Raw genomic sequence first — 227,403 nt, 5'->3', positions numbered from 1 at the left:
GTGCTGCGTCAGGCCGGCCTCGTCAGCGAGCGCCGCGATGCCAACCGCATCCTGTATTCGCTGGTGGGCGAGCGTCTGGCGCTCTCGGTGGGGGACTTCCTGTCGACCGTGTGCCCCGAGCAGATGGTGCTCCGCGAGGTGCGCAAGCGCGGTTCCGGTCGTGGCGCACAGACTCCCGCCGAAGCCTGAGCGCGCGCCCTGTCAGTGCGGAGGCCTGTTTCTCCGGCCTGCGACCGGATTCCGTCCAGGCTGCGGGTGAAAGGATTGACCCATGACCCCGAAGCCCGCGAACCGTGAGTCGACCCGTGCCGAGCCCGCCGATCTGGCCGCCCGCGCCGCGAATCGACACATCGTCGTGGTCGGCGGTGGCATCGGCGGGTTGATCGCGGCCCGCGAATGCGTGAAGGTCGGCATGCGCGTGACCCTGCTGGAAGGCTCGGATGCCGTGGGCGGAGCGATCCGTCGGGCCGAGCTCGACGGGATCGTGGTCGATGCGGGGGCCGAGAGCTACGCGACTCGAGGCGGCCGAGTGCGCGCGCTCCTCGAGGAGCTCGGGCTCACCGATCGCATCGTCGCTCCCGCCGCAGGAGGCGCCTGGCTCGCCGGCATCCCCGGCGTCGGTGCCGCACCGCTGCCCGTGGGTGGCATCCTCGGCATCCCCGGCAATCCGTTCCAGGAGGACGTGCGTCGCGTCATCGGCTGGTCGGGAGCGTGGCGCGCCTATCTCGACCGTGTCCGTCCCCCGCTGACGATCGGCCACAACCACAGTCTCGGCAAGCTGGTGTCGTCGCGGATGGGGGCCAAGGTCCGCGACCGTCTCGTGGCGCCCGTGACGACCGGTGTGTACTCGGCGTCACCCGACGACGTCGACGTCGACATCGCCGCACCGGGGCTCAACGCCGCGCTGACGAGCGTGGGGTCGCTGTCCGGCGCCGTCCAGGCGCTGCGCGAGCAGAGCGCATCGCGTGCGGCTCAGGCGTCGCGGGCCGCCCAGGCTCCTGGCGCCGCGGTCGAGGGGATCGACGGCGGCATGATGGTGCTGGTCGATGCCCTGGTCGCCGACATCGAGAAGCTCGGCGGAGTCGTGCGCACGGGCGCCCGCGTGACGGAGATCACCAAGGCGGGGGATGCCTGGTCAGTGCGGGCCGAGGCGAAGAGCGGTGCCGACGCGAGCGATGAGACCGGTGCCGCTGAGGCGGAAGACCTCGATCTCACGGCTGACGGAGTCGTGATCGCGACGTCCGAGCATGTCGCGCGGCGGTTGCTCGAGAAGACCGTGCCTGCGCTCGCCGAGACCACGGCGGCAGAGGCTCCGGAGATCGAGATCGTGACCCTGCTGTTGGCTGCGTCGGCGCTGGACGGCGCTCCGCGCGGCACGGGGGTGCTGACGGTTCCCGGAAGTCACACGGCCAAGGCGCTGACCCATTCGAGTGCGAAATGGGGCTGGGTGCGCGAGGCGGCCGGCGGCCGACATCTCCTCCGCGTGTCGTTCGGGGCGCAGGGCGAACCGGCGGCGACTGCCGCCCTCGACGACAACGGTGCCGCGAGAGTCGCGCTGCGCGAAGCATCCTCCCTGCTCGGCGTCGCGCTCCCCGAAAGTGCCCTCATCGACGCGCACCGCGCGCGCTACGTGCAGTCGCAGCCCGCGTCGATCATCGGCTCGGCTTCGCGACGCGAGGCGGCGCGAAGCGCAATCCAGGCGGTCTCCGGGGTCGCAGCGGTAGGGGCGTGGCTCGCCGGCACGGGTCTCGCGCAGGTCATCCCGGATGCGCGGGAAGAGGCGGATCGCCTTCGTCGGGCGCTGCTCTGGGACTGATCCGGCGGCGCGGCGTGTCACGAGGCTGCGGTCCGCAGCCTCGCTCGCCCTCGACGAAACCGAAAGTCGCTCTGGTGTCAACCCCGTGCGAGATAGATGCCGAAATCGGCATACGGGGCTACGCTGGACACCTGGCAGGCGGCGCCGAGCCGCCGGTTCGCCGCAGGGCGTTCGCACCGGAACAACGTGAGGAGACCCCATGAAGGGGAAGATCGGACTCGTCGTAGGGCTCGGCGTGGGATACGTCATCGGAACGCGCGCAGGACGCGAGCGCTATGAGCAGATCAAGACGCAGTGGCTCAAGGTCTGGAACCTCGACCCGGTGCAGGAGCAGGTCGAACGGGTCAAGGGCTACGTCGGCGACAAGGCCGCGGCCGTGCCCGGTGCTATCTGGACCGGTGTGCAGAAGGTCGTCAAGTCGGCCAGCGGTGGCGACAAGACCGCCGGCCAGCGCCTCGACTCGGCCGTCGCCGCAGGCAAGAAGGCCGCTGAGGACATCGTCGACGCGACCGAGGATGCCGTCGACGAAGCCAATGACGCCGCGAACAAGCCCGCCGCCAAGAAGCCTGCTGCCAAGAAGCCGGCATCCTCGCGCTCGACCGCTGCGAAGTCCGGTAGCTGACATGCCCCGCGGATACCGCGACCGCGCCGAGGACAGCCTGCTGTCCCTGATCGGCGACCTTCCCGAACTCATCAGCAGCCTGGTCAAGGCCGAGATCAACGCGGCCAAGGCGTGGGTCTCGAGGACCGCGAAGGATGCGGGCATCGGTTCGGTCTGGTTCCTGGTCGCCCTGTTCTTCCTGTTCTGGGCCGTGCCGGTGATCCTGGTGTTCGCGATCGCAGGGCTGTCGTCGTGGTGGCCGGTATGGCTCTCGGCGCTGGCCGTGCTCGGCATCCTGATCCTCGCCGTGCTGCTGTTCGCGCTGCTCGGCATCCTGAAGTTCCGCAAGGTGCTCGCCCGGAAGAACCCCGCGCAGGCGGTGGGCGAGGACATCCGACTCGTGAAGGAGGCCGGCGATGACGAACTCTGACATCACGAGGTCGCTGCCGAAGACCGCCGTCCCCGCGGGGATCGTCGATCCTGTGCAGTCGGCCCGTGCCGAGCTGAAGGCCGCTCTCGCGGCGATCGAGGTCAAGGGCAACTTCCCGCGGCGGATCGACAAGGCGTCCAAGCGCGCGGCGGCGAAAGCGCGTGTGTTCGCCGACCGCAACCCCGCGGCTGCGATCGCTGCGGCCGTCGGGGTCGCGGCAGTCGTCGGCGGAGCCGTCTGGGTCATCGCTCGGGCGCTCTCGCGCTGATCCCCTCGGGCACTCTCGCGCTGACCTCCTCGGGGGCGCTGCGGCGCCGACCGAGGCGTCTCTCATCCGCATCCTGACTCGCGTTCGCGAGTGCTCTGCAAAGGGGGCAGACTGGTCGTATGTCCGATGAGCGCGAAGAGAACCCGTCCGGCTTCACCCTGTGGGCGGTCTGGCGACGAAACCCCGACGTTCCGGTCACCGAATCCGACTCGACCGAACTCGAGACGATCGTCTCGTACGTCGAGGACTCGGGCGTAACCGTCCGCGGCTTCTACGACGTCTCGGGCCTGAAGGCCGACGCCGACCTGCTCGTCTGGCTGCACGGTGACACCGCAGAAGACCTGCAGAAGGCGCTTCGGCGCCTGCGTCGCACCGAGCTGCTGCGCACGCTGCTGCCGGTCTGGAACGTGATGGGCGTGCACCGCGACGCGGAGTTCAACCGCGCCCACGTGCCTGGTTTCCTGCGCGGCGTCGAGCCCAAGGACTGGCTATGCCTGTACCCGTTCGTGCGCACGCCCGAGTGGTATCTCGCGCCCGAGGAGGAGCGTCGCAAGATGCTCGCCGATCACGGTCGCAAGGGCGCCGCATTCACGGGCGTCATCGCGAACACGGTGGCCGCATTCGCCCTCGGCGACTATGAGTGGATCCTGCCGCTCGAGGCCGATGACGTCACCGAGCTCGTCGACCTCATGCGCGACCTGCGCTACACCGATGCGCGTCTGTACGTGAAGGAGGAGATCCCCTTCTACACGGGGCGTCGCCTCCGGTTCGACGAGATCGCGGACGTGCTGCAGTAGGCCGATGATGAGCATTCAGAGCACTCGGACCACACCGATCCGACTGGGCACCCGCCGCAGCGCGCTCGCGCAGGCGCAGTCCGGTCACGTCGCCGCCGCCCTCGAGAAGATCTCGGGTCGCACCGTCGAGCTCGTTCCGATCACGAGCGAGGGCGACACGAACCGTGCCTCCCTGTCGGAGATCGGCGGTCAGGGCATCTTCGCCACGCGTCTGCGTGAGGCGCTGCTCGCGGGAGAGTGCGACTTCCTCGTGCACTCCTTGAAAGACCTGCCGACCGCGATCCCGGAGGGCCTCGTCATCGCGGCCACCCCCGTGCGCGAGGACGCCCGCGATGTCGCGATTACCCGTGGGGGCACGCCGCTGCATGAGCTGCGTTCCGGCAGCAAGGTCGGCACCGGGTCGCCCCGGCGCATCGCGCAGGTGCGACGCAGGGCTCCGCACGCCGAGGTCGTCGACATCCGCGGCAACGTGGACTCCCGGCTGCAGCGGGTCGCATCGGGGGAGCTGGATGCCGTCATCCTGGCCGCCGCCGGACTGTCGCGTCTCGGCTCCGACTCGCCGCTTCGGCGCGAAGAGCTCGGTCTCGCCGAGTGGCCGACCGCACCGGGGCAGGGATCTCTCGCGGTCGAGACCAGGACGGACGCTCCGGAGGAGTTGCTCTCGGCGCTCGCCGAACTCGACGACGAGGCCACCCGCCTCGCCGTCACGGTGGAGCGCGCGGTGCTCGAAGGACTCGACGCGGGATGCCAGGCGCCGATGGCCGCACATGCGGTCGTCGACGGCGATGAGATCCGCGTCAGAACGGTGGTCTACGCGACCGACGGGACCCGGCGTATCGGCCTCGACGTCACCGAAGCCCTGAACGGGGAGTATATTCGTCGGAACGGCAGCGGCAATGGAGCGGATGCTGCCGGTGGTGCAGACCCGATGCACGCAGCACGCGAGATCGGGTTGTCTGTCGCCCATCGGCTGCTCGAGCAAGGGGCGGCCGACCTCGTCTCCCGAGAGCATTCCTCATCATGACCAATTCGAAGCAGGACCGACCGCTGGACGGCTGGCGCATCCTCGTACCCCGCGGAGGCCCGTGGGGCGACGGTGTCGCAGCGAGCCTGCGCGCGCAGGGCGCGGTGCCCGTCGTCGCGCCGCTGATCAACTTCGCGCCGACCACCGATCAGGCAGCCCTCGATGTGGCGCTCGCACAGCTCGCCGGCGGGTCGTACGACTGGCTGACCGTGACGAGTGCGACCACCGTCGACGTGATGTTCGCGCACCGTGCCGTCGTGCCACGCAGCACGAAGATCGCCGCTGTGGGTGAGACCACGGCTGCCGCGCTGCAGGCCGTCGGATACGAGGTCGCTCTCGTTCCCGAGCAGGACAACTCGGCCGAGGGCATGGCCGAGCAGCTCATCGCTCTCGAGACGCAGCCCCGCCGCATCCTCGCCCTCCGCAGCGAGATCGCGAAGCCCGTGCTCAGCGTGCTGCTGCAGGAGGCCGGGCACGACGTCGACAGCGTGGTGGCATATCGCACGGTCGGCGTGCCTGTGACGGATCGCATCAAGCGCGATGTCGAGAACGGCCGCATCAACGCCATCCTGATCACGAGCGGTTCTGTCGCGGCGCAGGTGCGCGAGCAGTTCCCCGAGATCCCCGACGAGACGCTTCTCGCGGCGATCGGTCCTCGGACCGCGAAGGATGCCGGAAAGGCCGGTCTCCCGATCACGGTCGTCGCCGACAAGCAGACCGTGGATGCGCTGATCGACGCGGTGTCGACCTTCACCCTCCCGCACGCGGCAGACGAGCTGGCGCCGTGAGCTTCCCCGACGTCCGACTGCGCCGACTGCGTCAGTCCCCGGCCGTTCGCGGTCTGGTGCGTGAGACCTCTCTCGAGGAGCGCCAGCTGGTGCTCCCGCTCTTCGTGCGCGAGGGCATCACCGAGGCGGCGCCGATCGGCTCGATGCCCGGGGTCGCTCAGCACTCGCTCGACTCTCTGCGCAAGGTCGCGACCGAGGCCGCCGAGGCAGGCGTCGGCGGCGTGATGCTGTTCGGTGTGCCCGCCGTGCGTGATGCGCAGGGCTCGGGCGCGGATGACCCGAAGGGCATCCTGAATGTCGCGACCGAGGTGCTCGCCGCCGAGGTCGGCGACGCGCTCGTCGTGCAGACCGACCTGTGCCTCGACGAGTTCACCGACCACGGGCACTGCGGCGTTCTCGCGGCAGACGGCTCGGTCGACAATGACGCCACACTCGAGCGGTACACCTCGATGGCGCTCGCCCAGGCCCGCGCCGGATCCCAGCTTCTCGGCCTGTCGGGCATGATGGATGGCCAGGTCGGAGTGATCCGCAAGGCGCTCGATGCCGAGGGCTTCACAGACACCCTGCTCCTCGCCTACGCCGCGAAGTACGCGAGCGCGTTCTACGGCCCGTTCCGCGAGGCCGTCGACTCTCAGCTCACGGGCGATCGCCGCACCTACCAACTCGACCCCGGCAACCGTCGTGAGGGCGTGCGCGAGGCCGTCGTCGACGAAGAAGAGGGTGCGGACATCGTCATGGTGAAGCCGGCCATGGCCTTCCTCGACGTGCTGCGCGAGGTGCGCGACACCGTGCATATTCCTGTGTGGGCATACCAGGTCTCGGGTGAGTACGCCATGATCGAGGCCGCTGCGGCGAACGGCTGGATCGATCGTCGCGGGTCGATCCTCGAGTCCCTGCTGTCGATCCGTCGGGCGGGTGCCGACGTCGTCCTCACGTACTGGGCGACGGAAGCCGCCCGCTGGCTGCGGCGCTGAGCGAGTTCTTTCTCCTCGGGCTGAGTCGCTGTCATCGCGTCCTCTTCTGAGTCCGGTGCACAGGTGTGCGGGCTAGCCTGGAGAGGATGCCGGGAGAGCTCCGCGCATCGTTGAGGAGTGTGCTGTGACCGACCGCAATGACGACCTGTTCTCCGCTGCACGCACGGTGATCCCCGGCGGCGTGAACTCGCCGGTGCGCGCATACGGCTCCGTGGGCGGTACGCCGCGCTTCCTCGCTTCGGCGAAGGGCGCGACGGTCACGGATGCCGCGGGCAACGAGTACGTCGATCTGGTCGCCTCGTGGGGACCGGCGCTGCTCGGACATGCGCAGCCGGAGGTCGTGGCCGCGGTGCAGGAGGCCGCCACCCGCGGACTCTCGTTCGGCGCTCCGACCGAGGGCGAGGTCGAACTCGCGGCTCTGATCGCCGACCGCGTGCGGTTCGGCGAGGTCCGGCCCATCGAGCGCGTGCGTCTCGTGTCGACGGGCACCGAAGCCACCATGACGGCGATCCGCCTCGCGCGCGGAGCGACCGGCCGGGACCTGCTGGTGAAGTTCGCCGGGCACTACCACGGGCACTCCGACGGCCTCCTCGCGGCGGCGGGGTCGGGCGTCGCGACGCTCGCACTGCCTGGCTCCGCCGGGGTTCCCGCGCCTATCGCCGCCCAGACCCTGGTCATCGACTACAACGACCCCGACGCGCTGGCAGCGGTCTTCGCCGAGCACGGCGATCGCATCGCCGCGGTGATCGTCGAAGCGGCCGCCGCCAACATGGGTGTGGTGCCGCCTGCGCCCGGGTTCAACCGACTGCTCGCCGACACCGCCCACGCGCATGGAGCGCTGCTGATCCTCGATGAGGTGCTGACAGGCTTCCGTGTGCACCCCGCAGGTTTCTGGGGGCTTCAGGCTGCGGCGGGGGAGGACTATCTGCCCGACATCATCACCTTCGGCAAGGTCGTCGGCGGGGGGATGCCTCTGGCCGCTCTCGGCGGACGCGCCGAGGTCATGGACATGCTGGCGCCCCTCGGCCCCGTCTACCAGGCGGGCACGCTCTCGGGTAATCCGCTCTCTGTCGCAGCAGGCCTCGCGACGCTGCGCCTCGCGACACCGGAGGTCTATGCGACTGTCGATGCGGCGGCTGCTCGCATCGCCGGAGCGCTGGAGACCGCGCTGACGGATGCCGGAGTCACGCACGCCGTAGCCCATGCAGGGAACCTTTTCAGCGCATCCTTCCGTGCCTCTGCGCCTCGTACGTATGCCGAGGCACAGGCCCAGGAGTCGTTCCGATACGCCCCCTTCTTCCACGCCATGCGCGAGCAGGGTGTCGCGTTGCCGCCGAGCGTGTTCGAGGCGTGGTTCCTCACCGCCGCTCACGGCGAGGAGGAACTGCAGCGCATCGAGGCGGCGCTTCCGATCGCTGCCCGCGCCGCGGCGCAGGCGAACGCCTGAGTCGCCGGCCGAACCGTCGGCACCCCACTTCGCTCAGACACACCCGTTTCGCTCTGGCGAGAGCGCTTCGCTCAGACGAACGCGCTTCGCTCAGACGAACGCGCTTCTCTCAGACGAACGCGCTTCTCTCAGACGAACATCACTCGCCGTCGCGGTGAATCTCTGTAGGTACGCCCGAGCGGGCTGAGCCAGTCGATCGTTCCGTCCGGACGCTGGTGCGCCGTCCACCTGTGGTCGTCCGCGATATCTGGATGCTTGATCACGTGGTGGGTGGCGCAGAGGTGACCCAGATTGTGGACATTCGTCTTGCCACCCTTCGCATGATCGAAGGTGTGGTCGATCTGGCACCGATGCACCGGCATTCTGCATCCGGGGAAACGGCAGTGCTGGTCTCGGGCCCGCAGGAATCGTCGCATCGGCTCGGTGGGCCGGTAGGTGTCTGTCTCGACGACCAGGCCGGTCGGATCGAGGAACAGGCGTGACCACCCGCCGTTGCGGCCGGCGAGGTCGCGAGCGATGTCGGGGTGGAGCGGACCGTGCCCGTCGAGCTGGGCGGACCGATCATCACATCCGGCGAGAGTGGTGGCGGCCACCGTGACATGGATTCGACCCTGGATGTTGTCGAGTCCCGTGCCGTTGGCGGCGCTCGGGTCGGAGGCGAGCAGGAGGTCGATCAGCAGGTCGGCCCGCACCTGATCGATCGTTCGGGTGTCTGCGGGGATGTGCTCGACCGCGGGCCCCTCGGGGCAGGTGGGGTCGGTCGTGAACGTCCCATCGCCGAAGATCGCGTAGTCGTCGCGTGACGGATCGTCGTGAGCGATGTCCTCCGGATAGATCGGGTCCTCGCCGTCATCGATCGGTTCGAGCACCGGCTCGCGATCGTCGCGACCGCGGATGACGGCGTGCGCGAGCTGGGTGAGGCGATCGAGGATCGCCGTGGCGAGATGCTCGGGCAGCACGACAGTCAGGACGGAGAGCCCGTCTCCTGCCGGCCGCACGGTCACCGTGCGCTCCGACGCCGCTTGTGCGTGGCGCTCGGTGGTCGTCGAGCCCGCCAGCACCGCTGCCAGTTCGCGCAGATGCACGCGTGTGCGCGCAGCGGTCTCGCCCTCGGCGACGATGACGGCGACAGTGTCGTACAGCGGCAGCACATCGGCGTCCGCTCGGCCGTTGTTCACGGCCTCGCGCACGACTCCGGCAGCTCGTACGATCTCGCGGACGTGTGCGCCGCTGATGGTGCCGCGCCGGAATGCCTCGCGCACGCGCGGGTGGCTGGCGTCGAGGAAACCCGCGTCGGTGAAGGCGTATTCGATGCTGCCCTGGGTCAAACGGCCGGCCGCCGAGTACTCGGCGACCATCGATCGATGGATCGCATCACGGTGGAACGGGCTGTCATCGGAATCGGTACGGGCGAGCCGCATCCGCTCGGCGAGGAGGTCGGATGCCTCGGCCTCGAGACAGGCGATCTGCCGCCGCTTCTCGACCCATGAATCGAGCAGCGCCCTGCGCTGTTCGAGACCGTTGGCGGTGGCGGATGTCATGCTCCGAGTCTAGTAGATTTGTTCGAAAGTCGTGCGGAACATCGGAATGGAAGAGAGGTGGAATCGTGGGAACCGACAATGGATCGTTGCCTTCCTGTGAGCAAGACACAGACATCTGGGAGGCTGCCGCTGGCAGACTGGACGCATGGTGACGTTGCTGCTCGACCAGACGCAACTCGAGATCGTGCTCTCGCCGATCGAGCGTGCGGCGAGCTTCCACCGCGACAACGTGCGGCTCGTCCGCGACACCATCACCAAGGTGCAGCTCGTCGATGACGCCTGGGCCTGGCTCCGAGGCGTGCCGAACCCCGGAACGCACATTCCCGGTATCCTCGCCGCGGGCACGTGGAAAGCCGCCGGAAGCGTGGATTTCGTGCTGATCCGACGCCGCCGCCCCAGTGTGGTCATCGACCTCGCGGGCGATGAGCAGTACCGGCGCCTGATCCTCACGACCAAGCACGGCCTGGCACTGACCCAGGCCCTCCGACTCGATGTCTCGGATGAGCCCGCGGACGTCGAGGAGATCGTCGCCACATCGCCGACTCCGGTGTCGAAGGGCAGCCGCCGCCCTGTGATCCGTCCTCGGCCGGCCTGACCGCCTCCCAGAACGACGAACGCCCTCCGCAACCTTTCGGCGCGGAGGGCGTTCGCATGGAGGTCGGCGGCGCGGCCTCAGGACTGGTGGTGCTCGCCCTCGTGGTGCTCGCCCTCGTGGTGCTCGTGCTGCTCGCCCTCGTGGTGCTCGTGCTGCTCGCTCTCGTGACCCTCACGGTGCTCGGCATGAGCGTCGGCCGGCGCCTCGGATGCCTCAGACTCGCCCAGCGGGTAGTCCTTCGGCTCGTCCTCGTAGTAGGCGCGTGCGGCTGCGGCGAGCATCGAGCTGACGGCCGCGGAGCGCGGGTCGTCGTCCGATGCGTCTTCCCCGCCGGCCGAGTCTGCGTCTTCATCGGACTCCGACTCATCGGATGCCGGGACCTCGGTGAAGAACTCGACTCCGGAGTGCTCGTCGATGCCCTCGGCAGCGGGCGCGGACTCGTTCTCGGCGCCGGGATCAGTGGCGACGGACGTCCCGAACAGGATCTCATCGAACGAGGGGCGGGCGCCCTCCTCGGAGGGCGCATCGCCACGATCGGATGCATCGTCGGCATCCCCGTCGTGCGCGGAGCGTTCGGGGGTCTCGGTGGCCTCGGAGGTCTCGGCGGCCTCGGAGATGACGTCTGCCGCATCTTCGGCGTCATTCGCGTCGGATGCGTCGGCCGCGTAGCCGAGCTCCGCCGCCGCGTGCTCGACGTCGCGTGCCGCAGCCGCGGCGTAGGCTGCGTCGTCGGCCTTGGCCTCTGCCGCGTCAGCAGCAGCAGCGTCAGTCCGAGCGGCGTCCGATTCCGCAGCATCCGAGTCCGCGGTGTCGACGGACGCATCCGCACCAGCCTCGGTTTCAGGGGCCTCGGCGTCGATCTCCGCGCCCTCGTCGACGTTCGCCGCGTCGTCCGCAGGAGCATCCTCAGCGTCGTCCGAGCTGTCTTCCGCGTCCACCGTCTCGACGGAGGCGTCCGCAGCGCTCTCGCCGATCACCGCAGGCAGGACCGTGGTCGCGGGAGCGGCGTCCAGCGCAGCATCCGACGACTGCGCCTCAGCCTCAGGGGTGATGAACTGCGAGGCGGCCGCGATCGCGTGCGGTGCGAGCGTGCCGCCGCGCACGAGCTCGATGAACACGTCTTCGAGCGTGGGGCCGCGCTGCACCAGCGTGGTGAGGGCGATGCCGGCCGATGCCGCGATGGCGCCGACCTTTCCGGCGTTGCTGCCGCGGACGGTGAGCCCGGAGCGGAGCACCTCGACCTCGAGGCCGGCGACCGAGAGCGCCGCCTTCAGCGCGGCGCGATCCGCGGCATCCACGACGACCGATCCGGCAGACGGGTCTGCGAGCTTCTCGATGCCGCTCGACAGCATGAGCTGCCCCTTCGAGAGCACGAGGACGTGGTCGGCGACCTGCTCGATCTCGCTCAGCACGTGCGAGGAGACGAGCACAGTGCGACCCTCGTCGGCGAGGCGGCGCATGAGCAGACGCATCCAGCGGATGCCTTCGGGGTCGAGTCCGTTGGCCGGCTCGTCGAACACTAGGGCACCGGGGTCGCCGAGCAGGGCGTGGGCGACGCTCAGTCGCTGACGCATGCCGAGCGAGAAGCTGCCGATGCGTCCTTCGCTCTCGTGCTCGAGACCGACCAGCGAGAGGACCTCGTCGACGCGCGACAGCGGGATGCCGTTGGCCTTGGCGGCCATGGTCAGCTGGCGCGCGGCCGAACGTCGAGGGCGGTAGACCGTCTCCTCGAGCACCGATCCGATGGTGCGCAGGGGGTGGCGGAGCTCGGGGAATGCGACCCCGCCGATCGTGGCCGTGCCGGAGGTGGCGCGCACCTGACCGAGGAGGATCCGCAGCGTCGTGGTCTTGCCGGCCCCGTTCGGGCCGAGGAAGGCGGTCACGACACCGGGCTCGACTCGCGCGGAGAAGTCGGACACCGCCGTCACGTCATTGAATCGCTTGGTGACGCGCGTGAACTCGAGCACCTGTCCGTCGGGCATCTGCGACCTCTCGTTGCAGTGGGCAGTTCTCTCTATCCTGCCGGAAAAGCCGCCGGATCGCGCATTTACCGCACAAACCCACCCGAATGCAAGGCTGCGACCGAGGGGTAACGTGGCACCCGTGACCGATTCCACTGCCGCTCCCCGGGTCCTCGTCCGCACGGAAGGCGCGCTCGGCAGGCTGACGCTCAACCGGCCGGAGGCGATCAACGCACTCGACCTCGGCATGATCCAGCTGCTCACCGAGGCGCTCGAGGCATGGCGCGAGGACACCGACGTGCAGATCGTCCTGATCGACGGCGAGGGCGAGCGCGGGATGTGCGCGGGCGGCGACGTGCGCGGACTGCATGCGCAGATCGTGGCCGGTCGAGCCGACGAGACCGCGGAGTTCTTCCGTGCCGAGTACGCACTGAACGCGATGATCGCCGAGTACTCGAAGCCCGTCGTGTCGCTGGCAGACGGCATCACGATGGGCGGAGGCGTCGGGCTCTCAGGTCACGCGGCCATCCGCATCGTGACGGAGCGATCGAAGCTCGCGATGCCCGAGACCCGCATCGGCTTCACGCCCGATGTGGGGGGAACGTGGCTGCTCGGTCGCGCTCCCGGCCGGCTGGGCGAGTACTTCGGCCTGACGGGCGGCACCATGAACGGAGCGGATGCCGTGCTGATGGGCTTCGCGGACCATTTCGTCCCGTCCGACCGCCTCGACGCGCTGCGCGAGGCGCTCGCGTATCGCGCGGACCCCACGGGTCCGGCCGAGATCGTGCTGCTGTTCGACGAGACCCCCGATCCGTCGGAACTGTCGGCCGCGCGCCCGTGGGTCGACGAGGCGTTCTCGGCCGACACGGTCGCCGAGATCATCTCTCGCCTGCAGGAGCAGGGCACGGCGGATGCCACGGCCACCGCCGAGCTGCTCGACAGCCTCGCCCCGACCGGCCTCACCGTGACCCTCGACGCGGTCCGCGAGGCTCGGGCGCTTCCGAATCTCCGCGCAGCGCTCGAGGGGGAGTACCGCCGCGTGATGTGGTTCGTGACGCGTCACCCCGATCTCGTCGAGGGGATCCGCGCGCAGCTCGTCGACAAGGACCGCAACCCGAAGTGGGATCCCGCGACGATCGCCGACCTGGCCCCGGATGCGGGCGCAGAGGCGCGAGAGTTCGTGCCGGATCGCCCCCTCTTCTGAGGCATATCGATATATCCGCGGTTGTTCACCACGGTGCATAAACGGCTGGCCGCAGGCGGAATGGTTCGCTGTCAGCGAAGGTCCGCCCACAGGGGGATACGAATGTCCGCGGTTCGTGGCACTCTGTCATATGCGCGATCGTCGGCCCGCGTCCGCCCGTCGGGAGATCTGCCGCTTCATCCTTCCTAGAAAGTCCGCCTGTGCTGGGAAAAATCCTCGTTCGATATCTGTCCCGCTATAAGTGGTTGCTCGTGGCCGTGCTGGTCTTCCAGTTCGCCAGCGCGATCGCGACTCTGTACCTTCCCCGTCTCAACGAAGACATCATCAACAAGGGCGTCGCTCAGTCCGACACCGACTACATCTGGCGCACCGGCCTGTTCATGCTCGCCGTGTCGCTCGGCCAGATCATCGCCTCGGTCATCGCCACGTACTTCGCCGCCCGTGCGTCGATGGGGGCGGGCCGCGACATCCGCGCCGACGTGTTCGGCAAGGTGAGCGGATTCTCCGAGCGCGAGGTCTCGCAGTTCGGGGCCGGTTCGCTCATCACCCGCAACACGAACGACGTGCAGCAGGTGCAGATGCTCGCGATGATGGGCGCCACCATGCTCGTCACCGCGCCGCTGCTCGCGATCGGCGGCATCATCTTCGCCGTGCAGACGAACATCGGCCTCAGCTGGCTGATCGCGGTCTCCGTGCCGCTGCTGCTGATCGTCGCAGGTCTCGTCGTGAGCCGCATGGTTCCGCTGTTCCGCAGCTATCAGGGCAAGCTCGACACCGTGAACCGCGTCATGCGCGAGCAGCTGACCGGTGTGCGCGTCGTCCGTGCATTCGTGCGCGAGCGCATCGAAGAAGAGCGATTCCGCGAAGCGAACACCGACATCATGGTCGTCGGCCGCAAGGTCGGCTCGCTGTTCGTGCTCCTGTTCCCGCTGTTCATGCTGATCCTCAACGTCACGGTCGTGGCGGTCGTCTGGTTCGGCGGCATCGAGGTCAACAGCGGCACCGTACAGGTCGGCACGATCTTCGCCTTCATGCAATACATCGGTCAGATCATGGGCGGCGTCATCATGGCGAGCTTCATGGCGATCATGATCCCGCGCGCCGCCGTCTCGGCCGAGCGCATCGGCGAGGTCCTCGACACGACCTCGAGCATGGAGCGTCCGACCGACGGTGTCACCGACTTCCCTGCCGCGGGCGCGGTCGCGTTCGACGATGTCGAGTTCACCTACCCCGGCGCGGATTCGCCCGTGCTCAAGGGCATCAGCTTCGCGGCTGAGCCCGGCGAGACTGTGGCGATCGTGGGCTCGACGGGTGCGGGCAAGACCACTCTCGTCTCGCTGATCCCTCGGCTCTTCGATGCCACGGGCGGTGCGGTGTTCGTCGGAGGAGCCGACGTCCGCCAGGCCGACGTCGAGTCGCTCTGGGCGACCATCGGCCTGGTTCCCCAGCGTCCGTTCCTGTTCACGGGGACCGTCGCATCGAACCTGCGCTATGGCCGCGAAGACGCCACGGACGAAGAGCTGTGGCACGCCCTCGAGATCGCGCAGGGTCGCGACTTCGTCGAGGAGATGCCTGACGGCCTCGAATCGCGGATCACGCAGGGTGGCACGAACGTCTCAGGCGGGCAGCGTCAGCGTCTCGCGATCGCCCGAGCGATCGTGCGGCAGCCGCAGATCCTCGTGTTCGACGACTCGTTCTCGGCGCTCGATCTCACCACCGACGCGCGTCTGAGGCAGGCGCTGTGGCGCGAGCTGCCTCACGTGACCAAGATCGTGGTCGCGCAGCGCGTCTCGTCCATCACCGATGCGGATCGCATCGTCGTGCTCGAAGGGGGCACCATGGTCGGCGTCGGCACGCACGAGGAGCTCCTCGAGACGAGCACGACCTATCGAGAGATCGTCGAGTCGCAGCTGGGGGTGGACGCATGAGCGAGCAGAACGAACCCCAGACGCGTCGGGGTCGCGCCGCCAAGGCGACCGCGACCGAGGCGACGGCAAGCACCGCGACTGTCGAGCCGGGACTGACCGACGAAGAGAAGTACGAAGCCGAACTCGCCGAGAAAGCGCGCCAGAACGGCGGCGGCTGGGACAGCGTCGCACCGGGCAAGGCCGACAACTTCGGCAAGAGCTTCAGCCGGATGATCGGACTGCTGAAGCCCTCAGCCGTGTGGTTCATCCTGGTCTCCATCGCCGGCGCGGTCGGCGTCGTGCTCACGGTCGCCGCGCCGAAGGTGCTCGGTGAGGCCACCAACCTCATCTACAAGGGCTTCATCTCGGTGCAGCTCGGTCAGGCGAACGGCGATTTCCCGGGCTTCCCGGCCGGCACGTCGCAGGACGACGTGGTCGCGGCCCTCCGCCAGGGCGGACAGGACGACTACGCGAACCAGGTCGCAGCCCTCGGCAGCTTCCAGGTCGGTGACGGCGTCGACTTCGATGCGCTGCGGTGGGTCATCATCGCGGTCCTCGCGATCTACATCGTGGCCGCCTTCCTGAGCTGGATCCAGGGCTACGTCATCAACGTCATCATGGTGCGCACCATGTGGCGCCTGCGCGAGCAGGTCGAGGCGAAGATCAACCGGCTGCCCCTGTCGTACTTCGACAAGGTGCAGCGCGGTGACCTGATCTCGCGCGTCACCAACGACATCGACAACATCACCCAGACGATGCAGCAGTCGCTGTCCGGTGCGATCACGGCCGTTCTCACCGTCGTGGGCGTGCTGGTGCTGATGTTCTCGATCTCGTGGCAGCTCGCCCTCGTCGCGCTCGTCGCCCTGCCGCTGATGGGTGTGATCTTCGGCGTCATCGGTCCGAGGTCTCAGAAGGCCTTCGGCACGCAGTGGCGCAAGGTCGGTCGTCTGAACGCCCGCGTCGAGGAGGCATTCTCGGGCCACGCGCTCGTGAAGGTCTTCGGACGCGAGCAGGACGCCCTCGACAAGTTCAAGGACGAGAACGAGGAGCTGTTCCAGGCGAGCTTCAAGGCGCAGTTCCTCTCGGGGATCATCATGCCCGCGATGACCTTCGTCGGCAGCCTCACCTACGTGGGCATCGCCGTGCTCGGCGGACTCATGGTCGCGAACGGTCAGCTGCGTCTCGGTGACGTGCAGGCGTTCATCCAGTACTCGCAGCAGTTCACGCAGCCGCTGTCGGAGCTGGGAGGCATGGCCGCGGTCGTGCAGTCCGGAACAGCATCGGCCGAGCGGGTGTTCGAGCTTCTCGACACCGAGGAGCAGGAGGCCGATGAGGCGGACGCTCCGCCGCTCGCCGACGGCCAGGGCGTCGTGGAGTTCGAGAATGTCGCGTTCTCCTACACGACCGAGCGCCCTCTGATCACCGACCTCTCGTTCCGCGTCGAGCCGGGCCAGACCGTCGCGATCGTCGGCCCCACCGGGGCCGGAAAGACGACGCTGGTCAACCTGATCATGCGGTTCTACGAGCTGAACGGCGGGCGCATCCTGCTCGACGGTCAGGACATCTCCGAGGTCACTCGCGACCAGCTGCGTTCGCGCACCGGCATGGTGCTGCAGGATCCGTGGTTGTTCGCGGGAAGCATCCGCGAGAACATCCGGTACGGCCGGTCTACCGCGACCGACGACGAGGTTCTCGAGGCCGCGAAGGCGACGTATGTCGACCGCTTCGTGCACGCACTGCCCGAGGGGTACGACACGGTGCTCGACGAGGACGCGTCGAACGTCTCGGCGGGTGAGCGTCAGCTGATCACCATCGCGCGGGCCTTCGTCGCCCAGCCGTCGATCCTGATCCTCGACGAGGCGACATCGGCGGTCGACACCCGCACGGAGCTGCTGCTGCAGCACGCGATGGCGGCCCTGCGACAGGGGCGCACCTCGTTCGTGATCGCGCATCGCCTGTCGACCATCCGTGACGCCGACCTCATCCTCGTGATGGAGCACGGTGACATCGTCGAGAAGGGCACGCACGACGAGCTGATCGCTGCGCAGGGTGCCTACTGGCGTCTGTACCAGTCGCAGTTCGAGCAGGCGGCGACCGACATCGACGCCGAGGACGCACTCACGGGATCGACTCCGGTCGTCGTGAGCGGCGACGCGGAAGAGGCAGCGGCGGCCGCGCAGGTCGGCGCCTCGGTGGGTGCGCAGACCCCCGCGGCCGAGACCGCTGCAGCCCAGGCGATCGTCGAGCGGCCGGACTCCGGTGGTCAGAACGGCTGACGCGAACGCAGCGTGAACCGACAGACGCCCCGCCCCGTTGATTCGGGGTGGGGCGTCTGCGTACGGGCTATCGCGTGGGGAGTTCCTGGCGGGGCCGGCCTCAGCGCTGCGCTTCGGTGAGTCCGAACAGCTCGAGCGGGTGAGTCAGCCGCCACCACGGGCTCGGTGGGTCCACGTCGTCTGCCAGCGACACCGACGTCGTCACGGTGTTCAGTGGTCCGACGCTCGTGATCGTGCCGATCTCGTCGCCCTCCTCGCGGTTGTCCCCGAGGGTGAACGTCGATGTCGCCTGCGCGGTCGCCCCGTTCCACAGCACGAGGTCGGCGTCGGCATCCGCGATGACATCGGTGGTCGTTCCCCACAGAGTCGTGACTGTCCCGACCACCGTGCCCTTCGCGACAGCCGGCGCCTGCGCCTGAAGCGCGGTCTCGACCTGCGAGAACAGCGAGCGGGTCTGAGCCAGGCGCTGTTCGTCATCGGCCTGCCCGAGCACGGCGGCGTACAGGTGCACCGTGACGTCGTCGATGGTGATGTCCTTCGCGGTCAGCAGGTTCCAGCTGTCGCCGAGGGTGCCGGTCTTCACTCCGACGACTCCGGCGTCCGCCAGCATCCCGTTCGTGTTCGTGACGGTGCCGGCACCCGGGAGGTCGATCGAGGGGGTGCCCACGATGCCCGCGAAGACCGGATTCTGCATCGCCATCTCGGCGAGCGCGACGAGCGACTCGGGCGTGGCCGTGTTGCGGGCGTCGAAGCCCGACGGCGTCGCGATCGTGATGCCGTCGAGACCGCGGTCGCGCAGCCAGACGGTGGCAGCCGAGGAGAACGCCGACTCCGATCCCCAGATCTCTCTGGCGAGGCGGTCGATGTAGTTGTTCGCGGACCCCAGAAGGGTCCCCTGCAGCAGCTGCAGTTCGGTGAGCGTGCCGCCGACGGGCACGTCGAGGGCTGACTGGTCCGATCGCCGGTAGTCCCAGTAAGCGAGGTTGTCCGCCCGGGTGAAGGAGAACTCCGGGCCCTGCTCGCCCACGGCGAGCGGCATCCGTTCGAGCACCATCAGGCTCGATACGACCTTCGTGACGCTCGCGATCGCCGCGGCGTCGAGAGACGAGGAGGCGGTGGAGAGCCCGCCGACACCGACGGCGCCGCTTCCCTGAGTGGGCCACGAGATCGCTGCCGCGTCCGCGGCTGTCGGCGACACCTCGGCCGCCTGCACGGTCGGCGCCACCTCGTGCAGAGGCCAGAGCATGGTCGTCCCCGCGTACGAGGCGACCAGTCCGACGAGAACGCCGAGCGGCACCAGAAGGCCCGGACGCGCGATTGCCGGGCGCAGCCGGGCATCCTTGAACAGCGCGGAGCCCGACGCAGTGCGGGCGTTCTCGTCCAGTGAGCCGCTGGTCGTCTCCTCGGCGACCCTGACCGGGTCGACCCAGGTCAGCGGCGTCCCGCCGCTCGCAGCACCCGCCCACTGCGCCTGGGGCTCGTCGTCGAACACCGCGAGGGCGTCAGCCTCGATGGGCGTCGCGGGGGTGGCGCTCGGCGCGCCACTTCCGGATGCAACGCCCACGGGCGCATCGGCTACTGGAGCGTCGACCACGGGCGCATCACCCCCGGGCGCGTCGCCTGCAGGCGCGTCGGAGGCGGTGGCCTCGGCGGATTCAGGAGCGGTCACCTCCTCACGGTACCGAACTCGCGCGCAGATCCGCGGCGCTGCAACAGGAGCAGACGCGAGTGTCGGCACTGGGTAAGATCGTGAGGACAACCACGGGAGTCCGGCGAGCCGGGCTGAGAGGGAGCGAATCGCGCTTCGACCGTCGAACCTGATCTGGGTAATGCCAGCGCAGGGAGGAGCTACTGATGAGTACATCCACGTCCGGATCCACCACGGAATCGGCATCCGCCACCGCATCCCCCTCGAAGGGCCTCGGTCGCCCGGAGCTCTGGCGCTGGCGGGTCGTCGACATCGTCGTGGCCAGCGTCATCGCGGTCGCGTGCGCCCTGGTCTTCCTGCTCTGGAACGTCGGGTACGAGGTGCCGAGCAACATCCTCACCCCTCTGCTCCCCGGCGTGCAGGGTCTGCTCGCGGGCCCGTGGCTGATCGCCGGAGTGCTCGGCGGTCTCATCATCCGCAAGCCCGGCGCCGCGCTCTACACAGAGCTGGTGGCCGCCATCATCTCTGCGCTCGTCGGCAACGCGTGGGGACCCCTCACGATCGTCTCGGGGCTCGTGCAGGGCCTCGGCGCCGAGCTGATCTTCCTCGTCTTCCTGTACGGCGTCTGGCGCCTTCCCGTGGTCATGCTCGCAGGAGCGGGCGCGGGCCTCGCCTGCGGCATCAACGACCGCATCCTCTGGTACGCCGGGGCCGACACGCTGTTCACCACCGTCTACATCGTCTCGACGACCATCTCGGGGGCGATCATCGCGGGGCTCGGTGCCTGGCTGATCGCCCGAGGACTCGCGGCGACGGGCGCTCTCGGCCGGTTCGCTGCCGGCCGCGAGGTCACCGCACGCGTGTGACCTCGCCCACGACGCCCGCCACCCTCGAAGCCCGCGGCTGGGGGTGGCGGTACGCGACGCGGCTGCGCTGGGCTGTGCGCGACGTCGACCTGCGCATCGAGCCGGGGGAGCGGGTGCTGCTGCTCGGCGCCTCGGGTTCGGGCAAGTCGACCCTGCTGCAGGGCTTCGGCGGCGTGCTCGGTGGGGCCGATGAGGGCGAGACGCAGGGCGCGCTGCTCGTCGACGGGCAGAAGCCGACCGATGCGCGCGGGCGCGTCGGCATGGTCCTCCAGGACCCCGACACCCAGACGATCCTCGCCAGGGTCGGCGACGACGTCGCGTTCGGATGCGAGAACCTCGGCGTCCCTCGCGACGAGATCTGGCAGCGGGTGCGGCACGCGCTGGATGCCGTCGATCTCGACGTCGCGCTCGATCGGTCGACAGCGGCCCTCTCGGGCGGCCAGAAGCAGCGCCTCGCCCTGGCCGGGGTGCTCGCGATGCGCCCCGGCGCGATCCTCCTCGACGAGCCGACAGCCAACCTCGACCCGCAGGGTGTGCAGGATGTGCGGGATGCCGTGGCCGCCGCGCTCGACGTCAGCGGCGCGACCCTGGTCGTGATCGAGCATCGCATCGACGTCTGGCTGCCGCTGGTCACCCGCGTCATCGTGCTCGGCGCCGCCCCCGAGGGGACGGTCGTCCTCGCGGACGGCAGCCCCGATGAGGTGCTCGGGGCTCGGGGCGCCGAGCTCGCGGCATCCGGTGTGTGGGTTCCGGGGCATCCGCCTGCCACCCCGCCCGCGCCGTCGCAGAGGCCGGGGGAGACGCTGCTCGAGGCGCGAGGGCTCTCGGTCTCCCGACGACGCGGGCTGGCGGTGGCCGGTCCCTTCGACATCGACGTGCGCGCCGGTGAGGCGCTGGGGGTGACGGGTGCGAACGGCGCCGGAAAGTCGACTCTCGGGCTCACGCTGGCGGGGCTCATCCCCGCCGAAAGCGGTCGGGTCTCGGCGCTGCCCTCCCTCGCCGCCGGGGAGAAGGCTGATCCTTTCCGCTGGTCCTCGCGAGCACTGCTCACCCGCATGGCGAACGTCATGCAGACGCCCGAGCATCAGCTGCTCGCGAAGACGGTGCGAGATGAGCTGTCGGTCGGCCCCCGAGCCCTGAAGCTCCCGGAGGCCGAGATCGCCGTGCGGGTCGACGACCTGCTCGACCGGCTGCGACTCACATCACTCGCCGGCGCGAACCCTTACACGCTGTCGGGCGGCGAGAAGAGACGCCTGACCGTCGCGGCCGCCCTCGCCACGCGCCCCCGGATGCTGGTGCTCGACGAACCCACGTTCGGTCAGGATGCGACGACCTGGGCCGAGCTCGTCGGCCTGATCGCTCGCCTGCGCGACGAGGGAACGGCCGTCGTCGCGATCAGTCACGACGAGGCCGTGCTGGACGCCCTCCGCGCCCGCCGCATCGAGGTGGGGCGATGATCGATCCGCTCACGGCCCGCATCGAACGACCGGGACCGATCGCCCCGCGCTCCGCCCTGGCCAAGCTCGCCGCGGCGCTGCTCATCGCGCTGCCGCTCGTGCTGACGATCGACGTCGTGTCGGCTTCCGTCGCGCTGCTGCTCGAGATACCGCTCCTGTTGCTCGCAGGCCTCCGCGCGAAGGAGTTCTGGACCCGCACCGCGGTGCTGTGGATCGCCGCTCCGCTCGGTGCGGTCACGATCGCCCTGTACGGCGCGACCAGCGGCACGATCCATGTCGAATGGCTCTTCATACGCATCAGCGACGGATCGCTGGCCCTCGCCGCGGCGACCGCGGTGCGCGTGCTCGCGATCGGCCTGCCCGCGGTGGTGCTGTTCATCACGGTCGATCCCACCGACCTCGCCGACGGCCTCGCCCAGCGGGCCAAGCTTCCGGCGCGGTTCGTCGTCGGGGCGCTCGCCGGCATGCGCATGATGGGCCTGCTCGTCGAGGACTGGCGAGCGCTGGCTCTCGCCCGGAGGGCCCGGGGCGTCGCCGACGAGGGGCGCGTGCGCCGCGCGTTCGGCATGGCGTTCGCGCTGTTCGTGCTCGCGATCCGTCGCGGGTCGTCGTTGGCCACGGCCATGGAGGCGCGCGGCTTCGGCGGAAGAGCGCCGAGGTCGTGGGCCAGGGAATCAGTGTGGGATCGACGGGACACAATGCTCGTGGTCGTCGCCTCGGTGATCCCGATCGTCGCTATCACCGTGGCCGTGCTGACGGGGGCCTGGAACTTCATCCTCGGCCCGACGGCCTGACAAAGAGCCTGAGTCCCACGCTCCGGCGGCGGTGCTCGACACCTCCAGCGCATACTCAGCTTTCTCATAGCTGGAATGCCGATGTATTCGCTAGCATGGAGCGAACCCAAGGGGAGTACTCCACCACGGGCGGCTCGTCATTACGGATGTCCCTGCATCCCGGGTCCCCGGTCCTCGTTCTCGAGGATGGAGAAGACCTTGGCGTCGACATCGTCACGCCTACGTCTTCTGGAGACCCTCTTGAACATCACCCCCCTCGTGTGGATCATCACGATCGCCGTCACGATCGCCTTCTTCGTGTACGAGTTCTTCGCCCACGTGCGAAAGCCGCATGAGCCCACCATCGGCGAGTCCGCCCGCTGGTCGGCCTTCTACATCGGCCTCGCGCTGCTGTTCGGCGTCGGCATCGGCACTGTCTCGGGCTGGACGTACGGCGGCGAGTACTTCGCCGGCTACCTCACCGAGAAGGCGCTGTCGATCGACAACCTCTTCGTCTTCCTGATCGTGATGACCGGCTTCGCCGTGCCGCGGATGTATCAGCAGAAGGTGCTGATGATCGGCATCGTGATCGCGCTCATCATGCGCGGTGGGTTCATCGCCCTCGGCGCGACGCTGATCGAGAACTTCTCCTGGATCTTCTACCTCTTCGGCGCTCTGCTGCTGTTCCTCGCGTACCGCCAGGCATTCGCTCAGGGTGACCACAACCCGGCGAACGGTCGCTTCATGCGCTTCGTGCGCCGCATCCTGCCGGTGAGCGACGAGTACAACGGCGACCGCCTCACGGTGCAGCGCAACGGCAAGCGGTTCTTCACCCCGATGTTCCTCGTGATCATCGCGATCGGCTTCGTCGACCTGATCTTCGCGGTCGACTCGATCCCCGCGATCTACGGCCTGACCGAAGAGGCGTACATCGTCTTCACCGCCAACGCCTTCGCCCTGATGGGTCTGCGCCAGCTGTACTTCCTCATCGGCGGTCTGCTGGAGCGCCTGGTGTACCTCGCGCAGGGCCTCGCGGTCATCCTCGCCTTCATCGGTGTGAAGCTCGTGCTGCACGCGATGCACGTCAACGAGCTGCCGTTCATCAACGGCGGCGAGCCGATGCTGTGGGCTCCCGAGATCCCGATCTGGTTCTCGCTGGTCTTCATCGGCGCGACCATCGCGGTCGCCACCGTCGCGAGCCTCATGAAGACGCGCCGAGACGACAGGCGCGACGCACTCGAGAACTCCTCCGCCGCCTCTGCACCCCTCACCACCGACACCCAGAAGGAACACTCGTGAACCAGTCGCGCCGATCCGACGCGTCCGCAGACCCTGACAGACCCGGCGCCCGAAAGACCTCGGGCGCCCCTGCACCTCGTGAGGTGACCCGCTGATGGGCGACCTCGCGCTGAACATCGCCCTGGTGTTCGTGTTCGTCCTCGTCGGCGGCGTGTTCGCCGCGACCGAGATGGCGCTCGTCACGCTGCGGGAGAGCCAGATCAACGCGATCGCGGCTCGAGGCAAGCGCGGCGAGAAGGTCGCGGGCCTCGCCCGCAATCCCAACACCTTCCTCTCGGCCGTGCAGATCGGTGTGACGGTCGCCGGATTCGCCTCGGCGGCGTACGGTGCGACGTCCATCGCCCCCTCTGTCGCCCCGCTGCTCGAGAACCTCGGCGTCGCAGCCCCGCTCGCCCTGACGCTCGCGACCGTGCTGCTGACGCTGGTGATCGCGTATCTGTCGCTCGTGCTCGGCGAGCTCGTGCCCAAGCGGCTCGCGATCCAGCGCAACGCGCAGTTCGCCTATGCCGTCGCGCCGGTGCTCGACGGCTTCGCCACGATCATGCGACCCGTGATCTGGCTGCTCTCGGTGTCGACGAACGCGGTCGTGCGACTGCTCGGCGGCGACCCGAACAAGGCGGCGGACGAGCTCAGTGAGGAGGAGCTGCGCGACATCGTCGCGACGCACCAGAGCCTCCCCGACGAGGAGCGCCGGATCCTCGACGACGTCCTGTCGCTGCGCGGACGCCAGGTCAGCGAGGTCATGCGGCCTCGTCCGGAAGTCGTCGCGCTCGACGGCGCGGCGACGCTCACCGATGCGATCGCCCAGGTGCGGGAGCTGCCGTTCTCGCGGTACCCCGTGATCGACGCCTCGCTCGACGACATCGTCGGCTTCGTGCACGTGCGCGACCTCTTCGAGGCGGCAGCCGACGACGCGACGCGTCCGGTGCTCGGACTCATGCGTCCCGTCGAGTACGTGCCGTCGACGGCCGGGGTGCTGCCGACTCTGACCCGTATGCGGGCTGCGGGGCACCAGATCGCCGTCGTCGTCGACGAGTACGGCGGCACCGACGGCATCGTGACCCTCGAGGACCTCGTGGAGGAAGTCGTCGGCGAGATCTTCGACGAGTACGACACCGAGGAGCGGATGCCGGATGCCGGCGGCGCACTCGACGGTCGCCTCAACCTGCAGGACTTCTCGGAGATCACCGGGATCGACCTGCCGCGTGGAGCATCCGACACGGTCGCCGGATTCGTGACCGAGATGCTCGGACGCCTCGCGGTGGTCGGCGACGCGGTCGAGGTGCCCGGCGCGACGATCCGCGTGACGGCGATCGATCGGCGACGGATCGCCGAGATCCGCGTGGCGCTGCATGAGGATGCGGAGACGGATGCCGCGGCGGACGCTGAGGGGCGCGGCTGAGCCTCAGCTCTCGTTCCACAGCCTCCGGTAGTACTCCAGTCGCTCCCGATCGGGGGTGACGCCGTAGGCCTCGATGAGCACGTCCTCCCATCCTGGGCCGAAGTTCCAGGTCGTGCTCATCGAGGCCACGGCGATGTCCGCCCAGCGGTCGGCGGTGCCGAGGGCTGCGAGGTCGACGTGGGCGAGCGGGCGGCCGTCGTCATCGAGCAGCGTGTTGGGCATGCAGGCGTCGCCGTGACACACGACGAGTCGATCGACGGGTGGCGGCGTGAGCAGGTCGTCCGGAACATCGACGCCCCGCTCTCGGGCGTTCGCGATCCTCCGCGCCGGGTCCCAGCTCCAGGGGCACTCGTCGACGGGCAATGACGCGTGCAGCGTGCGCAGCGCGATGCCGACCGCGCGCACGGCGGTCTCGGGGTCGTCGCGCCACCGCGGATCCACTGCGCTGCGACCCGCGAGCGCTGCCGTGACGAGCCACTCGTGGTCGTCATCCTGACCCTGCTCGAGGACCTCGGGAACGACGATCCATTGCCGAGCCCAGCGCATCCGCTCCGCCTCGTCGCGCATGGTGGCCTCCGCGTCGTGCGGGCCCCACTTGATGTACCGCCCGTCGTCGGTCCGGAACGTGAGCCCGCCGATGCCGTTGAGCCAGACAGGGGTCAGTGCGGCGTCCCCGGCGAGCGTGCGCACGACGGCCGGGATCTCGATCTCGGTATCCGGAATGGTCATGCATCGCCCCCTTCGGAACGTATATCGGTATGCACATATTCTCCCGGTTCTGCGGGCTCGGACGCGGTTAGTGTCGATCCCGGTCGCCGTCGGCGGCCGCGTCATCTCTCCCATCAACACACCGAGGTCTTCGTGCGCGTTTCGTCCCGATCGCAGTGGTGGCGACGCCATGGCAGTGATTCCGACGGATCGGCATCCGTGCCCGAGGCCGACGGTGTCGGCACGGGTCAGGGCGTCGCGGGCGATCTGCCCAGGGCCCCGGTGATCTCGTCGCGGGAGCCCGACGAGGGGGACCTCGACCGCTTCGTCGAATGGATCTGGGCCGAAGAGGCCCACGCATCCACGCCAGATGAGCGCGTCGCGGACACACGCACCACCACAGAGGAGCAGTACAACATGAGTTCACTTGATGACGCCCTGCAGCAGCTGCTGGCCATCGAAGGCGCGACCGGCGCCGCGATCGTCGACTACGGCAGCGGCATGGCTCTCGCCCAGGGCGGCAATCCGTCATTCGACCTCGGCATCGCGGCTGCGGGCAACTCCAACGTCGTCCGCGCGAAGCTGGCGACCATGCGCGACCTCGGCGTCACCGACGAGATCGACGACATCCTCATCACGCTGAGCTCGCAGTACCACCTGATCAACGTGCTCAACACGCAGAGCGCGAACGGTCTGTTCATCTATCTCGTCCTGAGTCGGGCAGCGGCGAACCTCGCTCTCGCCCGTCACAAGCTCAAGGGCATCGCTGCGCAGATCGAGGTCTGAGCGCGAGGCATCGACGAAGGGGGAGGGCCGTGCGGCTCTCCCCCTTCGTCGTGTGCGGCCTTTCGTCATGTGCGGCGTAGGCTCGGTGTCGATGCGCTCGGGCGTGACCCCATCGCGCATCGACTGAAACTCGGAATCAGCTAAACTGACACTGAGTCGCACACGTTTCGAAGGAGAACCGCATGCAGATCCAGGGCTCGAGTGCTCTCATCACCGGCGGTGCGTCCGGTCTGGGCCTCGCCACCGCACGCAGGCTGGCAGCCGCCGGCGCCGTCGTGACCATCCTCGACCTCCCCTCCTCAGCCGGCGCCGAGATCGCCGCCGAGCTCGGCGGGGTGTTCACCGCCGGCGATGTGACGAGTGCGGATGACGCCGCCGCGGCCGCCGCTGCCGCGCAGGCCGCCGCCCCGCTGCGCATCGTGGTCAACTGCGCGGGGATCGCCCCGCCGGCCAAAGTCCTCGACCGAGAGGGCAACCCGGCCGTGCTCGCCGACTTCGAACGCATCGTGCGCATCAACCTCGTGGGCACCTTCAACGTCCTCTCGCAGGCATCCGCCGTGATCGCGAAGAACGACGCGACCGACGACGGCGACCGCGGCGTCATCGTGAACACCGCGAGCGTCGCCGCCTTCGACGGTCAGATCGGTCAGCCCGCGTACTCCGCATCGAAGGGCGGCGTGCACGCCATGACCCTCCCGGTGGCTCGGGAGCTCGCACGCCACGGCATCCGCGTCTGCACCATCGCCCCCGGCATCATGGAGACGCCCATGCTGATGGGTCTTCCGCAGGCGGCGCAGGACTCTCTCGGCCAGCAGGTGCCGTTCCCCTCGCGGCTCGGCCGCCCCGACGAATACGCCGCCCTCGTGCAGCAGATCGTCGAGAACGGCTATCTCAACGGCGAGACGATCCGCCTCGACGGTGCGATCCGTATGGCGCCGAAGTAAACCGCAGCCTCAGACCCTAGGAGAATCCATGTCACTGGCAGGAAAGACCATCCTCATGTCGGGCGGCAGCCGCGGCATCGGCCTCGCCATCGCGCTGCGTGCCGCAGCCGACGGCGCGAACATCGCGATGCTCGCGAAGACCGACACCCCGCACCCCAAGCTCGAGGGCACCGTGCACTCCGCGGCCGAGCAGATCCGGGCAGCCGGCGGACAGGCGCTGCCGATCGTCGGCGACGTGCGCGACGACGATGACATCACCGAGGCCGTCCTCAAGACGCAGGGCGAGTTCGGCGGCATCGACATCGTCATCAACAACGCCAGTGTCATCGATCTCTCGCGTTCGCTCGAGCTCGGCGCGAAGAAGTACGACCTGATGCAGGACGTCAACGTCCGCGGCACGTTCATGCTGTCCCGCGCGGCGATCCCTATCCTCAAGGACGCCGAGAACCCGCACATCCTCTCGCTGTCACCGCCCCTGAACCCGACGCCGAAGTGGCTCGGCGCGCACACCGGGTACACGCTCGCGAAGTTCGGCATGACGATGGTCACTCTCGGGCTCGCGGCGGAGTTCGCCCGCGACGGCATCGCCGCGAATACTCTGTGGCCGCGCACCACGATCGCCACCGCCGCCGTGCAGAACCTGCTCGGGGGCGACAGGGTCATGGCCGCCAGCCGCACCCCCGACATCTACGCGGATGCCGCGTACGCAGTGCTGCTCAAGCCCGCGGGTGAGTACACCGGTCAGACGCTGATCGTCGAGGACGTGCTCGAGGCCGAAGGAGTGGCCGACTTCTCGGGCTACGCCGCGGTGCCGGGAACGCCGGACGACCGACTGTTCCCGGACATCTTCCTCGACTGACGCTGTCGTGCGACGGCGCGCGGGTCAGAACAGCAGGTAGACCGCCCCGGCGATCGTCAGCACGATGACGATGCGGTCGAACAGCACCTGGTTCATCCGCTTGGCCAGACGGATGCCGACGAGGGCGCCGATCACGACGAGCGGCGCGAGCACGGCATCCATCAGCAGCACGTGCCCCTCGAACAGGCCGAGGCCCGCGAGGAAAGGGATCTTCACGAGGTTGATGATCGCGAAGAACCAGGCCGAGGTGCCGAGGAACACCTGCACGGGTGTGCGCGTCGCGAGGAAGTACATCGACATGACCGGTCCGCCGGCGTTCGCGACCATGGTCGTGAAGCCGCCCAGCGTGCCGTAGACACCCGAGAGCACGAGGCCGCCCGGTGCCGGTGCCACGGCATCCGCCCTGTTCTGTCGCCATCGGCGCCACAGGGTCACGGCGATCATCGCCAGCAGGATCACGCCGATCGCCCGCCGCACGATGCCATCGCCCGCGAGCGCGAGGAACGCGAACCCGGCGACGAGGCCGGCGATGACGGCCGGGGCGAGGCGCAGCAGGGTCGGCCAGTGCGCGTGGCGGCGGTAGGTGATCAGTGCGAACACGTCGCCGACGATGAGCAGCAGGAGCATCGCCGCGGTCGACGTCCGCGCGGGCAGCACGGTCGCGAACAGGGCGATGGCCAGGATGCTGCCGCCGGGGAGCGCGGTCTTCGAGATGCCGATCGTGAGAGCGGCGAGGCCGAGCGCCGCCCAGGCCAGGGGGGCGAGTTCGATCACCGGGTCATCGTCGTTCCAGCAGGGCGACGATCTCGTCGTAGCCACGGGCGGCAGCGAGATCGCGAGGCAGCACGCCGTCTCCGTCGCGGATCGTGATGTCGGCGCCGCCGGCGATCAGCGTGCGCACCACCTCGACGTAGGTGTCGGATCCGTCGCCGAGCACGATCGCCTCGTGCAGTGCCGTCCAGTTCAGGTTGTTGATGTGGTTGGGGTCGACGCCCGCCTCGAGCAGGATGCCGATGGTCGACAGCAACCCGCGCTCGGATGCCGGGATCAGCGCCGTGCCGCCGAAGCGGTTGGTGCTGGTGACGTCGGCGCCGTTGTCGAGGGCCAGCCGCAGGATCTCGTCGTGGCCACGGGCTCCGGCGTAGAGGTAGGCCGAGTCCTGTATGTCGTCCTTGGTGTTCACATCGGCTCCGGCATCGATCAGTACTCGGGCTGCGTCGACGTGGTTCGCCTTGGTCGCAGCGACGAGCGCGGTCATGCCGCCGTCACCACGGGCCTCGATGTCGGCTCCGGCACCGAGGGCGGTGCGCACGGCATCCGCGTCACCCGAGAGGGCAGCGGCGAAGAGATCACGGGTGCTGTCGGACATGGAGGACTCCTCAGACGAAGGCGGCGGGCTGGCGAGTGGCGAAGTGCAGGCCGTCGCTCCCAGCGTGAGCACGCTCACGAGGGCGGCGGCGACCAGCATCCGTCGAGCTCTCATGCGTTCTGGTATACCAAACTCGCATGAGAACCGGATCAGCTGCGGGCGGCAGCGAGCGCCGCGGCGAATCGAGACGAGCGCTGCTCGATGTCGGCCCAGTCGGAGGCGGCGAGCGAGGCGCCGTTGGCGAGATCGCCACCCGCACCGACGGCGACCGCTCCGGCGCGGAACCAGTCGGCGAGATTGTCGGGTGTCACGCCGCCGGTCGGCATCAGCGGGGCGTCGGGGAAGGGGCCGCGCAGCGCGCCGAGGTACGAGGGGCCGCCGAGGGATGCCGGGAAGATCTTGACCACGTCGACGCCGAGCTCGAGCGCCCCCATGACCTCGGTCGGGGTCATGGCGCCGGTCATCACGACGCGGCCAGTGTCGAGCATCGCGCGGGTCAGCGCAGGCAGCGTGCCGGGGCTCACGAGGAACTCCGCGCCCGCGTCGGCGGCGAGTGCGGCCTGCTCGGCGGTCGTGACCGTGCCTGCTCCGATGTAGGCGGCGTCGCCGTGGCGGCTGATCAGCTCGCGGATCACCGCGGGGGCATCGGGGGTCGAGAAGGTCACTTCGATGCCGGTCACCCCGCCGTGGATGATCGCCTCAGAGGCCTCGAGCGCGAGCTCGGGCGACGGTGCGCGCAGCACAGCGAGAACGCCGGTGGCGCGGGCGCGGGAGAGACGGTCGGGCATCGAGGGCTCCTTCGGGTGGGGGGTTCGTCTCCATTCTCCCCGACCGCAACCTGTAATTACAAGTGGCGCGGACGCGGCCAGGCCTCGACGACGTCCTTCGAGTCCTTGAGCCCGAGGCCCGTGTGCTCGCGCACCAGCTTGATCGCGTGGATCTTCTGATCGGCGGCGACGAGGCGGTCGACCTCTGCCGCGACGGATGCCGGGAGTGCGCCGCGCACCGACGACGGCGTGGCCGTGATCGACGAGTGGGCCGCCGCGGCGTTCGAGACCGCAGCGAGGTGCGGCGCGGTGGTGCTGACCGACCAGTGGTCGATCCGGTCCTTCGCTTCCTGCAGGCGCACGCCGGTGTGCTGACGGTAGAGCTTGATGGCCTGGATCTTCCTGTCCGCGGCGACGAGGCGGTCGATCTCGGCGATCGCGGCGGGGGTCAACTGCGAGGCGGCGGCGGTCGATGTGGAGGTGGAGGCGACCGACCGGGCCATCGTCGGCGACGGGGTGAACACGTGCGGCTCGGGGGCCTTCGGGCGCATCGACCGCAGTGCGGCGCCGATGACCAGCACGCCGACGGCGATGACGAGGATGACTCCGCCGAGAGCGAGGATGATGTCCATCCGCTCAGTCTAGGGACGCGTGCGCCCCGGCCCCAGGGCCTTCCCACCCGGCACCGCGTACCCTGGAGATATGACCGAGACTCCCCGCACGCGCGAGACGCGCCCCGCCACGGCACCCGCGTCGTCCCGTTCGGGGGCCATCCGTTCCACCAAGAGTCCGCAGGTGCGCCCGACGACAGAGGGCTGGACACAGCAGAAGGACGCCGAGGGGCGGCCGCTGCTGCAGTTCGCGAGCCCCAAGCGCGGCAAGCCGCCGGTGCACCTCGCCGACCTCACCCCGGCCGAGCGCGTCGAGAAGGTCAAGGAGCTGGGCCTGCCCGGATTCCGCGCGAAGCAGCTCTCGACCCACTACTTCCGCCACTACACGTCGGATGCCGCCGAGATGACCGACCTCCCGGCCGACACCCGCGACCAGCTCGTCGCCGGCATGCTGCCGCCGCTGCTCACCGAGGTGCGCCGCCTCGAGACCGACCGCGGAGACACGATCAAGTTCCTGTGGCGTCTGCACGACGGTGCCCTGGTCGAGTCGGTGCTCATGCGCTACCCCGGTCGCATCACGCTGTGCGTGTCGTCGCAGGCCGGGTGTGGCATGAACTGCCCGTTCTGCGCCACCGGGCAGGCGGGTCTCACGCGCAACATGTCGACCGCCGAGATCATCGAGCAGATCGTCCGGGCCAACCGTCTGATCGCTGACGGCGGCCTCGGCGGCAAGAAGGCCGACGACCACTCGATGGAGCGCGTGTCGAACATCGTCTTCATGGGCATGGGCGAGCCGCTCGCCAACTACAAGCGCGTGATGGATGCGGTGCGCTCGATGGTCGCGCCGCAGCCCGACGGCCTGGGCATGAGCGCCCGCGGCATCACGGTGTCGACCGTCGGACTCGTGCCCGCGATCAAGAAGCTCGCCGACGAGGGCATCCCCGTCACCTTCGCGCTGTCCCTGCACGCACCGGACGACCACCTGCGTGACGAGCTGATTCCGGTGAACTCGCGCTGGAAGGTCGACGAGGCGCTCGACGCCGCCTACGACTACTACGCCAAGACCGGCCGCCGGGTCTCGATCGAGTACGCGCTGATCAAGGACATGAACGATCACGCCTGGCGTGCCGACCTGCTCGCCGACAAGCTCAACGAGCGCGGTCGCGGCTGGGTGCACGTCAACCCGATCCCTCTGAACCCGACGCCCGGCTCGATCTGGACGTCGTCCGAGCCCGCGGTGCAGAACGAGTTCGTGCGCCGGCTCAACGACGCCGGCATCCCGACGACCCTCCGTGACACCCGCGGCAAGGAGATCGACGGTGCGTGCGGTCAGCTCGTCGCGACGACCGAGGACGAAGCGGCCTCCGCCGCGATGGCCTGAGGCCCGGCGTCACCGCTCCGATCGCGGGGGTGATCGCGGAGGCCGTCTCGACGACCCAGCGACTCGGCGCGTGACAGCCACGACTCGATGCGCGCGGGGCTCGCGTCCTTGACGCCGAGCATCCTCGTTGTGCGCACCGAGCGGATGCCGCAGAACCGCAGCGTCCCCCGGGCGACGTGCGTCTGCGCGGGGAGCCCTGTGAACGGCGTGAGGAACCACGGGGTGTCGGCGAGCAGGAACAGGCGGCCGTTCGTTGCGGTCAGCAATCCCTCGGGCATCCCGAGCTTCGAGTAGCGGTACTCCTGCTGCGGCAGGAGCGCCCGATCGAAGAAGCCCTTCAGCAGCGCAGGTACCGATCCCCACCAGAGCGGTGTGAACACCACGACCGTCTGGGCCTCGGCCAGCGCGCGCTTGGCGTCGATCAGGTCGGGCTCGAGCTGCATGCGCTCGCGGTAGCCGAAGCGCAGCGACGGGTCGAAATCGAGATCGCGCAGGGCGAGGATGCGGGCGTCGCCGTGCGCTGCGGCGTAACGCCGAGCGAGTTCTGCGGTGAGGGACCGGGCATCGGGGTGGCCGTCGATGATCAGGGCGGAAGACATGCGGACTCCTATGTTGACAGTGTCAAGCAGCGGTGGACACTGTCAAGATAGGCAACAATGTTGCTTGTGTCAAGTTCCCGATCCGGCTATCACCACGGTGATCTCGCCCACGCCCTCGAGGCGGCGGCGATGCAGCTGCTCGTCGATAGGCCGGCGCAGGAGATCAGCCTGCGCGAGGTCGCACGCGCGGCGGACGTGAGCCACAACGCGCCCTACCACCACTTCTCGGATCGTCGAGGTCTGCTCAAGGTGCTGGCCGAGCGGAGCATGGCCGACTTGGTGGCGGCCGTGCGCACCGCGATCGAGGGTGCCTCCGATCCTGCCTCCGCCGCGATCGAGGGTGGGGCCGCCTACATCCGCTTCGCGGTCGAGCATCCGCACGGCTTCGATGTGATCTACGACCCGACCGTCTGCATCCCCGGCGAGCCGAGCGAGACCATGGCGCCGCTGATCGTCGAGCTCGAAGAGCTGCTGTCGGCCGCATCCGCCGCCGCGGGACTCGACAGCGAGAGCGGCGTGACCGGCGTCTGGGGGCTCGTGCACGGTCTCGGAACCCTGTGCGCGGCGGGCCACTTCTCACTCGACGATGCGCTCGCCGCGAGTGCCGAGGCGCTCGCGCGGATGCTCCCTCGCTGAGCTCCACACGGCCGACGAGCAGCGTCACAGAGGCGGAAACACAGGGTTCGTGCACGTTATCCACAGGCGACCTTTCGTAGATTGTCGGGATGCCCTATTCCGCTCACCGCCCAGGACGGTTCGACTCGCAGGGTCGGATCATCCTCGACAGCGACCCGAACGCTGACACGGACGACCTCGACTTCCTGCGCGCGTACGAGCCCTCCGGCGCCGATCTGTCGGAGCCGCGGCGGGCCGACCCGACTCCCGAGTCGGAGGCGGAGCCGGATCAGGATGCCGCGGCATCCGCTCGTCCGGTGCGTGAGCCGAAGCCTCGCCGCCAGCCGCGCGAGCGCACTCCCCGCGAGCCGGGATCGCGTCTGCGGAAGCTCGCGATCCTCGGCGGGGCCGAGGGCGAGATCCTCGACCGCGTTCCCGGTGAGACCCCGCGCTTCGTGCAGATGTTCTTCGTGCTCGCCGGCACCGCACTGGTCTCGGCCATCTCGATGCTGTTCGCGCTGACCACGGGCGTGCAGGCCGCGATCTGGTTGGCCGTGCCGCTCGCGATCGTGTGGGCTCTGATCATCTTCAACCTCGACCGCTTCCTCACCTCGACCATGTCGTCGACCCGCAACGTCTGGCGTCTCATCGGTCTCGCCATCCCGCGTGTGATCATGGCCGCGATCATCGGCTTCGTCGTCGCCGAGCCGCTCGTGCTGCAGATCTTCCACAACGACATCGCGCGCGAAGTCGCCTCGACCAACATCACGCAGGCGCAGGCCGATCAGGATGCGCTCGAGACGGGCCCCGAGAAGAAGGCGCTGGATGCCGCCTCCGACCGCGTCGCCGAGCTCGAGAACCAGGCGGCCACGGGCATCGTGGCCGGCACCGACTCGTCGTCCGCGAGCGAATCCGCCGCGCAGGCGACCGTCGACGACCTCACCGCCAAGATGACCGCCCAGCAGGGCGTGATCGATCAGGCCCGCGTCCTGTACCAGTGCGAGCTCACCGGCGAGGGAGCAGGCACGGTCCCCGGCTGCACCGGCGTGAACGGCGAGGGCGCGAGCTCGGACGCCGCCCAGGCCCAGCTCGCCGAGGCGCAGCGGACCTACGACGCGCTCGCCGCCCAGCTGCGCACGGCCAACGAGGAGCTCGCCGCTGCGGGCACCGCCGCGAAGGAGAACACCAGCACCTCCGAGACGCAGAACCGCGAGGAGGCGCAGTCGCAGCTCCCCGCCGCGCGCGACAGCTACGACACCGCGCTCGCCGCCTACAACGCACGTGCCGAGTCCGTGGCATCCGGCAACGCGGGAGCGATCGGACTGCTCAGCCAGATCAGCGGGCTCAACAGGCTCAGCGAGAAGGAGCCCACGATCCTGTGGGCCCACATCCTGATCGCGGCGCTGTTCTTCATGATCGAGCTGCTGCCGGTACTCGTGAAGGTGCTCACGTCCTACGGCGACCCGTCGCTCTATGAGAAGGCCGCGGCGATCCGCAAGCAGGTTGCGCTCGACAAGGTCACGGCCGAAGGGTTCCGCGACAGGGCGGCGATCGTGACCGTGCAGTCGGAGGGCATTCAGGCGGATGCTGCGCCTGCCGAGCCGCAGACGCGGGCCGAGCGCAAGGAGGCTGAGCAGGCGGCGCAGGAGCGGGCGCTGGCCGAGGAGCGCGAGCTCGCGGAGAAGCGTGCGCAGGCCCAGACGCTCGAGGAGCAGGAGCAGCTGGTCGAGCCCCGGGTCTGAGGACGCGGGGTCCGCTTCCGGTAGCCGCTACTCGAAGAGGCCGGTCAGCACCACTGTTCGGGTAGCGGGATCGATCGCAACTGAGGCACTGTAGCCCTCGGCCGAGAACAGGGCGTCCAGCTCGGCGGAGCCTTCGAAGGATCCCGCGGGCACCTGGGAAGCCATGCCCGGCACCAGGACGGGAGCGTCGATCCGCTCGAGACCGGCGGTGCTGCGCAGCGCCTCGATCTCGGACTCGGGGAGCATCGCGACGACATCCACCCAGTATGTGGTGGGGCCGATCCCACTCGACCCGGTCGTGCCGCCCATCCACGCGACCGATTCGGCCGCGCTGAGCTGCGGGTAGCGCTTCGCGATGGGAGCGAGGTCTGTGCGCAGAACGCCGTCGCCCTGCTTCTCTGCGGTTCCATCGGTCACCGTCGTCTCCGTCGGCTGGGGGGTGGCAGGAGTGCACGCGGTGACCCCGATGGTCACCGCGGCAAGCAGCAGCAGGAGGGAGTATCGACGCATGACAGCCTGCCTGCCTTCTGTGGGAGAGTCCCAGAAGGATACCTGACCGGTCACGGAGATCCGGGCCCGGTGTCTGCGACCGCCGGTAGCGTTGTCGCATGGTCAACTATCGTTATCTCGGCAACAGCGGTCTCAAGGTCTCTGAGATCACCTACGGCAACTGGGTCACCCATGCTTCACAGGTCGGCGACGACGCCGCCGTCAAGACCGTGCATGCGGCGCTCGACGCCGGCATCACCACATTCGACACGGCCGACACGTACGCGAACACCGCGGCTGAGGTCGTGCTCGGCAAGGCGCTCGAGGGTCAGCGTCGCGAGAGCCTCGAGATCTTCACGAAGGTCTACTTCCCGACCGGCCCCAAGGGCCCGAACGACACCGGCCTGAGCCGTAAGCACATCCTCGAGTCGATCAACGGCTCGCTGAAGCGACTCGGCACCGACTACGTCGACCTCTACCAGGCGCACCGCTTCGACTATGAGACCCCGCTGGAAGAGACCTTCCAGGCGTTCGCCGACGTCGTCCGTCAGGGCAAGGCCCTCTACATCGGCGTCTCCGAGTGGACGGCAGAGCAGCTGCGCGACGGCCACGCTCTCGCGAAGCAGCTCGGGGTGCAGCTCATCTCGAACCAGCCGCAGTACTCGATGCTGCACCGCGTGATCGAGGGCAAGGTCGTGCCGGCGTCCGAAGAGCTCGGCATCTCGCAGATCGTCTGGTCGCCGATGGCGCAGGGCGTGCTCTCGGGCAAATACCTGCCGGGTCAGCCTGTCCCCGACGGCTCGCGCGCGACCGACCCGCACAGCGGAGCGGACTTCATCAAGAGCTTCCTGAAGGACGACATCCTCACCGCCGTGCAGAAGCTGAAGCCGATCGCCGAAGAGGCCGGCCTCTCTATGCCGCAGCTCGCGATCGCGTGGGTGCTGCAGAACCCGAACGTCGCGGCGGCCCTGGTCGGCGCCTCACGCCCCGAGCAGCTCGCCGACACGGTCAAGGCCTCCGGTGTGACGCTCGACGCCGACACGCTCGCCGCGATCGACACCGCGCTGGGTGACACGGTCAACCGCGACGCCGAGGCGACGTACTCGATGTCGCCGAAGGCGCGCATGGTCTGACAGCCCGCATGACGAAGGCCGCCGTTCGGGATGAACGGCGGCCTTCGTCATGTGCGAGGAGACTTACTCCTTGACGGCTCCGGCGGTGAGTCCCTGCACGATCCAGCGGCTCGCGAGAGCGAACATCACCATGGTCGGCAGGATCGTCAGCACGGCTGCGGCGCTCATCGAGCCCCAGTCGATGTTGAACGTCGAGATGAAGCCGTTCAGTGCCGAAGGCACCGTGCGGTTGGCATCGGTGTTCATCAGCACGACCGACAGGAACAGCTCGTTCCAGCAGTTGACGAAGTTGAAGATGAACGCCGCGATGATGCCCGGGGTCATCACCGGAACGAGCACCCGGAACAGGGCGCCGAAGCGCGAGCATCCGTCGATCATCGCCGCCTCTTCGAGCGCGTCGGGGACGTTCTCGAAGAAGCCGCGCAGCATGACCGTGGAGAACGGGATGCAGACCGCGATGTAGACGAGGATCAGTCCCGGCTTGGTGTCGACGAGCCCGAGGTCGGTCATCATCGAGTACAGCGGCCCCAGCGCGATGAACGCGGGGATCATCTGCGTCAGCAGGAACGCGACCAGCACCGTGCCCTTGCCGCGGAACTCGAAGCGGGCGATCACGTAGGCGCTCAGCAGCGCGATCAGCGTCGCCACCGCACCCGCGATCGTCGCCACGATCGCGGAGTTGGCGAGGAAGACCCCGAACGAGCTCTGCTGGAACAGGCTGACGTAGTTGTCGAAAGAGGGCTCTGACGGCCAGTACTCGATCGGGAACGAGTTGATCGTTCCCGGCGACTTGAACGACGTCAGCGCGATCCAGTACAGCGGGAACAGCGTGATGACGAGCCAGAGGCCGAGCCCGACGACGCGGACCACGCCGCCGACCGAGGCCTTGCGCTTCGGACGCGGTGCCTTCGCGATGTCGGGGACCGTGAGACGCCGGGTCTCGGTGACCGTTGTTCCGGTGATGGTCATCGCTGGACCCTCCGCATCGCCATCAGATAGAACGCGCAGAACACGAACAGGAACGCGACGACGATGAGTCCGATCGCGCTCGCGATGCCGTAGTTGCCCTGCTGGGTGTAGTTGATCATCCACGTCGTGATGATGTGCGTCTGGTTCGCCGGTCCGCCGTTCGTCATCGCGTAGATGATGTCGGGGAAGTTGAAGATCCAGATGATGCGCAGCAGGATCGTCAGCAGCAGCGTCATCGAGATGTACGGGATGATGATCGAGAACAGCTGCCGGACCTTGCCTGCGCCGTCGAGGCTCGCAGCCTCGAGCATCTCGTCAGGCACGGACTGGAGTGCCGCGAGGATCATGATCGCGAAGAACGTCACGCCGTACCAGATGTTGGCCACGATGACCGCGAACATCGCGAGCTTCGGGTCGGCCAGCCAGGGGAGCGGGGCGTCGATCAGACCGACCTTCATGAGCAGGTCGTTCACGACGCCGAACTCGGCGTTGAACATCCAGCGGAACAGCATGCCGATCAGGAAGCCGGAGACGGCCCACGGGAAGAACACGAGCGCCTGATAGAGCCCGCGGAAGCGGAACCGCTTGCGCAGCGCGAGCGCGATCAGGAACCCGATCACGAGCTGCGGCACGAGCGACCCGACGACCCACAGCACCGAGTTCCAGGCGACGACGGGGAACGCCGGGTCCTGGAAGACCGTGACGAAGTTGTCGAAGCCCACCCAGGGGGTGGACGTGAGATCCCACAGGTTCCAGTCGTGGAAGGCCATGCGTGCACCCTGCAGCATCGGCCAGTAGGTGAACCAGCACACGAACACGATCGCCGGGGCCATGAAGGCCAGCAGTGTCAGCGCGTGGCGGCCACGGAAGGGGCGGCGCCGGCGGGATGCCGGGGAGGCCCCGCCGGCGGTGCCGACGGAGCCCCCTTCGAGTGCGGTCCGGGTCACGGATCAGCCCTTTTCCGCAGCGTACTTCTCGGTCCAGAAGGTGTCCCACGACTTGAGCAGCTCGGTGGTCGACATGTTGCCGAGCAGCACGTTCTGCACGTCCTGGTCGGACTTCTGGATCCACTCGGTCCACCAGCTGACCCCACGCGGCTGCTGCACGTTGACGTAGGTCTCGGGGTCCTCGGTCATCGTGACGTAGCTCGTCCACGGGCCGGTCGAGTAGAACTCGTCGTCCGCTGCCTCCGAGATGATCGGCACGAGGCTGTTGGCCTGCGCGAACTCGGTGGCGGGCTCGGCCGACGAGAGGAACTCGACGAGCTTGACCGCGGCATCCTGGTGCTCGCTGTTCTCGGCGACACCCCAGCCCGCGACGGCCAGCGGCTGCGCGGCCTTGCCCGACGGGCCCACGAGCAGCGGGGCGGTGTCCCACTGGTCTTCGGTCAGAGACGAGTCCTGCACCGTGGCGATGACCTCGGGGTCCTGCAGCAGGAACGCCGTGGTGCCGTTGGTGAAGCCGGCGACCATCTCGGGGTAGCCCCACGAGACGGCAGAGGGCGGGGATGCCTCCTTGAAGAGGTCGAAGTAGTCGTCGACCGCCTCCTGGGCCTCCGGGGCCGCGAAGATCGTCGACCCGTCCTCCATCAGGAACGCGTCATCGACGTCGAGGCCGTCGATCGTGTACGCCTCGATCGCCGCGACGACGTTGCTGTTCGCGTTCTGACCGCCGCGGAACGCGTAGCCGTAGATGTTGTTCGACGGGTCCTGAATGGCGCTGGCCTGCTCGAGCAGGTCCTTCCAGCTGTGCGGCGGGCCGTCGAAGCCGGCCTCCTCGACCAGATCGGTGCGGTAGAACAGCGACAGGCCGTAGAAGCCGTAGGGCACGAAGTAGCTCTTGCCGTCGGCGGCTACAGACGCGGACTGCGCGTTGTCGGTCAGTGCATCCCAGCCGTCCCACTTCTCAAGATCGCTCGAGATGTCGTGCAGCCAGCCGTTGTTGGCGAACGGGCCGACCGTGATGTCGCGGACCTCGAGGACGTCGACGCCCTTTCCGGACTGCAGCATCTGCTGGATCTTCGCATCGGCCTGCTCGGTGGGCGGCGATACGAGGTTGACCTTGATCTTGGGGTTGTCGGCCTCGAACTCGTCGAGCAGGCCGCGCAGCAGGTCGGTGCGCGCAGGGTTGGTCAGGCTCTCGACCATCTGCAGGGTGACGGTGCCGTCGGCGGATTCGCCGCCGCCTGCGGAACAGCCGGTGAGCGCGAGCGCGGCGACGGTGCCGAATCCCGCGGCGGTCGTCAAGATTCTGTTCTTCTTCACGAGGTGCCTCTCAGTTGGTGATGGTGGTGTCGGGTGGTGATGGTGGTGGGTCGGGTCGTTGTGGTGGTGGGGGTGGAGCGGGTCAGGGAACGATGAGGGAGTCGGCTCCGGTGCGGATGCCGGCTCGACGGAGGATCTGCGGGATGCAGCGCTCGACGAAGGTCTCGAAGTCCGAGGCCTCCGTGTACAGGTGTGCCGACAGGCGGAAGTAGCCGATGCCGCGGAAGCTCGTGAACGCGGTCTCGACTCCGGTCTCGTCGAGCAGGTCCATGCGCAGCGCATCGGCCTCTTCGCGGGTCGAGCCGAGTCCGAGCGGCAGACGCACGAGCCTCATCGACGGCACGGGCGAGGGCAGTGGGGTGAGGGGGTCTTCGTCGCCGTAGGGGCGCAGGCCCTCGGCGATGATCTCGGCACCGGCATCCGCCATCTGCGCCATCGCCTGTCGGGCGTTGTGCCAGCCGAACTCCGCCTCGATGAACTCGATCGAGGCGGGGGTGGCGAGATAGGTCGTCGCGTCGATCGTGCCCTGAGTGTCGAAGCGCTCGGGGTAGGCCTCGTTCGCGGCCCACGAGTCGATCAGCGGCCAGAGCTCGTCGCGGTCGGGTGCGTTCGTGACGAGCAGCGCCGAGCCGCGCGGGGCGCAGGGCCACTTGTGCAGGTTGCCGAACCACCAGTCGCCGCCGGCGACCGCGGCGGCATCCGGCACGAGGCCGGGGGCGTGGGCGCCGTCGACGAGCGTGCGGACGCCGCGCTCGGCGGCGAGTTCGGCGATGCGGCGGGTGGGCAGCATCCGTGCGGTGGGCGAGGTGATCTGGTCGACCACGATCAGGCGGGTGCTCGGGGTGAGCGCATCGGCGAAGCGCTGCACGACCTCGTCGTCGGAAGCCAGCAGCGGCAGCTCGACGGCACGGACGGATGCTCCGAAGCGGCGAGCCAGGCGCTGCGCGCCCATCGTGATCGCGCCGTAGCCCTGGTCGGTGACGAGAATCTCGTCGCCGCGCTCGAGGTGCAGGGCGTTGTAGATCACTGTCGCCGCGGCGGAGGCGTTGGGAACGAAGGCGCTGTCTTCGGCATAGGCGCCCACGAACGGAGCGGTGCGCTCGCGGGCGGCGCGCACCCGCTCCGCGATGCGGGGGAACCACTCGACCGGGCTCAGGTCGGCCCGGCGGCGCAGAGCATCCTGCTGCTCGACGACCGCCGTGGGCACGGCGCCGAACGAGCCGTGGTTGAGGTGGATCACATCGGGATCGAGGGGCCACGCGTCACGGGCTCGCAGGCCGGAGTTCAGCGTGAGCGGTGCGGGGAAAGCAGGTGCGGGCATCGGTCCTCGTCGGTGCGTCAGGGGGAGTTGTTGCACAACTTTGCCACACAGGTTCCTAAATGGCTACGAAAAGGTGAGGATGAAACATAGTTGTCATACGAATTTGATGAAGGCCCTGCATCCGACAGACTCAGCAGGGGGATCGGGCGGTGTCGGGAGGATGACCATGAGCGCTTTGGACACGGCTCTGCACGGGCTGCGCACGCTGATCGCCGACGGTGCTCTGCGCCCCGGCGATCGCCTTCCCAGCGAGGGGGAGCTGTGCGAGACGCTCGGAGTCTCACGCGGGTCGCTGCGAGAGGCCATCCGGATGCTGGCCGCCCTCGGCGTGCTCGACACGAGACACGGCTCGGGCAGCTACGTCAGCGAGCTGCGCGCCGCCGACCTCATCGGCAGCCTGTCGCTCACGGTCGGGCTGCTGCCCATGGCGGGGGTGCTCGAGCTCACGGAGCTGCGCCGCGTGCTCGAACCGCACGCGGCCGCGCTCGCCGCAGCCCGCATCGACGCGTCGACGATCGAGGAGCTGAGCGGCGTTCTCGACGAGATCGAGGCCAGCGACGATTTCGAGGACCACTCGCGGCTCGACCACGTCTTTCACATGACGATCTCGGAGGTCGCGGGCAATGACGCCCTCACGAGCCTCATCGACGTGCTGCGCTCGCGGTCGAGGGCCTACCGGATTCCGGATGCCGCGGATGCCGCCGAACTCAAACTCCACTCGGATGCGGGGCACCGGGCGATCCTCCGCGGACTCGCGGCGGCGGACCCGGTCGCGGCATCGGCTGCGGCATCCGCTCACGTCGCGCAGACCGAGTACTGGGTGCGGCGGTACACCGACACGGATGTGCCGTCGCCCGTGGCTGCGCCGGCGCCTGAGTGACCGCGTTCTGACCTGCCCGTGCCCCGATCTGCGGGGTCCGTCCCGTTCTGGGTCCGGATCTGAGCGATCCGTCCGCTGATCGGGCGGTGGGTCAGGCGAGGGTGATGTCGACCTGGATCTCGGTGGCGATGCGCTCGAGGTCTCGGCGCAGTGCGTCGAGGTCGACGGATGCCGGAACACGTGCGATCACGGATGCCTCGAACAGGCGTCCGCCGGCCATCGCGGCATCCCGGGTCTCGGTCGCCAGCTCTTCGATGCTCAGCTCGTGCGCGTTCAGCACGTTCGACACCTCGCGGACGATGCCCGAGCGGTCGTTGCCGAGCACGCTGATCTCGAGCACCTGGTCATCGGCGTCGATCACGGGAGCACCTGTGAGCACAGCCAGTGTCAGAAGCCCCTGACCCTGCAGCTCGCGGAGTGCGGTCTGCAGGCCCTCCGAATGCTCGGGCGCGACCGAGACCTCGATCACGCCCGCGAAGGTGCCGGCGAGCTCGGCGAGCGAGCTGTTCTCCCAGTTGCCGCCGTGGGCATCGACGACATCGGCGACGGCTGCGACGAGACCGGGGCGGTCAGCACCCGCGACAGTGAGGATGAGAGTAGTCATGCGGCCAGCGTAGGGTGCGTTCGGGATTCCCGACGAATACGCGCGGCTAGTGTGGACGGATGGAGCCGCAGGACACCGTTCCCCATGTCAGCGCGCACTTCGTACGAGCGATGACCCTGCTGATGTCCGGGCCTCTGGTCCCCTCGTGTCGAGCTCAGGTCGCACTCCGGCAGGGGATCGACGCACCGGTCGAGCTCTTCGTCATCGATGCGTCGCCGAGGGATCTCGTCTATACGCTGCACCGGGCAGGCGGCGAGCTGGTCGACGACTACGACGGCTACACGCACAGCCGCCGGAGTGAGGAAGCGGTGCAGGACATCCCCCGCAACTCCTTCAACGTCGAGCACTTCGCAGCCCGTCTCGCGTTCCCGCTGTCGCTGCCCGTCTGGGGACGCAGCTTCGACAGCTTCCGATTCACCGGAGAAGCAATCGCCGAGGGTGAACACATCGAGCTCGCGCTCGTGCACACGAAAGACGACAGCGTGAAGGGGTCGCTCACGGTGAGTGAAGACTTCCGTATGGCGGTGAAGCTGGACGCCCCGACACTGCTGATCGAGTACACGGAGATCGCCGCCGCCGCCGCGCTCGGGTGGGCACGCGGACCTGACGATTCCCACTCGTCAGGCGTGTTGAGTTGTTTTGAGTCATTCAAAACAAGGTACGCTGGAGGAACGATGTGGTGCCGGGGTTGCAGCCCCGGCACCACTGTCCGTGAAGCACCACCACCCCTGACTGAGGAGGCTCACATGAGTCACGAACACGCCAAAGATAGCCGATCGCTGCCGATGGATCGATCGATGGGGCGCGACGGTCGCGAGCGCATCGTCCGCCAAGCGCTCGAGCGCATCGACGGAGCGCCGACGCCGACAGTCGACATGATGCAGGCCGCGATGGGATCCGAAGCGCAGATCCGCCTCGTCCACGACGTCGTCCGGGCCTATCTCGACGAACACGACCTCGCTGACACGAAGGCATGGGCTGCGGCCATGCAGGACCGGTCGACCGATCACGACGTGTCCGCGAGCGTGATCTGAGTGGTGATCGCTTCGATGGTTCAGCTTCCGGTCGCAGCGCTCGGCGCGGGACACGCGGTGCAGCACATCACCGAGTCGGACCTGCTCCCGACGCCGCCCCGCATCACCGACCCGTCGCGGGTCATGGGACGCGTGGAATCAGCAGGCCTCGGCCGTCCGAGCTTCGTCGTCGTCGAGTGCCCAGACGGCCGGATCCCGTCCGCACTGGTCCTCGAATACGGGGACGAAGATACCGTGCAGGCGAGGCCGGCACGCGTATGGAGCCGCACGGGCGGGGTGGGGAACGCCCCGCTCTACCGCCTCAGCGGCGACAGCTCTTCGGGCGGTTACGTCACCGCGTGACGCAGGCGCCTCGGCCGGCAGACGGCGACGACCACATGTCAGTCGACCCACACCCCGGTTTCGAGCAGGTGATCGAGGCGGGCGCGGTGCGGGGCGAGATCCCAGCCCTGCTCCGCGACCCAGTCGTCGTTGAAGTACGTGCCGGCGTAGCGGATGCCGCTGTCGCAGATGAGCGTGACGATGCTGCCGGTCTCGCCCGCCGCGCGCATGCGCGCGATCAGCTGGAAGGCGCCGTAGAGGTTGGTGCCGGTCGATCCGCCTGCGAGGTGCAGCGTGCGCTCACGCAGCATCCGGATCGCGGCGATCGAACCGGCGTCCGGCACCCGGATCATCTCGTCGATCACCGTCGGCACGAACGAGGCCTCGACGCGGGGGCGGCCGATGCCCTCGATGCGGCTCGGTCGCCCGGTGGGCGGGTCGACGGTTCCCGCCCATCCGTCGTAGAACGCGGAGCCCTCGGGGTCGACGACGGCGATCTGGGTCTCGTGGCGGCGGTACTTCACGTAGCGGCCGAACGTCGCGCTCGTGCCGCCGGTGCCCGCGCCCACGACGATCCAGCGGGGGATCGGATGCCGTTCCTGCGACAGCTGGCTGAACACGCTCTCGGCGATGTTGTTGTTGCCCCGCCAGTCGGTCGCGCGCTCGGCGAACGTGAACTGGTCGAGGTAGTGCCCGTGGCATTCGGAGGCCAGGCGCTGCGCCTCGGGAGACATGTCCTCTGCGCGATCGACGAAGTGGCAGCGCCCGCCGTAGAACTCGATGAGGTCGATCTTCTCCTGGCTCGTCGACCGCGGCACGACCGTCACGAACGGTAGCCCCAGCATCCGCGCGAAGTACGCCTCGGAGACGGCGGTCGACCCGCTCGACGACTCGACGAGAGTGGAGTGCTCCGTGATGCGCCCGTTCACCAGCCCGTACAGGATCAGCGAGCGCGCCAGGCGGTGCTTGAGCGAACCGGTGGGGTGCACCGACTCGTCTTTCAGGTACAGATCGATGCCCCACTCGGGCGGCAACGGGAAGAGGTGCAGGTGCGTGTCGGCGCTGCGGTTCGCGTCGGCTTCCAGCAGGGCGATCGCGGTGCTGGTCCAGTCGCTCATCCTTCGAGCGTAACGCCCCGCTACTTGGCGGTGTAGCCGCCCTCGCCCGTCTCGCCGTCGTACGTGAAGATCTTGTCTTCGAGAGTGATCTTGATGTCGTCACCGAGCGGCTGCTGAGCGAGCAGACGCTCCTCGAGCATCGTCATCCGCTCCTGATACTCCTGCGCCTGTGTCTCATCGACGCCCCAGAGAGTCGCCGACTTCATGTCGATGAGGAAGTACAGGAACGCCGACACGGCGGTGCGGTTGAACTCGCTGTCGGGGATCTTCTCCCACAGAGCCCCGCTGTCTCGAAGCTGCTTGTACTCGTCGATCTTGGACTGCAGCACGTCGGCGATCCCGGATGCATCGGCGCCACCGGCGTCGTCGGACGGCGGCTCCTCATCGGTCGAGTCGTCGGAGGGTGCGCTGGGAGCGGCCGTCACCGACGGCAGCGGAGCGGAGACGGGTTCGCTGCTCGAGCCCAGAAAAAGGCTCACTGCCACGCCGATGCCGACGACCACGAGCAGCACGAACGCCGCGACGGCCGCGATGACGATGCCGACGGTCCTGCCGGAGCCCGACGGGCGGCTCGGAGGCGCCGCGGGGTACGGATACTCGGAGCCGTATGGGGCGGAGGGCTGCTGCCCCACGGGGTACTGACCCGGCTGCGCCGGGTACTGGCCGGGTTGCTGCGGGTAGGTGCCAGGCTGCTGCGGGTAATTGCCCGGCTGCCCTGCCGGATACTGCGGCGGGTACTGGCCGGGCTGCGCCGTTGGGTACTGGCCGGTGTGCGGAGCCGAGGCGTACGGCGGCAGCGGCGGCGCGGGAGGTCCGTAGGGACCGCCGGATGCCGGCGGCTGCGGTGCGGGAGGGGCCGGCGGTCCGCTCAGCGGCGGCGCCAGCGGAACGGAGTATTCCCGATCGGCAGGGGGCGCGGCCGGAGGCGGCGGGATGACAGCATCCGGATCCGAACCGTTCGCGTGCGCGTCGTCGACCATGGTGTTGCCCCCCTGCTCACGCCACCCGATGCGACGTGTGCTCCGCCTTCAGGCTAGCGGCCTCAGCGCAGGTCGGTCGGCTCGCTCAGCGCACGGTGCCGGCGCGCGAGGTGCCGCCGTCGCCGTCGACGTGCAGCAACGACGCCTGCGACTGCTCCTGCTGCAGCTGGAACTCGAAGCGGGAGCGGTCGCCGCGGTGATGCGCCACGAAGTACTCGATCGGGACGCCGTCTGCGGAGCGACTCACGCTGCGCAGCCGCAGCAGGGCGGAGCCTGCGCTGACGCCGAGATGCTGCGCCTGCTCGTGCGTCGCGACCGTCGCCTCGGCGGACCGCACACCGCTGGTCGCCACGATGCCGTTGTCGGCGAGCACGCGGTAGAGCGACGCCTCGGACAGGTCGACGTCGAGCGTCACGGTGCCGACCGCATCCGGCATCCAGGTCGTCGAGAGCGACCAGGGTTCTCCGTCGACGTGGCGGAGGCGATCGAGCACCACGACAGGTGAACCCACTTCGACCTCGAGGGCCGCCGCGATCTCGTCGTCGGCGACGGTCAGCTCATGGCGCAGCACGTCGCTGTGCACGTGCCCGCCGCGCCGCTCGACGTCATCGTAGAGGCCGATCAGGGTGTGCACGAGGCTCTCGCTCGTGCGCGGACGTGAGACGAACGTGCCCTTGCCCTTGACCCGCTCGACGAGCCCTTCGTGCTCGAGTTGGGCCAGCGCCTGACGCACCACGGTGCGCGAGATTCCGTAGCGCTCGCACAGGCGGTGCTCTCCCGGAAGCGGGTCGCCCGGCTGCAGTCCGTCTCGGGTGATGCCCTCGACGATCAGCTGGCGCAGCTGGTCGTACATGGGCGCGGCGGAGTGACGGTCGATCGAGTCGTTCATGTCAGTACGCCACTCCCGCGTGCAGGATCACGTTGGCATAGGGGGTGAACTCGCCCGAGCGCACGAACGCGCGCGCCGAATGCGTGAGCTTCTTGAACTCGACGTGGGGGATGAGCTCGATCTCGAAGTCCTGGTCGGCGAAGCGCTCGCGCAGTGCAGCGAGCACCTCGGGGCTCTTCTCGGCGACTTCCTCCGACACGGTCGCACCCTCGACGACCAGTTCGGCGAGCACCGTGTCGAGCACATCGAAGAAGGCGGGCGCACCCGGACGGTAGGCGAGGTCGATGCGCTCTGACCCCGGCGGGATCGGCAGCCCCGCATCTGTCACGACCAGCAGATCGGTGTGCCCGGTCTCGCTGATCACCCGAGAGAGGGCGGGATTGATGGTCGTCGCTGTCTTGCGCATGGTGCTCCTCAGGGTGTCAGTGGGCTTCTCGGGCGGCCAGGAACGCCTCGACCTCGGCGCGCAGCGGCAGGCTCGGCGATGCGCCCTGCTTCGTCACGGCGAGGGCTCCCGCGGCTGTCGCCACGCGCACGGCATCGGTCAGCGACCGTCCGTTCGCGAGCGCCGCACCGAGGTACCCGGCGTAGGCGTCACCGGCGGCGGTCGTGTCGACGGCCTCGACGGGGAAGGGCGGGATGACGGATGCTCCCTCCGCCGTCACGACGCACGAACCTTGGCCGGCGAGCGTGATCACGGCCGCGCCGACGCCGCGGTCGAGGAACCAGCGGCCGGCGAGCGCGGCGGAATCGGCGTCCGTCACTTCGATGCCGCTGAGCACCGAGGCCTCGGTCTCGTTGGGCGTGACGATGTCGATGCTCGCCCAGACCTCGTCGTCGAGCGGGGCGGCGGGCGCGGGGTCGAGGATGACGGTCATGCCGTGCTCGCGCCCGCGGGCCGTGATGTGCGCGGTGAGGGCAGACGGGGTCTCGAGCTGCGTCAGCAGCACCGACGTCGTCGGCGCGAGGGCGGCGAGTGCTGCGTCGATCTGCTCGGTGCTGAGTGCGGCGTTCGCGAGGGGCACCATCACGATGTCGTTCTGGGCCGAGGCGTCGACGCGGATGTGGGCGATGCCGGTCGGCCCCGGCACCGTGCGCAGGTGGGTGAGGTCGACCCCTGCGTCGCTGAGCCCGTCGACGACGAGGTCGTGGAAGAGGTCGTCGCCGACGCATCCGACGAAGCTCGTGCGGGCGCCTGAGCGTCCAGCGGCCACTGCCTGGTTCGCGCCCTTGCCGCCGAGCATGAGAGTGAACTCGTCTCCGAGGATGGTCTCGCCGCGGGCCGGGAGCCGGGTCGAGAAGGTCGTCACGTCTGCGGTCACGCTGCCGACGATGACGACGCCGGTGCGATCGGGCGAGGTGGCGGCTGTCATGGCACTCCTGATCGTCGTCGATGCGGGGTGCTTTGACATCCTCCGCGGCTGTCATTACATTAGCCGAATCCGAACCTGTAACGACAGGTTGTGCACAAGGAGACCCGATGACCGCGCTGGCCCCCCGTCTCTACGTCGACAGTGCGGACGTCGACCGCGTCTCGTCTCTCCTCACCGCGGGAGTCGTGCACGGAGTCACGACGAACCCCACGATCCTCGAGCGGGGCGGCCGCACCGCAGCCGAGATCCCCGACCTGTACGCCCGCTGGTCAGGCGAAGGCGCCCGCGAGATCTTCTTCCAGACGTGGGGCGGCGACACCGCATCCTTCCTCCGCAACGCCGAGGGCATCCGCGCGCTCGGCGACCGCGTGGCCGTGAAGGTGCCCGCCACGCGTGAGGGCTTCGCCGCGGCATCCGCTCTGGTCGCCGACGGCGCGACCGTGCTCGTCACCGCCGTGTACTCGGTCGCGCAGGCGCTGGCCTGCGCCTCGATCGGTGCGCAGTACATCGCCCCCTATCTGGGACGGATGCGGGATGCCGGCATCGACGGCGACGCTGTGATCGCGAGGATGCAGGAGGTCTGCGCGGGAAGCGGCTCGAACGTGCTGGCCGCGAGCCTGCGATCGCCCGACGACATCACCGGTCTGCGGCTGGCGGGGGTGCCGTACTTCACCGCAGCACCCGACGTGATCGAGCAGGTGCTGTTGCATGAGGTCAGCGACAGTTCGGCCGCCGAGTTCGACGCGGCGATGGTGCGGCTCGGGGCCTGAAGTCAGGACTCAGGCGGATGCCGCCTGGCGCAGCCACCGTTCGACACCGGCGATATGCGCGGTCGCGAGCGACGTCGCGAGGCCCGAATCGCGGCGGGCGATGGCATCGGCGATCGCGCGGTGCTCCGACAGTGTGCGCTCGACCGCGCCGCCCTCGGTGAGCCCACGCCATACCCTCGCGCGCACGGTCTGGCTGCTCAGGTGCTCGATGAGACTCGCGAGGTAGGCATTGCCCGCCATGCCCACGATCTCGCGGTGGAAGCGGATGTCGTGCTCGACGAGCTCCTCGATGCTCACCGTCGCGTCGATCGAGTCGACCTCGCGTTCGAGCTCGGCGATCGCGTCGTCGTCGCCGAGGGTGGCGGCGAGGCCCGTGGCCTGCGACTCGAGCATCCGTCGCACGGCGAAGATCTCGAGCATGGAGTCGTCGTCGTGCATGTCGACGACGAACGAGATCGCCTCGAGCAGCAGGTGCGGTTCGAGGCTCGTGACGTAGGTGCCGTCGCCGCGGCGCACGTCGAGCACGCGGATCACCTCGAGTGCCTTGACGGCCTCGCGCATCGAGTTGCGCGACAGGCCGAGGCGCTCGGACAGCTCCTTCTCGGGAGGGAGTCGATCGCCCGGGGCCAGCTCGCCGGACACGATCATCGCTTTGATCTTCTCGATCGCCTCGTCAGTCACTGCCATGGCGTCATCCTAGCCATTCATCGGATGTCTGCGGCAGGATGGGGGCATGCGTGTACTCGATTCGCACCTGCACCTCTGGGATCCCGAGCTTCTGCACTACGCCTGGCTCGAGGGTCCTCTTGCCTGGCTGTTCGGTGCGACCGAGCTCGAGCACTCCCGCATCGTGCGTGCGACGACTGAGAAGGCTGTGTTCGTGCAGGCCGAGACGGTCGAGGACGACTTCCTCGACGAGGTGCGCTGGGTCGCTTCTCTCGCCGACCGTGTCGGTGTCGTAGGCATCGTCGCCGGCGCGAGGCTCGACCGCGGCACCGACACGACAGCGCACCTCGAAGGGCTCGCCGCCGAGCCGCTCGTCGTCGGTGTGCGTCACAACCTGCAGGGCGAGCCGGACGGCCTCGCGGTGTCTGCCGCGTTCGTGACCGGTGCGCGCGAGGTCGCTGCCCGGAACTGGTCGTTCGACGCGTGCGTGCGGGCCTCGCAACTGCCCGAGATCGCCCGCCTCGCGGGGGCCGTGCCCGAGCTGCGGATGGTGCTCGATCATCTCGGCAAGCCGGAGGTCGGTACGGCGGATGCTCCGGTCGCGCCGACGATGGAGTGGGTGCGCGATCTCGACGATCTGGCACGGCATCCGCACGTGTGGTGCAAGCTGTCGGGCCTGCCGGGCGAAGCGGGTGGCGACTGGTCGCCGGAGCAGCTCGAGCCGTTTCTCGACGCCGCGGCGGATGCGTTCGGCGTCGAGAAGCTGATGTGGGGGAGTGATTGGCCGGTCTCGGTGATCGGACCCGCGGAGGAGGGCGACCCGTACGCTCCGGAGGACGGCTCGCCGGCGTATCAGCCGACGGCGCGCAGCCGGTGGGCCGACACCGTGATCGCCTGGGCAGAGCAGCGCGGGCACGACGTCGATGCGATCCTGTGGCGCAATGCCGAGGAGTTCTACCGGGTCGGTCAGCGGCCCACGCGCGAGGACACGCGGGAGGAGCGGCCGCGCCGCGGCATCCTGGGCTGGCTGCGGGGCGAGCGCCCGTAGACGGGGTCGCGGTCGACGCAGCCAGCCGGATGTGGCGGCTCGGCTCGATGCTGCGAGTCAGCCGGCTGGGCGCAGGCGCAGCTGTGCCATGCCGCCGTCGACCTCGATGAACGTACCGGTGGTGGATCCCGCCGCGGGGCTCACGAGATAGGCGACAGCCGCGGCGACCTCGTCGGGAGAGACCAGGCGGCCGTGCGGCTGGCGGGCCTCGAGTGCGGCGCGTTCGGCGGCCGGATCGTCGGCCGAGTCGAGCAGGCGTCCGACCCAGGGGGTGTCGGCGGTGCCGGGGTTCACGGCGTTCACGCGGATGCCCTCGCGCAAGTGATCGGCCGCCATGGCGCGCGTTAGGGCAGAGACGGCGCCCTTCGACGCGCTGTAGAGGGCGCGCTGAGGCAGACCTGTCGATGACGCGATGGATGCCGTGTTGCAGACGGCCGCGCTCGGCGACTTCTTGAGCCACGGCAGTGCCGCCGAGGTGACGCGGGCGATGCCGGTGACGTTGATCGAGAGCACCCGGGCCCACTCATCGTCGTCGTTGGCGCTGATGTCGCCCTGCGCGCCGACCCCGGCGTTGTTCACCACGATGTCGATGCGGCCGAACTTCTCGGCGACGGCCGCGACGGCGGCATCCACCGACGCACGGTCGGACACGTCGGCCGTGAACGCGGCGAACGCGGCATCCGCCCCCGAGGTGTCGCGGTCGAGCACCGCGATCTGGGCGCCGTCGGCGTGCAGGCGGGCGGCGATGGCGGCCCCGATGCCGGATGCTCCGCCGGTGACGATCGCGACGAGTCCGTCGAGTGCAGTGCTCACTTCTGTGCCTCCCATGCCACGAACTCCTGGCGCTGGTGCCCGAGTCCTTCGATCTCGATCTCGACGACGTCGCCAGCCCGCAGGTAGGGGAACTTGCCTCCGAATGCGACGCCCTGCGGGGTGCCGGTGAGGATCAGGTCGCCCGGCTCGAGGGTGACGTACTGCGACAAGTGGTGCACGATCACGCGCACGTCGAAGATCATGTCGTCGGTGTTCGAGTCCTGACGGGGCTCGCCATTGACCCAGCTGCGCAGCCGCAGGTCGTCGACGTCGACCTCGTCGGGGGTGACCAGCCACGGGCCGGTCGGGTTGAATCCCGGGGCGATCTTGCCCTTCGACCACTGCCCGCCCGAGACCTCCATCTGGAAGGCGCGCTCCGAGACGTCGTTCGCCACGACGTAGCCGGCGATGTGCGCCTCGGCCTGTTCCGGCGAATCGAGGTACGCGGCGCGGGCGCCGATGACGACGCCGAGCTCGACCTCCCAGTCGGTCTTCTCGCTGCCGCGGGGGATGGTGACCGCGTCGTTCGGGCCGACGACGGTGTTCGGAGTCTTCAGGAACATGATCGGCACGGTCGGCGGCTCGGAGCCGGACTCGCGGGCGTGCGCCGCGTAGTTCTGGCCGATGCAGATGACGGCGCTGGGGCGAGCGATCGGCGCTCCGATGCGCATCGCGGCGGCCTCGTCGAGCACGGGGAGCTCATCGGCGGCGCGGGCGGCTTCGACGCGCGCCCGGAAGTCGCCGGCGAGGAAATCACCGTTCACATCGGATGTCACTGCCCGCAGATCGAGATAGCGGTCGCCTTCGACGAGGACGGGGATCTCGGCACCGGGGGTGCCTAGACGTGCGAACTTCATGTCTCTCCTGATCAGTGAGGATGCCGGGTGAGAGGGGCGCGCCGGGGCGGGCCGTCTCGTTGACAGTATAGACATCGGATGTTTACACTCCAAGAGATCTGCACGGATATCCGTCCCGTGCCCGAGAGGAACCCGTGAGCCGCATCGTCGCCCTCGACACGACCGACATCCGCTTCCCCACGTCGCTGAGTCTGGACGGGTCGGATGCCATGAACCCCGACCCCGATTACTCGGCCGCGTACGTGATCGTGCGCACGGATGCCGAGGACGGCATCGACGGCCACGCCTTCGTCTTCACGATCGGCCGCGGCAACGACGTGCAGGTGGCTGCGATCGACGCGCTCGCAGGTCACCTGGTCGGCCGCGAGATCGAACCGCTGCTCGACGACATGGGCACGACGTTCCGCGACATCATCGGCGACTCGCAGCTGCGGTGGCTGGGCCCCGAGAAGGGCGTCATGCACATGGCCATCGGTGCGGTGATCAACGCGCTGTGGGACATCAAGGCCAAGCGTGCCGGCCTGCCGCTGTGGCAGCTGCTCGCGCGGATGACACCGGAGGAACTCGTCGGACTCGTCGACTTCCGCTACCTGACCAATGCGCTGACGCCCGACGATGCACTCGAGATCCTGCGTGCCGCCGAGCCCGGTCGACTCGAGCGGGAGCGCGAGCTGCTCGCCACCGGATACCCCGGATACACGACGAGCCCCGGCTGGCTCGGCTACTCCGACGAGAAGCTCGAGCGGCTCGCTCGCGAGGCGATGGCCGACGGCTTCACCCAGATCAAGCTCAAGGTCGGTGCCGACCTCGACGACGACATCCGCCGGTTCCGCAAGGCGCGCGAGGTCTGCGGACCCGACTTCCCGATCGCGATCGACGCGAACCAGCGCTGGGAGGTGTCGGAGGCGATCGAGTGGGTGAACGCGCTCGCCGAGTTCCACCCCGCCTGGATCGAGGAGCCCACGAGCCCTGACGACGTGCTGGGTCACGCCGAGATCGCGAGAGGCGTGGCGCCCATCCGCGTCGCCACCGGCGAGCACGCGCAGAACCGCGTGATCTTCAAGCAGCTGCTGCAGGCCGAGGCGATCTCGGTCATGCAGATCGACGCCGTGCGCGTCGCAGGCGTGAACGAGAACATCGCCAATCTGCTGCTCGCCGCGAAGTTCGGAGTCCCGGTCTGCCCGCACGCCGGAGGTGTCGGTCTGTGCGAGGCCGTGCAGCACCTGTCGATGTTCGACTTCGTCGCCGTCACCGGCACGCGCGAGGGGCGGATGATCGAGTTCGTCGACCACCTGCACGAGCACTTCGTGATCCCCACCGACATCCAGGGCGGCTCGTACATGGCACCGACCGTCGCGGGTTCGGGCATGGAGATGAAGGCCGAGAGCATCGCCGCCTACACGTGGACGGGTCAGCATGTCGGCGCCTGAGTCTTCGGCGGCGTCCACGCGACTGACGGTCCCCCGTCTCGGGTACGGCGCCGCGAACGTCGGAAACCTCTTCCGCGAGCTGAGCGACGACGAGTCGTGGGCCGTGCTGGATGCGGCGTGGGACAGCGGCATCCGTTACTTCGACACGGCTCCGCACTATGGGCTCGGGCTCTCGGAACGGCGCCTCGGAGCCTTCCTGCAGACCAAGCCACGAGACGAGTACGTGTTGTCGACCAAGGTCGGAAGGCTGCTGCGGCCGAACCCCGAGCACGACGGCGGCCTCGACACCGCGAACGACTTCCACGTGCCCGACGACCTGCAGCGGGTGTGGGACTTCTCGGCATCCGGGATCAGCGCGAGCCTCGACGAGTCGCGCGAGCGCCTCGGCATCGAGCGCATCGACCTGCTCTACCTGCACGACCCCGAGCGTCACGACCTCGATCTCGCGCTCGCCGAGGCCCTGCCGGCCCTCGAGCAGCTGCGGGCCGACGGCCAGGTCGCCGCAGTCGGGATCGGGTCGATGGTGTCGGACGCACTCGCCGCCTGTGTGCGCTCGGCCGACCTCGACCTGATCATGGTCGCGGGGCGATACACGCTGCTCGAGCAGCCCGCCGCTGCCGACGTGCTGCCCGCCTGTCGGGAGACCGGCACCGGCATCGTCGCGGCATCCGTCTTCAACTCCGGGCTGCTCGCGTCGAACGAACCCCGTCGGGACGGTCGGTACGAGTACGGACAGCTGCCGGACGAGCTCTGGGAGAGGCTGCTGCGCATCGCGCGGGTCTGCGCCGAGCATGGCGTGCCGCTGCCCGCCGCAGCCATCCAGTTCCCGCTGCAGTCCGCCGATGCGGTGCGGTCGGTCGTCGTCGGGGGGAGCCGCCCGGCGCAGCTGACGCAGAACGCCGAGTACGCGGCGCTCGAGATCCCCGGTGCGCTGTGGGAGGAGCTCGCCGCGGAGGGGCTGATTCCGGCCTGAGCCGGGCCGCGCGTCAGCGGCCGACGGTCGACTCCCGGACCACGAGCTCGGCGGCGAACGGCGTCGGCGCGGGGAGGTCGGCGGTGGGATCGGTGAGCTGCCGGATCAGGGCGGCGCCCGCCGCGCGGCCGATCTCGTACCCGGGCTGCCGCACGCTCGTGAGCGGCACGACGGTCTGATGCGCCTGCGCGACGTCGTCGAAGCCGACCAGCGCGATCTCCTCCGGAACGCGGATCCCCTCGCGCAGCAGTCGGGTGAGCACCCCGATCGCGACCATGTCGTTCGCGGCGAAGATCGCGTCGGGGCGGTCGGCGGCGCGAGACGCGACGATTCTTTCGGCGATCTCCAGGCCGTCCTCCGTCGTCAGATGCGGCACGTCGAACACGTCGACCGTGGCGTCGGTGCCCACGACGGCGTCGCGCAGACCCTGCAGGCGGTCGTTCGACTGGCTGACGCTCGGAGACCCGAGGAACAGGATGCGGCGACGGCCGATCGACAGCAGATGCTCGCCGGCGAGACGCCCGCCGCCGCGGTCGTCGAAGAGCACGGATCCGACGGTCGGTGAGTCGGGGATGGGACCGACGACGACCGAGCGGATGCCGCGCTCCGCGAGCTGTTCGAGCCGGGGCACGACGTCTTCGAGGGGATAGATCACGATGCCCTGCACCCGGTGCGCCTCGAACATGTCGATGTTGCGGCGCTCGGTGCCGGCGTCGCGATTGCTGTTGCTGAAGAAGAGCGACCACCCGCCCTCGCGCGCCACGTCCTCGACGCCGCGGGAGAGCTCGTGGAAGTACGGCAGCCACGCGTCGAGCAGGATCAGCGCGAGCGCCTTGCTGGAGCCTGCCCGCAGCTGCCGGGCCGATTCGTTGGGGACATAGCCCAGCTGCTCGATCGCATCCCTGACCTTCGAGGCGCTGGACTCCCCGAGCACGTGCGGATGGTTCAGATAGTTGGAGACGGTCGACGACGACACCCCGGCGAGGGCTGCGACATCTTTGACGCTGGCTGGCATGGAGCTCCCTGTGGACTGCGGTGCGCGGGTACGGATGCGCACGTGCGCGAACCCTGCTGCTCGACCGCGCGGTGCTGGCGTGTCCACAGTAGCCGAGCAATTGGCACGTGCCAAGAAAGTTCTTGACACGGTCATCCGACCCCGCGTACCGTGACCTGAACGCAGACTTGGCACGTGCCAAATTGCAGAGGCGATGGTGCCCCACACCCGTCTCCGAGAGGCCCCATGAATATCGGATGCCACGGGCTCGTCTGGACCGGACACTTCGACGCCGACGGCATCCGTCTGTCGGTGGAGAAGACGAAGGCGGCAGGATTCGACCTCATCGAGTTCCCGCTCATGGACCCGTTCTCGTTCGACGTCGCTGCAGCGAAGGACTCGCTCGAAGAGCACGATCTCGCGGTCAGCGCCTCGCTGGGACTGTCGGACGCCACGGACGTGACGAGCTCTGATCCGGCCGTCGCCGCGGCGGGGGAGGCCCTCCTGCTCAAGGCGGTCGACGTGCTCGCCGACCTCGGAGGACAGCACTTCTGCGGTGTGATCTACAGCGCCATGAAGAAGTACATGGACCCGGTCACACCCGAAGGCCTCGAGAGCAGCCGCCGCACGATCGCCCGCGTCGCCGACCATGCCGCCGAACGAGGCGTCTCGGTCTCGCTCGAGGTCGTCAACCGCTACGAGACGAACGTGCTGAACACCGCCCGACAGGCTCTCGCCTACCTCGCCGAGGTCGATCGGCCGAACCTCGGCATCCACCTCGACACGTACCACATGAACATCGAGGAGTCGGACATGTTCGCCCCGGTCCTCGACGCCGCCCCGTCGCTGCGCTACGTGCACATCGGCGAGAGCCACCGCGGATATCTCGGCACGGGAACCGTCGACTTCGACAACTTCTTCAAGGCGCTGGGGCGCATCGGATACGACGGCCCGATCGTGTTCGAGTCGTTCTCGTCGGCGGTGGTCGCTCCCGACCTCAGCCGGATGCTGGGGATCTGGCGCAACCTCTGGACCGACAATATCGAGCTCGGGGCGCACGCCAACGCATACATCCGCGACAAGCTCGTCGCGGTCGACTCGATCCGGCTGCACTGAGCCCGCTCCTCGCCGGAAGAGCCGACCTGTGGCCAACTTGTTATTACAGGTCTTCCCTTCGGAAGAAGTCTTAGTTACATTTAGATACAACTTGCGCAGGGTGGGGCGCAGGCCGCAGAATTGATCCGATGTTTACGGGCCCGACCGGAAATGTCAGATAACGACCTTCAAGGAAGCAGGTGAGCACATGAGTGACCCCATTCTCAGAGTCGAGGGGATCAGCAAGGGATTCCCCGGTGTGCAGGCTCTCAAGGATGTGCACCTCGAGGTGCGTGCCGGTGAGGTGCTGGTGCTCGTGGGCGAGAACGGCGCGGGCAAGTCGACTCTCATGAAGATCCTCTCGGGGATCTACACGAAGGACGAGGGCACGATCACGTTCGAGGGCCAGGAGGTCGAGCTCACCAGCCCGTTGCAGGCGCAGCAGCTCGGGATCACGATCATCCACCAGGAACTCAACCTGATGCCCGATCTCACCGTGGCGCAGAACATCTTCGTGGGCCGCGAACCCACGACCGGACCGTTCCTCTCCGAGCGCAAGCTCAATGCGCAGACCGCCGAGCTGCTGCAGCGACTGGGTATCCGGGTGAACCCGCGACAGCTCGTCGGCGAGCTCACCGTGGCCGAGCAGCAGATGGTCGAGATCGCCAAGGCGCTCTCGTTCAACGCCAAGGTCCTCATCATGGATGAGCCGACCTCGGCACTCACCGACTCCGAGACCGAGACCCTCTTCGTGCTCATCGAGCAGCTGCGGGCGTCGGGCACCGGCATCGTCTACATCTCGCACCGCATGGACGAGCTGCGGCGCCTCGCTGACCGTGTCACGGTGCTCCGGGACGGCACATACATCGGATCACTGGAGAAATCCGAGGTCAGCATCCCGAAGATCATCGAGATGATGGTCGGACGCGTGATCGACGAGGGAACCCGGCCGCAGGCCCGCGACCACATCAACGACCCGATCGTGCTCGACGTGCAGGGGCTCTCGACCAAGAACCTCCTGAAGGACGTCTCGTTCCAGTTGCACAAGGGCGAGATCCTCGGCTTCGCCGGCCTCATGGGGGCGGGCCGCACCGAGACGGCGCGGGCCATCATCGGCGCCGACCACCGCGACGGCGGCACGATCGCGATCGGCGGCGATCCCGTGCGCATCGGACAGCCGGCGGATGCCGTGAAGCACGGCCTCGGCTATCTCTCGGAGGACCGCAAGCTGCTGGGGCTCATGCTCGAGCAGGACGTGACGTTCAACACCGTGCTGGCCTCCCTCGGGTCGTACGCCAACGGCATCGGCTGGATGGGCGACAGCAAGGCGAAGAACCGCACGAAGGAGTACGTCCAGCAGCTGAGAGTCAAGACGCCCTCCGTGAACCAGGTCGTCAAGCTCCTCTCCGGAGGGAACCAGCAGAAGGTCGTCATCGCCCGATGGCTGATGCGCGACTGCGACATCCTCATCTTCGACGAGCCGACCCGAGGGATCGACGTCGGCGCGAAGGAAGAGATCTACCGCCTGATGCAGCAGCTCGCTGACCAGGGCAAATCCATCATCGTCATCTCGTCGGAACTGCCGGAGATCCTCCGCGTCGCGAACCGCATCGCGGTCTTCGCGAACGGTCGCATCACCGGAACCCTCCGCAACGAGGAAGCCAGCCAGGAGAAGATCATGCAACTCGCAGCCCACGGGGAGGAAGACTGATGAGCACCCCACAGCAGTCCGGATCGTCGACGACGACGATCATCCAGACGGCAGTCGACGAGAACACCGACAAGCGCGACATCGGCGGATTCCTCCGTCGTCAGCTCCAGCAGTCGCTGGCCTTCGGCACGCTGATCGTCCTGGTGATCTTCTTCTCGATCGCCAGCCCGAACTTCTTCACCTTCAGCAACATCGCCACGGTGCTGCTGTCGACCGCGGTCATCGGCATCCTCGCCCTCGGAACGACCTTCGTCATCATCACCGGCGGCATCGACCTCTCGATCGGAACCGGCATGGCGCTGTGCGCCGTGATGACGGGTGTGTTCGTGACGAACATGGGACTCCCCGTCTGGGTCGGCGTGATCGGCGGTGTCCTCACGGGTGTCCTGATGGGGCTCGTGAACGGCATCAACATCACCTTCCTCCGACTGCCCCCGTTCATCGCGACCCTCGCGATGATGATGATCGCCGGCGGACTCGCCCTCGTCATCTCGAACGTCTCGCCGATCTACTTCTCGACGTCGGCCCCCGACTTCAAGAAGATCGCGCTCGGCGTGATCATCCCCGGCATCCCGAACGCCGTGCTGATCACCGCGGTGGCTGCGATCATCGCCTGGCTGGTGTTGTCGAAGACGCTGCTCGGCCGCTACACGTTCGCGATCGGCTCAAACGAGGAGGCCACGCGCCTGTCGGGTGTGAACACCCGGCGCTGGACGATCCTCATCTACATGTTCGCGGGCGCCTTCACCGGCATCGCAGGCATCGTGATCGCCGCTCGCCTCGACTCCGCCCAGCCGCAGATCGGCACCGGATACGAACTGCAGGCGATCGCCGCCGTCATCATCGGCGGGACCTCGCTGCTCGGCGGACGAGGATCCATCCTCGGCACCGTGATCGGCGCGCTCATCATGAGCGTGCTCGTCAACGGCCTGCGCATCATGTCGATCCAGTCCGAATGGCAGAACATCGTCGTCGGCATCGTCGTGCTGCTGGCCGTGTTCCTCGACTCGCTGCGCAACCGCCAGCGCACCTGATCCCACAGATCTACACCCCCCACCACCACACAGAGAACAATGGAGTTTCCATGAAATTCGGCAAGAAGACCGCATTCGCGGCACTCGTGGCCGCATCCGCCCTCGTCTTCGCGGGCTGCGCCGGCGGCGGTGACGTCATCGAAGAAGGCAGCGGCGACGGATCGAGCGGCGACGGCGAGATGTACATCGCGCTCGTCTCGAAGGGCTTCCAGCACCAGTTCTGGCAGGCAGTCAAGCAGGGCGCTCAGGAGAAGGCGGACGAGCTCGGCGTGAAGATCACGTTCGAGGGCCCGGCCGCCGAGACCGAGATCGCCCAGCAGCTCGAGATGCTGACCACCGCGATCGACAAGAACCCGGATGCCATCGCCTACGCCGCCCTCGACCCCGAGGCGTGCGTCGCCCCGCTCGAGCAGGCGAAGTCGAAGGACATCCCGGTCGTCTACTTCGACGCCCCGTGCGACGGAGACGTCGGACTCAGCCTCTCGGCGACCGACAGCAAGGTCGCCGGCGCGCTCGCCGCAGAGCACATGGCCGAGCTGATCGGAGGCGAGGGCGAGGTCGCCATCGTCGGTCACTCGAACATCAACTCGACCGGTGTCGAGCGTCGTGACGGCTTCGTCGAGAAGATCGAGGCGGACTACCCCGACATCAAGATCGTCGACATCCAGTACGGTGACGGCGACCACCTGAAGTCGGCCGACATCGCCAAGACGCTGATCGCCGCCCACCCCGACCTCAAGGGCATCTACGGCACCAACGAGGGTTCGGCCATCGGCGTCGTGAACGCCGTGAACGAGCTCGGTCTCGAGAAGGGCAAGATCACGATCGTCGGCTTCGACTCCGGCGCCGCGCAGATCAACGCCATCAAGGACGGCACGATGGCCGGCGCGATCACGCAGGACCCGATCGGCATCGGCAAGCAGGTCGTCCAGGCGGCATACGACGCCGCGAACGGCGATGACGTCGACGAGTTCTACGACACCGGTTCGTACTGGTACGACAGCACGAACCTCGAGGATGAGAACATCGCAGCGGTCCTCTACCAGTGATCCGCTGATCTGACAGGAAGCCCCTCGCCTTCGGGCGGGGGGCTTCCCTCATGCCGGGTGCGGCCGGGTCAGATGCGGCGGAGGAAGGTCAGGATCGACGACGGCTCGACGATGAGCTGCTGCAGCGCCGCGTTGAACGGCACTCCCGCGGGGGCCGCGATGTGCGCCCGGAAGGCGGCCTCGTCGCGGTAGACCTCGTAGACGAAGAACCGATCGGGGTCGTCGACGAGGCGCGTCGCATCGAACACGACGTTGCCCTCCTCGGCGCGCACGACCTCGGCGAAGTCGCGCAGCAGCGCCGCCACCTCGTCGCCCTTCTCAGGACGGGCGGTGAAGACGGCGTGCAGGATGGTCGGCTCGGTCATGCGGACTCCTCGGGGATGGCGCGGGCTCGGATGCGGTTTCAGGACGTCAGGGTGAGCAGGCGGGCGGGGTTCGCGACCAGCATCCGCTCGACGACGTCGTCGCCGACGGCGGAGCGCAACCGCGGCAGGTAGCGCTCGCCGAGGTAGGCGAGTCCTGGCATGCCGCCGTAGGAGATGTACCGGGTGCGGCGGGCGACATCGCCGCCGAGCAGCACTCGGTCGCCCGCACCGAGTGCCACGACCTTCTCGGTCAGGGCGAGCAGCTCGGCATCCGACCGGGTGCGGGGGCGGGCGAAGCCGTCGTATCCCAGATACGCACCACGCTCGGCGAGCGAGGCGTGGAGCCCGGAGTCCGGGTCGCGGTCGGCATGCGCGAGCACGACGCGATCGGATGCCACGCCACGCGCCTCGAGCAGATCGAGGACTTCGTGGGCGGCGGTGCAGAACTCCAGGTGCACCATCACCGGCGCCCCGGTCGCGCGATGCGCCTCGGCGACCGCGAGCAGGGTCGTGTGCTCGAACGGGGTGATGCTCCAGTAGCCGACGCCGGCCTTGAGCATCCCTGCACGCACCGGCGAGCCGTCGGGCGCTGCGGCGCGGGGCACGTCCGGCGTCTCGAACACCAGTGCATCGTCGACCAGCATCCCCCGCGTCACCTCGGCGACGAACAGCTCGGTGAGGCGCTCGACGCTCCACACGCGCATCGGGTGGTCGTCGCCGTAGTGCGCCTCGCGATGGCGTCCCGTGGTCGCGACGACGTGCATCCCGGTGCCGTCGCTGACGCGTGCGACGGCCTCGGGGTCGCGCCCGAGCCCGAACGGAGTCGCGTCGACCATCGCCGCGAAGCCGCTGGCCTTCAGCAGCGCCGTCTCGCGACCCGAGAGGTCTTCGTCGTCGAGCTCGTCGCCGACCAGCAGCGGCGAGATCTGGAACAGGTGCTCGTGATAGTCCGTCGCCCCGAGCTGCGCAGGGTCGACGTCGCCGAGAACCGTGCGGACGACGGGCATCAGCGCACCGATTCGGCGGCTTCGGCGAGACGCTCGACGATCTCGGGGGTGAGGTCGATCTCGAACACGTCGGCGACGACCTGCGACCAGCCGTGGATGAAGTAGCGCCAGCCGTCGACCACATGCAGACCGCGCGCGGCCCCCTGGGCGCGGGCCTGATGCAGGAACTCCAGCGAGCCGCGGTAGTTGAACTCCCACACCCACGCGCCCTCGGGGAACACCACCTCGTCGGGCAGCGGCGAGCCCGGGCGGTCCTTGCCGAGGCCCGTGGCGTTCACGATCAGCGAGCCGGCGGGGGCCGCCGCGACGATCGCCGCAGCATCCTGCACCGTATCGGTGCGCACGTAGGTGATCAGTCCCTCGGGGGTGCCGTGCTGGCGGTGCACCTCGCGCAGGTGGTCGAGCTTGTCGTCGTCGCGGGCGGTCACGGTGATCCTGGCCGGAGCATCCGCTCGCTCCGCCAGCGCCCAGCTGAGCGCTGTGCCCGAGCCGCCGGCGCCGAGGATCACGACCTCGGCTCCGGTGCGGGTGAAGTGGTCGGCGGGGAGGAAGTCGTTCAGCGCGAGATCGACGGTGAGAGGATCCTTCGCGCGGCCGATCAGACGGTCGCCCCGCTTCGAGATGCTCGAGATCTCGGAGCACGAGACGGCGAACGGGTCGAGCTCGTCGAAGAGGTCGGATGCCGCGGCGAAGACGTTCATCTTGTGGGTGGTCACGAGAGCGCCTCGGTGGTCAGGGTCGTCGCGGATCTGCTCGACCATCGCGACGTACTGCTCAGGGGTCGCATCCATCGGCAGGTCGTGCCCGATGAGGTTCTCGGTGGGGAGGCCCAGAACCTCGGCCCATTTCGGGAACACCTTCATGATCGACGACGAGCCGGTGCTCACGCCGACGAAGCCCATGTAGCCGCCGGTCGCGGGAGCAGCGGGAGTCGCGGGCGTCTCGGTGATGGTCATCGCTGAGTCCTTCAGGGTCGGGGAGAGACGGGGTGAGCGGGCACGCGGCCCGCGAGGATGGCGAGCACATCGTCGAGAGACATCGAGCCCATGTTGTCGACGGCCTGCGTGGTCTGCGCACCGAGGTGCGGGGTGACGGTCACACGGTCGGCGAGGTCTGGCGCCAGCAGCGGGCTCGCGCTCGCCGCGGTGTCGCCGTCGAGGGTGTCGGCGGCGTATCCGCCGAGGCGTCCGTCGCGCAGAGCCCGCGCGAGCGCACGCTCGTCGACGAGATCGGGGCGGGCGGTGTTCACCAGGATCATCCCCGGACGGATGCTGTCGAGCCGCGCCGCATCGACGAGGGTCTGGCCGCCGGGGGCGTGCAGGGTGATCAGGTCGGCGGAGCGGAACAGCTCGTCGAGGTCGAACGGTTCGGCCCCTCGCTCGGCGACGATGTCGGCCGGCAGGAACGGATCGGCGGCGATCACGCGCGAGCCGAAGCCACCGAGGCGCCGGGCGACGCCCTGGCCGATCCGGCCGAATCCGACGATGCCGACGGTGGCGGCTCCGAGTTCGCGGCCGCGCCGCACAGCCCAGTCGCCGACCCGCACGCGGCGATCGCCGTCGGGGATGAAACGCAGAGCGGCGAGCATGAGTCCGACGGCGTGGTCGGCGACGGCATCCGCATTCGCACCGGGGGTGTTGGTCACCGGGATGCCGCGTCGCAGCGCCGCCGCGAGATCGACCGCCTCGGTGCCGACGCCGTAGCGCGCGACGACCCTGAGGTTCGGGGCGGCGGCGAGGTGCTCGTCGGTCACAGGACCCGTGCCGGCGATCCACCCCTCTGCCGCGGCGAGCAGCGGCGCGAGCTCGGTGAGTCCGTGATGCGCGGGTCCTCGGACGATCTCGTGGCCGGCCGCGTGCGCGCGCCCGACGAGATCGAGGTCGCCGTCTGAGAACGAGCGGCTGGTGGCGAGGATGACTCCCATCAGACGCCCCGGCCGGCGGGCGCCTGAGCGAACCAGGGCTCGAGCGCGGCGTAGGCGTCGACGAAGCGGCCGTGACGCTGCGCGTGCACGGCGTGCCGCCCGGCATCCGGGGTGAACTCCGCCGTCACCTCGCTGAGAGCCCTGGCCGCCGAGAAGTCGGCGAGCCCGAGTCCGACCGCCCCGGTGACCGCGGCGCCGAGGCTGTTGGCCTCTTCGACGATGGTGCGGCGGCGGATCGGCACGCCCCACACGTCGGCGAGGATGCCGAGCCAGGCGTCGCTCTGCGCCCCGCCGCCCACCGCGTCGATGCGGTCGATCACCGCTCCGGATTCGCGGAACGCCTGGATGCAGGTGAGCAGGTTGTACGCGACTCCCTCGAGCACCGCTCGCGTGAGGTGCGCGCGGGTGTGGTGGCGACCGAGGCCGACGAACGCGCCGCGGGCGTGCGGGTCCCACAGGGGAGAGCGCTCGCCGAGCAGGTAGGGGAGGAAGTAGAGGTCTTCGGTGTCGAGGTCGCCGCCGGCCTCGGCCGTCAGCCGCGCGGTGTCGGGGTGGGCGGGGTCAGGGGAGAGCGCCTCGGCGATCCACTGCACCGACGCGCCGCCGGCCTGCATGGTCGCGGTCGGCACGAAGGACCCGGGGACCACGTTGTCGAACGTCATGGTGCGCATCTGCGGGTCGTGCAGCGGGGTGAGGCTCGCGAACGAGATCCACGACGAGGTGCCGAGGCACACGTACGCGCCGTCCTCGGGGGCGACGATGCCCGAGCCCACAGCGGCGAGGGGTCCGTCTCCGCCGCCCATCACCACGCGCACGGACGCCGGAAGGCCCAGAGCATCCGCCGACGCGGTCGTGAGGGAGCCCGCGACGGTCGTCGATTCGAGGATCTCGGGGAAGAGGGCGGCGTCGAGTCCTGCCGCCGCGAGCACATCGGTCGACCAGGTGCCGCGCAGCTGGTCGTAGGCGTTCGTGCCCGAGGCGTCGGAGCGCTCGGTGGCGAGGCGTCCGGTGAGCCGGTAGACGATGTAATCCTTGGCGACGCAGAAGTGGCGCACGCGCGCCCACACCTCGGGCTCGTTGTCGCGCACCCACATGATCTTCTCGAGCGAGTAGGTGGGGTTCAGGCGGTGGCCGAGCACGCGGTAGGCGTCTTCCGCGCCGAGGTGCTGTTCGAGTGCGCGGGCCTGCGCTCCGGAGCGCGTGTCAGCCCAGATGATCGCGGGGCGCACCGGCTCGCCCTTCGCATCGAGCAGCACGGTGCCCATCATCTGGCCGCTGACGACGAGGCCTCCGATGGTCTCGGGCCCGACGCCGGCACGACCGATCAGCTGTCGGGTCGCCGAGACGACGGCATCCCACCAGTCCGCTGGGTCCTGCTCGGCGATGCCGCCCGCGGCGAAGTGCGCCGGGTAGGGGACGGTGACCGAGGTGACGAGGCGGCCGTCGTCGTGGTGCAGGGACGCCTTGTTGCCGGTCGTTCCCAGGTCGTGCGCGATCAGCATGGCCGGAGCCTATTCCGCGGAGGGGGTCGCGGAATAGGGGCGCAGGTCCACGCCCTCGGGCGCGCGATAGGCCCGTGAGCCCATCCCGTGCTCGAGGACCCAGCCGTAGTCGTGGCCGGCGCCGCCCGGGTACACCGCGAGGAACGCATAGGGCTCGTCGCCCGTGTTCACCGAGCGGTGGGCCCAGCCCGGCGGGATGTAGCCGATGGTGCCGGGAAGCATGTCGAGCCATTCTGTGCGCTCGCCGTCGAACATGAGCAGGCCGCCCCGACCCGTGAGGGCCAGGTAGATCTCACCCTGGTGGTTCGGATGCTGGTGGCCCTTGGTCATCCAGAGCTCACCCGAGGTGTCGCCGGGCATGATCGTGGTGATCGACTGCGGCAGCTCGCGGTCGACCTCGGGCACGGGCGAGCTGACCACGGTGTAGACCACGGGGTTGTCACCGGCGGATGCGGCGGCCCAGGCATCCGCGTCCAGGAACAGGCCTTCGAGGTCGGACATGCGCCGCGTGAGGGTCGGCCCCTCGGGCGAGAGCGTGAGCTTCTCGGCGTCGAACGCGATCGCCATCGGCGAGATCGGGGGCGTGTGGAACTGGGGCATCGGTGCTCCTCGTGCGGGTGCTGCGGCGCTGCGCAACCTGTAATGACAAGTTGAGTATACCTGTTATGACAAGTGGCGTCCAGTGCTCGGATGTGCAGGAGTGCGAGCGCGGGTGCGGGTTGACGGAATCTCAGGATGCTGCGCGCAGCGTCCGGGCGAGGTGGGCGCGGCCGTCGCTGATCGCCTCGGCTGTCACCTTCGCGACCCCCGGATACTCGGCATGGCCCGCCGGGAGAACGGCGAGCTCGAGCATCCGTGCCGCGTTCGCGACGCCGAACTGTCCGGGCGGCGGCACGTACGGGTCCCACAGGGCCGCCTCGACGCGCACAGGAACGCGGGCGAAGCCGAGGGCCGTCGAGGCGTCGAACCAGCGCAGCACCTCGCGGGCCTCCGGATGCGCGGCGACGTGGTCGCGCACGGTCTCGCCGCTGCCGACGCAGTGCACCGCGAGACGCTCGTCGTACTGCCCGAAGCTCGGCACGATGATGGTGGCCCCGATGAAACGCTCGTCCCAGGGCAGGGCGAGCGCGCCGATGCCGCCGCCGAAGCTCTCGCCGACGTAGTAGAGCGGCAGGGGCCCGACGAGGGTGGTGAGAGCATCCGCTGCGAGCCAGAGATCGCGGGCGCAGAGGCCCAGCACGTAGGAGTCCGGACTCTCGATCCCGGCCAGCACGTGCTCGGCCTGGAGCTCGGGGGCGCCGATGCCCGTGTTCAGGGTGGGCAGCCCGCGGGCGACGGGGAAGATCGCCGCCGCATCGTCGGGCACCCTGGCCAGATCGATCGCATCGCGTCCTCCGTAGCCGTGGCTGTGCACGACGCCGACGCGCGCCGGGGCGGAGAGGGGCTCGACGAGCCAGGCCCGAAGGCGCGTGCCGTCGGCTCCCGCGTGCTCGATGACAGACACGCGCCGGCCGTGCGCGGTCTCGGCAGACAGCACGGTGGGTGCGGCATCCACCGCCTTGGCCTGCTCCCGCCAGCCCTGCCACCGTTCGGCGAAGCCGTCGGGTGCGGCGATCGGAGCGATCGCACGGAGGGTGTGCAGCGTGTGGCCGTAGCTCGCGTCGAACTCGGCGTCGGCGAACCAGGTGTCGTAGGGGGAGGGGAAGGGCATGACGAGACGACGCTACCGAATCCGCGCGCAGGCTTCAGGCGCTCGCGCGTCGCGCGCGGTACGCGGCCACGGCGTTGCGATTGGTGCAGGTCGTCGAGCAGTAGCGCTTCGAGCGGTTGCGCGAGAGGTCGAGGGCGAGCGCTTCGCACGTGTCGTCGGCGCAGATCGAGATGCGCGATCCTTCGTCTGCGCGGATGACGTCGATCAGCGCCATGGCGGTCTCGATCAGCACGCGTTCGGCGAGCGGGCGTTCGTCGGCGACGGCGTGCAGGTGCCAGTCCATGCCCTCGTGGCGCACGAGCCGGGGCGCGAGGTGCACTTCGGCGAGGGCGGCGTTGACGTGCTCGGCCATGTCGTCGCGGGGTGCGAGCAGCATCGTGCGCAGACGCGGGCGCAGGTCCCGCAGGGAGGTGAGCTCAGCCTCGTCGCGGTCGAGTCGGCCCGAATAGGGGAAGTCCACGAGGAAGGCCTCGTAGTCGGCGAGCGTCTCGAGGGTCTCGGGATCCTCGGCCGAGTTCACCAGCCAGACGGCCGAGCGCAGGGCCTCTTCTGTGTCATCGGTGAAGTTCATGTTGACACCTTACATTGCGCGCGAGTAGCGTCACCTGTCATGAGCAAGGTTGCAAATGACACCGCGATGCAGGGTGTGCGCTTCGGTCTGCCGCTGGCGATCGGCGCGGCCTTCGCGTTCGGGATGTCGGGTGCCTGGGCTCGAGGCCTCATCGATGCGGGGTGGACGCCGGGCGCCGCCGTGACCGTCCGCGTCTGGGTCGCGGCGCTCGTGCTGCTCGTGCCGACGATTTTGTCGCTGCGGGGTCGATGGGGCGTGCTCAAGAAGAATGCCGGCATGGTCGCCGCCTACGGCCTGCTCGCCGTGACCGCCACGCAGCTCTGCTACTTCCAGGCCGTCGCCGTGATGGACGTCGGCCTCGCTCTGCTCATCGAGTACACGGCGCCGATCGCCGTCATCCTGTGGCTGTGGCTCCGCCGGGGTGAACGGCCGAGTCGTCGCAGCGTGATCGGCGCCGCCATCGCGTTCGTCGGCCTCGTGCTGATGCTCGACATCATCACCGGCGCCGAGGTCAACGTCGCCGGCATCCTCTGGGCGCTCGCCGCGATGGTGGGGGCCGCGACGTACTTCCTGCTGTCGGCCAAGGCTGACACAGGGCTGCCGCCGATCGCGCTCGCCGGGGGTGGGCTGCTGCTCGGCGCGGTCGCTCTCACGGTCGCCGGGCTCGTCGGCATCCTGCCCATCGCCTGGACGACCGACGACATCACCTACCGCTTCGGCACCGTGCCGTGGTTCGTGCCGGTGCTCGCGATCGGCCTGATCGCGACGGCTCTCGCGTACGTGCTGGGCATCGCCTCGACCCGGATGCTGGGCTCGCGTCTCGCCTCGTTCGTCGCGCTGTCCGAAGTCGTCGCCGCGCTGCTCTTCGGCTGGCTGCTGCTCGGACAGCTGCCCGACCTCCTGCAGGCCCTCGGCGGAGCCCTCGTGCTGGTCGGCGTCGTCGTGGTGAAGCTCGGCGAGCCGCGTCCCGCCGAGTTCGTCGAGCCGATACCGGATGCCGTGGAGCTGGCTCAGCGGTAGCTCAATGTATACGTGAGGCAGTCGGAAGTCGTTCCAACGACCGAACTCCAGTATTTATGTATACACTGAGGGCATGAGCTCCGTCGCTGATCGCATGACCGCGAGCGATCGAGCGCACGCGGCGCTGCTGGACGAGATCCAATCCGGCGCCCTCCCCGCCGGCTCCGTGCTGGGCGAGGTCGAACAGGCCGCCCGCCTCGGCATCAGCCGCACCCCGATGCGCGAGGCGCTGCGACGCCTGGCGGCCGACGGCCTCGTCGTGCAGCAGTCGCCCCGCGTCACGGTGGTGGCAGACCTGGATGCCGATGACATCCGGGCCCTGTTCGAGATCCGCCGCGCGCTCGAGGAGACCTCCGCGCGTCTCGCCGCCCAGCGAGGGGACGCCGCCCTCTTCACCGCGCTCGCCGACGAGTTCGCCCACGTCGATCTCGCCGCCGTCGAAGGGCGTGACGCCTATTACGCCCTCATCGCCCGCTTCGACGCGGCTCTCGACCAGGCCGTCGACAACGACTACATCGCCTCGGCGCTGCGCACCGTGCGCACGCACCTCGTGCGGGTGCGCCGCATGGCCCGCGACAAGCCCGACCGCCTCGCCGCCTCCGCCGCCGAGCACCGCACGATCGCCGCAGCGCTCGGCGCCAGAGACGGCGACCTCGCCGCCCACGCCACGCACGTGCACCTGCACAACGCGCTCACCGGCATCCTCGACTCCCTGACAGCCAACCCCGAAGGTGTGAAATGACCGTCACCCACCACGTCCGCGTCCACCGCAGCGACGAGAACCTCGCCCGAGAAGACCAGCTCGCCTGGAAGATCGCCGAGGTCGCCGCCGACCCCGTCGAGGTCGAGCCGGATGTCACCGACATGATCATCAACCGCATCATCGACAACGCGTCGGTCGCGGCGGCATCCCTCACCCGCGGCCCCATCAACGCCGCCCGCGCCCAGGCATTCAGCCACCCCGTCTCGACCGGCGGCATCGGCGCGACGGTCTTCGGCGCGGCGCTCGACCACCGCACCAGCCCCGAGTGGGCGGCCTGGGCCAACGGCGTGGCCGTGCGCGAGCTCGACTACCACGACACGTTCCTCGCGGCCGAGTACTCGCACCCGGGCGACAACATCCCGCCGATCCTCGCCGTCGCCCAGCACGTGCAGGCCGACGGTCGCGCGCTGCTGCGCGGCATCGCCACCGGCTACGAGATCCAGATGGACCTCGTGCGTGCGATCTGCCTGCACAAGCACAAGATCGACCACGTCGCCCACCTCGGCCCGTCGGCCGCCGCCGGCATCGGCACCCTGCTCGGCCTCGACGTCGAGACGATCTACCAGGCAGTCGGTCAGGGCCTGCACACCACCACCGCCACCCGTCAGAGCCGCAAGGGCGAGATCTCGACCTGGAAGGCGCATGCCCCGGCGTTCGCCGGCAAGCTCGCGGTCGAGGCCGTCGACCGGGCCATGCGCGGCCAGACCAGCCCCGCACCGATCTATGAAGGTGAAGACGGCGTGATCGCGTGGATGCTCGACGGCAAGGACGCCGCCTACGAGGTGCCGCTGCCCGCCGCGGGCGAGGCGAAGCGCGCGATCCTCGACTCGTACACGAAGGAGCACTCGGCCGAGTATCAGGCGCAGGCGTGGATCGACCTCGCCCGCAAGCTCGGCACCGAGAACCCGGCGCTGCGCGACCCCGCGAACATCGAGGCCATCGTGCTGCACACCAGCCACCACACGCACTACGTGATCGGCTCGGGCGCGAACGACCCGCAGAAGTACGACCCCACCGCATCGCGTGAGACGCTCGACCACTCGATCCCGTACATCTTCGCGGTCGCGCTGCAGGACGGCGGCTGGCACCACGTCGACTCGTACACCCCCGAGCGCGCGGGCCGCGAAGACACCGTCGCGCTGTGGCACAAGATCACCACCGCCGAGGATGCCGAGTGGACGCGTCGCTACCACTCTGAGGACCCCGATGTGAAGGCGTTCGGCGGTCGCGTCGAGTTCCGCCTGAGCGACGGCACGACCGTCGTCGACGAGATCGCCGTCGCCGACGCGCATCCGCTCGGCGCCCGTCCGTTCGCCCGCGAGAACTACATCGCGAAGTTCCGTCTGCTGGCCGAGCCCGTGCTGGAGCCTGCCGAGATCGAGCGGTTCCTCGAGCTCGTGCAGCGCCTGCCCGAGCTCACGGCCGCCGAGGTCGGCGAGCTGTCGATCATCGCGAGGCCCGGTCTTCTCAAGGGTGCCGACGCCCCGAAGGGCCTGTTCTGATGCTGTACTCCCACGTCACCCCGGCCGAGAAGCGCCGCCTGTTCCGCGAGCGGCTCGCGAGCGGTGAGCTGCTGCGGTTCCCCGGCGCCTTCAACCCGCTGAGCGCACGGCTGATCGAGCAGAAGGGCTTCGACGGGGTCTACATCTCGGGTGCGGTGCTCTCTGCCGACCTCGGCGTGCCCGACATCGGCCTCACCACGCTGACCGAGGTCGCCGGCCGCGCGAAGCAGATCGCGCGGATGACCGACATCCCCGCGATCGTCGATGCTGACACGGGCTTCGGTGAGCCGATGAACGTCGCCCGCACCATCCAGGAACTCGAGGATGCGGGCCTCGCCGGCACGCACATCGAGGACCAGATCAACCCGAAGCGCTGCGGGCACCTCGACGGCAAGAGCGTCGTCGATGAACGCACCGCGATCCGTCGCATCCGTGCGGCCGCAGATGCACGCCGCGATCCGAACTTCCTCATCATGGCCCGCACCGACATCCGTGCGGTCGAGGGACTCGATTCGGCGATCGATCGCGCCAAGGCGCTGGTGGATGCCGGGGCCGATGCCGTCTTCCCCGAGGCGATGCGCACGCTCGCGGAGTTCGAGGCGATGGCGGAGGCGCTCGACGTGCCGATCCTCGCCAACATGACCGAGTTCGGCAAGAGCGACCTGTTCTCGGTCGACCAGCTGCGCGACGCCGGCGTGAACATGGTCATCTGGCCGGTGTCGCTGCTGCGCATCGCGATGGGCGCGGCGGGGCGTGCGCTCGATACGCTGAACGAGGAGGGGCACCTCACCTCGAAGCTCGGTGAGATGCAGCACCGTGCCGATCTCTACGACCTGATCGACTACGAGTCCTACACCCAGTTCGACTCGGGCGTCGCAGGCTTCACCGTCACGAAGGAGTGAGCATGACCGAGCCGGACATCAAGAAGGGCCTCGCGGGGGTCGTCGTCGACACGACAGCGATCTCGAAGGTCAACCCCGAGACGAACAGCCTGCTCTACCGCGGGTATCCCGTGCAGGAGCTGGCGGCGACCCAGCCGTTCGAGGCGGTCGCCTACCTGCTGTGGCACGGCGAGCTGCCGACGTTCGAAGAGCTGGCGGCCTTCCGGGCGCAGGAGCGCCCGCACCGCGCCCTGACCGACAACGTCAAGGCGGCGATCGACCTGATCCCGCTCGAGGCGCACCCGATGGACGAGGTGCGCACGGCCGTGAGCCTGATCGGCGCCTCCGACACGAACGCCGGAGGATCGGTGCTGGATGCCGGCGGCAGCCCCGAGGAGAACCTCGAGCGCAGCATCCGCCTGTTCGCCGCTCTTCCGGCGATCGTCGCCTACGGCCAGCGTCGCCGTCGCGGCGAGGAGCCGATCGCGCCGCGCGACGACCTCGACTACTCGGCGAACTTCCTCTGGATGACATTCGGCGAAGAGCCCGACCCGGTCGTCGTCGACGCGTTCAACCGCTCGATGATCCTGTATGCCGAGCACTCGTTCAACGCCTCGACGTTCACGGCCCGCGTGATCACCTCGACCCTCAGTGACCTGTACTCGGCCGTGGTCGGAGCGATCGGCGCGCTCAAGGGGCCGCTGCACGGAGGCGCGAACGAGGCGGTGCTGCACATCTTCGACGAGATCGGAGAGGCCTCGAACGTGGTGCCATGGCTCGATAAGGCGCTGGCGGAGAAGCGCAAGATCATGGGCTTCGGCCACCGCGTCTACAAGAGCGGCGACTCGCGCGTGCCCACCATGAAGGCGGCACTCGACACGCTCGTCGAGCACTACGACAAGGCAGAGGTGGCAGAGCTCTACGACGCGCTCGAGTCGGAGTTCGTCGCGCGCAAGGGCATCTACCCGAACCTCGACTATCCGTCGGGCCCGGCGTACAACCTGATCGGCTTCGACACCCTCACCTTCACGCCGCTGTTCGTCGCGGCACGGGTGACCGGCTGGACGGCCCACGTGATCGAGCAGGCCGGCGCCAACGCGCTGATCCGCCCGCTGTCGTTCTACGACGGTGTCGACGAGCGGCACATCGAGAGCTGACCGCTCACCGCAGACGCAGAGATGCCCGGGTCCGCGAAGGACTCGGGCATCTCTGTGTCAGGGGATCAGGCCAGCTCGATCACCGACCACGACAGCGGCGGCAGCGTCGCGCGTACCGCGCCGTCGACGACCTCGGCGCCCGCCAGCGGCACCATGTGCACGGCATCCTGCGTGGTCTCGAGGTTCGCGGTGTGGCGGTCGCCGCCCTCGGGAATCGTCAGCGTCTCGGCGTTCACGACACGCAGGCCGGTGAGGCCGCGGAGCTCCACCGTCAGGTCGCTCTCCTCGTCGAGCGAGCGGTTGGCGACGAAGACGACGACGCGTCCGGTCTCCTCATCCCAGGTGGCCGCCGCGTCGACCGCGTCGACCCCGCCGTAGCGCTTGGTCTCGATCTGCGGCGCCGACACCGCGAGGCGCAGGATGCGGCCCTTCGCGAGACGGGCCATGCGCTCGAACGGCCAGAAGCTCGTCTGACGCCAGGCCGGACCGTTCTCCTCCGAGCGGATCGGCGCGATCACGTTCACGAGCTGCGCCTGGTTGGCGATCTTCACGCGGTCGCCGTGACGCAGCAGGCTGTTGAGCAGCGTGCCCACGACGACGGCATCCGTCACGTTGTAGGTGTCCTCGATCAGACGCGGATGCTTCTTCCACCCGGCCTTCGCGATCTCGACCGACTCGACGTCGTTGAACTGCACCTGGTCCCACACGTTCCACTCGTCGAACGAGATGTCGACCTGCTTCGTGTGCTTTCCCGCCGCCTTCACCGCGTCGATCGTCGCGATCACGCCGTCGATGAAGGCGTCCATGTCGACCGACTCCGCGAGGAACGACTCGGCGTCGCCGTCGTGCTCCTGGTAGTACGCGTGCATCGAGATGAAGTCGACCTCGTCGTAGGCGTGGGTCAGAACCGTGTTCTCCCAGGTGCCGAACGTCGGCATCGACCGGCCGGACGAGCCGACCGCGACGAGCTCGATGGTCGGATCGACGAGCTTCATGGCCTTGGCAGACTCCTGGGCCAGGCGTCCGTACTCGGTCGCGGTCTTGCCGCCGATCTGCCACGGTCCGTCCAGCTCATTGCCCAGGCACCACAGCTTGATGTCGAACGGCTTCTCGGCGCCGTTCTTGCGACGGAGATCCGACCAGTAGGTGCCGCTCGGGTGGTTCGCGTACTCGACGAGCGACCGGGCCTCCTCGACGCCGCGGGTGCCGAGGTTGATGGCCTCCATGACCTCGACGTCGGCCTCCTTCGCCCAGTCCATGAACTCGTGCAGACCGAACGCGTTGGTCTCGATCGTGTGCCAGGCGCCGTCGATGCGCACGGGGCGGTCCTCGACGGGGCCGACCCCGTCTTCCCAGCGGTAGCCCGAGACGAAGTTGCCCCCGGGGTAGCGGACCACGGTCGGACCCATCTCCTTCACCAGGGCGAGCACGTCCTGACGGAAGCCGCGCTCGTCGGCCTGCGGGTGCCCCGGTTCGTAGATGCCGGTGTACACGCAGCGCCCCATGTGCTCGACGAACGACCCGAAGAGCCTCCGGGGGACGTCGGCGATGGTGAAGTCGCGATCGATGGTGATGCGGGCCTGAGACATTGCTCTCCTAGATTCTGGCTCTCGAGCCGGGTGGGGGACTACTGACCGCCGAAGCCGCTGGTCGCGACTCCCTTGACGATCTGCTTCTGGAAGATGATGAACACGATGATCAGCGGCAGCGCCGCGAGCACGGCCTGTGCCATCACCTGGGCGTACTGCACGCCGTAGGCGCTGATGACCGTCTGAAGCCCGACCGGCAGCGTCATCAGGGTGGTGTCGTTGATGACGAGGAACGGCCAGAGGAAGTTGTTCCAGGCGCCGATGAACACGAAGATCGCGACGGATGCCAGGATCGGCCGCGAGAGCGGCAGCACGATCGACCAGAAGATGCGGAGGCGACTGGCGCCGTCGACGCGCGCCGCGTCTTCGAGCTCGATCGGGATCGCGTCGAAGAACCGCTTCAGAATGAACACCATCGCGGGTGCCACGACCTGCGGCAGGATCAGACCCCAGTAGGTGTCGATCATGTTGAACGCGAGCATCTCGTAGAACAGCGGGATGATGAGCACCTGCGGCGGCACCACGATCGAGGCGATGATGACCACGAACAGCCACTTGCGGCCGGCGAAGTCGAGTCGCGAGAACGCGTAGGCGGCCAAGGCCGAGATGGTCAGCGTGATCAGTGTGACGGCGATCGACGTCCACAGGCTGTTGAACGCCCAGGTGTAGACGTTGCCCTGCGACAGGATCGCGGTGAAGGCCTCGATCGTCGGCCCGGTGGCGCCGATCCACGACGGGTCGCCGCTGGCGGCATCCGTCTCGGTCTTGAACGCGGTCGCGACCGCCCAGAGGAACGGCAGCAGCCAGCCGACGGCGAGGATGATCAGCACGACGAGAGCGCTGATGCGGAGTGCGCCGAACGGCTTCTGGCCAGGGAGGTGCGAGCGACGGGCCCGCGCGGGCTTGGCGGTGGTGATGGTCTCGGTGAGAGTGGCGGTGGACATCACAGCTGCGACTCCTTCCGGCGGCGCGAGATCAAGGCCTGCGCGACGCCGATGATGACGATGAGAGCGAAGAACACATAGGAGATCGCGGCCGAGTAGCCGAATCGGTAGCTGACGAAGCCTGCCTCGTAGATGTACTGGACGATCGAGCGGGTGGTGTCGCTCGCGACTCCGCCGAGCATCTGGTACGCCTGATCGAACAGCTTGAGTGAGGCGAGGATCTGCAGGATCAGGATCAGGACGGTGGCGGGGCCGAGCTGCGGGAGCGTGATCGACCAGAACTGCCGCCACGGGCCCGCGCCGTCGAGGGACGCCGCTTCGTACTGCTGCGGCGGGATGTTCTGCATCGCCGCGAGGTAGAGCAGGAAGTTGAATCCGACCGTCCACCAGACGGTGGCGATCACGATCGACAGCATGTTCGTGTCGGGGTTCTGCAGCCAGGCGAGCGGCTCGAGACCGAAGGCCTTCAGGATGTTGTTGGCCGCGCCGATCTGCGGGTTGAAGATCCAGACCCAGATCTGCGAGATCACGGTCGAGGCGAGCAGATACGGCATGAAGAACGACAGGCGCCAGAGCCACTGGCCGGGGATCCCGCGATCGACGAGTGCGGCCATGATCAGCGCGATCACGACGAGCGGGACCGTCGAGAGAAGCGTGAACCAGACCGTGTTGCCCATCGATCGCCACATGACCGGGTCGGCCAGGGCCTCGGCGTAGTTCGCGAAGCCGACGAAGGCGCCGCCGGCGCCGGTGAGCGACTGGTCGGTGAAGCTGAGGATGATGCCGTGCACGATCGGCCAGGCGAGGAAGAGCACGAAGGCGACGAGGAACGGGGCGAGGAACGCCCAGCTGATGAGCTGCTCGCGGTTGCGGGAGCCGGCGCGACGGATCGGCAGCGCGGCCTTGGAGCCGGTGACGATGGTGCGGGTGGAGTCGGTTGCCGTGGTCATGATGCGAACTTCCCCTCTGGGTCAGCCGGGTTCGGCTGGCTGAGGAGCGTGTTCACGCGCGCCTCGAACCGGTCGATCGCGGCGGCGGGGTCATCGCCCGAGAGCAGGACGCCCTGTACGGCGGCGCCGAACTCGCCCTGGAAGTTCGATCCCGATCCGGTGAACCACGCGGTCGGGTCGTAGACGACGTGCTGAGCGGCCTCGGCGTAGTTGGCCTGCGGGATCAGATCGTCGTACTCGGGGGATTCGGTGACGGGAAGGAAGGCGGGGATGTGCCCGGCCTCTGCCCAGCCGAACGAGCCCTTCAGCATGTCGGCGACGAACCGGTAGGTCAGATCCCGCTTCTTCTCGTCGGCGTTCGTCTGATGAGGCAGCACGAACGAGTGCGAGTCGGCGTAGACCGCCGGCGTGCCGTAGAGGGTGGGGATCATGGTCGCGTCGAACGGGATCCCGGCGTTCTGCATGGTGCGCAGCTCCCAGACGCCGGTGAACAGCATGCCGCTCTTGCCGGTCGCGAACTCGGCGACGGCGCTGCCGTAGTCGGCCTGCGCGAGAGCGATCTCACCGTCGAGCAGGGTGCGCATGAGCGAGAGCGACTCGACCGCGGCATCCTTGTCGATCACGGCCTTGCCCCCGGGCGGGAGCTCCATCGCGCCGCCGTGCTGCGAGTAGAAGGTGTAGAAGAGGCGCCACATCTGGGCGCCGTCACCGAGGTAGCCGTACGAGAGCGCGTGTCCGCTGGCCTTGCCGCCGATCGTGCGCAGCTGGTCGACGAACTCGTCGGGGGAGGAGGTCTCGATCAGGTGACCGTCGCTGTCGAGCACGCCGGCGGCATCGCAGATGTCGGTGTTGAACATCGCGACGAACGGATGCGCGTCGAGCGCGATGCTGTACATGTTCTCGCCGACGAAGCCCTTCTCCCAGATGGGCTTCGGGAACTTCGTGCTGTCGACGCCGAGCGAGGCGAGTCGGTCGAGGTCCCACGTGTCGAGCAGGCCGCCGGGGGCCCAGCCGACGGTGCGGGTCGCGTGCATGATCGCGACGTCGGGGGCGCGGCCTCCGGCACCGGCCATCGCGAGCTTCGTGTAGTACGGGGTGCCCCAGGCGAGGACGGTCGGACGGATGCGGTACGCGCTCTGCGCCGAGTTGGCGGTGTCGAGCAGTTGCGACATCGTGACGCCGTCGCCGCCCGAGAGCAGATGCCAGAACTGGAGGGTCGTCGTGTTCGAACCGGGGACGGTGCCGGGGGCGCAGCCGGCGAGCAGGGCTGCCGCGGCGGTGACCGATGCTGCGGTCAGGAACTGCCGTCTGGACATATCGAGCGGGGGCGTCATCGTCACTCCTTCGTGACTGCGGGCGGGATCGAGGTACATCATTACATCGATGTAATCGCGGGCGCAAGAGAGAAACCGGAAGGAGAGGACGCGGGGGCGCGGAGGACGCGGGGATGCCGTGCGCGACAGGGCGCGTCAGGGGCGGTAGCCGCGCGGGGTGCCCTGAGTGCTGTCGCGCTCGAGCAGGTGGTGCGAGAGGGTGAGCGCCCGGGGCGGCGAGCTGCGGTCGTCCATGCGTGACTCGAGCAGGCCCAGCGCCGCATCGGCGAATGCCCGACGATCGAAGGCGATCGTCGTGAGCGACGGCGACGTGTACCGCGAGAACTCGACGTCGTCGAAGCCCGTCACGATCACGTCGCCCGGCACGCTCACGCCGTGGTCGTGCAGGGCGTGCAGGGCGCCGAGCGCCAGGGAATCGGTGAAGGCGACGATCGCATCGAAGGCCACGCCCCGCCGGAACAGCGTCTCGACGCCATCCGCTCCGCCCGTCATCGACCAGGGCATCGGGTTGATCTCGAGAGAGGTGTCGCGGGGGATGCCGGCCTCGCGGAGCGCGTCGTGCACGCCCTCGAGCCTCAGGCGGCTGGTCGCGGTCGCGACCGAGCTGTCGTCATCCGCGCCGATCACCGCGATGCGCGTGGCACCGCGCGAGAGCACGTGACGGGTGACATCGGCCGCCGCTCGACGGCTGTCGATGCGCACATGGTCGGCCCTGTTCTGCTCGACCTCGCCGAGCACGACGAGCGGCGGCAGGCGGTCGGCGTACTTCAGCACGCTGTCTTCGAGGCGGATGGGGTTGAGGATCAGACCGTCGACGAGGTGGGCGCGGGCCCGAGAGACGAGCTCCTTCTCGCGGTCGGGGTCGGTCGCGGTCTCCTCGATCTGCACCGCGAGCCCTCGCTCGTGGGCCGCGTCGACCAGACGGTGCATGAGTTCGGCGGAGAAGGCGGTGGCGAGGTCGGGGAGTGCCACCGCGATGATGCCGGATCGGCCCTTGCGCAGGCCTCGCGCGCTGAGGTTGGGCACGAAGTCGAGCTGCGCCATCGCCGCCTCGACCCTGACGCGGGTCTCCTCGCGCACGGCGACGGTGCCGGTGACGACGTTCGAGACGGTCTTGGGCGAGACGCCCGCGAGCGCGGCGACGTCTTTCATCGTCGCGCGGGGCGGCATCATCGCTGTCATCCGGTCAGCCTATCCATGAGGACCGTCGTCGACGGCAGTACATCGATGTAGGCGGTGCGGCTCTGACTAACATGGCGCCATGACCATCGAACGCAACTGGGCAGGCAACCTCACCTATCGCGCATCCGCGGTCGAGCATCCGTCGTCGATCGAGGAGCTGCAGTCACTGCTCGCGCGCGGCGGGTCCGTGCGGTTCCTCGGCTCCCGGCACTGCTTCAACGACATCGCCGACACCGACGGGGTGCTCATCGCCCTCGACCGGCTGCCGGTCGTCTTCGAGCTCAATGACGCCCGCGACGCCGTGCGGGTTTCGGGCGGGCTGCGCTACGGCGACATCGCGCCACGCCTCGGGGCGGAGGGGCTTGCTCTCGCGAACCTCGCCTCGCTGCCGCACATCTCCATCGCCGGAGCCGTGGCCACGGGCACGCACGGGTCGGGCGACGCGACCGGGTCGCTGGCGACCGCGGTGCGTGCGCTGACCATCATCACCCCGTCCGGTGAGACCCGGACGCTCTCTCGCGGTGACGAGGACTTCGACGGCGCGGTCGTGAGCCTCGGGGCGCTCGGCGCCGTGGTCGAGGTCACGCTCGACGTCGAGCCGACCTACGACGTCGCGCAGCATGTGTTCGAGCATCCGTCGTGGGATGCGATCCTCGCCGACTTCGACGAGGTGACGGGCATCGGCACGAGCGTCAGCATCTTCTCGACCTGGACGCGCACCGACATCGCCGACCAGATCTGGGTCAAGCAGCGCCACCCCGAGGCGCACGAGCTCGTCCGCGACGACCTCTTCGAGCGGCTCGGTGCGGAGCCGGCGACGAGCAAACGGCATCCGATCCTCGGCGTCGATCCCGTCGCCTGCACCGAGCAGCTCGGCGAGCCGGGGCCGTGGTTCGAGCGCCTCGCGCACTTCAAGCTCGAGTTCACCCCGTCGGCCGGCGCCGAGATCCAGAGCGAGTACCTGGTACCCCGCGCAGACGCGGTCGCCGCGATCCAAGCGGTTCGCACGCTCGCCGGCCAGATCGCCCCGCTGCTGCTCGTGAACGAGATCCGCACGGTCGCCCCCGACTACCTCTGGCTGAGCTCGTCGCAGGGGACGGATGCCGTCGGCATCCACTTCACGTGGAAGCCCGACGAGGCGGCGGTGCGCGCGTTCCTGCCGACGCTCGAGGCGCTTCTGCCGGCGACTGCCCGCCCGCACTGGGGCAAGGTCTTCACCCTCGACCCGGCGGAGGTGCGTTCGCGCTACCAGCGGTGGGACGACTTCGCCGCGCTCGCCGCCCGATTCGACCCCGAGCGCCGGCTCGTGAACCCGTATCTGGAGCGCCTCGGGCTGTAGAGCATCCATTGCACCATCACGGTTGTTCTCGGTAACATTCTCCGAGGTTCGGCCGACGGAGGTGCGCATGGTGAACGTCGGCTCCGACAAGCCCAACATCCGCCAGGTCGCGACCATCGCCGGTGTGTCGCACATGACCGTGTCGCGTGTGCTCAACGATCACCCGAACATCAAACCCGACACCCGGCGCCGGGTGCTCGAGGCCATCGAAGAGCTCGACTACCGGCCCAATCTCGTGGCCAGGGCGTTGGCGACCCAGCGCACCCGTCGCATCGGCGTCATCGTCGAGAGCGCGGTGGCGCACGGCCCGACCAGCATCCTGCGCGCGGTCGAGCTGTCGGCGCGTGCCGCGGGGTACTCGGTCACCCCGATCGCGCTGCACGAGGGTGATGCGCTCTCTCCGCAGGAGGCGGTCGACAACCTCGTCACTCAGGGGGTCGACGCGCTCTGCGTGATCGCCCCTCGATCGTCGTCCGTCGCGGCTCTTCGTCGCATCGCCATCACGGTGCCGATGCTCGTCGTCAAGGCGGACGCCGACCCGACCTTCCTCACGGTGTCGATCGATCAGCACGCGGGCACGACGCTCGTCGTCGACCACCTCGTCGCGCTCGGGCACCGGGACATCCTGCATCTCTCCGGCCCGCTGGACTGGCTCGACGCGAGGGCGAGAGAGCGCGCCTTCCACTCGAGGGCTAAGTCGTGGGGCATCCGAGAACGGCCGATCGTCGTCGGCGACTGGTCGGCGGACTTCGCCTACGACTTCGCGAAGGGTCTCACGCGGCTCCCGGACTACACCGCGATCTTCGCGGCCAACGACGATATGGCCATCGGGCTGATCCACGGCCTGCACGACCGGGGCTTCGAGGTGCCGACCGATCTCAGCGTGGTCGGATTCGACGACATCCCCCTCGCGCGCCATTTCATCCCGCCCCTCACGACGGTGCGGCAGGACTTCGGTGCTCTGGGGGTCTCGGTCGTCGAGATGCTGCGCGCGGCGATCGAGGGGCGCGACATCCCCACGCTCACCCGCATCCCGACCGAACTCGTGGCGCGCGCCTCGTCGGCGGCGCCCCGGGAGGTGCCATGACACCCGCCCGTGCTCCCGAGCCGGTCGTGCGACTCGAGGGCATCACGGTCGAGTTCCCGGGGGTGCGTGCGCTCGACGACGTCGACTTCCGGCTGTTCGCCGGCGAGGTGCACGCCGTCATGGGCGAGAACGCGGCGGGCAAGTCGACCCTCGTCGGGGTCATCACCGGCACGCACACCCCGGAGGCCGGCACGGTCTTCGTCGACGGCGAGCCACGACGCTTCGCCGGAGTGGCCGACAGCCGAGCCGCCGGAATCGCCACGGTGTTCCAGGAGGCGCAGCTGAGTCCGAACCTCAGCGTCGCCGAGAACGTGATGCTCGGACGCGAGCGTCGAGGACGATTCGGCATCGATTGGAGACGCACGAGAGCGGATGCCGCCGAGGCGCTGGGGCGGCTGGGACTCGATGACCTCGATCCCAAGACGCCGCTGTCGATGCTCACGCCCGCGCAGAAGCAGCTCGTGGCTCTCGCCCGCGCGGTCGTCGACGAGCCGCGGGTCCTGGTGCTGGACGAACCCACGTCGAGCCTGGACGTGGCCGAGGTCGCGACGCTGATGCGCGTCATCCGGGGCCTTCGACAGCGCGGGGTGGCGATCCTGTTCATCTCGCACTTCCTCGAGCAGGCCTTCGCGATCAGCGACCGCATGACGGTGCTGCGGGGCGGCAGCCGGGTCGGCGAGTACGCCACCCGCGACCTGGACCGCGCCGACCTGATCTCGAAGATGCTCGGCAAGGACATCGAGAGCCTCAGGGCTCTCGGTTCGGAGCGCAAGGCGCACCACTACTCGTCCGACGGTCAACCTGCGCTGCAGGCATCGGACCTCGGCCGCCGGGGTGAGCTCGAGCAGATGGACATCGAGATCCAGCGGGGCGAGATCGTGGGCCTCGCCGGGCTCCGAGGCTCCGGGCGCACCGAGGTCGCCTCGCTCCTGAGCGGAACAGTCCGCGCCGACAGCGGTGTGCTGTGGGTCGACGGCGAGCAGGTGCAGTTGCGCAGCCCGTCGGTCGCGCTGCGGCATCGGATCGCGCTGTCGGCGGAGAATCGCGGCACGCAGGGCATCATCGGCGAGCTGACGGCGAGAGAGAACATGATCCTCTCGCTGCAGGCGTTGCGCGGGTGGTCGCGCCCGCTCGCGCAGGCCGAGGCGTCGGCGCTCGTCGAGACCTACGTCGAGGCGCTGCATCTGGACCCGGCGGATCTCGATCGGCCGGTCGAGCTGCTGTCCGGAGGCACCCAGCAGAAGATCCTGCTCGCTCGAGCGCTGGCCGTGCGCCCGCATGTGCTGATCCTCGACGAGCCCACGCGCGGCATCGACATCGCCGCGAAGCTCGACGTCCAGCGGCGCATCAGCCAGCTGGCCGGCGACGGCGTCGCGGTGGTCTTCATCTCGTCAGAGCTCGAAGAGGTGGTGCGGCTGAGCGACCGCATCATCGTGCTCAAGGATCGCGAGAAGATCGGCGAGCTCAGCAACGGGCCCGGCGTCACGGTCGACACCGTTGTCGAGATGATCGCGGCTGAGCTGAGCCACAGCGCCGAACTGTGATCGGTAACAAGATCGATCGGCACTGATCGCACTGACTTTCTCGATATCTCTTGTGTTCCAGAAAATGTTCCCGGTAACATCACCGCAGGACACGCGATGCAGGTGTCCTGCAATCACGACAGGACCATGACGGTTCGACCATTGCCGGAGTGACTCCCGGCGTCTCAAAGAGGAGAAGAAATGTCCGCGAAGAAGCGCATCCGCATCGCGTTCGGTCTGGCAGCAGTCGGCGCACTCACCATCGGCCTGGCGGCCTGTTCGACCGGCGACTCCGGCGGCGACGGAGGCGGCTCGGACGAGCTCACCACCGTCGGCTTCGTCGCCGTCGGCCCCGAGGGCGCATGGCGCGAGGCCAACGAGCAGAACATCCAGGACACCTTCACGGAGGATGCCGGATACGACCTCAAGTACGCACCCGCGACCAACCTCGACCAGAAGTCGCAGATCGACGCGTTCACGTCGTTCGTCGACGAAGGCGTCGACGTCATCCTGCTGTCGGCCACCGAGGCCTCCGGCTGGGAGGACTCGCTCAAGCGGGCGCAGGAGGCGGAGATCCCCGTCATCCTGCTCGACCGTGGCATCGAGCCCGATGACGACAGCCTGTACGTGACCCGCATCGCGCCCGACAACGTCGAGGTCGCCAAGGAAGTCGGCACGTGGGCCGCCGCCACGTTCCCCGATGGCGGCAACTATGTCGTGCTCGAGGGACCGGCGGGAGTCGGCGTCGTGAACGAGCGCAACACCGGGTTCGACGAGGGCCTCGGCGACTCGTCGCTCACGAAGCTCGACGCGCAGACGGCCAACTGGTCGGCAGAAGAGGGCAAGAGCGTCTTCGAGACCATGCTCAAGGCCTCGGGCAACGACATCCAGCTGGTGTTCGCGCAGAACGACGAGATGGGTCTCGGCGCAGCGCAGGCTGCCGAGGAGGCGGGCCTGGTCGTGGGCGAGGACGTCAAGATCGCCACGATCGACGGCACCAAGAACGCCATGCAGGCGCTCGCCGACGGTCAGCTCAGCTACGTGCACGAGTACAACCCGCTGTTCGGCGAGACCGCTCTCGAGGTCGTCGAGAAGGCGCTCGCCGGCGAAGACGTCGAGTCGTACATCGTCGTCCCGAGCGAAGCGTTCGACTCCGCCGAGGCGGCGCAGGCCGTGCTGGCCGACCGCAAGTACTGACCGAGCACCGACGCCGACGCCGGAGTGATCCGGCAGCGAGCCCGGGTGGCGCAGACCCTGTGCCACCCGGGCTCTCCCGGACGGAGAGACAGACATGAACGAAGAACTGCCCATCGTCGAGATGCGGGGGATCTCGATCGAGTTCCCCGGGGTGAAAGCCCTCGACGGAGTCGACTTCCGACTCTTCCCGGGCGAGGTGCATGCGCTCATGGGCGAGAACGGCGCCGGCAAATCGACCCTCATCAAGGCGCTGACCGGCGTCTATCCGATCGACTCCGGATCGATCGTCGTCACGGGAGCCGAGCGCAGCTTCGGCGGCGCCGGCGACGCGCAGGATGCCGGGATCTCGACCGTGTACCAGGAGGTCAACCTCGCCCCCAACCTCTCGATCGGCGAGAACGTGATGCTCGGTCATGAGACGCGAGGTGTGTTCGGGATCAACTGGACGGCCACGCATCGTGCCGCGACCGAAGCCCTCGACCGACTCGGGCTCGGCGGCCTCGACACGCGCAAGCCGCTGTCGACCCTGTCGATCGCGGTGCAGCAGCTCGTCGCCATCAGCCGAGCGATGGCGATCAAGGCCAAGGTCCTCATCCTCGACGAGCCGACCTCCAGTCTCGACGCCGCCGAGGTCGAGGGGCTCTTCACCGTCATCCGGTCTCTGCGCGACCAGGGGGTCGCGATCCTCTTCGTCTCGCACTTCCTCGACCAGGTCTACGCGATCAGCGACCGCCTCACGGTGCTGCGCAACGGGAGATACGAAGGCGAGTACCTCACGCGCGACCTCGATCGCCACGCGCTGATCTCGACCATGATCGGCAAGGATCTCGACGCGCTGAAGTCTCTGGGCGGAAACCGCCGTCGCGCGCCGCGTGACGCCGACGAGAAGCCGCTGCTCTCGGCATCCGGCATCGCCAGGCGCGGCGCGGTCGAGCCGACAGACCTCGACATCCGTCCGGGAGAGGTGGTCGGATTCGCCGGCCTGCTCGGTTCCGGACGCACCGAGCTCGCCCGACTGCTGTACGGCGCCGATCGCCCCGACGAGGGAGAACTCGAGCTTCACGGCCGCCCGGTCGAGCTGCGCTCTCCCGCTGACGCGCTTCCCCGCCGGATCGCCTTCTCGACCGAGAATCGACGCGACGAAGGCATCGTGTCAGACCTGACCGTGCGCGAGAACATCATCCTCGCGGTGCAGGCCGAACGCGGCTGGGCGCGGCCGATGAGCCGCAAGGAGCAGGATGCGATCGTCGACCGTTACATCGCGCAGTTCAACGTCAGGCCGGCCGACCCCGATCGGATGATCAAGAACCTCTCCGGCGGCAATCAGCAGAAGGTGCTGCTCGGGCGCTGGCTCGCCACGCAGCCCGAGCTGCTGATCCTCGACGAGCCGACCCGCGGCATCGACGTGGGTGCGAAGGCCGAGATCCAGGAGGCGGTGGCCGAGCTCGCGGAGGACGGCGTCGCCGTCGTGTTCATCTCCTCCGAGCTCGAAGAAGTCGTGCGTCTCTCCGAGCGGATCGTCGTGCTGAAGGACCACCGCAAGATCGGCGAGATCCAGAACGGCCCCGATGTCACCGCCCAGGTGATCGTCGATGTGATCGCCGCGCACGGAGTCGAGGCCGCTGCCGAGACGCTCGACGACACCGACGGCGCCGTGCCCGATAGCATCGCCCCCACGACCGACAAGGAGGCAGCGCGATGACCGCGTCAGCCGGCACCGCCATCTGGCGGGATCTGATCCACAAGCCGTTCTTCTGGGGCATCGTCGCGATCCTCGCGCTGCTCGCCCTGAACGTGATCAAGGACCCGACCTATCTCGCGCTCTCGATCAACCCCAACAACGGGAACCTCGTCGGCAACCTCATCGACATCCTGCGCCAGGCGGCGCCGATCATGATGATCGCCATCGGGATGTCGCTCGTCATCGCCACCGGCGGCATCGATCTCTCGGTCGGATCCCTGATGGCCGTCGCCGGGGCCGTGTCGATGGAGTTCCTCAGCGCCGCGGGCGACTCCTTCGGTGCGGCGCTCGCCGCGGTCGGACTCGCGCTGGTCATCACCGGCATCCTCGGGGCGGTCAACGGCCTGCTCGTCGCCTACGTCGGGCTGCAGCCTTTCATCGCCACGCTGGTGCTCATGCTCGCCGGGCGAGGAATCGCCAAGGTGATCACGGGCGGCCAGAACACGACGGCATCGAACGACGCGTTCCGCTGGATCGCCAACGGCTTCGTCATCGGCGTCCCCGTGGTGTTCATCCTCGCCGTCCTCATCGTGATCGCCGTCGGGTGGGTCGTCAGGCGCAGCGCGCTGGGACTCATGATCGAGGCCATCGGCATCAACCCTCGGGCCAGCCGCATGGCGGGGATCAAACCGAAGGGGCTGCTGCTCACCGCGTACATCATGAGCGGCATCCTCGCCGGCATCGCGGGCGTCATGTCGGTCGGCAGCGTCATGACCGTCGACATCTCCCGCACCGGATACCAGCTCGAGCTCGATGCCATCCTCGCGGTCGTGATCGGCGGTGCCTCGTTGGCGGGCGGAAAGTTCTCGCTCAGCGGCGCGTTCGTCGGAGCGCTGCTCATCGCCACCCTCGACAAGACCGTGCTGTATCTCGGCGTCTCGTCGTCGGCGACCCCCGCCTTCAAGGCCATCGTGATCGTCATCCTGTGCCTGCTGCAGTCGCAGCGGGTGCGCAGCTGGTTCCGTCGGCGCCGGAGGGCGCGACCTGTCGAACAGATCATCGTCAAGGAAGAGGTGTCCGCATGAGCGTCCTGACCGCCACGCCGGCTCCTCAGGCGACCGAGAGCGTCGTCGACCGCCTGCGACGCATGATCACGGCGAATCCATCGGTGCTGCCGACCATCGCCTCTGTCGTCATCTTCGTCGGCATGGTGGTCTTCGGCGAGGTCGCCTACGGTCGCATCCTGCAGTTCAGCACCGTCTCGAACCTGCTCATCAACAACGCGCACCTCATCGTGCTCGCCGTCGCGCTGACGTTCGTGATCCTCACCGGAGGCATCGACCTCTCGGTGGGCTCGATCATCGCGGTCTCGTCAGTGGCCGGAGTCATGCTCTCGAACGCCGGCTGGAACGCCTTCGCCGTGGTCATCGCGATGATCGGCATCGGCGTGCTCTTCGGCATCGTGTCGGGTGTGCTGATCCGGTACTTCAACGTGCAGCCCTTCATCGCGACACTGGCGATGATGTTCCTCGGGCGGGGGCTCGCCTCGCTGCTCAGCACCAAGCCCGAGCGGCTCGGCGAGGACTCGCCCATCCGCTGGATCGGCACGCAGCTGAAGATCATCGACGGCCCCAAGGTCAACGACCTCGTGATCACCCCTGCGGTGCTCGTCGCGGTCATCGTCGTGGTCGCTGCGTTCTTCGTGCTGCATCGCACCCGCACCGGGCGGACCGTCTATGCGATCGGCGGATCCGAGAACTCCGCGCTGCTGATGGGTCTGCCGGTGCACCGCACGAAGGTGCTCGTCTACGTGATCAGCGGCGGCCTCGCAGGTCTCGCCGCCGTGCTGTACACCGCACGGCTCGGCACCGCGCAGAACATCACCGGCATCGGATGGGAGCTCGACGCGATCGCCGCAGCGGTGATCGGCGGCACTGTGCTGACCGGTGCGTACGGCTATGTGCTCGGGTCGGTCGTCGGGGCGCTGGTGCTCGGGCTCATGAACGTGCTCATCACCCGCGACGGCGGCATCCCGCCCGAGATGACCACGATCATCACCGGCGGCATCCTGCTCGTGTTCGTGCTGCTGCAGCGGGCGGTGACCCGAAAACGGGAGTAGCCCGATTCGCATCATCTGAATGGCCCCATCTCGTATAGAGGTGGGGCCATTCGCGTGCCGGGGAGGGTCTGCAACCTCGCTTTGCTTATCGGAATACAACACATGAGAAGCATTATGGGCCTCATATGAGGACACTAGTGTGAGGGCAGGTGATCTTTCGGGGGAACGTGCGCCAACCAATCCATGTGGACTACGAAGGTATGCAGGGCATGGCCAGGACGCTGAACGGCCTTGCTGTCGGCGGATCGGCGAGTGCCTTGGATCTCTCGCCGATGAGGAGCGATCTCGTGACGTCGGCGGCATCGATGTTCTCGCGCGGCTGGGGCGACGCCGTCACTGCGCTCGAATGGGCCGCACGTGGTCTCGCAGGCGCCGTCGACGAGACCGCCTCCGACTTCGTCGCTGCCGAGCAGGCTCACATCGATGTGCTCGCCGCCTACGTCGCCGCGTTGGACGACTGATGCCGTCCAACTGGACGTGGTCTGATCCGGGCGCGGGCGATGTCGGATCATGCGGGCTCGCTGCTCGATGGGCCGAACTGCGGGCCTCCGATCTGTCCGACGCGCGCGCCGCGGTGACCACGATCCTGCGGGATCTCGATGCGTCGTGGTCAGGCGAGAGCGCCGACGCCTTCCGCGGGCGGGCGGCTGGTCTGAGGCGAGACCTCGAGGAGTCCGCCGAGGCGATGGATGCAGCCCGCCGAGCCGTCACCCAATACGGCGACGCTGTCGCCGAGATCGCGGCGCGGGCCGAGCCGCTGAAACAGGACCTCGCGGCGGCGCAGCTGATCCTCGACATGGTGAGTGAAGGCGGGCCCTTGGTCCCGACGACCCGTTCGTGTCGACGTTGATGAGGAGCGATCACATCGAAAGCGTGCGGGAGCAGGTGCTGGCCGACTTGCGAAGTGGAACTCTCACCAGCGCAGAGGAGGATTCCTACGACCGCTCGATCAGCAACAACCCGTCGGTGCTCGTCAACGATGGCGTGAATCTCGCGACCAGCGCCATGTCGGGTCCCCTGGCGGATTTCCATCTCGACGGGCAGAATCTGCCAGAGTCGTTCCTCGGATCGTATTCGCTCGAGGTGTTCGCTGGCGATCCCCGCCCGGATGGAGGGGTAGAGGTGACGTACGTGATGAACAATGACACGACCACGGACTCCGCCACCCGCATCCCGGGCACCGGAGGAGGCCATCTTCCGATCGTTCACCCCTCGATGCTCGCCGCGGAAGTCGACAGCGGCGAGTGGGCGCCGCAGCACCAGACGATCGTGTGGACAGAGACGGTGTATCCATGATCGGCCTCGTGCGTCGGCAGGCGCGAATCGCCATGCCACTCGGAGTCGCCGTTGTCGCTCTCGCGCTCATCGGATGCGCACCGCAACTCTCCTCGCCGATCGGATTATGGCGGGCAGCGGGTGATGACGAAGGAACTCTTGTCATCAATGCTGACGGTACTTTCGCGGCGGACCATGTCTCGTACGATCTGGTTCACGATCGCGACTCGGAGAACGACTTCAGTGCGGAGGGTACCTGGCGGCTGGTGCGGGGTGGTGCCGAGATCAAACTGCACGTCGTCGAGGCGGAACGTGCGGGCTTCGACGTCGGGCCAGCCAGCTTCTCCGTCGGCTTCGTGAACGGAGTGATCCGCTTCACCGATCCGGACGAGACCGTCGGCATCGAGTTCCGTATCGAGGATTCAGCCGAATGACGATGGAACTGTCGTCCGATTGATCACACCGTCGGAATCCAGACCCGCATGGTCGACGGACCGCGTCGAGCCCAGTCATGATAGGCGATCAAGGGGGCCTCGACCGTGTCACCGGTCGAGCGATGCCGCACCGGCAGCACCACGTGACCGTCGCGCTCGACGGGCTCCCCGTCCACGACTGCGTCACCGACATCGGCTCCGAGATCGATCGACTCGAGAGCCAGCACCTCGGGGCCGCGCTCGATAACGACACTGCCTCGCACCGCATCGACCATCGGATGCGGTGACGTGGCCCTCGCCGCGATCGGCAGGTGCAGCTCGACGACGTCGCCGGCGCGGAACGATCGCGTCACCGACACAGAACCGGCGGCGGCCGGCTCCGACGACTCGTCCTCGTCCGAGCGCACTCGCACGAGCGCGCCCTCGGCCCACGACGGCACGCGCAGCGTCAGTGTGAACTCGGCATCCTCGGCGATCGTGATCCGCACGTCCCCCTCGGCGGGATAGTTCGTCGACACGTCGAACGCGACGACCAGACCGTCGGGCAGAACGGTCCGCACAGATGACGGCGCGTACTGGTGCAGCTGCACGCCGTCGTCATCGGCCGTCGCCACATAGGCCGCGAGGCTCGCGAAGGTGCGCGCCACATTCGGCGGGCAGCACGACACCTCGAACCAGGGCGCGCGCAGCGAGGACGAGGCGCGCGGCGACGTGGCATCCGGATCCGCGGGGACCCCCGGCGTGCGCTGATGCAGCGTGTTGGCGTAGAAGAACGAGCGCCCGTCGTCGCCGGGGGAGGTCGCGACGACGTTGAACAGGGTCCGCTCGATCAGGTCGGCATACTGCGCCTCACCGGTGGCGAGCAGGAGTCGCCACGAGAACATGATCGAGCCGATCCCGGCACAGGTCTCGGAGTAGGCGCGATCCGGCGGCAGCTCCCAGTCGTCGCCGAAAGCCTCGTCCTGATGGTGCGACCCCTGGCCGCCGGTGACATAGGTGCGCCGTTCGACCGTGCGGTCCCACTGCGACCGCAGTGCGTCGAGCAGAGACTCGTCAGAGAGCTCGGTGGCGACATCGGCCGCGGCCGACGAGAGGTAGTTGGCCCGCACGGAGTGCCCGCGCAGCGCTTCGGCCTCGCGCACCGACACGTCGTCCTGGAAGTAGCTGCGGCCCCATTCGATCTCGCCCAGCGACCCGCGACCGTGGCGCTCGACGAACAGGGCGGCCTGATCGATGTAGCGCTGCTCGCCGAGCGCGCGGCCGAGCTCCGCGAGGCCGACCTCGACCTCGGCATGCCCGCAGATCGCGTCGCGCGCATCTGCACCGAACTCCCGGCAGACGAGGTCGGCGGCGCGGCGCGCGATATCGATCAGCCCGTCGTCGGCATCCGGCCTCGTGCGCACCCGGGCGACGGCCGCCTGGAACAGGTGCCCGAGGCAATACAGCTCGTGCCCCCACTGCAACGCCGACCAGCGTTCGCCCTGGCCCTCGCGACCGAACATCGTGTTGAGGTATCCGTCGGGTTCCTGCGCGGCAGCGATCCGATCGACCACACGGCGGAACCGCTGCTCGAGGTCGCTGTCGCCAGCGGCATCCGTGCGTCCGATCTCCCACGCGAGAGCCTCGAGGTACTTGTAGATCTCGGAGTCTGCGAACTCGCGCCCACGGCGCCCCGCGGGGAGTGCCCCGGCGGCGGCGAGATCGAAGTTCGGCAGCCATCCCTCGGACTCGAGTCTCGACTCGATGTGCGAGAGCGTGGCCGAGCCGTTGACGGCTTGGCGGTCGCCCCAGAATCCTCCGGTGATGCGCACCTCGTCGAGTCCGAGGGGGCGCAGACGGCCGCGGGTGGGGACCACGGGAGCGGCAGGTGCAGTGGTGTCGAACATGGTCATCCCTTGAAGGCGCCGGACATGAAGCCGCGCACATAGTGTCGTTGCAGGATCAGGAAGAGCAGGATGCAGGGGAGCGCCAGCACGACGACCCCCGCCTCGGTGGCGCCGTAGTCGACGACGCCCTGCACCTGCCCTCGGAGGTTCGCGACCGCGAGCGGCAGCGTCATGCGGTTGGTGTCGTTGATGAGGATCAGCGGGGCCATGAAGTCGTTCCACGCGGTGAGGAACGCGAACAGTCCCACCGTGACGAGACCCGGCTTGACCGCGGGCAGCAGCACCCGCCACAGGGCGCCCCAGCTGGAGCATCCGTCGACCATCGCGGCCTCGTCCATCTCGCGCGGGATCGACTCGAACGAGATGCGCATCATGAACATCGAGAACGGCAGCTGGAACATGGTGATCACGAGCGCGACCCCGACGAGCGAATTCTGCAGGCCCACCGCGTTGAGGATCACGTAGAGAGGGATGAGCAGCGTCGCGTACGGCACCATCAGGATCGCGAGCGTCAGCAGGAACAGCGCGTTCTTGCCGGGAAAAGAGAAGCGCGCGAACGCGTAACCGCCCAGCAGCGAGATGAACAGCGTGAGCGCCACCGTGAGCACCGAGACGAACAGCGAGTTGCCGAGGTACACCCAGATGCCGGCCTGGTACTCGCCGAGAGCGGCGTAGTTGCCGAAGCCCCATCCGTCGGTCTGGCTGGTGCCGGCCATCGGGCTGATCGACGAGACGCCGGTCCAGATGAGCGGATAGAGGAAGATCACGGCGAGGGCTGTGGTGAACACCCAGTACGGGATGCCGAAGACGACGCGGGCTGCCTTCGACCGGTACCGGGGTGCGGTGGGCTGATGATTCGGGGCGACGATCGTGCGGGTCAGTGTCTGGGACATGGTTCTCAGCTCTCATCCGTGCGGCGGAACGCGCGCAGCTGGAAGACGTTGATGACGATGAGCGCGAGCAGCACGATCACCGAGAGGGCACCGGCGATGCCGAGGCTGTTCTGCCCCTGGAACGCGACGTTGTAGATCAGCTGCACGACGGTCATGGTGCTGTTGTCGGGGCCGCCCTTGGTGAGGATGTAGAACTGCTCGAACGCGAGCAGCGACCCGGTCACGCACATCACCGTGGTGAGCGCGAAGGTCGGCTTGAGCAGGGGCACCGTGATGTCGCGGAACGTCTGCCACCGGTTCGCGCCGTCGATGCGCGCGGCCTCGTAGACGTCGTCGGGGATGCCCTGCAGTCCCACCAGCATCAGCAGCATGTAGAAGCCGGCGTACCGCCAGACGATCAGGAAGATCGTCGACCACAGTGCGCCCTCGGGGGTGCCGAGGAAGGTGATGCCCCACGACTTCATGAGGTTCGCGAACGGGCCGGCGATGGGGGAGTACAGCACGTAGAACAGCAGCGAGGCGGACGCGAGCCCGAGGGCGCTGGGGATCAGGAACGCCGTGCGCAGGAAGCCCTTCCACCGGGTCGACTCCTGCACCAGCAGGGCGAGTCCGAGACCGAGCCCGATCAGGATGACGGTGGTGATGAGGGTGTAGAGCAGGGTGAAGCGGATCGAATCCCAGAAGAGGCGGTGGGCAACGGCATCCGCGTAGTTCTCGGGGAAGTTGATGCCCTGGTTGCCGCTCAGCAGCGGCCAGTCGGAGGCCGACATCTGCACGACCAGCACGAGCGGGACGATGAACAGCAGGGCGACGAAGATCGCCGTGGGGGCCGCGTACAGCCAGCCCTGCACCGGCCCGCCGAAGGCGGTGCGCCGCCTGCGGCGACGCAGCGGGGATATGGCCTGGGTCATCAGGTTCTCTTTCGATCGGAGTGCAGGGGGTGCGGGGGCACCGGGAGTGCAGGGGGTGCGGGGGCAGCGGGAGTGCGGGCGCCTGGGGCGCCGGGCGAGTTCGCCGACGAGGATGCGGGGGCGGCGCGATCGGCGCCGCCCCCGCTCGTGATCACTGCGACAGGATCGCGGTGATCTCCTCGTTGTCGGCCGGCACCGAATCGTCGCCGTTCAGCACGGCGTTGCGCACCAGCGTCAGCCACGGGCTGCCCGGAGCGTTGAACGCCTGCTGGAAGTTCAGCGCCACCGGGGTGTCGCCCTGGGCGGCGACCTCGTTGATCGTCACCAGGCGAGGGTCGGCCGCGGCGTACTCGTTGTCGGCGAGGTCGCCGCGCGAGACGGCGTTGCCGTCCTTCGCGAGCACCTCGACCTGCGCATCCTCGGACATCATCCAGTTGAGGAAGTTCCAGGCCTGAGCGGCCTTCTTCGAGTCCTTCGAGATGCCGATGCCGTCACCGCCGACGAAGGTCGAGGCGCCGCCGTCGACACCGGGGATGCCGGCGACTCCCGCGTCGAACTCGAGGGAGGGGAGGAGGGTCGCCGGGAACGGCATCACGCCGACCTTGCCCTCGCTGAATGCGGCGGTCCAGGTGGGGCCGGCCTCATCGGTCGAGCTGGGGAGGATCGCTCCGGCGTCCTGCAGTTCTGCCCACGTGTCGTAGACCGCCTGGGCGGAGTCGCCGTCGAGCAGGGATTCGGTGCCGTCGTCGCTCATGACCTCATCGCCGGAGGCCCAGATCGAGGGGAACCAGGTGAAGACCAGGCAGCCGCCGCAGTTGAGGCCTGTCGCGGTGCCGTAGGTGTCTGGCTTGTTCAGCGCCTGCACGGCCATGGCCGCCTCGGCGAACTCCTCGAGCGTGGCCGGCGCCTTCTCGGGGTCGAGACCGGCCTCGGCGAAGAGCTCCTTGTTCCAGAAGAGCATCGAGAGGTCGAGCGCGAAGGGCAGCACGTACTCGGCGCCGTCGACCGTGCCCGCAGACAGGTGGCCGGGGTTGATCTCGTCCTTGAAGTCGAGGGCATCGATCTGCTCGGACATGTCCTGGAACAGGCCCTGCTGGGCCCAGTTGGGCACGTAGACGATGTCGGCGGCGAACAGGTCGGGCAGTCCGCCGGACCCGGCTGCCGCGCCGACCTTGGCGACGTAGTCGTCGTTGGGGACGACCGTGAGCTCGACCTGGTTCTCGTGGCTGGCGTTGTAGGCGTCGACCAGCAGCTTGGCCTGGCGCTCGATGGGCGCGCGGGTCCACAGCGTCAGCGTGGTGCCGTCGTCGGTGCCTTCGGCCGGGATTGGCTCGTCTGAGGCGGTGTCGTCGGCGGCAGGTGCGCAGGCGGCGAGACCGCCGACGAGCAGGCCGGCCGCGATCACGGCTGCTGCTGCCCGGCGTGCGGCGTGTGTACGGGTGGTGTTCATGGGCGGGGGCTCCTCTGGGCTCGTCCTCGAGCGGGTACGGTGTGGCGCTTCGACAGTGCAGCGCCGGTGTGGAGATGAGGTGGAGATCGGGTTCTCCGAAATCTACGAAAACCCTTTCGAAAGGTATAGCGTGGTTTCAGCGGGGGCGTCAACCCTCGTTCCGATAACCTTTCAGCAACAGGGAGTGGGATGAGCGATACGACGGCAGCACGGGTGGTGACCCTCGGCGATGTCGCCGCGCACGCCGGAGTGTCGATCTCGACGGCGTCCAAGGCGCTGAACGACCGGGGAGACGTCTCTGCCGCCACCCGCGCGAAGGTGCGCGCGATCGCGGACGAGCTCGCCTTCACGCCCAACGCCATGGCGCGCGGCCTGCTCGCCGGACGCACCGGAACAGTCGGGCTGCTCACCAGCGACCTCGAGGGCCGCTTCATGATCCCGATCCTGATGGGAGCCGAGGACGCCTTCGGGGCCGGTCGCATCAACGTCTTCCTGTGCGATGCACGGGGTGACGCGATCCGCGAGCAGCACCACCTCAAGGAGCTGCTGAGCCGCAGGGTCGACGGCATCATCGTGGTGGGGCGGCAGACCGATCCGCGCCCCTCGCTCGGCCAGGAGATCCCGGTGCCCGTCGTCTATGCGTACGCGCCGTCGGATGACTCTCGCGACCTGTCGCTGACACCCGACAACTACGCGGGAGGGCGCCTCGCGATCGAGCACCTGCTGGCTTGTGGGCGACGGCGCATCGCCCACATCTCGGGCGACCCCACATACGCGGCGGCGCAGGATCGTCTCGCCGGAGCGAGAGCCGCGCTCGGCGAAGCGGGACTCGAACTCGTGGGCGAGCCGATGTTCTCGGAGTGGACGGAGCATTGGGGGCGGGATGCCGCGGCGATGCTGCTGCAGCGGCATCCGGATATCGACGCCGTGTTCTGCGGGTCGGACCAGATCGCTCGGGGCGTGCTCGACTCGGCGCGCGATCTCGGGCGCACCGTGCCCGACGACCTCGCGGTGATCGGCTACGACAACTGGGAAGTGCTCGCGACGAACGCGAGGCCCGAACTCACGAGCATCGACGCGAACCTGCAGCAGCTCGGTCGTCAGGCCGCCTTGCGGGTGTTCGACGCGATCGACGGCATCGACATCGGCGAAGGCGCGCACCACCTGCCGGTGCGTCTCGTGATCCGCGGATCGACCATCGCCCGGCGCTGACGTGCGCCCTCCTGCCGACGGCCGGCCCCGCTCGGGTCAGACGTGGTCGCGCCAGGAGTGCTGCGGATCGAACCCCAGGATGCGGCGGGCCTTGTCGATCGAGAGCAGCGTCTCGTTCGGGCCGAAGTCGCGGGCGACCGGAACGTCGGGAAAGACCTCGGCGAGGAGTTCGGCGTTCGGGCGCGACATGACCGTGTCGGCTGCGGCGATGATGAAGTTGTCGAACCCGGGGGCTGCGACCTCGAGCGCGCGCTGCACGGCCTGCGCACCGTCACGGGCGTCGATGTAGCCCCAGAGGTTCCACTTGCGACGCAGTGCGTCGGCGTCGAAGTCGGGGAACTCGGCGTAGTCCGCAGGGTTCATCACGTTCGAGAACCGCAGTGCCGTGATCGACAGATGGGGGTGCCAGCGCACGAGCTCCCTCGCCAGCTGCTCCTCGAGCGTCTTCACCAGCGAGTAGACCGACTCGGGGCGGGCGGGGTAGTCCTCGTCGACGGGCACGTAGGGCGGTGGTACATCGAACGGCAGCCCCAGCACGGTCTCGCTCGATGCGTAGACGACGCGCCGGATGCCGAGGCGCACCGCCGCCCAGAAGACGTTGAACGTGGCCGGCATGTTGTTGTGGAAGGTGGCGACATCGCTGCGGATCCCGGGGGCCGGGATCGCGCCCAGATGCACCACGGCGTCGATGCCGTCGTGCCGGTCGCCGACGGCGGTGAAAGCATCCACGACCTGGCCGTAATCCGTCAGGTCGACCTGTACGAAGTCGGGGCCGCGGCTGCCTGCGACGTCCATGCCGATGACCTCGTGGCCGTGGGTGCGGAGCTCCCGCGCGACGACGCTGCCGAGCTTGCCCGATGATCCCGTGAGTGCGATGCGCATGTCACCAGAGTGGCACGAAGCCGAGCGGCAGGGGCCGCTCGGCATACACTCGTCGGCGTGAGTGACACGAGCAGCGAGCCCCGCCGCACCGTCGGCGTGCGCGACGTCGCGGTGCTCGCCGGGGTCTCGCGGCAGACGGTGTCGCGGGTGCTGAACGACCACCCGGAGGTCGCCGCCGAGACCCGCGAGCGCGTGCTCGCCGCGATGACCGAGCTCGGCTACCGCATGAACAACGCCGCCCGGGCGTTGGGCACCCGGCGCTCCCGCACCCTCGGGGTGCTGGCGACCGACGCGCTGCACTACGGTCCCTCGCGCAGCATCGCCGCGCTCGAGGCCTCGGCCCGCGAGATCGGTTACTGGCTGAGTGCTGCCTTCGCGGATGCGGGGGATGCGCATGCCGTGATCGCCGCGGTCGACCACCTCGTCATGCAGGGGGTCGAGGGCATCGTCGTCGTCGCGCCCCATGCTCACACCCTCGACGCGCTCGACGAGGTGCGCATCGGCGTTCCCGTCGTGACCCTGCACGCGGCCGACCGGGGTGCTCGGGGCCTCTCGGTCGACCAGGCCGCCGGAGCTCGGCTCGCCGTCGCGGCGCTCGCCGACGCCGGACACACGCGCATCGCGCATCTCGCGGGACCCGCCGACTGGCTCGAGGCCGAGTCCCGGGCCGAGGGGTTCGCGGCGGAGCTCACCGCGCGAGGGCTCGTCGTCGGGCCCGTGTTCGAGGGCGACTGGACCGCGGGCTCGGGGTACGCGGCCGCCGACGCCGTGCGCGCATCGGGAGTGACGGCCGTGTTCGCGGCGAACGACCAGATGGCTCTCGGGCTGCTCGGCGGTCTGCACGAAGCCGGGCTCACCGTGCCGGGCGACATCAGCGTGGTCGGCTTCGACGACACCCCGGATGCCGCCTACTACTGGCCGAAGCTCACCACCGTGCGGCAGGACTTCTCGGAGCTGGCCCGCCGCGCGGTCGCGGCGGTGCTCGCGGGCAGCGCCGGGGCGACGGCATCCGACCTCCCTCCCGTCGCGCCGGTGCTCGTGACGCGGGATTCGGTCGCGCCGCCCCGCTGAGCCTCCGCGCGGTGCGGGGTCAGTGCTGCACGTGAGCACGCCGTATCCGATGCGAAAGTGACCCCGCACCCGGGGGAAGAGCATCCGCGTCTTGACGGTCGACAGACCCTCGTGACACACTTCTGTGACCGGTCACAGTGACCACCGCCGACCCCGAGGTACCCGTGAGCAACGAAGCCCCCGCTTTCTCTGACGAGAACGCCTTCTCCCCGGAGATCGCCGCATCCATTCAGGCCGTCCGCGAGGACGTCGCCCGTCTGCACGGCGAACTGGTCCGCTACGACCTCATCGTCTGGACCGGCGGAAACGTCTCGGGCCGAGTTCCCGGCGCCGACCTCTTCGTCATCAAGCCCTCCGGCGTCAGCTACGACGACCTCGACCCCGAGAACATGATTCTCTGCGACCTCGACGGCGCCGTGATCCCCGGCACGCCCGGCAGCGAGCGCTCGCCCTCGAGCGACACCGCGGCGCACGCCTACGTCTACCGGAACATGCCCGACGTGGGCGGCGTCGTGCACACGCACTCGACGTTCGCCGTCGCCTGGGCTGCCCGCGGCGAGGAGATCCCCTGCGTCATCACCGCCATGGCCGATGAGTTCGGCGGACCGATCCCGGTCGGCCCCTTCGCGATCATCGGCGACGACTCGATCGGCCGCGGCATCGTGCAGACCCTCCGCGGTCACCGCAGCCGCGCGGTGCTGATGCAGAACCACGGCCCGTTCACGATCGGGGTGGACGCGAAGGATGCCGTCAAGGCCGCCGTCATGGTCGAGGATGTGGCGCGCACCGTGCACTACGCCCGCGAGGCCGGGCCCCTGATCCCGATTCCGCAGGAGGCCATCGACAGCCTCTTCAACCGCTACCAGAACGTCTACGGACAGAACTCGGACGCCCGACGATGAGCGACACGACCAGCACCAGCGACACGACCAGCCCCAGCGACACGACCAGCACCGCCGCCCGCGACGACATCCGCGCCGGCCGCACGAGCCTCGGCATCGAACTCGGCTCCACGCGCATCAAGGCGTGCCTGATCGGGGCGGACGCCACCGAGGTGCTCGCCACCGGATCGTTCGCCTGGGAGAACCGGCTCGAGGACGGACTCTGGACGTACGCGATCGACGAGGTCTGGGCCGGTCTGCAGGCCGCCTACGCCGAGCTCGTCGCCGACGCGGATAACCGCCACGGCGTGCGCCCCGAGACCTTCGGCGCGATCGGCATCTCGGCCATGATGCACGGCTACCTCGCGTTCGACGCGCAGGGCGAGCTGCTCACGCCGTTCCGCACCTGGCGCAACACCAACACAGGTGTCGCGGCGGCCGAGCTGACCGACCTGCTCGGCGTGAACATCCCGCTCCGCTGGTCGATCGCCCACCTGCACCAGGCCGTCGTCGACGGCGAGGCGCACGTGCCGCAGCTCGACTTCGTGACGACCCTCGCGGGTTACGTCCACGCGAAGCTGACGGGCGAGCGCGTGCTCGGCGTCGGCGACGCATCCGGCATGTTCCCGATCGACTCTGCGACCGGCGACTACGACGAGCGGATGCTGCGGGCCTACGACACCCTCGCCGCGGAGCGCCTTCCCGCGACGGCGAGGGAACTGCTCCCGACAGTCCTTTCCGCGGGCGCCGCCGCCGGCGCGCTCACCGCCGAGGGAGCCGCCCTGCTCGACCCGACCGGAGCACTGCAGGCCGGCATCCCGCTCTGCCCGCCCGAGGGCGACGCCGGCACCGGCATGGTCGCGACGAACTCGGTGTCCCCGCGCACCGGCAACGTCTCGGCGGGAACGAGCATCTTCGCGATGGTCGTGCTCGAGCGTCCGCTGGCCGAGGTGCACCACGAGCTCGATCTCGTGACGACTCCCGCGGGCGACGCCGTCGCGATGGTGCACTGCAACAACGGTGCGAGCGAGCTGGCCGCCTGGGCGGGACTCTTCACCCGGTTCTCGGCCGCGGCGGGGCAGCCGCTGAGCGACGATGCCGTGTTCGACACGCTCTTCCGCGAGGCGCTCGACGGCGAGGCGGATGCCGGTGGCCTGCTCGCCTACAACCACCTCGCCGGCGAGCCGATCGCCGGTCTCACCGCAGGGCGCCCGCTCTTCGTGCGCACACCCGACAGCGCCTTCACCCTCGCGAACTTCATGCGCTCACAGCTGTACGGCGTGTTCGGCACGCTCGCGCTGGGGATGCAGGTGCTCGCCGCCGAGGGTGTCGAGCTCGACCGCATGTTCGCGCACGGGGGCATGTTCCGCACCGCCGGGGTGGCGCAGCGATTCCTCGCCGGAGCCCTCGGTGCTCCGGTCGCGGTGGGCGAACTCGCCTCCGAGGGTGGGGCGTGGGGCATCGCGGTGCTCGCCTCATACCTCGCGCACGCCGACACGCAGACTCTGGGGGAGTACCTCGACCGCGAGGTCTTCGCCTCGGCATCCCTCGCGGTCGCCGACCCCGACCCCGTCGACGTCGCCGGCTTCACGGCCTACCTCGACCGCTACCGCGCGGGCCTCGCCATCGAAGCCGCCGCGACCACCGCTCTCTGATCTCTTCACGCCGACCGGAACACCGAAGGACCTCTCATGACCCGCACTCCGCTCTCCACCTCGCTCGACGGCTACGAGGTCTGGTTCCTCACCGGCAGCCAGCACCTCTACGGCCCCGAGACGCTCGCGCAGGTCGCGGAGCAGTCGCAGCAGATCGCCCGCATCCTCGACGAGGCGGGCGAGGTGCCGGTCACCATCGTCTGGAAGCCGGTGCTGACGGATGCCGCTGCCATCAAGCGCACAGCCCTCGAGGCCAACGCCGACGACAGGGTCATCGGTCTGATCGCGTGGATGCACACGTTCAGCCCCGCGAAGATGTGGATCGCCGGTCTTGACGCGCTGCAGAAGCCGCTCGCGCACCTGCACACGCAGGCGAACGTCGAGCTGCCCTGGGCCGACATCGACTTCGACTTCATGAACCTGAACCAGGCCGCGCACGGCGACCGCGAGTTCGGTTACATCCAGACGCGTCTCGGGGTGCCGCGCAAGACCGTCGTCGGTCACGCGAGCGACCCGCGGGTGCGTCAGGAGATCGCGACGTGGCAGCGTGCGGCCGCGGGCCTCGCGGCCTCCCGTTCGCTCAAGCTCGCCCGCTTCGGCGACAACATGCGCTTCGTCGCCGTCACCGAGGGCGACAAGACCGAGGCTGAGCTGCGCTTCGGTGTGCAGGTCAACACGTGGGGCGTGAACGATCTGGCGGATGCGGTCGCCGCGGCATCCGAGTCCGAGATCGACGCCCTCGTGGCCGAGTACGAGGAGCTGTACGAGGTCGTGCCCGAGCTCCGTCGCGGGGGCGAGCGTCACCAGTCGTTGCGCGACGGCGCCGCGATCGAGATCGGTCTGCGGACGTTCCTCGAAGAGGGCGGCTTCGGAGCGTTCACCACCTCGTTCGAAGACCTCGGTGCGCTGACGCAGCTGCCGGGTCTCGCGGTGCAGCGCCTGATGGCCGAGGGTTACGGCTTCGGTGCCGAAGGTGACTGGAAGACGGCGATCCTCGTGCGCGTGGCCAACGTGATGGGTGCGGGGCTGCCCGGTGGTGCGAGCCTCATGGAGGACTACACCTACGACATGACTCCCGGCGACGAGCTGATCCTCGGGGCGCACATGCTCGAGGTCTCGCCCTCGCTGACCACCGCGAAGCCGACGCTCGAGATCCACCCGCTGGGCATCGGCGGCAAGGACGACCCGGTGCGCCTGGTCTTCACCGCCGACCCCGGCCCCGCGATCGTCGTCGCTCTCAGCGACATGCGCGACCGGTTCCGCCTCACCGCGAACGTCGTCGAGAACGTGCCGCCGCGCCAGTCGCTGCCGAAGCTCCCCGTCGGTCGCGCCGTCTGGAAGCCGCAGCCCGACTTCACCACCTCCGCCGCCGCGTGGCTGACCGCCGGCGCCGCGCACCACACCGTCATGTCGACGGCCGTCGGGCTCGATGCCTTCCGCGACTTCGCCGAGATGGCCGAGGTCGAACTGCTCGTGATCGACGACGCGACCACCCTGCCCGAATTCCAGAAGCAGGTCCGCTGGAACCAGGCCTACTACCGACTCGCGCAGGGGCTGTGATGACTGACGTCTCTTCGGCCACAGTCGATCTCGCGACCGCGGCGCGTCCGCGCTCCGGTCGCCAGCTGCGCATCGCCGGTCACGGCTATGAGGCCGTGATCGCGAGCGTCGGCGCCTCGCTGCGCGTGCTCACGTTCGAGGGGCGCGACCTGGTCGTGCCGTTCGACGCCGATGAGGTCAGGCCCGGATACCGGGGCACGACTCTCGCGCCGTGGCCCAACCGCATCGTCGACGGTCGATACGCATTCGGAGGCGCGGAGCATCAGCTGGCGCTCACCGAACCCGCCCGTGGCCAGGCGCTGCACGGCCTGCTCGCGTGGGCCGAGTTCGAGGACCGTCTCGTGCTCGACGATCGCGTCGTGCTTGCGGCCGTGATCGAGCCGCAGACGGGGTATCCGTTCCGCGTCGAGGTCGAGACCGAGTACCGCATCGACTCTGACGGACTGCATCAGACGGTCACGGCGCACAACCTCGGGGCGGATGCCGCGCCCTGGGGCACCGGACCGCATCCGTATCTCGTCGCCGGCCCCGGCGGTCGGGTCGACGACTGGACGCTGACCCTGCCGGCATCTGAGGTGCTGACCGTCACCGACGACCGGCTGAGCCCCGTCGCTCTCGAGAGTGTGACCGAGCATCCGCAGTGGGACTTCCGCGCTGCGCGCCCGATCGCTGACGTCTTCATCGACCACGCCTTCACGGGGCTGGCCCGCGAGGGCGGCATCGCCGAGGTGCGCCTGGTGACGGATGCCGGAACCGGCGTCGCGATGACGTTCGACGAGCGCTGCCCGTGGGTGCAGGTGCACACGGCCGACAACCCCGAGATCGGCTCGATCCACCGCATCGGCCTCGCGGTCGAGCCCATGACCTGCCCGCCCGACGCCTTCAACTCGGGGACGGATCTCGTCGTGCTCGAACCGGGCGCTGCGCACGCGGCATCCTGGCGGATCTCCGCGGTCTGAGCCTGCGTCGGCTGTCGTGCGGTGCCGTGCCCTGTCGTGGGCTGCGTGGTCAGAAGAGCATCCGAATCGGCTGTTTTCGGTGCGTTTCTGACCACCCACGGCGGATGCGGCGGCAGCAGCCTAGGCGACGCGGCCGTCAGCGATTGAGCCAGGTGCGCAGCGACCGCGTGACGAACGGCAGCACCCAGTAGGTCATGATCGGCGTGAGCACAACCGTGGTCGCCAGTACCCGCAGCCAGATCGGCAGTTCGTTCCAGCCGGGCACCGGGCTCAGGGCATAGGTCAGGGCGACGTTCAGCGGGAAGAATCCGAGCCAGATCGACACGGCCTGCTTCCACCGCGGGGGAGTGCTGACCATCGCGACCGTGGTCGTCGAGCCGTCGGCCCGGGGGAGCGTGATGGTGTCGGTTGTCGGCTCGTCGAACCAGCCCTCGATGCCGCTGCGGCGCCGCACGCGCTCGCTGCGCACGAACTGCTCGCCGGTCGACTTCCACCACTCGCGCTCACCGGACTGCTCCCAGGCGACCAGCGACTTCTCGTCGGAGAACCGGTAGAGCATGTGCCAGACGTGCGAGTCCTCGCCGTCGCGCACCCAGCCCGAGCCGAGGAAGCCCGGATACCGGTGGGCGAGATTCACGCCGGTCTGCACCCAGGCGGTGGCGGCGGCCACATGCTCGGGGTCGACCTCGCGGCGGATGGAGACGGTGATGGGTTCGCTGGACATGGTGGGTCCTCGGAGAGTGCGGTCGCCCGGGTCACGGACGCCTCGACGGTGGGGGGATGCGCCAGGGTGCGGGCGCTGGATCGATTGTATTTCGGATGCCGGTCTCCCCGCCCTGTTTTTCGCGGCACGCGAAGACGGCATCCGCGGTGACGATGCCGGCGCCCCGCGACGGGGGCTCCGCGAGGGGGAGAGAATGGGACGTATGAGCACGCGCAGCGAAGCCGTCCTGATCGATGTCGTCCGCACCCCCGTCGGGCGGGGCAAACCCGGTGGTGCGCTGTCGGGCGTGCATCCGGTCGATCTCGCGGCCGGAGCGCTCGCCGCGATCCTCGAGCGCAGCGGTCTCGAATCGCGGCAGATCGACGATGTGCTGCTCGGCTGCGTGAGTCAGGTGGGAGACCAGTCGTCGAACATCGCCCGACAGGCCGTGCTCGCCGCCGGCTTCGACGAGACGATCCCCGCCACGACGATCGACCGTCAGTGCGGGTCCAGCCAGCAGGCCGTGCACTTCGCCGCGCAGGGGATCATCGCCGGGGCGTACGACGCGGTCATCGTCGGCGGTGTCGAGTCGATGAGCCGTGTGCCGCTCGGGTCGTCAGCAGCCGGCGGAAGCCCGATGTCGCCGCGGCTGCGGGAGCGATACCCCGAGGGTCTCGTCAATCAGGGCGTCTCGGCCGAGCTCATCGCCCAGCACTGGAACCTCGACCGCGCAGCCCTCGATGCCTACGCGGCAGAATCGCACCGACGCGCGGCTGCGGCCTGGGCTGGCGGCTTCTTCGACCGCACGATCATCCCGGTCGCGGAGGCCCCGGATGCCGTCGCCGACGAGACCGTCCGCGCGGGCACGACCGCCGAGGGACTGGCGGGACTCCAGCCCGCGTTCCGGACGGATGCGCTCGCCGCGCGCTTCCCCGAGGTCGACTGGCGGATCACACCCGGAAACTCCTCGCCGCTCACAGACGGCGCATCCGCCGCGCTCCTGATGAGCGCCGAGCGCGCCGACGCGCTGGGGCTCACGCCGCGTGCGAGGTTCCACGCGTTCACGGTGGTCGGAGACGACCCGCTGATGATGCTCACCGGGCCGATCCCCGCGACGCGGCGCATCCTCGAACGCACCGGACTCACGATCGACGACCTCGATGCCTACGAGGTCAACGAGGCCTTCGCGTCGGTGCCGCTCGCATGGGCGGCCGAGGTCGGGGCGGATGCCGCGAAGCTCAACCCGCGCGGAGGGGCGATCGCCCTCGGGCACGCCCTCGGCTCGTCGGGCACCCGCCTGCTCGGCACCCTCGTCGACCAGCTCGAGGCCGTCGGAGGGCGCTTCGGTCTGCAGACCATGTGCGAGGGCGGCGGCATGGCGAACGCCACGATCATCGAGCGGCTGTAACCCGGCATCCGGCGCCCGGCATCAGGCATCCGCCGCTGCGTCGGCCACCTGCGCCTGCGTCGGCCGTCTGCGCGGAACAGGGCCGAAGCTGGCGCGTTCGGCCGACCGAGGGCACGGCCCCGCAAGACAGAGAAGACCCCCGCCGACCCGATTCGGCGGGGGTCTTTCGCGGTGTGTCACCGCAACGGGAGCAGATGCTCACCGTGGTGCGCGGATGACGTGACTACCCGATCCGGTCTGAGTCTGTGTCCGCGCATCTGCAGTTGTACTCGGTCGACATGTCCGGGCGGTGAACGAGTGGCGAACTCCCGCCCGGATCGCGCGTCCTACCAGGCGTACGCCTCGGGGGCGGTGCCGCCGGGCCCCGGCCAGATGCGGTCGAGCTCGGCGAGCGTGTCGGCGTCGAGCGTCACGTCGAGCGCCTCGACCGCCGAGTCGAGCTGGTCGATCGTGCGCGGACCGATCACCGGCGCGGTCACGCTCGGCTGATGCAGCAGCCAGGCGATCGCGACGACACCGGGGCGGATGCCGAGCTCAGCGCAGAACTCCTCGTAACGTTCGATCGCGGGGCGCCGCGCGCCGAGCGCGTCGAGGCTCGACCGCGAGCGGTCGGTCTTCTGCAGCACTCCGCCGAGCTGCCCGCTGGCGAGCGGCGACCAGGGCAGCAGGCCCATGCCGTACTGCTCCGCGGCGGGCACGACCTCGAGTTCGACCGTGCGCTCGGTGAGGTTGTACAGCGACTGCTCGGTGACCGGTGCCGGATAGCCGGATGCTGCGGCGATCTCGTGCACGCGCGCGAGGTGCCAGCCGGCGAAGTTCGAGCTGCCGAGATAGGTGATCTTGCCCTGCTCGCGCAGTGTCTCGAAGGCGCTGAGCGTCTCATCGATCGGCACATCGCGATCGATGTGATGCATCTGGTACAGGTCGATGTGGTCGGTGCCGAGGCGACGGAGCGAGGCATCGACCGAGGCGCGGATGTGCACCGCCGACAGCCCTCGATCGTTCGATCGAGGGCCCATCACACCGAACACCTTGGTCGCGACGATCAGGTCGTCGCGGTTGCCGCGGTCCTTCATCCAGCGTCCGAGGATCTCCTCCGACTGCCCGGGGTGGTCGCCCCACCGGCCGCCGCCGTAGACGTCGGCGGTGTCGATGAAGTCGATGCCGGCGTCGATCGCGCGATCCAGGATGGCGCGCGAGGCGTCCTCGTCGATCACGGGACCGAAGTTCATGGTGCCGAGGGCCAGGCGGCTCACTCGAGCGCCGGCTCGTCCGAGACGTGTGTACTGCATCAGCTGTTCTCCTTCTGCGAATCCTGCGTGTCCTGGGATTCCTGCGAATCCTGCGAAGCGCTCGTGTCGACGAACGCCCATCCGTAGGCGCCGAGTTCGCGGCGAGCATCCGTCGATCCCGTCAGCACGTCGGTGCCGGCCACCTCGACGGTGAACGGCTCGGCACTGTGGTTGATCACGGTGAGGATGCCGCCGCGGCGGGCGACCTCGACGTGCTCGGGAAGCCCGTCGACCTCGGCGGTCACTCCAGCCTCGGCCGCGAGCCAGCCGAGCACCGCGGTCATGCCCGCGTCGTCGGGGATCGTGGCGAGGTAGTAGCCGTGACCTGCGCCGAAGTCCTTGCGCGTGAACGCGGCTCGGCCCTCGGTGCGCCCCTCGGTGAAGCGACCGAGCACCTCGGCATCCTGCACGAGCAGCTCCTCGGCGAAGTACTGTCCGACGATCCGGCCAGCGGGCCCGTCGAGCGGAGCCTCCGACTGACCGGGGCCGTCGGGCACCGCGTGGCTCGCGATCTCGCCGGCCGAGTCGGCCGAGCGCACGGACTCGGGAGGAACGAGCGCCCCGAAGTCCTCGAGCGCCACACCGAGCGCGTCGCGCAGCGAGACGATGAAACCGCCGTCGCGGAAGGCGTCGTCCTGGTCGACGACGTCGCTGAACGCCGAGACGAAGAGGTTGCCGCCCTGCTCGACGTAGGAAGACAGGTTCGCGGCTCCGTCGTCGCTCAGCAGATACTGCTGCGGTGCCACGACGAGCGAGTACCCGCTCAGGTCGCTGGTCGTGTTCACGATGTCGACCGCGAGGTTCTGGCGGTGCAGCGCCGCGTGCCAGCGGTGCGAGAGTGTGAGGTAGTCGAGCACGATGGGGTGGTCGCGACCGTCGATGGCCCACCAGTTCTCCCAGTCGAACACGAGCGCGATCTTCGCGCCAGAGGTCACGTCCGGCAGGTCGGGGAGCTGCGCGAGCTGCCCGCCGAGCTCGACGACCTCCCGCCACGTGCGGGTGTCGAGCCCTGCCTGCGGCACCATCGCCGAGTGGAACTTCTCGCTGCCGCGGCGCGACTGCCGCCACTGGAAGAACATGATGCCGTCGGCCCCGCGCCCGACCGCCTGGGCGCTGATCGCGGCCATCTGACCCGGCGCCTTCGGCGCATTGGTCGGCCGCCAGTTCAGCGCGTTGGTCGACTGCTCGGTGAGGATCCACGGCACGCCGGGCTTCAGCCCGCGCATGAGCTCGCGCGCGAACGCGGCTCCGCGGAACGACTCCGGGTCGTTGGGATCGGGGTAGTTGTCGTCGCAGATCACGTCGACCTCATCCGCCCACTTCCAGTAATCGGCCGGCGGGAACGCGCCCATGAAGTTCGTCGTGATCGGCTGCGTCGCTCCGGAGGCGCGGATGATGTCGCGCTCCATCACGTACAGCTCGAGCAGCGTGTCGGAGGTGAACCGCTTGAAGTCGAGCACGCTGGTGGGGTTGATGCTGTACGGAGCCTTGCGCGGCGGCACGATCTGGTCGAACGCGGTGTAGCGCTGCGACCAGAAGTCGGTGCCCCACGCGTGGTTGAGGGCGTCGATGGTCGCGTACTTGCGCTCGAGCCACACGCGGAACGCGTCGCGCGCCGCATCGGAGTAGTCGTAGTGCAGGTGGCATCCGTACTCGTTGTTGACGTGCCAGAGCACGACCGCCGGATGCTGCGCATAGCGCTCCGCGAGGGCCGTGACGAGCTCCGAGGCCAGGCGGCGGTAGACGGGCGAGGCGGGCGCGTACGCCTGTCGGCTGCCCGGCCAGAACGTCGAGCCGTCGGCGTCCTGCGGCAGCATCTCGGGATACGCGGCGGAGGCCCACGGGGGAGGGGATGCGGTCGCGGTGGCGAGGTCGACCTGGATACCGCCCTCGTGCAGCAGCCCGATGATCTCGTCGAGCCACTCCCAGTCGAACTCGCCCTCGGCGGGCTGGATCCGCGACCACGAGAAGATCCCGAGGCTCACGAGCGTCACACCCGCTTCGCGCATGAGCCGCACATCTTCGGGCCACACCTCTCGTGGCCACTGCTCGGGGTTGTAGTCGGCGCCGTAATGCATGGATCTCCTGGGTCGGTGGTCGTGATGACCGGGTGGGTGGGAAGTCAGAAGGAACGGGTCGAGGCCCGTACGACGAGTTCGGGGAGGAAGCGGGCCTCGATCGGATCGTCGGAGCCCGCCAGGTGGTGCATGAGCAGTTCGACGGCCCGCGCGCCCATCTCCCTGGCGGGCTGGCGCACCGAGGTCAGAGGCACCACCGCGGCACCGGCGAACTCGATGTCGTCGTACCCGACCAGCGAGATGTCCTCCGGCACTCGCAGGCCCCGTCCGACCAGGCCCTGCAGCAGCCCGAGGGCGAGGTGGTCGTTACCGGCGAAGATGCCGTCGGGGCGCTCGGCCTCCGGCAGATCGGCGATCTGCTCGCCGATCTCACGGCCGAGGCCGGTGTTCAGCGTCGTCGTCTCGATGAGCGTGGTGCGCACGCCCGCGGCATCCGCCACCTCGTGCAACCCGGCGAGACGTTCGTTCATCTGCTCTCGCGAGCGGGGTCCGCCGACGAAGGCCAGGTGCCGGCATCCGCCGTCGAGCAGGGCCTGCGCGGCGATGCGACCACCGAGGCGGTTGTCGACCGAGACCGACGAGAACTCCCCTCGCGGATGCCGCTGGTCGACGAGCACGACGGGCACGCCACGGCGTCGGAAGCGCTCGAGATACTCCTCGTGGTACTCGACAGGGGCGATGAGGACGCCGTCGACCCGCTGCCGCTCGAACAGCTCGAGATAGCGCGACTCGCGCTCGGCGGAGTCGAAGCCGTTGCCGACGATGACCGAGTAGCCCGCGGTCAGCGCCTGCTCCTCGGCTCCGAACGCGAGGTCGGCGAAGAACGGGTTGGTGATGTTGATCACCGAGAAGCCGATCGCGTCGCTGCGGCCCGCCTTGAGCTGGCGGGCGGCGATGTTGGGCACGTAGCCCAGCTCGTCCACGGCTTCGGCGACGCGGGCAGCCGCCGACTCCGACACGAGCTCGGGTCGGTTGAGTGCGTTCGAGACGGTGCCGATCGAGACGCCAGCGCGCTCGGCGACGTCTCGGAGGCCGATGTCAGGCATGCTGCTCCCTCTGCATCTCGGACGCGGCTCGCAGGTCGTCGAGCAGCCGGACGCGGTTGTCGAGCTTTACGGGCGCCGGGCCGTGCACCACGACGGCGCGCCACTCCGCTCCGCGCAGGATCGCCGATCCCGCGCGGTCGCTCTGCCATTCGCCTGTGTCGGCGACCAGCACGATCCCGGCCTCGGCTGCGCGCAGCATCCGTCCGTCGACCTCGGCGCCGGGCAGGTCGACGCGCAGCCCGCCGTCCAGGGCGGTGACGCGACCGACCTCGCGGCCGTGACTGTGCAGGGCCGCGCCGCCCGTCGGCAGGTGCTCGAGAAGAAGGTAACCGGATGCCAGCAGCTCGCCGTCGTCGAAGCGATCGGTGAACCCCGTGGCGGCGATGTCTGACCCAGGCGGCGCGAGCGCGATGAGTTCGTAGTCGAGCGCAGTGGCCTCGAGATCGCGCGAGGCGGCGACGTCGCCAGGCGTCTCGATCGCAGTGTGTGCGGTTCCGAGCAGCTCGTCGACCAACGCATGGATGAGCGCGCGCGTCCCCGTCGAGCGATAGGCCTCGACCCCGTGGCCGAGTGCCGAGTACGCCACGCCGCCGCGACCGTCGGCTCCGGGGCGCGACCAGGCCAGTGCGTGGGTGATGCCGTCGTCGGTGTGGATCGCGCGCAGCGCGGAGTCGTCATCGACCTCGAGGTGCGAGTACCGCTCGTCGTACACCCGGAATGGCGCGAGCGGTGCGGTCGGCTGCACCAGGCTCCATCCGATCTGCGGATGCATGGTCACCCCCGGCACCCACCGACCGCCGAGCAGCTCCGCCCAGCGGGGGTCGTCACGGAAGGCGAGAGACGAGGAGTGCACAGCGAGCAGCGGGATGCCGGCGGCGACCGCATCGATCAGCGGATCGAGCACCGCGCTCGCCGCGGCCGCATCCGTCGCGAGATCACCGCTGATGTTCACGACGATCAGCGCGGCATCCGTCAGCATCTCACCGCGCTCGATCCCGTCCGTGTCGAGGTGGCGCACCGGCATCCGCTCGGTGAGCACCCCGTCGAGGGCGGCGCTGGTCGCGGCGAGGCCGTGCCAGGGATCGGCGTGCGCGCCGACTCCGGTGACGATCAGGGCCGGGCGGTCAGTCATCGATCCAGGTCTCCTTCGACGGTCGCAGGGCCTCGAGCTCTTCCCAGAGCGCGTCGGGGATGACGGTCTCGGCCATGCCGACAGTCTGGTCGAGCTGCGCCGGGGTGACCAACCCGCACACGGTCGAATGGATCCGCGGATCGCGCAGGGAGCTCTGCAGCGCGGCTGTGATCAGCGGAATGCCGTGGCGCTCGCAGGCCGCGCCCATCGCGTCGATCGCCGCCAGCATCTCGGGCGATGCCGCGGCGTAGTGGTAGCGGTCCGAGATGCGCGGCCAGTTCGCCAGGATGCCTCCGCCGTACACGGCGGCGTTCACCACGCCGATGTCGGCCGCTGCCGCCGCGTCGAGCAGTGCCTCGGCGGTGCGGTCGACGAGAGTCGCGCGGTTGTGCGTGATCAGCACGTCGAAGACCCCGGTCTCGACGAACCGCGTCAGCATCCGCGCCGGTCCTCCCGAGATCCCGATGAAGTCGGCGTAGCCCTCGTCGCGCAGCGACCGCAGCACCTCGACGGGGCCGCCCGGTGCCATCGCGGCCTCGAAGCCGATGTGCTCGGGGTCGTGCAGGTGCAGGATCGGCACCCGGTCGATGCCGAGACGCTCGAGGCTCTCGTCGAGCGAGCGCCGCATGCGGTCGGGGTCGAACGAGTCGGTCTCGGGGTCTCGGTCGAGCTTCGTCTGGATCACGAAACCCTCCGGGACGCCGCCTGCTCGACGAACCGCCAGGCCGATCCGTCGCTCGCTCTCGCCGTCGCCGTAGTTGTTCGAGGTGTCGATGAACGTGACCGGGCTCTCGAAGGCGGTGAGGGTGAGCTGCACGGCATCCTCCTCCGGCACGGTCAGACCGTGCACGGGCGAGGAGACACCCCAGGCTGCGGTGCCGATGCAGATCGGCGAGACCGATAGACCGGTGCGTCCGAGCGTCCTCGTGGCGAGAGCGGTCGACGGATGCGCACTCATTCGAAGGCGTCCCCTCCGCGGAAGCGGTCGACCAGCACGGCGGCCAGCAGGATCACGGCGACGATGAGGTCGAGGTAGTCGGGGTCGATGAAGCTGACGTTCAGGATGTTCGTGATGCCCGCCACGACCAGCAGACCCAGAAGCGCGCCGATCGGGTTGCCGACGCCGCCTCGCGTGATCGAGTATCCGCCGATCATCAGGGCCGCGTAGATCTGGAACTCCAGCCCGGTGCCGAGGATGTTGGATGCCGAGCCGAGCTGCCCCACATAGAAGATGCCGCCGATCGCCGCGCCGACCGCGCTCACGATGAGGGCGACCGTGCGCACCTTCACGACCGAGATGCCTGCGCGCTGGGCAGCCCGCGGGTCGCCGCCGACGGCCTGGATCTTGCGACCGATGCGGGTCTTCGAGACGACACCTGCCGCGACGAGGGTCAGGCCCACGCCGATGAGCAGCAGGGTAGGGATGCCGAAGGTGGCGCCCTGGGTGACGTCGTAGAGCGGCTCGATCAGGGTGGTCGGCGGAGCCTGGACGACGATCGCCTGGCACACGCCGCGCAGCAGGGTGAGCATTCCCAGGGTGACCGCGAGCGGCTCGGCGCCGAGCCCGACGATCACGAACGCGTTGATCGAGCCGACGACGACGCCGAGCAGGATCGTGATGCATGCCGCCATCCACGGGTCGACGCCCGAGGCGACGAGCTGGTTGAAGGCGACAGCGCCGAAGCCGACCATCGAGCCGATCGACAGATCGACCACGCCGGCGAGCAGCGCGAACGAGGCGAGCACACCCACGATGAGCGGGATCGCGACGGCGACGCCGACGATGCGCACGTTCGACGCCGAGAAGAAGGCGGGGCCGACCGAGATCGCGCCGATCACGACGACGGCGGCGAGCATCAGGGCGATGCTGCCGACAGGCCCCTTGAGGTACGAGAGCAGCTGGGGGAGGGCCCGGGGCGACTCGACGTCGGATGCCGGGGCGAGTGCCGTGGTCATCGTGCACCTCTCTTGATGCGGAAGCCGTCGATGCCGACGGCGATGATGAGGAGGGCGCCCTGGAAGATCAGCGCGAATGCCGGAGGGAGTCCGAAGAAGGCGATCGACACCGGGATCGTCGAGAGGAATCCGACGCTCAGCAGCAGCACCAGGAAGTTGCCCTTGCCGCCCGAGAGGCTGATGCCCGCGAGGATCACGGCGGCGATGACGATGAGCTGGTAGCTGGCCCCGGCGTTGGGGGTGAAGCTCGGCGTGACCGACGCGAACAGCACTCCGGCGATGCCGGCGACCGCACCCGCCCCCGAGAAGGTGGCCAGCCGCACCCGACGCAGCGAGACACCGCGAGCGCGGGCGGCCTGCGGGTTGCCTCCGACCGCGGTGAGGCGACGACCCCAGCGGGTCCAGGCGATCGCGAGCCCGGCGAGGACGACGATTCCGAGCATCGGCCAGAAGATGTTCGGGAGACCGAGGAACTGGCCGAGGCCGAACGCGCGGAGGGCCGAGCCGGACGGGATCTGCGCCGACTTGAAGCCGATCATCATGATCGCGAGGCCGCCGAAGCCGGTCGCGAGGGTCACGATGATCGGGTTGAGCTTGCCGAAGACGATGATGAGGCCGTTCAGCAGGCCCCAGGCGCCTCCGGCCGCGATGCCGCAGAGCACCGCGATGAGGTCCGGGATGCCCGCGCCGAGCAGCGTGACCGTCGCCCAGGCGCTGACCACGAGCGAGACGGGGAGGCTGAGGTCGAGCAGGCCGCCGCCGATCACGACGATGCCCTGAGCGACCGAGAGGACGCCCGAGATCGCCATCGTGAAGGTGATGGCGAGCAGGGACTGGCTCGACAGGAAGTCCGGGCGGACGATGGTGGTCGCTGCGGCGAGCAGGAACCAGACGGCGGCGATGCTCAGCGCATCGCGCAGCGTGGTGCGGGTCCCCGCGTCCGAGCGCGCGGTGCGTGCGCTCGGACGCGGGGCGGCCGGATCGGCCGTGAGGGTGGGAGTCGTCATGAGAGTCTCGTTCTTCTCGAGACCGATCCGGGAGGAACGGTTAGTTCTTGCAGTAGAGGTCGTAGAGGGTCGTGCCCTCGTCGGCCTGGGAGATCTCGGCGACGCGCTCCTCGATGCCGGGGATCGCTGCGGCCTCCTCCTGCGTCACGGCGCACGGCTGCACGCTCACGGCCGCGTCGTCACCGGTGTCCTTGACGGCGGGGGCGTCGCCGGCGGCGATCGCGTCGAGGATCTCGAACGCGTAGGCCGCGTATCCCTCGAGGAAGTACATGACGCTGCCGGCGAGGTTCGGGTCGACGTTGTCGCCCGTGATCAGGCCGCCGTCCTGTCCCCAGCCCATGATGTTCGCGTCGCGGCCGAGCTGCGTCGCCGCCTGCAGGGCGCCGACGACCGCCTGGTCGTTGAGTCCGACGACGAGGATGTTCTCGGCATCCGGGTGCGCGGCGAAGACGCCGGGCGCGTTCTGCAGCGAGGTGGTGAGGTTGCCGTCGGCCTCGTACGCGACGTACGCGTCTTCGGGGATGTCGGGGCAGACCTCGCCGATGGCGGTCGCGGCGTTGCCGGTGCGCCAGGTGTCGATCTGACCGGCGGCGGTGCCCTGCGCCGAGATGACCAGGTCGACGTCGCAGTCCCACTCGCTCTTGGCGAGCTCGCCGAGTGCGGTGCCGCCCTCGGTGCCTGCTGCGGCGTTGTCGATTCCGACGAAGTACCAGCCCTCCTGGGCGATGTCGAACGTGATCACCGGGATGTCGGCATCCTTGTACTTCTTCGCGATGACCGGGTTCGCTTCCGGGCGTCCGTTGAACATCATCACGGCGTCGACGCCCTGCTGCACGAAGAGGTCGGCGTTCTTCACGGCCGTGGCCTCGTCGCCGTCGTTGCTCAGCTCGACGTACTTCCAGCCGCGCTGCTCGGCGAGCGCCTGGGCGACATCGCCCTGGTAGTCCTGCCAGTCGGCGTCGGCCTGGCCGCCGACGGCGAATCCGAGGGTGAAGGTGTCGTCGTCTCCGCCTGAGCCGGAGCCGCCGGATGCCTGGTCGGCGCAGCCGACCATCGCGATGCCGGCGACGAGTGCCACGCCGGCGCCGAGAAGGCGCAGGGCGGTGCGGGATGAGTGATGCGTCATTGCAGTGCTCCTCTTGAATGGATGTGTTCGGGTGGTGCGGGTGGTGAAGTCTGGGCGTCGTCAGCTGACGAGTGTCTCGGTGTCCTCCGGGGTGGGCACATCGGCGGGGATCGCGCCGGTGATGAGGCCCACGATGTCCTGCGCGGAGACGTCGGCGATGTCGCGCACGGCGACCGAACGTCCGAGGCGCATCACGGTCACGCGGTCGGCGACCGTGTGCAGCTGCTGCATGTTGTGGCTGACCAGGATCACGCTGACGCCGTGTTCGCGCAGGCGGCCGATCAGATCGAGCACCTGCTGGGATTCGCGCACGCCGAGAGCGGCGGTGGGCTCGTCGAGGATGACGATGCTGCGGCCCCAGAGCAGGGCGCGGGCGATCGCGAGGCACTGGCGCTGTCCGCCCGACATGCCCTTGACCGAGACGTTGACCGACTGGATGCCGACGCCGAGTTCGGCGAGCACCTCACGGGACCGAGCGCGCATGCCGCGGTCGTTCACGATGTTGAGCGCCTTGAGGATCGGGTTGGTCGACAGCTCTTCACGGCCGAGGTAGACGTTCTGCACGGCCGACATCGTGTCGACGAGGGCGAGGTCCTGGTAGACGGTCTCGATCCCTGCGGCGAGGGCGTCGGTCGGGCGGCGGAAGTCGACGGGCGCGCCCTCGACCTCGATCGTGCCGCCGTCGGGGATCACGGCGCCGGAGAGCACCTTCAGCAGCGTCGACTTGCCGGCCCCGTTGTCGCCGACCAGGCCCATGACCTCGCCGCGGCGCAGGGTGAGCGAGGCGTCGGCGAGAGCAGTGACCGCGCCGTAACGGCGAGAGATGTTGCGAGCGTGGAGAGCCAAGTCCTGGTCAGCAGCGAGTGCCATGATCAACCTCATCGTCGAAGGGCCGAAGCGTTACTTTAAACGTTTCAGGTGTTTAAAACGTTTCAGACTCTACATCTCGATCTCATGGGTCGGCAAGGATTTTTCTCGTCGGGGCATGGGGGAATCGCCGGAGCGTCGCTCGCGGCGCCTCCGGTGCGTGCGCTCTCCGGACGTCACTCCTGATATACAAGGACGCCCTAGTAAATCCACGGATGCCGAAGTACCATCGTCATAGTGCCAACGACGGCACGGAGGGATATCGCACAATGACTCGTACCATTCCCCATTTCGTAGGCGGATCGCATCTCACACCTGAGGGCGGACGCTTCGCCGACGTGTTCGATCCGAGCACCGGATCCGTGCAGGCCCGGGTGCCGCTGGCCTCCGCCGATGAGGTCTCCGCGGTCATCGCGAACGCAGAGGCGGCCCAGATCGAGTGGGCCGCGACCAACCCGCAGAAGCGCGCACGGGTGCTGCTGCGGTTCCTCGATCTCGTGCACCGCGAGATGACCTCCCTCGCCGAGCTCCTCGCGAGCGAGCACGGCAAGACGGTCGACGATGCGAAGGGCGACATCCAGCGCGGCCTCGAGGTGATCGAGTTCGCAGCCGGCGCTCCGCACCTGCTCAAGGGCGAGTACTCCACGGGCGCTGGCGCGGGCATCGACGTCTACTCGATGAGGCAGCCGCTGGGAGTGGTCGCGGCGATCACCCCGTTCAACTTCCCCGCCATGATCCCGCTGTGGAAGGCGGGCCCCGCCCTCGCCGCGGGCAACGCTGTCGTGCTCAAACCCAGCGAGCGCGACCCCTCGGTGCCGGTGCGCATCGCCGAGCTGTTCCTCGAGGCAGGGCTCCCTGCCGGCGTGCTCAACGTCGTGCACGGAGACAAGGAGGCGGTGGATGCCCTGCTGACCGACGATCGCATCCGCGCCGTCGGATTCGTCGGCTCGACCCCGATCGCCGAGTACATCTACTCGACCGCCGCCGCGCACGGCAAGCGGGCGCAGTGCTTCGGCGGTGCCAAGAACCACATGATCGTGTTGCCCGACGCCGACCTCGATCAGACTGTCGACGCGCTGATCGGCTCGGGCTACGGCTCGGCGGGCGAGCGCTGCATGGCGATCTCGGTCGCCGTGCCGGTGGGGCAGGAGACGGCGGATGCTCTCGCCGCCAAGCTCACCGAACGCGTGGCGCAGCTGCGGGTCGGACCTTCGCTCGCGGCTGACGTCGACTACGGGCCGCTCGTCACGCGCGCAGCGGTCGAGCGCGTCGAGGGCTACATCCAGCAGGGGATCGACGAGGGAGCGACCCTGCTCGCCGACGGTCGCGGCTTCTCGGTGCCGGGGCATGAGCAGGGTTTCTACCTCGGACCCACGCTGTTCGATCACGTCACGACCGACATGGCGATCTACCGGGAGGAGATCTTCGGGCCGGTGCTCGTGATCGCACGCGCCGCCGACTACGAAGAGGCGCTGCGCATGGCATCCGAGCACGAGTACGGCAACGGCGTCGCGATCTTCACGCGCGACGGCGATGCCGCTCGCGACTTCGCCGCCAGGGTCGAGGTCGGCATGGTCGGCGTGAACGTGCCGATCCCCGTGCCGATCGCGTATTACACGTTCGGCGGCTGGAAGCGCAGCGGCTTCGGCGACCTGAACCAGCACGGTGCAGACGCGTTCCGCTTCTACACGAAGACCAAGACCGTCACGAGCCGCTGGCCGTCTGCGGGGATCCGCGAGGGCGCCAGCTTCGTGATCCCCACCATGCACTGACCTTCCCGCCGACGCCCCACGAGGAACAACGATGACCATGACCACCGTCACCACCACCGCCGAAGAGCGCGAGGCCATCCTCGACGCCGTCCGGGAGTTCGCCGACACCGAGCTCGCTCCGTTCGCCGCCGAGCGCGACGAGAAGCACATCTTCCCGCGGGAATCGCTCGGCAAGGCCGGGGAGCTCGGGCTCGGCGGCATCTACGTGCGCGAGGACTTCGGCGGCACGGGCCTGAGCCGTTCCGACACGGTCGCGATCTTCGAGGAGCTCGCGAAGGGCGACCCGGCGGTCGCCGCCTACATCTCGATCCACAACATGGTGGTCTGGATGATCGACACCTACGGTGACGACGCGCAGCGGGGCGAGTGGCTGCCGAAGCTCACCGCGATGGACGAGTTCGGCGGCTACTGCCTGACGGAACCGGGAGTCGGGTCCGATGCCGCGAACGTCGCCACGAGCGCGGTGCGAGACGGCGACGACTACCTGCTCACCGGGGTGAAGCAGTTCATCTCGGGCGCGGGTGAGGCCGCCGTCTACGTGGTGATGGCCCGCACCGGCGAGCCGGGTGCCCGCGGCATCAGTGCCTTCCTCGTCCCCGGAGACGCTGAGGGACTCAGCTTCGGCGCTCCCGAGAAGAAGATGGGTTGGCATGCCCAACCCACACGTCAGGTGATCCTCGACGGCGTCCGCATCCCGGCATCCGGAATGCTCGGCGACGAGGGTCGCGGATTCGCGATCGCGATGTCGGCGCTCAACGGCGGTCGCCTCAACATCGCCGCCTGCTCGCTGGGCGGCGCTCAGTGGGCGCTCGACCGTGCGGTGCAGTACGTGCACGAGCGCGTGGCGTTCGGCGAGCCGCTGGCCGAGAAGCAGTCGATCCTCTTCGCGATCGCCGACATGCGCACCGACCTGCAGGCCGCGCGTCTCATGGTCCGCGACGGCGCGCTCGCGGTCGACGAGCAGGCGCCGGACGCCACGATGCGCTGTGCGATGGCCAAGCGCTTCGCGACGGATGCCGGCTTCGACGTCGCCAACCGCGCGCTGCAGCTGCACGGCGGCTACGGGTATCTGCAGGACTACGGCATCGAACGGGTCGTGCGCGACCTCCGGGTGCACCAGATCCTCGAGGGCACGAACGAGATCATGCGCCTGATCGTCGGTCGAGAGATGCTGCGACCGGCAGGCTCCACATCCATGCGGAGCGCATCATGACCGAGACGTCGAAGGCCCGGATCGCCTTCCTCGGCCTAGGCCACATGGGGCTGCCGATGGCGAAGAACCTGGTCGCGGCGGGGCACGAGGTGCACGGGTTCGATCTCGTGCCGGCGGCGATCGCGGCGGCGCAGAGCGCCGGAATCCCGGTCGCTGCGAGCGGAGCGGATGCCGTCGCCGACGCCGATGTCGTCATCACGATGTTCCCTGCAGGCAGGCACGTGATCGACGCGTACCGCACCGAACTGCTCGCTGCCGCGCGCCCGAACACCCTGTTCATCGAGTCCTCGACGATCGCGGTCGACGAGGCGCGCGCGGCCCATGCCCTCGCCCTCGCCGCGGGGCACCGCAACATCGACGCCCCGGTCTCGGGTGGCGTGGTCGGCGCCGAGAACGGCACGCTCGCCTTCATGGTGGGGGGATCGGACGACGACTTCACTGCGGCGCTTCCCGTTCTCGAGGTCATGGGAAAGCGGATCGTGCACTGCGGCGGCCCCGGGTTGGGGCAGGCCGCGAAGGTCTGCAACAACATGGTGCTGGCCGTCTCGCAGATCGCCGTCGCCGAGGCGTTCGTGCTCGGAGAGCGGCTCGGACTCGAGCACCAGGCACTGTTCGACGTCGTGTCGCAGGCATCCGGTCAGTGCTGGTCGATCACGACGAACTGCCCGGTGCCGGGGCCGGTGCCGACGAGCCCTGCGAACCGCGAGTACCAGCCGGGATTCGCCGGGGCTCTCATGTCCAAGGACCTCGGCCTCGCGCTGCAGGCGATCGAGCAGACCTCGACCGACGCGAAGATGGGGCGCCTCGCGCAGCAGCTCTACGCCGCGTACGCTGCGGGCGACGGGGCCACCAGGGACTTCTCGGGCATCATCACCGACATCCGCGACGGGTCTGTGTGACCTCGCCCGCGACATACTGAGATGACCACGACGGAGAGGGCTTCACGATGACCGAGTACGAGACGATCCTGGTCGAGCAGCGCGGGCGCGTCGGGTGGATCACCCTGAACCGACCGCAGGCGTTGAACGCTCTGAACAGTCGGCTCGCCGAAGAGGTGACCGCTGCGGCCGTGGCCTTCGATCTCGACGACGGCGTCGGTGCGATCGTCGTCACCGGCTCGGAGAAGGCCTTCGCCGCCGGCGCCGACATCAAGGAGATGGAAGGCATGTCGGCCTCCGAGATGCTCGAGACCGACCACTTCGGCGTGTGGCACGAGTTCGCCGCGGTGCGCACGCCCGTGATCGCCGCCGTGTCGGGTTTCGCGCTCGGCGGAGGATGCGAGCTCGCGATGATGTGCGACATCATCCTCGCCGCCGACACGGCCAAGTTCGGGCAGCCCGAGATCAACCTCGGCGTGATCCCCGGCATGGGCGGGACGCAGCGTCTGATCCGTGCGGTCGGCTACTACAAGGCCGCCGAACTCGTGCTGTCGGGCCGCTTCATGGGCGCCGAGGAGGCGGAGCGCTCAGGGCTCGTGTCCCGTGTCGTCCCCGCATCCGATCTGCTCGACGAGGCGTCGACCCTCGCCGAGACCATCGCCTCGAAGTCGCTGCCGTCGGTGTACGCCGCGAAGGCCGCCCTCGATGCCGCGATGGAGACGACGCTCGCCGACGGCCTGACCCACGAGAAGAAGGCATTCGCCGCGCTGTTCGACACGGAGGATCAGAAGGAGGGCATGTCGGCCTTCCGGGAGAAGCGTGCGCCCGACTTCCGCAACCGCTGAGCTCCGCGACGCGGCTCCTCGGGGCTCAGCCGCGCAGCGCCTCGACGATCCTGTCGACTCGACGGTCGCGGGTCGCGTCCTGCTTGGCCTCGGCTACTGTGCGGGCGTGCTCCTTGCGCACCGAGTACGACAGGGCGTCGAAGGCGGCGCGCAGCGCGGGGTCCGCATCGAGAGCCGCAGAGAGGGCGGGCGGCACCTCGACCTCGCGCTCGGCGGCGTCCACCCGGATGACGGCGTCGACCTCCTGGTCGATCTCGACCCCCAGATCGGCCCGCACGGCCTTGCTGAAGCCGATCATGTTCTGTCCGCCCATGCGGGCGAGGCGCAGCCGGGCGGTGCGCCCATCGATCGTGACGGCGACGGGGAAGGCCTTGCCCGCACCGATCGAGGCGACCTGCTCGTCGGTGAGGATGATGGCGGCGGCGGGCCCCCGACCTTCGAGGGTGGCGTGCAGGCGCAGTTCGCTCATGCGGGCAGTGTACGCCCGCGCCCCTCTGCCTCGAACGCCAGCCGGTCGTTGCGCTCCTCGATCAGCCGCCGCATGTACGCGCCCAGGACGACACGGTCGACGAGCCGTCCGATCGGACCGAACGGCGCGCGGAAGCGGATCGTGTCGCGCATCAGCGTGCCCTGCGGATGCACCTCGAACACGTGCTCGTGCCAGAACGAGGCGAAGGGCCCTGAGATCTGGCGGTCGCGGAAGCCGTGCGGCGGGTCGACGTCGTACACGATCGACCGCAGGCGGAAAGGGATGCCGAAGTGCCGTGCCCTCCACGTCACGGTCGTCCCCTCGCTGAACGTGCCGCCGGCCGGGGCCTCGACCATCGTCTCGCCGTATCGCTGCATCGATCGCAGGTGCAGCCCCGGGTCGAGGGCGACGGCGAAGACGCGCTCGGGAGCGGCGGAGATCACCCGCTCGAGCACGAACTCGACCATGTCAGAGGGCGTCCGGCTGCGGCCGCGGGTCGCTGAAGTCGCCGGCGGCTTTGCGCATCCGCGCCACGATCGCGACGAGCTCGGCGGCGTCGGCCGTGCTGATGCCCGGGTCGACGAAGACGTCGTCGTTCAGCGCGACGGTCGCACGGTCGACGAGGTCGCGACCGGCCTCGGTGAGCGCGAGCAGGGCGGCGCGTCCGTCGTGCGGGTGGGGTTCGCGCACGATCAGCCCGTCGCGCACCAGCCGCTCGGCGGTGCTCGTGACGGTGGTCGCGTGCACCTGCAGTCGGGCGACGACGCTCGACAGCGGCAGGCGTCCGGATCGGCTGAACGCCAGCAGTCGCAGCATCTCGTAGCGGGCGAAACTGAGTGCGAAGGGCTTCAGCGCGGCATCCACCCTTGCGAGCAGCAGCTGCTGGGCCCGCATGACGGACGTGACCACGGTCATGCCGTCGGCGGCATCCGTCCACCCGTGCGCGAGCCATTGCCGCTTCGCCTCGGCGAGCGGATCCACGGGCAGAGGGCGGGGTCGGACCACGCTTCTACGGTAGGGCATCCGCTCGGACGAGCGGGGAGGCGGTGCGGGAATGCCCGCCTGGGTCTCAGTCGCCCCACGGATGGGACTCAGTATCAACGCGCTAGAATCGACGCAGTCGTGAGGAGCAATCGATGAAGATCTTCGTCCTGGTCAAAGAGGTGCCGGACACCTATGGCGATCGCAAGCTGGACCTCGAGACCGGACTCGCCGACCGCGGCGCCGGTGATGTGGTCCTCGATGAGATCACCGAGCGGGCCCTCGAGGTCGCGCTGAGCCACGCCGACAAGAACGAGGGTACCGAGGTGGTCGCGCTCGCGATGGCCCCCGGCGGGTCGACGGCGTCGGTACGACGGGCGCTCGCGATCGGTGCGGGATCCGCCGTGCACATCGCTGACGAGCAGCTCTCCGGAGCTGACCTCGGCCTCACCGCCGAGACTCTGGCCGCGGCGATCCGCCGCGCCGAGCCCGACCTCGTCATCACCGGAAACCTCTCGACCGACGGTTCGGGCGGCGTCATGGCGGCCATGCTCGCCGAGCACCTCGGCTGGGCCCAGGCCACCGCGCTCACGAGCGTCGAGATCACGCCGGAGGGCATCTCGGGAACCCGAGGGGCGGATGCCGGCGCGCAGCCGATCTCGGCATCCCTTCCCGCCGTCATCTCGATCACGGAGGCGCTGCCCGATGCGCGCTTCCCGAACTTCAAGGGCATCATGGCGGCCAAGAAGAAGCCGCTCGAGGTGCTCACCCTCGACGACCTCGGCGTCTCGGCCGACCCCGCGGCAGCCCCCCGCACGATCATGACCGCGGTGGCCGAGAAGCCCCCGCGCGCGGCGGGCGTGAAGATAGTCGATGAGGGCGATGCCGCCGAGAAGCTGGTGGAGTACCTCGTGCAGAACAGGCTGGTGTGACATGACCTATCCCGAGAACCCCGTCCTCGTCCTGGTCGACCTCGACCCGGCGGGCAACCCCGCCAGCAGCACCGCCGCCCTGATCGGCGCCGCGTCGACCGTCGGCGCTCCCGTCGCGCTGGTCGTCGGCGGATCCGCCGAGGCTGCCGCGAAGGTCGCCGACGCCGGAGCATCCGTCGTGCTCACGGCCGACGCCGACGAGGCGACCCTCACGGTGCCGATCGTCGACGCCCTGCACGCCGCCTTCGCACAGGTGCAGCCCGATGCCGTGCTGATCTCGAACTCGATCTCGGGCCGCGATGTCGCCGGCCGTTTCGCGGTGCGCGCGAAGCTCGCCCTGTCGGTCGACGCCGTCGGCGTCTCCCGCGATGATGAGGGGGTCGTCGCGCACCACTCGGTCTACGGCGGCGCCTACCTCGTCGATTCGGCCCCCACCTTCGGCGCCGCCGTCATCACGGTGCGTCAGGGAGCCGTCGACGCGCGCGCCGAGGCCGTGGCCTCACCGACCGTCGAAGCGCTGAGCGTTGCGGCCTCCGGTGCCGCGAGCGCGACCGTCGGCGCGGTCGAGGCCGTCGAGGCCACGTCGTCGCGACCCGAGCTGCGCGGAGCGACCCGGGTCGTCTCGGGCGGCCGAGGTCTCGCCTCGAAGGAGAAGTTCGTGCTCGTCGAGGAGCTGGCGGATGCTCTCGGCGCCGCCGTCGGCGCATCCCGCGCAGCGGTCGACGCCGGCTACATCCCGCAGTCCCACCAGGTCGGGCAGACCGGTGTCTCGGTGTCACCGCAGCTGTACATCGCACTCGGCATCTCGGGGGCGATCCAGCACCGGGCCGGCATGCAGACCGCGAAGAACATCGTCGCGATCAACAAGGACGGCGAGGCGCCGATCTTCGACGTCGCCGACTTCGGCATCGTCGGAGACCTGTTCACGGTCGTCCCGCAGGTGATCGCGGCTCTCGAGGCGCGGAAGAAGTAGCCATGGCGACGCGGATTCTGAGGCGCGGGCTGCCGCGTGTGCGTGGCGGCGAGCCGTGGCCTCCCGGGGGAGAGGTCGACGAGCTGATCGATGAGGGCGTCGCGTCGCCGACGCCCGAGGCGTCGGCGGGTGTCGCCCCGGTCGTCGGGGTCGCGGGCGTCGAGTCCCCGGTCGTTCAGCCCTCGGTCGTCGAGGCTCCGGCCATCACTGCTCCGGCTGTCGATACCGCTGCGCAGCGACGAGACGAAAAGCCCGCCGCGACCGGCGCATCGCTCCGCCGTGGCCTGCCCCGCGTCCGCGGCGGTGAGGCGTGGCCTCCGGCAGGTGCGGCGACGGGCGGTGCCGCCGTGGCGGCGATGTCGCAGAGCACGGCCCCGTCCTCGTCCGGCGGTCTGGCCGATGCCGGGCCGGTCGTCGAGCACGCGTCGTCCCCGTCGGCGTCGGCATCCTCGATCGCTGAGCCCGCGGCCCCGGCGGCGACCGCAGTCTCTGCCGCCTCGACCGCCGAGCCGACGGACGGCCCGGTAGTCGAGCGCCCCGGATCCGTCCGCCGCGGCCTGCCGCGAGTCGCCGGCGGAGATCCGTGGCCGCCGGCCGGCACCGTTCCGCAGGTCGCCGCCTCGACAGACGCGTCCGCCACCGCTGCGGATGCTGCACCGGCAGCCGAGCCCCCGGTCATCGCTGCGGCGTCTGCCGAGCCCGCGGTGCCCTCCACGGCCGTGGCCCCGGCAGCATCCTTCGCCCTCGGCGATCCCTCGATCCCGCTGCCCGCCCCCCGCACGGTGTGGAACGGCAGAGCACCGAGGCACATCACCGCGGCCGCTCCGGCCTCCGCTCGCCCTCGTCCTCCGTGGACGCAGGCGATCGCCGGACTGCTCGGGGCCGCCGCCCTCGGCATCCTGGCCGCGGCAGCCGTGGCGTTCGTCCGGGCGCTGCTGAGCTTCCCGTTCATGCAGGACTTCCTCGCGGCCTTCCCGGGCGAGTACGCACCCGCCGTCGCGGTCGAACCCGGCTTCGCGCCGTGGGTCAACTGGGCGCACTTCTTCAACGTCTTCCTGATGGTGCTGATCATCCGGTCGGGGCTCCGCATCCGCAGCGAGAAGCGCCCCACGGCCTTCTGGACTCCGCGGGGCGACCCCAAGGGCAAGGTCAGTCTGACGATCTGGTTCCACCAGGCGCTCGACATCCTGTGGCTCGTGAACGGAGTGATCTTCGTGGTGCTGCTGTTCGTGACCGGGCATTGGGCGCGCATCGTGCCCACGAGCTGGGAGGTCATCCCCAACGCGCTGTCGGCGGCACTCCAGTACATCTCGTTCGACTGGCCGACCGAGCACGGCTGGGTGAACTACAACAGCCTGCAGCAGCTCGCCTACTTCGTGACCGTGTTCATCGCGGCACCGCTCGCGGCGGCGACGGGCTTCCGGATGTCGGGCATGTGGCCGAAGAGGGCCGAGCGCCTGTCAAAGGCGTACCCGATCGAGTGGGCTCGCGCGCTGCACTTCCCGGTCATGATCTACTTCGTGGTGTTCATCATCGGGCACGTCGCCCTGGTGTTCCTCACCGGATTCCTGCGCAACCTCAACCACATGTACGCCTCGTCCGATGCCGTCGGCTGGACCGGGTTCTGGGTGTTCGTGGCATCCCTCGTGGTCATCGCGCTCGGTTGGGTGGCGGCGCGGCCGCTCGTGATCGCGCCGATCGCCAAGCTGTTCGGCACCGTCTCCGGGCGCTGACCCGTTCACGATCCGCACAGATCTCCCGGATCACGCGAAACGGCCCCCTGCCTGTGGCAGGGGGCCGTTTCATGCGGAATCGTGAACGCGAGGTTCACGAGGCGCCGGGCTCAGCGGACGAAGCGGACCTCGGTCAGCGTCTCGCCGAGGAAGGGCTCGGTGTGGCTCGCGCCGTCGAGGGCGAAGCCGTTGCGCGTGTAGAAGCGGTGGGCGCGGGGGTTGTCCTCCGCGACCCAGAGGTAGAGCGACTCGTCCTTCTCGACGGCGGCGTCGAACAGCTTCTGGCCGATGCCGGTCGAGTGGTACGCGTCGAGCAGATAGATGAAGTAGAGCTCACGAAAAGCAGGGGCGTCCTTGTCGCGGGCGGGGCCGGAGCCGACGAAGCCGACGATCTCTCCGTCGACGAGGGCGGCGCGCATCGTGAACTCGGGGCCCTGAGAGGCCCAGTGCGTCCACAGCTCGGCCATGCGCCGGGGCGAGACCTTCTCGAGCGCGGCCTTGCTGATCAGGTGGTCGTAGGTCTCGTGCCAGCACTGCGCGTGCACGCGACCCAGGGCTTCCGCATCCACATCACGGACCGGACGGACGATGACTTCAGGCTGGGCTTCGGCGCTCATATCGCGACTCTACGCGCGGCCTTCGCGAACCGGAAATCGAGCGGAAGCGTTCCCACGGCGCCGATATGCCGGTGGAGGGTTCGCACAACGATGTTCGCAATCCGTTCGTCGATGGCTACGATCAGTCCTCGTGAACGTGATCTGGCGCACTCTCCTCGTGATCCTCTCCGCCCGCCGCCGAGTGCGCCGTGGCAAGACCCTCGACGCCGCCTCCGTCAGCAGCATCAGACTGACGACGCTCCCCACCGACATCGACATCCTGCGCCACATGAACAACGGTCGATACCTGTCGCTGTTCGACCTCGGCCGCTGGGACCTGCTGATCCGCACGGGACTGTTCGACGCGATGAACGAGCGCGGCTGGTACGCGGTGGTGTCGAGCGAGACCGTGACCTTCCGCAAGTCCCTGCAGCTCTGGCAGCGGTTCGATGTGCAGTCCCGGTTCATCGGACACGACGACAAGGCCGTGTTCCTCGAGCACCGAGCCGTCGTCGACGGCGAGATCTACGCACGGGTGATCGTGCGCTCGCGGATGCTGCGCCGCACCGGCGGCACGGTGAGCAACGAAGAGCTGTTCGCGGCCGTCGGCAAGCCCGAGGGCGTGCCCGAGATCGACTCGTGGGTGCACGACTGGGCCGCGGCATCCGCTCTGCCTCCCGTGCGCAGCGCGGCGCCGAGTGTGTGGAGCTGACGCCGTGAACGATCCGTGGGGTCTCGAGACACGCGTACCGGGGTCGGTGCTGCTGGTCGGATGCGGCAAGCTCGGCGCGCGCCTGGGTGAGCGCCTGATCGCGCAGGGCGCTGAGGTCACCGCCATGCGTCGGCATGCGGGTGACCTGCCGTTCCCGACCATCGAGGCCGATCTGTCGCATCCGCTCGACCGTGCGCTGCCGGCCTTCGACTCCGTCGTCATCACGCTGCCGCCGAGCACCGAGGGCGACTCGATCTACCCGCCGGCGCTCCACGGACTCGCGGATGCTCTGCCGGCGATGCCGTCGCGGGTCGTCTTCGTGTCGTCGACCCGGGTGTTCGAGGGGCGCCCGGGTGAGAACCCGCTGACCGAGCGCGATACGCCGGCGGTGTCGAGCGAGCGGGGCGGCGACCTGCTCGAGGGGGAGCACCTGGCGTCGGAGCTGTTCGGTGCGCGCATCGTGCGACCGGCCGGCATCTACGGACCGGGGCGTGACTTCCTGATCCGTCGGGTGCTCGAGGGGGCGCCGGTGGATCGCACCCGCCGGACGAACCGCATTCACGAGACCGATCTCGTGCGCCTGCTCGAGGCGATGCTGCGGGCGGACTCGGCGCCACCGCTGATCCACGCGGTCGACACCGAGCCGGTGCTGCTCGGAGACGTTGCCGCGCACATCGCCGGTCGTCTCGGGGTCGAGGTGCCGCCGCGCGTCGACCCTGAGATCGGCGGGGGGACCGTTCTCGACGGACACCTGCTGCGGGAGTTCCTGGGTGAGCTGGAGTACCCGACCTTCCGTGAGGGCTACGACGAGATGATCGCCGCGCGCTGAGCGCCCGTCGCTCAAGGCCGGGCGCGCCTCTCAGTCCTAGGCTGAGAGCATGGCCGACCCGACGCCCACGGATCCCGAATCCGCCTCTCTCGCGGACCGTGCCGTCGAGCTCGCTCGCCGCTGGGTGATCGAAGCCGCGGCCGCCGACGTCGACCCGGCCGCCGAACGGCTCGCCGGAGTGCTGCAGGATGCCAACGGCCTGCCGTTCACGATGGGATTCGTCGACGGCGTCATGCGCCCGGAGAGCCTGGGTGCCGCGGCATCGCAGCTGCACCGCATCGCGCCGATCGTCCCCGGCTTCCTGCCCTGGTACCTGCGCTCGGCCGTGAAGCTGGGCGGTGGCGTCGCGCAGATCCTGCCGAGTCCCGTGGTTCCCATCGCGCGCCGGGTGCTGCGCGACATGGTCGGCCACCTCGTCGTCGACGCCCGCCCCGCGAAGCTCGGGCCGGCCATCGCGAAGATCCGCGAAACAGGTGCGCGACTCAACCTCAACCTGCTCGGCGAGGCCGTGCTCGGCGAAGCCGAGGCGCAGCGTCGGCTCGACGGCATCCATGATCTGATCCGCCGGCCCGACGTCGACTACGTGTCGGTCAAGGTGTCGGCGATCATCAGCCACATCTCGATGTGGGCGTTCGACGAGGTCGTCGATGCCGTGGTCGATCGGCTGCTGCCGCTGTATCTGACCGCAGCCGCTGACCGCACCTTCATCAACCTCGACATGGAGGAGTACCGCGACCTCGATCTGACGATCGCGGTGTTCACGCGCATCCTCGAGGATCCGCGACTGCAGGGGCTCGAAGCGGGCATCGTGCTGCAGGCCTACCTCCCCGACGCCTTGCCTGCACTGCAAGAGCTCACCGCGTGGGCGCGGGAGCGCGTCGACCATGGCGGAGCGCCGATCAAGGTGCGTCTCGTCAAGGGCGCCAACCTCGCGATGGAACGCGTCGAGGCGCACATGCACGGGTGGGAGCAGGCGACCTACGACACCAAGCTCGACACCGACGCGAACTACCTGCGCTGTCTCGACTGGGCGCTGCGCCCCGAGAACATCGCAGCGGTGCACCTGGGCATCGCGGGGCACAACCTGTTCGGCATCGCGTATGCATGGCTGCTCGCGGGGGAGCGCAGTCTGCGCGACTTCTCGGCCGCAGGAAGCGGAACGGGGCAGCCGCCGATCGAGTTCGAGATGCTGCTCGGCATGGCGCAGGGCCAGGTGCAGGCCGTCTCGCGCGAGGTCGGCGAGGTGCTGCTCTATGTGCCCGTCGTGAAGCCCGACGAGTTCGACGTGGCGATCAGCTATCTGGTGCGTCGGCTCGAAGAGAACGCGTCGCACGACAACTTCCTCTCCGCAGCGTTCCGGCTCGGCGACGACGAGTCTCTGTTCGTGCGCGAGCGCGATCGCTTTCTCGATGCGCTCGACCGCTCGACCTCGCCGACTCTGCAGATCGGCGCGCTGCGCACCCAGGATCGTCAGGCCCCGGTGCACGAGTCCGTGCGCCCGACACCCGTGGCCGTCGCTCCCGAAGAGGAGCTGACGAAGGCCGTGCTCGGCATCTCACGGGGCTCGGATGACTCGGGCGGGCCGTTCCTCGAGACCGCGGTCTATGCGCCGCGCGAGCTCGACGAGGGAACCGGCGGTGCCCCCGGCTTCACGAACACCCCCGACAGTGACCCGTCCCTTCCGGGCAACCGCGAGTGGGCGCGCGAGATCCACGCACGGATCGCCGACTCGACCCTGGGCGTGGCCACGATCGAGGCCGCCCGCATCGACGACAGCGCCGTGCTCGAGAGCACGATCGCCGGAGTGCGCGATGCCGGGGCCCAGTGGGGAGCGCGCCCCGCTGCAGAGCGCGCCGAGGTGCTGCTCCGGGCCGCCGCCGCACTCGAAGGTCGACGCGGAGAGCTCATCGAGGTCGCCGCGGCCGAGACGGGCAAGGTCTTCGCCGAGGCGGATGTCGAGGTGAGCGAGGCCGTCGATTTCGCCCGCTACTACGCCGCCAAGGCACGGGAGCTGGATGCCGTCGCCGGCGCCTCGTTCGAACCGGCGCGCGTGACCGTCGTCGCGCCGCCGTGGAACTTCCCCCTCGCGATCCCCGCCGGGGGAGTGCTCGCCGCGCTCGCCGCGGGATCCGGTGTCGTCTTCAAGCCCGCTCCGCAGTCCCGTCGGTGCGCCGCGGTGATCGCCGAGACGCTGTGGGAGGTCGGCGTGCCGCGGGATGTGCTCACGCTCGTCGACATCGAGGAGGGCAATCTCGGCCGGGCTCTGATCGCACACGAGTCGGTCGACCGCGTCATCCTCACCGGCGCCTGGGAGACAGCCGCGCTCTTCCGCTCGTGGCGACCCGACCTGCCGCTGCTGGCCGAGACCAGCGGCAAGAACGCGATGATCATCACGGCATCCGCCGACCTCGACCTCGCCGTCGCCGACCTCGTGCGAAGCGCGTTCGGACACGCGGGGCAGAAGTGCTCGGCCGCCTCCTTGGCGATCCTCGTCGGCCCGGTCGGCCGGTCCAAGCGGTTCGCCCGTCAGCTCGCCGACGCCACGCGCTCGCTGCACGTCGGCTGGCCCACCGACCCGCTCGCCGAGGTCGGGCCCGTGATCGAGCGGCCGCAGGGCAAGCTCGCCTGGGCGCTCACCGAGCTGGAGGGCGAGGAGCAGTGGCTCATCGAACCCGCGGTGTCGGCCGACGACCCGAGCGGACGGCTGTGGCGTCCGGGCATCCGCGTCGGCGTGCAGCCGGGATCGCGATTCCACACCGAGGAGTTCTTCGGACCGGTGCTCGGCATCATGCATGCTCCGACGCTCGAGAGCGCGATCGAGATGCAGAACGCTGTCGCCTACGGGCTGACCGCGGGTCTGCACACGCAGGATCCGGCCGAGCTCGAGGTGTGGCTCGACCGCGTGCAGGCAGGAAACCTCTACGTCAACCGCGGTATCACCGGTGCGATCGTGCAGCGCCAGCCGTTCGGCGGCTGGAAGCGCTCGTCGGTCGGTCCCGGCACCAAAGCCGGCGGACCGAACTACCTGATCGGGCTCGGATCGTGGCGTTCGAGCGGATCCGGTCCCGTGTCGAGCACGCTGCACCTGCGCGGCCTCGACTCCCGCATCACCGAGCTGATCGAGTCGGCGCAGCCCTCTCTCGACTACGAGGCCTTCGAATGGCTGCGGCGCTCGGCGCTGTCGGACGCGCTCGCGTGGGACCGCGAGTTCGGACAGGTGCGCGACGTCTCGCGCCTCGGCGTCGAGCGCAACCTCTTCCGCTATCGTCCGATGCCCGTCGCGATCAGGGCGACCGCGGATGCCGGATGGCAGGAGCTGCTGCGTGTCGTCGTCGCGGCGGTACGCGCCGGCGCCGGCTTCGTGCTGTCGACGCCCGTCGGGCTGCCGTCCGAGGTGCGCCGCGCGCTCGGAACGCTCGGGGCGGTCGTCCACATGGAGCGCGACGACGAATGGATCGAGCGGATGCGACGGCGGTCGAACCCGTCCGATGACGCGTTCTCGCCGTTCGAGGCCGAGCCTCGGCCGAGCCGCGTGCGGCTCGTAGGCTCGCGCGCCGCTGTCGCGGCGCTGCATCGGGCACTGGCCGTGGCCGTCGACGGCGACCCCGACCTCGCGGTGTACGACGGCGAGGTCACCTCGGCCGGGCGCATCGAGCTGCTCCCCTTCGTTCACGAGCAGGCGATCGCGATCACCGCGCACCGCTACGGCAACCCCGACAACTGGAGCGCCTCGGTCATCTGAGCGCCGCTCGCCGCATCCGCTCCGCCCCGCCCGGCATCCGCCCGCCCCTGGGTACTGTGCGGGGTCAAGAACACGCGGGAATCGGGCATTCCGGATGCGCTTCTGACCCCGCCTCCGTGTGCCGATGCGCTTGTGCCCCCCCGCTGCCGCAACGCAGGCGAGAGCGTGTAAAGAATTCTTGACACGACGGATGTCGCGAGCGTACTCTCATGTAAAGAATCTTTTACATGGGAGGCATCATGGTCTACGAAGAGCGCAACGCCTGGTCGGGTCTGCTCGTCGGTGCGGTCGTGATCGCCGCGTACGTCGTGATCGTGCTGCAGCAGGCCTCCGGCAGGTCGGTGACCGAGGTCGACTGGCTGCCGCCGATGCTGTGGACGATCGGGATCGGCATCGTGGCCACGATCGTGATCAGCATCGTCTGGGGGATCATCGCCGGCGCGAAGGATCCCGACGGCATCGGCAGGTCTGACGTGCGAGACCGCGACATCACCCGCATGGGCGCCCGTGTCGAGCAGGCCTTCGTCGTGATCGCCGGGCTCGGGGTGATAGCCCTGTGCGCGGTCGGCGCCGATGTGTTCTGGATCGCCAACACCATGTTCGCCGGATTCGCCGTCTCCGCCATGGTCGGCAGCGTCGCGCGAGTCGTCGCCTACCGTCGGGGGCTCGTCTGATGGTCAAGCCCACCCTCGTCTCCAACCGCATCCGCGCCCATCGTGAGGGAGCGGGCCTCACCCAGGCCGAGCTTGCGCGCAGCATCGGCGTGACCAGGCAGACGCTCATCGCGATCGAGCAGGAGAAGTACTCCCCGTCGCTCGAGCTCGCCTTCCAGATCGCCCGCGCGTTCGGCGTCGGGCTCGACGATCTGTTCCACTACCCCGAACCTTCACCGAAGGATGCCTGAGATGATCGAGACGATGCCCGCCTGGGTGCGGGAGACCTACGGCTCCGCCGACGGGTTCCGGCTCGAGCGGATCCCGATGCCCGTGCCACGCCGCGGCGAGGTGGTGCTGCGCGTCGAGGCGACGGCGCTCAACGCCGGCGATGTGCGGCTGATGCTGGGCGATCCGCTGCTGGTGCGTCCCGTCTTCGGTCTCACCCGTCCCAAATACCCGGTGCGAGGCATGGAGGTCGCCGGCACCGTCGTCGCCGTCGGGCCGAACGCGATCGGCGCCGAACTCGGAGAGCGGGTCGTGGGCGAACTCGTGGGCGGCGGCGGCCTCGCATCCCACGTCGTGGTGCCCGCCGATCGGCTCGTGCCGATCCCTCCCGATGTCACTTCTGCGACCGCAGCCTGCCTGCCCGTCGCTGCGGGCACCGCCTGGCAGGCGCTCGATCATGCCGGGATCGGCACCCACTCGGAATCGCGCCTCGAGAGACACCGCTCCGAGCATGCGGTCCCGCGCGTGCTCGTCATCGGCGCCTCCGGGGGAGTCGGCACGTTCGCGGTACAGCTCGCGGCGTTGCGGGGAGCGGAGGTCTGGGCGACGTGCGGGGAGCGCAACTCCCGCCTCGTCGAGCACCTCGGCGCCGTGCGCACGCTCGATCACCGTCGCTCGCCCCTGTCGGCACTGCCCGCCGGCCACTTCGACGCGGTGATCGACATCGCCGGGGGAACGGGGCTGCGCGACCTGCAGAGACTCGTGGTCGCCGGGGGAACCGTGGTTCTCGTGACCGGCGACGGCGGGCATGTGCTGGGCCCCATTCCGCGGATGCTGAAGGCGGCGCTCCTGTCGATCGGTTCGAGCCGTCGCATCCGTTCGCTCGCGGCGACGCCGCGTCCCGAGATCCTCGCGAAGCTGCTGGAGCTGACCGCAGAAGGGCGGATCACCGCGGTGATCCAGCGCGAGTACGGTTTCGACCGTGCATCCTCCGCCCTCGCCCACCTCGAGGCAGGGCACACGGTCGGCAAGGTCGTCGTCCACGGCGCGTGACCGGCGGGGCGTCGCACTCCGGCGGCGCGCTCTGGCGGCGTCCAGGGGGCGGGTGACAGAATGGATGTTGGCGTGCTCGAGTCGCATCTTCCCCGGGCGCCGGCTCTCACCGAGCGGCGCGGGTCGAAGGACCGCCGGGCCCCTGGACAGCGTCCGCCGCACCCGTTCGAGGAGCCCCATGTCTGTCGAAACCACTGCGTCGACGTCCGAGACCGCCACTCCGGTGCGCACCGCCCACCACCGTCACTACCTGATGTGCAAGCCGTCGCACTTCACGGTGAACTACTCGATCAATCCGTGGATGGAGCCGTCCAAGCCGACCGACACCGCGCGGGCTGTCGAGCAGTGGCAGAAGCTGCACGACCTGTACGTCGAGCTCGGTCACGAGGTCGAGCTGATCGAGCCGCTCGCCGGATACCCCGACATGGTCTACACGGCGAACGGCGGATTCCTGATCGACGGCCGAGCCTATGTGCCGAAGTTCCGCTTCGTCGAGCGTCAGGGTGAGGCGCCGGCCTTCGCCGACTGGTTCCGCGGCGCGGGCTACGACACGGTGATCCCCGAGGAGGTCAACGAGGGCGAGGGTGACTTCCTGCTCGTGGGCGATGTGATCCTCGCCGGCACCGGCTTCCGCTCGACGGGTGACAGCCACCGCGAGGTCGGCGAGGTCTTCGGCCGCGAGGTCGTCTCGCTCAACCTCGTCGACCCGCGCTTCTACCACCTCGACACCGCCATCGCCGTGCTCGATCCGGTGCAGGGCGTCGAGAACGGCGGACCCGAGCGCGCGAACATCGCGTACCTCCCCGGCGCGTTCGACGACGCGAGCCGTGCGATCCTCGAGGAGCGCTTCCCCGACGCGATCCTCGTGTCGGATGACGACGGCTCGGTCTTCGGGCTCAACTCGGCGAGCGACGGGTACAACGTGGTCATCTCGCCGCGTGCCCTCGGGTTCGAGAAGCAGCTGCGCGAGCGCGGGTACAACCCGATCATGATCGACCTGTCCGAGCTGCTGCTCGGCGGCGGCGGGATCAAGTGCTGCACGCTCGAACTGCGCGGTGAGGCATGACCGCCGTCGAGCCGGGCGTCGAGGTCACGGCCGAGCCGCACGTCGCCCACAACTACCACCCGCTGCCGGTCAACATCGCGCGCGGTGACGGCGCCTGGGTGACCGATGTCGAGGGCAAGCGCTACCTCGACCTGCTCGCCGCGTACTCGGCGGTGAACTTCGGGCACCGGCATCCGGCGCTCGTGGCTGCGCTCACCGAGCAGCTCGGTCGCGTGACTCTGACGAGCCGTGCGTTCATGAGCGATCGACTCGAGCCGTTCGCCGCGGCGCTCGCGTCGCTGTCGGGCAAGGACATGGTGCTGCCGATGAACACGGGAGCCGAGGCCGTCGAGACGGGCATCAAGGTCGCTCGCGCCTGGGGCTACCGGGTCAAGGGCATCGCCGAGGGCAAGGCTCGGATCATCGTCGCGGCCGGGAACTTCCATGGGCGCACCACGACGATCGTGAGCTTCAGCGACGATGAGCAGGCGCGGGCGGACTTCGGTCCGTACACCCCCGGCTTCGACGTCGTCCCCTATGGGGATGCGGATGCCATCGCCGCGGCGATCACCGACGACACCGCCGCCGTGCTGATCGAGCCGATCCAGGGTGAGGGCGGAGTGGTGATCCCGCCCGAGGGGTACCTGCGCCGCATCCGCGAGATCTGCGACGAGAAGAACGTGCTTTTCATCGCCGACGAGATCCAGTCGGGTCTCGGCCGCGTCGGTGAGACCTTCGCGTGCGACCGTGAGAGCGTCGTGCCTGATCTGTACCTGCTGGGCAAGGCACTCGGCGGCGGGATCCTTCCCGTCTCCGCCGTCGTGGGCAACACCGATGTGCTCGGAGTGATCCGTCCTGGTGAGCACGGATCGACGTTCGGTGGCAATCCACTGGCGGCGGCCGTCGGTCTTCGCGTGGTCGAGATGCTCGAGTCGGGGGAGTTCCAGGAGCGCGCTCGTGCTCTGGGTGCTCATCTGGCCGCCGGCCTCGAGCCCCTGATCGGTCACGGTGTCACCGAGGTGCGCATCGCAGGTCTCTGGGCAGGCGTCGACATCGACCCCGCCCAGGGCACAGGACGTGAGATCGCCGAGAAGCTGCTCGATCGTGGAGTGCTCGTCAAGGACACCCACGGCCAGACCATCCGCATCGCTCCGCCGCTCGTCATCCGGGCGACGGAACTCGACTGGGCGGTGGAGCAGCTGAAGCTGGTTCTCGGAGCCTGACCCCTGGCCGCCGGGCGACACGCCCGGCGGACAGCCAGGATTTGCCGGAACCCCGGAACCCACGTAACTTATTACTTGTTCGCCCCACAGGGAAGCGGAGAGGCCGAGAGCCTTACCCCCCTCAAGCGGAGAACCACCTCCACTCGATCATCTCCTCGGAGAAGATCGCAGACATACTTCTGTCTGACCTGGAGCTTCCACTTCGGAGAAACGGTCGATTTGACAGCGACTCCGGAACGGATAAGCTAGTGAAGTTGCCTCGGCGGCCTTGAGCCCCGAGCTGCAGATCTGGTTCTGAGCTTCACGGCGTGTCGATTTGACAGGCTGAAAAGCACAGATAAGATAGAGAAGTTGCCCTTCGGGCCTGGTTGTGATGACTGGGTCGTGGGAGCATCCGATCCTTGAGAACTCAACAGCGTGCACTTGTCAAATGCCAAATTATCCTCGTCTAGCTTCGGCTAGTTGAGAATTCCTTTGGATCAAAGACCAACCTCCTTGTGGGGTTGGCATTCGGATGAAGTCAGCAATGAATTTGTCTCTTTGGTCAGCATCAAACTCGCTGCGTCACCGTTTTCCCGGTGTCGTATGCATTTCTTTTTTACGGAGAGTTTGATCCTGGCTCAGGATGAACGCTGGCGGCGTGCTTAACACATGCAAGTCGAACGGTGAACACGGAGCTTGCTCTGTGGGATCAGTGGCGAACGGGTGAGTAACACGTGAGCAACCTGCCCCTGACTCTGGGATAAGCGCTGGAAACGGCGTCTAATACTGGATACGAGTAGCGACCGCATGGTCAGTTACTGGAAAGATTTATTGGTTGGGGATGGGCTCGCGGCCTATCAGCTTGTTGGTGAGGTAATGGCTCACCAAGGCGTCGACGGGTAGCCGGCCTGAGAGGGTGACCGGCCACACTGGGACTGAGACACGGCCCAGACTCCTACGGGAGGCAGCAGTGGGGAATATTGCACAATGGGCGCAAGCCTGATGCAGCAACGCCGCGTGAGGGATGACGGCCTTCGGGTTGTAAACCTCTTTTAGCAGGGAAGAAGCGAAAGTGACGGTACCTGCAGAAAAAGCGCCGGCTAACTACGTGCCAGCAGCCGCGGTAATACGTAGGGCGCAAGCGTTATCCGGAATTATTGGGCGTAAAGAGCTCGTAGGCGGTTTGTCGCGTCTGCTGTGAAATCCGGAGGCTCAACCTCCGGCCTGCAGTGGGTACGGGCAGACTAGAGTGCGGTAGGGGAGATTGGAATTCCTGGTGTAGCGGTGGAATGCGCAGATATCAGGAGGAACACCGATGGCGAAGGCAGATCTCTGGGCCGTAACTGACGCTGAGGAGCGAAAGGGTGGGGAGCAAACAGGCTTAGATACCCTGGTAGTCCACCCCGTAAACGTTGGGAACTAGTTGTGGGGTCCATTCCACGGATTCCGTGACGCAGCTAACGCATTAAGTTCCCCGCCTGGGGAGTACGGCCGCAAGGCTAAAACTCAAAGGAATTGACGGGGACCCGCACAAGCGGCGGAGCATGCGGATTAATTCGATGCAACGCGAAGAACCTTACCAAGGCTTGACATATACGAGAACGGGCCAGAAATGGTCAACTCTTTGGACACTCGTAAACAGGTGGTGCATGGTTGTCGTCAGCTCGTGTCGTGAGATGTTGGGTTAAGTCCCGCAACGAGCGCAACCCTCGTTCTATGTTGCCAGCACGTAATGGTGGGAACTCATGGGATACTGCCGGGGTCAACTCGGAGGAAGGTGGGGATGACGTCAAATCATCATGCCCCTTATGTCTTGGGCTTCACGCATGCTACAATGGCCGGTACAAAGGGCTGCAATACCGCGAGGTGGAGCGAATCCCAAAAAGCCGGTCCCAGTTCGGATTGAGGTCTGCAACTCGACCTCATGAAGTCGGAGTCGCTAGTAATCGCAGATCAGCAACGCTGCGGTGAATACGTTCCCGGGTCTTGTACACACCGCCCGTCAAGTCATGAAAGTCGGTAACACCTGAAGCCGGTGGCCTAACCCTTGTGGAGGGAGCCGTCGAAGGTGGGATCGGTAATTAGGACTAAGTCGTAACAAGGTAGCCGTACCGGAAGGTGCGGCTGGATCACCTCCTTTCTAAGGAGCATCTGACTCTTCGGAGTCCAGAACCCAGATCGAAGGCATACGTTCTTCGCTGGGAGCTCATGGGTGGAACATTTGACATGACATCGAGATCTGATCTCGGAGCTAGTACGCAACTTCGGTTGGTGGAACGGTCTGGGTGAGGGGGCAGGTGTCTGCACGCTGTTGGGTCCTGAGGGACCGGATGCGATCTTCGGATCGTTTCTGTACCTCTGGGCCTCTTGTTGTTTCCCCTGTGTGGGGTGGCGAGAAGGGGTACCGCCCGTACTTTGAGAACTACACAGTGGACGCGAGCATCTTGCAACTGATCTTCGGATTGGTTGCACAAGATGATCTTAAAGATCATTAGTCAATTTCATGCCAGGCTTCGGCCTGGTGTCGATTCTGATTCAAACTCATGTGATTTCAAGTCTTTAAGAGCAAACGGTGGATGCCTTGGCATCTGGAGCCGAAGAAGGACGTAGCAATCTGCGATAAGCCTCGGGGAACTGATAAGCAAGTTTTGATCCGAGGGTGTCCGAATGGGGAAACCCCGCTGGGCGGCGTGCCGACCTAGTGACTCCCGCCTGAATATATAGGGCGGGTAGAGGGAACGTGGGGAAGTGAAACATCTCAGTACCCACAGGAAGAGAAAGCAACCGCGATTCCGTTAGTAGTGGCGAGCGAAACCGGAACAGGCTAAACCTAGCGTGTGTGATAGCCGGCAGGCGTTGCACGTTGGGGGTTGTGGGACTTTTCAGTCATCTCTGCCGAGATGGCGGCGTTACACGATGGTATAGACGAACGGTCTTGAAAGGCCGGTCATAGAGGGTGCCAACCCCGTAGTCGAAATGCCAACCGTGGCGCGAAGAGTATCCCAAGTAGCACGGGGCCCGTGAAATCCCGTGTGAATCTGTCAGGACCACCTGATAAGCCTAAATACTCCCAGATGACCGATAGCGGACAAGTACCGTGAGGGAAAGGTGAAAAGTACCCCGGGAGGGGAGTGAAATAGTACCTGAAACCGTTTGCTTACAAACCGTTGGAGCAGCCTTAGTAGCTGTGACAGCGTGCCTTTTGAAGAATGAGCCTGCGAGTTAGCGATATGTGGCGAGGTTAACCCGTGTGGGGTAGCCGTAGCGAAAGCGAGTCTGAATAGGGCGATTCAGTCGCATGTCCTAGACCCGAAGCGAAGTGATCTATCCATGGCCAGGTTGAAGCGACGGTAAGACGTCGTGGAGGACCGAACCCACTTAGGTTGAAAACTGAGGGGATGAGCTGTGGATAGGGGTGAAAGGCCAATCAAACTTCGTGATAGCTGGTTCTCTCCGAAATGCATTTAGGTGCAGCGTTGCGTGTTTCTTGCCGGAGGTAGAGCTACTGGATGGCCGATGGGCCCTACAAGGTTACTGACGTCAGCCAAACTCCGAATGCCGGTAAGTGAGAGCGCAGCAGTGAGACTGTGGGGGATAAGCTTCATAGTCGAGAGGGAAACAACCCAGACCACCAACTAAGGTCCCAAAGCGCGTGCTAAGTGGGAAAGGATGTGGAGTTGCCTTGACAACCAGGAGGTTGGCTTAGAAGCAGCCACCCTTGAAAGAGTGCGTAATAGCTCACTGGTCAAGTGATTCCGCGCCGACAATGTAACGGGGCTCAAGCACGCCACCGAAGTTGTGGCATTGACATTATTGGTAGGCCTTCGTGGTCCAGCCGTGTTGATGGGTAGGAGAGCGTCGTGTGGCCAGCGAAGCGGCGGTGTAAACCAGCCGTGGAGGCTACACGAGTGAGAATGCAGGCATGAGTAGCGAAAGACGTGTGAGAAACACGTCCTCCGAAAGACCAAGGGTTCCAGGGTCAAGCTAATCTTCCCTGGGTAAGTCGGGACCTAAGGCGAGGCCGACAGGCGTAGTCGATGGACAACGGGTTGATATTCCCGTACCGGCGAAGAACCGCCCAAGCTAATCCAGTAGTGCTAAGTGTCTGAATCCCAGTGACTGATCCCTTCGGGGTGACGCTCTGGGCCTAGCGCACGACCCCATTCTGGTGCGGTTAGCGTATTAACAGGTGTGACGCAGGAAGGTAGCCCAGCCGGGCGATGGTTGTCCCGGTGCAAGTGCGTAGGCCGAGTCGTAGGCAAATCCGCGACTCATACAGGCTGAGACACGATGCGAATAAAAAGTGGGTGATCCTATGCTGCCAAGAAAAGCATCGACGCGAGGTTCTAGCCGCCCGTACCCCAAACCGACTCAGGTGGTCAGGTAGAGAATACCAAGGAGATCGAGAGAATCGTGGTTAAGGAACTCGGCAAAATGCCCCCGTAACTTCGGGAGAAGGGGGGCCTTCGACGTATTAGGACTTGCTCCGAAAGCGTTTGGAGGCCGCAGAGACTAGTGGGTAGCGACTGTTTACTAAAAACACAGGTCCGTGCCAAGTCGCAAGACGATGTATACGGACTGACGCCTGCCCGGTGCTGGAAGGTTAAGAGGACCGGTTAGCCGCAAGGCGAAGCTGAGAATTTAAGCCCCAGTAAACGGCGGTGGTAACTATAACCATCCTAAGGTAGCGAAATTCCTTGTCGGGTAAGTTCCGACCTGCACGAATGGCGTAACGACTTCCCAACTGTCTCAACCGCGAACTCGGCGAAATTGCATTACGAGTAAAGATGCTCGTTACGCGCAGCAGGACGGAAAGACCCCGTGACCTTTACTACAGCTTGGTATTGGTGTTCGGTGTGGCTTGTGTAGGATAGGTGGGAGACTGTGAAGCATGGACGCCAGTTCATGTGGAGTCATTGTTGAAATACCACTCTGGTCACTCTGGATATCTAACTTCGAACCGTAATCCGGTTCAGGGACAGTGCCTGGTGGGTAGTTTAACTGGGGCGGTTGCCTCCCAAAAAGTAACGGAGGCGCCCAAAGGTTCCCTCAACCTGGTTGGCAATCAGGTGTCGAGTGTAAGTGCACAAGGGAGCTTGACTGTGAGACTGACAGGTCGAGCAGGGACGAAAGTCGGGACTAGTGATCCGGCAGTGGCTTGTGGAAGCGCTGTCGCTCAACGGATAAAAGGTACCTCGGGGATAACAGGCTGATCTTGCCCAAGAGTCCATATCGACGGCATGGTTTGGCACCTCGATGTCGGCTCGTCGCATCCTGGGGCTGGAGTAGGTCCCAAGGGTTGGGCTGTTCGCCCATTAAAGCGGTACGCGAGCTGGGTTTAGAACGTCGTGAGACAGTTCGGTCCCTATCCGCTGCGCGCGTAGGAAATTTGAGAGGATCTGACCCTAGTACGAGAGGACCGGGTTGGACGAACCTCTGGTGTGTCAGTTGTTCCGCCAGGAGCACCGCTGATTAGCTACGTTCGGGATGGATAACCGCTGAAAGCATCTAAGCGGGAAGCCGGCCTCAAGATGAGATTTCCATACCTTCGGGTGAGAGGCTCCCAGCCAGACTACTGGGTTGATAGGCCAGATGTGGAAGTGCAGTAATGCATGCAGCTGACTGGTACTAATAAGCCGATGACTTGATAACACACCGTTTGTTGGTGCTACGCGTCCACTGAGTGGTTCTCGATGTACGGTCGAGAACCGCATGACAATGACTTTGTTATGTGTTTTGATTGAAACATCTATAGTGTTTCGGCGGCCATAGCGTGAGGGAAACGCCCGGTTACATTCCGAACCCGGAAGCTAAGCCTCACAGCGCCGATGGTACTGCAGGGGGGACCCTGTGGGAGAGTAGGACACCGCCGGACTTCTTTTAAACAGAAAAGCCACCCAATGTTGGGTGGCTTTTCTGCGTTAACGTGCGTGCGCGAAACGACGGGCGTGCGTGAAACGACGTACAGGCCGTATCCGCAGCGCAGGGCGTCAGCCGCGGATGGGCAGGCGCAGTGTCACCATGCTGCCGGCGTTCTCCACGGAACGGATGGACACATCCCCGCCGTGCCGTCGCATCACGGTCGCGACGAGAGTGAGCCCGATACCGGAACCGCTCACGTCCCGAGCATTCTGCGCTCGGGCGAGCTCGTCGAAGACCAGAGGCAGGTCGGACGCGGGAATGCCGCGTCCGGCATCCGCGATCTCTACGATCGCCCAGCCGTCCTGCTCGCGGAGTCGGACTTCGATCGGCCCCTGCGAGGAGTATTTGGCTGCATTGCCGAGGACGTTGTCGATCGCCAGGGAGAACAGGTCGAGGTCCACAGAGACAGGCGGGACCGCCCAGGGCACTCGCGTCACGGTGAACGCGATGCGGCCGGACGCAGCCGGGTTCTGCTGACCGAGGGCGTCTATCGCTTCAGACAGCACCTCTTCGAGAGACACGATCTCTGTCTCCAGCGGGCGGGTCTCGAGTTCAGCGAGCTTTCGGAGGTCTCTGACCAGGGTGCTCAGCTTCGCCGCCTGCGCGTCCACCGTCCGCCACTCATCGGTCTGCTGCTCGCCCTGTGCAGCGACGGCTGTCGCGCGAATGGCCGTGAGCGGGTTCTTCAACTCGTGATCGAGTCTCGCGAGGAAGCGCTGGTGGTTCGCCCGCTCTTGCTGGGCGGCGCGGACGGCCGCAGCGTCGACGGCGGCATCGTGACGATCGCGGGCCCGGGCTCTACCCTTCCGGGCGAGCAGGATCGACAGGGGCAATGCAGAGACGATCGCGCCTGCACCCAGGACCCCGGCGGGTAGGGCGAGCTCGATCGCGAGCACGCGCGTATCTCCGGCGAGGAGCATGCCACCGGCTGCGACCGCGCAGAGACCGACGGGCACGGCCGTGAGTACGCCGAGCACGACATCCCCCGATCTGCTCATGCCGGCGTGACCTTCGCCGCGAACTGGTAGCCCATGCTCTGCGCCGTCTCGATGAATCGCATCTGGGCATCGTTGTCGCCGAGCACGCGGCGCAGCTCTGCAATGCGGTGGTCGACCGCGCGGCTGGACGTCGCGAAGTCGAAGCCCCAGAGCGTCGACAGGAGGCGATCTCGGGAATGGACTTCCTGAGGATGCACCATCAGATACTCCAGGAGCATCAACGCCTTAGGCGTCAGAGCGAGCTCCCTGTCACCGCGCCAGACACGACGCGTGCTCCGATCGAGAGTCAGGTCCCTCGCACGGAGCCTCTGCGCGGAGCGCAGTGAGCCGGCGTTCTGCGCGGTGCGTCGCAGCACCGCCCGGATCCGCGAGATCAGCTCGTGCGGATCGAATGGCTTGTTCAGGTAGTCGTCGGCACCCTCGTCGAGCGCGGCGCTGCGCTCCCACGACTCGCCGACCTGCGTCAACAGGATGATCGGCAACCACAGCTGTCGGGCCCGCACACGCCGCACGAACTCTCGACCGTCGACGTGCGGCATTAGCACATCGCAGACGACCAGGTCGGGCACCGCACGTTCGACCTCGAGCAGTCCTGCTCGTCCGTCCTCGGCGACGCGGACGTCGAAGCCGCTGCGTCCGAGGAATGCGGCGAGGGCACCGGTGATGGCCTCGTCGTCGTCGACGAGGAGGATGCTGCGGCGAGAGGTGGCGTCCATGTCTCAGCCCCGCCGCAGAGTGTTCGCCGAACCTCTGTCCTGCACGGTGGGGGTGTCACCCTCCCAGAAGATCGAGCTCGCGCTGCCGGTGACCGTGACCGCGCCGACGTTCTGCACGTAGATGACGGTGCCGCTGCCCGAGAGCGAGAGGGTGCCGACATCATCGGCGATCACGACGCCGGCATCGATCTCGACGACGAGTTCCGGGCAGGCTCCTTCGATGCGGATGACTGCACCATCTTCAGTGAGAGGCGCCGACGGGCACGGCATCGTGGTCGTCGCCGCGGCGATGAGTCGCGAGCGTTCGGCCTGGCCGTCGGCGCTGAGCTCCGACTCGGAAGTGGGTTCGGACGACGGCTCTTCGCCCGTGGTGTCAGGCGACGTCTCGGGCTGATCCGGTGCGGATCGCTCCGGCGGCGTCGAGGCGACCGGTGTGGGTCGTGTCGGATCGACGATGCTGACCGAGCATCCGCTCAGGGCCGTCACGAGAAGCAGAGCTGCGAGCAGTGCAGGAGTCGCTTTCGTGCGGCGCATGGACCCATCCTCTCGTGTCGGAGCCTGATCGCGCGCGTCAGAGCGCAGCCGGGATGAAGATCTCGACGCGGCGGTTGAGCTGACGCCCCGCGGGATTGTCGACCCCGGCGATCTCATTGGCAGCCACGGGGCGCGTCTCACCGAACCCCTCTGCGCTGAACGACGTCGTGACGCCGCGCTCTTCGAGCCCGTCGACGACGGAACCTGCTCTGTCCTCCGACAGCCGCTGGTTCTCGGCATCCGAGCCGATGGCGTCCGTGTGGCCGGTGACCTGCGCCTCGGCGATGTCGAGGGTCGTGAACACGCGGGCGACGGCATCGAGTGTCGCCGCCGCGTCGGCCCGGATGTCGCTGCGGTCGAAGTCGAAGAGCACGCCGTCCTCGAAGGTCAACGTGGTGCCGCACGACTCGAGCGGCGCCAGAGAGCCGAGCGGCGGGAAGACCCCGAGCACCGGAACCGGGGGAAGCGGCTCGGCGTCGACGAGCCGGCCTCCGACGCGGGCGGTGCCATCCCCGAAGTTCTGGATGCGGATCGTCCCGTCTTCGTAGTTGCCCGCGCCGTCGCCGAAGTTCTGGATGGTGACGGTGCCATCGCTGTAGTTGCCTGATCCGTCTCCGAAGTTCTGGATCGTCACATCGTCGTCCTCGTAGTTCCCCGACCCGTCGCCGAAGATCTGTACGGTCGTCGACGCGTCGCTGTAGTTGCCCGACCCGTCGCCGAAGTTCTGGATGGTGACGGTGCCGTCGGTGTAGTTGCCCGACCCGTCCCCGAAGTTCTGGATGGTGACGCCGTTGATCGTCGAGTTCCCGGATCCGTCGCCGAAGTTCTGCACCGATCCGTCCGGCCCGGTGAAGGTGCCTGAGCCGTCGCCATAGAGGTAGGCGGTGCCGTTGCCCGAGACCACACTCCCGTCCGCGTCGCAGTGCGCGGGTGCCGCGATGACCCCGGGGATCCCGGCCAGGGCCTCGTTGACCTCGATCGTGAACGCCGACGCCGACGTGTCGAGCAGCGACAGATCGGGGAGCACGAAGAGGGGGACGGGCGGGAACTGGCCGACGTCGTATCCGTCGACGGTCACGGCGCCGGGCGTGGGTGACGCAGAAGGCGTCGAGGTGGGCTTCGGCGCCGATGAAGCCACGGGCTCGGGAGCGCAACCTGAGAGCAGCGCGGCTGCGGTGCATCCGAGCGCGAGAGTGAGGGTGAGGCCACGGCGGATGCGGCGCGAGTCGCTACGTGTCGAGGTCATGCCTCGAGAATATCGAGCGCGTGTCGCGACGGTGTCGCGCGGATGTCGCAGCCCTGCGACATCCGTCGGCGTCAGCGTTTCAGGCGCGACTCGAGCACCGCGGCCGTCTCGATGACGGCATCCGCGAGGGCGCGCTCGTCGAGCTCGCCGCCCGCCCAGGTCACCGCGACTGCGGCGACCGGCCAGCCCGCGTGATCGCGGACGACGGCGCCGACGCTGCGCAGTCCGTCTGCCACCTCGCTGTCCTCGGTCGCATAGCCGCGCTCCCTCACGATGCGCAGCAGCTCACGCAGCTCGCTCGGCTTTCGCGGACCGAGACCGGTGCGATCCGGGAACGCGGATGCGCTCGGATACAGCGCACGCACCTGCTCTCGGGGGAGGGCTGCCAGCATCGCGCGCCCGGACGCGGTGAGGTGCGCGGGCAGCCGGACGCCGACATCCGTGACGAGAGCCTGCCTCCGTGGCGCGCGCTCCTCGACGATGTAGAGCACATCGCCGCCGCTCATCACCGCCAGGTGGGTGCTCTCTCCGAGTCGGTCCGAGAGCGCGGCTACGAGAGGCCTCCCGATCCGCGCGAGCGGCTGCTGGCGTGCGTATCCGCCGGCGAGTTCGAAGGCCGAAGTGCCCAGGCCCCAGCGCCGATCCTCCTTCATGTGCAGCACGAAACCGTGTGCCGCGAGAGTGGTGAGCAGGTGGTAGACGGTCGACCGGGGCAGTTCGAGCTCGCGGGCTATCGCCGACGCGGCGACCGGTGCGGGGCGCCCCGCCAGATAACTCAGGATCCGCAGGGTGTTGTGGGCCGCCGGCACCTGGGCGACGGTCTCCGCGTTGTCTGGGATCACAGACACAGGATCCCATGATCGCCTGTCGCGCGCGACCCGTCGGGTGTGGAATCGAGACATGAGTGAACTGCCCTCCGTCCTCGTCGGCGATGCCCCGCTGAGCCACGCCGATGTCGTCGCGGTCGCCCGCCACGGCGCCCCGGTCACGATCAGTCCCCAAGCCCTCGCCCGCGTCGCCGACACCCGGCGGGTCATCGACGGGCTGGCGGCCGACCCGCACCCGCACTACGGGGTGTCCACCGGATTCGGCGCTCTCGCCACGACCTTCATCGCGCCGGATCGCCGCCTGCAGCTGCAGGCCAGCCTCATCCGCTCCCACGCGGCCGGTACCGGCGCCGAGGTCGAGCGCGAGGTCGTCCGCGGTCTGCAGCTGCTTCGGCTGCAGACGTTGACCTCGGGTCGCACGGGCGTTCGCCCCGTCGTGGTCGAGACGTACGCCGGTCTGCTCAATGCGGGCATCACCCCGGTCGTCCGCGAGTACGGCTCGCTCGGATGCTCCGGCGACCTCGCCCCGCTCGCGCATATCGCCCTCGCGACGATGGGGGAGGGCGACGTCCGAGACGACCATGGAGACCTCATCCCGGCATCCGATGCTCTGGCCGCGGCCGGTATCGAGCCGCTCACCCTCGTCGAGAAGGAGGGACTCGCCCTCATCAACGGCACCGACGGGATGCTCGGGATGCTCGTGCTGGCGCTGCACGACCTCGAGACTCTGCTGCTCACGGCCGACATGGCGGCGGCGATGTCGGTCGAGTCGCAGCTCGGCACGGATGCGGTCTTCGCAGCCGACCTCATGGCGCTGCGACCGCAGTCGGGACAGGCCGAGTCGGCGGCGAACCTGAGGTCGTTCCTCGGCGACTCGCCCATCGTGCACAGTCACAAGGGCCCGGAGGACGGCCGCGTGCAGGACGCATACTCGCTGCGCTGTTCGCCGCAGGTGCATGGAACCGCGCGCGACACCATGGGCTACGCGTCGATGATCGCCGGCCGTGAGCTCGCGAGCGTGATCGACAACCCCGTGATCACCGTCGACGGGCGCATCGAATCCAACGGGAACTTCCACGGAGCCCCGGTCGCTGCGGTGCTGGACTTCCTCGCGATCTCGGTCGCCGACGTCGCCTCGATCTCGGAGCGCCGCACCGACCGCGCGCTCGACCCCGCCCGCAATCACGGTCTCCCGCCCTTCCTCGCCGACGAGGTCGGCGTCGACTCGGGTCTGATGATCGCGCAGTACGCCGCAGCGGGCATCGTGTCCGAGCTCAAGCGCCTCGCCGTTCCGGCATCCGTCGACTCCATCCCGTCGTCGGCGATGCAGGAGGACCATGTGTCGATGGGGTGGGCGGCCGCTCGCAAGCTCCGCCGCGCGATCGACGGACTGGGCCGGGTCCTCGCGATCGAGATCCTCACCGGGGCCCGCGCCCTCGACCTGCGTGCACCGCTGCAGGCGGGGCGCGCGACCGGCGCCGTCCGCGACCTCGTCCGCACCGTCGCGGCGGGCCCCGGACCCGACCGTTTCCTCTCACCAGACCTGGAGGCCGTGACCGCACTCGTGCAGTCCGGCGCCGTCGCCCGCATCGCAAAGGAGCACGCGAATGACTGACACCACGACCCCCGAATCGACCGCGACCCCCGGATCCACGCCGCCCGCCGGGCCCCGCACGGTCCGCGCCGCCCGCGGCAACCAGCGCACCGCCAAGAGCTGGGGTGCGGAAGCGGCGAAGCGGATGCTCATGAACAACCTCGATCCCGAGGTCGCCGAGCACCCTGAGGACCTCGTGGTGTACGGCGGCACCGGAAAGGCGGCTCGCAGCTGGGAGGCGTACGACGCGATCGTCCGCACCCTCGACGAGCTCGAGCCCGACGAGACCCTGCTCGTGCAGTCGGGCAAGCCGGTCGGCGTCTTCCGCACGCACGAGTGGGCACCCCGCGTGCTGATCGCCAACTCGAACCTCGTGGGCGATTGGGCCACCTGGCCCGAGTTCCGCAAGCTCGAAGAGCTCGGTCTGATCATGTACGGCCAGATGACCGCCGGGTCGTGGATCTACATCGGAACCCAGGGGATTCTGCAGGGGACCTACGAGACGTTCGCGGCGGTCGCCCGGTCGCTCGGTCGAGAGTCGCTCAAGGGCACGCTGACCCTCACCGGCGGCGCCGGAGGCATGGGCGGTGCGCAGCCGCTCGCCGTCACGCTCAACGACGGGGTCGTGCTGATCGTCGATGTCGACGAGTCGCGCCTCGCTCGACGGGTGCAGCACGGATACCTCGACGAGTACACGACCGACCTCGATGCGGCCGTCGCCCGGGTCGTCGCAGCCAAGCAGGCCGGCGACGCGCTCTCGGTCGGCGTCGTCGGGAACGCGGCGGAGGTCTTCCCCGAGCTGCTGCGCCGGGGCGTGCCGATCGACATCGTCACCGATCAGACCAGCGCGCACGATCCGCTCGCCTACCTGCCGGTGGGCATCTCGGTGGCCGACTGGAGGGCGGAGGCCGAACGGGATGCCGAGGAGTTCACCCACCGCTCGCGCGCGTCGATGGCTCAGCACGTCGCGGCGATGGTCGCGTTCCAGGACGCCGGGGCCGCGGTCTTCGACTACGGCAACTCGATCCGGGCAGAGGCGCAGCTGGGTGGCTTCGACCGGGCATTCGAGTTCCCCGGCTTCGTGCCGGCATACATCCGTCCGCAGTTCGAGGAGGGCCGTGGGCCCTTCCGCTGGGCGGCTCTCTCGGGCGACCCCGAGGACATCTACAAGACCGATCGCGCGATCGCCGAGCTCTTCCCCGACGACAAGGCGCTGCACCGCTGGCTCGACAAGGCGGGCTCGACGGTGCACTTCGAGGGGCTGCCCGCGCGCATCTGCTGGCTCGGATACAAGGAGCGCCACCTCGCCGGCCTCAAGTTCAACGAGATGGTGGCGTCCGGTGAACTGTCGGCCCCGATCGTGATCGGCCGCGACCACCTCGACTCGGGCTCGGTCGCGTCGCCGTACCGCGAGACCGAGGCCATGAAGGACGGATCGGATGCGATCGCCGACTGGCCTCTGCTGAACGCGCTGCTCAACACGGCATCCGGTGCCTCGTGGGTGTCGCTGCACCACGGTGGCGGCGTCGGCATCGGACGCTCGATCCATGCCGGACAGGTGAGCGTCGCGGACGGTTCGGCGCTCGCCGCCGAGAAGCTCGAGCGCGTGCTGACCAACGACCCGGGCACCGGAGTCATGCGCCACGTCGACGCCGGGTACGAGCACGCTCGCGACATCGCCCGTGAGCGCGGCCTGAAGGTGCCGATGCTGTGAGCACCTCACTGATCACGAACATCGGAGAGCTGACGACCAACGTCGGCTCAGCGGACGGAGACCGCTTCGGCACGCTGCGCGATGCGGCCGTGCTGATCGACGGCGGACGGATCGCCTGGATCGGCTCGGCGGCGGATGCTCCGGATGCCGCACCTGATGCCGACGAGATCATCGACGCCGGCGGCCGGGCGGTCATCCCCGGGTTCGTCGACAGCCACAGCCACCTCGTGTTCGGCGGAGACCGTGCGGCCGAGTTCGAGGCGCGGATGGCGGGGCAGAAGTACGCCGCGGGCGGCATCCGCTCGACTGTGGCCGCGACGCGAGCGGCGAGCGATGACGAGCTGCGCGCGCGCCTGCGCGGTTTCATCGAGGAGATGCTCGCGCAAGGCACCACGACCGTCGAGATCAAGAGCGGATACGGGCTGAGCGTCGCGGATGAGGAGCGGCTGGTGCGACTCGCTGCCGAGGTCACGCCGGAGGTCACGTTCCTCGGGGCGCACGTCGTGCCCGTCGAGTACGCCGACCGTGCCGACGAGTACGTCGATCTGGTGACGGGTCCGATGCTCGACGCCTGTGCCCCGCATTCGAGATGGATCGACGTGTTCTGCGAGACCGGCGCCTTCTCGGTCGAGCAGTCGCGGCGCGTGCTCGAGGCCGGCGTCGCGAAGGGCCTCGCCCCCCGACTGCACGCGAGCCAGCTCGGCCCGGGCGACGGGGTGCGGCTCGCCGTCGAGCTCGGCGCGGCCTCGATCGATCACGGCACCTACCTGACCGACGGCGACATCGCCGCGCTCGCCGGGTCCGCCACCGTTCTCACCCTGCTGCCGGGCGTCGAGTTCTCGACCAGGCAGCCGTATCCCGACGCACGCCGACTGATCGATGCGGGCGTCACGGTCGCGATCGCGTGCGACACGAACCCTGGTTCGAGCTTCACCTCATCGATGCCGTTCTGCATCGCGATCGCGGTGCGCGACATGGGCATGACCCCGGCCGAGGCGGTGTGGGCGGCGACCGCCGGAGGAGCCCTGGCGCTGCGACGTGATGACGTCGGCGTGATCGCCGTAGGAGCACGCGCAGACCTCGTGCTGTTGAGCGCACCCACGCGCATCCATCTCGCATATCGACCGGGAGTGCCGCTCGTCGATCAGGTGTGGAAGGACGGCGTCGCGGTCTTCGCAGCACCGTCGAAGGAGCGAGGAACGGAGAACCATGGCTCTCTCGCACGATGACTTCTGGCCGCGCGCCGGATCCTGGCCTGCCTTCGCCGCCGGAGACGTTGCGGATGCCGTGCTGCTCGGCGTTCCGACCTGGCGCACCTCGCTGTCACCGACCGGCGCGCATGCGACACCCGCGGCGATCCGAGAGGCCTTGACCCGGTACAGCGCCACGCTCATGGGTCCGCCTGTGGTCGACCTCGGCGACGCGCTGCGCGTTCTCGACGCCGGGGATGTGGCCGAACCCGACGGCGAGGCCGGCATCGCGGCGAGCGTCGCGCGCGTGCACGAGCTCGCCGAATCCGCGCGTCTCGTGATCGCGCTCGGGGGCGACAACGCGCTGACCTACCCGGTCGCGCGAGGAGCGGGGGCCACCGGGCTGATCACGATCGATGCGCACTTCGACCTGCGCGACGGCATCTCGAACGGGTCGCCCCTGCGGCGACTGATCGAGGACGCCCCGGACGGCGAGCGGATCGACCCGACCCGGATCGTCCAGATCGGCATCGCGGACTTCGCGAACTCCGCCGCCTACGCGGCGCGCGCCGCCGAGTGGGGCATTCGCGTGATCACCCTCGACGAGGTCAGGCGCCGGGGCATCGACGACGTCGTCGCCGAGGCGACGAGCATCGCCGGAGCGGGTGCGGCCGCTCGCATCCATCTCGATGTCGACGTCGACGCCGCCGATCGGGCCGCAGCGCCCGGGTGCCCGGCGAGCGTTCCCGGCGGCTTCGCCGCGTGGGAGCTGCGCGCTCTCGTGCGCTCGATCGTCGCGGATCCTCGCGTCGTCAGCGCCGACATCGCCGAGGTCGACGCGACCGCCGACACCGACGACATGCGCACGGTCAGACTCGCGGCCCTCTGCGTGCTCGAGATGCTCGCGGCCCTCGCCGCGCGCTGACCGCGGCTGCTAGTCGTGCAACGTCCACGACGCTCTGCGCCCGTGGTGCCCGTCTGCGGACCGTTCCGAAGGACGGCACGGCTCAGAAGAACAGCATGGCCTTGTACGCGATGATCGACGAGACCACAGCGAGAACGATGATGAGCCCCGTAGCAGCCAGCGGCACCACCCAGACCTTCGGGCGTCGGCGCAGCAAGATGATGAGCACCATGCTCGCGAGCTGGATGATCCCAGCCGCGATCATGAAACCTTGGAAGTTGTAGCCGAGGAGGTCCCAGTCGCAGTTCGGCGCGCAACTCGGGGTCGAGATCCCGAGGAATCCCACCCAGAACACCGCTGCCAGCGCGGCGAGGAGTTGAAGGCTCCACGCGACGAGGGTCGCCCAGTACTCGGGGGCCGGTCGAGGCCGGAGTCCGAGGCCGATGGCGGTTGCGATCCCGAGTGCCAGCAGGGCGATCAGCGCGGCCGCACCGAAGAGCGCGTTCATCTGCCGGTTCTCCCACGCGGCGTTCCAGGTCGTCGCGGCCGACGCGACCTCAGGCCCGCGGCGGTGTCGACGCCGATCGCGCGGATGGTCGCCGCGGCGAGCAGCCCCACGGGCGGGATGACGTTGAGGCTCAGCCCTGGCTGCAGAACGGCCGCGACGATCAGCAGGATCGTCGCCACGATCCCCATGATCCACGAGAGCGGCCCCGTCGGCATGAGGCTCAGCAGACCCAAGGCGACGCCGAGGGCGCTGACGAGCGCTGCAGGGCCGACCGCCTCCAGCCAGTACTCCACGCCCGTCATGGGTGCGTACTGATCCTGAACCTGCGTCGCCGACCCGTACCAGGTCAGTCCAATGATCCACGCGGTGGACAGGGCTGCGAGAATCACGAGCGCCAGTCGCGCCTGTCGAGCGGGGCGGACGAGCAGGGCGATGAGACAACCGGCCAGCACAGCAGCCAGCCATCCCATGCCGAGGATTCCTGCGATGCCGAGGTACCCGATCCCGTCGCTGCAGATCCAGGTGCCCGCTCCCTCGGAGCTCGGGGGCTGCATCCCGCAGTTGTGGTGCAACTGGTCCCGCACGAGATCCAGGGCGGAGCCGGCGAGGACGAAGGCGACGATGCCGCTGACCAGCACAGCGAGTCCTGCGACGACTCGCTGCCACGTGCCCCGACTCGCTCGCCGGCGATCTGAACGGGTGGATGCGACATCGGCGGTCATAGGGGAGCACCCTAGCAACTGCACCTGATGCGGGTCTGGCGGGCTATGAGCCAGGGAAGCGCGGATCGCCGCGGCGGCCCCCGTGCGTGTCGGGCCATCGGCCGGCGACTCTACGATGGAGCCATGGATGCTCTGGACACCCTCGCTCTCGTCGGCGAGGTGCTGTCGTGGGTGGGTCTGGGGCTCGGGGTGCCGCTGCTCCTGCTGGCCACGCTGATCCGTGCGGTCGAAGGTCCGTGGCGCAGCATCGAGATCGCGATCGTCGAGCGGGACGGTTCCGTGTTCGCCCGCTGGTTCGCCGGGAGCGACTTTCACGAGAGACCGTTGCGGCGCGACGAGTTCGCGACCCCCGAAGAGGGCTGGGCCGCAGGGGTCGTGAGTACGAACGATCCTGCTCGCGCTCGTGTGGGGGATCCGCCACATCTGCGCCGGGTCGTGATGACCCTGGGAATCGTGTTCACGGGTGTCGGCGTGATCGGTCTCGTCGTGTCACTGCTGCCGCTGTTCCTCTGATCGGAGCACCCGTAGGTCCGGCGGGCTATGAGTCAGGGAAGCGGGGATCGCGGGAGTAGTCCTGTCTCCGAAGGTCGAGCGCTGCGGCGACCTGTTCGGGCGCGTCGTCGCCGATGAGGACCCGCAGAGGCCCGTCTTCGGAGGCGACGTGGGCGAGGATCGCGGCTGCGGCATCCGTCGGTGCCGTGCCGCCGGCCGAGTCGGCCGGGGGCCACGGAACCTCGGCTGTGCCGAACAGCTCCGTCCGCTGCGCGTCGTAGACGTCGGAGGGCGAACTGAACCGCATGCTCGGCCCTGCCCACGCGGTGTCGAGAGCGCCCGGTTCGATGAGGGACACGCGGATGCCGAAGCGTGCCACCTCGGAGGCCATGGCCTCGCTGAACCCTTCCAACCCCCACTTCGTGGAGTTGTAGAGCCCGAGCATAGGCATCGTGCCGACCGCCCCGACGGTCGAGATCTGCACGATGTGTCCGCCGCCCTGCTCGCGCATGACCGGGATGACGTCCTGGCTGAGCCAGAGCGGACCGAGCAGATTCGTCTCCATGATCGCGCGGATGTCCTCCTCCGAGGCTTCTTCGACGGAGCCGATCAGTCCGTAGCCGGCGTTGTTCACGAGCACGTCGATGCGCCCGAGATGTTCGACGGTGCGGCGCACGGTGTCGCGAGCGGCGGCGCGGTCGCGGACGTCGAGAGTCATCACGGTCAGGCGGTCGTGCGCGGGCAGCTCATGCTCGCCGCGGACCGTCGCCACGACGGTGTGCCCTGCCTCGAGTGCGGCCTCGGCGAGTGCGCGTCCGAGCCCGCGGCCTGCGCCCGTGATAATCCAGATCTGAGGTGATGAGGTCATGGAGCGATCGTACTTCTCGGCCCGGGCGGGCCCGGTCTCAGAGGCCGGCAGCGTCCTCCAGCTGCGTGAGTCGCTCGCCCGGGCTCCCGGTGAGCGTCACGGTCGGCGGCGCATCACCGGCGCGTTCGAGGTCGTCGAGCGCATCCAGAAGAGCGCTCTCCATCGCCTCTCGGAGCTCCGGATCCTCGTCGTCGGGAACCTCGATCGGGTGCCGCGCGTCCAGCGGCACGACGGCGATCAGATCGATGTGGGCCATCGAGGACTCGACCATCTCCTGCGCTCGAGAGAGCAGCGCGCCGTCGCCGCGCCCCAGCATCTCGAGCGCGGTGAGGTAGGCGAGGAAGTCGACGGGACCACGTTCCGAGACGACGGAGCTCTCGCCCGCCGACTCTCGCAGTCGGGAGACGGTGACGCGGAGCTGCGCGACGAAGCTGGCCGCGCTGCTCGGTGCCTCCGACTCGATGTCGTCGAACGGGTCGCCGAGCACCGCGTACTCGGGGTGTCTCGCATGGAAGTCGGAGATCAGCGTGCTCTTGCCGCTCGCGTGAGTGCCCGACACCACGATCCGCACGCGTCAGACCCCGGGGATCAGCAGGTGGGCGATCGTGAAGATCGCGAGGCCCGCGAGTGCGCCGACGAACGTGCCGTTGAGGCGGATGTACTGCAGGTCGCGGCCGACCATGAGCTCGATCTTCTCGGTCGTCTCGACCGGGTCCCAGCGCTCGACGGTGTCGGTGATGATCGATGCGATGTCGTGGCGGTAGCGGTCGACGAGGAACACGGCGGCATCCGACACCCACGTGTCGACGCGGTGCTGCAGTGCGGCATCCGTCGTCAGCCTGTCGCCGACCTCCTGCAGAGCCTGGGCCGCACGCACGCGCAGGCCACTCTCGGGGTCGGCGAGGGCGGTGAGCAGTCCGTTCTTGGCCGTGTTCCACGCCTCGGCGGCGAGGGCGCCCACTCGGGGGCTGTCGAACAGCGACGACTTCGCGTTCTCGAGCTTCGCCCTGGTCGCCGGGTCGTTCTGCAAACTGTCGGCGAGGCGGGCGAGGTAGCCGTCGACGGCGATGCGGGCCGGATGCTTCGGGTCGGCCTGCACGGCGCGCACGAACTTGACCGCCTCGTTGTAGGCGGTGTCGTCGACGAATCGGTGCGCGAGCTTCGGCACCCACCCGGGGAGCCGCCGCGAGATGAGTCCCGAGAACGACTCGGCGTTGGCATCCAGCCAGCGGGCGATGCTGTCGGCGGCGAGGTCGACCGCTCCGTGGTGCGCATCCGCTTCGACGATCTTCTCGAGCCAGGCCCCTGCCGGCGGACCCCACTCGGGCGAGACGAGGTGCTCGCGGGCGAGGTCGGTGATGAGGTCGCGCACGTCGTCGTCGCTGAGGGCGTTGAGCACGGCGGTCGCGATCGTCGCTCCCTCGGCGCCCACCCGCTCGGCGTGGGTCGGCTCGCGCAGCCACTCGCCCGCACGCTTCGCGATCGCGGTGCTGGCGAGCTTGGTGCGCACGACGCTCGCCTCGAGGAAGTTCGTCTCGACGAACTCGCCCAGCGTGCGGCCGATCTCGTCCTTGCGGTTCGGGATGATCGCGGTGTGCGGGATGGGCAGACCCAACGGCCTGCGGAAGAGCGCCGTCACGGCGAACCAGTCGGCGAGGGCACCCACCATGCCGCCCTCGGCGGCGGCGCGCACGTATCCGAGCCACGGCTGCCGCTCCTGGAACGCGAACGCGATCACGAACACGACCGCCATGAAGATGAGTGCCCCGAGAGCCACTGCCTTCATCCGCCGAAGAGCGCGAAGTCGTACCTGGTCTGCGGGCGACAGGAGCGCCATCGGGGTTCGCGGCATGACGTCATCCTTTCACGGTGAGTTCCCCCTGAGGTCGGCGAGCACCACCGTCGCAGGACACGAGTACCCTCGAAGCGTGATCGAAGACATCAAGAAGCGCGCACTGCATCGCACCAGCATCCTCGAGGGTCAGATGCGCGGCGTCGCGCGGATGATCGAGAACGAGGAGTACTGCATGGACATCATCACGCAGTCCCGCGCGATCCAGCGCTCACTGGAGTCGTTGAACCGCCTGCTGCTCGAGAATCATCTGCGCACGCACGTGACGCACATGTTCGACGAGGGCGGGGAGGAGCGCGACAAGGCTGTCGCCGAGCTGCTCAAGGCGTTCGACTTCGACCGCAAGTAGGGCAGGTCCCGTCGCGCTCCTCTCGCGTCACCGCTTTCCGTCGAAGACCTCGCCCTCCATGGCGTCGTATCCCTCGGCCTGCGGGTCGCCGTGGGAGCCGCCCGACAGTGCGTACTCCTCTTCGGGCGAGAGCACGAGGCGATGCCGGAAGAAGAGGCCGAATCCGAGCAGGATGATCGCGTAGACGATCGCGATCGCGATGATCGCCGGACCGAACGTCGGGTTCAGCAGGAAGCCCACGAAGATCAGCGCGGCGATCACGAGAGCGATGACCGCACCCGGGATGCCCCACGGGCTGACGTACGGACGGTCGACGTTCGGGAACTTCTTGCGCAGGATGATGAACGACACGAGCTGCAGTCCGTAGGCGACGACGGCTCCCCAGACCGCGATGTTCAGGACGATCGCACCGGCCACGGTTCCCGCACCCTCGGAGTCGACCGCGGTGAGCACGTCGAGCACGATCAGGGCGACGAACCCGATCGCGGCACCGACCGTGAGGGCGACCCACGGCGTCTGGCGCTTGCCGGTGAGCGAGAGGAAGCGCGGGTAGTACCCGGCCCGGGACAGCGAGTACATGTTGCGTCCGTAGGCGAACATGATTCCCTGCAGCGACGCGAGCAGGCCGATGAGGGCGAACAGGGCCAGCACGGCGGCGAGCTGGTCGCCGACGATCGCGCGGAAGCCGTCGAGCAGAGGCTCGCCCGCGGTGCCGGTGGCCTCGGCGCCGATCACGCCGGTGTTCAGGAACAGCACCAGGAGTCCGGTGACGATGAGCGTGCCGCGGGCCCAGAAGCCGGCCTTCGGGATGTCGCGGGTCGGGTTGTGCGACTCCTCGGCGGCGAGCGGCAGCTCCTCGATGCCGAGGAAGAACCACATCGCGAACGGCAGGGCGAACAGGATCGGCAGGACGCCGTGCGGGAGGAACGCGGTCTGGCCCTCGTCGGGGGCGATGTCCCACAGGGCATCCCACGAGAACGCGCCCGAGAACAGGGCCATGGCGGAGAAGACCAGGATGATGCCGATCGAGATCACCGAGACGACGATCGCGAAGCGGAACGAGATCGCGGCGCCCGCAGAGTTCAGGGCGATGAAGACGACGTAGAGGATGAGGTACCAGACCCATCCTGGCAGCTCGAGGCCGAGCAGCTCGCTCGTGATGCCGTTGGCATACGACGCCGAGAAGTAGACGATCACCGCCGTGGTGGCGACGTACTCGATGGTCTCGGCGGCACCGGTGACGAGTCCGCCCCACGGACCCATGGCCGATCGCGCGAACGAGTAGGCGCCTCCGGTGTGCGGCATCGCGGCCGCCATCTCGCCGATCGCGAAGATCATGCCGTAGTACATCGCGACGAGGATGGCGAAGGCGATGAGCATCCCTCCGAACCCGGCGAAGTCGATGCCGAAGTTCCAGCCCGAGAAGTCACCCGAGATGACCGCGGCGACCGCGAGGCCCCACAGGCCCCAGACTCCGGCCGACCTCTTCAGCGTGCGTTTCTCGAAATACTCACTCCCGGCGCGTGTATAGGTCGCTCCGGCGACCTTGCGGGATTCATTGCTCTGCTGGGACATCCGCTCTCCGTTCGCATGCGTGCAGGCGCCGGGTGCACCTTGCGGATGATTGTGACAGTCAATGGTGGTTTCGTCTACCTTTAAACGCGAAGGTGATCTACTCTGAGGGCGAAGCCGGTCGGCCGATCGCTTCACCGCACGAGGACGGAGCGTCAGATGTCGGGCAACCTGAGCATCGAACAGCTGGATGCCGGCATCGCCGCCGGCGAGATCGACACGGTGATCGTGGCCTTCGCGGACGCGCAGGGGCGACTGGTCGGCAAACGCGTGTCGGCAAGACTGTTCCAGGAGGACATCCTGGCTCACGGGGCCGAGGCCTGCGACTACCTGCTCTCGGTCGACGTCGACATGAACACGGTCGACGGCTATGCGATGTCGGGCTGGGACCGCGGCTACGGCGACATGGTGCTCAAGCCCGACGTCGAGACCCTGCGCAACATCCCCTGGCTCGACGGCACCGTGCTCGTCATGGCCGACCTCGTCTGGCAGAACGGCGAACCGGTCGGACCCTCGCCCCGAGCGATCCTCGATCGCCAGCGCGACCGTCTCGCCGAACGGGGCTGGACCGCGTACTCGGGCACGGAGCTCGAGTTCATCGTCTTCGACAACACCTACCGCGATGCCTGGGCGCGCAAGTACGAGGGCCTGACGCCCGCGACCGATTACAACGTCGACTACAACCTGCTCGCGTCGACCCGCATGGAGCCGCTGCTGCGCGACATCCGCAACAGCATGGACGGCGCAGGGCTCTACTGCGAGGGCGTGAAGGGCGAATGCAACTTCGGTCAGCAGGAGATCGCATTCCGCTATGCGGAGGTGCGCGAGACCGCCGACCAGCACGCGATCTACAAGAACGGGGCGAAGGAGATCGCCGAGCAGCACGGCCAGGCGCTCACCTTCATGGCCAAGTTCAATGAGCGGGAAGGCAACAGCTGTCACATCCACCTGTCGCTGCGCGACGAGTCGGGTGCTCCGGTCATGGCAGGAGACGGTGAGCACGGCTTCAGCCCGGTGATGGAGCACTGGATCGCCGGCATTCTCGCCACTCTCCGCGAGTTCACCCTGCTGCTGGCGCCGAACATCAACTCGTACAAGCGCTTCGCGAAGGGCAGCTTCGCCCCGACCGGAGTCGCATGGGGCATCGACAACCGCACATGCGCGCTGCGCGTGGTCGGATCGGGCTCGGGGCTGCGCGTCGAGAACCGTGTGCCCGGGGGAGACGTGAACCCCTACCTCGCCATCTCGGCGATCATCGCCGGCGGGCTGCACGGCATCGAGAACGAGCTGCCGTTGCCCGAGCGGTTCACCGGCAACGCCTATGAGGCCGGGGTCGACCACCTGCCCACAACCCTGCGCGAGGCGGCGAGGCTGTTCAGCGAATCGACCGTCGCACGCGCCGCGTTCGGCGACGATGTGGTCGAGCACTACCTGAACCAGGCCCGCATCGAGGTGGAAGCCTACGACGCGGCCGTCACCGACTGGGAGCGCATCCGTGGCTTCGAGCGCCTCTGACCCCGCGCCGCTGATCGGCGTCACGACCTACCTCGAGCGGGCGCAGCAGGGGGTGTGGGATGTCAGGGCGGCGTTCCTGCCCGAGCAGTACCTCACGAGCGTGACCTCCTCCGGCGGCATCGCGCTGCTCCTCCCGCCCCAGGATCCGGATGCTGCGGATGCGGCGATCTCGGGCATGGACGGCCTCGTGCTCTCCGGCGGCGCCGACGTCGCCCCCGAGCTTTACGGAGAGGACCGGCATCCGCTCACCGACCCCGCGAGGGTCGACCGCGACGCGTGGGAGCTCGCGCTCTTCCAGGCGGCCGAGCGTCGTGGCATCCCGGTGCTCGCCATCTGCCGCGGTCTGCAGCTCGTGAACGTCGCCCGCGGCGGAACCCTACAGCAGCACCTGCCCGAGTCGCTCGGCACCGAGAAGTACCGCATCGGCGGCGGTGTCTTCGCCGAGAACGACATCGAGGTCTCGACTGAGACGCCGCTCGCCGAGATCATCGGCGAGACCGGGATGCGAGTGCACAGCTATCACCATCAGGGCGTCGATCGACTGGGCGACGGTCTCGTCGCCGCCGCGCACTCCGACGACGGACTCGTGCAGGCCTTCGTCGACACGTCAGCCGGCCACATCGTCGGCGTCCAATGGCACCCCGAGGAGAACGCCGAGGATCGGCGGCTCTTCACCGATCTCGTCTCACAAGCCCGTGCGTTCGCCGCAGGGCGGAAGGAGGACGCCCGATGAGCGCGTTCACAGTCATCAACCCGTCGACCGGTGCCGCGATCCGTGAGATCGCGCGCGCCGACATCGGAGAGACGGATGCCGCGATCGCGCGCGCGGTCGCGGCCCAGCGCCGGTGGGCCGCCCTCGCCCCCGTCGCGCGGGCCGATGCACTGCGTGCCTTCGCGCGCACGGTTGAGGCCGCCGCGGAAGAGCTCGCGCAGCTCGAGGTGCTGAACTCCGGGCATCCGATCGGTTCCGCCCGCTGGGAGGCCGGTCATGTCGCCCAGGTGCTCAACTACTACTCGGCCGACCCCGAGCGGCTGTCCGGCCGACAGATCCCGGTGGCCGGTGGGCTCGACGTCACCTTCCACGACCCCTACGGAGTCGTCGGAGTCATCGTGCCCTGGAACTTCCCGATGACGATCGCGGCGTGGGCGTTCGCGCCGGCGCTCGCCGCAGGGAACGCGGTGGTGCTGAAGCCGGCCGAGCTCACGCCTCTCACGGCCATCCGCCTCGGCGAGCTCGCCCTCGAAGCGGGTCTTCCCGAGGGGCTCTTCGAGGTCGTCACAGGGTCGGGCTCGGTCGTCGGGCAGCGGCTCGTCGAGCATCCGGATGTCCGCAAGGTCGTCTTCACCGGCTCGACCGAGGTCGGCATCGAGGTGGCCGCCGGATGCGCCAGGGCGCTCAAGCCGGTGACGCTCGAGCTCGGCGGCAAGAGCGCCAACATCGTCTTCGCGGATGCCGACCTCGAGAAGGCCGTCGCCGCGGTTCCGGGGTCGGTGTTCGACAACGCCGGACAGGACTGCTGCGCGCGCAGCCGACTGCTCGTGCAGCGCTCTGTGTACGACCGGTTCCTCGAGCTGCTCGAGCCGGCGGTCGCCGCGTGGCGGGTCGGCGACCCGTCGAGCGCCGACACCGACATGGGGCCGCTCATCTCGGCCGCTCACCGCGACACGGTGTCGGGGTTCCTCGACGACGCGAACATCGCATTCCGGGGCAGTGCTCCGCAGGGTGACGGCTTCTGGTTCGCCCCGGCCGTGGTGCTGGCCGATCCGTCCGACCGGATCGCCCAGCAGGAGGTGTTCGGGCCTGTCGTCGCAGTGATGCCGTTCGACGACGAGGCCGATGCGATCCGTCTCGCGAACGACACCGCCTACGGTCTCGCCGGCTCGATCTGGACCGAGAGCCTCGGTCGCGCCGTGCGCGTCTCGCGCGGAGTGCAGAGCGGCGTGCTGTCGGTGAACTCGCACTCCTCGGTGCGATACGCGACGCCGTTCGGTGGCATGAAGGCCTCAGGCCTCGGGCGTGAGCTCGGACCGGATGCCGCCGAGCACTTCACCGAGACGAAGAACGTCTTCTTCGCGACCGACGAATCCTGACAGCGACACCCGGCCCGACCTTTTCACTGCAACGGAGAACACACATGACCATCGATCTCACCCAGCGTCTCAAGGACCGCGTCGCCATCATCACGGGAGGTGCGAGCGGCATCGGCTTCGCCACCGCCCAGCGCTTCGCCGCCGAAGGCGCGTTCGTCGTCATCGCCGACGTCGACCCCGCCACGGGCGAAGCGGCAGCGGCCGAGGTGGGCGGCGTCTTCCGGCCGGTCGACGTCGCCGACGAGACCAAGGTCAACACTCTCTTCGACGGGGTCGCCGAGGAGTTCGGCCGCATCGACATCGCCTTCAACAACGCGGGCATCTCGCCCGCCGACGACGACTCGATCGAGACGACCGAGCTGCCGGCCTGGGATCGCGTGCAGGACGTCAATCTCAAGAGCGTGTACCTGTGCAGCCGTGCGGCGCTTCGCCACATGGTGCCGGCGGGACGGGGATCGATCATCAACACCGCATCTTTCGTCGCGCTGCTGGGTTCGGCGACCTCGCAGATCAGCTACACCGCGTCGAAGGGCGGTGTGCTCGCGATGTCACGCGAGCTCGGTGTGCAGTTCGCACGACAGGGAGTGCGCGTGAACGCCCTGTGCCCCGGACCCGTCAACACCCCGCTGCTGCAGGAGTTGTTCGCCAAGGATCCCGAGCGGGCGCAGCGCCGACTCGTGCACGTGCCGATGGGACGCTTCGCGGAGCCGTCGGAGCTCGCCGCCGCCGTGGCGTTCCTCGCCTCGGACGACTCGTCGTTCATCACCGCCAGCGCCTTCGTCGTCGACGGCGGCATCACCAACGCCTACGTCACCCCGCTGTGAAGCGGGATCATGTCGCTGTGACAGGCTGAGAAGCATGAGCGAGCACCCTTCCGACGGCGATCTCGTCGCGGTGCGCCGGGCGGTCTATCGGCCGCTGCGCCGAGGCAACGCCCTCGAGGATGCGGTCGCTCGCCTCGTGCAGACCATCCGTCTCGGCGTGGTCGCGCCGGGGGAATCCCTGCCGCCGGAGCGGGAGCTCGCGGCATCCTTCGGCGTCAGTCGCGACACCGTGCGCGAGGCGATCCGCGAGCTCGCCGACACCGGCTACCTCGTGCCCAAGCGGGGGCGATACGGCGGTACCTTCGTCGCCGACCCTCTGCCCCAGCCCTCAGAGGCCGGAGCGGTGAACCCGGCAGAGATCGATGACGTGCTCGGGCTCCGTCTCGTGCTCGAGACGGGCGCGGTTCGGGCAGCCGCGAGCCGGACTCTGGATGCCGCGACGCGCGCCGATCTGTGGGCGCGGCACGAGGCCGCGCTGCCCGCCGGGCCCGAGGAGTATCGGCGCCTCGACACCCTGCTGCACCTCGCGATCGCCGAGGCCGCCGGCGTGCCGTCGCTCGTCGCGCTCGTCGCCGAGAACAGGGCAGACGTCAACGCGTGGCTCGACACTTTTCCGCTGATGCCCCGCAACATCCAGCACTCGGGGGAGCAGCATGAACGCATCGTGACGGCGATACTCGCCGGTCGCCCGGACGTCGCCGAGGCCGCGATGCGCGATCACCTCGCCGGTTCCGAAGCGCTGCTGCGCGGATTCCTGATCTGAACCCGCGCAGCAGCGGCAGGATCAGCTCGTGGCTGCCTCGTCGGCGACGGCGAGAGCCTCGTCGAGGACTGTGAGACCGCGCACGAGGTCGTCCTCGCTGATCACGAGCGGCGGTGCGACGTGCATGCGGTTGAAGTGCGTGAAAGGCCAGACGCCGGCCTTCTTCGCGGCTGCGGCGAAGGCGGCGACCGGCGCAGCATCCGCTCCGCTCGCGTTGAACGGCACGAGCGGCTCGCGCGTCTCTTTGTCGCGCACGAGCTCCACCGCCCAGAAGAGGCCGCGGCCGCGCACCTCTCCGACGCTCGGGTGGGTGTCGACCCAGGAGCGCAGCGTCGGCTCGACGATGCGCTCGCCGAGATCGCGCACGCGCTCGAGGATGCCGTCGCGGCGGAACACCTCGAACGTCGCCACGCCAGCGGCGCACGCGAGCGGGTGTCCGGAGTACGTCAGTCCGCCGGCGAACGGCGTGGTGTCGAAGGCCTTCGCGATGCGCTCCGAGATCACGACGCCGCCGAGCGGCACGTAGCCGGAGTTCACGCCCTTGGCGAAGGTGATGAGGTCCGGGCGCCCGCCGTACGCGTCGATGCCGAACCACTCGCCGAGCCGGCCGAAGCCGACCATGACCTCGTCGGCGATGTAGACGATGCCGTAGCGGTCGCACAGCTCGCGCACGCCCTGCAGGTATCCGGGCGGCGGCACGAGCACACCGTTGGTGCCGACGACGGTCTCGATGATGATCGCCGCGATCGTCTGCGGCCCCTCGAGCTGGATCGTCTGCTCGAGGTGGGCGAGCGCGCGCTCGGACTCCTGCTCCGGCGTCTCGGCGTGGAACGGAGAGCGGTAGAGGTACGGCCCGAAGAAGCGCACTGCTCCCGAGTCGGGTGTGCCGTTCGCCCAGCGCCGCGGGTCACCCGTCAGTGAGATCGCGGTCGAGGTCGACCCGTGATAGCTGCGGTACATCGAGAGCACCTTGTGGCGACCGGTCGACTGACGCGCCATGCGCACCGCGTACTCGTTGGCCTCGGCGCCGCCGTTCGTGAAGAAGACCTTCTCGAACCCCTCAGGCGCGACCTCGACGATGAGCCGGGCGAGCTCGCCCCGCACGTCGTTGGCCATGGCGGGCTGGATCGTCGAGAGCCGCCCCGCCTGCTGCTGGATCGCTGCGACCAAGTCGGGATGCTGGTGCCCGAGGTTCAGGTTCACCAGCTGGCTCGAGAAGTCGAGATAGGCGTTGCCGGCGTAGTCCCAGAACGTCGAGCCCTCGCCCGCGGCGACGGGCAGCGGATCGATCAGGCCCTGGGCGCTCCAGGAATGGAAGACGTGGCCGCGATCATCCGCGCGCACCTGCGCCTCGGCCTCGGGGGCCGGGAGCGGATGCGATGCGCCGTGCCGGTCGATGAAGTTCGTCATGTCTCGTGTCTCAGTTCTCGGTGTCTGCTCGGGAGCTCAGTGGTTGCTCGGGAAGCCCAGGTCGATCTGCGAGGGCGTGTGGTCGGGCCAGCGAGTGGTGACCACCTTCGACCGAGTGTAGAAGTGCACCGACTCGGGACCGTAGATGTGCGAGTCGCCGAACAGCGAGTCCTTCCATCCGCCGAACGAGTAGGCGCCGATCGGCACGGGGATCGGCACGTTGACGCCGACCATGCCGACCTCGATGTCGAACTCGTACTGGCGGGCGGTGCCGCCGTCGCGCGTGAAGATCGCGGTGCCGTTGCCGTAGGCGTTCGCGTTGACGAGCTCGACGGCGTCGGCGTAGGTCTCGACGCGCACGACGCCGAGCACCGGGCCGAAGATCTCGTCGTCGTACACCTTCATACCCGGGGTGACCTGGTCGATCAGGCTGACCCCGATGAAGAAGCCCTCGGAGTCGAACTGCTTGGTCGTGCCGTCGACCACGACCGTCGCCCCCTCGGCGGCGGCGCCCGTCACGTACGAGGCGACGCGGTCGCGGTGCTCGCGGGTGATGAGCGGACCCATCTCGCTCGCGGCATCGGTGCCTGCGCCGATCGTGAGGCCTTCGATGCGCGAGGCGATCGCGGCCACCAGGTCGTCGGCGATGTCGCCCACCGCGACCAGCACCGAGACGGCCATGCAGCGCTCTCCGGCCGAGCCGTAGGCGGCGGAGACGGCGGCGTCGGCCGCGGCGTCGATGTCGGCATCCGGCATGACGACCATGTGGTTCTTCGCTCCGCCGAGTGCCTGCACCCGCTTGCCCGCGGTTGACGCGCGCTGATAGATCGACCGGGCGATGGGGGTCGAGCCGACGAAGCTGATCGCGTTCACTCGCGGCGATTCGAGCAGCGCGTCGACGGCCTCCTTGTCACCGTGCACGACGTTGAGCACGCCGTCGGGAAGACCTGCCTCCTGGAAGAGCTTCGCGAGCCAGACCGAGGCCGACGGGTCCTTCTCACTGGGCTTGAGCACCACGGTGTTGCCGCAGGCGATGGCCGAGGCGACCATCCACAGCGGCACCATCACGGGGAAGTTGAACGGCGTGATCGCGGCGACGACGCCGACCGGCTGCTTGACCGAGTGCACGTCGACCCCGCGCGAGACCTGCTCGCTGCGCTCGCCCTTGAGCAGGTGCACGAGACCGGCGGCGAACTCGACGTTCTCGATGCCGCGCGACACCTCGCCCGCGGCATCCGAGAGCACCTTGCCGTGCTCCGAGGTGACGATCGCCGCGAGCTTAGGGGTGCGCTCCTTGAGCAGCTGGCGCAGACGGAAGAACACGTCGGCACGCTTGATGAGGCTCGTCTCGCGCCAGGCGGGCAGAGCGGATGCCGCGGCGGCGATCGCCTGGTCGACCTCGGCGGTGGAGGCGAAAGCGACGTGCTTCGAGACCTGACCGGTTGCCGGGTCGAAGACCTCTCCCGTGCGCGCCGCGTCGGCGGTGTCTGCTCCATTGATGAGGTGACGGACGATGTCCACGGGGCTCCTTCGGGATGTGAGATCCGCATCGAACACTCTGACCGAGGGGCGATACGCTGGCTTCCTCCCATGATCACAGAGCGCGAGGGGCCTCACCGGTGTCAGAACGTAGCGAGATCGATCGCAATCGGACAGATCGTCCGGTTAGTGGCGTCTTCCTGACGGTCGCCGATGTGCTGGCAGAGGCTGCGGTGCAGCAGGGCGAGCCCGACGTGATCGTCGGCGGTGCCGCACTCGGGGCCGCCGTGCGCTGGGTGCACGTCTCCGACAGCGTCGGGGTGGCCCGGCTGCTCGACGGCGGCGAGCTGCTGCTGACCACAGGCGCCGGGTGGCCGGTCGCCGACGCCGAGCTGCGGGACTTCGCCTCGAGCCTGCATCGGGCGGGCATCGCCGGCATCGTGTTCGAGCTGAAGACCGCCCGACAGAGCGTGCCGCAGCCTGTCGTCGATGTCTGCGCCACGGTGGGGTTGGCCCTCATCACCCTCACGCACGAGGTCAAGTTCGTCGCCGTGACCGAAGCCGTGCACCATGCGCTGATCGCCGCGCAGACGCAGGCGCTGCGCGAACGACAGCATCTGCACGAGCTCTTCACCGCGCTGAGCCTGCAGGGGGCTCCCGCCGACGTCGTGGTGTCCGAGACCGCTCGAGCGCTCGGAGCACCGGTGGTGCTCGAGAACCTCGCCCGCGAGGTGATCGCGACCGAGGGACTCGGGATGCCTATCGCCGAGGTGCTCGCCAATCGCAGCGCTGCCGAGACGGTGCCCGTGCAGGCGCGCGGGGTGCGCTGGGGCACGCTTCTCGCACTGCCGGGCCCTGCGCATCCCGCCGGGCGGATCACGGTCCTCGAACAGGGCGCCACGGCACTCGCGTTCGGATGCATCGCCGACGGCGGCGACGCCGAGTGGTCGCTGCTCGCCCAGCGCGGGGTGATCGACGATCTGCTCGGCGCGCGCTTCGCGAAGGCCGAGGACATCGATGCGCGGCTTCGGGCAGGCGGCTTCGCGCTCCGAGGTCGCCGCTGCCACGGGATCGTCGCGCGGGGAAGCGGCTCGATCAGCGAGCTCGCCTACCGGGCGCGACAGGCCGGATTCGCCGTGATGGCCGCCCGCGTCGACGGTGATGACGTGGCGTTGCTGTCGGTGCCCGCATCCGTCGGGCTTCCTGACGAGGTGCTGCTGCGCATCGCTGGTCCCGACCGCGCCGTCTTCGTGGGGCCTGCCGCTGACGACGTGATCGGTCTGCTCGGCTCACTGCGCGCGGCGCGGGATCTGGCCGACAGCGACCGCGCTGAGGCCGGCGCCCGAGTGCGCCGCGTCGATGACCGCCCGCTCGAGCGGCTGGTCGCCACGCTGCGCGACGATCATCGCCTGCACGAGCACAGCGAGCGGATGCTGGCGCCGCTGATCCGGCACGACAGGGAGCGCCGCGGAGACCTGCTCGATGTGCTCGCGGCCCTCGTCGCGCACCCGGGCAACCGCTCGGCCGCCGCAGCGGCCAGCCACCTGTCACGGTCGGTGTTCTATCAGCGCCTCACCCTGATCGGCGACCTGCTGGGTGCGGACCTCGACGACGGTGAGACGATCGCGGCGCTCCACCTCGCGCTTCTCGCGAGGCGGCGCACCGCGGCATCCGGCTGACCCCGAACTGCCTGAGTCAGAGCACGGACTGGGCTTCGGAGAGCACGCCGCGCAGGATCTGACCGATCTCGCGGAACTCGGCGGGGCCGATCGTGAGCGGCGGTGCGAGCTGGATCACGGGGTCGCCGCGGTCGTCGGCGCGGCAGTAGAGGCCGGCCTTGAACAGGGCGGGGGAGAGGAAGCCGCGCAGCAGCCGCTCGGACTCGTCGTCGTCGAACGTCTCTCGCGTCGCCTTGTCCTTCACCAGCTCGATGCCGAAGAAGTAGCCGTCGCCGCGCACGTCGCCCACGATCGGCAGGTCGAGCAGGGTCTCGAGCTCGGCACGGAACAGCGGCGAGTTCTCGCGCACATGCTCGTTGAGCCCCTCCTCGTCGAAGATGGCGAGGTTCTCGAGTGCGACGGCAGCCGAGACCGGGTGCCCGCCGAACGTGTAGCCGTGCGGGAACGACACGTCGCCCTTCGAGAAGGGCTCGTAGATCCGATCGCTGATGATCGTGGCGCCGATCGGAGAGTAGCCGCTCGTCATGCCCTTGGCGCACGTGATCATGTCGGGCACGTAGCCGAGTCCCGTGCACGCGAACGTGTGGCCGAGTCGGCCGAACGCGCAGATGACCTCGTCGGAGACGAGCAGCACGTCGTGCCGGTCGCAGATCTCGCGCACGCGGGCGAAGTAGCCGGGAGGGGGCGGGAAGCATCCGCCCGAGTTCTGCACCGGCTCGAGGAAGACGGCGGCGACCGTGTCGGCACCCTCGAACAGGATCATCTCCTCGATGCGGTCGGCCGCCCACCGACCGAAGGCCTCGAGATCGTCGCTCGGGCCACCCATTTCGGCCGCGCGGTAGAAGTTCGTGTTCGGCACACGGAACCCGCCGGGGGTGACCGGCTCGAACATCGACTTCATCGCGGGGATGCCGGTGATCGCGAGGGCGCCCTGGGGGGTGCCGTGATAGGCGACCGAGCGCGAGATGACCTTGTGCTTGGTGGGCTTGCCCTGCAGCTTCCAGTAGTGCTTCGCGAGCTTGAACGCGGTCTCGACGGCCTCGCCGCCGCCGGTGGAGAAGAAGACGCGGTTGAGGTCGCCGGGGGCCTCGTCGGCCAGCCGGTCGGCGAGCTCGATCGCCGCGGGGTGCGCGTACGACCAGAGCGGGAAGAAGGAGAGCTCGGATGCCTGCTTCGCCGCCGCCTCGGCGAGACGGCGGCGTCCGTGCCCGGCATTCACGACGAAGAGGCCGGCGAGCCCGTCGAAGTACTCCTTGCCCTTCGAGTCCCAGATGCGGTGACCGTCGCCCTTGACGATGATCGGCACACCGCTCTTCTCCATCGTGGACTGACGGGTGAAGTGCATCCACAGATGGTCCTTGGCCATCGCCTGGAGTTCGGCCTCGGTCGGAGTCGTGCGGTGCGTGCTCATCTGGTCCCCCAGTTGTAGAGCTGCTTCTGCAGCTTGGCGTAGATGAAGGTCTCGGTCGACAGGACCCCGTCGATCGGGCGGATGCGGTCGTTGATCAGCGCGAGCAGGTCTTCGTCGTCCTCGCAGACGACCTCGGCGAGGATGTCGAAGGATCCGACCGTGATCACGACGTAGTCGATCGCGGGGACCTCGGCGATGGCCTCGGCGACGACCCGGGTGTCGCCGGAGACGCGGATGCCGATCATGGCCTGCCGGGGGAAGCCCAGCTGCATCGGGTCGGTGACCGCGACGATCTGCATGACGCCGGACTCGGTGAGGCGCTGGACCCGCTGCCGGACGGCGGCCTCGCTCAGGCCGACCTCTCGTCCGATGTCGGAGTACGAGCGCCGCCCGTCTTCCTGGAGCAGCTCGATGATCGTCTTCGCGACGTCATCCAACGGGGGGTGCTTCTTCGAGGACGCCATGATGCGATCCTCGCACCGGAGCGGGCTCTCTTCAACCGATTCCGCAGAATTTTCGAACCCGCGGCCGGGAAACCGCAGAATACCGGGGCTAGGAGTCGAGGGGGCCCAACCACGCGCTCGCCGCGGTCGCGTGCGCGGACTCGGGGTCGGAGGGGTGGAATGCTCCGGCCAGCACGTCACGGTAGAGCCGTGAGAGCTCGTTCGACGAGAAGTACGAGCCGCCGCCCGCGACCAGCATCGCCTGGTCGACGACGTGCTTCGACATGGTGATGGCCCGATGCTTGACACCCGACAGCAGGGTGAACCATCGGGCTCCGTTGTCGACCTTCTCGTCGACGTCTCGAGCGAGCGCGGCGATCTGCGGAGGCAGGGCGTCGTACGCGAGCCCCATGTCGGCGATGCGCCAGCGGATGTCGGGGTCCTGGCTGTAGGCGGCGCCCGTCTTCTTCGAGCGGCGTTTCTGGGCGGTCTCGACCGCGAGGTCGAGCGCGCGCCGTGCGATACCGGTGTACACCGAGGCGAGCAGAATCTCGAAGACCGAGAAGATGCCGAAGACGATGGGGTCGGGGTTCGGGCCCGGATCGATGCGGCGCACCACGTGCGCGGCATCCGCGGTCGCTCCGTTCAGGCGGGTCGTCCTGCTCTGCGTCCCCCGCATGCCGAGGGTGTCCCAGTCGTCGCCCGTGACGACCGCATCGGTGCGCTCGATGAAGGCGAACACGAGCTTCGGGGCGTCGGGGCTCGTCGTGTCGAGACCGTGCAGGCCGAGCCTCGTCCACACGGGGGCGAGGGAGGTGAAGATCTTGGTGCCGGTGAAGGAGTAGCCGCCGTCGGCGGTGGGCACGGCATCCGTGTCGCTGCCGAACAGCACGAGGTCGTTGCCGCCCTCGCTGATGCCGAACGCGAAGACCTCGCCGGCCACCGCGCCGTCCTGCACGAACTCGAGTCCCGTGACTCCCCGGTCGGAGAAGACCTTGGCGACACCCGTCCAGACGAGGTGCATGTTGATGGCGAGGGCCGTGGCGGGGGCAGCCGTCGCGAGTCGCTGCTGCAGGATCGCCGCCTCGGCGAGTCCGAGACCCGCTCCACCGCGCTCGGTCGGCACGAGGATCGAGAGATAGCCCGCGTCGCGGAGTTCGGCGAGGTCCTGCTCAGGGAAGGTGTTCTCGCGGTCGTGGATCGGCGCCCGGTCGCGGATGCGCCCGAGAAGGTCGTCCGGGAGGATGGCGGTCGGATCGAACGCGCTCATGCGAGTGCCTCTTCCAGCTGTCGGATGGTCTCCTCCGGCTTGTCGCGATGCAGCGAGTGCCCCGATCCCGCGACGACCGACATCGTGATGAGCGGGTTCGAGGCGAGCACGGAGGCTGCGACGTCGCCGGTGAAGATGCTGTAGACCGCGGGGTCGGAGGCGATCACGTGCGTGGGGACGGTCAGCCGTGCGGCATCCGCCGTGACATCCCACGGTGTGTTCTGCCGGCTCGTCTGCTCGACGGCCCAGGCGCTCGTGCGGTGCACCGCGTCGACCTTGAGCTCCCAGTCCTGCGGATGCCAGTGCGGATGCTCCTGCTGCACCAGCTCGACCCGGTTGTCGGCGAACGCGCGCTCCTGGCTCTTGCGGACGATCGTGGCGTCGCGGCCGCCGACGAGGATCGCGGGGTCGAGGAGCACGAGTCGGCGGGTCCACTCGGGGGCGGATGCCGCGGCCACCGTGGCCGAGGCCCCTCCGAGCGAGTGCCCGACGACGGCATCCCACGGTCCGCCGCCGTCGGGGAGCGTGGCGACGAGGTCGGCGCCGTATGCCGCGACGGAGTAGTCTAGCGCACGCGGCGCATCGCCGTGGCCTCGCAGATCGATCGCGCTCGCGTGCCAGCCCACGTCGGCCAGAGCGGTGCCCACGCGCCACATGAGCGCGCCGGACGAACCGAGTCCGTGCACGAGGAGGGCGCGGCGATCAGACGTGGGATCTCCCCAGGAGATGCGAGGCAACGTGAGCGGTGCGGGCATGCTCTCAGCCTACGACCGGGTTGCGCGGGGCAGCCCGGTCACGGTCACGCGAGGTCAGATCAGGGGCGGCAGATCGCCGTGCGTCGTGAGCACCAGGGCGGCGGCGGCGTGCCCGGCGGAGAGGCGCTCGGCGAGGTCGGCGCCGTCGAGGGTCGCGGCGAGGAACCCTGCGGCGAAGGCGTCGCCGGCGCCGACCGGTTCGACGACATCGACGCGGGGAGCCGGCACGAACACCGGCTCATCGTCACCGTGGAACGCGGTCGCGCCGACATCGCCGTCCTTGACGATCAGCAGCCCGCAGTGCGGCAGGTGCGCACGGATCTCGGCGGGCGTCGCGGTGCCCCAGATGCGCTCGGCCTCGTCGCGGCCGACGAACGCGATGTCCGCGGCATCCGCGAGTCGGGCCAGCGTCTCGGCGGCATCCTGCATGGTCCACAGCGCGCGGCGGTCGTTGACATCGAACGAGACGAGCGCGCCGGCCGCGCGGGCATCGACGAAGAGCTGATCGACCATCGCGCGGCACGACGGCGAGAGCGCGGGGGTGATGCCGGTGGTGTGCACGATCCGGACGCCGGCGAGCTGTGCGGCGTCGAGGAACCCGGGACCCATCAGCGAGGCCGCCGACCCGCGCCGGTAGTAGTAGACCGAGGAGGACTCGACGCCGGGGTCCTTGAACATGACGCCGGTGGGAGCATCCGCGTCCGTCGTCACCCAGAGGTCGACGCCCCGGCGAGCCAGTTCGGTGGAGATGCGGATGCCGATCGGGTCGTCGCCGAGACGCGAGGCCCACGCCGCCGTGTGCCCGGCTGCGACAAGGCCCACTGCGACGTTGCCCTCTGCCCCCGCCAGCCCGAGCGCTGCCGTCTCGGTCTCGGAGAGCGGTGCACCGAGGGCTGTGACGAGTCCCATGGACTCGCCGATGCAGACGACCTCGGGGGCGGCGGGTGCGGGGGAGGACTCGGAGCTCATGAAGGGGTGACCGCCAGGGGTTCGGTGTCGGGGTGGGGGCTCGCGTCGCGGTGACGCAGATCAGGGAAGGCGCGGACGAACACGATCGAGACGACGAGTCCGGCGGCTGCGAACAGGGTCGCGGCGAGGTAGGCGCCGCGGGGATCCGTCGCGTCGACGAGGAAGCCGGCCACGGCGGATCCGGCGGCCGCGCCGATGAGCTGGCCGGTGCCCGCCCAGCCGAACGCCTCGGCGGTCTCGCTGAACTTGACGCTCGCGGTGGTGATGGCGAACAGCACGGCCAGGGCGGGGGCGATCCCGATGCCGGCGACGATCAGGGTTCCGCCGAGCCAGAACTCGTTGAGAGAGAACATCGTCAGAGCGAGGCCGATCGTGACGATCGTGAGGCGGCGGGCCATCGCCCAGGGACCGATCGGGATGTGGCCGAACGAGAGGCCTCCGGCGAGGCTGCCGACGGCGAAGACCGCGAGCACGAGACCCGCGGCGAGGCTCCCGTGCTCGAACGTCGCGACGACGCCGACCTCGACGGCCGAGCAGGCGCCGATGAGAAGGAAGCCGATGATCGTGGCGAGGAGCACCGGAGGCTTGAGCACGACCTTGCCGAGCGCGCTGCGACTGCGGGGGATGCGCACGCGGCCGACCTCGGGGGAGAGGATGAACCACGCCCCGCCGCCGACGAGCACCGCGGCGACCAGGAGCAGACCCTCTGCCGTGCCCACCTGCGTCGACACCAGCGTGATCACGACGGGCGCCAGCACCCAGATGATCTCCTGCAGCGAGGCGTCGAGCGAGAACAGCGGTGTGAGCTGCTTGGAGTTCACGAGCTTCGGGTAGATGGTGCGCACCGCGGCCTGGACCGGCGGCGTCGAGAGCCCGGCGATCATGCCGAGGATCATGTAGCCGGGAACGTTCAGGGGCAGGAACGCGAGACCCAGCACCGCGACCACGCAGACGCTGAGCGTGAGGGCGAGCACGCGGCGCATGCCCCAGGCGCCCATCCAGCGGCTCGTTATCGGGCCGGCGACAGCCTGGCCGACACTGGTCGCGGCGAGCACGAGGCCTGCGGATCCGTAGGAGCCGGTCTGCTGCTCCACATGAAGCAGGATCGCGAGCGAACTCATGCCGTTGGGGAATCGAGCGGTCAGCTGTGCCGCGATCATGCGCGCCACTCCGGGCGTGCGAAGAAGGTCCCGATATCCCGCCACGGGTCAACGCTACCGGGAGCCGGCGGCGGGGGTCGAAGCGGCTCCCCGGCGACACGCCGCGACACGCCCAAACGGAGTTTCCACAGAAAATCCGATGTCCGAGGTCGGTCGTATCGTGCCACCTGTGGATGGATCTCTCACAGGTCGTTCCCAGCCGCGATTTCTCGCGGTTCGGAGGTGCCTCCGCAGGGGCTCAGCCTGTGGAAGAAACGGTGGAGAACCTGTGTTGTACCAGTGGAGAGCGGTGGAAAACTACACGTATGTAACTACTACCCCTAGTGGTCACCCCGAATGTCCGTACCTATATGTAGTATTGAGATCCCGGTGAGGGTCTACCGGAAAACAGCCTGATTAAGAACCGGGCCAGAGATTTGAGGGGAAGCGAAAAGATGTCGATCACGGTCTACACAAAGCCGTCCTGCGTTCAGTGCAACGCCACCTACCGCGCGCTCGACGCCAAGGGCATCGAGTACGAAATCCTCGACCTGTCGGAGGACCCGACTGCGCTCGAGCAGGTCAAGGCGCTCGGCTACATGCAGGCGCCCGTCGTCGTCACCGACGAGGGCCACTGGTCGGGCTTCCGTCCCGACAAGATCGACGAGCTCGCCTCGCGTCTGGCGTAATGAGCCATGAGCGCCGTCGCGACCGCCGCGCCGCTCCTGGTCTACTTCTCGAGCGCCTCGGGTAACACCGCGCGCTTCGTCGAGAAGCTCGGGCTTCCGGCCCGACGCATCCCACTCCTCCGGCAAGAAGAAGAACTCGTCGTCGACGAGCCCTTCGTGCTGGTCACCCCCACCTATGGCGGGGGTGAGGGGCGGGGCGTCGAAAAAGGTGCCGTGCCCAAGCAGGTGGTCCGGTTCCTCAACGACGAGCGAAACCGGCGCCACATCCGCGGAGTGATCTCGGCGGGCAACACCAACTTCGGCGAGTCCTTCTGTCTCGCCGGTGACATCATCAGCCGCAAGTGCCACGTGCCTCACTTGTATCGGCTCGAGATCTTCGGCACACAAGACGATGTTGATCGCGTGAGCGACGGATTGGAGCGACGGTGGGTACCGCAGTTGACGAGCAGGCAGGAACCGACTCAGTGACAGACACGGTGGCGTTCAAGATGAACCCGACCTACGAGGGCCTGGACTATCACGCCCTCAACGCGATGCTGAACCTGTACGACGCGAACGGCAAGATCCAGTTCGACGCCGACAAGCGGGCGGCACGCGAGTACTTCCTGCAGCACGTCAACCAGAACACGGTGTTCTTCCACTCGCTCAAGGAGCGCCTCGACTACCTGGTCGAGAAGGAGTACTACGAGCCCGCCGTGATCGAGCAGTACTCGCTCGAGTTCATCCAGCAGCTCAACGACCTCGCGTACGGCAAGAAGTTCCGCTTCGAGACCTTCCTCGGCGCCTTCAAGTACTACACGAGCTACACGCTCAAGACGTTCGACGGCAAGCGCTACCTCGAGCGCTTCGAGGACCGCGTCGTGATGACGGCCCTCGGTCTCGCCGGCGGCGACGAGAAGCTCGCGGTCGCCCTGGTCGAGGAGATCATCTCCGGCCGCTTCCAGCCCGCCACCCCGACCTTCCTCAACTCGGGCAAGGCCCAGCGCGGCGAGCTCGTCAGCTGCTTCCTGCTGCGCATCGAAGACAACATGGAGTCGATCGCCCGCGGCATCAACTCCGCCCTCCAGCTCTCCAAGCGCGGCGGCGGCGTGGCGCTGCTGCTCTCGAACATCCGCGAGGCCGGTGCGCCGATCAAGCAGATCGAGAACCAGTCCTCGGGCATCATCCCCGTGATGAAGCTCCTCGAAGACAGCTTCAGCTACGCCAACCAGCTCGGAGCCCGCCAGGGCGCAGGGGCCGTGTACCTCAACGCGCACCACCCCGACATCATGCGCTTCCTCGACACCAAGCGTGAGAACGCCGACGAGAAGATCCGCATCAAGACGCTGTCGCTCGGTGTCGTCGTTCCCGACATCACGTTCGAGCTCGCCAAGAACGGCGAGGACATGTACCTCTTCTCGCCGTACGACGTCGAGAAGGTCTACGGCGTTCCCTTCGGCGACATCTCGGTCACCGAGAAGTACCGCGAGATGGTCGACAACCCGCGCATCAAGAAGACCAAGATCAACGCGCGTGAGTTCTTCCAGACGATCGCCGAGATCCAGTTCGAGTCGGGCTACCCGTACATCATGTTCGAGGACACGGTGAACAAGGCCAACCCGATCAAGGGCCGCATCAACATGTCCAACCTGTGCAGCGAGATCCTGCAGGTGAACACGCCGACCACGTACAACGACGACCTGTCGTACGACCAGATCGGCAAGGACATCTCCTGCAACCTCGGCTCGATGAACATCGCGCTGTCGATGGATGCCGATGACCTGGGTCAGACCGTCGAGACCGCCATCCGCGCACTGAGCGCGGTCAGCGACCAGAGCCACATCCGCTCGGTCCGCTCGATCGAAGACGGCAACGACCGCTCGCACGCGATCGGCCTCGGCCAGATGAACCTGCACGGCTTCCTCGCTCGCGAGCACGTGCACTACGGCTCCGAAGAGGGCATCGACTTCACGAACATCTACTTCTACACGGTGCTGTTCCACGCGCTGCGCGCCTCGAACAACATCGCGATCGAGCGCAAGCAGGCCTTCGACGGGTTCGAGGACTCGACGTACGCGTCGGGGGAGTTCTTCGACAAGTACATCGACCGCGCCTGGGTGCCCGAGACCGACAAGGTCAAGGAGCTCTTCGCGGGCAAGCACATCCCGACGCAGGCCGACTGGGTGGCACTGAAGTCGTCGATCCAGGAGCACGGCATCTACAACCAGAACCTGCAGGCGGTGCCGCCGACCGGCTCGATCTCGTACATCAACAACTCGACGTCGTCGATCCACCCGATCGCGTCGAAGATCGAGATCCGCAAGGAAGGCAAGCTCGGCCGCGTCTACTACCCGGCGCCGTTCATGACGAACGACAACCTGGAGTACTACCAGGACGCGTACGAGATCGGCTACGAGAAGGTCATCGACACGTACGCCGCCGCCACCCAGCACGTCGACCAGGGCCTGTCGCTGACGCTGTTCTTCAAGGACACCGCCACGACGCGTGACATCAACAAGGCTCAGATCTACGCATGGCGCAAGGGCATCAAGACGATCTACTACATCCGTCTGCGTCAGATGGCACTGGAGGGCACCGACATGGCCGAGTGCGTCTCCTGCATGCTCTGATCCCGTCACTGAATACGAGAAACGACGAAGACATGACTCCTCACCCCCCGATCAAGCTGGTTGCCGAGGTTCAGGCGATCAACTGGAACCGCATCATCGACGACAAGGACCTCGAGGTCTGGAACCGTCTGGTGAACAACTTCTGGCTGCCCGAGAAAGTGCCGCTGTCGAACGACATCCAGTCGTGGAACACGCTGACGCCCGACGAGCAGCTGCTCACCATGCGCGTCTTCACCGGTCTCACCCTGCTCGACACGATCCAGGGCACCGTCGGCGCCGTCTCGCTGATCCCGGATGCGATCACCCCTCACGAAGAGGCGGTGTACACGAACATCGCGTTCATGGAGTCGGTGCACGCGAAGAGCTACTCCTCGATCTTCTCGACGCTCGCGTCGACGAAGGAGATCGACGAGGCGTTCCGCTGGTCGACCGAGAATCCGAACCTTCAGAAGAAGGCTCAGATCATCATGGATTACTACCAGGGCGACGACCCGCTCAAGCGCAAGATCGCCTCGACGCTGCTCGAGTCGTTCCTGTTCTACTCGGGCTTCTACCTGCCGATCTACTGGTCGTCGAAGGCGAAGCTGACGAACACGGCCGACCTGATCCGCCTCATCATCCGTGACGAGGCCGTGCACGGGTACTACATCGGGTACAAGTTCCAGAAGGGTCTCGAGAAGGAGACCGAAGAGCGTCGCCAGGAGCTGAAGGACTACACCTTCAACCTGCTGTTCGAGCTCTACGACAACGAGGTCCAGTACACGCAGGACCTCTACGACGGCGTCGGCCTGACCGAAGACGTCAAGAAGTTCCTGCACTACAACGCCAATAAGGCGCTGATGAACCTCGGCTACGAAGCGATGTTCCCCTCGACCGTCACGAACGTGAACCCGGCGATCCTGTCGGCGCTCTCGCCGAACGCCGACGAGAACCACGACTTCTTCTCGGGATCGGGTTCCTCCTATGTCATCGGCAAGGCCGAGGCGACGGAAGACGACGACTGGGACTTCTGAGAACTTCTCTCTGAGGTTCCAGCGAAACAGCTGGTCAGAGGCCCGGATCCGCGAAATCTCGCGGGTTCGGGCCTCTTTCGTGCCCTCTTCGAAATGACAGAGGAGGACAGAGATGACCAGGAATACCCGTTCGGTGGGGCACGCCGGTGGCACGAGCACACCTCCCTCATGGAGGCGAGAGAGTCCGGCACCCGAAATTACGGGTTGGCGAGCGGCCGGGGGCGTGCCACTTCGTGCCACAGGTGATCTACGGAATCCCTCACGATGCGCGGAAATATGCGGATCCTGGGTCTCGTGGGCGTCGAGTGGCACGGAATGGCACGACGGTCCACGCTCGCCCGTCAAGTCCACGGGAGGGCACGATGACTGCATCTAAGCGAGAGCCGTGGGGCAGTCTGCGCAAGCTCCCTTCTGGCCGCTGGCAAGCGCGCTATCCCGGACCCGACGGGAAGACCTACACGGCTCGGACCGAGGGCGACAAAGCGCTGACATTCCACACGAAGACGGACGCGCGGACATGGCTTGCCGCCGTGCACACGAAGATCTCGCTCGGCCAGTGGAACCCGCCAGCGGCCGTAGCGGCACGGAATCGCGCCGAAGCCGCTACTGAGAAAGCGCGGTCGATGGGGTTCGAGGAGTACTCGGAGCGATGGGTGCAGTCGATCAAGACTGAGCCCAACCGCAGGGGGAAGAGGCGGGCCATCGGGACGGTCCGCTCGTATCAGGGCAATGTCACTGGCTACCTGGTTCCGGAGTTCGGTGACACTCCTCTGCGGGAGATCGACGCAGACCGCATCCGCGTCATGACCGACCGACTCGACAAGATCCCGGCACCGCTGAATCCGAAGTCAAAATTCAACGGGATCACGCGGCCGGTGCTGATCGTGCTCATGATGATCTTGCGCCAGGCGGCGCGGGACGGGGTCATCCCTGCGGCACCGAGCGTCTCCATTCCGCGTCAAGAGTCGGTGCGTCACGCCCGGTCTCGGCGACATGGTCGAGATCGTGCGCCAGCTCGGATACGCCGGAACGTCGGGTAGCCCCGATGCGTTCGTGTGACATTGGTCGGGCACGGGGTCGGTGCGTTGTCCGTCGTAGTCATGTGCACCGAAACTCCTCGCCAGAACAGGCTTCGAGGAACATTTGCGGCAATCGTCTACAGCGCTCAACTTTGAACTCGCCGAGAACGATCGTTTGCGGCGGGCAGCCGGTCATCGACCAGAGAGGACCGCCGCAGCCCAGTCCCCGCCGCCGTGGTCGCGATCGACAGTTTCCCAGTCGTGCAGTCCGGGCGCAGGGCTGCCATCGTTTGCACGAGACAGCGAATGTAACTCGGTGGACGACGTGCGGCGCCGAGGGATGATTGGCCCGGCTCCGTCAACTGGCCGCATCGCTGCCCCTTCGCAAGCGGCTACATGTTCGGATCTCGCGGAGGCAAGGGGCCGTCGGAGCCCCTTCGCTCCTGTATCCACGGTTGATGCTCCTCCGGGGCGACTCGTCTCGTAGAAAGCCCGTCGGCGTTTCTTGACGCAAGATGTCACGGCAGCCCGACCGTGTATCACCTAAAGGTGGCCGCAATGCATTCCCGACATGATCGTCGACGAGATCCGCAAGGATCGCTTCCGCGCGACGATTGGTTCGGATGCCGCGGCCATGGATCGCCCGTCGCGCCTCAACCCGAAGTTCGCTACGACCATGATCACGAAGCAGATGGGGCCGCCGTTGCTGGAAGCGTCCTCGAGGCGCGCACAGGGCGATGCGCGGAGCAGACTCCCGTGCGCAGAGAGGTTGTCATCTCCCCGAAGTTCGGGGGCCTGGTGCGCGGCTCTGGCGAGGTCGGGCTCGCTGGCAGCGTCGATGTGGCCGAGCAGTCGCGGTCCGCTGCTCTCTTTCTACGTGGTGTGCCCTGGGATCCCCTCTCCGCCCGCGGTGCACGACCCGCCTGACCTCGCCCCGAATCGCTCAGCATCCAAAATGTCTTTCGATTGACATTTTGCGTCGCTAGTGCTTATTCTCGACACGCACGGACCTACGGAGGCCGGTCCTCCGATACAACACAGCGGTGCGCAGCCCTAGCTCCGCCCATCTGCGCCAGGCACACACTCGCATGATCCAACGGAGGAACTCATGTCCAACGCCCAATTCTCACGTCGGTCCTTCCTGGGATTCGGAATGGCGACGATTGCGACTGCGGCTCTCGCTGGCTGCACGGCGAACCCAGTCCGTGGGGGAGGTGGCGGCGGAGCGAGCGGGAGCATCGTGATCATGAGCAACATCGGCGAGGTCACCAAAGACATCCTTTCTGAGTGGAACAAAGCAAACCCCGACATCCAAGCCAGTGTCCTGAACTATGACGCGACCCGGCTCAACGCCATGATCGCCGCTGGCAGCCCGCCCGACCTCGTGCGGGGGCTCGGCGCGCAGGAGGCACCATTCTGGGCCGCGCGGAAGCTCGCGTTGCCGATCGACGACTTCATCGCCAAGAGCTCCCTCATCAAGGCCTCGGATATCACGAAGGTCAACGATGCCTGGAAGTTCGACGGCAACAAACAGGGCGTAGGAAGCACCTATGGCCTGCTGAAGGACTACAGCCTCGACCTGATGCTGTGGCTGAACGAGAGTCTGTTCAACGCCGCAGGCGTGGAACTCGGCGACGCTAAGACGCCCATGACCTACGACGCCGTCCTCGAGGCCGCCAAGAAGGTCACATTGATCGAGAACGGTAAGGCGGTCCGGTACGGGATGTACACAGTGACGCCGAGTGTCGATGTGATCCAGGGCATGCTGGCCACAACGGGCGGCACAATCTTCTCTGACGATCTCAAAACGGTGGACTTCAGTTCGCCCGAGGCGCAGAAGGCTTTGACCTTCCTCGCCGCCGCCGCGAAAGCGAATGCGGGCTACGTTCCGGGCAGCAACCCCAACCCTGATGGCTGGGACGGACCCGGCTACGGCGCGGAGAAGATCGCATCGAGTCAGGCAGGTTACTGGATGACCGGATACCTCACGTCGACGTTCCCCCAGGCCGGCGCGCACTCCCGCCTCGTCGCTGCCCCACTGCTCGGGACGACTCGAGTGAGCCCGACCACTTCGGCGACGGGCTACTGGATCCCCGCGAAGTCCAAGAACCCCGAGGGTGCGTACCAGTTCCTCGAGTGGTTCTGCGCGGGTGCTCCGGCTGCCGCGCGTGCCAAGATCGGCGGCGGGCTTCCGCTTCTCACCAGCATGCAGTCGAGCCTGCCTCAGGGGGAGCCGTTTCAGAAGAACGCCCTTGACACCAACACGAACGAGTTGCAGTACGCGTCGTCGCTGACGTTCTCGCCGTACGCGCTCGCTTCGTCGTTGACTGCAACCGTCACCGACCTGTTTCCACAGCTCGCCACCGGCGCGCTGTCGGTAGGCAAGTTCGCAGACGAGGCAACAGAGCAGTGCAACGCTCTCCTCGCCACCGGCGTTTCGCAGGTCGGTGCATGAAGTGATTGCCGCCACCGGTTCCATTGACGTGAAGAGCCCCGCAGCGTCGGTAACGAGGACTCATGTCAAGAAGCCGAGACGCGGAGGGCCGGCGCGGTTCGGCTCAAGCGTCCCCTTCTACCTATTCGTCTCGCCGTGGGTGATCGGCACCGTCCTCCTGACCGTGTTCCCGCTCGTGTACGCGTTCGTCGTCAGCCTCACGAACTGGGATGGGCTGAGCCCCGGGTTCACATGGCTGGGCCTCGGAAACTATGCGCAGGTTCTCGCCGACCCAGAGACCTGGGCAAGCCTCGGACGAACCGGGCTGCTCGCACTGATCGTTGTTCCGGCAACAGTTGTCGGCAGCCTCGGGCTCGCAATCCTGCTCAATCAGAAGGTGCGGCTGCGGGCGGCGTGGCGAACGCTCATCTACCTCCCTGCGCTCGTCCCTCCGGTCGCCGCCACACTCACGTGGAAGTTGATCTTCGATAGGGACGCGGGAGCCGTCAACGCCCTCACCGGCCTCTTCGGCGCAGAGCCGGTCAACTGGCTGACCGGCAACCAGGTCTTCGTCGTCCTCGCGATAGTGATGTTCTGGGGAGTCGGCGCAGGCGTGATAATCCTGCTGGCTGCGCTGCAAGATGTCCCGACCAGCCTGCTCGAGGCGGCGGAGCTCGACGGTGCGAGCGCCTGGCGTCGCTTCGTTTCAGTGACGGTGCCGTCGATCTCGCCGGTTCTCCTGTTCCAGGTCGTCACCACGACAATCGCGGTGCTGCAGACTTTCGTGCCGGCCCTGCTGCTATCGCCTATGACGGGACCTGCGGCGATCACATCCGTGCCGATTGCGAACCGCTTGTTCATGGTCGACGTGTACAGCCAATATTTTGCGTACTCGCGCTACGGATACGCCTCGGCGATGCTGTGGATGTTCTTCGTCCTGATTCTCATCGTCACTGCAGTGTTCTTCCGACTCGGCGGGCGCGCAGTGTTCTATGCCGTCGATCCAAATGAGGAAGGCAAAAAGTGACCGTCTCGCCTACAACCACCCGGCGCACACGCACGGACGGCAGAGAGCGTCGCAGGGGTCGAATGGCACTAACCGTGCTCGTCCCGATCGCAGTTCTCTTGATGCTCCCGATCTTCTGGCTTCTCAGTACGGCACTGAAGTCTCCCCAGCAGCTCTCAGATCCCAGTGTCGCGCTGTGGCCATCGCCAGCCCACTGGGAGAACTTTTTCAGCGCCACCACCTTTATCGACTTTTGGCCCTACCTCGGAAACTCGCTGCTGCTCTCAAGTGTGTTCGGGATTCTCACGACGATCTCATCCGCGATGACTGGCTATGGTTTCGCTCGACTTAAGGGGCGCGGAAAATCCGCATTGTTCGCGGTACTCATCGCGATGATGATGATGCCTGCCATCGTCACTCTTGTTCCGACCTACTTGCTCTTTGCCCAAATCGGACTGGTTGGCACATATTGGCCATGGGTCATGTGGGGGATCGCTGGTGCACCTTACTTGATCTTCCTCTATCGACAGTTCTTCGCGGGACTTCCGAAAGAGCTTGAAGAAGCCGCTATTCTCGACGGATGCAATCGCTTCCGCGTCTTCTGGACAATCTTTCTGCCGTTGTCCCGCCCCGTGATCATCACTGTATTCGTGCTCTCGTTCAGTAACGTCTGGGGCGACTTCATCGCCCCGAACCTGTTGCTGAACACCTCGAACACCACGTTGGCGGTTGCGCTTGCAGGTGGCTATGTCGACAGTCAGGGGCATCCGCTCAACCAGCTGGTAGCAGCTGGTTCGATACTGTATGTCATTCCCGTCGTCGTGATCTTCGTCCTCGCACAGCGTCAGTACGTCCAGGGTGTCAGCGGATCAGGAATCAAATAGATGCTCAAGGCAGATGGCCCGTCTCGCGACCGGCAGTACATGCTTCCAGAGCGTCGGTCGCATCGACGCCGAATGTCCGAGCCGTCCCGTTGAAAGTCACCGTGGGGCAAGATCCGGGAGAAGATCCCTCGCCCGCAACCGACCGGTCGCGGTCCTTGGTGATGCCGAATTCGTCGCACCCCAGCGGGAAGGCGCCCACGATATACGATGTCGCCCACCGCGCTGGCGTGTCGTCCCAGACGGTCGTGCGCTTCCTCAACGGGTTTGAGGGGATGACGAAGAAGACCCAGGAGAAAGTGCGGAGGGCGATCGCCGATCTGGACTATCGGCCAAACAGTATTGCAAGAGCGCTGCGAACGACATCCCCGCGACGGATTCTTCTCTTCGTCCATGGGCTGCAGCATGCAGGACCCGCGAACATCGTTGCCGCTACTCATTCGGCCGCCGCTGCGGCGGGCTACGGGCTCGAAATCGTACCTCTGGATGTGGCAAACGTCGAGGCTGGTCGAAGGCTGATCCTCGAGACGGATCCATCGCTTGTCGCCGGTGCCCTCGCACTTGCGCCCACACCAGAGATGGAGCGCATCTTCGACGCGCTTCCGAAACGGATTCCGCTCTTACGTGAGGTGAACGGCGACGGTCTCGAGGGCCCACGGTCGCAAGGACCGAAGGATCCCGGCACTCGCCTCGTCGTCGAGCATCTGCATCACCTGGGCCACCGTCGTCTTTTCCTCGTTGAGGGGCCAGCTGGCTGGTCATCCAGCGAGAGACGGGCGAGGAGCGCGATAGCTACGGCCGCTGAACTGAACATGCAGGTCACGGGCCGACGGCGCGGTGATTGGAGCGCGGCCTCGGGGTTCGCTGCGATCCGTGACGTTCAGAGCCTAGGAGGCGCCACCGCCGTCGTCTGTGCGAACGACGACTCGGCCCTGGGTGCGATGCTGGCGCTGTCGCAGCTCGGCTTGCGCATTCCGGAAGATGTGAGCGTGGTCGGTTACGACGATATCTCTACGGCCGCCTACATGAACCCGCCGCTGACAACTGTGCGGGTCGACTTCGAAATGTCCGGGCGAATCGCCGTCGATCGCCTGATCGCGTTGATGGCCGAACGAACCGGACAGGAGGTGCAGCGGACTACTGAAGGGCCGACGCCCCCTCAGCTGATCGTACGATCGAGCTCCGGGTTGGCCCCCAATCCGTCGGCATAAATCGGTACCGTATGCGAGCATCACGGCGACGGTAGTCGATAAGTGGCTCTGCGCTATCCGGCCCTGCCACGGTGCCGTCAGAGATTGATGGTCATTCTCGCCTTTCGATACGTACTGACTGGGGCCTCGCCGAGCCCGTGTCGCAGTGCCCTTCATCGACGTCCTGTGTCGGTGCCCAAGCAATTGCGGAGCTGATCTCCGGTGATCGTCACCTGTGGGGCGAACTCCTCGCTGCAGACGTAGCGGCTGAGAGCGGCGAGCATCTGACGAGCAGCCGGTTGCGACTGACGCTGGTCTCCGTCGAGACGCATGGAGCAGACCAGAACACCCCCTGAACCGATCTGCGCTTCCCACAAGAGCCCGAGACGTCGCGCAGTGAACCACGTGTCGATAGGTCGGACAATTGGCTCGATCTGCGGCAACTCATCCAAGATCATCGCCTGCGCACCTTCGAGGGGCTCCCACCATTGCCAATCCGTGTGTCCGGCTGATGGGAAAGCTGAGAAGAGGGGATGATGCGTGTCGTGAGTGATGCCGAGGGTGTGCGGGGGCTGATTCTTCGTGCACGAGGTGTTCCAGAATATTGTGGAGAACCCGAAAGCGACGTCGGTGTGCGGTGAGCCGAGATTCGGGAAGAGCACGACTCGCTCACCCGCCTCGGCGCGACGGATGCTGTCCTCGATGTCGAGACTGAACGACACACCGGGACGGGCGGGAAGCCTTTCGGGCTCTGGGTAGACCCAGATGTCCCAATCGTTCTCGTAGTGCTGCCCTGACGCAGATTCGGCTTCGACCAGGAGGGACAGCTTGGACGCCTCCGCGATGTCCGAGAGGGAAACCGAAAGAACGCCGTGGATGTCCTTGTTGCCGACTTCAACGAACACAGTGCCGATGTTTCCGGAATGCCACACGTGCCCAGACTCATCCGAGAGCGACCAGGAGATAGTCATGTGCTCTGAGTCGGAACCGAAGTGAGCCACCTGGACCTCTGCAGTGAGTTGCTCGGCCGTATCGAAAGTCCGTTTCGGCAGCCTGACCAACGGCACGGTGGGACCACAGAATCGAGCGAACTCGTCAGCGGTGCAGTAGCCCTTCTCCTCCCAGAACGCGTTCAAGACACCCACAGGCGCGGTCCCTTGGCCGGGAAAGTCGCTCAGGCCGAGCAGATGGAATCCCCCGAAACCTGCAGTGCGCAGGGCAGATTCGATATCTTCCTTGTAGCAAAGTTTCTGCAGCCGGCCAGAAGCGTTGAGAAACTCTTCTGCGCGGTCGTCGAGGCCGGCATCGACGAGGAAGTCCTGGAAGATGGAGAAATTGCGGGCAGACATGAGGCCCGTGTACCGCTCGATTTCGGCCAGGTCGGGATAGGCGCACCATTGACCTATCTCATGTCCGATCACTGGTCGGGGGCGGCCCTCCACCCACTCGCGGTAGTCCGTGATCGTCTCCGGCGGTTGACTGTTGATTCGCGACCCGAGGCCTTCTCCCCAGTGCTGGATTCGCGGCTCCGAGATGATGTCGAAATCGTTCTCGGTCAGCACTGGCCAGGCAGATCCAGCGGTGTAGAGGCGGCGAGGATCCAGCCGTCGCATCAGCGATACCCAGGCGGCGAGGAACTCCTCGTCCCTGCCGGCGGGTTCATTGCCGTGCGCCATCATGAGGAAAGAGGGATGGTTGCCGTAGACGTCGACGATCCGCCGGCACTCTTCAATGAGAAAGCCGTCAACCGACCTGCCTTCGCCGATCGAGCTGCCGAGGTTCGCCCAGATCGGCCCTTCGACCTGAAAGTAGAAGCCGACTTCGTCCGCGGCGGCGAACGCTGCTTCTGGTGGGCACCAGGAATGGAATCGCAGCAGGTTCAATCCATGTGCGCGACAAACGTCGATGATCTTGCGCCACGGTTCCATGTCGGTCGGCGGGTACCCGGTCAGAGGGAAGACGCAGCATTCAAGGGTGCCTCGAATGAAGGTCGGCCGACCGTTCACCGCGATGTGGGTTCCGCTGACACCGACCTCGCGCAGTCCGAAGGTGGTGGTGCGGCTGTCGCTGCTCCGCTCACCGTCAACAGATGTTTCGACGACGGTGATCAATTCGTAGAGGTGGGGGTGGAACTCGTCCCACAGCTTAGCCTGGTCGCCGAGCGCTAGATCAATGTCGACGTGGCCCGCGCTCTCCGTGACTCCCGACTCGAACAGATCCTGACGGTGGTCCTCAAGTGCCGCCTCAGCGACCTGAGATGTGCCTCCGGGCGCGGCGAGCAAGCGAGCGGTCACAGTCACTTTTCCAACTCCGAGGCCTCGCGTACCGCCGGTGAGGTCCACGGCCACGCGGACGCTCCGGCGCGCGACGTCAGGGAAAGTCGCAACACGACGGATCGACACGTTCGGTACGGTTCGCAGTGTCATTGCCCCGATCACGCCGTTCCAGTTGCCCTGGGTGTGATCCGAGACGCTGTGCGCGTTCGGTCCGACGTCGACGATCATCCGGTTGTCGACTCGGATCGTCAATCGGTGCCGGCCCGGGGAGAGGCGACCGAGCCTGTACTCATGAGGGGCACTCAGGCTCCGTTCGGAGCCGATTCGAACGTCGTCGACCCACACCGCCGACTCCCAGTGCACCCGCTCGAGGCTCATGACCACCGACTGGTCTGCCCAGTCGGTGGGGACGTGCACCTCTCGCTGATACCACGCCACGCCCTGGTAGTACACGGCCGGCTGCAACCAGAAGGGCACAGAAATGCGTCCAGGCTCACGGTAGCGCGCGTAGCGATCGTCCGTATAGTAAGAGCGATCTTCCAGCTGTCCCGTCCACGGGGTGTCGATCGCTATGCTGTCGCCGTAACCCTGCTCCTGCAGTGATCCGGGTAATTGGATCGGCGCCGATTCCGGCCGCGCGTCGCCGTACGCAATGTCGGCGAACCATCGGTCACGTTCGCCTTGGTCGTGCGGATCCAACATGAGTCTCCACTCGCCGTCGATTGCGAGTGAGTGTCCGGTGGCCGACTGCTCGGTGCTGGTCATGAATCCGTCCTGTCGCCGATATTAGATGCGTCACGCTTTGCGTATTCAACGCACCCAAAGCCTACGAAGCTCGGGTCGAGCGAAGAATGACCGATACTACTGAACACATGGATGATTCGTTGGTCTGTTGGGGATATCGTCGGCAGAGGATTCCGGTCGCGTCCCAATGGAGCGCACGAGTGAGTGATTTCATTCAGCAGGGTTCGGCCTCGTCGAGTGGTCCCAGCAACCGCCATCCTGGCGTCACTGGGAAGGTCTGTCACATTCTGAATATGCTGACTCGGGAGACCATGGCGTCTATGCGACTCTGCGGCTCAGCAGCATCGCCTCGGGAATGGACGTAATCGCACGGATGGCCGTACCTGTGATGCGTCGCGGTATGGAAGACCCTGAACCGAATGACACAGATTCAAGCCGATTTGTGGCTCGTGGCTCGTGGCTCGTGAGAATTTATGCGGCTGACACCAACGCTGTTTCAGTGAATTCCCACGGCGGAGAGACGGCGGCTTCCTTCGTCCGCGAGCCGGACCTCCCAACGCGCTCGATGCGTGTGAGGATTTTGGCTCTTCAGTGAGGGCGTTGGTGATTGGGACTCCCTCTGCCATTCGATCTCGTCGTGCGTCTCTACGTCGACGGCGGCTCCCGGCGTTCCCCTGAGGGTGATCGTCTCCAATCGGCCTTGACTCCAAGTGGCACCCACAGTCGTCCCGCCGCGGGCGCGAAGTCCGAAGAACGATCCGGAGGACCAGGTCGAGGGAAGGGCAGGAAGGATGGAGATTGCGTCGTCGTGGCTTTGGAGAAGCATCTCTGAAATGCCGGCTATCGCCCCGAGGTTGCCGTCGATCTGGAACACGACGCCGGATGCCCATGCGTCGTGCGGGTGCAGTCCTAGAAGTGACGCCGAACTCAGATCGTTGATGAGGGTGGACAGGGATCTGCTGGCGAGCTGCGCATCAGTGAATCGCGCCGCCAGGGCGAGCACCCACGCCTGACTCCAACTCGTGTAACCGGTGCCCGCGGCGAGCCGTAGATCCAGCGCAGCGCGGGCTGCATGGAAGGACACGGGGTCGCGATTGATCGTGACCCGGTCTCCGGGAAACACGCCGTAAAGGTGAGACAGGTGTCTGTGTCCGGGTTCCGCGGGCGGCAAGGAATGTACCCACTCCGTGAGCAGTCCGTCTCCGTCGATTCCCGGACGCGCGAGTCGACGGACCCGGTTCGAGAGTCGCTCTGCAGCCTCGGTGTTTCCACCTCGTAGCTCGAGTGAGTGGAGGTGTTCCAGTGCGGAGAGGGCGAACTCCTGGTCCATGGTGGCTCCCGAGGTCACCGCAAATCGCTCGTCACCGACGATGTACGTGTTCTCGGGAGATGTCGAGGGGCTGACGATCAGGCCTTGGGGGCTCGGGACGAGGAGGGAGTCCAGGAACTCGGCGGCAGCCGTGGTCACAGCGAGCTCTGCATCGTGGATTGATTCCGACTCGCCGAGGAATGCACCGCGCTCAGCGAAGTGGGAGGACAGCCACGCCAGGCCGCTTGGCCAGTTGGACCATTCCGGTTCGCCGGGCACTGGAGTGGTGAGGCGCCAGATGTCGGTGTTGTGATGTGCCGCGGCTCCAGTTGCCTGATACAGGTTGGCAGCTGTCTGCTGACCGGCCTGCGCGAGATCGCGTGCGAGGTCGAGGAGTGGCTCGTGGAGCTCGGGCAGATTTGCGACCTCAGCTCCCCAGTAGTTCATGGGTGTGTTGATATTCAGTGTGTAGTTGCTGCTCCAGGCCGGGCGGGTGTCGACATTCCAGATGCCTTGGAGATTGGCGGCCTGGCTGCCGGGTCGCGATGAACTGATGAGAAGGTAGCGCCCGAGATTGAAGTACTGCGCTGCTGCCGCCGCCTCGCTGTTCCGGCTTCCGCTGAGGTCGATTCCCCCTCGTGAGTAGAGCTCCTGGTGCGATTCCCTGTGCCGCTGGCGCAGATCGTCGTATCCCCGGCGGAGTGCGTGCGCCACTCGTTCGCGAGCCCGGTCGACCAAGTGTTCCGTCGTGCCGAAGGGGCGCTCCGACCACCCGCGAAAGCCTGAGTCTGCGGCGGCGATGACCAGTCGCGAGCCAGCCGGTCCTGTGGTCTCCGCGACGGCCAGGGCCCAGCCCATACCTGCGGCGACGGTTCCTTTATCGTCGATGTCGTCCGTTCCGTATTGAACGGGCTCGGGATGATCGACGTAGTCGGGAAGGACTTGCGTGGGCGCGCGGCCCTCGGCCAGCAGCCACCGCACGCCGTCGCCGTCGTCGAAGTTCCGCTCGGTGTGTGGATGGGTGCTGCTGAAGCGCAGAGAGCCGTCCGTGTTCCCCGTGCACAGTCCGACGAGCACTCCATCAGCCGCGGAGACGAAGAGTGACGACCAGGCGTCATCTGCGTCGATTCTCGCTTCGGCGTCCACGAGGCTCAGTCGTCTCGTGTAGCGGCGGGGACGACCGTCGGTCGTCCATTCCCAGTGGAGGGCGCCGAGCGGCTGGTACGACTGCGACCATGTGGTGCCCTGGAGGCGGCGCGCGGCGACATCGGCTTCTGCGTGTGCGCCCGTTTCGATAGCCGATCGCAAGGCCTGAAACACGGAGTGAGACCGATGATCCGGTGCGACTGCGGTCGGCCCGCCCGACCACAACGTGTCGAGATTCAGATCGATCCGTTCGACTCCGACGTGTCCGTGGACGGAGGCCCCCAGGGTGCCGTTGCCCAGCAGAAAGGCTTCGGTGAAGCCTGTCGCGGGCTGGAAGAGTGTGATCTCGTGAGGATCCGGTTGCGTCACGACTTCACACCCCCGTCGGCCAACCCGGATCGCCAGCAGCGCTGTATCGCGAAGAAGATCGCAATGATCGGGCACTGGCGAAGCCCAATGCCGCCCAGCGGCCAGTGGTTCGGTGTCGGACATCCATTTCGGGGGTCACTCCTTTGCGGACGGTGTTCTCAAGGGGGCTGACGAGATCAGGGGGTCCGAGAGGATAGGACAGCATGCATCACGACAGGCCGAGGGAAGAGCCGGTCTTTGGGAAGGGGGAGCGGGCCGCAGGATGCAGACCCGATACCGTCTATGGCGGCATCGAGTCCGACGACAGTGCTTGGCCCGGGGACGAGATCCGCAGAGTGGAGGGCGCGTTCGAGGTCTTCCGAGGTCCAGGGCCGGACCGTGAAGCCGAATGTCGACAACGCCCTCACGTGCAGCGTTCGCCTGCCGTTCGACAGACGCAGCCACCGTACCCCGGGTCGGGCCCCGTTCTCCTGGGGGTACGCGTAAGGGGTCTGAAGCTCCGGCACGGTCCGATGGAAGCGCCCGAGACGAAGGTGGGCACCGGTATCGCGGTACCCCTCACTCGGTCCCATTCCGAACCACTCGACATCTCCGAACGAGCGGTCCACCGCGAACCGGATTCCGACGCGAGGCCAGGACGTCCACCACGGTCCCACCGGGTCGACGTGGTACGCCACCGAGACGCCGGTGGCGACGCGTCGCCAGACTGCTGTGGTCTCGACACCGTACCCTCGTCCACGCACGCCGGTACGCCCCCGCACGACGAGGGTGTCATCGCCGATCTCGATCTCCCGGATCGAGTGCTCCAGGGCGTGCAGTCCCGCTTTCCGCCACTCGTCCGCGAGGCTGGTCTCCTGGTCGAAGGCGATGTCGTTGCTGGTCGGGGCGCGCCAGAGGTCCACTTGGGGGGAGCTGTGGAACTCGATGCCGTCGAGTTCCTGCAGTCCGCCCGACACCGGATCGAACACCGCTGATCCCAGTTCGATCTTCGATCTGGATGTGCGCGTCCGCGGCCTGAGCGTGGGAAGGGGAGCGGGCGCGATCCCCGGTAGAGGTCGCGGGGCGGTCTGTGCCCAGGCGACCTCATGACCGGCCGCCGCCCAACTCGTGTCCTGCGTGGTGAGGATCCGGAGGGTCAGCACGGCATCTGCGTGGTCGTCGGCAGCTGGCAGGGCGTCGGACGGGAGGGCCATCGTCCCGATCGACCCGGCGGAGATCGGAGGAAGGGCCTCCCGCCCGCTCCGCACAAGTAAGCCACCGAGTTCGAGTGACCAGACGGCTTCGAAGCCCTCGGTGCCGACGACGTCGTGAAGATTGCGAATGCGGGCGACACGGCCGTCGATCTCGATACGGAAAGGTTCGAACACCTTCTTGAACTCGTCGAGCCCGGGCGAGGGGGTACGGTCGGCGAAGACGAGCCCGTCCAGGACGAAGGTCCCGTCGTGAAGAGGCTCTCCGAAGTCGCCTCCGTAGGCGATGAAGGGCCGCCCGTCATCATCGGTCTGCTCGAGGCCATGGTCGATCCACTCCCACACGAAGCCACCCTGCAGCCGTGGGTACTTCTCGTAGAGATCCCGGTAGTCGGCTAGGCCGCCGGGCCCGTTCCCCATGGCATGGGCGTACTCGGTGTGGATGAACGGGAGTGCCCGCCGTGCGATGTCAGCATCGGTGTCGCCGGGGGAGTCCGGGTCGATCCGGTCGACACGCCTGCCGATCTCGTCGATCTCGGCGAACGTGCGGTACATCTGTCCGAACACGTCGACGTACTCGCAGGCGGTGTCGCCTTCGTAGTGCACGGGTCGAGACGGATCGCGGTCCTTCACCCATCGGGCCATGGCCCGCAGATTGGTCCCGGTGAACGACTCGTTACCGAGGGACCAGATGATGACGGAGGGGTGGTTCTTGTCGCGTTCCACCATCCGGCCGATGCGATCGATCAGGGTGTCGGCCCATCGCTCGTCATCTGCAGGATTTCCGATCCACTGCTGATGGACGTACCCGTGCGTCTCCAGGTCGCCTTCGTCGATCACCCAGAGCCCATGCAGATCGCACAGGTCGAGGAACTCGGGTGCCGGCGGGTAGTGGCTCGTCCTGACCGCGTTGACGTTGTACCTCTTCATCAGGAGCACGTCGGCTTCCATCGCTTCGCGCGTGAGCGTCCGGCCGCTGCGCGTGTCGAACTCGTGCCGGTTGACGCCGCGGAGCATGAGCGGCCTGCCGTTGACTGTCAGCAGTCCGTCCCGCACCGCGACCGTTCGGAACCCGACACGGAGTGTTCGGCTCTCACCCGCGGAGGTGAGCACGACGTCGTACAGCCGCGGGGTCTCGGCGCTCCATGGTTCGATGCCCGGCAACCGCGCGTCACCCGTGCTGTCGAACTCGATCCCCAACTCAGGAACTGAGACGGTCGCATCGCAGACCGTCTCGACACGGAGCTGCCCCTCGCCGGTCGACGAATCGAACTCGGCGTGGACGAAGGCGTCACCGATCCCGCGCGGGGGCCGCTCCACGAGCGTCACGTCCCTGAAGATCCCGGGCAGCCACCACATGTCCTGATCCTCGAGATAGGACATCGCCGACCACTGGTGTACTCGCACGTAGAGTCGATTCGAGCTGCGCCGAAGGACCCGCGTCGCGTCGAAGTCCTGAGGGAGTCTGCTGCCGCGTGTCACCCCGAGGAGGTGTCCGTTCAGCCATACCTGGGCGATCGAGTCGACCCCGTCGAAGCGCAGGACGGTCGTGGAAGGTCCCCAGTCGGGGGCATCGAAATCCAAGGCGTAGACGCCGGTGGGGTTGTCGTCGGGAACGTGTGGTGCGTCGATCGGAAAGGGGTAGAACTGGTTGGTGTACCACGGCGTGCCCCAGCCCTGCAGCGGCCAGTGGCCGGGAACCGCGATTGTGTCCCAGTCGCTCAGATCGGTGTCCGGCAGAACGGGCGCGGATGCGTCGTCGAAGATGCTCCCGCTGAAGCGGAACCGCCACTGCCCGTTCAGACTCAGCTTCCGGGCGCTGCCGGCCGCGACGTGCGCCGACGTCGGCGTCGTCCATTGCGAGGGTGCGATCGCCTCGACGTAGCGCACATCGCTCCAGGCACTTTCCATAGAGCGATCGGATGCCTCGACCTCATCGACAAGGGGAGTTCCCATGAGCGTTCACCTTCCGTGAACGATCACGTGATCGTTCACGGACACGTTAGTTGTGGAGGGTATCCGCGGTCAAGAGATCTGGAGAGCGGTATATCGACCGCTGGCGCGCAGGAGAACCTCATGACGAGCCGCGCCACAGTGGTGACGGCACGACGACTCGAGAGCTCGATCCGATCAGCGCGTCCTCGAGGGCGGCCGTGATGAGGTCGCCCGCGGCCTCGGAAATGGCATGCCGGTCGATGGAGAGCGTGCTGAGTGGAGGAGACATCAGGGCGCCGAGGTGCAATCCGTCGGTGCCCACGATGCGCACGTCATCGGGGATGCGCAGTCGCATCGCATGAGCCTGTTGCATCACGCCCATCGCCATCATGTCGTTGAAGACCACCACGGTGTCGATGTCGGGATGGCGACCGTGGAGCTCCGAGAACGCCGCTCCGGCGCTCTGGAGCGACTCGGGTGAGGCGACGACGGGGGCCTGGATTCCGAGGGTGGCGAGAGCCTTTTCGAACGAGGCCCGACGCGCAGTGGGGTGGTAGGTTCCGGCTGCGTTCCGAGAATCGATCATGCCGAAACGACGCGCACCAGTAGCGACGAGATGTTCGACGAGACCAGCCATCCCCTGATCGAAGTCCAACTGCACGGAATGAATGTTCGGCAGGGTGGCGGACCGTTCGATGAAGATGACGGGGATGCCGCGCGCGGCTCGCGCGATCTCGGACTCCGGAGCCTCGAAGTACCCCACGACCGCATCGACCTGCGAGGTGAGCGAGGTGAGGACCTCGATCTCCGATTCGTTCTCACTCGTGGCGATCGTCGTCTGCCACCCGAGACCCCCGGCCATATCGAGGATGTCTGCTGCCAGATCGGTGTAGTACGGGTTGCGAAGCGTCGCGAGGATGACGCCGAGAGAGTGGTGCTTCTGACGAGCGAGGTTGCTGGCGAATCGGCTGGGCCGATATCCCAGCTCTTCGCTGGCGCGGAGGACTCGTTCGCGAGTCGACGCCGTGATCTCGGACATTCCGTTCATGGCGCGGGTGACCGTCTGCCGCGATACTCCGGCCGCTGCGGCGACATCGGTGATGGTTACCCTTTTTCCCGTCATGAGAACAGGCTATGCCCGCCACGCGCGGACCGGTGATCACAGGGGCCTTGACGTGCCGATGGGAAAGAAATCGCTCGAGGGCTGGTGAAACGACTCGACGCGCGCTACATTGCCTCTATTCGTGAACGTTCACGTGAACGAACACGGCTGCTCAATGTCGAGATCGATCCCGGGAGACCAACGATGCGCCCCGTGCCACAACCATCGCCGCAGTACTCATCCGACTGGGTTCGCTCGATCCGGCCAAGGGAGCTCATCCCGACCTGAAGTCGCCGACATGACAACGCCTCGGCGGTCGTGTCGGCTGCGACAGCTCACGTGCTTCCGGTCGCGATGGCGGTTGCCGCGCTCACCGGAGCGAGCTGCTCAGCAGATCGCCGCGCTGCCCCGATGAGACCGGGAGCATTCGCCTTGAGACCAGCGAATGCGACCACCTCGCCGTCGTCTGAAAGCTATTGCCCTTACTCCCCAAAACGTGCGATTCACGAAGGAGCACTATGTTCACCGAAATCTCGTCTCCGAAGTCTCCGAAGCATCTGGCCTCACGCATGCGACGAAAAGCTCTCGCAGGTGTCTTCGTCGCAGTTCTCGCATCTGCGGGGCTCGCTGTCAGCGCGGAACCGGCTGCGGCGGCGAACACCGCTTTCTATGTGGACTGTTCGGCGACCACCGCCGGTGACGGCTCGTCCACCACGCCATGGAACACCCTGACCAGCGTCGCCTCGCGCACGTTCGGTGCAGGAGACTCCATTCTTCTTCGTCGCGGTACGACGTGCGCCGGTTCATTGTCATTCTCGGGGTCAGGCGTGCAAGGTGCCCCGATCCGCGTAGATGCCTACGGTTCGGGAAACAAACCTGTCATTGCGACAGCGGGAGCGGCGGCCCAGTCCGTGTTGCTGTCCAATCAGCAGTACGTCACGGTGACGAACCTCGAACTATCGAACAAGGGTGCCAGCGTTGCACTTCGCCGGGGGGTATACGTCACGATCAGCGACTTCGGAGTGGCGAAGGGCATCACCCTCTCCCACCTGAACGTCCACGACGTCAACGGAGACAACAAAAAGGATGCCGGCGGCAGTGCGGGAATTCTGGTCGATGCCCGCGGCAGCACAACACCCTCTTGGTACGACGGAGTCATGATCTCAGACAACCAGGTGACGACTGTCGACCGCACCGGGATCGGCACCGCCTCTGATTGGTGGTGCCGAACTTCGGTCCGCTGCACGAGCAGCGGTCAGCAGTGGACACCATTTCGGAACGTCGTCATACAGAACAACACCGTCACCGACACCGGTGGCGATGGTGTGGTGGTCCAAAACGCCGATGGGGCTCTCGTTCAGTACAACACGGTGACCAAAGCGGCGCAGCGAAACCCCGGGAACAACGCTGGAATGTGGCCCTGGAACTCCGACAACACAGTCTTCCAGTTCAACGAGATCTCCCAGACCCGTCGTTATCCCGGCACCGGTGACGGTGAGGCGCTCGACATCGATTTCGGAACCAACAACACCGTCTTCCAATACAACTACACTCACGACAACGAAGGCGGGATGGTGTTGTTCTGCGGTTGCTACGGCACGGCCTCGAACGCAAAGGTGCGCTACAACATCAGCCAGAACGACGGATCCAGAGTCATTGCGGGCCAGGGGGTCCAAGGCGGAGACAACTCCTTCACCAACAACACGGTGTACCTCAAGCCAGGATCAACCACGAAAGTCTTCGAGAACGGGAACACCCCGCTCGCCATCGAGAACAACATCTTCTACAACCTCGGAAGCGGAGGATACGACAACGCCCCCGACCTCTTGTGGCAGAAGAATATCTTCTACGGATCTCATCCCGCATCTGAGCCGTTCGACGCCTACAAGATCACCGCCGACCCGCGCCTGGCCAACCCCGGAGGCGCAGGCGCCGGTCTGGCATCAGCGGCCGCCGCGTACAGGCCCACGTCAACGTCTCCTGCCTTGCTCGCTGGCGCGACCATCCCGGGTCGCCCGGCTCTCGACTTCGCAGGAACCACCCTCCCGTTGGGGTGCGCCGCCGACATCGGAGCGATCCAAACCACAACCGTCTGCCCCACAGGCTCGGTGATCGTCGGCAACGGGAGCTTCGACGCAGCAAGCATGTCGCCGTGGGCGCCATACAACGGCGCCCAAAGAGATACGTCGTCGACATTCGCAGGTGCCGCAGCGCTCAAGACGAACGGGAGCGGATCAGGAGCGGAGCAGACCGTGGCGGTTCAGCCGAACACCACCTATCTCTTGACGGGTGAGGCGCGAGTCGCAGCCGCTGGCGGCAAAGTCGGAGTCGGAGTCAAGAGCTTCGGTGGAACGGAACGGTCAGCATCGACGACCACCACCGGATGGCAGGGAGTGGCGACTACCTTCACAACCGGGGCCAACGCCACGACGGCTGTCATCTACTGCTATCAGTCAGGCGGTGCTGGCGCAGCATATTGCGACGACATTCAATTGACGAAATCAGTGCCCGTGGTCTCGAACGGGGGATTCGAGAGCCAAGCGCTTGGCCCTTGGAATGCCTGGAACGCAGGCGTGACGACGAGCGCCAACGCCCGTTCGGGAAGCTCAGCAGCTGTCATTGGCCCTAACGCTGGATCTGTCGAGCAAACCATCGCAGTGCTCCCGAACACGACGTACCAACTGACAGGCTGGGGAAAGACGACCACGAATCAACCGATCAGCATCGGTGTCAAGAACCACGGAGCGACTGAAGTGTCCGCAACCATCGGCACCACTGGTTACTCCCAGGGCGCGAAGACCTTCACAACAGGTCCGACGGCGTATCGGGCGACGGTCTACTGCTATCTCCCGAGCGGCAGCGCATCGAGTTACTGCGATGACATCAGTATCGTCCCGTGAGCGGGAGCCATCAGCGCTACGGCGGCCAGTCACCCGTCAGGCGGTGCCAGGCAACATTTGGTCGATGTCCGCTCATAGTCTGGCGCGGCTGAGGTGATTGGCGCCAGGAAGCTGATGTTTCACTGATGTGAAAGGCGGCGGAGTACTTCGGAAGGGTTTGACTCGTTCGAAGTGCTCCGCCGGTGCCGAGGCTCCGCTCGCGCTGTGAGAACGAGGCCATCTAGCGCTGCGATGTACAGCGGAGCGCTCAGCCGAGTCGGCTCACGGCGTCTTGCGAATCGTTGATTATCGAGACAGTCACGACGGCATCGTGACCATGGTCGACGAGGTCGCGCGGGTTCTCTTGTTCATGTAACCAGTCGTCAAGGCCGCTGGGGTCAGTCCCGGCCGCTGAAATGGAACGGCACGACATGTCCGCCCGCGTGGGGCGCTGTCGGCAGCTGTCCAGGTGCGAGATGCGCGGGACCGGGCGCGAGCGCAGGCGGGTAGGCGCTGATGAACCTCGGCTACGACGCGATGTTCCCCTCGACCGTCACGAACGTGAACCCGGCGATCCTGTCGGCGCTCTCGCCGAACGCCGACGAGAACCACGACTTCTTCTCGGGGATCGGGCGCCTCCTTCGTCATGCGTCGTCGCCGTCTCAGGTGCGCTCGTCGGCCAGGCGGGCGCGTCGCTCCTCCTCGCGCTTAGAGTAGGTGGCGGCGCGGATCGCGTCGTCGGACTCCAGGCCCGTTCCCAACGCGCCGCCGAGTGTCGCCGCCGACGCGACGAACCAGGTGAGTACGAACAGATAGCCGACTTCGACGGTTCGGCCGAGAGATTCGCTCATCACCGCCGTGTCGAGCACGAAGAGCGCCCAGGCCAGGTTCACGACATACAGCGCCAGATAGCAGATGACGATGCCTATGGTCAGAGTCAGCAGCGTCGAGGTGTTGTAGAGACGGGATCTCTCACGGGCCTGAGTCGAGTCGTCGTCTGGACGATCCCAGAGCCTGCCGTCGATCACGATCCAGGCGATGATGATCGCGATGGAGGCCACCGTCGCCGCGACCAGACGCCAGCCGGACAGCGAGCTGGCGAGCGACCACACCGTCGGCTCGATCGTCGCCACCGCGCCGGTCGCCAGGGCCGCGACCAGCGCGGACTTGAGCCCGGCGGCGAGCAGCCATGGACGATTGGCGAGCACCATGCCCAGGAGCACGCGCCCCCGGGCACTGAGTCCGGGGAGCGGCAGGCGCTGCTCGTCCGGCGAGGCGGGCCCAGCCATCCCGTCGACGAGTCCCCGCACCGCATGGCGGGCGCGGCTCTGCACCCGGAAACCGCCCAGGGCGGGCAGCGACAGCACTGCGGAGTGGCGTCGAGGATCGATCGCCGCCAGCAGGTAGCGGCCGTCGTCGTCGCGAAGCGGAAGCTCGGTGACGCCGATGACGAGATCCCACCCGTTCTGCTCGGCGTGCGCTCGTAGCCGCTCCAGGGCGACGTCGACGTCTTCAGACCCGAGGGTGAACGGCTCGCTGACGAGTTCGACGATCCAGCTATCGGCCGCAGCGGCGATCGGTGGCGCGAGGTCGGTCATCCGACGCGCGACGACGGTGGGCGAAGCCGGGTCGGCCACGAGGCCCACTCGGATCGGCTCCATCTCCGCAACATACACCCGCCTCGCGTCGGCCACATCGGCTTCTGCGATCGCTGCGCTGCTCGGTCGAGGGGCAGGGCTGCCAGCGAAAAGATGGATGCCGCGGCATCCACCCTGCTTTCGTCTGCTGCCCGCCGGTCAGGCCGGGGCGTCGTTCGGGTCGAGTGAGCGCAGCGCGTCTTCCTCGACCTCGTTGTCGGCCGTCAGCTGGTCTTCGGTGTTCTTGTCTCCGCCGAGCGCCGCATCGCGGTCGGGGCTCGCGTCGCCCTGGATGGCGCCGCGCGGCGATTCGCCGTGTGAGCTGTCGCCCTGGATCGCGCCGCCCTGCGCTGAGCCCTGAGCGTTGCCGTCTTCGGCTTCGCCCTGGATGGCGCCTCGGGCCGCGTCGCCGTGTGAGCTGTCGCCCTGGATCGCGCCGCCCTGCGCTGAGCCCTGAGCGTTTCCGTGCAGCTCGTCGCGTTCGGTCGAGGCCTGTCCGTCGGGTGCCGTGTTGTGCTCCGGGTTCTGCTCGGGCGAACCCTCAGCGGGCTCTTCGGCGTGCGGGGTGCGTCCTGTGTTCTGGTCCATGCGGCGAACGTACGTCTGCCCCGGCCCTGCGTGGAGGGCATTGACAAACCGCATCCACGCGCTCAGAACGCGGTCAGTCCTTCTTCGACGTGCGGATCGGGGTGGTGACGGCCGCCTCGTCGCTGAACTCCACCGGGTCGGCCTTCTTGTCGAGGATCTCGGCTTCGTCGATGATGCTCACCGGCCGCGTCTCATCGAGCGTCATCAGGAATCGGCTGTTCTCGGACCTGTGCAGACGACCGGAGGTGAAGACCCAGATCGCGCCGATCGCGCAGGCCACGAACCCGGCGGTGCCGCCAAGCATGATCGCGCTGCGAGGGCCGAACGTGTCGGCGACCCACCCGGCGATGGGGGCTCCGACCGGAGTCGACCCCATGATGACCGCCATGTAGAGCGCGAGCACACGGCCGCGGAGAGCAGGAGCGGTCGTCATCTGCACGTAGCCGTTCGCAGTCGTCAGCAGTGTGACGATCATGAATCCCGTGAACGTCAGGGTGACGGCGTAAGAGATGTATGTCGGCATCGCCGCCGAGATGAACGCCGCGATGCCGAAGCCGCCGGCCGCGAGGATCACGACCCGCACTCTGGCGCGGTCGCGTCGAGCGGCCAGCAGTGCGCCGGCGAGGGAGCCGATCGCGAGCACTGAGCTCAGCACTCCATAGCCGTCGGCTCCCGCCCCGAACTCCAGCGCCATGGTCGAGGCGAAGATCGGGAAGTTCATGCCGAAGGCACCGATCAGGAAGACCGTCACGAAGACCACGCGCAGGTCGCTTCGCCCCCACACATAGCGGAAGCCTTCGGCGAGGCCGCCCGGGCGGCGGTTCTTCAGACGCGGCGCCAACTGGCCGGTGCGCAGCAGGAGCAGCGCGACCAGCATCGCGAGGAACGTCACCGCGTTCGCGATGAACACCCAGCCCGATCCGATCGCGACGATGAGCAGGCCACCGACCGCGGGGCCGATCATACGGGCGAGGTTGAAGGATGCCGAGTTGAGGGCGACCGCGTTCGACGTGTCGCCCGACGAGACCATGTCGGAGACGAACGCCTGCCTGGCCGGTGCGTCGAACGCGTTGACGACACCGAAGCCCGCGGCGAAGCAGAACATCATCGGCAGGGTCATGACGCCGTTGAGCAGCAGTACACCCACGGCGATCGCGAGCAGCAGCAGCGCCGACTGCGTGGCCATCAGGATGCGCCGTCGCTCGAACCGATCGGCGACCCAGCCGGTCAGGCTCACGAGCACGAGAGGCGGACCGAACTGCAGCGCCATCGTGACGCCCATGGCCGCAGCGTCGTTGTCGGTGAGCTCGGTGAGCACGACCCAGTCCTGGGCGGTCGCCTGCATCCACCCGCCGATGTTCGATACGAGGGCGCCGGCGAACCAGATGCGGTAGTTGATGTTCGAGAACGAACGGAACATCGCGCTCATCGGTCGACCACCTTTCGCATCAGGGCGCTGGCTTCGCGCAGCGTCGCGAGCTCTTCCTCCGTGAAGTCGAGTTCGCCGAGCATCTCGGCGAGCAGCTCGTCTCGGCGCTTGATGGTCTGCGCGACGATCTCGGTGCCCGCCTCGGTGATGTCGACCTGCACGCGACGCCGGTCTTCGGCATCCGGAGTGCGGACGACGTAGCCCTGCTCTTCGAGGCCGTTGATCATGTTCGTCATCGACGGTGCGGTGACGCGCTCGCGCTCGGCGAGGGCCGTGATCGTGCGGCGACCGTGCATGCGCAGCGTGGCGAGCACCGCGAGCTGCGCATCGCTCATCGCGTCGACGGCTCGGGCGCATCGCAGGCGCCGTGCGAGTCGAAAAGTCGCCATGCGCAGGTCTGTCGCGGTGAGGTGGAGGGATTCATCAGACGCAGACATTACTTAGACAGTCTAAGTAATTTTCCGCGAAACCGGAAACCCCATATCGGAACAGAACGTCACACACGACAGAATGGACGGGTGACCCGAACCCCCGCCATCGAAATCGCCGTCCAGGATCCTGCCGGAGTCCGCATCGCCGCGGCCGTCGGCGCCGCCCGCGTAGAGCTCGCCCAGGCATTGCCGCTCGGTGGACTGACGCCCTCGCTCGCCACGATCGAACTGGCGGTCGAGACCGCTCGCACCGCGGGTCCCGAGGTGCACGTGCTGATCCGCCCCCGCGCCGGTGGATTCCACTACGACGCCGACGAGATCGCCCTCTCCGAGCGGGACGTCCGTGCGGCGATCGAGGCCGGCGCTCACGGCGTCGTGATCGGTGCGCTCGATGCGGAGGGGCGCCTCGACCTCGACGCGATGGCCCGGCTGCGGGACGCCGCGGGCGGAGCATCCGTCACCCTCCATCGGGCGATCGATGTGACCGCCGACCCCATCGCCACGCTCGTCGCCGCGCGCTCGCTCGGCCTCCGCCGGGTGCTCACGTCAGGAGGGGCGTCGGCCGCGATCGACGGCATCGACACCCTGCGCGCCCTGGTCGCCGAGGCCGCCGGTGAGATCGAGATCATGGCGGGCAGCGGAGTGGATGCCGCCAGCGCCGCCGCCCTCGCCGCGACCGGCGTCGACGCGCTGCACTTCTCGGCCAAGCGCACCGTGCACGAAGACGGCGGCGTGCGCATGGGCTCGGCCTCCGACGGTGTGGGCGGCTACGAGATCACCGACCTCGCGATCGCCCAGAGCGTCATCGCCGCGCTCGACGCCTGACCCGCACCCGTGAGCGCCTGCCCTGCGCCGCGCTCGCGGACCTGACGCACGCCGCGCACTCTCAGTAGGGTGGGGGCGTGACGGATACCCGAGAATTCACGGATGCTGACGGCATCGCCATCGTCTACGACGTCCACGAGGCGGCGGGTGATGCGCGAGGAGTCGTGCAGCTGCTGCACGGCGTCGGCGAGCATGCAGGTCGCTACGGCACGCTGATCGCGGCGCTCACCGAGGCGGGCTTCCACGTCTACGCCGACGATCACCGCGGACACGGTCGCACCGGCATCCGACAGCACGGAGGTCCGGCCAAGCTGGGCCGACTCGGCAAGGGCGGCCTGATCGCCGCGAAGGATGCCGTCTGGCAGCTCACCGGCATCATCAAGGACGAGCATCCCGATCTTCCGCTCGTGCTGCTGGGACACTCGTGGGGCTCGTTCCTCGCGCAGATGCTCGTGAACGACCACCCCGAAGCGTGGGACGCCGTGATCCTGTCGGGTTCCGCCCTGCGGATGCCCGGCTCGCTCAATGCCGCGCCGTTGAACGCCCGCTGGGCCGCCGACGATGCGACGGGGCTCGAGTGGCTCAGCCGCGACCCCGCGGTGTGGAAGGAGTTCGACGAGGACCCCCTCACCACAGACGTGCCGCTGCTGAAGCTGTTCGGTCCGATCGAAGCCGCGAAGCTCTACGGCCGCCCCCGCAAGGACCTCGGCCGCGACATCCCGATGCTGCTCCTCGTGGGTCGCGACGACTCGGTCGGCGGTCCCCGGAGCGTGCACAAGCTCGCTGACGAGTACCGCACGCGCTCAGGGCTCACCGACATCACGACCCTCGTCTACCCCGATGCCCGTCACGAGATCTTCAACGAGCTGCAGCAGGATGAGGTCCGCGCCGACATCCTGTCGTGGCTCGACACGCACATCCCCGCGCGCTGAGCCGCACCGCATCCTTCCCCGCGTCCGCGTGTTACGCCCCGTGAACGGGTGTTACAGCGGGTGAATCCGCGTGACGCCCACCCGACATATCGGTCTCTCCTCCGCATAGATTCGCGGCGAGAGGGAGGTGCGTGGTGGGTTTCGCAGACGACTGGAGGGCATGGCACGAGTCGCGCGAGCGATATGCCGGTGCTGAGTACGGCCCGGCCGCGCTCGAGTCGACGAACTGGCTCATCACCGAGCCCGCTGCCGTGGAGGGGGTTCCTGGGCTGTGGGCGCTCACGGGAGACGGAGGGATCCGCGGCAGCGATCTCGGCACTTCCGGGTCGGTCGTGACTCTGCGCGGCAGCGAGTCGCTGCGGCTCGGGCGCCGTGAACTGCGCGTGTTCGACCGGCGAGGCACGGTCGCGCTGCGGGTATTCAACCCGAGGCGACCCGAGCGCGAACGGTTCAGTGCGATAGACGCGTATCCGCCTCGGGAGGGCTGGCGGATCGCGGCGGCGTTCGAGCCGACGCCGGGGGAGACGATCGCCGTGACGTCGATCGACGGGCACGTGCACGATTCCGACCTCGCGGGCAGGCTGCACTTCACCCTCGACGGCGTCGCCGTCACCCTCTCGGCGACCCGCACTCCGCAGGGCGCTCTGACCGCGGTCTTCGCCGACGGCACGAACGGCACCGAGACCTACCGGTTCCGCTTCCTGCCGATAGAGGAGCCGGCCGCCGACGGCTCCGCAGTGATCGACTTCAACCGGGCCTACCTGCCACCGTGCGCGTTCTCGGATCAGTACGTCTGCCCGCAGCCGCCCGCCGGCAACCGCTTCTCGGCGCCGATCCGCGCCGGTGAGCGTGCGGTGGTGCTCGGGCGCTGAATCCGCGGGTTCACCGCGCCGGTGCGACGACCGCGGCTTAAGCTGTAACCGTGCACGGTGAATACAAGGTTCCAGGCGGAAAGCTCGTCGTCGTCGACCTCGAGGTCGAGGACAGCAGGATCGCTCGCTTCCACCTCGCCGGCGACTTCTTCCTCGAGCCCGACACGGCGCTCGACGACATCGACCGGGCGGTCACCGGCCTCCCGGTCGAATCGGATGCCACGGCCATCGCCGCAGCGGTCCGCGCTGCCCTGCCCGAGGGGGCGCAGCTGCTCGGCTTCACGCCAGGGGCCGTCGGTACCGCGGTGCGCCGCGCGCTGGTGACGGCACCGGGCTGGAACGACTTCGACTGGGAGATCGTGCACGAGAAGGCGGTCTCGCCCCGCATGAACCTCGCGCTCGACGAGGTGCTCACCTCGCGCGTGGGCGAAGGGCGCCGTCGACCGACGCTGCGCATCTGGGAATGGGACCAGTCGGCCGTCGTCATCGGCTCGTTCCAGTCGTATCGCAACGAGGTCGACCCCGCGGGCGCTGCTCGCCACGGCTTCGACGTCGTCCGCCGCATCTCGGGCGGTGGCGCGATGCTCATGGCCGCAGGGCAGATCATCACCTACTCGCTGTACGTTCCGGCATCCCTCGTGCAGGGCATGACCTTCGCCGACTCGTATGCCTTCCTCGACGACTGGGTGCTGCAGGCGCTGCGGTCGCTCGGGATCGACGCGATCTATCAGCCCCTCAACGACATCGCCAGCTCGTCGGGCAAGATCGGCGGCGCCGCGCAGAAGCGCCTCGCGAACGGGGGAGTGCTGCACCACGCGACGCTCTCGTACGACATCGACGGCCAGATGATGACCGAGGTGCTGCGCATCGGCCGCGAGAAGCTCAGTGACAAGGGCACGACGTCGGCGGCGAAGCGGGTCGATCCGCTGCGCAGCCAGACCGGTCTCGCGCGTGCCGAGATCATCGAGCGCTTCAAAGACACGTTCCGCTCGCTGACCTCCGCCGAAGACGGCGCGATCACCGCCGACGAGTACGCCGATGCCGAGGCGCTCGTGGAGTCGAAGTTCGCCACCGACGCGTGGCTGCAGCGGGTTCCGTGACCGACGCCGCACCTGTGCCGGAGGCGGCGCCGGGCGACCCGGCGCCGGTCGAACCGGCGCCCGTCGTCCGCGGCGATGTCTCGATCCTCCAGGGCGACAATCTCGCCGCAGCGGCGACTCTTCCGTCTGCGTCTTTCACGCTCGTCTACCTCGATCCGCCGTTCAACACCGGCCGCGCGCAGGAGCGACAGGTGGTCACCGCCCGTCGCACGTTCACGACTCAGCAGGAGTCGGAGGCCGATGGCATCGCGCTCCCGGAATCTCGCGGGTCCGCAGCCGCAACGGCCGCGCCCATGCTGAATACCGAACCGGCGACGACGCCTTCCGAGGTGCGTCACGGATTCCACGGCCACGCGTACGAGCGGGTGCGCGGGATGCTTCGTACGTACGACGACCGCTTCGACGACTACGGTGCATTCCTGATGCCCCGGCTGGAGGAGGCCTGGCGGCTGCTCGCCGACGACGGCACGCTCTATCTGCACCTCGACTACCGCGAGGCGCACTACGCCAAGGTCATGCTCGATGCGGTGTTCGGCCGCGACTGCTTCCTCAACGAACTCATCTGGGCCTACGACTACGGCGCGAAGTCGCGACGCCGCTGGCCCACCAAGCACGACACGATCCTCGTGTACGTGAAGAACCCGCGCGAGTACGTGTTCAACGCCGACGACATCGACCGCGAGCCCTACATGGCTCCGGGTCTGGTCACGGCCGAGAAGGCCGCCCGCGGCAAGCTGCCCACCGACGTGTGGTGGCACACGATCGTGCCGACGACCGGGCGTGAGAAGACCGGATACCCGACGCAGAAGCCCGAGGGCATCCTGCGGCGCATCGTCCGAGCATCCAGTCGCCCGGGTGACCGCGTGCTCGACCTCTTCGCCGGCAGCGGCACCACCGGAGCCGTCGCCTCTGCTCTCGGCCGCGACGCGGTGCTCGTCGACGACAACCCCGAAGCGGTGCGCGTCATGACCGAGCGGATGCCACACGCGGTGGTCTCGCGCGTCGGGGAGTAGTCGGGCATCTTTCGACCACCTTCGAGTGTCGGATGCTCTGACCAGCCTCGCAGTATGACCGGTTATACTCTTCTCATGAAGACGGCGATATCAGTACCCGATGGCGACTTCGCGCGTTTCGAACGCGTGGCTGCGCGACACGGCATGAACCGGTCGGAGTTCTTCCAGCTCGCCGGGCGACGGCTCGCCGATGAGTTGGAAGGCTCTTCGGACCTGACCCGTATCGCGAATCAGATCTTGGTTCAGGCCGACACCGATGCAGACGACGAGTTGTTCGTGCGTGGCAACGAGCAGCGGCTGCGCGAGAGCACCGACTGGTGATTCGCAGAGGCGATATCGTCTGGGTCGACTTCGGGATTCCGCGAGGCTCGGAACCGGCGAAAGTGCGTCCGTCCGTCGTGGTGCAAGAGGACTGGCTGCTCGATACGAACATCAACACCATCATCGTCGTGCCGCTGACATCCAACACCGCTCTTGAGGGATTTCCCGGCAACGTCCTGGTGCCGGCCGCCGCGTCTGGACTCGATCGCGACTCGGTGGCGAACGTCAGCCAGATCGGTCCGGTCACACGCGAGTTCGTCGACACCTACCCTGCTGGCCACCTGGCGCCTTATCTGATGGCCCAGATCGGCACCGGCATCCGTCTCGTCCTGGGAGTCTGAGGCGCCCGTCGTCTCGGTCACGCCGATCTCGTGGGCCGGGTCGCGGATGGATGGTCGCCCCTCGGGGCGGGCGTCAGCCGGTTGTCACAGGCGTCAGCGCGATCCGTGCTCGTTCGTGTGCGCGTGGCAACGCGCGAGCAGGTCGGTGCGGCGTCTGATGGCGGCTCGGGCGCTCTCGGTGACGCTGCGTCCCACGCTGCTCGGGGTGGTCACATCGAGTTCGGGGCGGGCGAACAGGACGTCGTAGAACGGAGCGAGAGTCTCGTCGGAGAACTTGAGCGTGCGGCAGAGTGTCTGCAGCGGCGTGCCCCATCGACTGCCGCTGTCGGCATTGATGTCTGCGCCTTCATCGAGCAGGCGGGCGAGCAGAGCTGCTTCAGCGATGAAATCGTGGGCCGTCGCGCTCAGCAAGACGTGCAACGCGTTCACCTGGCTCTCGGTCGCCGCGCCGGCATCAGCACCGTCGTCGAGCAGTCGCGTGGCGATCGCGACTCGGCTGGCGGGATCGCCGTTGCGCAGAGCCCGCATCAGCAGGGTCGATCCATCCTCGTCCGCCCATGTCGCGAGCGATGGTTCGTAGTCGGCGAGGAACTCGGCCTCGTTCTGGATCGCGGAGAAGTAGACGCGGGGGTGGACCACGGTCTCGACATTAGGCGACGAGCTGGAGCAGGCCTGAGACGTGGGGCAGAGGATCGTCGTCACTGCGCGGCGCGCGCCGTAGTTTCGGCAAGGGAGAGTGTCGGCACGAAAAAGCCTCGGCGTGAGAGTGTGAGGGTCATGACAGAGTACGTCGAGGTGCAGACCGCCGCAGGGCGGGTCCGAGGGTGCTGGCGCCCGACCACGGGAGGGCGAGGGGCTCCGCGGTCGGCGGCTTTTCTCGGCATCCCGTTCGCGGAGCCGCCGATCGATGCGCTGCGATTCCAAGCTCCCGTGCCGAGGGCCCCGTGGGACGGAGTGCTCGATGCGCTCGAGTTCGCCGCCACAGCGCAGCGGGGCGACCCCGGTGTGACGCTGATCCCCGAGCCGAGCGTCGAGGGCGATTCGACGCTGAACGTCAACGTCTTCACGCCCGATCCCACGGCATCCGGCATGCCTGTGCTCGTGTGGATCCACGGCGGCGGCTACTTCGCCGGCTCGCCCGCGAGTCCCTGGTACGACGGCCGCAACTTCAACCGAGACGGCGTCGTCACCGTCTCGATCTCGTACCGGCTCGGCTTCGACGGGTTCGGCTGGATCGAGGATGCGCCCTCGAACCGTGGTGTGCGCGACTGGCTGCTCGCGCTCGAATGGGTGCAGCAGAACATCGCCGCCTTCGGTGGAGACCCCGGTCGCGTGACGATCGCCGGGCAGTCCGCCGGAGGCGGAGCCGTGCTCACCCTGCTCGGCATGGAGGCGGCACAGCACCTGTTCCACAGTGTCTACGCGATCTCGGGCGCTCTCGGAGATGTCTCGGCGCCGCGGGCCGAGGCGTTCGGGCGAGCGCTCGCCGTGACGGCGGGCGTCGAGCCCACCGTGGCCGGTCTTTCGACCGTGAGCGAGGATCGTCTGCTCGCGCTTCAGAAGAAGGCGACCCAGCTCGGGCCATCGTCGATGACCGCCATGATCGATGAGGGCCTGCCGCTCGGGCCCGCGATCGACGGCGACCTTCTCACACGTCCGACCCCTGAATCGCTGCGAGCCGGAGTCGGTGCCGACAAGCCCCTCGTGATCGGTGCAGCGGACGACGAGTTCACGATGGCGTTCACCGGCAGCGCCGCGAAGGCGCTGCGATGGGTGCCGCAGGGAGTGCTGTTGACCCGGCTCGGGCTGTCCAAGAGCATCCGCGCCGAGTATCTGGCCGCGAATGCCGACGTCGTGCGTCTCGGCAAGGCGCGCCTCGCGGGACGGGTGCTCACTGACCGCATGTTCCGCAGTGGCGTTCCCCGCATCGCGGCGGTCCGTGGCGATGCGCCCACCTGGCTCTACCGCTTCTCGTGGCCGTCAGGGCACTTCGGCTTCGCCGAGCACTGCCTCGACGTGCCCTTCTTCTTCGACTGCCTCGACGGGCCGGCGATGGAGCCGCTGGCCGGGCCGAACCCGCCGCAGGACCTCGCCGACGAACTGCACGGCGCTGCGGTCGCGTTCATCACCGCCGGCGACCCGGGGTGGACGAGGCACGAGGGGGATGCGGGGATCGTGCGGGTCTACGACAGGCCGACGCACGAGGTCACCGACGCATATGCGTCGGTGCGGTCGTTGCTCTGAGCCGAGTGGCTGCCTGACGCGGCCCGTCTGGCCAGGCTCACCCCACCCGGTAGGCGCGGTAGCGCACGGCATCCGCCTGCCGCTGAGCCGCGGAGAGAAACAGCGAACGCTGCAGGCCACAGAGGAGTGTGCCGACTGGCTCACGAATGGCCGTCTTCGAGAATCACCTTGCCGGGCTCTCGCTATTCGTGGTTCACTACTAGCGTGTCTCGTATACAAGCTCGACAGGACGCGCAACTGACGCGCGCAGTGCTCCCGTTGGTAGTTCTGCAACTCATTCAGCAGGAAGAGTCCTACGGGTATGAGTTGGTCGAGCGCTTGACGGCGCTGGACCTCGAAGTCAGTACGGGACTGGTGTACCCCGTCCTGAACCGACTCGAACGGGACGCGCTCGTCACGACGTTCTCCAGGTCGTCGCCGAGTGGCCCGCCTCGCAAGTACTTCGCGCTCACGGATGCAGGCGAGATCGCACTCGCGGTCGCCCGACAGCAGTGGGAGCACACTGCTGCCGCCGTGCGCGATGCCATCGAACTCGAAAGGGAATGAGCATGTCTCTCTTCAGTCCAGCCAAACGTTCGGCCTCCATGCGCGCATCCATGTACTTGCTTCGTCTCGACTGGCATCTCGAGGGAGTCGTCTCTGCCTCCGAGCGCAGGCGCATCCTGAGGACGCTGCGTGACGAGATCGACACGGATGGGCGGCCGGTGCACGCGGTGATCGCCGACCTGGGCGCTCCACGAACACTTGCCGCACGCTATGGCGAGGGAGGATGGATGCGGCCGCTCTGGTCAATCGGCACGTTGACTGCGGCGGCAGCGCTCGGCACGTACTGGGTCGTGTTCCTCTCGTTCGCCGGGGGCATGCTGGCAGTGGTGGATGGCGCTGCACCGATGAAAGCGGAGGCAACCTTCCTCTTCGTGCCTGTCAACGCGTTCTCGAATGATCAGGGCTTCGGCATCGGGTGGTCGGGGGGATGGGAATGGCTCGTCGTGCCCGTCGTCATCATCGCCGTCTTCCTGCTCGTCGGCGCAAGGGTCTGGCGCCTGTTCCGTCGCGACAGGACGACCACCGAGGTACTTTGACACCGTGACTCAACGCGCATCGAGATCGATGGCCGTCATCGGCGCTTCAGTTGCGCTGTCGGGTGCCGCGACAGCAGTGCTGTTCTTCTTCCAGCCCTGGAGAAGCTGTCCCTACGAGGACACGTCCGTCGGGTGCGCCATGCTGCCTCACGACGCCGCCGTGATGGTGACCGCGCTCGGTATCGCCATCATCGGCGCCGCGATCTTCGTCGTCGGCAGGCTTCGGTCTCGTCGATCGAAGGCAGCGCGCACTTCATAGAAGAGGCGGCGTAGCCAGCACCGCTATCAGGCTGCCCAGCACGAGCATCGTGCTCAGTCCCACGACGGATCCACACCGTGGCACGCCGCCCGCGCGTCTGGTGGCCGCCGCGCAGCCCCACAAGCACGGCGGACAGCGTCAGCACGAGCCAGAAGATAAGCGCGATGATGCCCATGCCGATACCGAACGCCCGCTCGGTGTCATCCGAGTCGGAATACTCGATGACTGTGACCCCTGGACCTGCCCAGCTGAGGCCCGGACCCATCAAGCTGAGGCCGGCTGCGCCGAGCATGAGAGTGCCGAAAAGTCCGATGAGCGTCGCTGCGGCAGCGAGAGAGACACTGCCGACGATCCGCACGGCCCCATAGTGGCACGAGGCAGGCGCGTGAGCCCGACGCCCAGCCGTTCAGCGTTCGAAGCGAGCTGAACCGAACCGTGGCCAGTGTCAGGAGAAGAGTTGGCGAAGCGCGTCGAGGTCGCCGGAGTCGACGACCTTCTGCACCGCGTCGATGGTGTACTGATTCACGAACATGCCCTTGAGCGTGCCGTTCCAGATCGACCGCACAGTGTCCACGTCGCCGGCGTCAACCGCCCTGCCCGCGGACTCGATCGCCTGCTGATACGGGATCTGTAGGAACCCCTCAGGCGCGTCCCACGGGCTGTAATACGGGACCCAGGGACTGTCAGGGTCGGGCGTGAGCCAGAGCACCTGTCCGGGCTGGATCACGCGCACGTGGTTCATCTCGCCGAGGGTAGGCCATGCGCAGAGCCGTTCAGCGATGACGGCCTCGACGTCGCCAGGTTCAACGGTGTACGTCAAGGGAGTGCCATCAGTGTTCAGAGACACCTCGCCTTGCGCGAACTCGCGTACGCCGAGATCGCGGAGAGTGCCCTGGCGCTCCCAGTACAAACCACCCCCGTCGCCGTGGACCTCAGACAGGGCGGAGCAGGTATCGGGCTCGGTCGATTCCGGCGTCGGCGTGGCCTCGGAAACCGGCTCCGAGGCATCCGTCGAAGCGGATGCCTCGGACGTCTGCACCGCCGCCGGTGCTGTGGCGGTGCACCCGGCCAGCGCGGCAGCCGTCACGGCGAGGGCGGCGAGTACAGGGACGAGCTTGCGTGTGCCGGACATGACGACATACTGGCAGACCGATTCCCACTTCTCGGCGTCAGCCCTACGGGGCCCGGCGAGAGAGGATGGTTCGGTGCCGATCTCCTCCGACCGCCCGGATTGCTTCCGCCTGCCGGCCGTCGATGCTGCGGCGATCCGGACCAGCCCGGATCAGTTGCACCTCGTGCCGCCGGACAGCGGCGCCGACGCGTCGGCGATCATCGAGAGCCATCGGCGAGCGCGCGCCGCCCGGGGCAGGAGGGATGCGAGGGGGTGTCTCGTCCCGATCGCCGGGGGTCTCCTGCTCGCGGCCGTGGCCGTCACGGTGGTCGCGGTGATGCGCCTGCCGTTCCGAGACGCGGCCATCGCCGTCGCGCTGCTGTTCGTCCTCGGTGCGATCGTCACCGCGATCATCGCCTCGCGCCGGGTACCGGCCGCTCCCGTCCCGAAGCCCATGCCATCCGTGCTGATCCATCCCCGTGTGGCGGCTGGTGCCCCGGCGGACCTGCCCGCCCGCGACCTCGCGCTCGCGTCGCAGGTCTTCGACGAACGAGATCGTGCCGAGGCCGACCTCCGGAAGGCCCGCGCCGACGCGCAGCTCACTGAAGAAGAGCGATACGTCTCCCCTGGAGACCGGTCGACCTGGTACTACGGCCCGGAGGACCTGCCCCGCCTCGAGCGCACAGCAGATGACGCTGAGAGGCGGTCTCGTGATGTCGCAAGCAGGCTCGGTATCGTCCTCGACGCGGACCCCGCGTAGCTGATCGTGGCGAGTGCGAGGATGGTGGCGACTCCGGCGTCACCATCTCCACCCTGCCCACCGACATGTTGGGTGATCGGAACTCGCTCGCCGACGGAAGGCACAACCTCATGCGCGTCACCCCTCGGGTCTGGATCGGCCTCGCGATCTACGTCGGCTACGTCGCGGTCATCTTCATCGTGTCGAAGCTGAGCGGGGTGGCGTACACCGAGATCGGCACCTCGGCCGAGTTCACCTGGCGCGGAGCGGTGCTCGACCTCGCAGTCGGCGCCGTGCTGCTCGCCATCACCACCTGGCTTCTGGGGTGGTGGAGGCCGGCGCTGTTCGAGCGCACGCGCTCGCACCACAAGTGGCCGATCTTCGTGCCCGCGATCATGCTCGTCGTCGCTGTCGCGAACCTGTTCAACACCGACTGGTCGAAGTTCGACGCGTCGTTCCTGCTGTCGCTGCTCGCCCTCGGGCTCGCCGTCGGCTTCTGCGAAGAGCTGATGTCGCGAGGACTCCTGCTGACGGCCCTCCGCTCACGCCTCTCCGAGGTATGGGTGTGGCTGCTCACCTCCCTGCTCTTCGGCGGGATGCACATCATCAACGCCGCGCTGGGCGCCCCCGTCGGGCCCACGCTCGGACAGGTCGTGCTCGCCGCGATGTCGGGCACCTGCTTCTACATCGTGCGTCGGGTGACCGGATCGCTCATCTGGGCCATGGCGCTGCACGGCCTGTGGGATGTCTCGGTGTTCGCGGTCAGCTTCGCCCCGCTCGGCACAGCCTGGGCCGCGTTCCTGACGCCGGTGATCGGCATCCTCGCGGTCGCCGTCGTCTACTGGGTGATCAAGGGTGCCGACGAGAAGCCGGCCGTCGCGGCGACGGCGGCAGCACCCGCGCGCGCCTGAGGGGGGAGCGGCGCGGAGCGCGTGCGTCCGTAGCGCTGTCGGCACTCTGCTCGCCGCCCTCTGAAAGGCAGGGCATTGGCGGTGTCCGCGCGCTTGGCTACGCTGACAGGAGGCTCGGAACCTGACCTCGACGGTCGGGGAGGGCGCGAGAGGAGAACGCGATGGGCGTCGTATTCCCGGCAGGGTCATTCTCGGTCACGACCACGGACGGTGACGTCGTCATCCTGCGGATCTGCGATCTGTGCGGTGCGACTGTCGTCGAAGCCGACGGCACCGATCTCGCGTTCCACAAGCGATGGCACCGATTGACAGGTTCGGGCAACTGGATCGACCCCGAGACCCGCCGTCACCACGGTCAGGCGATGTAGATCTTGCGTAGCGTCTCGGTGACCGTCCACACGGTGCGCTGGCCCTCGGCCAGACGCACGACCGAGCCGGGATCGACCTCGATCGCGGGCAGCGGCGGGTCGACGAACTCGATGCGGGCGTGACCTGCGAGCACGACGAACACCTCGTCGACCTCGACATCGGATGCCGTGCCGGGCGTCATCTCCCAGATGCCGACCTCGACCTCGCCGAGGGTCGCCAGCGCATGCGTGGCGGTCGTCGGCTGTCCGAGGAGCACCTCGTCGGCCGGCAACGGTTCATGAGCGAGAGACAGTGCCGCGGCATTCACGCCCTCGCCGGGCGCGAGCCCGCTCACGAGTCGAATCCCATGCCGACGGCATCGAGCGTCTTGAGGAACAGGTTGCGCTTGCCCTCGTTGTGATCGGCCTGGTTCATCGCCGCGCGCACGAGGTTGACGCCGATCGAGGCGACGGGCTCTGGGGGGAACGGGATGGGCTTCTCGCGCACCATCGCGAGCTCGGTGCGTTCGGTCGGCTCGCCCGAAAGCTTGTCGAGCATGACGTCGGCGGCGAACCGGGCGGCGCCGACGCCGAGCCCGGTGAACCCCGTCGCGTAGGCGATGCGTCCCTTGCGGGCGGTGCCGAAGAACGCGCAGAAGCGGCTCGACGAGTCGATCGCCCCGGCCCAGCGGTGCGTGAACCGCAGGCCCTCGAGCTGCGGGAACGTCGTGAAGAAGTGCGAGGCGAGCTTGCGGTGGCTCTCGGCGCGGTCCTCGTACTCGGGTCGCACCTTGCCGCCGAAGTGGTACACCGCGTCGTATCCGCCGAAGAGGATGCGGTTGTCGGCCGTGAGGCGGTAGTAGTGGAACTGGTTGGCGCTGTCGGCGAGGCCCTGCCTGTTCGACCACCCGATCGAGGTGAGCTGCTCGTCGGTCAGCGGCTCCGTCATCAGCACGTAGTCGTACACCGGAACGGTCATGAGTCGGTTGCGCTTGAGCAGCGAGGGGAAGACGTTGGTGGCGAGAGCCACGGCATCCGCTCTCACTCGCCCGCCGTCGCGGGTGACGAGCGTGATCGCACTCGATCCGTCGCCGACGATCTCGCGCACGAGCGACTGCTCGTAGATCTCGACGCCCAGTTCTGCGGCGACGCGCGCCAGCTCGAGACCGAGCTTCGCCGGGTGCACCAGTGCGCATCCTTCGCGTTCCCACGCCCCCGCGAGGAACGTATCGGAGTGCACCTCGGACTGCACGGCTTCGCGGTCGAGGAATCCCTCCTCCTCGCGCAGCCACTCGACCTGGTGCGGTTCGACGGCCACGGCCAGCTGTCCGGTGCGCTCGAAGTCGACGTCCATGTCGTAGCGCTTCACGGTCTGCTCGATGCCGTCGAGGTTCTCGAGGCCGAGCTCTTCGAGACGGTCGATCTCGTCGGGCCAGCGGGTGAGGCCGTTCTCGTGCCCGTGCGTGAGGCTCGCCTCGCAGAAACCTCCGTTGCGGCCCGACGCCGCCCAGGCGATGCGCGATGCCTCGAGCAGCACCACACGGCGCTCGGGGTCGCGCTCCTTGGCGCGTACGGCGGTCCAGAGACCGGCATACCCGCCGCCGACGATGGCGAGGTCTGCCGTGATGCTCTCGGTGAGTGCGGGATGCGAGACGCGCTCGACGTCATCGAGCCAGAACACGCTGAAGGCCGTGTCTCGCAGCGAGGCATCGATCACGGCATCCGCGGGGCGGCGACGTTCGAAGACCGTGGTTCCCATGATCACTCCTTGTCTCCGGGTCCGCGCCTCAGCGCGTGCCCCAGTTGTAGAGGTCTTTGTACAGGCCGGCGTAGAGCAGGCTCTCGGTGTGCGTGATGCCCGGGATCGTCCGGATGCGGGTGGCGATCAGATCGAGCAGGTGGGTGTCGCTCTCGCACACGGCTTCGACGAGGATGTCGAAGGTGCCGAGCGTGACCACGACGTAGGCGAGCTCGGTGATCTTCGTCAGCTCCTCGGCGATGAGCCGCGGGTCGCCCGTCACGCGGATGCCGATCATCGACATGCGGCGGAAGCCGAGCTGCATCGGGTCGGTGACAGCGACGATCTGGATGATCCCGGCCTCGGTCATCTTCTGCACGCGCTGGCGTGCCGCAGCCTCGCTGAGGCCCACCTCGCGACCGATCTCGGCATACGGCCGGCGACCGTCCTCCTGCAGGAGTTCGACGATCCGCTTCGAGATGTCATCCAGCATGGGCTGCTTCGGCGTGGCGCTCATGTGTCGATATTGACAGGATGATGCGCGCGAAGCAACTGATTCCATCGTTTGGATCAGTAGACCCTTCTGTATTCGCAATCTGATCGCTAGCATGGCCGTCATGGCCACAGAACTCCTTCAGAACTTCATCGGCGGGCAGTACGTTCCCGTGAGCGGGCAGGGGCGCATGCCGCTGATCGACCCCGTGACGGAGGACGCCTACGGGGAGCTCCCCGTCTCGGACACCTCTGATGTCGATGCCGCCTACGCCGCGGCATCCGCCGCGTTCCCGATCTGGCGTGACACGACTCCTGCCGATCGGCAGCTGGCGCTCTTCCGCGTCGCCGACGAGATGCAGGCGCGCGCCGAGGAGTTCGCCGACCTCGAGTCGAAGGACACCGGCAAGCCGCGCGCGAGCCTCGTCGCCGACGAGATCCTGCAGTCGATCGACCAGCTGCGTTTCTTCGCCGGTGCGGCGCGCAGCCTCGAAGGCAGAGCCGCGGGGGAGTACCTCGCCGGTCACACCTCGTTCGTGCGCCGCGAGCCGATCGGCGTGATCGGCCAGGTCACGCCCTGGAACTACCCGCTGAACATGGCGGTGTGGAAGATCGCCCCCGCGCTCGCCGCAGGCAACACGGTGGTGTTGAAGCCGGCCGAGTCGACGCCGCTGACCACACTTCTGCTGGCCGAGATCGTCGCGCTGCACACGCCAGCCGGCACGCTCAACGTCGTGCTCGGCGACCGCGACACGGGGGTCGCCCTGGTCGAGCATCCGACGCCGCAGATGGTCGCGATCACCGGATCCGTGCGCGCAGGCATGGCGGTCGCACGGTCGGCGGCGAACGACGTCAAGCGCGTGCACCTCGAGCTCGGCGGCAAGGCCCCGGCGATCGTCTACCCCGACGCGAACCTCGACAAGGCGGCATCCGGCATCATCACCGGAGCGTTCTTCAATGCAGGTCAGGACTGCACCGCCGCGACGCGAGTGCTCGTGCACTCCTCCGTGCACGACGAGTTCGTCGCGGCCCTGGTCGCGAAGGCGAAGACGGATGCGCGCACCGGCGCGCCTCACGAAGAGGGAGTGCTCTACGGCCCCCTCAGCAGCGCCGCCCAGCTCGCCCAGGTGCAGGGCTTCGTCGACCGGCTGCCGGCGCACGCGACCGTCGAGACCGGCGGTCGTCGCCAGGGAGACACGGGCTACTTCTTCGAGGCGACCATCGTCTCCGGTCTGCACCAGGACGACGAGGCCGTGCAGGGCGAGATCTTCGGACCTGTGCTGACGGTGCAGTCGTTCGACACCGACGCGCAGGCGCTCGAGATGGCGAACGACGTGCCCTACGCGCTGGCGTCGTCTGTCTGGACGACCGATCACGCCCGCGCGATGCGTTTCTCGCGCGACCTCGACTTCGGATGCGTGTGGATCAACACCCACATCCCCTTCGTCTCGGACATGCCCCACGGCGGGTTCAAGCACTCCGGCTACGGCAAGGATCTCTCGCAGTACGGCTTCGACGACTACACGCGCATCAAGCACGTGATGTCGGCCCTCGACTGAGAGCACGTGCGCCGGGCATCGCCGATTCGCCCCGAGAGACATCCCCCGGAATGTGACGCAGGCCCCCTCGACCAGTGAGACACGATGTGTCATGCTGGGCGCACGTCGAATCCGGGGGGATCATCATGGCAAGACCACTGGCGGGCCCGCAGACCCTCTTACGCACCCTCAACGGCCGGGCGATCCTCGAGACGCTCGCTCGCCGAGGACCCCTCACGCGGAACGCGCTCGTCACCGAGACCGGGCTCTCTCGCACGGCCGTGACGCAGGTGCTGCGGATGCTCGAGAGCGTGTCGGCCGTGGCCCCGGCCGGCGTCGATCGCGAGACTCGGGGACCCGCCGCCGGACGCGTGGCCCTGCATCCGCAGCTCGGACTCGCCGCCGCCGTGCACGTCGACAGCCATGCCGCGCATGTCGTTCTCGTCGACCCGACCGGCGCGGTGCGCGCGGAACATCACGCGGCGTTCCCTGTGCGGGGAGATCGGGTGGAGCACATCGTCGACCTCGTCATCGCCTGCAGGCGAGTGGTCGCCGGGCCGCTCGAGCTCGTGGTGGTCGGCATCCCCGGCATCGTCACGGCCGACGGCGGCATCCGCGACGACCAGGGCCCCGACGGCGGCGCGTTCAAGAACGCCCTGTCGGCAGGGCTCGGCTGCCCGGTGCGCGTTGAGAACGACGTCAACCTGGCGGCTCTCGCCGAACTGACCGCGGGCACCGGCGCAGATCTCGCCAGCTTCGCACTGCTGCTGCTCGACGACGGACTCGGAGCCGGCATCGTCATCGACGGCGTCCTGCACCGCGGGTTCTCGGGTGTCGCCGGGGAGGTCATGTACCTCCCGCAGACGCCTCTGCCGATCGGCGCGCCCGTGCTCGGCGACGACGTGGTCCGCGACCTCGCACTCGGAAACGGCCGCGACCCCGAGCTCACGATCGATCAGCATCTCGATGCCGCGGCCGCCGGCGACCCGTCCGCGATCGCGATGGCCGCCGAGATGGGACGCCGCCTCACGCTGGTCGCCGGCAGCATCGCGCTCGTGCTGGATCCCGAGGCGTTCATCCTCAGCGGATCCGCTGCGCACCCCGCGATGATCGACGCGGTCGCCGACTACTACGCCGAGAACCTCGCTCCCCGGCTGCCGCTGCGATTCGTGGCGTCGTCGTTCGGGCCCGAGGCGCCACTCGTGGGAGCCGCGGGGGAGGCGGCATCCGCTCTGCGCGCGACCGTCTTCTCTCGTCTTCTCCCCGGTTCGGACAGGAGCAGCAGATGATCTCCGACCTCGCCGACCGGCTCGGACTCCCGCCCGGAGCTCGAGCGGTGATCATCAACGCGGATGACTTCGGCATGTGCCACGCGGCCAACACCGCGATCGTGCAGCTGCTGGATGCCGGGCACGTCGACTCCACGACGGTGATGGTGCCGTGCGCGTGGTCGCCCGAGGCGCTGGCGTTCGCGGCATCGCGCACCGACCTCGACGTCGGCGTGCACCTCGTGCTCACGAGCGAATGGACCGACTATCGGTGGCGTCCGCTCACCGGCACCGGAACGAGCCTGGTCGACGCGGCCGGATACTTCCCGGCTGGAGTCCTCGAGGTCGAAGAGCACGCGTCATCCGACGATGTCGCCGCCGAGATCGCCGCCCAGCTACAGGCCGCGCTGGATGCCGGAGTCGACGTCACGCACCTCGACAACCACATGGGGTCGGTCTACGGGCTGCTGACGGGACGCGACTTCTTGGGGCCCGTGTTCGAACTCGCCGCGCGCCACGGACTGCCGTTCCGACTGCCGCGGAGCATCGAGGGCACCGGCGACGACGCCACCCTGCAGGAGAAGCTCACGACAGCCTCGGCAGCCGCGGATGCATTCGGCGTCGAGATCATCGACCGCCTGTGGAGCCATCCGTTCGAGGCGGCACCCGACGAGTCGTACGAACAGGTGCGCGAGGGCTTCATCGCGCTGCTGCGCGCCGTGCCCGCCGGAGTGACCGAGATCTATCTGCATCCGATGGTCGATGACGACGAGCTGCGCGCGGCCGTCGACTACGCGGCCGTGAAGAGGGGACACGAGCTGCGTCTGCTCTCGGACCCGGCGGTGCTGCAGGCGATCGCCGACGAGGGACTGGTCAGGTTGGGGTGGCGCGACCTGCGCGACCTGCAGCGGAGAGAGAGCGTATGAGTTCGCTGACGACGCGTCTGCGCGACCGACGGCTGGATGCCGCACCCACGAGGGCGCAGGCGATCGCCTTCGGAGCATCCGGGTTCCCGACCCAGCTCATGGCGCAGACGTTCTCGGCGTTCGTCGTGTACTTCTACGTCACGCATCTCGGCGTCGAGCCGACGTGGGTGGCCGCCGCGATGATCGCGCATGGCGTGCTGAACGCGGTGCTCAACCCCGTGGTCGGGGCGCTGTCCGACCGCATCCGCACTCCGTGGGGCCGTCGCATCCCGTGGATCGGTCTCGGCATCGTGCCGCTCGTGGTGGCGTTCGCGCTGGTGTGGATGCCGCCGGAGCTGCCCGCCGCAGGTCTCATCGTCTGGTTCCTGGTGGTCGTCGCGGTCTACGACATCGCGTTCGTGGTCGTGGTGTTGAACATCTCGGCGCTGTTCCCCGAGATCTTCCGCACCACCGAAGAGCGTGCGCGGGGCAACGTCCCGCGCCAGATCTTCGCGATCCTCGGAATGGTGCTGGGTACCGCGGGCGCGCCCGCACTGTACGGATCGATCGGCTGGCCGGGCATGGCCATCGTGCTCTCGGCCGTCTGCCTGGTGCTGCTCGTGTGGTCGTTCTTCGGCGGCATGATCGAGCGCCAGGTGCCCGAGGCCGCATCCGAGGCGATGCGCTGGGGCGACCAGCTGAAGTACACGTTCGCGAACCGGGCGTTCGTGCCCTACGTGCTCGGCTCCCTGTTCATCCAGACGGCGATCGCCGTGATCCTCGCGGCGATCCCGTTCTATGTGCGGTACTCGCTGGGCGCACCCGAGGGCGAGGGCAGCCTGCTGCTCGGCGCCATCTTCGTCACCGCGATCCCCTCGATCGTGCTGTGGAGCGCCGTCGTGCGACGCACGTCACCGCGCACGGCGCTGCTGTGGAGCGTCGCGGTCTTCGGCATCGCGATGCTCGGCTTCCTGCTGCCGTCGACCGTGCTGGCGGCGGCGCTCGTCGGCGTCGCAGTGGGCGTGGGCGTGGGAGGTCTGCTGCAGCTGCTCGAAGTCGTGCTCGCCCAGATCATCGACGAGGATGCCACGCGTACCGGCCACCGACGAGAGGGCGCCTACTTCGGGGTCAACGGCTTCGTGGTGCGCGGCTCTGTCGTGCTGCAGGCCGTCGTCGCGGCGGTGGTGCTGACGGCATCCGGCTTCGACGCGTCGCTGGGCGATGCGCAGCCCGAGGCGGTCGACAGCGGCATCCGCGTGATGGTCGCGGCCGTGCCGATGCTCTTCGCCGCTCTCGCCTGGGTGTGCTTCTGGCTGTACCCCATCCGCACCCGAGACCTCTGACGTCAGGAGGCGGACTGACGCGCCTCCCAGCCCGTCCGCACCATCTCGTCGACCGAGTACCGCATCTTCCAGTCGAGGTCGCGGGCGGCGAGCTCGCCGGTGGCGACGATGCGGTCGGGGTCGCCGGCACGGCGGGGGCCGATCTCGGGCGTGAAGTCGATGCCGGTGACGCGTGCCACAGCATCCATGATCTGCTTCACGCTGAGCCCGTCGCCGGAGCCGAGGTTGTAGGCCGCCTCGATCGACTCGCCCGCTGCGAGGCGCTTCGCCGCAGCCACGTGGGCGGCGGCGATGTCGCCGACGTGCACGTAGTCGCGCACGTTCGTGCCGTCTTCGGTGTCGTAGTCGTCGCCGTTGATGCGCGGGGTCTTGCCGGCGATCAGCGCCTCGAAGACGATCGGGAAGAGGTTGTGCGGGCTGACGTCGTAGACGGTCGGGTCAGCGGATCCGACCACGTTGAAGTAGCGCAGCGACGTGTGGCGCAGCGGGGTCGCCGAATCGGCCGTGGCGATCGCCTGGTCGCGCAGCAGCCATTCGCCGATGAGCTTGGATTCGCCGTACGGGCTCGCAGGCTTCTTGGCGGTGTCCTCGACGACCAGCGCGACATCAGGGGTGCCGAAGACGGCGGCCGAGGAGGAGAACACGATGTTGCCGACGCCTGCGGCCTCCATCGCCTCGAGGATCACGCGGGTGCCTTCGACGTTCTGCGCGTAGGTGTGCAGCGGGCGCTGCACAGAGACACCGGCGTACTTGAACCCGGCGACGTGGATGACACCGTCGGCGTCGTGGTCGCGGAGCGTCTTCTCGACGAGGTCGCGGTCGAGGATCGAACCCTGCACGAACGGCACGCCCTCGGGCACGAACGACGCGACGCCGCTCGAGAGGTCGTCGAGGATGACGGGTGTGAGCCCCGCATCCGCCAGTGCGCGTACGACGTGCGAGCCGATGTATCCGGCGCCGCCGGTCACGATCCAGGACATGGTGCTCCTCAGGTGGTGGAGAGTTCAGTATTTCAGGGCGGGCCCGCTGAGCCTGACCGCGTCAGGCGTCGCGGTGCGCGCCGGCCGAGGGGGTGACGGTGAAGATCACCGGAGCCGTGAAGGAGGATGCTGCGAACGCCGCGTTCACGGCATCCGTCACGTGCTGCACGGCATCCTGCTCGATCAGCGCGATGGCCGCGCCGCCGAAGCCGCCACCGGTCATGCGGGCACCGATCGCACCGGCGGCGAGGGCGGCATCGACCGCGGTGTCGAGCTCGGGCACCGAGATCTCGAAGTCGTCCCGCATGGAGGCGTGCGAGGCGACGAGCAGGTCGCCGATCGCGCGGGCTCCCTCTTCGCGCAGCACGCGCACGGTGTCGAGCACGCGCTGGTTCTCGGTGACCACGTGGCGCACCCGACGGAAGGTCACGTCGTCCATGAGCTCCTCGGCACGCGGCAGGTCGTCGACCGAGACGTCGCGCAGGCTCGGCGCGCCCATGATCGCCGCTCCCCGTTCGCAGGCGGCGCGGCGCTCGCCGTAGCCTCCGGTCGAGTGGGCGTGCTTGACGCGCGTGTCCATCACGAGGATCGCGAGGCCGGCTTCGGCGATGCCGACGGGCACGAGGTTCGCGTCGAGCGAGCGGCAGTCGAGGAAGATCGCCGCGTCGGGCTCGCCGAGCATCGAGGCCATCTGGTCCATGATTCCGGTCGGGGCTCCGACGGCCTCGTTCTCGGCACGGCGGCCGACCCGGGCGAGAGCGATGCGGTCGAGACCGGCCTCCCACAGCTCGTTGAGAGCGGATGCCGTGGCTCCCTCGATCGCAGCCGACGACGAGAGTCCCGCACCGACGGGTACATCCGAGGCGATGGCGATGTCGAGGCCTGCCCCGGCGATGACGGCGTCGGAAATGCCCTCGGCCTGGCGGAGCGCCCACGCGACGCCGAGCGGATAGGCGGCCCACTCGGGCACTGCCGGCGCTTCACCGGTGGGAGTGGGGAACAGGTCGGCGAGCTCGTCGATGGCGACCTCGACCGGTTCGTCGGCGAAGGTCGAGGCGACGCGGATGCGGCGGTCGTCACGGGGGCCGACGGCTGCGACCGTGCGATGCGGGATCGCGAACGGGAGCACGAATCCGTCGTTGTAGTCGGTGTGCTCGCCGATGAGGTTCACGCGGCCGGGGGCCGACCAGACTCCGGCGGGGGCATGACCGGTGAGCTCGGTGAACAGAGCAGTCGCGGCGTCGTCGGTGGTGGTCATGCGGATGCCTCGTCTGCGGTGTCGGTGCTGTCTGTGTGGGCGGTGTCGGCTTTCGCGATGGCCTCGCGGATACGTGCGGCGCCCTGCTCGGGGGTGACCTCCGCGGCCCAGGCCCACATCGCGGCCTCGGAGCCGGCCAGGAACTTGAGCTTGTCTGCTGCACGGCGAGGGCTCGTCAGCTGCAGGTGCAGGCGCACGCTGTCACGACCGACGTTGACCGGGGCCTGGTGCCACGCGGCGATGTAGGGGGTCGGGGTGTCATAGAGAGCGTCGACACCGCGCAGCAGGCGCAGGTAGAGAGGGGCGAGCTCGTCGCGCTCGGCATCCGTCGTCTCGGCGAAGTCCGGAACGTGGCGGTGCGGCATCAGGTGCACCTCCAGCGGCCAGCGGGCGGCGAAGGGCACGAACGCGGTCCAGTGCTCGCCGCGGAACACGACACGCTCGGATGCCTGCTCGGATTCGAGGATGTGCTGGAAGAGCTCGGGCGCCGTGCGGTCGATCGACTCCAGCACGCGGGTGGTGCGCGGGGTCACGTAGGGGTACGCGTAGATCTGGCCGTGCGGGTGGGGGAGCGTGACGCCGATGGCCTCGCCGCGGTTCTCGAACGGGAAGATCTGCTCGATGCCGGGGAGCTTCGAGAGGGCGGCGGTGCGGTCTGCCCAGGCCTCGATCACCGTGCGAGCGCGGGTGACGGACTGCGTGCCGAAGGATCCGGTGTGCTCGGGGCTGAAGCACACGACCTCGCAACGGCCGACAGAGGTGCGGGTGCGGCCGAGGCCGAGAGCCGCGAGGTCTTCGAGCCCGCGGGGAGGATTGCTCGCCTCGGGGGCGATGCCGGTCGCCTCGGCCAATGCCGGGCCGAAGGCGGGGGAGCGGTTCTCGAACACCGCGACGTCGTAGAGCGAGGGGACCTCCGACGGGTTGGTCGGCGACTGCGGGGCCAGCGGGTCGGCGTCGGCGCTGGGCATCATGACGCGGTTCTGGCGGTTCGCGGCGACCGTGATCCAGTCTCCCGTGAGCACGTCGAGTCGCATCGTCGCGGTCTCGCCGCGCGGGTCGAGGGTGCGGGAGTCGACCGCGCGCTCTTCGCCGAGTGTCGTGTCGGGGTCGTCGAAGTAGATCAGCTCGCGGCCGTCGGCGAGCGTGGTCGCGCGCTTCGTGATTCCGGCGGAGAGGTTCTCGGTGCGCAACTCAGCAGATTCGGTCGTGTTCACGTAAACATCGTACGCACACCGCCGTGGTAACGTCAACATTGCTGAGTTGTGAACGCCGAGCGGAGGTGCCTGCGGTGGAAGACGACATCGTGCGCGATCCCGGCAGGCCGCGGCGTCGGCGCCCGTCATCGGGGCGTGTGTCGATGGCGATGGTCGCCACCCGCGCCGGGGTCTCCGGCCAGACCGTCTCGCGCGTCGTCAACGACAGCCCGCGCGTCGACCCGGCCACCCGCGAGCGCGTCGAGAAGGCCATGGTCGAGCTCGGATACCGGCCGCATCGCGCGGCGCGGGCCCTGCGCACCGGCCGCTCGCAGACCATCGGACTCGTCGTCACCACGCTCGCGACGGTCGGCAACTCGCGCATGCTGCAGGCCACGGCCGAGGCGGCGGCCGAGCGTGGCTACGCCCTCACCCTCGTGACCGCGGGCGAGAACGTCGCCGACGCGTTCGAACGTCTCGCCGAACAGGAGGTCGACGGCGCGATCGTCCTGAACGAGGCCTCGGCGCTGGTGCCGGCGGCCCAGCGGCCGGCCGGGCTTCGGCTCGTGGTCGTCGACGCTCCGGGAGCCGCCGATCTCGCCGTCGTGCACAGCGATCACGTCGGCGGTGCCGCCGCAGCGACCGCGCATCTGCTGAGCCTCGGACACGAGAGCGTGCACCATCTCGCAGGCCCCGCCGATTCGTTCGCCGCTGCGGAGCGCGAGCGCGGCTGGCGTGAGACCCTTCTCGCTGCGGGTCTCGAGCCCCCGATGATCGTCCGTGGTGACTGGTCGGCCGAGGCCGGGTTCGCCGCAGGCGACGCGTTGGCCACCGCATCCGCCGTCTTCTGCGCCAACGACCAGATGGCGCTGGGGCTGCTGCGCGCGCTCGCCCAGGCGGGGCGCAGTGTTCCCGAGGCGGTCAGCGTGATCGGCTTCGACGACGTGCCGGATGCCGCCAACTACCGCCCGCCGCTGACGACGATCCGTCAGGATTTCACGGCGCTCGCGCACCGCGCAGTCGATCTGCTCGTCGCCGAGATCGAGGGCACGCCGGGCGCCGGAGCATCCGCAGTGGTGCCGACGCTCCTGGTCGAGCGCGCCAGCACCCGCTGAGGTCAGGCCGGAGGCGCCGACGACTCCCTGGCGTGCATCGTCGGGCTCAGCGACACCCGATGCACCGGACGCGTGGGGTCGGCGATGCGCTTGGCGAGAAGGTCGATCGCGGCGGCGCCGACGGCTGCACGCGGAGGGCTGACCGCGCTGAGTGCGGGGGTGAACAGCTGAGCGACCTCATCGTCGTAGGCGACGACCGAGAGGTCCTCCGGCACCGAGAGTCCGCGGTTGAGTGCGATGTCGATGAACGCCATGGCCTCGGGGTCGGAGTGGATGAGCAGCCCCGTCACGCCGGCGTCGAGTGCCTTGTCGATCGCCGCGTTGACGGCGGTCGCGAAGCCCGGTCCGTTGCGGTCGGGGAACAGGCTCTCGAAGTGGTCGGCCGGTGCGAGTCCGAGCTCCTCGCACGCCGTCGCCCATCCGGTGACGATCTTGCGGCCGGTCGGCGATTCCCGCGACAGGATGAGGCCGATGCGGCGGTGGCCGAGGCTGGCGAGGTGGCGTGCGGCGAGCACGGCGCCGAGAGCGTGGTCGGTCGTGACGTTCTCGACGGGCGCGCGGTCGGGGAGCACCACGGCGTCGCGCTCGACGAAGACCGCCGGGACTCCGGACCCGTCGAGCCACTGCACGACATCCTGCGCGTGGGTCACGTCGGGGTTGGGGGCGACGATGAGGCCGCGGATGTCGTCTGCGGCGATGAGGCGCTCGAGCACCGGGCGCTCGTCCTGCAGCTCGTACGAGGCTCCGCGCAGCACCAGCCGAAGCCCGCGCTTGCGTGCCTCGGCCTCCATGCCGCGCACGACGCCGGGCCAGTAGTACGCGAGCGACGGCACCAGCACGCCGATCGCGCCGCCGGTCTGCGCGGGCGCAGGCTCGTCGCGCGCGGCCTCGGCCGGCACGGCTCCGCCGTGCACCCGCTCGAGACGCCCTTCCTCCTCGAGCTGCTGAAGGTCGCGACGCAGCGTCACGGGCGCGACCCCGAGCTCTTCGGTCAGGCGCGAGACCCGCACGATCCCGTCGCGCTCGAGGGCGGCGATGATGTGCGCATGACGCGCGGGCGCGAGCGGAGCGTGCTGCTGATCGGTCATCGGTCGTCCTCGCTGTCACCCGTCCCCGGGGTGGCGTCGTCTCTTTCTATCGTGATCCACGCGCGATCGTGCGCGCTCACGTCGAGTTCGATGCGGGTGAGTCGCTCGCCCCACACCTCGCTCAGCATCGGGTCGTCGAGCACGCGCACCGTATGGGCGGAGCGGATGCCGGCGGGCCAGCGGATCACGACGGGCGTCGCTCCGTCGAGTGGCGTGACCCGCACACCGTCATCGACCGACGACACCGTGCCGGCGACGATGAGGTTGAGCGTGGTGGGCCGATCCGACGACGGCGCATCCCACTCGTCCGACACGCGCACGATCCCGACTGCACGGTCGAGGGCGGCGCTGCGCCGCCACGTCAGTCCGTCGAGCCCGTAGGCGCCGCCGAGCTCGAGCGACAGCGACGACACGGCATCCGTCACCGAGACCTCGACGTCGGATGCGGCGAACTCCTGCCCCGGTGACTGATCGACGCTGAGGATCGTGGGCGTGTTGTGCCACGCGCTCTGCATGGTCCAGATCGAGTAGCGGTCGGGCCCGAACGTGGCCTTCGTGTACGTCGGGCGCCCGGCGTCGACGATCACTGGAACCC

Annotated in this window: 208 protein-coding genes, 3 rRNA genes, 2 pseudogenes and 1 riboswitch (2 of these 214 cut by a window edge); of the genes and pseudogenes, 119 read left to right on the top strand and 94 right to left on the bottom strand. The window is 68.0% G+C overall.

The window, feature by feature from the left end; genetic code table 11:
* The 10 genes from OD997_RS10940 to hemL form a co-directional block, all read left to right on the top strand.
* A protein-coding gene (locus OD997_RS10940; protein ID WP_434331593.1) for a metalloregulator ArsR/SmtB family transcription factor crosses the window boundary here: on the top strand, positions 1-189 show its 3' portion. Its footprint begins 150 nt before the window's first position; the window shows 189 of its 339 coding nt (coding positions 151-339); its start codon lies off the left edge, out of view; it ends in the stop codon at positions 187-189.
* Positions 190-271: 82 nt separating this feature from the next.
* Positions 272-1,816 carry a protoporphyrinogen oxidase gene (gene hemG / locus OD997_RS10935; RefSeq protein WP_434331592.1) on the top strand — a complete coding sequence of 515 codons (1,545 nt, stop codon included), beginning with the start codon at positions 272-274 and terminating at the stop codon, positions 1,814-1,816.
* A 199-nt stretch (positions 1,817-2,015) separates the two neighbouring features.
* Positions 2,016-2,438 (top strand): hypothetical protein, encoded by a 423-nt coding sequence (locus OD997_RS10930; RefSeq protein WP_434331591.1) that lies wholly within the window; start codon positions 2,016-2,018, stop codon positions 2,436-2,438.
* 1 nt (position 2,439) lies between these two features.
* Positions 2,440-2,847: a phage holin family protein gene (locus OD997_RS10925; RefSeq protein ID WP_210096085.1), complete on the top strand. Its 408-nt coding sequence runs from the start codon at positions 2,440-2,442 to the stop codon at positions 2,845-2,847.
* Positions 2,834-3,115, top strand: a complete 282-nt coding sequence (locus OD997_RS10920) for a hypothetical protein (protein ID WP_082477971.1) — start codon at positions 2,834-2,836, stop codon at positions 3,113-3,115. The genes OD997_RS10925 and OD997_RS10920 overlap by 14 nt, the downstream gene beginning before the upstream one ends.
* 119 nt (positions 3,116-3,234) lie before the next feature.
* Positions 3,235-3,912 (top strand): hydrogen peroxide-dependent heme synthase, encoded by a 678-nt coding sequence (gene hemQ / locus OD997_RS10915; protein WP_434331590.1) that lies wholly within the window; start codon positions 3,235-3,237, stop codon positions 3,910-3,912.
* Between the two features lie 4 nt (positions 3,913-3,916).
* Positions 3,917-4,936, top strand: a complete 1,020-nt coding sequence (gene hemC, locus OD997_RS10910) for a hydroxymethylbilane synthase (protein WP_434331589.1) — start codon at positions 3,917-3,919, stop codon at positions 4,934-4,936.
* On the top strand, positions 4,933-5,724 hold the full coding sequence (locus tag OD997_RS10905; RefSeq protein ID WP_434331588.1) for a uroporphyrinogen-III synthase: 792 nt from the start codon (positions 4,933-4,935) through the stop codon (positions 5,722-5,724). The genes hemC and OD997_RS10905 overlap by 4 nt, the downstream gene beginning before the upstream one ends.
* Complete coding sequence (gene hemB, locus OD997_RS10900) at positions 5,721-6,698, top strand: porphobilinogen synthase (protein ID WP_434331587.1); 978 nt, start codon at positions 5,721-5,723, stop codon at positions 6,696-6,698. The genes OD997_RS10905 and hemB overlap by 4 nt, the downstream gene beginning before the upstream one ends.
* 124 nt (positions 6,699-6,822) lie before the next feature.
* Positions 6,823-8,145 (top strand): glutamate-1-semialdehyde 2,1-aminomutase, encoded by a 1,323-nt coding sequence (hemL, locus tag OD997_RS10895; RefSeq protein ID WP_434331586.1) that lies wholly within the window; start codon positions 6,823-6,825, stop codon positions 8,143-8,145.
* A 128-nt stretch (positions 8,146-8,273) separates the two neighbouring features.
* Here hemL and OD997_RS10890 read toward each other — a convergent pair whose 3' ends face one another.
* Positions 8,274-9,686 carry a DUF222 domain-containing protein gene (locus OD997_RS10890; RefSeq protein WP_434331585.1) on the bottom strand — a complete coding sequence of 471 codons (1,413 nt, stop codon included), beginning with the start codon at positions 9,684-9,686 and terminating at the stop codon, positions 8,274-8,276.
* 145 nt (positions 9,687-9,831) lie between these two features.
* Between OD997_RS10890 and OD997_RS10885 the strand changes: the two genes are divergently transcribed.
* Complete coding sequence (locus OD997_RS10885; protein WP_434331584.1) at positions 9,832-10,281, top strand: hypothetical protein; 450 nt, start codon at positions 9,832-9,834, stop codon at positions 10,279-10,281.
* Positions 10,282-10,358: 77 nt separating this feature from the next.
* On the opposite strand, the gene OD997_RS10880 is transcribed toward OD997_RS10885, so the two are convergent.
* The gene (locus tag OD997_RS10880) at positions 10,359-12,263 is read right to left on the bottom strand and encodes an ATP-binding cassette domain-containing protein (protein WP_434331583.1); all 1,905 of its coding nucleotides are present in this window, start codon (positions 12,261-12,263) and stop codon (positions 10,359-10,361) included.
* Positions 12,264-12,384: 121 nt separating this feature from the next.
* Between OD997_RS10880 and OD997_RS10875 the strand changes: the two genes are divergently transcribed.
* The 3 genes from OD997_RS10875 (at position 12,385) to OD997_RS10865 (ending at position 17,629) form a co-directional block, all read left to right on the top strand.
* Positions 12,385-13,446, top strand: coding sequence for an enoyl-CoA hydratase/isomerase family protein (locus tag OD997_RS10875; protein WP_434331582.1), 1,062 nt, complete (start codon positions 12,385-12,387; stop codon positions 13,444-13,446).
* A 200-nt stretch (positions 13,447-13,646) separates the two neighbouring features.
* Complete coding sequence (locus OD997_RS10870; protein WP_434331581.1) at positions 13,647-15,374, top strand: ABC transporter ATP-binding protein; 1,728 nt, start codon at positions 13,647-13,649, stop codon at positions 15,372-15,374.
* Positions 15,371-17,629: an ABC transporter ATP-binding protein gene (locus OD997_RS10865; protein ID WP_434331580.1), complete on the top strand. Its 2,259-nt coding sequence runs from the start codon at positions 15,371-15,373 to the stop codon at positions 17,627-17,629. Before OD997_RS10870 ends, OD997_RS10865 begins: the two co-directional genes overlap by 4 nt.
* A 100-nt stretch (positions 17,630-17,729) precedes the next feature.
* On the opposite strand, the gene OD997_RS10860 is transcribed toward OD997_RS10865, so the two are convergent.
* On the bottom strand, positions 17,730-19,298 hold the full coding sequence (locus tag OD997_RS10860) for a D-alanyl-D-alanine carboxypeptidase (protein WP_434331579.1): 1,569 nt from the start codon (positions 19,296-19,298) through the stop codon (positions 17,730-17,732).
* A gap of 82 nt (positions 19,299-19,380) precedes the next feature.
* Positions 19,381-19,490, top strand: a riboswitch (TPP riboswitch).
* On the opposite strand from OD997_RS10860, the gene OD997_RS10855 reads away from it, so the two are divergent.
* From OD997_RS10855 to OD997_RS10835, 5 genes are all read left to right on the top strand, one after another.
* Positions 19,484-20,143 (top strand): ECF transporter S component, encoded by a 660-nt coding sequence (locus tag OD997_RS10855; protein ID WP_434331578.1) that lies wholly within the window; start codon positions 19,484-19,486, stop codon positions 20,141-20,143. It overlaps the preceding riboswitch by 7 nt.
* Positions 20,140-21,600, top strand: coding sequence for an ABC transporter ATP-binding protein (locus OD997_RS10850; RefSeq protein WP_434331577.1), 1,461 nt, complete (start codon positions 20,140-20,142; stop codon positions 21,598-21,600). The genes OD997_RS10855 and OD997_RS10850 overlap by 4 nt, the downstream gene beginning before the upstream one ends.
* Positions 21,597-22,394 (top strand): energy-coupling factor transporter transmembrane component T family protein, encoded by a 798-nt coding sequence (locus OD997_RS10845; RefSeq protein ID WP_434331576.1) that lies wholly within the window; start codon positions 21,597-21,599, stop codon positions 22,392-22,394. Before OD997_RS10850 ends, OD997_RS10845 begins: the two co-directional genes overlap by 4 nt.
* A gap of 240 nt (positions 22,395-22,634) precedes the next feature.
* Positions 22,635-23,672 (top strand): TerC family protein, encoded by a 1,038-nt coding sequence (locus OD997_RS10840; protein WP_434331575.1) that lies wholly within the window; start codon positions 22,635-22,637, stop codon positions 23,670-23,672.
* A 94-nt stretch (positions 23,673-23,766) separates the two neighbouring features.
* The gene (locus OD997_RS10835) at positions 23,767-25,074 is read left to right on the top strand and encodes a hemolysin family protein (RefSeq protein ID WP_434331574.1); all 1,308 of its coding nucleotides are present in this window, start codon (positions 23,767-23,769) and stop codon (positions 25,072-25,074) included.
* Positions 25,075-25,077: 3 nt separating this feature from the next.
* On the opposite strand, the gene OD997_RS10830 is transcribed toward OD997_RS10835, so the two are convergent.
* The gene (locus OD997_RS10830) at positions 25,078-25,803 is read right to left on the bottom strand and encodes a phosphotransferase (RefSeq protein ID WP_434331573.1); all 726 of its coding nucleotides are present in this window, start codon (positions 25,801-25,803) and stop codon (positions 25,078-25,080) included.
* A gap of 198 nt (positions 25,804-26,001) precedes the next feature.
* Between OD997_RS10830 and OD997_RS10825 the strand changes: the two genes are divergently transcribed.
* The 3 genes from OD997_RS10825 to OD997_RS10815 all read left to right on the top strand — a co-directional run bounded on the left by OD997_RS10825 (position 26,002) and on the right by OD997_RS10815 (position 28,371).
* Positions 26,002-26,568, top strand: coding sequence for a hypothetical protein (locus OD997_RS10825; protein WP_434331572.1), 567 nt, complete (start codon positions 26,002-26,004; stop codon positions 26,566-26,568).
* Positions 26,569-26,750: 182 nt separating this feature from the next.
* Complete coding sequence (locus tag OD997_RS10820; RefSeq protein WP_434331571.1) at positions 26,751-27,512, top strand: SDR family NAD(P)-dependent oxidoreductase; 762 nt, start codon at positions 26,751-26,753, stop codon at positions 27,510-27,512.
* A 28-nt stretch (positions 27,513-27,540) separates the two neighbouring features.
* Complete coding sequence (locus OD997_RS10815) at positions 27,541-28,371, top strand: SDR family oxidoreductase (RefSeq protein WP_434331570.1); 831 nt, start codon at positions 27,541-27,543, stop codon at positions 28,369-28,371.
* A gap of 24 nt (positions 28,372-28,395) precedes the next feature.
* Here OD997_RS10815 and OD997_RS10810 read toward each other — a convergent pair whose 3' ends face one another.
* The 4 genes from OD997_RS10810 to OD997_RS10795 all read right to left on the bottom strand — a co-directional run bounded on the left by OD997_RS10810 (position 28,396) and on the right by OD997_RS10795 (position 31,139).
* A complete protein-coding gene (locus OD997_RS10810; RefSeq protein WP_434331569.1) occupies positions 28,396-29,145 on the bottom strand; it encodes a sulfite exporter TauE/SafE family protein in 750 nt (249 codons plus the stop codon).
* Between the two features lie 4 nt (positions 29,146-29,149).
* Positions 29,150-29,740: an ankyrin repeat domain-containing protein gene (locus OD997_RS10805; RefSeq protein WP_434331568.1), complete on the bottom strand. Its 591-nt coding sequence runs from the start codon at positions 29,738-29,740 to the stop codon at positions 29,150-29,152.
* Positions 29,741-29,889: 149 nt separating this feature from the next.
* Positions 29,890-30,528: a bifunctional 4-hydroxy-2-oxoglutarate aldolase/2-dehydro-3-deoxy-phosphogluconate aldolase gene (locus OD997_RS10800; protein ID WP_434331567.1), complete on the bottom strand. Its 639-nt coding sequence runs from the start codon at positions 30,526-30,528 to the stop codon at positions 29,890-29,892.
* A gap of 56 nt (positions 30,529-30,584) precedes the next feature.
* A complete protein-coding gene (locus OD997_RS10795) occupies positions 30,585-31,139 on the bottom strand; it encodes a ribosomal protein L7/L12 (RefSeq protein WP_434331566.1) in 555 nt (184 codons plus the stop codon).
* Positions 31,140-31,209: 70 nt separating this feature from the next.
* Between OD997_RS10795 and rlmN the strand changes: the two genes are divergently transcribed.
* Positions 31,210-32,499 (top strand): 23S rRNA (adenine(2503)-C(2))-methyltransferase RlmN, encoded by a 1,290-nt coding sequence (gene rlmN, locus OD997_RS10790; RefSeq protein ID WP_434331565.1) that lies wholly within the window; start codon positions 31,210-31,212, stop codon positions 32,497-32,499.
* Here the strand turns inward: rlmN and OD997_RS10785 are convergent.
* A complete protein-coding gene (locus tag OD997_RS10785; RefSeq protein WP_434331564.1) occupies positions 32,448-33,098 on the bottom strand; it encodes an NAD(P)H-dependent oxidoreductase in 651 nt (216 codons plus the stop codon). The genes rlmN and OD997_RS10785 overlap by 52 nt on opposite strands.
* Before the next feature lie 66 nt (positions 33,099-33,164).
* Here OD997_RS10785 and OD997_RS10780 point away from each other — a divergent pair, with 66 nt between their 5' ends.
* A complete protein-coding gene (locus tag OD997_RS10780) occupies positions 33,165-33,734 on the top strand; it encodes a TetR/AcrR family transcriptional regulator (protein ID WP_434331563.1) in 570 nt (189 codons plus the stop codon).
* Positions 33,735-33,823: 89 nt separating this feature from the next.
* Entirely contained in the window at positions 33,824-35,455 is a 1,632-nt protein-coding gene (locus OD997_RS10775; RefSeq protein ID WP_434331562.1) for a DUF4407 domain-containing protein, read from the top strand.
* Between the two features lie 27 nt (positions 35,456-35,482).
* On the opposite strand, the gene OD997_RS10770 is transcribed toward OD997_RS10775, so the two are convergent.
* Positions 35,483-35,965, bottom strand: a complete 483-nt coding sequence (locus OD997_RS10770) for a hypothetical protein (RefSeq protein ID WP_434331561.1) — start codon at positions 35,963-35,965, stop codon at positions 35,483-35,485.
* 98 nt (positions 35,966-36,063) lie between these two features.
* Between OD997_RS10770 and OD997_RS10765 the strand changes: the two genes are divergently transcribed.
* Positions 36,064-37,077, top strand: a complete 1,014-nt coding sequence (locus OD997_RS10765) for an aldo/keto reductase family protein (RefSeq protein ID WP_056313816.1) — start codon at positions 36,064-36,066, stop codon at positions 37,075-37,077.
* Between the two features lie 63 nt (positions 37,078-37,140).
* Here the strand turns inward: OD997_RS10765 and OD997_RS10760 are convergent, their stop codons facing one another.
* From OD997_RS10760 to OD997_RS10745, 4 genes are all read right to left on the bottom strand, one after another.
* Complete coding sequence (locus tag OD997_RS10760; RefSeq protein ID WP_434331560.1) at positions 37,141-38,046, bottom strand: carbohydrate ABC transporter permease; 906 nt, start codon at positions 38,044-38,046, stop codon at positions 37,141-37,143.
* Positions 38,043-38,993, bottom strand: coding sequence for a carbohydrate ABC transporter permease (locus OD997_RS10755; RefSeq protein WP_434331559.1), 951 nt, complete (start codon positions 38,991-38,993; stop codon positions 38,043-38,045). Before OD997_RS10755 ends, OD997_RS10760 begins: the two co-directional genes overlap by 4 nt.
* 3 nt (positions 38,994-38,996) lie before the next feature.
* Complete coding sequence (locus OD997_RS10750; protein ID WP_434331558.1) at positions 38,997-40,310, bottom strand: ABC transporter substrate-binding protein; 1,314 nt, start codon at positions 40,308-40,310, stop codon at positions 38,997-38,999.
* 82 nt (positions 40,311-40,392) lie between these two features.
* Complete coding sequence (locus OD997_RS10745; protein WP_434331557.1) at positions 40,393-41,631, bottom strand: aminotransferase class V-fold PLP-dependent enzyme; 1,239 nt, start codon at positions 41,629-41,631, stop codon at positions 40,393-40,395.
* 166 nt (positions 41,632-41,797) lie between these two features.
* Here OD997_RS10745 and OD997_RS10740 point away from each other — a divergent pair, with 166 nt between their 5' ends.
* Positions 41,798-42,511, top strand: a complete 714-nt coding sequence (locus tag OD997_RS10740) for a FadR/GntR family transcriptional regulator (RefSeq protein WP_434331556.1) — start codon at positions 41,798-41,800, stop codon at positions 42,509-42,511.
* Positions 42,512-42,602: 91 nt separating this feature from the next.
* On the opposite strand, the gene OD997_RS10735 is transcribed toward OD997_RS10740, so the two are convergent.
* Entirely contained in the window at positions 42,603-43,115 is a 513-nt protein-coding gene (locus OD997_RS10735; protein ID WP_311245537.1) for a glycine cleavage system protein R, read from the bottom strand.
* A 59-nt stretch (positions 43,116-43,174) separates the two neighbouring features.
* Between OD997_RS10735 and OD997_RS10730 the strand changes: the two genes are divergently transcribed.
* Positions 43,175-44,149 carry a hypothetical protein gene (locus tag OD997_RS10730; protein ID WP_434331555.1) on the top strand — a complete coding sequence of 325 codons (975 nt, stop codon included), beginning with the start codon at positions 43,175-43,177 and terminating at the stop codon, positions 44,147-44,149.
* Positions 44,150-44,491 (top strand): hypothetical protein, encoded by a 342-nt coding sequence (locus tag OD997_RS10725; RefSeq protein ID WP_434331554.1) that lies wholly within the window; start codon positions 44,150-44,152, stop codon positions 44,489-44,491.
* A gap of 38 nt (positions 44,492-44,529) precedes the next feature.
* On the opposite strand, the gene OD997_RS10720 is transcribed toward OD997_RS10725, so the two are convergent.
* The 5 genes from OD997_RS10720 to OD997_RS10700 form a co-directional block, all read right to left on the bottom strand.
* The gene (locus OD997_RS10720; protein WP_434331553.1) at positions 44,530-45,588 is read right to left on the bottom strand and encodes a PLP-dependent cysteine synthase family protein; all 1,059 of its coding nucleotides are present in this window, start codon (positions 45,586-45,588) and stop codon (positions 44,530-44,532) included.
* Positions 45,589-45,608: 20 nt separating this feature from the next.
* The gene (locus OD997_RS10715; RefSeq protein ID WP_434331552.1) at positions 45,609-46,568 is read right to left on the bottom strand and encodes a hypothetical protein; all 960 of its coding nucleotides are present in this window, start codon (positions 46,566-46,568) and stop codon (positions 45,609-45,611) included.
* Between the two features lie 85 nt (positions 46,569-46,653).
* Complete coding sequence (locus tag OD997_RS10710) at positions 46,654-47,457, bottom strand: GntR family transcriptional regulator (protein WP_434331551.1); 804 nt, start codon at positions 47,455-47,457, stop codon at positions 46,654-46,656.
* A 1-nt stretch (position 47,458) separates the two neighbouring features.
* On the bottom strand, positions 47,459-47,863 hold the full coding sequence (rbsD, locus tag OD997_RS10705) for a D-ribose pyranase (RefSeq protein ID WP_210096044.1): 405 nt from the start codon (positions 47,861-47,863) through the stop codon (positions 47,459-47,461).
* 16 nt (positions 47,864-47,879) lie between these two features.
* Positions 47,880-48,830, bottom strand: coding sequence for a ribokinase (locus OD997_RS10700; protein ID WP_434331550.1), 951 nt, complete (start codon positions 48,828-48,830; stop codon positions 47,880-47,882).
* Positions 48,831-48,937: 107 nt separating this feature from the next.
* On the opposite strand from OD997_RS10700, the gene OD997_RS10695 reads away from it, so the two are divergent.
* On the top strand, positions 48,938-49,600 hold the full coding sequence (locus OD997_RS10695; protein ID WP_434331549.1) for a transaldolase family protein: 663 nt from the start codon (positions 48,938-48,940) through the stop codon (positions 49,598-49,600).
* 9 nt (positions 49,601-49,609) lie between these two features.
* On the opposite strand, the gene OD997_RS10690 is transcribed toward OD997_RS10695, so the two are convergent.
* Positions 49,610-50,287, bottom strand: coding sequence for a FadR/GntR family transcriptional regulator (locus OD997_RS10690; protein WP_056512487.1), 678 nt, complete (start codon positions 50,285-50,287; stop codon positions 49,610-49,612).
* Between the two features lie 46 nt (positions 50,288-50,333).
* Here OD997_RS10690 and OD997_RS10685 point away from each other — a divergent pair, with 46 nt between their 5' ends.
* Entirely contained in the window at positions 50,334-51,314 is a 981-nt protein-coding gene (locus tag OD997_RS10685) for an amidohydrolase family protein (RefSeq protein WP_434331548.1), read from the top strand.
* A 57-nt stretch (positions 51,315-51,371) separates the two neighbouring features.
* Here OD997_RS10685 and OD997_RS10680 read toward each other — a convergent pair whose 3' ends face one another.
* On the bottom strand, positions 51,372-52,142 hold the full coding sequence (locus OD997_RS10680) for an SDR family NAD(P)-dependent oxidoreductase (protein ID WP_434331547.1): 771 nt from the start codon (positions 52,140-52,142) through the stop codon (positions 51,372-51,374).
* The gene (locus tag OD997_RS10675; RefSeq protein ID WP_434331546.1) at positions 52,124-52,984 is read right to left on the bottom strand and encodes a fumarylacetoacetate hydrolase family protein; all 861 of its coding nucleotides are present in this window, start codon (positions 52,982-52,984) and stop codon (positions 52,124-52,126) included. The genes OD997_RS10680 and OD997_RS10675 overlap by 19 nt, the downstream gene beginning before the upstream one ends.
* Before the next feature lie 134 nt (positions 52,985-53,118).
* On the opposite strand from OD997_RS10675, the gene OD997_RS10670 reads away from it, so the two are divergent.
* Positions 53,119-54,414 (top strand): L-fuconate dehydratase, encoded by a 1,296-nt coding sequence (locus OD997_RS10670; protein ID WP_434331545.1) that lies wholly within the window; start codon positions 53,119-53,121, stop codon positions 54,412-54,414.
* Positions 54,401-55,387 carry an aldo/keto reductase gene (locus OD997_RS10665; protein WP_434331544.1) on the top strand — a complete coding sequence of 329 codons (987 nt, stop codon included), beginning with the start codon at positions 54,401-54,403 and terminating at the stop codon, positions 55,385-55,387. The genes OD997_RS10670 and OD997_RS10665 overlap by 14 nt, the downstream gene beginning before the upstream one ends.
* A gap of 13 nt (positions 55,388-55,400) precedes the next feature.
* Here the strand turns inward: OD997_RS10665 and OD997_RS10660 are convergent, their stop codons facing one another.
* Positions 55,401-56,402, bottom strand: a complete 1,002-nt coding sequence (locus OD997_RS10660) for a LacI family DNA-binding transcriptional regulator (RefSeq protein WP_434331543.1) — start codon at positions 56,400-56,402, stop codon at positions 55,401-55,403.
* 225 nt (positions 56,403-56,627) lie between these two features.
* On the opposite strand from OD997_RS10660, the gene OD997_RS10655 reads away from it, so the two are divergent.
* The 4 genes from OD997_RS10655 to OD997_RS10640 all read left to right on the top strand — a co-directional run bounded on the left by OD997_RS10655 (position 56,628) and on the right by OD997_RS10640 (position 61,270).
* On the top strand, positions 56,628-57,497 hold the full coding sequence (locus OD997_RS10655) for a sugar phosphate isomerase/epimerase family protein (protein WP_434331542.1): 870 nt from the start codon (positions 56,628-56,630) through the stop codon (positions 57,495-57,497).
* Between the two features lie 187 nt (positions 57,498-57,684).
* Complete coding sequence (locus tag OD997_RS10650; protein ID WP_056313862.1) at positions 57,685-59,187, top strand: sugar ABC transporter ATP-binding protein; 1,503 nt, start codon at positions 57,685-57,687, stop codon at positions 59,185-59,187.
* Complete coding sequence (locus tag OD997_RS10645; RefSeq protein ID WP_200933996.1) at positions 59,187-60,221, top strand: ABC transporter permease; 1,035 nt, start codon at positions 59,187-59,189, stop codon at positions 60,219-60,221. Before OD997_RS10650 ends, OD997_RS10645 begins: the two co-directional genes overlap by 1 nt.
* Before the next feature lie 50 nt (positions 60,222-60,271).
* Complete coding sequence (locus tag OD997_RS10640; protein WP_434331541.1) at positions 60,272-61,270, top strand: ABC transporter substrate-binding protein; 999 nt, start codon at positions 60,272-60,274, stop codon at positions 61,268-61,270.
* A gap of 68 nt (positions 61,271-61,338) precedes the next feature.
* Here OD997_RS10640 and OD997_RS10635 read toward each other — a convergent pair whose 3' ends face one another.
* From OD997_RS10635 to OD997_RS10600, 8 genes are all read right to left on the bottom strand, one after another.
* Entirely contained in the window at positions 61,339-61,635 is a 297-nt protein-coding gene (locus OD997_RS10635) for a putative quinol monooxygenase (protein ID WP_434331540.1), read from the bottom strand.
* 38 nt (positions 61,636-61,673) lie between these two features.
* Positions 61,674-62,642 carry a phosphotriesterase family protein gene (locus OD997_RS10630; RefSeq protein ID WP_434331539.1) on the bottom strand — a complete coding sequence of 323 codons (969 nt, stop codon included), beginning with the start codon at positions 62,640-62,642 and terminating at the stop codon, positions 61,674-61,676.
* Entirely contained in the window at positions 62,642-63,598 is a 957-nt protein-coding gene (locus OD997_RS10625) for a shikimate dehydrogenase family protein (RefSeq protein ID WP_434331538.1), read from the bottom strand. The genes OD997_RS10630 and OD997_RS10625 overlap by 1 nt, the downstream gene beginning before the upstream one ends.
* Before the next feature lie 11 nt (positions 63,599-63,609).
* Entirely contained in the window at positions 63,610-64,566 is a 957-nt protein-coding gene (locus OD997_RS10620) for an NAD(P)-dependent oxidoreductase (protein ID WP_434331537.1), read from the bottom strand.
* Positions 64,566-66,068, bottom strand: a complete 1,503-nt coding sequence (gene xylB / locus OD997_RS10615; protein WP_434331536.1) for a xylulokinase — start codon at positions 66,066-66,068, stop codon at positions 64,566-64,568. Before xylB ends, OD997_RS10620 begins: the two co-directional genes overlap by 1 nt.
* 9 nt (positions 66,069-66,077) lie before the next feature.
* Complete coding sequence (locus tag OD997_RS10610) at positions 66,078-66,668, bottom strand: glucose-6-phosphate isomerase family protein (protein WP_434331535.1); 591 nt, start codon at positions 66,666-66,668, stop codon at positions 66,078-66,080.
* Positions 66,669-66,798: 130 nt separating this feature from the next.
* On the bottom strand, positions 66,799-67,779 hold the full coding sequence (locus OD997_RS10605; RefSeq protein ID WP_434331534.1) for an acetylxylan esterase: 981 nt from the start codon (positions 67,777-67,779) through the stop codon (positions 66,799-66,801).
* 34 nt (positions 67,780-67,813) lie between these two features.
* Entirely contained in the window at positions 67,814-68,350 is a 537-nt protein-coding gene (locus tag OD997_RS10600) for a CGNR zinc finger domain-containing protein (RefSeq protein WP_434331533.1), read from the bottom strand.
* Between the two features lie 39 nt (positions 68,351-68,389).
* Here OD997_RS10600 and OD997_RS10595 point away from each other — a divergent pair, with 39 nt between their 5' ends.
* The 5 genes from OD997_RS10595 to OD997_RS10575 all read left to right on the top strand — a co-directional run bounded on the left by OD997_RS10595 (position 68,390) and on the right by OD997_RS10575 (position 73,673).
* A complete protein-coding gene (locus OD997_RS10595) occupies positions 68,390-69,370 on the top strand; it encodes an EamA family transporter (RefSeq protein ID WP_434331532.1) in 981 nt (326 codons plus the stop codon).
* 94 nt (positions 69,371-69,464) lie between these two features.
* Positions 69,465-70,112: a GntR family transcriptional regulator gene (locus OD997_RS10590; protein WP_434332373.1), complete on the top strand. Its 648-nt coding sequence runs from the start codon at positions 69,465-69,467 to the stop codon at positions 70,110-70,112.
* Positions 70,109-71,635, top strand: a complete 1,527-nt coding sequence (locus OD997_RS10585; protein WP_434331531.1) for an MmgE/PrpD family protein — start codon at positions 70,109-70,111, stop codon at positions 71,633-71,635. The genes OD997_RS10590 and OD997_RS10585 overlap by 4 nt, the downstream gene beginning before the upstream one ends.
* Positions 71,635-72,537: a methylisocitrate lyase gene (gene prpB / locus OD997_RS10580; RefSeq protein ID WP_434331530.1), complete on the top strand. Its 903-nt coding sequence runs from the start codon at positions 71,635-71,637 to the stop codon at positions 72,535-72,537. The genes OD997_RS10585 and prpB overlap by 1 nt, the downstream gene beginning before the upstream one ends.
* A 2-nt stretch (positions 72,538-72,539) precedes the next feature.
* Entirely contained in the window at positions 72,540-73,673 is a 1,134-nt protein-coding gene (locus OD997_RS10575; protein ID WP_434331529.1) for a bifunctional 2-methylcitrate synthase/citrate synthase, read from the top strand.
* Positions 73,674-73,738: 65 nt separating this feature from the next.
* Here the strand turns inward: OD997_RS10575 and OD997_RS10570 are convergent, their stop codons facing one another.
* The 5 genes from OD997_RS10570 to OD997_RS10550 all read right to left on the bottom strand — a co-directional run bounded on the left by OD997_RS10570 (position 73,739) and on the right by OD997_RS10550 (position 79,672).
* A complete protein-coding gene (locus tag OD997_RS10570; protein WP_056512541.1) occupies positions 73,739-75,262 on the bottom strand; it encodes an alpha-N-arabinofuranosidase in 1,524 nt (507 codons plus the stop codon).
* A gap of 38 nt (positions 75,263-75,300) precedes the next feature.
* Positions 75,301-76,206 (bottom strand): carbohydrate ABC transporter permease, encoded by a 906-nt coding sequence (locus OD997_RS10565; RefSeq protein ID WP_434331528.1) that lies wholly within the window; start codon positions 76,204-76,206, stop codon positions 75,301-75,303.
* Complete coding sequence (locus OD997_RS10560) at positions 76,206-77,156, bottom strand: carbohydrate ABC transporter permease (protein WP_434331527.1); 951 nt, start codon at positions 77,154-77,156, stop codon at positions 76,206-76,208. Before OD997_RS10560 ends, OD997_RS10565 begins: the two co-directional genes overlap by 1 nt.
* Entirely contained in the window at positions 77,153-78,490 is a 1,338-nt protein-coding gene (locus tag OD997_RS10555) for an extracellular solute-binding protein (protein WP_434331526.1), read from the bottom strand. Before OD997_RS10555 ends, OD997_RS10560 begins: the two co-directional genes overlap by 4 nt.
* 135 nt (positions 78,491-78,625) lie before the next feature.
* Positions 78,626-79,672 carry a LacI family DNA-binding transcriptional regulator gene (locus tag OD997_RS10550; protein WP_434331525.1) on the bottom strand — a complete coding sequence of 349 codons (1,047 nt, stop codon included), beginning with the start codon at positions 79,670-79,672 and terminating at the stop codon, positions 78,626-78,628.
* Positions 79,673-79,751: 79 nt separating this feature from the next.
* Between OD997_RS10550 and OD997_RS10545 the strand changes: the two genes are divergently transcribed.
* The 11 genes from OD997_RS10545 (at position 79,752) to OD997_RS10495 (ending at position 90,327) form a co-directional block, all read left to right on the top strand.
* Positions 79,752-81,011: a D-arabinono-1,4-lactone oxidase gene (locus tag OD997_RS10545; protein WP_434331524.1), complete on the top strand. Its 1,260-nt coding sequence runs from the start codon at positions 79,752-79,754 to the stop codon at positions 81,009-81,011.
* Between the two features lie 67 nt (positions 81,012-81,078).
* The gene (locus OD997_RS10540) at positions 81,079-82,098 is read left to right on the top strand and encodes a LacI family DNA-binding transcriptional regulator (RefSeq protein ID WP_434331523.1); all 1,020 of its coding nucleotides are present in this window, start codon (positions 81,079-81,081) and stop codon (positions 82,096-82,098) included.
* Positions 82,095-83,642, top strand: a complete 1,548-nt coding sequence (locus tag OD997_RS10535; RefSeq protein ID WP_434331522.1) for a sugar ABC transporter ATP-binding protein — start codon at positions 82,095-82,097, stop codon at positions 83,640-83,642. The genes OD997_RS10540 and OD997_RS10535 overlap by 4 nt, the downstream gene beginning before the upstream one ends.
* A 180-nt stretch (positions 83,643-83,822) precedes the next feature.
* A complete protein-coding gene (locus OD997_RS10530) occupies positions 83,823-84,818 on the top strand; it encodes a substrate-binding domain-containing protein (RefSeq protein WP_434331521.1) in 996 nt (331 codons plus the stop codon).
* Between the two features lie 94 nt (positions 84,819-84,912).
* Positions 84,913-86,520 (top strand): sugar ABC transporter ATP-binding protein, encoded by a 1,608-nt coding sequence (locus OD997_RS10525; protein WP_434331520.1) that lies wholly within the window; start codon positions 84,913-84,915, stop codon positions 86,518-86,520.
* A complete protein-coding gene (locus OD997_RS10520; protein ID WP_434331519.1) occupies positions 86,517-87,584 on the top strand; it encodes an ABC transporter permease in 1,068 nt (355 codons plus the stop codon). The genes OD997_RS10525 and OD997_RS10520 overlap by 4 nt, the downstream gene beginning before the upstream one ends.
* The gene (locus OD997_RS10515; protein ID WP_434331518.1) at positions 87,581-88,618 is read left to right on the top strand and encodes an ABC transporter permease; all 1,038 of its coding nucleotides are present in this window, start codon (positions 87,581-87,583) and stop codon (positions 88,616-88,618) included. Before OD997_RS10520 ends, OD997_RS10515 begins: the two co-directional genes overlap by 4 nt.
* A gap of 209 nt (positions 88,619-88,827) precedes the next feature.
* Complete coding sequence (locus tag OD997_RS10510) at positions 88,828-89,079, top strand: hypothetical protein (RefSeq protein WP_434331517.1); 252 nt, start codon at positions 88,828-88,830, stop codon at positions 89,077-89,079.
* Complete coding sequence (locus OD997_RS10505) at positions 89,079-89,468, top strand: WXG100 family type VII secretion target (RefSeq protein WP_434331516.1); 390 nt, start codon at positions 89,079-89,081, stop codon at positions 89,466-89,468. The genes OD997_RS10510 and OD997_RS10505 overlap by 1 nt, the downstream gene beginning before the upstream one ends.
* A 23-nt stretch (positions 89,469-89,491) precedes the next feature.
* Positions 89,492-89,914, top strand: coding sequence for a hypothetical protein (locus OD997_RS10500; RefSeq protein ID WP_434331515.1), 423 nt, complete (start codon positions 89,492-89,494; stop codon positions 89,912-89,914).
* The gene (locus OD997_RS10495) at positions 89,911-90,327 is read left to right on the top strand and encodes a hypothetical protein (RefSeq protein WP_434331514.1); all 417 of its coding nucleotides are present in this window, start codon (positions 89,911-89,913) and stop codon (positions 90,325-90,327) included. The genes OD997_RS10500 and OD997_RS10495 overlap by 4 nt, the downstream gene beginning before the upstream one ends.
* A 23-nt stretch (positions 90,328-90,350) precedes the next feature.
* Here OD997_RS10495 and OD997_RS10490 read toward each other — a convergent pair whose 3' ends face one another.
* The 4 genes from OD997_RS10490 to OD997_RS10475 all read right to left on the bottom strand — a co-directional run bounded on the left by OD997_RS10490 (position 90,351) and on the right by OD997_RS10475 (position 95,467).
* Complete coding sequence (locus OD997_RS10490; protein WP_434331513.1) at positions 90,351-92,219, bottom strand: glycoside hydrolase family 127 protein; 1,869 nt, start codon at positions 92,217-92,219, stop codon at positions 90,351-90,353.
* A complete protein-coding gene (locus OD997_RS10485; protein WP_082488481.1) occupies positions 92,216-93,106 on the bottom strand; it encodes a carbohydrate ABC transporter permease in 891 nt (296 codons plus the stop codon). Before OD997_RS10485 ends, OD997_RS10490 begins: the two co-directional genes overlap by 4 nt.
* Positions 93,107-93,111: 5 nt before the next feature.
* The gene (locus tag OD997_RS10480) at positions 93,112-94,017 is read right to left on the bottom strand and encodes a carbohydrate ABC transporter permease (protein ID WP_434331512.1); all 906 of its coding nucleotides are present in this window, start codon (positions 94,015-94,017) and stop codon (positions 93,112-93,114) included.
* 151 nt (positions 94,018-94,168) lie between these two features.
* Complete coding sequence (locus OD997_RS10475; RefSeq protein WP_434331511.1) at positions 94,169-95,467, bottom strand: ABC transporter substrate-binding protein; 1,299 nt, start codon at positions 95,465-95,467, stop codon at positions 94,169-94,171.
* Positions 95,468-95,656: 189 nt separating this feature from the next.
* On the opposite strand from OD997_RS10475, the gene OD997_RS10470 reads away from it, so the two are divergent.
* Positions 95,657-96,679, top strand: a complete 1,023-nt coding sequence (locus OD997_RS10470; protein ID WP_434331510.1) for a LacI family DNA-binding transcriptional regulator — start codon at positions 95,657-95,659, stop codon at positions 96,677-96,679.
* A gap of 36 nt (positions 96,680-96,715) precedes the next feature.
* On the opposite strand, the gene OD997_RS10465 is transcribed toward OD997_RS10470, so the two are convergent.
* Positions 96,716-97,561 (bottom strand): NAD-dependent epimerase/dehydratase family protein, encoded by an 846-nt coding sequence (locus tag OD997_RS10465; RefSeq protein ID WP_434331509.1) that lies wholly within the window; start codon positions 97,559-97,561, stop codon positions 96,716-96,718.
* Positions 97,562-97,618: 57 nt separating this feature from the next.
* Between OD997_RS10465 and OD997_RS10460 the strand changes: the two genes are divergently transcribed.
* From OD997_RS10460 to OD997_RS10440, 5 genes are all read left to right on the top strand, one after another.
* Complete coding sequence (locus tag OD997_RS10460; protein WP_434331508.1) at positions 97,619-98,632, top strand: LacI family DNA-binding transcriptional regulator; 1,014 nt, start codon at positions 97,619-97,621, stop codon at positions 98,630-98,632.
* Between the two features lie 215 nt (positions 98,633-98,847).
* Positions 98,848-99,534 carry an L-ribulose-5-phosphate 4-epimerase gene (locus OD997_RS10455; RefSeq protein WP_434332372.1) on the top strand — a complete coding sequence of 229 codons (687 nt, stop codon included), beginning with the start codon at positions 98,848-98,850 and terminating at the stop codon, positions 99,532-99,534.
* Positions 99,531-101,168, top strand: a complete 1,638-nt coding sequence (locus OD997_RS10450) for a xylulokinase (protein WP_434331507.1) — start codon at positions 99,531-99,533, stop codon at positions 101,166-101,168. Before OD997_RS10455 ends, OD997_RS10450 begins: the two co-directional genes overlap by 4 nt.
* A gap of 36 nt (positions 101,169-101,204) precedes the next feature.
* Positions 101,205-102,728 carry an L-arabinose isomerase gene (araA, locus tag OD997_RS10445; protein ID WP_434331506.1) on the top strand — a complete coding sequence of 508 codons (1,524 nt, stop codon included), beginning with the start codon at positions 101,205-101,207 and terminating at the stop codon, positions 102,726-102,728.
* On the top strand, positions 102,728-103,687 hold the full coding sequence (locus tag OD997_RS10440) for an aldose 1-epimerase family protein (RefSeq protein WP_434331505.1): 960 nt from the start codon (positions 102,728-102,730) through the stop codon (positions 103,685-103,687). Before araA ends, OD997_RS10440 begins: the two co-directional genes overlap by 1 nt.
* Before the next feature lie 136 nt (positions 103,688-103,823).
* Here OD997_RS10440 and OD997_RS10435 read toward each other — a convergent pair whose 3' ends face one another.
* Entirely contained in the window at positions 103,824-104,411 is a 588-nt protein-coding gene (locus OD997_RS10435) for an antibiotic biosynthesis monooxygenase (RefSeq protein ID WP_434331504.1), read from the bottom strand.
* A 202-nt stretch (positions 104,412-104,613) separates the two neighbouring features.
* Between OD997_RS10435 and OD997_RS10430 the strand changes: the two genes are divergently transcribed.
* Positions 104,614-105,798, top strand: a complete 1,185-nt coding sequence (locus OD997_RS10430; protein WP_434331503.1) for a thiolase family protein — start codon at positions 104,614-104,616, stop codon at positions 105,796-105,798.
* Positions 105,799-106,124: 326 nt separating this feature from the next.
* On the opposite strand, the gene OD997_RS10425 is transcribed toward OD997_RS10430, so the two are convergent.
* The 9 genes and pseudogenes from OD997_RS10425 to OD997_RS10385 all read right to left on the bottom strand — a co-directional run.
* Positions 106,125-107,090, bottom strand: coding sequence for an aldo/keto reductase (locus OD997_RS10425; protein WP_434331502.1), 966 nt, complete (start codon positions 107,088-107,090; stop codon positions 106,125-106,127).
* Positions 107,090-109,168: a beta-galactosidase gene (locus tag OD997_RS10420; RefSeq protein ID WP_434331501.1), complete on the bottom strand. Its 2,079-nt coding sequence runs from the start codon at positions 109,166-109,168 to the stop codon at positions 107,090-107,092. The genes OD997_RS10425 and OD997_RS10420 overlap by 1 nt, the downstream gene beginning before the upstream one ends.
* A 44-nt stretch (positions 109,169-109,212) precedes the next feature.
* Positions 109,213-110,214 carry a LacI family DNA-binding transcriptional regulator gene (locus OD997_RS10415; protein WP_434331500.1) on the bottom strand — a complete coding sequence of 334 codons (1,002 nt, stop codon included), beginning with the start codon at positions 110,212-110,214 and terminating at the stop codon, positions 109,213-109,215.
* Positions 110,207-111,346: a ThuA domain-containing protein gene (locus OD997_RS10410; protein ID WP_434331499.1), complete on the bottom strand. Its 1,140-nt coding sequence runs from the start codon at positions 111,344-111,346 to the stop codon at positions 110,207-110,209. The genes OD997_RS10415 and OD997_RS10410 overlap by 8 nt, the downstream gene beginning before the upstream one ends.
* Positions 111,339-112,304, bottom strand: a complete 966-nt coding sequence (locus OD997_RS10405; RefSeq protein ID WP_434331498.1) for an aldo/keto reductase — start codon at positions 112,302-112,304, stop codon at positions 111,339-111,341. Before OD997_RS10405 ends, OD997_RS10410 begins: the two co-directional genes overlap by 8 nt.
* Positions 112,301-113,302 (bottom strand): ABC transporter permease, encoded by a 1,002-nt coding sequence (locus OD997_RS10400; protein ID WP_434331497.1) that lies wholly within the window; start codon positions 113,300-113,302, stop codon positions 112,301-112,303. Before OD997_RS10400 ends, OD997_RS10405 begins: the two co-directional genes overlap by 4 nt.
* Entirely contained in the window at positions 113,299-114,309 is a 1,011-nt protein-coding gene (locus OD997_RS10395) for an ABC transporter permease (RefSeq protein ID WP_434331496.1), read from the bottom strand. Before OD997_RS10395 ends, OD997_RS10400 begins: the two co-directional genes overlap by 4 nt.
* Before the next feature lie 40 nt (positions 114,310-114,349).
* Entirely contained in the window at positions 114,350-115,435 is a 1,086-nt protein-coding gene (locus tag OD997_RS10390; RefSeq protein ID WP_434331495.1) for a sugar ABC transporter substrate-binding protein, read from the bottom strand.
* Positions 115,436-115,495: 60 nt separating this feature from the next.
* A pseudogene (locus OD997_RS10385) lies at positions 115,496-116,230 on the bottom strand (ATP-binding cassette domain-containing protein); the annotation flags it as partial.
* 341 nt (positions 116,231-116,571) lie between these two features.
* Here OD997_RS10385 and OD997_RS10380 point away from each other — a divergent pair.
* Genes OD997_RS10380 through OD997_RS10365 form a run of 4 tightly spaced genes read left to right on the top strand, consistent with a single transcriptional unit; the run spans position 116,572 to position 121,010 of the window.
* Positions 116,572-118,074, top strand: coding sequence for a CoA-acylating methylmalonate-semialdehyde dehydrogenase (locus OD997_RS10380; RefSeq protein ID WP_434331494.1), 1,503 nt, complete (start codon positions 116,572-116,574; stop codon positions 118,072-118,074).
* A 31-nt stretch (positions 118,075-118,105) separates the two neighbouring features.
* A complete protein-coding gene (locus tag OD997_RS10375; RefSeq protein WP_434331493.1) occupies positions 118,106-119,287 on the top strand; it encodes an acyl-CoA dehydrogenase family protein in 1,182 nt (393 codons plus the stop codon).
* Entirely contained in the window at positions 119,284-120,186 is a 903-nt protein-coding gene (gene mmsB, locus OD997_RS10370) for a 3-hydroxyisobutyrate dehydrogenase (protein ID WP_434331492.1), read from the top strand. Before OD997_RS10375 ends, mmsB begins: the two co-directional genes overlap by 4 nt.
* A gap of 47 nt (positions 120,187-120,233) precedes the next feature.
* Positions 120,234-121,010, top strand: a complete 777-nt coding sequence (locus OD997_RS10365; RefSeq protein WP_434331491.1) for an enoyl-CoA hydratase — start codon at positions 120,234-120,236, stop codon at positions 121,008-121,010.
* A 25-nt stretch (positions 121,011-121,035) separates the two neighbouring features.
* Here OD997_RS10365 and OD997_RS10360 read toward each other — a convergent pair whose 3' ends face one another.
* Genes OD997_RS10360 through OD997_RS10350 form a run of 3 tightly spaced genes read right to left on the bottom strand, consistent with a single transcriptional unit; the run spans position 121,036 to position 122,484 of the window.
* The gene (locus OD997_RS10360; RefSeq protein ID WP_434331490.1) at positions 121,036-121,479 is read right to left on the bottom strand and encodes a YdeI/OmpD-associated family protein; all 444 of its coding nucleotides are present in this window, start codon (positions 121,477-121,479) and stop codon (positions 121,036-121,038) included.
* Complete coding sequence (locus OD997_RS10355; protein ID WP_434331489.1) at positions 121,476-121,946, bottom strand: SRPBCC family protein; 471 nt, start codon at positions 121,944-121,946, stop codon at positions 121,476-121,478. Before OD997_RS10355 ends, OD997_RS10360 begins: the two co-directional genes overlap by 4 nt.
* A gap of 1 nt (position 121,947) precedes the next feature.
* Entirely contained in the window at positions 121,948-122,484 is a 537-nt protein-coding gene (locus tag OD997_RS10350; RefSeq protein ID WP_434331488.1) for a MarR family winged helix-turn-helix transcriptional regulator, read from the bottom strand.
* Positions 122,485-122,615: 131 nt separating this feature from the next.
* Here OD997_RS10350 and OD997_RS10345 point away from each other — a divergent pair, with 131 nt between their 5' ends.
* Genes OD997_RS10345 through OD997_RS10335 form a run of 3 tightly spaced genes read left to right on the top strand, consistent with a single transcriptional unit; the run spans position 122,616 to position 126,098 of the window.
* Complete coding sequence (locus OD997_RS10345) at positions 122,616-123,392, top strand: electron transfer flavoprotein subunit beta/FixA family protein (RefSeq protein WP_434331487.1); 777 nt, start codon at positions 122,616-122,618, stop codon at positions 123,390-123,392.
* Between the two features lies 1 nt (position 123,393).
* A complete protein-coding gene (locus OD997_RS10340; protein ID WP_434331486.1) occupies positions 123,394-124,365 on the top strand; it encodes an electron transfer flavoprotein subunit alpha/FixB family protein in 972 nt (323 codons plus the stop codon).
* 2 nt (positions 124,366-124,367) lie between these two features.
* Entirely contained in the window at positions 124,368-126,098 is a 1,731-nt protein-coding gene (locus tag OD997_RS10335) for a cytochrome b/b6 domain-containing protein (RefSeq protein WP_434331485.1), read from the top strand.
* A gap of 110 nt (positions 126,099-126,208) precedes the next feature.
* Here the strand turns inward: OD997_RS10335 and OD997_RS10330 are convergent, their stop codons facing one another.
* Positions 126,209-126,715 carry a GNAT family N-acetyltransferase gene (locus OD997_RS10330; protein ID WP_431075478.1) on the bottom strand — a complete coding sequence of 169 codons (507 nt, stop codon included), beginning with the start codon at positions 126,713-126,715 and terminating at the stop codon, positions 126,209-126,211.
* A 130-nt stretch (positions 126,716-126,845) separates the two neighbouring features.
* On the opposite strand from OD997_RS10330, the gene OD997_RS10325 reads away from it, so the two are divergent.
* From OD997_RS10325 to rrf, 11 genes are all read left to right on the top strand, one after another.
* Positions 126,846-127,406 carry an acyl-CoA thioesterase gene (locus OD997_RS10325; protein ID WP_434331484.1) on the top strand — a complete coding sequence of 187 codons (561 nt, stop codon included), beginning with the start codon at positions 126,846-126,848 and terminating at the stop codon, positions 127,404-127,406.
* Positions 127,407-127,410: 4 nt separating this feature from the next.
* On the top strand, positions 127,411-128,235 hold the full coding sequence (locus OD997_RS10320; protein ID WP_434331483.1) for an SDR family NAD(P)-dependent oxidoreductase: 825 nt from the start codon (positions 127,411-127,413) through the stop codon (positions 128,233-128,235).
* Positions 128,236-128,284: 49 nt separating this feature from the next.
* Entirely contained in the window at positions 128,285-131,977 is a 3,693-nt protein-coding gene (locus OD997_RS10315) for a proline dehydrogenase family protein (RefSeq protein WP_434331482.1), read from the top strand.
* 227 nt (positions 131,978-132,204) lie between these two features.
* The gene (locus OD997_RS10310; protein ID WP_434331481.1) at positions 132,205-132,651 is read left to right on the top strand and encodes a hypothetical protein; all 447 of its coding nucleotides are present in this window, start codon (positions 132,205-132,207) and stop codon (positions 132,649-132,651) included.
* Positions 132,651-132,881: a helix-turn-helix transcriptional regulator gene (locus tag OD997_RS10305; RefSeq protein WP_434331480.1), complete on the top strand. Its 231-nt coding sequence runs from the start codon at positions 132,651-132,653 to the stop codon at positions 132,879-132,881. Before OD997_RS10310 ends, OD997_RS10305 begins: the two co-directional genes overlap by 1 nt.
* Position 132,882: 1 nt before the next feature.
* Positions 132,883-133,911, top strand: a complete 1,029-nt coding sequence (locus OD997_RS10300) for an NAD(P)-dependent alcohol dehydrogenase (RefSeq protein ID WP_434331479.1) — start codon at positions 132,883-132,885, stop codon at positions 133,909-133,911.
* A gap of 178 nt (positions 133,912-134,089) precedes the next feature.
* Positions 134,090-134,977 (top strand): dimethylargininase, encoded by an 888-nt coding sequence (gene ddaH / locus OD997_RS10295; protein WP_434331478.1) that lies wholly within the window; start codon positions 134,090-134,092, stop codon positions 134,975-134,977.
* The gene (gene rocD / locus OD997_RS10290; protein WP_434331477.1) at positions 134,974-136,179 is read left to right on the top strand and encodes an ornithine--oxo-acid transaminase; all 1,206 of its coding nucleotides are present in this window, start codon (positions 134,974-134,976) and stop codon (positions 136,177-136,179) included. The genes ddaH and rocD overlap by 4 nt, the downstream gene beginning before the upstream one ends.
* Before the next feature lie 597 nt (positions 136,180-136,776).
* Positions 136,777-138,301: ribosomal RNA gene (locus tag OD997_RS10285) — 16S ribosomal RNA — on the top strand.
* Positions 138,302-138,710: 409 nt separating this feature from the next.
* A 23S ribosomal RNA gene (locus OD997_RS10280) occupies positions 138,711-141,813 on the top strand.
* Positions 141,814-141,919: 106 nt separating this feature from the next.
* Positions 141,920-142,036, top strand: a 5S ribosomal RNA gene (gene rrf, locus OD997_RS10275).
* Together the 16S, 23S and 5S rRNA genes form the textbook arrangement of a ribosomal RNA operon.
* A 115-nt stretch (positions 142,037-142,151) precedes the next feature.
* Here rrf and OD997_RS10270 read toward each other — a convergent pair.
* From OD997_RS10270 to OD997_RS10250, 5 genes are all read right to left on the bottom strand, one after another.
* Positions 142,152-143,081: a sensor histidine kinase gene (locus tag OD997_RS10270; RefSeq protein WP_434331476.1), complete on the bottom strand. Its 930-nt coding sequence runs from the start codon at positions 143,079-143,081 to the stop codon at positions 142,152-142,154.
* The gene (locus tag OD997_RS10265; RefSeq protein ID WP_434331475.1) at positions 143,078-143,797 is read right to left on the bottom strand and encodes a response regulator transcription factor; all 720 of its coding nucleotides are present in this window, start codon (positions 143,795-143,797) and stop codon (positions 143,078-143,080) included. The genes OD997_RS10270 and OD997_RS10265 overlap by 4 nt, the downstream gene beginning before the upstream one ends.
* A 3-nt stretch (positions 143,798-143,800) precedes the next feature.
* Positions 143,801-144,331 carry a DUF3060 domain-containing protein gene (locus OD997_RS10260; protein WP_434331474.1) on the bottom strand — a complete coding sequence of 177 codons (531 nt, stop codon included), beginning with the start codon at positions 144,329-144,331 and terminating at the stop codon, positions 143,801-143,803.
* A gap of 37 nt (positions 144,332-144,368) precedes the next feature.
* Complete coding sequence (locus OD997_RS10255) at positions 144,369-145,577, bottom strand: OmpA family protein (protein ID WP_434331473.1); 1,209 nt, start codon at positions 145,575-145,577, stop codon at positions 144,369-144,371.
* 71 nt (positions 145,578-145,648) lie between these two features.
* Positions 145,649-146,425 (bottom strand): IclR family transcriptional regulator, encoded by a 777-nt coding sequence (locus OD997_RS10250; RefSeq protein WP_434331472.1) that lies wholly within the window; start codon positions 146,423-146,425, stop codon positions 145,649-145,651.
* Positions 146,426-146,477: 52 nt separating this feature from the next.
* On the opposite strand from OD997_RS10250, the gene hutH reads away from it, so the two are divergent.
* From hutH to OD997_RS10230, 4 genes are read left to right on the top strand one after another with little or no spacing between them, the layout of a single operon-like run.
* Positions 146,478-148,019, top strand: coding sequence for a histidine ammonia-lyase (gene hutH, locus OD997_RS10245; RefSeq protein WP_434331471.1), 1,542 nt, complete (start codon positions 146,478-146,480; stop codon positions 148,017-148,019).
* Positions 148,012-149,712 (top strand): urocanate hydratase, encoded by a 1,701-nt coding sequence (gene hutU, locus OD997_RS10240; RefSeq protein WP_434331470.1) that lies wholly within the window; start codon positions 148,012-148,014, stop codon positions 149,710-149,712. The genes hutH and hutU overlap by 8 nt, the downstream gene beginning before the upstream one ends.
* Positions 149,709-150,941 (top strand): imidazolonepropionase, encoded by a 1,233-nt coding sequence (gene hutI, locus OD997_RS10235; protein WP_434331469.1) that lies wholly within the window; start codon positions 149,709-149,711, stop codon positions 150,939-150,941. Before hutU ends, hutI begins: the two co-directional genes overlap by 4 nt.
* The gene (locus OD997_RS10230) at positions 150,922-151,827 is read left to right on the top strand and encodes an arginase family protein (RefSeq protein ID WP_434331468.1); all 906 of its coding nucleotides are present in this window, start codon (positions 150,922-150,924) and stop codon (positions 151,825-151,827) included. Before hutI ends, OD997_RS10230 begins: the two co-directional genes overlap by 20 nt.
* Positions 151,828-151,909: 82 nt before the next feature.
* Here OD997_RS10230 and OD997_RS10225 read toward each other — a convergent pair whose 3' ends face one another.
* Together OD997_RS10225 and OD997_RS10220 are read right to left on the bottom strand one after the other, a co-directional pair.
* Entirely contained in the window at positions 151,910-152,314 is a 405-nt protein-coding gene (locus OD997_RS10225) for a hypothetical protein (RefSeq protein WP_434331467.1), read from the bottom strand.
* On the bottom strand, positions 152,311-153,036 hold the full coding sequence (locus tag OD997_RS10220; protein WP_434331466.1) for a hypothetical protein: 726 nt from the start codon (positions 153,034-153,036) through the stop codon (positions 152,311-152,313). The genes OD997_RS10225 and OD997_RS10220 overlap by 4 nt, the downstream gene beginning before the upstream one ends.
* Positions 153,037-153,159: 123 nt before the next feature.
* Here OD997_RS10220 and OD997_RS10215 point away from each other — a divergent pair, with 123 nt between their 5' ends.
* On the top strand, positions 153,160-153,549 hold the full coding sequence (locus OD997_RS10215; RefSeq protein ID WP_434331465.1) for a hypothetical protein: 390 nt from the start codon (positions 153,160-153,162) through the stop codon (positions 153,547-153,549).
* A 25-nt stretch (positions 153,550-153,574) separates the two neighbouring features.
* On the opposite strand, the gene OD997_RS10210 is transcribed toward OD997_RS10215, so the two are convergent.
* Genes OD997_RS10210 through OD997_RS10200 form a run of 3 tightly spaced genes read right to left on the bottom strand, consistent with a single transcriptional unit; the run spans position 153,575 to position 156,248 of the window.
* Positions 153,575-154,396 (bottom strand): SDR family NAD(P)-dependent oxidoreductase, encoded by an 822-nt coding sequence (locus OD997_RS10210; RefSeq protein WP_434331464.1) that lies wholly within the window; start codon positions 154,394-154,396, stop codon positions 153,575-153,577.
* A 37-nt stretch (positions 154,397-154,433) separates the two neighbouring features.
* The gene (locus tag OD997_RS10205) at positions 154,434-154,955 is read right to left on the bottom strand and encodes an AAA family ATPase (protein WP_434331463.1); all 522 of its coding nucleotides are present in this window, start codon (positions 154,953-154,955) and stop codon (positions 154,434-154,436) included.
* A gap of 15 nt (positions 154,956-154,970) precedes the next feature.
* Positions 154,971-156,248 (bottom strand): DUF445 domain-containing protein, encoded by a 1,278-nt coding sequence (locus tag OD997_RS10200; RefSeq protein ID WP_434331462.1) that lies wholly within the window; start codon positions 156,246-156,248, stop codon positions 154,971-154,973.
* Between the two features lie 76 nt (positions 156,249-156,324).
* On the opposite strand from OD997_RS10200, the gene OD997_RS10195 reads away from it, so the two are divergent.
* Entirely contained in the window at positions 156,325-156,597 is a 273-nt protein-coding gene (locus OD997_RS10195) for a metal-sensitive transcriptional regulator (protein ID WP_056517673.1), read from the top strand.
* 27 nt (positions 156,598-156,624) lie between these two features.
* Here the strand turns inward: OD997_RS10195 and OD997_RS10190 are convergent, their stop codons facing one another.
* Positions 156,625-158,172 (bottom strand): amino acid permease, encoded by a 1,548-nt coding sequence (locus OD997_RS10190; protein ID WP_434331461.1) that lies wholly within the window; start codon positions 158,170-158,172, stop codon positions 156,625-156,627.
* Between the two features lie 156 nt (positions 158,173-158,328).
* Here OD997_RS10190 and OD997_RS10185 point away from each other — a divergent pair, with 156 nt between their 5' ends.
* The 5 genes from OD997_RS10185 to OD997_RS10165 are packed head-to-tail and all read left to right on the top strand — an operon-like array spanning position 158,329 to position 163,362.
* Complete coding sequence (locus OD997_RS10185) at positions 158,329-159,684, top strand: glutamine synthetase family protein (protein ID WP_434331460.1); 1,356 nt, start codon at positions 158,329-158,331, stop codon at positions 159,682-159,684.
* Positions 159,665-160,417, top strand: coding sequence for a gamma-glutamyl-gamma-aminobutyrate hydrolase family protein (locus OD997_RS10180; RefSeq protein WP_434331459.1), 753 nt, complete (start codon positions 159,665-159,667; stop codon positions 160,415-160,417). Before OD997_RS10185 ends, OD997_RS10180 begins: the two co-directional genes overlap by 20 nt.
* Positions 160,414-161,775, top strand: a complete 1,362-nt coding sequence (locus OD997_RS10175; protein WP_434331458.1) for an aldehyde dehydrogenase family protein — start codon at positions 160,414-160,416, stop codon at positions 161,773-161,775. The genes OD997_RS10180 and OD997_RS10175 overlap by 4 nt, the downstream gene beginning before the upstream one ends.
* 44 nt (positions 161,776-161,819) lie before the next feature.
* Positions 161,820-162,599: a 3-oxoacyl-ACP reductase gene (locus OD997_RS10170; protein WP_434331457.1), complete on the top strand. Its 780-nt coding sequence runs from the start codon at positions 161,820-161,822 to the stop codon at positions 162,597-162,599.
* Positions 162,600-162,633: 34 nt separating this feature from the next.
* Positions 162,634-163,362, top strand: coding sequence for a FadR/GntR family transcriptional regulator (locus tag OD997_RS10165; protein ID WP_434331456.1), 729 nt, complete (start codon positions 162,634-162,636; stop codon positions 163,360-163,362).
* Positions 163,363-163,383: 21 nt separating this feature from the next.
* On the opposite strand, the gene OD997_RS10160 is transcribed toward OD997_RS10165, so the two are convergent.
* Together OD997_RS10160 and OD997_RS10155 are read right to left on the bottom strand one after the other, a co-directional pair.
* Positions 163,384-164,772, bottom strand: coding sequence for an aspartate aminotransferase family protein (locus OD997_RS10160; protein ID WP_434331455.1), 1,389 nt, complete (start codon positions 164,770-164,772; stop codon positions 163,384-163,386).
* A gap of 36 nt (positions 164,773-164,808) precedes the next feature.
* Positions 164,809-166,293, bottom strand: a complete 1,485-nt coding sequence (locus tag OD997_RS10155) for a CoA-acylating methylmalonate-semialdehyde dehydrogenase (RefSeq protein WP_434331454.1) — start codon at positions 166,291-166,293, stop codon at positions 164,809-164,811.
* A gap of 98 nt (positions 166,294-166,391) precedes the next feature.
* On the opposite strand from OD997_RS10155, the gene OD997_RS10150 reads away from it, so the two are divergent.
* Positions 166,392-167,930 (top strand): PucR family transcriptional regulator ligand-binding domain-containing protein, encoded by a 1,539-nt coding sequence (locus tag OD997_RS10150; protein ID WP_434331453.1) that lies wholly within the window; start codon positions 166,392-166,394, stop codon positions 167,928-167,930.
* 16 nt (positions 167,931-167,946) lie between these two features.
* Here OD997_RS10150 and OD997_RS10145 read toward each other — a convergent pair whose 3' ends face one another.
* The 6 genes from OD997_RS10145 to OD997_RS10120 all read right to left on the bottom strand — a co-directional run bounded on the left by OD997_RS10145 (position 167,947) and on the right by OD997_RS10120 (position 173,983).
* A complete protein-coding gene (locus OD997_RS10145; RefSeq protein WP_434331452.1) occupies positions 167,947-169,341 on the bottom strand; it encodes an aspartate aminotransferase family protein in 1,395 nt (464 codons plus the stop codon).
* Positions 169,338-169,805 carry an Lrp/AsnC family transcriptional regulator gene (locus tag OD997_RS10140; RefSeq protein ID WP_434331451.1) on the bottom strand — a complete coding sequence of 156 codons (468 nt, stop codon included), beginning with the start codon at positions 169,803-169,805 and terminating at the stop codon, positions 169,338-169,340. The genes OD997_RS10145 and OD997_RS10140 overlap by 4 nt, the downstream gene beginning before the upstream one ends.
* Positions 169,806-169,893: 88 nt before the next feature.
* A complete protein-coding gene (locus tag OD997_RS10135) occupies positions 169,894-171,054 on the bottom strand; it encodes an acyl-CoA dehydrogenase family protein (RefSeq protein ID WP_434331450.1) in 1,161 nt (386 codons plus the stop codon).
* Entirely contained in the window at positions 171,051-171,809 is a 759-nt protein-coding gene (locus OD997_RS10130; protein ID WP_434331449.1) for an alpha/beta fold hydrolase, read from the bottom strand. Before OD997_RS10130 ends, OD997_RS10135 begins: the two co-directional genes overlap by 4 nt.
* A gap of 54 nt (positions 171,810-171,863) precedes the next feature.
* Entirely contained in the window at positions 171,864-172,778 is a 915-nt protein-coding gene (locus OD997_RS10125) for a sugar kinase (protein WP_434331448.1), read from the bottom strand.
* Entirely contained in the window at positions 172,775-173,983 is a 1,209-nt protein-coding gene (locus OD997_RS10120; RefSeq protein WP_434331447.1) for an MFS transporter, read from the bottom strand. The genes OD997_RS10125 and OD997_RS10120 overlap by 4 nt, the downstream gene beginning before the upstream one ends.
* 389 nt (positions 173,984-174,372) lie before the next feature.
* Between OD997_RS10120 and nrdH the strand changes: the two genes are divergently transcribed.
* From nrdH to OD997_RS10075, 9 genes are all read left to right on the top strand, one after another.
* The gene (gene nrdH / locus OD997_RS10115; protein WP_017828869.1) at positions 174,373-174,606 is read left to right on the top strand and encodes a glutaredoxin-like protein NrdH; all 234 of its coding nucleotides are present in this window, start codon (positions 174,373-174,375) and stop codon (positions 174,604-174,606) included.
* Between the two features lie 6 nt (positions 174,607-174,612).
* Positions 174,613-175,074, top strand: a complete 462-nt coding sequence (gene nrdI, locus OD997_RS10110) for a class Ib ribonucleoside-diphosphate reductase assembly flavoprotein NrdI (protein ID WP_434331446.1) — start codon at positions 174,613-174,615, stop codon at positions 175,072-175,074.
* Between the two features lie 20 nt (positions 175,075-175,094).
* A complete protein-coding gene (gene nrdE, locus OD997_RS10105; protein ID WP_434332371.1) occupies positions 175,095-177,215 on the top strand; it encodes a class 1b ribonucleoside-diphosphate reductase subunit alpha in 2,121 nt (706 codons plus the stop codon).
* A 32-nt stretch (positions 177,216-177,247) separates the two neighbouring features.
* Complete coding sequence (gene nrdF, locus OD997_RS10100) at positions 177,248-178,228, top strand: class 1b ribonucleoside-diphosphate reductase subunit beta (RefSeq protein WP_056313503.1); 981 nt, start codon at positions 177,248-177,250, stop codon at positions 178,226-178,228.
* A gap of 530 nt (positions 178,229-178,758) precedes the next feature.
* Entirely contained in the window at positions 178,759-179,268 is a 510-nt protein-coding gene (locus OD997_RS10095; protein WP_434331445.1) for a hypothetical protein, read from the top strand.
* 1,225 nt (positions 179,269-180,493) lie between these two features.
* On the top strand, positions 180,494-181,702 hold the full coding sequence (locus OD997_RS10090) for an extracellular solute-binding protein (protein ID WP_434331444.1): 1,209 nt from the start codon (positions 180,494-180,496) through the stop codon (positions 181,700-181,702).
* A 139-nt stretch (positions 181,703-181,841) separates the two neighbouring features.
* A complete protein-coding gene (locus tag OD997_RS10085) occupies positions 181,842-182,708 on the top strand; it encodes a carbohydrate ABC transporter permease (RefSeq protein WP_434331443.1) in 867 nt (288 codons plus the stop codon).
* A gap of 62 nt (positions 182,709-182,770) precedes the next feature.
* A complete protein-coding gene (locus OD997_RS10080) occupies positions 182,771-183,571 on the top strand; it encodes a carbohydrate ABC transporter permease (protein WP_434331442.1) in 801 nt (266 codons plus the stop codon).
* Positions 183,572-183,732: 161 nt separating this feature from the next.
* Positions 183,733-184,779: a LacI family DNA-binding transcriptional regulator gene (locus OD997_RS10075; protein WP_434332370.1), complete on the top strand. Its 1,047-nt coding sequence runs from the start codon at positions 183,733-183,735 to the stop codon at positions 184,777-184,779.
* Between the two features lie 152 nt (positions 184,780-184,931).
* On the opposite strand, the gene OD997_RS10070 is transcribed toward OD997_RS10075, so the two are convergent.
* The 4 genes from OD997_RS10070 to OD997_RS10055 form a co-directional block, all read right to left on the bottom strand.
* Positions 184,932-187,799 (bottom strand): sugar-binding domain-containing protein, encoded by a 2,868-nt coding sequence (locus tag OD997_RS10070; protein WP_434331441.1) that lies wholly within the window; start codon positions 187,797-187,799, stop codon positions 184,932-184,934.
* Between the two features lie 475 nt (positions 187,800-188,274).
* A complete protein-coding gene (locus OD997_RS10065) occupies positions 188,275-190,725 on the bottom strand; it encodes a glycosyl hydrolase family 95 catalytic domain-containing protein (protein WP_434331440.1) in 2,451 nt (816 codons plus the stop codon).
* Positions 190,726-190,778: 53 nt separating this feature from the next.
* Positions 190,779-193,748 (bottom strand): glycoside hydrolase family 2 TIM barrel-domain containing protein, encoded by a 2,970-nt coding sequence (locus OD997_RS10060; protein WP_434331439.1) that lies wholly within the window; start codon positions 193,746-193,748, stop codon positions 190,779-190,781.
* Positions 193,749-193,866: 118 nt separating this feature from the next.
* Positions 193,867-194,850: a LacI family DNA-binding transcriptional regulator gene (locus OD997_RS10055; RefSeq protein ID WP_434331438.1), complete on the bottom strand. Its 984-nt coding sequence runs from the start codon at positions 194,848-194,850 to the stop codon at positions 193,867-193,869.
* Between the two features lie 497 nt (positions 194,851-195,347).
* Here OD997_RS10055 and OD997_RS10050 point away from each other — a divergent pair, with 497 nt between their 5' ends.
* Positions 195,348-197,729, top strand: coding sequence for a carbohydrate binding domain-containing protein (locus OD997_RS10050; protein WP_434331437.1), 2,382 nt, complete (start codon positions 195,348-195,350; stop codon positions 197,727-197,729).
* Between the two features lie 489 nt (positions 197,730-198,218).
* Positions 198,219-198,425: pseudogene (locus OD997_RS10045) on the top strand (hypothetical protein); the annotation flags it as partial.
* On the opposite strand, the gene OD997_RS10040 reads toward OD997_RS10045, so the two are convergent.
* From OD997_RS10040 to OD997_RS10025, 4 genes are all read right to left on the bottom strand, one after another.
* Positions 198,371-199,369 (bottom strand): hypothetical protein, encoded by a 999-nt coding sequence (locus OD997_RS10040; RefSeq protein ID WP_434331436.1) that lies wholly within the window; start codon positions 199,367-199,369, stop codon positions 198,371-198,373. The pseudogene OD997_RS10045 and the gene OD997_RS10040 sit on opposite strands and share 55 nt — an antisense overlap.
* Before the next feature lie 135 nt (positions 199,370-199,504).
* The gene (locus OD997_RS10035; RefSeq protein ID WP_434331435.1) at positions 199,505-199,933 is read right to left on the bottom strand and encodes a hypothetical protein; all 429 of its coding nucleotides are present in this window, start codon (positions 199,931-199,933) and stop codon (positions 199,505-199,507) included.
* Positions 199,934-200,006: 73 nt separating this feature from the next.
* Complete coding sequence (locus OD997_RS10030) at positions 200,007-201,353, bottom strand: MFS transporter (protein WP_434332369.1); 1,347 nt, start codon at positions 201,351-201,353, stop codon at positions 200,007-200,009.
* A 5-nt stretch (positions 201,354-201,358) separates the two neighbouring features.
* Positions 201,359-201,799 carry a MarR family winged helix-turn-helix transcriptional regulator gene (locus OD997_RS10025; protein WP_434331434.1) on the bottom strand — a complete coding sequence of 147 codons (441 nt, stop codon included), beginning with the start codon at positions 201,797-201,799 and terminating at the stop codon, positions 201,359-201,361.
* 81 nt (positions 201,800-201,880) lie between these two features.
* On the opposite strand from OD997_RS10025, the gene OD997_RS10020 reads away from it, so the two are divergent.
* The 7 genes from OD997_RS10020 (at position 201,881) to OD997_RS09990 (ending at position 207,197) form a co-directional block, all read left to right on the top strand.
* The gene (locus OD997_RS10020; RefSeq protein WP_434331433.1) at positions 201,881-202,618 is read left to right on the top strand and encodes a copper homeostasis protein CutC; all 738 of its coding nucleotides are present in this window, start codon (positions 201,881-201,883) and stop codon (positions 202,616-202,618) included.
* A gap of 77 nt (positions 202,619-202,695) precedes the next feature.
* Positions 202,696-203,550, top strand: coding sequence for an alpha/beta fold hydrolase (locus OD997_RS10015; RefSeq protein ID WP_434331432.1), 855 nt, complete (start codon positions 202,696-202,698; stop codon positions 203,548-203,550).
* A 131-nt stretch (positions 203,551-203,681) separates the two neighbouring features.
* A complete protein-coding gene (locus OD997_RS10010; protein ID WP_434331431.1) occupies positions 203,682-204,422 on the top strand; it encodes a DUF1684 domain-containing protein in 741 nt (246 codons plus the stop codon).
* A gap of 50 nt (positions 204,423-204,472) precedes the next feature.
* A complete protein-coding gene (locus tag OD997_RS10005) occupies positions 204,473-205,522 on the top strand; it encodes a lipoate--protein ligase family protein (RefSeq protein WP_434331430.1) in 1,050 nt (349 codons plus the stop codon).
* Positions 205,519-206,535: a DNA-methyltransferase gene (locus OD997_RS10000; RefSeq protein WP_434331429.1), complete on the top strand. Its 1,017-nt coding sequence runs from the start codon at positions 205,519-205,521 to the stop codon at positions 206,533-206,535. The genes OD997_RS10005 and OD997_RS10000 overlap by 4 nt, the downstream gene beginning before the upstream one ends.
* A gap of 75 nt (positions 206,536-206,610) precedes the next feature.
* On the top strand, positions 206,611-206,856 hold the full coding sequence (locus OD997_RS09995; RefSeq protein WP_434331428.1) for a CopG family transcriptional regulator: 246 nt from the start codon (positions 206,611-206,613) through the stop codon (positions 206,854-206,856).
* The gene (locus OD997_RS09990; protein ID WP_434331427.1) at positions 206,853-207,197 is read left to right on the top strand and encodes a type II toxin-antitoxin system PemK/MazF family toxin; all 345 of its coding nucleotides are present in this window, start codon (positions 206,853-206,855) and stop codon (positions 207,195-207,197) included. Before OD997_RS09995 ends, OD997_RS09990 begins: the two co-directional genes overlap by 4 nt.
* A gap of 93 nt (positions 207,198-207,290) precedes the next feature.
* Here the strand turns inward: OD997_RS09990 and OD997_RS09985 are convergent, their stop codons facing one another.
* Complete coding sequence (locus OD997_RS09985) at positions 207,291-207,836, bottom strand: hypothetical protein (protein ID WP_434331426.1); 546 nt, start codon at positions 207,834-207,836, stop codon at positions 207,291-207,293.
* 138 nt (positions 207,837-207,974) lie between these two features.
* Between OD997_RS09985 and OD997_RS09980 the strand changes: the two genes are divergently transcribed.
* From OD997_RS09980 to OD997_RS09970, 3 genes are all read left to right on the top strand, one after another.
* Positions 207,975-209,441, top strand: a complete 1,467-nt coding sequence (locus OD997_RS09980) for a carboxylesterase/lipase family protein (RefSeq protein WP_434331425.1) — start codon at positions 207,975-207,977, stop codon at positions 209,439-209,441.
* Positions 209,442-209,690: 249 nt separating this feature from the next.
* Complete coding sequence (locus tag OD997_RS09975; RefSeq protein WP_434331424.1) at positions 209,691-209,987, top strand: PadR family transcriptional regulator; 297 nt, start codon at positions 209,691-209,693, stop codon at positions 209,985-209,987.
* A 38-nt stretch (positions 209,988-210,025) separates the two neighbouring features.
* Positions 210,026-210,523, top strand: coding sequence for a hypothetical protein (locus tag OD997_RS09970; protein WP_434331423.1), 498 nt, complete (start codon positions 210,026-210,028; stop codon positions 210,521-210,523).
* 188 nt (positions 210,524-210,711) lie between these two features.
* Here the strand turns inward: OD997_RS09970 and OD997_RS09965 are convergent, their stop codons facing one another.
* Positions 210,712-211,140: a hypothetical protein gene (locus tag OD997_RS09965; RefSeq protein WP_434331422.1), complete on the bottom strand. Its 429-nt coding sequence runs from the start codon at positions 211,138-211,140 to the stop codon at positions 210,712-210,714.
* Positions 211,141-211,227: 87 nt separating this feature from the next.
* Positions 211,228-211,914: a hypothetical protein gene (locus OD997_RS09960; protein WP_434331421.1), complete on the bottom strand. Its 687-nt coding sequence runs from the start codon at positions 211,912-211,914 to the stop codon at positions 211,228-211,230.
* A gap of 73 nt (positions 211,915-211,987) precedes the next feature.
* Between OD997_RS09960 and OD997_RS09955 the strand changes: the two genes are divergently transcribed.
* The 3 genes from OD997_RS09955 to OD997_RS09945 all read left to right on the top strand — a co-directional run bounded on the left by OD997_RS09955 (position 211,988) and on the right by OD997_RS09945 (position 213,911).
* Positions 211,988-212,653, top strand: a complete 666-nt coding sequence (locus OD997_RS09955; RefSeq protein WP_434331420.1) for a hypothetical protein — start codon at positions 211,988-211,990, stop codon at positions 212,651-212,653.
* 110 nt (positions 212,654-212,763) lie between these two features.
* Positions 212,764-213,543, top strand: coding sequence for a lysostaphin resistance A-like protein (locus OD997_RS09950; RefSeq protein WP_434331419.1), 780 nt, complete (start codon positions 212,764-212,766; stop codon positions 213,541-213,543).
* 161 nt (positions 213,544-213,704) lie between these two features.
* Entirely contained in the window at positions 213,705-213,911 is a 207-nt protein-coding gene (locus OD997_RS09945; RefSeq protein ID WP_434331418.1) for a histidine ammonia-lyase, read from the top strand.
* Here OD997_RS09945 and OD997_RS09940 read toward each other — a convergent pair.
* The 3 genes from OD997_RS09940 to OD997_RS09930 are packed head-to-tail and all read right to left on the bottom strand — an operon-like array spanning position 213,899 to position 216,145.
* Complete coding sequence (locus OD997_RS09940) at positions 213,899-214,246, bottom strand: cupin domain-containing protein (protein WP_434331417.1); 348 nt, start codon at positions 214,244-214,246, stop codon at positions 213,899-213,901. The genes OD997_RS09945 and OD997_RS09940 overlap by 13 nt on opposite strands.
* The gene (locus OD997_RS09935; protein ID WP_434331416.1) at positions 214,243-215,649 is read right to left on the bottom strand and encodes an NAD(P)/FAD-dependent oxidoreductase; all 1,407 of its coding nucleotides are present in this window, start codon (positions 215,647-215,649) and stop codon (positions 214,243-214,245) included. Before OD997_RS09935 ends, OD997_RS09940 begins: the two co-directional genes overlap by 4 nt.
* 28 nt (positions 215,650-215,677) lie before the next feature.
* The gene (locus OD997_RS09930) at positions 215,678-216,145 is read right to left on the bottom strand and encodes an Lrp/AsnC family transcriptional regulator (RefSeq protein ID WP_434331415.1); all 468 of its coding nucleotides are present in this window, start codon (positions 216,143-216,145) and stop codon (positions 215,678-215,680) included.
* A 100-nt stretch (positions 216,146-216,245) separates the two neighbouring features.
* On the opposite strand from OD997_RS09930, the gene OD997_RS09925 reads away from it, so the two are divergent.
* The 4 genes from OD997_RS09925 (at position 216,246) to OD997_RS09910 (ending at position 221,174) form a co-directional block, all read left to right on the top strand.
* A complete protein-coding gene (locus OD997_RS09925; protein ID WP_434331414.1) occupies positions 216,246-217,679 on the top strand; it encodes a gamma-aminobutyraldehyde dehydrogenase in 1,434 nt (477 codons plus the stop codon).
* A 125-nt stretch (positions 217,680-217,804) separates the two neighbouring features.
* The gene (locus tag OD997_RS09920) at positions 217,805-218,947 is read left to right on the top strand and encodes an ROK family protein (RefSeq protein ID WP_434331413.1); all 1,143 of its coding nucleotides are present in this window, start codon (positions 217,805-217,807) and stop codon (positions 218,945-218,947) included.
* Positions 218,944-219,852, top strand: coding sequence for a polysaccharide deacetylase family protein (locus OD997_RS09915; protein WP_434331412.1), 909 nt, complete (start codon positions 218,944-218,946; stop codon positions 219,850-219,852). The genes OD997_RS09920 and OD997_RS09915 overlap by 4 nt, the downstream gene beginning before the upstream one ends.
* Entirely contained in the window at positions 219,849-221,174 is a 1,326-nt protein-coding gene (locus OD997_RS09910; RefSeq protein WP_434331411.1) for an MFS transporter, read from the top strand. Before OD997_RS09915 ends, OD997_RS09910 begins: the two co-directional genes overlap by 4 nt.
* A 2-nt stretch (positions 221,175-221,176) precedes the next feature.
* On the opposite strand, the gene galE is transcribed toward OD997_RS09910, so the two are convergent.
* From galE to galT, 3 genes are all read right to left on the bottom strand, one after another.
* On the bottom strand, positions 221,177-222,154 hold the full coding sequence (galE, locus tag OD997_RS09905) for a UDP-glucose 4-epimerase GalE (RefSeq protein ID WP_434331410.1): 978 nt from the start codon (positions 222,152-222,154) through the stop codon (positions 221,177-221,179).
* 61 nt (positions 222,155-222,215) lie between these two features.
* Positions 222,216-223,412, bottom strand: coding sequence for a galactokinase (gene galK / locus OD997_RS09900; protein ID WP_434331409.1), 1,197 nt, complete (start codon positions 223,410-223,412; stop codon positions 222,216-222,218).
* Complete coding sequence (gene galT, locus OD997_RS09895; RefSeq protein WP_434331408.1) at positions 223,409-224,626, bottom strand: galactose-1-phosphate uridylyltransferase; 1,218 nt, start codon at positions 224,624-224,626, stop codon at positions 223,409-223,411. The genes galK and galT overlap by 4 nt, the downstream gene beginning before the upstream one ends.
* 143 nt (positions 224,627-224,769) lie before the next feature.
* Here galT and OD997_RS09890 point away from each other — a divergent pair, with 143 nt between their 5' ends.
* Complete coding sequence (locus OD997_RS09890) at positions 224,770-225,720, top strand: LacI family DNA-binding transcriptional regulator (protein ID WP_434332368.1); 951 nt, start codon at positions 224,770-224,772, stop codon at positions 225,718-225,720.
* Between the two features lie 2 nt (positions 225,721-225,722).
* Here the strand turns inward: OD997_RS09890 and OD997_RS09885 are convergent, their stop codons facing one another.
* Positions 225,723-226,808, bottom strand: coding sequence for a substrate-binding domain-containing protein (locus OD997_RS09885; RefSeq protein WP_434331407.1), 1,086 nt, complete (start codon positions 226,806-226,808; stop codon positions 225,723-225,725).
* A protein-coding gene (locus tag OD997_RS09880; protein WP_434331406.1) for a heparinase II/III domain-containing protein crosses the window boundary here: on the bottom strand, positions 226,805-227,403 show its final stretch. It continues 1,204 nt past the right edge of the window; only the last 599 of its 1,803 coding nucleotides appear in the window; its start codon lies beyond the right edge, outside the window; its stop codon occupies positions 226,805-226,807. Before OD997_RS09880 ends, OD997_RS09885 begins: the two co-directional genes overlap by 4 nt.

This window comes from Microbacterium sp. CGR1 (assembly GCF_051062835.1).
Classification (GTDB): domain Bacteria; phylum Actinomycetota; class Actinomycetes; order Actinomycetales; family Microbacteriaceae; genus Microbacterium.
The sequence above is the reverse complement of the archived record's forward strand: the minus strand, read 5'-3'. Positions and strand labels throughout refer to the sequence as shown.

Bases quoted from the DNA above. Each gene is read 5' to 3' on its own strand.
- hemG (WP_434331592.1), top strand. From the start codon at position 272: ATGACCCCGAAGCCCGCGAACCGTGAGTCGACCCGTGCCGAGCCCGCC.
- OD997_RS10930 (WP_434331591.1), top strand. From the start codon at position 2,016: ATGAAGGGGAAGATCGGACTCGTCGTAGGGCTCGGCGTGGGATACGTC.
- OD997_RS10925 (WP_210096085.1), top strand. From the start codon at position 2,440: ATGCCCCGCGGATACCGCGACCGCGCCGAGGACAGCCTGCTGTCCCTG.
- OD997_RS10920 (WP_082477971.1), top strand. From the start codon at position 2,834: ATGACGAACTCTGACATCACGAGGTCGCTGCCGAAGACCGCCGTCCCC.
- hemQ (WP_434331590.1), top strand. From the start codon at position 3,235: ATGTCCGATGAGCGCGAAGAGAACCCGTCCGGCTTCACCCTGTGGGCG.
- hemC (WP_434331589.1), top strand. From the start codon at position 3,917: ATGATGAGCATTCAGAGCACTCGGACCACACCGATCCGACTGGGCACC.
- OD997_RS10905 (WP_434331588.1), top strand. From the start codon at position 4,933: ATGACCAATTCGAAGCAGGACCGACCGCTGGACGGCTGGCGCATCCTC.
- OD997_RS10890 (WP_434331585.1), bottom strand. From the start codon at position 9,686: ATGACATCCGCCACCGCCAACGGTCTCGAACAGCGCAGGGCGCTGCTC.
- OD997_RS10885 (WP_434331584.1), top strand. From the start codon at position 9,832: ATGGTGACGTTGCTGCTCGACCAGACGCAACTCGAGATCGTGCTCTCG.
- OD997_RS10880 (WP_434331583.1), bottom strand. From the start codon at position 12,263: ATGCCCGACGGACAGGTGCTCGAGTTCACGCGCGTCACCAAGCGATTC.
- OD997_RS10865 (WP_434331580.1), top strand. From the start codon at position 15,371: ATGAGCGAGCAGAACGAACCCCAGACGCGTCGGGGTCGCGCCGCCAAG.
- OD997_RS10855 (WP_434331578.1), top strand. From the start codon at position 19,484: ATGAGTACATCCACGTCCGGATCCACCACGGAATCGGCATCCGCCACC.
- OD997_RS10845 (WP_434331576.1), top strand. From the start codon at position 21,597: ATGATCGATCCGCTCACGGCCCGCATCGAACGACCGGGACCGATCGCC.
- OD997_RS10835 (WP_434331574.1), top strand. From the start codon at position 23,767: ATGGGCGACCTCGCGCTGAACATCGCCCTGGTGTTCGTGTTCGTCCTC.
- OD997_RS10830 (WP_434331573.1), bottom strand. From the start codon at position 25,803: ATGACCATTCCGGATACCGAGATCGAGATCCCGGCCGTCGTGCGCACG.
- OD997_RS10820 (WP_434331571.1), top strand. From the start codon at position 26,751: ATGCAGATCCAGGGCTCGAGTGCTCTCATCACCGGCGGTGCGTCCGGT.
- OD997_RS10815 (WP_434331570.1), top strand. From the start codon at position 27,541: ATGTCACTGGCAGGAAAGACCATCCTCATGTCGGGCGGCAGCCGCGGC.
- OD997_RS10805 (WP_434331568.1), bottom strand. From the start codon at position 29,740: ATGTCCGACAGCACCCGTGATCTCTTCGCCGCTGCCCTCTCGGGTGAC.
- OD997_RS10800 (WP_434331567.1), bottom strand. From the start codon at position 30,528: ATGCCCGACCGTCTCTCCCGCGCCCGCGCCACCGGCGTTCTCGCTGTG.
- OD997_RS10795 (WP_434331566.1), bottom strand. From the start codon at position 31,139: ATGGACATCATCCTCGCTCTCGGCGGAGTCATCCTCGTCATCGCCGTC.
- rlmN (WP_434331565.1), top strand. From the start codon at position 31,210: ATGACCGAGACTCCCCGCACGCGCGAGACGCGCCCCGCCACGGCACCC.
- OD997_RS10785 (WP_434331564.1), bottom strand. From the start codon at position 33,098: ATGTCTTCCGCCCTGATCATCGACGGCCACCCCGATGCCCGGTCCCTC.
- OD997_RS10775 (WP_434331562.1), top strand. From the start codon at position 33,824: ATGCCCTATTCCGCTCACCGCCCAGGACGGTTCGACTCGCAGGGTCGG.
- OD997_RS10770 (WP_434331561.1), bottom strand. From the start codon at position 35,965: ATGCGTCGATACTCCCTCCTGCTGCTGCTTGCCGCGGTGACCATCGGG.
- OD997_RS10765 (WP_056313816.1), top strand. From the start codon at position 36,064: ATGGTCAACTATCGTTATCTCGGCAACAGCGGTCTCAAGGTCTCTGAG.
- OD997_RS10760 (WP_434331560.1), bottom strand. From the start codon at position 38,046: ATGACCATCACCGGAACAACGGTCACCGAGACCCGGCGTCTCACGGTC.
- OD997_RS10745 (WP_434331557.1), bottom strand. From the start codon at position 41,631: ATGCCCGCACCTGCTTTCCCCGCACCGCTCACGCTGAACTCCGGCCTG.
- OD997_RS10740 (WP_434331556.1), top strand. From the start codon at position 41,798: ATGAGCGCTTTGGACACGGCTCTGCACGGGCTGCGCACGCTGATCGCC.
- OD997_RS10735 (WP_311245537.1), bottom strand. From the start codon at position 43,115: ATGACTACTCTCATCCTCACTGTCGCGGGTGCTGACCGCCCCGGTCTC.
- OD997_RS10730 (WP_434331555.1), top strand. From the start codon at position 43,175: ATGGAGCCGCAGGACACCGTTCCCCATGTCAGCGCGCACTTCGTACGA.
- OD997_RS10720 (WP_434331553.1), bottom strand. From the start codon at position 45,588: ATGAGCGACTGGACCAGCACCGCGATCGCCCTGCTGGAAGCCGACGCG.
- OD997_RS10715 (WP_434331552.1), bottom strand. From the start codon at position 46,568: ATGGTCGACGACGCGCACGCGAACGGTTCGGATCCGGATGCTGTCATC.
- OD997_RS10710 (WP_434331551.1), bottom strand. From the start codon at position 47,457: ATGAACGACTCGATCGACCGTCACTCCGCCGCGCCCATGTACGACCAG.
- rbsD (WP_210096044.1), bottom strand. From the start codon at position 47,863: ATGCGCAAGACAGCGACGACCATCAATCCCGCCCTCTCTCGGGTGATC.
- OD997_RS10700 (WP_434331550.1), bottom strand. From the start codon at position 48,830: ATGACAGCCGCCACCTCGCCCGATCGCACCGGCGTCGTCATCGTCGGC.
- OD997_RS10695 (WP_434331549.1), top strand. From the start codon at position 48,938: ATGACCGCGCTGGCCCCCCGTCTCTACGTCGACAGTGCGGACGTCGAC.
- OD997_RS10690 (WP_056512487.1), bottom strand. From the start codon at position 50,287: ATGGCAGTGACTGACGAGGCGATCGAGAAGATCAAAGCGATGATCGTG.
- OD997_RS10685 (WP_434331548.1), top strand. From the start codon at position 50,334: ATGCGTGTACTCGATTCGCACCTGCACCTCTGGGATCCCGAGCTTCTG.
- OD997_RS10680 (WP_434331547.1), bottom strand. From the start codon at position 52,142: ATGGGAGGCACAGAAGTGAGCACTGCACTCGACGGACTCGTCGCGATC.
- OD997_RS10675 (WP_434331546.1), bottom strand. From the start codon at position 52,984: ATGAAGTTCGCACGTCTAGGCACCCCCGGTGCCGAGATCCCCGTCCTC.
- OD997_RS10665 (WP_434331544.1), top strand. From the start codon at position 54,401: ATGTCGGCGCCTGAGTCTTCGGCGGCGTCCACGCGACTGACGGTCCCC.
- OD997_RS10660 (WP_434331543.1), bottom strand. From the start codon at position 56,402: ATGCCAGCCAGCGTCAAAGATGTCGCAGCCCTCGCCGGGGTGTCGTCG.
- OD997_RS10655 (WP_434331542.1), top strand. From the start codon at position 56,628: ATGAATATCGGATGCCACGGGCTCGTCTGGACCGGACACTTCGACGCC.
- OD997_RS10650 (WP_056313862.1), top strand. From the start codon at position 57,685: ATGAGTGACCCCATTCTCAGAGTCGAGGGGATCAGCAAGGGATTCCCC.
- OD997_RS10645 (WP_200933996.1), top strand. From the start codon at position 59,187: ATGAGCACCCCACAGCAGTCCGGATCGTCGACGACGACGATCATCCAG.
- OD997_RS10640 (WP_434331541.1), top strand. From the start codon at position 60,272: ATGAAATTCGGCAAGAAGACCGCATTCGCGGCACTCGTGGCCGCATCC.
- OD997_RS10635 (WP_434331540.1), bottom strand. From the start codon at position 61,635: ATGACCGAGCCGACCATCCTGCACGCCGTCTTCACCGCCCGTCCTGAG.
- OD997_RS10630 (WP_434331539.1), bottom strand. From the start codon at position 62,642: ATGCCCGTCGTCCGCACGGTTCTCGGCGACGTCGACCCTGCGCAGCTC.
- OD997_RS10625 (WP_434331538.1), bottom strand. From the start codon at position 63,598: ATGACCATCACCGAGACGCCCGCGACTCCCGCTGCTCCCGCGACCGGC.
- OD997_RS10620 (WP_434331537.1), bottom strand. From the start codon at position 64,566: ATGGGAGTCATCCTCGCCACCAGCCGCTCGTTCTCAGACGGCGACCTC.
- xylB (WP_434331536.1), bottom strand. From the start codon at position 66,068: ATGCTGATCGCGCACGACCTGGGAACGACCGGCAACAAGGCGTCCCTG.
- OD997_RS10610 (WP_434331535.1), bottom strand. From the start codon at position 66,668: ATGCCCCAGTTCCACACGCCCCCGATCTCGCCGATGGCGATCGCGTTC.
- OD997_RS10605 (WP_434331534.1), bottom strand. From the start codon at position 67,779: ATGCCCTTCCCCTCCCCCTACGACACCTGGTTCGCCGACGCCGAGTTC.
- OD997_RS10600 (WP_434331533.1), bottom strand. From the start codon at position 68,350: ATGAACTTCACCGATGACACAGAAGAGGCCCTGCGCTCGGCCGTCTGG.
- OD997_RS10595 (WP_434331532.1), top strand. From the start codon at position 68,390: ATGAGCAAGGTTGCAAATGACACCGCGATGCAGGGTGTGCGCTTCGGT.
- OD997_RS10590 (WP_434332373.1), top strand. From the start codon at position 69,465: ATGACCGCGAGCGATCGAGCGCACGCGGCGCTGCTGGACGAGATCCAA.
- OD997_RS10585 (WP_434331531.1), top strand. From the start codon at position 70,109: ATGACCGTCACCCACCACGTCCGCGTCCACCGCAGCGACGAGAACCTC.
- prpB (WP_434331530.1), top strand. From the start codon at position 71,635: ATGCTGTACTCCCACGTCACCCCGGCCGAGAAGCGCCGCCTGTTCCGC.
- OD997_RS10575 (WP_434331529.1), top strand. From the start codon at position 72,540: ATGACCGAGCCGGACATCAAGAAGGGCCTCGCGGGGGTCGTCGTCGAC.
- OD997_RS10570 (WP_056512541.1), bottom strand. From the start codon at position 75,262: ATGTCTCAGGCCCGCATCACCATCGATCGCGACTTCACCATCGCCGAC.
- OD997_RS10565 (WP_434331528.1), bottom strand. From the start codon at position 76,206: ATGTCCACCGCCACTCTCACCGAGACCATCACCACCGCCAAGCCCGCG.
- OD997_RS10560 (WP_434331527.1), bottom strand. From the start codon at position 77,156: ATGACCACGGCAACCGACTCCACCCGCACCATCGTCACCGGCTCCAAG.
- OD997_RS10555 (WP_434331526.1), bottom strand. From the start codon at position 78,490: ATGACGCCCCCGCTCGATATGTCCAGACGGCAGTTCCTGACCGCAGCA.
- OD997_RS10550 (WP_434331525.1), bottom strand. From the start codon at position 79,672: ATGACAGCGATGATGCCGCCCCGCGCGACGATGAAAGACGTCGCCGCG.
- OD997_RS10545 (WP_434331524.1), top strand. From the start codon at position 79,752: ATGACCATCGAACGCAACTGGGCAGGCAACCTCACCTATCGCGCATCC.
- OD997_RS10540 (WP_434331523.1), top strand. From the start codon at position 81,079: ATGGTGAACGTCGGCTCCGACAAGCCCAACATCCGCCAGGTCGCGACC.
- OD997_RS10535 (WP_434331522.1), top strand. From the start codon at position 82,095: ATGACACCCGCCCGTGCTCCCGAGCCGGTCGTGCGACTCGAGGGCATC.
- OD997_RS10530 (WP_434331521.1), top strand. From the start codon at position 83,823: ATGTCCGCGAAGAAGCGCATCCGCATCGCGTTCGGTCTGGCAGCAGTC.
- OD997_RS10525 (WP_434331520.1), top strand. From the start codon at position 84,913: ATGAACGAAGAACTGCCCATCGTCGAGATGCGGGGGATCTCGATCGAG.
- OD997_RS10520 (WP_434331519.1), top strand. From the start codon at position 86,517: ATGACCGCGTCAGCCGGCACCGCCATCTGGCGGGATCTGATCCACAAG.
- OD997_RS10515 (WP_434331518.1), top strand. From the start codon at position 87,581: ATGAGCGTCCTGACCGCCACGCCGGCTCCTCAGGCGACCGAGAGCGTC.
- OD997_RS10510 (WP_434331517.1), top strand. From the start codon at position 88,828: ATGGCCAGGACGCTGAACGGCCTTGCTGTCGGCGGATCGGCGAGTGCC.
- OD997_RS10505 (WP_434331516.1), top strand. From the start codon at position 89,079: ATGCCGTCCAACTGGACGTGGTCTGATCCGGGCGCGGGCGATGTCGGA.
- OD997_RS10495 (WP_434331514.1), top strand. From the start codon at position 89,911: ATGATCGGCCTCGTGCGTCGGCAGGCGCGAATCGCCATGCCACTCGGA.
- OD997_RS10490 (WP_434331513.1), bottom strand. From the start codon at position 92,219: ATGACCATGTTCGACACCACTGCACCTGCCGCTCCCGTGGTCCCCACC.
- OD997_RS10485 (WP_082488481.1), bottom strand. From the start codon at position 93,106: ATGTCCCAGACACTGACCCGCACGATCGTCGCCCCGAATCATCAGCCC.
- OD997_RS10480 (WP_434331512.1), bottom strand. From the start codon at position 94,017: ATGACCCAGGCCATATCCCCGCTGCGTCGCCGCAGGCGGCGCACCGCC.
- OD997_RS10475 (WP_434331511.1), bottom strand. From the start codon at position 95,467: ATGAACACCACCCGTACACACGCCGCACGCCGGGCAGCAGCAGCCGTG.
- OD997_RS10470 (WP_434331510.1), top strand. From the start codon at position 95,657: ATGAGCGATACGACGGCAGCACGGGTGGTGACCCTCGGCGATGTCGCC.
- OD997_RS10465 (WP_434331509.1), bottom strand. From the start codon at position 97,561: ATGCGCATCGCACTCACGGGATCATCGGGCAAGCTCGGCAGCGTCGTC.
- OD997_RS10450 (WP_434331507.1), top strand. From the start codon at position 99,531: ATGAGCGACACGACCAGCACCAGCGACACGACCAGCCCCAGCGACACG.
- araA (WP_434331506.1), top strand. From the start codon at position 101,205: ATGACCCGCACTCCGCTCTCCACCTCGCTCGACGGCTACGAGGTCTGG.
- OD997_RS10440 (WP_434331505.1), top strand. From the start codon at position 102,728: ATGACTGACGTCTCTTCGGCCACAGTCGATCTCGCGACCGCGGCGCGT.
- OD997_RS10435 (WP_434331504.1), bottom strand. From the start codon at position 104,411: ATGTCCAGCGAACCCATCACCGTCTCCATCCGCCGCGAGGTCGACCCC.
- OD997_RS10430 (WP_434331503.1), top strand. From the start codon at position 104,614: ATGAGCACGCGCAGCGAAGCCGTCCTGATCGATGTCGTCCGCACCCCC.
- OD997_RS10425 (WP_434331502.1), bottom strand. From the start codon at position 107,090: ATGCAGTACACACGTCTCGGACGAGCCGGCGCTCGAGTGAGCCGCCTG.
- OD997_RS10420 (WP_434331501.1), bottom strand. From the start codon at position 109,168: ATGCATTACGGCGCCGACTACAACCCCGAGCAGTGGCCACGAGAGGTG.
- OD997_RS10415 (WP_434331500.1), bottom strand. From the start codon at position 110,214: ATGCCTGACATCGGCCTCCGAGACGTCGCCGAGCGCGCTGGCGTCTCG.
- OD997_RS10410 (WP_434331499.1), bottom strand. From the start codon at position 111,346: ATGACTGACCGCCCGGCCCTGATCGTCACCGGAGTCGGCGCGCACGCC.
- OD997_RS10405 (WP_434331498.1), bottom strand. From the start codon at position 112,304: ATGAGTGCGCATCCGTCGACCGCTCTCGCCACGAGGACGCTCGGACGC.
- OD997_RS10400 (WP_434331497.1), bottom strand. From the start codon at position 113,302: ATGACCACGGCACTCGCCCCGGCATCCGACGTCGAGTCGCCCCGGGCC.
- OD997_RS10395 (WP_434331496.1), bottom strand. From the start codon at position 114,309: ATGACGACTCCCACCCTCACGGCCGATCCGGCCGCCCCGCGTCCGAGC.
- OD997_RS10390 (WP_434331495.1), bottom strand. From the start codon at position 115,435: ATGACGCATCACTCATCCCGCACCGCCCTGCGCCTTCTCGGCGCCGGC.
- OD997_RS10380 (WP_434331494.1), top strand. From the start codon at position 116,572: ATGACTCGTACCATTCCCCATTTCGTAGGCGGATCGCATCTCACACCT.
- OD997_RS10375 (WP_434331493.1), top strand. From the start codon at position 118,106: ATGACCATGACCACCGTCACCACCACCGCCGAAGAGCGCGAGGCCATC.
- mmsB (WP_434331492.1), top strand. From the start codon at position 119,284: ATGACCGAGACGTCGAAGGCCCGGATCGCCTTCCTCGGCCTAGGCCAC.
- OD997_RS10365 (WP_434331491.1), top strand. From the start codon at position 120,234: ATGACCGAGTACGAGACGATCCTGGTCGAGCAGCGCGGGCGCGTCGGG.
- OD997_RS10360 (WP_434331490.1), bottom strand. From the start codon at position 121,479: ATGAGCGAACTGCGCCTGCACGCCACCCTCGAAGGTCGGGGGCCCGCC.
- OD997_RS10355 (WP_434331489.1), bottom strand. From the start codon at position 121,946: ATGGTCGAGTTCGTGCTCGAGCGGGTGATCTCCGCCGCTCCCGAGCGC.
- OD997_RS10345 (WP_434331487.1), top strand. From the start codon at position 122,616: ATGAAGATCTTCGTCCTGGTCAAAGAGGTGCCGGACACCTATGGCGAT.
- OD997_RS10340 (WP_434331486.1), top strand. From the start codon at position 123,394: ATGACCTATCCCGAGAACCCCGTCCTCGTCCTGGTCGACCTCGACCCG.
- OD997_RS10335 (WP_434331485.1), top strand. From the start codon at position 124,368: ATGGCGACGCGGATTCTGAGGCGCGGGCTGCCGCGTGTGCGTGGCGGC.
- OD997_RS10330 (WP_431075478.1), bottom strand. From the start codon at position 126,715: ATGAGCGCCGAAGCCCAGCCTGAAGTCATCGTCCGTCCGGTCCGTGAT.
- OD997_RS10315 (WP_434331482.1), top strand. From the start codon at position 128,285: ATGGCCGACCCGACGCCCACGGATCCCGAATCCGCCTCTCTCGCGGAC.
- OD997_RS10310 (WP_434331481.1), top strand. From the start codon at position 132,205: ATGGGAGGCATCATGGTCTACGAAGAGCGCAACGCCTGGTCGGGTCTG.
- OD997_RS10305 (WP_434331480.1), top strand. From the start codon at position 132,651: ATGGTCAAGCCCACCCTCGTCTCCAACCGCATCCGCGCCCATCGTGAG.
- OD997_RS10300 (WP_434331479.1), top strand. From the start codon at position 132,883: ATGATCGAGACGATGCCCGCCTGGGTGCGGGAGACCTACGGCTCCGCC.
- ddaH (WP_434331478.1), top strand. From the start codon at position 134,090: ATGTCTGTCGAAACCACTGCGTCGACGTCCGAGACCGCCACTCCGGTG.
- rocD (WP_434331477.1), top strand. From the start codon at position 134,974: ATGACCGCCGTCGAGCCGGGCGTCGAGGTCACGGCCGAGCCGCACGTC.
- OD997_RS10270 (WP_434331476.1), bottom strand. From the start codon at position 143,081: ATGAGCAGATCGGGGGATGTCGTGCTCGGCGTACTCACGGCCGTGCCC.
- OD997_RS10265 (WP_434331475.1), bottom strand. From the start codon at position 143,797: ATGGACGCCACCTCTCGCCGCAGCATCCTCCTCGTCGACGACGACGAG.
- OD997_RS10260 (WP_434331474.1), bottom strand. From the start codon at position 144,331: ATGCGCCGCACGAAAGCGACTCCTGCACTGCTCGCAGCTCTGCTTCTC.
- OD997_RS10255 (WP_434331473.1), bottom strand. From the start codon at position 145,577: ATGACCTCGACACGTAGCGACTCGCGCCGCATCCGCCGTGGCCTCACC.
- hutH (WP_434331471.1), top strand. From the start codon at position 146,478: ATGAGTGAACTGCCCTCCGTCCTCGTCGGCGATGCCCCGCTGAGCCAC.
- hutU (WP_434331470.1), top strand. From the start codon at position 148,012: ATGACTGACACCACGACCCCCGAATCGACCGCGACCCCCGGATCCACG.
- OD997_RS10230 (WP_434331468.1), top strand. From the start codon at position 150,922: ATGGCTCTCTCGCACGATGACTTCTGGCCGCGCGCCGGATCCTGGCCT.
- OD997_RS10225 (WP_434331467.1), bottom strand. From the start codon at position 152,314: ATGAACGCGCTCTTCGGTGCGGCCGCGCTGATCGCCCTGCTGGCACTC.
- OD997_RS10220 (WP_434331466.1), bottom strand. From the start codon at position 153,036: ATGACCGCCGATGTCGCATCCACCCGTTCAGATCGCCGGCGAGCGAGT.
- OD997_RS10215 (WP_434331465.1), top strand. From the start codon at position 153,160: ATGGATGCTCTGGACACCCTCGCTCTCGTCGGCGAGGTGCTGTCGTGG.
- OD997_RS10210 (WP_434331464.1), bottom strand. From the start codon at position 154,396: ATGACCTCATCACCTCAGATCTGGATTATCACGGGCGCAGGCCGCGGG.
- OD997_RS10200 (WP_434331462.1), bottom strand. From the start codon at position 156,248: ATGCCGCGAACCCCGATGGCGCTCCTGTCGCCCGCAGACCAGGTACGA.
- OD997_RS10190 (WP_434331461.1), bottom strand. From the start codon at position 158,172: ATGTCCCAGCAGAGCAATGAATCCCGCAAGGTCGCCGGAGCGACCTAT.
- OD997_RS10185 (WP_434331460.1), top strand. From the start codon at position 158,329: ATGTCGGGCAACCTGAGCATCGAACAGCTGGATGCCGGCATCGCCGCC.
- OD997_RS10175 (WP_434331458.1), top strand. From the start codon at position 160,414: ATGAGCGCGTTCACAGTCATCAACCCGTCGACCGGTGCCGCGATCCGT.
- OD997_RS10170 (WP_434331457.1), top strand. From the start codon at position 161,820: ATGACCATCGATCTCACCCAGCGTCTCAAGGACCGCGTCGCCATCATC.
- OD997_RS10165 (WP_434331456.1), top strand. From the start codon at position 162,634: ATGAGCGAGCACCCTTCCGACGGCGATCTCGTCGCGGTGCGCCGGGCG.
- OD997_RS10160 (WP_434331455.1), bottom strand. From the start codon at position 164,772: ATGACGAACTTCATCGACCGGCACGGCGCATCGCATCCGCTCCCGGCC.
- OD997_RS10145 (WP_434331452.1), bottom strand. From the start codon at position 169,341: ATGAGCACGCACCGCACGACTCCGACCGAGGCCGAACTCCAGGCGATG.
- OD997_RS10140 (WP_434331451.1), bottom strand. From the start codon at position 169,805: ATGGCGTCCTCGAAGAAGCACCCCCCGTTGGATGACGTCGCGAAGACG.
- OD997_RS10135 (WP_434331450.1), bottom strand. From the start codon at position 171,054: ATGAGCGCGTTCGATCCGACCGCCATCCTCCCGGACGACCTTCTCGGG.
- OD997_RS10130 (WP_434331449.1), bottom strand. From the start codon at position 171,809: ATGCCCGCACCGCTCACGTTGCCTCGCATCTCCTGGGGAGATCCCACG.
- OD997_RS10125 (WP_434331448.1), bottom strand. From the start codon at position 172,778: ATGAGCTCCGAGTCCTCCCCCGCACCCGCCGCCCCCGAGGTCGTCTGC.
- nrdH (WP_017828869.1), top strand. From the start codon at position 174,373: ATGTCGATCACGGTCTACACAAAGCCGTCCTGCGTTCAGTGCAACGCC.
- nrdI (WP_434331446.1), top strand. From the start codon at position 174,613: ATGAGCGCCGTCGCGACCGCCGCGCCGCTCCTGGTCTACTTCTCGAGC.
- nrdE (WP_434332371.1), top strand. From the start codon at position 175,095: ATGAACCCGACCTACGAGGGCCTGGACTATCACGCCCTCAACGCGATG.
- nrdF (WP_056313503.1), top strand. From the start codon at position 177,248: ATGACTCCTCACCCCCCGATCAAGCTGGTTGCCGAGGTTCAGGCGATC.
- OD997_RS10090 (WP_434331444.1), top strand. From the start codon at position 180,494: ATGAGCAACATCGGCGAGGTCACCAAAGACATCCTTTCTGAGTGGAAC.
- OD997_RS10080 (WP_434331442.1), top strand. From the start codon at position 182,771: ATGGCACTAACCGTGCTCGTCCCGATCGCAGTTCTCTTGATGCTCCCG.
- OD997_RS10075 (WP_434332370.1), top strand. From the start codon at position 183,733: ATGCCGAATTCGTCGCACCCCAGCGGGAAGGCGCCCACGATATACGAT.
- OD997_RS10070 (WP_434331441.1), bottom strand. From the start codon at position 187,799: ATGACCAGCACCGAGCAGTCGGCCACCGGACACTCACTCGCAATCGAC.
- OD997_RS10065 (WP_434331440.1), bottom strand. From the start codon at position 190,725: ATGTCCGACACCGAACCACTGGCCGCTGGGCGGCATTGGGCTTCGCCA.
- OD997_RS10060 (WP_434331439.1), bottom strand. From the start codon at position 193,748: ATGGGAACTCCCCTTGTCGATGAGGTCGAGGCATCCGATCGCTCTATG.
- OD997_RS10055 (WP_434331438.1), bottom strand. From the start codon at position 194,850: ATGACGGGAAAAAGGGTAACCATCACCGATGTCGCCGCAGCGGCCGGA.
- OD997_RS10050 (WP_434331437.1), top strand. From the start codon at position 195,348: ATGTTCACCGAAATCTCGTCTCCGAAGTCTCCGAAGCATCTGGCCTCA.
- OD997_RS10040 (WP_434331436.1), bottom strand. From the start codon at position 199,369: ATGGAGCCGATCCGAGTGGGCCTCGTGGCCGACCCGGCTTCGCCCACC.
- OD997_RS10035 (WP_434331435.1), bottom strand. From the start codon at position 199,933: ATGGACCAGAACACAGGACGCACCCCGCACGCCGAAGAGCCCGCTGAG.
- OD997_RS10030 (WP_434332369.1), bottom strand. From the start codon at position 201,353: ATGTTCCGTTCGTTCTCGAACATCAACTACCGCATCTGGTTCGCCGGC.
- OD997_RS10025 (WP_434331434.1), bottom strand. From the start codon at position 201,799: ATGTCTGCGTCTGATGAATCCCTCCACCTCACCGCGACAGACCTGCGC.
- OD997_RS09995 (WP_434331428.1), top strand. From the start codon at position 206,611: ATGAAGACGGCGATATCAGTACCCGATGGCGACTTCGCGCGTTTCGAA.
- OD997_RS09980 (WP_434331425.1), top strand. From the start codon at position 207,975: ATGACAGAGTACGTCGAGGTGCAGACCGCCGCAGGGCGGGTCCGAGGG.
- OD997_RS09970 (WP_434331423.1), top strand. From the start codon at position 210,026: ATGCGCGCATCCATGTACTTGCTTCGTCTCGACTGGCATCTCGAGGGA.
- OD997_RS09960 (WP_434331421.1), bottom strand. From the start codon at position 211,914: ATGTCCGGCACACGCAAGCTCGTCCCTGTACTCGCCGCCCTCGCCGTG.
- OD997_RS09950 (WP_434331419.1), top strand. From the start codon at position 212,764: ATGCGCGTCACCCCTCGGGTCTGGATCGGCCTCGCGATCTACGTCGGC.
- OD997_RS09945 (WP_434331418.1), top strand. From the start codon at position 213,705: ATGGGCGTCGTATTCCCGGCAGGGTCATTCTCGGTCACGACCACGGAC.
- OD997_RS09935 (WP_434331416.1), bottom strand. From the start codon at position 215,649: ATGGGAACCACGGTCTTCGAACGTCGCCGCCCCGCGGATGCCGTGATC.
- OD997_RS09930 (WP_434331415.1), bottom strand. From the start codon at position 216,145: ATGAGCGCCACGCCGAAGCAGCCCATGCTGGATGACATCTCGAAGCGG.
- OD997_RS09925 (WP_434331414.1), top strand. From the start codon at position 216,246: ATGGCCACAGAACTCCTTCAGAACTTCATCGGCGGGCAGTACGTTCCC.
- OD997_RS09920 (WP_434331413.1), top strand. From the start codon at position 217,805: ATGGCAAGACCACTGGCGGGCCCGCAGACCCTCTTACGCACCCTCAAC.
- OD997_RS09915 (WP_434331412.1), top strand. From the start codon at position 218,944: ATGATCTCCGACCTCGCCGACCGGCTCGGACTCCCGCCCGGAGCTCGA.
- OD997_RS09910 (WP_434331411.1), top strand. From the start codon at position 219,849: ATGAGTTCGCTGACGACGCGTCTGCGCGACCGACGGCTGGATGCCGCA.
- galE (WP_434331410.1), bottom strand. From the start codon at position 222,154: ATGTCCTGGATCGTGACCGGCGGCGCCGGATACATCGGCTCGCACGTC.
- galK (WP_434331409.1), bottom strand. From the start codon at position 223,412: ATGACCACCACCGACGACGCCGCGACTGCTCTGTTCACCGAGCTCACC.
- OD997_RS09890 (WP_434332368.1), top strand. From the start codon at position 224,770: ATGGCGATGGTCGCCACCCGCGCCGGGGTCTCCGGCCAGACCGTCTCG.
- OD997_RS09885 (WP_434331407.1), bottom strand. From the start codon at position 226,808: ATGACCGATCAGCAGCACGCTCCGCTCGCGCCCGCGCGTCATGCGCAC.